Source organism: Phoenicibacter congonensis, assembly GCF_902386915.1.
In the GTDB taxonomy this organism is placed as follows: domain Bacteria; phylum Actinomycetota; class Coriobacteriia; order Coriobacteriales; family Eggerthellaceae; genus Phoenicibacter; species Phoenicibacter congonensis.
Genome location: NZ_LR698997.1, coordinates 692059 through 922744 on the forward strand (window position 1 = coordinate 692059; position 230686 = coordinate 922744).

Below are 230686 nucleotides of genomic sequence, written 5' to 3' on the forward strand. Positions count from 1 at the left end.
GGCACCTATTTTGCAGCACTTGGGTTTCAGACAGGTCTTGCTGCTATTTTGATTGGCCACATCATTGGTTGCGTCATGTTGTTTTTGTCTGGCGTTATCGGGGGCAAGCTCGGGAAGAGCGCCATGGAGTCTGTTAAAGTGAATTTTGGGCTTAAAGGCGGACAACTCTTCGCTCTGCTCAACGTGTTACAGCTCCTCGGTTGGACAGCAATCATGATCTATGATGGTGCACTTTCTGCTAGCGGAGTTTTTGAGGTTGGTCATTGGGTCTGGTGTGTTGTAATTGGCGCTTTGATTGTCGTTTGGATTTTAATTGGTATAACTAATCTTGGGAAAGTGAACACTGTTGCGATGGCGGCTCTGTTTGTGCTGACTCTCATTCTTGGCTATCTCATCTTCTTTAATGGAAACCAAATGACTAACATGACCGACGACTCACTTTCGTTTGGTGCAGCTGTTGAGCTCGCTGTAGCAATGCCTCTGTCTTGGCTTCCTCTCATTAGCGACTACACTCGTGAGGCAAAAGAACCAGTTAAAGCTACGGCAGTGAGCGCTATCACATATGGCATTGTGAGTTGTTTTATGTACATAATCGGAATGGGCGCTGCAATCTTTACAGGAGAGATTGATATTGCGCAAATCATGCTCAAAAGCGGTCTAGGAATTGCAGCACTTCTTATTGTCGTCTTCTCAACTGTCACGACAACATTTCTTGATGCCTACTCAGCAGGTGTTTCTAGTGAATCGATTTTTTCAAAGTTAAAAGGCAAGCAGGTTGCCGTCGTAGTTGCTATTCTTGGCACAATTGGAGCGATTCTTTTCCCGATGGACGACATCACTGACTTTCTTTATCTCATTGGCTCTGTTTTTGCACCAATGATTGCAGTTCAAATCGCTGATTATTTCATCATAAAAAGAGAAAAGCCGGCAGGAGAATTCGACTGGGTAAACCTCGTAATTTGGGTTGTTGGATTTGCAATTTATCGCTGTCTCATGCAGGTGGACCTCATTTGCGGAAACACTCTTCCTGACATGCTTGTCACAATTCTCATTTGTGTGGTTGTAGCGTTTGCGCGCAAGGATCTCCCAAGGCGCAAAAACTAAAGGTCAACTTTTAAAGAAATGGCAGCAGCACCCTTGATTGAGGGCTTTTGTTAATCAATTGTTTTTTGCAAAAAATTTTTTTAATTCGCTCATTTGCGTTCGAATAAAACATGCGCCCAGCCAAATGTTTGCAAAACAAACGCTGCAATTCCAGGCAATCTCAATTGCTGCCGCCGTTTCTCTTTAAAATCCCAGATCCTCGGCAATGAGGATTATTTTAATGCGACCTTCATGTCGGTTGTGTCGTGTGACAACAATGTTGCAGCACATGCAGCCTTCGTCATGACAGTTGCCACACACACCAACTTCAGCGCAAGGTGTGCCTGTGTGAAGTCGCTTTCCGTTTGGCGGGCATGCCATGGTGTGGATGCGCTCGATACCTGAGGACACATCTTTAACGATTTTGTTCATGCCAACAAGCACAATCACTTGTTTTGGACCATAGAGTAGGCAAGCAAGTCTGTTTGAATTGCCATCGATGTTCACCAACTCGCCCTTTGTTGTGAGAGCATTTGTGCTCATGAAAAAGGTGCCACAATCCAAATGAGACAAAATGACTTGTCGAACTTCCTCAGGATTTGTCGCCTTTGAGCGGTCAAGCATTTTGTAGTCACCTGCTTCAAGTGCCGCTTTTACACCTGTTTCGGCAAATGTCTCAGTGCCGCCCCAGCCGATACTTGAACCTTTAGGAACAAATTTTTTGACGAGTTCAATTGCATCGGCGCTTGACTCGCAGAAATAACCTTCCATGTTCCTGCGCTCTAAATTTTTAATGATTGTCTTTGCGGTGTTTGCAAAAGCATCTTTTCTCGCGTTGCTCATAATTGCCTCCTAGATCTTTATTGCTGACGCGTTTTTTTGCGAATTGAATTGCTCCTTTTAATTTTAGTTTTCCCTTTTTGAGATTTAAGAGCATTGCTTATCTCGCACAGATTTGTAACAAAACCAAAAACATAGTAATTTTTTTAAGATCTCCATTTCGAAAACTGTCATCTTGCCGCGTCAACTATTATTGAAAAACCATAGTTTTTTAGCCGCTATACATATTGAAAAGTCATCATTTTAGTGAGAGTTTTTATTGAAAAGCCACGTTTTTACTTTTAAAAATAGTCTTTTATTAAAAATCTAGCTCAAATCGAATTTTGATTTGATGCGCAAGAGTTTTCGCTTCCATGGTTCATAGAGGATTGCGAGAAAAGTGACGGTTGCTATCGAATGAATGACGTCAAGCGGCAGACCTGCTGCATATGCGGCCATTGCTGTTTGCCATGTGATTGGATGAACCCAGCCGATTATGTACCAGCTGTTGAGAATGAAACCATAAAACAGCGGGGAGATAAAAGCATATGCATAAAGTGCAGGTCGGTGATTAAATGCGCCAACATCGTTTAAAAATCCTGCCATGTAGCCAATTAACCCCCAGGAATACATCTGCCAAGGAGTCCATGGACCCTGCCCAAAGAAAAAGTTAGAAACGAGGGCAGCAAGCGCACCCACCATGAAGCCACTTCGTCTACCAAAAACTACTCCAGAAATAATGCAGATTGCAGAGACTGGTTTGAAGTCAGGAATTGGAGCAAAAATGATGCGTCCCGCTGCAGCAATTGCTCCGAGCGTAGCGGTTGGCATTATTTGTCTGAGTGGAGGTTTTGACTTTTCATATCCTAAGAAGTACAGGAGCACACCCGCGATGGCAACCGTAAAGGTTAAAAAGGCGGAGTTTTCATTTTGAAAAATCGCACATAAGAGCAATGTTGCTGGAACAGAAACGAGGATTAATGGTTCGAGTATTTTTATCAATGTGTTTCGCATGTTATTTATTGCTTGTTAAGTTGCTGCTGGAATAAATCTGTGAACGTGCTGGTGTTAGGTCTAAAGAAAAGGTTGTTAGAGAAGAACTCGTCGCTATTTTCTGTGCAAGTTGCTTGCCCATCGAAAACCATTGTGGTTGTGTCGGCAACGCAGCGTGCAAATGCAAGGTCATGCGTCGACATGAGCACAGTTCCTCCGTTTTTCGCATAATCTAAAATTAAATTCGCAACAGTAATTTTTGTTTTTGGGTCAAGACCTTTTGTTGGCTCATCTAGCAACAACAATTTTGGTTTAGTTAAAAGGAGTTTTGCCAAGCCCAGCATTTGCTGTTGCCCGCCTGAGAGGTCATATGGATGCAAATCTTCGCATTGCGAAAGAGCAACCTTTTCTTCCATTGCCTGCACATCATCGTGGCTGTAGCTGCAGTTATTTTGCCATTCGCAAAGCTCTTCAACTACAGTGTCGCAAATAAATAGTGCAGCTGGGTGTTGGGGGAGATATGCTTGCATTGTTTGAAGCGCATTTTGGATTCGTCCGCGCTCTGGCCTGATGATGCCAGCAATCAGCTTTAAAAGAGTCGATTTCCCGCAACCATTCCCACCAACTATTGCTCGAATTTCGCCAACCTTCACATCCAAATCACAGCCATGCATGACAAATTGTTCTTCTTTTGAATAGCGAAAATGAACGTCATCAACTTTTATGCAACTGCTTGTTTGTGTTGACAGTTTTCTTGATGGCGCGTTGATGGCACCGCTGTGAGCAAACGTTGACAAAGGAACTTCGGACGTTTTTGTCACGCCTTCGAAAGATTTATTCATTTCAATCGCTCTTGTCGCATAATCAGCAACAACTTCTGGAGTGTGTGTCACAAGCAAGATTGTTATCCCCAGTTCGCGGTTGATTCTGAATATTTCATGCAAAAATTTCTTCTCTGCAACTGGATCAAGTTCTGCCGAAGGTTCATCTAAAAGGAGAATTTCTGGACCTGTCGCTAGCGTTCTTGCAAGGTTTACAAGTTGCATTTGGCCGCCCGAAAGGTCATTTACGTTTTTGTGAAACCAAGGTTCAATTCCAAAGAAGTGGGAAACTTCGGCAACGCGCCTTCTCATGAGAGAACGGGGTGTGCCATGGTTTTCAAGCGCAAAAGCAATTTCGTGCCAAACGCTTTCGCACACCAATTGATTTTCTGGGCTTTGAGAAACGTAGCCTAGTGTTTGAGAATTTATTATTGCTGAGCCACAGCGCTTGCCAGCGATGGGAGAGTCGGGAAGCAGTGCTTTTAAAAGCGTGGATTTTCCAATTCCTGTGTCGCCAACAAGAATTGCAAAATCGCCTTTGTTCAATGTTAGGTTTAGTGGGCCCACAGCTGGTTTTGTGCATCTGGGATATGTAAACTCAAAACTTTTTAGTTCAATTGCCAGTTTGTCTTTGCTATTCATGTCGTCTAACCCATTTTTGATATTTCAGCCTCGCCTAATTCAGCCACAGCTTGTTTTTTAATTGTTTCCAAATGCATTTGACAAAAGTTCAAGCAGAAGCGGGGAAAATGCATAAAGAGCAATTGGGACGAATCCAATCCAAGCATTTAACCCCTCAATCTTTGGATAAAAAGTGAAGCTGTTGCACGCTATCCAAGAAAGAATGCCACAAATGATTGCAAAAGCAATAATTATCAGAAGAAGAGCAGCATCTCTCTTTCTGAATCTGTAGAGTGTATATGTTGTTCTCTTTTTTGTAGACCCCCAGCCTGAAATCTTCATGGAGTCGGCCATTTGAAATGAATCCTCCATGCTCCATCCCATGAGGACATTAATCACTTTTGTGTTTTGTTGCAGATTAGAATTTTTCATGTTTGCAGAGCTACATGCATTTTGAACATTCTTAATTTCTGTGCTTCTGCGTTTTAACATTGGAACCATGCGTGTTGCCATCGATATCATTAGTGTGACAGTTGGCAAAATTCCTGCAGCAAGTGACATTAGCTTTTCTTGCGAGATAACTTTATTTGTGCATTCTAGCCACAAAATCATTGAGACAAGCATCATGCCCATAAACAGGCCATAAAAGAGACTTTCTGCATAAATTGACATAACCCCAATGCGGAAAAGTTCAGTTGAGCCAGCGGCAGAAAAAAGAGGATTTATCACCATTATTAAAAGCATCATTGGTAATTGCCAGGCGAGACTTCTGCAAGTTGTTCGCCATCCTTTTAGATAGAAGCTGTAACTCAGCCCCGAAATAAAGAAGATAGAAGTTAGGACGGGTTGAAATCCAATCATCACAAAGCAGATGACACTCACGAAATAGGCTAGTGCGCAAATTGGATGATAGAGGTTAAAAGTGATTGATTTATTGTTCACAACTTCTTATTCTCACTAATAATTTGTACGTCTGTACTAGGAATTATCATATAGCATCTTTTAATCATAGAAATACTAGCGTCTCTGGAATTATTCAGAGTGCGGCTGTTTTTCGTGACATTATTTGTACGCTCTTAAAAAAAGCAGGTGCTTGGCTTTGCAACCACACCTGTCTCTCGCTAGACATAAATGTTTCTGGCGAGGTGTCTGCTTAGAAGCTAATGTCCCAAATTGTAGTTAATTGCAATCAGCTGGTTTAGCTACAACATTACCGAAAATCATATCTGCTTTTAGTTAATTGTCTTAAACGCATCGATTCTTTGACCAAAACGCGGCATCTATCTTGCGTTTATTCATTCTTGGAGTTTGCTCATTTGGGAAGCATTCCATCACAAACAATTTTTTTATAAAGAAAGGAGATTTGGTGTCGGAAGTAAACATAGAAAACCTAAAGTTTTCTTATACTGACGGTGTTCAAATTTTGGATGGTGTTGATTTAAAGGCAAACAATGGTGAGTTTGTTTGTTTTCTTGGTCAATCTGGCTGTGGTAAATCAACGTTGCTCCGCTTAATTGCCGGCCTTGAAACACCTAACAGTGGAGTTTTGACGATTGATGGCAATCCTGTTAAGGGAGCTGGCCTGGATCGAGCTGTGGTTTTTTGAGGATTACGGTTTGTTCCCTTGGATGACTGCTGGCCAAAACATTATGATTGCACTTGAAAAGTCGTTTAAAGGCATGTCTAAGGAAGACAGGAAGAAAAAAGCTCTTGAGTGGATGGAAAAAGTTGGCATGTCTGAGAGCTTGTTCCACAAATTACCTGGTGAGCTTTCGGGAGGACAAAAGCAACGCTGTGGCATTGCACGTGCTTTTGCAATTGATTCTCCGATTCTTCTAATGGATGAACCTTTCGGTTCGCTTGATGCTGTTACCAAGGCAAAACTTCAAAATCTAGTTCTTGACTTGTGGGAGCAGGAAAGCGACCCATCTAAAAGAAAGAATGTTTTCTTCGTTACTCACGAAGTTGATGAGGCTTTGCTGTTGGCGACAAGAATTATTGTTCTTTGTTAAACACCTGCAAAGGTCATTTATGAGCATTCATTTGCTGGCGAGACTCATCCAACAAGAGAAAACATGTACACAGATCCAAAGATTAATGAGATGCGTCAAAATCTGATTCGCCTTATTCATGAAGACGCATATGATCGCGCTCAGCATGATGTTCCTGCTGAAGAGCAATAGTTCATTTATTAAACACTACAGAAAGGAAACAATATGGAGTTTTCACGCAGAGATTTCTTAAAAGTCAGTGGTGCAGCTGGAGCTGCAGTTGCTGTTGCGGGTCTTACTGGTTGCGGTTCAAGTGAAGAAAAAAAGACAGTGCTTCTGGCGGTGCTGATAAAGAGGCAAAATACACAGTCCGTCTTGCATACCAACCAACTTCTGGTCAAGTCTTTCAATTTATTGCAGAAAAACATGGTTTTAATAAAGAAGAGGGAGTAACAGTTGAAAGCGTTCCTCTGGGAAGTGTTCCAGACGCAGTGTCTGCACTTTCTGCTGGCAAAATTGATGTTGCTTCCACATATGGAACAGGTGGACTGCTCGGGCAAATTGCTAATGGTCAACCATTTACAATTTTTGGTGGTTACATGATTATTGGCGAAACACCAGTCTATGGAAAGCCTGAGAGCACACTAAATTCTCCAGAAGACTTAAAAGGCAAAAAGCTTGGAATTACGCGTGGCGGCACCTGCGACATTTCCATGAAGGGTATCCTTTATGGCAAGGGAATTGGCTTTGTTTACGACGGTTCAACCTATGTAGGTTGCAAAGAAGGCGACACCGACATTGTAACTTTTATTGACTACAAAAAAGGAACTGAGGTTCTTGAGGCAATTGCTAAAGGTGAGGTGGACTTTGGTGGCACACCAACAGGACATCAGCTTCTTGCAAAAGACAGGGGGCTTGAGGTTAAACTGTGGCCTGATGAATACTGGCCAAATCACTCTTGCTGCCGCATGTTCGCTAAAGATGACTATGTTGCTAACAACCCTGATGCTATCAAAGCTCTTCTTTGTTCTTATCTCCGTGTAGAAGAATATATGCAAGACCACAAGGATGAAGTAGTAGACCTTGTTGTAGAAAACATTGATGTTACAAAAGAGACAGCAGAGACATTTGTTAAATCTCCTCACATGAAATATGACACCGACCCATTTACAAATTCTGTTTCGAAAATGTGGGACAAGATGGTTGCCTTTAAGTATCTTGAAAAAGGTGATGTTGATCTTAACAAGCACCTTAATGACAAGATTTATGAAGAAGCACTCAACTCACTCATTAAAGACTATCCAAACAGCGATTTCTTCAAGGGCAAGCTCACTCAGTTTAAAGAGAACAACACCGTTTTGGGCGACATTTAATCAAGAGAATGTTCGTTTAGGAGGTTTGTTTTAATAATGAAATTCTTAAAGAAATATGCTTTATGCTTCGTTCTTGCGATTGTCTTGATTTTGGGATATGAAGCACTTGTTGCAAGTGGTGCTTTGAGCCAATATATGTTTGTCTCATTTTCCACGGTTCCTGAAACGCTCGCTAAGAACTGGGATGCTGAGATGGACGGACTTGTTTCGTCACTCTCCATGCTCGGCACCGCCTACATCATGAGCGTAATCGCTGGTGTTTTGCTTGGTTCGTTAATTGGTCTACACAAGGTTGTGCGTCACACAATCTCCCCAATCATCACCTTTTTAAGCGCTATCCCAGTTACCCTCATTACCTACTATGCCTTGAATTTGCTTCCTAGTTTTTGGGCTGCGTCTGTGTTTATCATTTTCCTTGGTTGTTTCTGGATTATTCTTTCGTCAACCATCGCAGCTGTTCACACGATTGACAAGCGCTATCTCGAAAACTCTGCAACACTTTAAGTTAAAGGTGCAGAACGTTTCTTCCGCATTGTCTTACCTGCTGCCTCCCCTGAAATCCTTGCAGGATGTTCAATTGCGTTAACGCTTGCATTCTATATGTTGGCTGTCGCAGAGACTTTCGGCGCAACTTCTGGTCTTGGTTATTTTGTTATGACAAATTCTGAGCTTGGAAATTGGGATAAAACACTTGCAGGTCTTGTGTTTATTGCTATTGTTTTTGGCGTAATTATGCTAATCTTTGACTTGATTAAAGCACGCATTTTGCATTGGACAATGAATAACTAAAAAGTTTGCAGCAAAACATAAAAGTCTGATAATATATAAAGTTGCGCGTCCATGTGGCGTGCAACTTGTTTGTTTATTTATGACGGAGGAAAATTGTCTAAAGCAGATGTTGTAGAACTCGAAGGCGAAGTGCTTGAGGCGCTTCCAAATGCAATGTTTAAAGTTAAGCTTGAAAACGGGCATGAGATCCTCGCTCACATCTCCGGCAAAATGAGAATGCACTACATCAAAATTTTGCCTGGTGACAAAGTGACTGTAGAACTCAGTGTCTATGACTTGAATCGCGGTCGCATCACATTCCGCTACAAATAGGCAAGCATATAATCGCCTGCGGCTGGGCGTTTATATAAACCGGTGGGAAGCTTCTCTTTTCGACTCTGAAACCGAAACGAACACTAGTTTTTCACCAAAGACTTGCAAATGTGCTTTGTCTCATTCCAATGAAGCGCGTTTAGGGTCGGCAGATGTGGAATCCATCTGATTAGTTTTTTCACATATTGGAATACTACCGAAAGGAAGTTAAACATGAAGGTTCGTCCTTCGGTCAAGAAGATGTGCGAAAAGTGCAAGATTATTAGACGTCATGGCAAAGTTTTCGTAATTTGCGAAAACCCACGCCACAAGCAGCGTCAAGGTTAGGAGGATAACTAATGGCAGTACGTCTTGTCGGAGTAGACCTCCCAACAAACAAACGCATTGAAATCGCATTGACCTCAATTTATGGAATCGGTCTTTCCCAATCAAAGAAGGCCCTCGAAGCATGCAACGTGAATCCAGACACTCGCGTTAAGGATCTCTCAGAAGATGACTTAAGCAAACTTCGTGACTACATCCAAGCAAATTTGAGAGTTGAAGGTGACCTGCACCGTGACGTTTCACAAAACGTAAAACGCCTCATGGAGATTGGTTGCTATCGCGGTCTTCGCCACCGCAAAGGTTTGCCAGTTCGTGGCCAGCGCACACACACAAATGCGCGCACAAGAAAAGGCCCTCGCAAGCAAATCGGAAAGAGATAGGTGACGAGACATGGCAAAGAAAACAACTCAGACACGCGTAAAGCGTTCAGAGCGTAAGAATATTGCTGTGGGACAAGCTCACATCAAGTCTACGTTCAACAACACAATCATTAGCATTACAGACCCTCAGGGAAACGTCATTGCATGGCAATCTGCTGGAACTGTTGGTTTTAAAGGATCTCGTAAGTCAACACCATTTGCTGCACAGATGGCAAGTGAGGCTTGCGCAAAGATTGCTCAAGAGCATGGACTTCAAAAAGTCGCTGTGTTCGTTAAAGGCCCAGGTTCAGGTCGTGAGACTGCTATCAGAACTCTTCAAGCAGCTGGTCTTGAGGTTTTGAGCATTCAAGATTGCACACCACAACCACACAATGGTTGCAGGCCACGCAAGCGTCGTCGTCCATAAGGCTATAAGAAAGGTAAATTAAATGGCTAGATACACAGGAGCCGACTGCAGAATTTGCCGCCGTGAGGGATGCAAACTTTTCTTGAAAGGCGACCGTTGCTATTCAGAGAAATGTGCAATGGAGCGTCGCGCATATGCACCAGGTGATGCTGGCAAAAAGCGCGTTAAGGAAAGCGAATACCTACTGCAGTTGCGTGAAAAGCAGAAGACCAAGAGAATGTATGGTCTTTTGGAAAAGCAATTCCATCACTACTACACAGAAGCAAACCGTCAACAGGGAGTAACCGGCGAAAACCTCCTTACTCTTCTCGAGACTCGTCTTGACAACGTAATTTATCGCTTTGGCTTTGCCAAAAGTCGTGCAGAAGCTCGTCAGCAAGTTCGTCACGGACACATTTTGGTAAACGGAAAGCGCGTTGACATCCCTTCCTACCTCGTTCGCCCTGGTGACCTTGTTGCAATTGCCGAGAAGGCTCGCGACATGCTTGTTATCAAGAGTGCTCTCATTTCAAGCGAGCGTTCAAGTGTTCCTGCTTGGCTCGAGGTTGACATCGAGAAACTTCAGGGAAGCGTTTTGTCGCTCCCAACCCGCGACCAGATTGATAGTGACGTAAACGAGCAGCTCATCGTCGAGCTTTACTCGAAATAATTGACGAGAAGAAACGCTTATTTAAGGAGGCATCGGAAAATAATGACAGAGTTCATGAGGCCTACTGTTACTACTGAACAAATTAACGATTGCATGGCACGTTTTGTGGTTGAGCCACTTGAGCGTGGTTATGCTCGCACACTCGGCAACTCGATGCGTCGCGTCCTTTTGTCTTCACTCCAAGGCGCAAAGCCTACTTCAATTCGCATTGAGGGAGTTCAGCACGAATTCTCTTGTGCTGAAGGCGTGATTGAAGACGTTACCGACATCGTTTTAAACGTTAAAGGCCTTGTTTTTAAGGCTAATAGCGACGATGTCGACAGTGCTGTTGCAACAGTTTCTGTTGAGGGACCTGCAACTGTAACTGGTGCGGACTTGAAAGTTCCAAGTGAGTTCACCCTTGTTAACCCAGAGCACGTTATTGCTACAGTTTCTGAGGGTGGCACATTTGATGCTGAAATCACTATTGGTGTTGGTCGTGGCAATGTTTATGCGGCTCAAAACCAAAAAGATAATGATCCAATTGGAGTCATTGCAATTGACTCAATTTATTCCCCTGTGAGACGCTGCACTCTCCATGACGACAAAACTCGTGTTGGACAAAGCAACGACTATGACAAACTCACTCTCGAGGTTGAAACAAATGGATCAATTGCTCCTCTTGATGCAATTCGCGAGGCAGCAAACATTGTTATGCAATATATGCAGGCATTTCTTGAGTTTGGTCAGGAAGATGGCGAGGAACTTGAGCTTCCTACAATTTTTGAACCAGAGCAAGAGCCTGAGAGCGAAGAGTTGAGCAAGTCAATTGACGACCTTGATCTCACAGTTCGTTCATACAATTGCTTAAAGCGCGAAGGCGTGGAAACAATTCGTGACCTGGTCAAACTTTCTGAGCAAGACCTCACAAACATCCGCAACTTCGGCGTTAAATCTATTGAAGAAATTAAAGACGTTTTGGCAGAGTATGGTTTGAGCCTTCGCTCAAACAACGACCTGCTTTAAGCGATTAATTTAGGAGAATTTTATGAGACACAATTACAAAGGTCGCAAGCTTGGCACCGACTACAGCCACACAAAGGCCATGAAAAGAAGCCTCGTTTCAGCTTTGTTTTTGAATGACCGCATCAAGACCATCGAGTCTCGCGCAAAAGAGATTCGTGGCGATGTCGACAAAATCATCACTTGGGCAAAACGTGGTGACCTTCATTCAAGACGTCTTGCTATGGCTGCACTTGGTAATGATTCAGAGCTCGTACGCGAGATTTTTGAAAAGGTTGAGCAAGGCATGTTCGCTGACCGCCAGGGAGGCTACACACGCATCATCAAACTTGGACCTCGCAAAGGTGACAACGCCCCAATTGTAATCATGGAGCTCATCACTGAAGCTCTTCCTGCCAAGAAAACCAAGGCTGCTCCTGCAAAAGCAAAGGTAACAAAAGTTGCTCCTACTGAGGAAAAAGAAGAGAAAGCTGAAGTAGTTGCTCCTGAGGCTGAAGAAGTCAAAGAAGAAACTGCAACTGAGGCTGTTGAAGGTGCAACTGCTGAAGTTGAAGAAGTGGCAACTGAGAGTGCAGAGGCTGCTGAAGCTACAGAAGAAAAAGCTGCTGAAGAGGAATAGCCCACTCTTCATGGGATTCGAATAAATCTCATGGTTCAAGCTTTTTTCACAAATAGTTCAACAAACAAGAGCGTGTGTCGAGTAGATGCACGCTCTAAAATTTTGCTCCTATTTCTCTATTCTGTTTCTCTGTTTTTTGTGAAAAGCATGAATGGACTCTTTCTCATGTTCATTTTGTTTTTGACGCTTGTTGTTGTTGATTATTTTTTAGAATATCGGCAATCAAAACAGGCATTTTTGAAATTGATCTTGGCTGTTCTTAAAGTATCAATTCCTCTCTATCTGATTTGTGCATTTTCATTCCTTGCAAATGCCCTGTCTTTCACTGGATTCTCAACTCTTGGCGGTTTACCTGGAGGCGATGCTGGAATTAGCTCCGGCATTCTTGCCCCTACATTTGTTTTTACAAAGTCAGGTGTTTATAATGGGGCTTTTTATGTGATTAGGGTGCTGCTTCTTGGATGGTCAAGTTTGTTTGTAGCAAACACTCTATCGCTGCTTGATTTTGCGAGTGTTTTTAAGTGGGTCTTTTGGCCAACAAGAAAACTAAAGGTGCCTGTGTCTGAGCTTGCATTATCTGTGTCAATTGCTCTTCGTTTTATACCAGAAATTCTCAATCAATTCTTATCTGTCAAAGAGGCGCAATGGTGCCGTGGTGCAAGCATGGATCACGGCGGGCTAATAAAACGGACTTCTGCATATTGTGGCTGTTTCGTTCCTTTGATTGTGAGAATGATGTGTGAGGTTGATGATTTAGCTGATGCTTTAACAATGCGTTCATGGGGCTTGTTTGAAGTGTCTCCTTCCGAGGATTTTCAAATAGTCGCCTTCTCACAAAAAGCTTTTTTTGTAATTATCTCAATGTGTGTTGTGTTGATTGCAGCTTTGCTATAATTTCTTACTGTGCCTCAAATGGGGGCAAGGCGGCAATATGTTTCGAACCTGGTCAGGTCTGGAAGGAAGCAGCCATAAGAGACCGCTGATGCGCGCTTTGTTCCCGTTTGGGGCACACTTTCCCTATCTTCTGTGCGAATATCAAAGGATTAATTGTTGCAGGCATTCGAATTTCTTGTCAATCTTTTAAAAGATCCTCGAGGCTTTATTGCGGCTTGGATTGTCACCCTTGGTCCTGTGATGGTCTACACACCACTTTTTTTCATCGTTTTTATCGAAACTGGAGTTGTGTTCTTTCCGTTCTTGCCAGGTGATTCCCTGTTGTTTGCTGCTGGTGTTTTTTCTGTCGATGGCGGCGGGCTAAATTTGATTGCTACGCTTCTTGTTTTTTATGCAGCGGCAATTCTTGGCAACACTTCAAACTATTGGATCGCCCGTTTTTTGGGGCAGCGAATTATTGATTCTGGGAAGGTTAAGTCACTCACGCCTGAGCGAATGGAAAAACTTGACCGTTTTTTTGAAAAGTATGGCGGACTCACGATTGTTATAACGCGTTTCATGCCATTTTTTAGGACATTTGCGCCGTTTATTGCTGGCACTGGGCACATGAATTTTGGAAAGTTCACAATGTTTAATGCAATTGGTGGCATTTCTTGGGTTTCGCTCTTTGTGCTAGTTGGATATTTTTTCGGTGGCGTAGAATTTGTTCAACAGCATTTTGAAATTATTATTCTTGGCATTGTTGCTGTTTCTGTTGCACCCGCAGTTTTTGGTGCAATTTCAGGCGCAATTAAGTCAAGGAAAAAACAGCTAAATTAAAATGACAATTCAGTTTGGCATTTTTATTTTTTGTAGAGAGCGAATTTAAAGAGAACTTGACATTTGATGAACAGGAATTGACTTGTCTGAATCTCTATACAGGAAATATAGACCTCAGGTTTTTGACTATGTTGTTGGCCAAGACCACATCATAAAAACGCTTCAAAGTTCTGTAGAAGGCGACAAAGTTGCACATGCCTATCTTTTCTGTGGGCCACGCGGAACAGGAAAAACAACTACTGCTCGCATTCTCGCAAAAGCTCTTCTTTGTGAACATGGTCCAACGCCTAGTCCCGATGGAGTTTGTGAAGATTGCAAGCTAATTTCTGAATCTGTTCACCCCGACGTATTTGAGTTAGACGCTGCTAGCCGAACTGGAGTGGACAATGTCAGAGAAGAAATCATTTCACGCGTCGGTTATGCTCCTGTTCGCGGAAAATACAAGGTCTACATTATTGACGAAGTCCACATGCTTTCAAAGGGTGCGTTTAACGCATTGTTAAAGACGCTTGAGGAACCACCTTCGCATGTTGTTTTTATTCTCTGCACGACTGATCCTCAAAAGGTTTTGGAAACAATTCGCTCTCGTTGTCAGCGATTTGACTTTAGACCAATAATCACCGATGAGCTCACTGGTCGTTTGGGTACAGTTTGTGAGATGGAAGGCGTTGAATATGAAGGCGATGCCCTCGACTTGATTGCGCGTCGCTCCAATGGAGGTTTGCGTGATGCCTTGACGTCTCTTGAACAATCAATTGCATTTGGTGGTGGAAAGGTCACTCTCGAAGTTGCGCAAGACATGTTTGGCAAAAGCAGCAGCAGTGACATTGCTGAACTTGTCGAGTCAATTGGGAGAAGTGACATAAAACGTTGTCTTGAGTTTATTAACGATAAAGTAGATGATGGGCTTGATTTTGCTCAATTCATTGACGACTTTGCTGTCCGCATTCGCGATATATATGTGATGAAATTGTCAGGATGCGAAGTTGCGCTAGAATCATCGCTCGATGAAATCCTCAACATCAAAGAAGAGACAAAGCTGTTTTCAGAAGAGCGATTGCTCTACATTTTGTCAATTCTTCATGATCTTGTAAAAGATCTGAGAACTGCAAACAACCAGCGTTTAACTTTAGAGCTTGGTTGCTTTAAGTTAGTTGATCAAGACATGTCACTTTCGCTGGAATCTCTCAACTCACGCATCTCTGATCTTGAGGGAAAGATTACTCATATCTCTAGTGGCGGTTCTGTGTGTGAGCAAGTGAGTGCTGTGCCGCGTGGTGTTGATGGCCAAAGCGCTTTTTCTTCAAGTGTAGACGCTTCGAGGGTTTCGGTGGCTTCGGCGACTGAAAAAGACTTTAATTTTTCAAACTCTTCCACTAGTGACACTGTGTCAAGCAGCGCGACTGTTTCATCAAATAAAAATGCATCTAGTTCGTTTAACAGCAACGATGTTATTGAGCGAGTTGTGGGCCAGCCAGAAGACACCACAAGTGCGTTAACCACACATGCGGCATCTGCCGACACGGTAGCTTCAACATCGTCAACGATTGTTGCCCACCAAGTGACGAAAGTCAGTGGTGCAAACGTCGATTTTCGTGCTGTTTGGATGGCTGTCAAAGAAGATTTAAAAGTTTCAGCTCCTCAGATTTTTGGATTGCTTGATTCGACGCATGGAAGATTTAATCGCGAGCGAAAAACTATTACTCTAAACATTGAGAGTGGAAGAACGTTTGCCTATGACAATTTGTGCAAGCCAGCAGTTAAAAACCAAATCATTTCTGCACTAGAAAAAGAAGGCCTTGCGGGAGCAACAATAGATGTTCACCTTCTTGAGAAAGGCGAAGAGGAAAAACATTCTTCTGAGCTTGTGCGTCCAGTGGCAACTGATTCTTCTTGTGAAGATAAACCATCACCCGCAGAAACTGGCTTTTCTGCCGAAGTGTCTCAGCCACAATTTAGTGCTCAAGATGAACAGGATGAGCTTCGTGATGCAGGCATCAAAATGAACGCGACAACTGATGCTGACTTTGGGTCTCCAGCCATCGACAACGCTGAATCAAGTTTGAATTTTGCACAAGATTATCATGAAGAAGCTAGTTTAAACTGCGTTAAAGATGAAAGAAATGAAGTTTCAGAGCCTCCTGAGGCATCTGGTGGATCGAGTGAAAATCTTGCACAATCAGAAACAATCGATGAGACGAATGACTCTTTTCAAGTGGATAATAGTAAGTCTGAAATTGATGCTTTAAACGAAATTCTTGCCTCTACATTTGGTGAGGGCGCAGAATTTCATGAAATTTAGCTCTGAAAGGATGTATTTTTCATGGATATGAAAAAAATGATGAAGGAAGCCCAGAAAATGCAGCGCAATGCAGCCATTGCACAGCAAGAGGTGGCTGCGATGGAATTTAGCGCCACAGCAGGTGGTGGAATGGTTGAGTGCACAGTAACAGGTGACGGCCACGTAAAAAGTGTAGTTATTGATCCCGAGGCTTTAGATCCAGAAGACGTTGATATTTTGCAAGACACAATCACTGCATGTGTCAATGATGCATTAGCAGAGGCTAACGAAAAAGCAAATGCACACATCAATGCAGCCGTTGGCAACATTAATATGCCTGGGTTTATGTAGGATTTTAGTGCTTGTTTATTTCTCATAAACGCTTTTAAAATGATTTCAACCGAAGGAACAATTCAAAATCTCTTAGAGGAACTCGAAAAGCTCCCAGGCATTGGCCCAAAGTCGGCCTCCCGAATTGCATATTTTCTTTTGAACGAGAATAAGAGCGATGCAGTGGCGCTCTCTGATGCAATTAGGGATGTTGCTGAGTCTGTGCATTTTTGTAGCGAATGCTTCAATTATGCAAAAGGTGAGAAATGCGAAATTTGTGAGAGCACTGCGCGAGATCACTCTCTAGTGTGCGTCGTTCCAGAGCCACGAAACATTCCGCCAATTGAGAGAACAGGTGCTTTTAAGGGCGTTTATCATGTTTTAGGTGGGGAACTTTCGCCTCTTGATGGAATTGGACCCGATGACATTCGTGTAAAAGAACTCATTGCTCGTGTCAAAAAAGGTGGAATTTCAGAAGTCATTGTTGCAACTGACCCCAACATTGAAGGGGAGGCGACCGCTAATTTCATAGCCGACAAGCTAAAGGGCCTAAACGTTAATGTCACGCGACCTGCGCGTGGCATTCCTTTTGGTGGGGAACTTGAATTTGCAGATGAGATGACTCTTGCTCAGGCTTTTGACGATCGTCGCGGTTTTTAATGAATGAATTCAATTTGTGAGAAATATAGCGCTTTGTGTGGGTTTTGCAGCAGATGGGTGTGGACATAACATAGAGTTTTTTCTTAAGAGGGCAAAAGATGATTTATCGACCAATTATTCCTTCTCCTGCAATTGCATTTGTTGGCAGGCATAACTCTGGTAAGACAACGCTAATTGAAAAGCTGATAGCTGAACTCACAAATCGCGGGCTCGATGTTGGGTCTGTGAAACATCACACTCATGGCAATTTCGAGATTGACGTCCCCGGGAAAGATTCCTATCGTCACAAGTTAGCAGGCGCAACCGAGGTTGTAATTGCTTCTCCTGTTAAACTCGCCCGCGTTCGCGACCTAGATGATGAGGTTGAGTGCTGTGACATTGTTGAGTCAATGCCTGGTCACGACATTGTCATTGTTGAAGGCTACAGAAAATCAGGCCTGCCTAGCATTGAGATTATGCGCAAAGACAATGAGCGCGATGTCGCTTTTTCTAAGGATTTTCTTGAAATTCTCAAATGCACCAATTTGGGCAACTCAAGCGAAGAGACAAAAGTGGTTCTGCCCAAAGCAGTTGTGAGCGACATTTCTGAAGTAGTCATTGCATGCGAAAACAACAACATTCCAGTTTTTGGGTTCGAGGACATTTTTGCTATTGCAGATTATCTTGAGCGTTTTTATGTTCGAAGAAAAATTACTCTTGTAATTCAAGCCGGCGGCGAATCAAAGAGAATGGGACACCCAAAAGAGGATCTTGTGTTCGAAGGCAAACATGTGATCGAATCGCAAATCGAGCGCTTTCGGCCCTATGTTGACGAGGTTGTGATTACATCTAATCATCCCGATCGCCTTAACTTTATCAAGCCAAATGCATCACTGCCAATAAAAGTTTGCAGAGACACCCTTCCTAAACAAGGTGCGCTGAGCGGAATGTACACTGCTTTTAGCGAGTCAACTTGTCCGCGAGTGTGTTGCATCGCTTGTGACATGTTGTTCGCGAGCGAACATTTGTTGTCTAAACAAATTGAGTGGATGAACAAAACCGGAGCCGACATAATTATTCCAGTAAACAAGCATGGGCGAGAGCCTTTCCACGCGCTTTACAACAGGCAATCTTGTCTGAAAGCTGTTAAAGATGCCCTTTCAAAAGGAGAAACTAGGGTGCAAGGCTTTCTTGATGATGAAAATTTGGTGCTTTGTGAGATGAGTCAGAGTGAAGTGCGAGAAGCTGTGCCTAGAGGCGGCTGTTTCGTAAACATTAACACTCCCGAGGATTACGAACGTTTTTGCTCATAATTATTAAGGCAAGTTTTTCAGTTTTAGCTTTGGGAGCATGAGTATTGAGCGATTAGCCCTCATTTTCTTGCTAATGCTCGCATAAGTCTGTGACAACTTTTAATTCAAGTCTTTTTTAATATCTAGGAAATAGTCGCGCAGGTCATTAACGACACCTTTTCCTTCAGAATAGAAATCCTTCATAGTTTGTGCCGTCTCGACAAAAGCTTCGCGATCTTCTTCGCGACGTGTTTTCTTTTTCTTCTTCGGCGCTATTGGTTCAGGATAGTAATATTCTTTTTCTTCGCCATTTTCATCTTTAGCGATAAATCCTAGTTCGTTGTCGTCTTCATCAACGAGGTAGGCCACAATGTCATCTTCGTCTATTTCTATCTCTTCTGTCTCAATTTCGACTTCGGAAGGCTCGTCCGACTCGCAAACATCATTGGTTGCTTGCATTTTATTGTTTGTAACACTATCGTTTGTGTTCGTCTCTTCTTGGATTGTCTTGTCTGCCTCTTTAGAGTTGTTACTAGACTCACTTTTTGTGTCGCTCATTATCTTGACCTCATCTTAAGTGCGCGCTCAATTTCTCTGTTTACATCGCGCTCTTTCATAGATTGGCGCTTATCATGCAACTTCTTGCCTCGTGCCAGCGCGATTTCGACTTTGACTTTTCCGTTTTTTGCATAGTACATTGCAAGCGGAATAATTGCGAGACCTTTTTCCTCGGTTTTTTGTGCGAGATGCCGAATTTCCTTTTTGTGAAGAAGCAGCTTTCTTTTGCGGTCAGAATCAACATTTGCTATGTTTCCATGCGAATATGGAGGAATGTGCAAATTGTTTAACCAACATTCTCCGTTTCTAATGAGACAAAAAGCATCGGTAATTTGTGCGTTGTTCTCCTGAAGTGACTTAACTTCACAGCCAACTAACTCAATTCCTGCCTCGAATTTTTCCACGATTTCATAGTCGTGATAGGCGTGTCTGTTTTTAGCAATTGTTTTATTGTCGCTTTTCTTTTTCATCTACATATATTTTCTTCGCGCCTTGCGTTTTTTCTTCGCAGGACCACGGAAATCAAGTTGCAATTGTCCGTCTATTTTAGCAGTTGAGACATGCTTTTTCTCAATCTTGGTGATCTGCCAAGTTAGTGCCTCGTTGCCAAAGCGCTCTAGCATTTCAAGTCTTGCATCGTGTGCGTTATTCTTCGAGTTTAGTTTAGACGCGCTTTCGAATTCAAAAGAGCCAACTTGCCTGTTCATGTCGGAATTTAAAGTCGTGTAATGTGCTACATATCTCGCCATAAGAAAATTTTAGCATTGCTCGCAAGTCAATCAGCTTTACGCATTGGTGTCAGGCATGCATTTCGCTTCTGTGCAATGATGCAGTCAAAAATTTCGCTATTGTTATTGGCGCATTGATTATTAACGATAATCACATGGAAAGCAGTGTTGCGCTAGGCGATGCCTTCCCTTTACGCTCTTGTGTCAATTGGTGACAGGCATAAAAATTGCCACAAGTGTTAATTGGTGACAGGCATAAATTTCGCACATGGTTTTAAATCTTCGTGAGCTGTTTGCTTTGCAACCATGATTGTTAGGGCAGTTTCTGTTCTGGGCAATTGTAATCATGATTACAATTTTGAATATGTAAATGTATAATTGAATTCCCAGCTTGAACGTTCAATCAAATTGTTTTAGTTACCTTTTGTTTATCTGTTTACTATGCGTCTTGGAGGAATTATGAAATGTGTTTTATCCGTTTTAGGTCCTGACAGAACCGGAATCGTCGCAGACGTGACTGGCGCACTTGCTGGATTTGGTGCGAACATCGACGACATCACGCAAACTGTTCTCGACGGCGTGTTCTCCATGACCTTAATTACAACTCTTGACCTTGAGAAAGCAGGATTTGACGAGGTTCAAGAAGAGATGACAAAAATTAGCAAAAAGCTTGGAATTCAAATATTTATGCAGCGTGAAGATGTTTTCCGCGCGATGTATGAGCTTTAATGGCGGCAAACATGAGAATTACACAACACGAAACCGAAGAACTAAGAAGGATGATTCAAGGTGAAAACCTTGACATCAGAACTGTCACACTTGGTCTCAACTTGAGGTCTTGCGTTGATGAAGACATTAGTGTGATGGCAAAAAAGATTTATGACCGCATGACTTCTGCTGCGGAAAATCTTGTTCCGACCGCATCTCAAGTTGAAAAAGAGTATGGAATTCCAATCGTAAACAAAAGGATTTCTGTCACGCCAATTGCAGAAATTGCCTCTGCTACGAAAGCGACCGACTTGTCACCTTTGGCAATTGCTATGGATAAAGCGGGCAAGGCTGTCGGTGTTGACTTTGTTGGTGGTTTTTCAGCGCTAGTTCATAAAGGTGCAAGCGAGTCTGACAGGAAGCTGATGGAGTCAATCCCCGATGCACTTGCCGCGACAGACAATGTTTGTTCTTCGGTTAATTTGGGCTCTACACGTGCTGGAATTAACATGGACGCAGCTCGCTTGATGGCGCAAAAGATCATTGATGCGGCAACTTTGACAAAAGATAATGATTGCATTGGTGCAAGCAAACTTGTGGTTTTTTGCAATGCAGTTGAGGACAATCCTTTTATGGCTGGTGCTTTTCACGGTCCTGGCGAGACTGATGAAGTTATAAATGTTGGAGTGTCAGGCCCCGGCGTTGTGCGCTCGGCATTGCAGTCGCTCCCAAAAGACGCCGATTTGACACAAGTCGCTGAAGTTATTAAGAAAACTGCTTTCAAAATCACAAGAGCTGGAGAACTTGTCGCACGAGAAGTTAGCAACAGATTAGGTGTTGAACATGGAATTCTTGATTTGAGTTTAGCGCCGACTCCTGCCATTGGTGACAGTGTTGCTGACATTCTAGAAGAGATTGGTGTTGGCGTTTGCGGTGCTCCTGGAACAACTGCCGCTCTTGCAATGCTAAATGATGCAGTCAAGAAAGGTGGCGTTATGGCCTCATCTTCGGTTGGAGGGCTAAGCGGTGCTTTTATCCCTGTTTCTGAGGATGCCGGAATGATTAGGGCGGCACAAAGCGGCGATTTATGCATTGAGAAACTTGAAGCAATGACTTGCGTTTGCAGCGTTGGTCTTGACATGATTGCGATTCCTGGCGACACTACTGTCGAAACTATTCTTGGCATCATCGCCGATGAGTGTGCAATTGGCATGATTAACAACAAGACAACAGCTGTTCGTGTGATTCCTGCGATTGGAAAAAAGGTTGGCGACACGCTTTCGTTTGGTGGACTTCTTGGTAGTGCGCCAGTGATGCCTGTTAACGGAAGCGCTGGAACTGTTTTTGCATCTCGTGGTGGCAGAATCCCAGCTCCAATTAACTCTTTGAAAAACTAGGAAACGAAGCCACACATTTTTATGTGACCAGGACAGAGACTTTGGTTATTTGTCCTGACTGCGCATCTATCCCACGCCTTGCTTGAACGGGTATGATAGATGTATGAATGATGCAGAACAAAAGATTAGGTTGTTTGGCGTTGCCAACGACTCTATTGTTGATGGACCTGGGCTTCGCTATGCTGTTTATACGCAAGGGTGTTCTCACCACTGTGCTGGTTGCCATAATCCCGGAAGCTGGTCCTTTGATGGTGGTACAGTGACAACTGTTGGTGCAATTGTCAACGACATTGAACAGAACAAGCTTGTAAAAGATGTAACCATTAGCGGTGGAGATCCATTTGATCAGCCAGGACCTGTCGCTGCCCTTGTGAGAGAGCTAAAAAAACACAACTATGGTGTTTGGGCCTACTCAGGCTATCTTTACGAAGACTTGCTTGAACGTGCAAAAACTGAGCCTGACGTTGATGAGATTCTTTACTTAATTGACGTTTTGGTTGATGGTCGGTTTGTTCAAGATCTAAAATCGCTTGACTTGCAGTGGAAAGGTTCTTCAAACCAAAGAGTGATTGATTTGGTAAAAACGCGTCAATGCGGGAAAATTGTTCTATATAAAGAAGTGACAGACATCTTTTCAATTCCAGAGAATTGGTAGAAATCGTCCGAGGTTATAATTTTTTAAGATGAATAGACATTTTTTACAGAGCGAAGAGTGGCTCTCATTTCAGAAATCACTTGGCAATGAAATTTTTTCAATCGTGAGAGACGATTATGAAATCTCGGCTGTGCTGAAACATACTTCCTTTGGAAATTATCTATATTGTCCCTATGGGCCCAATTTGAAGAATAAACAGGCTCTGTGTGATTGTAAAGAAGAATTGCAAGCAATCGCGCGTCAGACCAAATCGTTTTTTGTTCGTGTTGAGCCAACCTTAAGAATTGAGCCCGATATTTTTAAATCTCTTGGGTTTGTTAAGTCTTTTAATCTAAATCCTGAAGCAACTTGGGTTTTAGACCTCGACATTGATGAAAAAGACCTTTTAAAGGGAATTGAGAAGGAACGCACTAGATATTGGAGAGGTCGCGACAAGCGAGGAATGAAGATTCGCGTTTCCAAAGACCCTGCCGACATTGACATTCTTTATGACTTTTTAAAGTCGTGTGCCGATGAAAACAATTGGGTTGGCGAGTCGAAGGAATATCTCATCAATGAGCTAAATCAAGATTTTGCAATGCTCTACATTCTTGAGCTAGAGAAAGAGGGTGAGCCCACTGTTCCTCTGGCTGCATCACTCATGTTCGATGATGAAACTACTCGTTTTTATGGCCATTCTGCAAACAGTCCCGAGCCTCAGCACAAAAAGCTTCGCGCCAACGGAGTTCTTCTTGTGCAGGCAATTTTAGATGCGAAAAATGCTGGAAAGTCGCACTTCGATTTCTGGGGCATAACCACGAGTGTTGACAAAAACCACCCTTGGGCTGGATTTACCAAATTTAAGAAATCTTTTTCTGGACGCCCTGTCATTTATTCCGGCACATGGGATTTGCCTGTCAACACTTTACAATATTCCGCCTATAGAACTTTACGCAAGCTAAACAGAGGGTTTCGTCGCTTGTTATATCATTAATTAGTTGCTTTATTCGTATTTAGGAGCTTGATTTAATGGCTAAACACGCGCAGCAAAACGCAGGAAAAACACAAACAATGCCCCGTGTCGACACTATAGATTCTTCTACAGTAAATGACCACTATCCAGTTGGCATGCCAATGAAGGAAGAAAAAAATCACAAGAAGACAGCTGCCATCGTCATTGGTGCTGTCCTTGGTATTCTCTTGCTCGTTTATCTGGCAGGGGGCCTTGCTTTTAATTTTATGTTCATGCCAAATTCTAAAATTTCTTCGCTTGACGTGTCTCTAAAAACGACAGAAGCTGTGAAGTCTGACCTTGATTCAAATTTCCAGAATTTTTCTGTTAAGGTTACAGGGTCTGACCTTGATTTCACCGTTGATTCTAAAAATGCTAATGTCAAAGTTGATGTTCAAAAAATTGTCGATGAAGCAATTGCTTCTGTAAATTCTTGGGCATGGCCTGTTGAGATATTCAAAATGCGTGACTTTACCGATGTTGTGTCTAGCAACCTTGATGGAGGAGATTTGGGAACTCTCGTTAAGGAAAATGTTGATGCAGCAAACGAAAACAAAACCGATTCTGTGGATGCCCATTTGCAGTGGGACGATGCTTCTAGCTCTTTTGTGGTTGCCAGCGAAGTTTATGGGACTAAGATCGATGCGGAAGCTGTCGACAAAGCTATTTCTAACGCTATTATTTCAATGCAATCGAAAGTTTCAATTGGCGCCGACCAATACATTAAACCAAACATTTTAAAAAGTGACCCGCGTTTTGAGAGCGCTCTTAAGAAGGCCAATGAACTCGGAAAAGCTAGTTTCAAAATTATGATGGGCGACGTTGATGCTGCAACTGTAGACGGCAAAACGATTTCAGATTGGCTTGTGGTTGATGAAGACTTTAATGTGACTCTCGATAGCGATGCTGTCAGCAAATGGGCTAATGAAATTGCAGAAGGCTGCAACACTGTTGGAAGTGAGAGAACATATGTTCGTCCAGCTGGTAACAAGGAAGTTACTGTTAGTGGGGGAACATATGGCTGGAAGGCTGACGGGAGCGGATTGGCCGACCAAATTATTGAGGCTATTAACGCTGGCTCTACCGAGAACATCAGCGTAAATGTTACACAAGCCGCAAATGCTTTAGTTCCAAAAGGACAAGCTGACTGGGGTGGTCGATGGATTGATGTTGACTTGACTGAGCAGCATGCCTACATGTATGACAATGGTGAACTCGTTTGGGAAACTGATGTTGTGACGGGCAACCCTAACATTGGTGATGCTACTCCAACGGGCGTTTGGATGATTAACAACAAACGCCAGCATGAAACTTTAAAAGGACCAGTAAAAGATGGCAAACCTGAGTGGGAGAGCAAGGTTGATTATTGGATGCCATTTATTGGTAATTCTCATGGATTGCACGATGCTTCTTGGCAATCAACTTTTGGTGGAAGTGCCTATCAGAATTTGAATTGGTCGCATGGATGCATTAACCTTCCTCCAGCAAAAGCAACAGAGCTTTGGAATCTTTGTAAAGTGGGTGACCCCGTTGTCATACATTACTAAAGAAGAAGCACCGATTGGTGTTTTTGATAGTGGCTTTGGTGGATTGACTGTAGCTAAAGCCCTTCGAGAAGAACTCCCGCATGAAAACATTATCTTTTTTGGCGATTCAGGCCGTTGTCCATATGGCCCACGTGAGCCAGAAGAGGTTAAGAAATTTAGCTTGCAAATTTGCAGATGGCTTGCTTCACTTAATTGCAAGCTCATTGTTATTGCGTGTAACACCGCCACAGCTGCCGGTCTTGCAGCTTGCCAGTTAGAAGTAGATGTTCCAGTTATCGGCGTAATCATGCCTGGTGCAAGAGCTGCTGTTGAAGCCACTCGCTCAAGGAAGGTTGGCGTAATCGCAACAATCGGCACAATTGCAAGTGGGGCCTATCTAAAGGCTATAAGAAGCCTTGACTGCGGCGTTCAAGTCTTGTCATTGCCAACCCCAGGTCTTGTTCAACTTGTTGAGGATGAACTCATTCAAGAATACATTGAGGCACTTGATGTTCGTCAGGCGCGCGTAATGGACGAGTTAGCTCCTATGATTGGAGGCGACATTGACACGCTTGTTTTGGGGTGCACTCACTATCCTCTTCTTTATACAGAAATAAAATCATGCTTTACCGACGACGTTGAGCTTGTTAACTCTTCAGAAGAAACAGCCCGTGAGGTTCGCGAAATTCTCACTCGCCGACATGAGCTTTATCAAGAAGATTTACCTGGAAAACTCACATTTGTGACTAGTGGTGTTGACACTGAGTTGCGCAATAGAATCGCTTCTAGAATCATGGGATTTGAAATTAAAGACGTTCAATTCAAAAGTTTTGACGAGGAAGAATAAATGAGACGAGTCATTGTTGCTACTTCAAATGCACACAAGGCGCAAGAACTTGAGGAGCTTTTAAATCTATCAGACTTTAAGTTAGAGACGATGTCGGAAGCGGGCATAAAAAGCGATCCAGTTGAAGATGCAACTACCTTTTTGGGCAATGCTCAAATCAAAGCTCGAGCTGCCTATCAAGTTTGCAAGGAAAAGGGGCTTGAAGCTTGTATTTTGGCGGATGATAGCGGCATTTGTGTGGACGTTTTGAATGGGGAGCCAGGTGTTTATTCTGCTAGGTATGCAGGAGAAGGCGCAGGTCAGCCTGCGATTAATGCGAAGTTGTTTAAAAACCTAGAAGGCGTTCCTTTTGAAAAAAGGACATCGCATTTCTCGTGTGCACTCGTTTTTATTGATGAAGAAGGAAACGAAACGTCGGTTGAAGGCAAGGTTTTTGGAAGAGTTGGTTTTGAGCCCGTTGGTGATGGCGGTTTTGGCTATGATCCAATCTTTTTCCCTGAAGAATATAATTTTGAAAAATCATTAGGTGAAATTTCAGCTGAAGAGAAAAATAAAATTTCTCATCGCTCACGTGCAGCTGCGGCTCTTCGCGAAAGACTTGTTTAGATAGTCTGAGCTAACAATTGGCGCAGGTACTACGCCGACAAACAGCTTCAAGAGTTCCTAGAGCTTGCTGTGCAACAAAACAATGATTTTCAAACATAATGCCACGTTGAAATGAATCGTGGTTGTCTTTTGTCAATTCATTTTTTAAGGTAGTGAGGAAATGAAGGTATAAATAGCTTTTGCTAAGCGTTATCTTTTAAGTGATTTTACAAGTTGTTTATTCTCGTGTTGCAATGCTCATTTTCTGTGATAAAATTAGCAGGCTTGCAAAAATGGTGGGTGTAGTTCAGTTGGCTAGAATGCCAGATTGTGGCTCTGGAGGTCGTGGGTTCAAGTCCCATCACCCACCCCATATTTTTGAGTTGCGAGCACCAAGCACTTAGGCTAAAATATTAAACTTAGTGCTGGCGATAATCGATTTTGCGCCATTAGCTTAGTTGGTAGAGCAGGGGACTCTTAATCCCAAGGTCGAAGGTTCGAGTCCTTCATGGCGCACCATTTAAATCACAGCATAGTTATTTTAGGGCCCATAGCTCAATGGCGGAGCAAGGGACTCATAATCCCGTGGTTGCAGGTTCGAGCCCTGCTGGGCCCACCACTCAATCTCGTTATTTTGTAGAAGTGGGGATTACTACAAATGACTCGTGTTTGGACTAAACAACACATTGAAGTTTTAAAACAGCTCAATGAAACGGGTCGTTATGTTGCCAAGCGAAAATTCGTTCAAAATGATCTCGGTGATGACGCTGAGCTAATGGCGCTAGTCTATGACTATCTAGTTAAATTTCATCCTCATGTCGATCAAAATCCGGTCGATGCGGAAGTTCCAATTTGGCTTTCTTTTGAGAGAGATGCAACAATGCAACTAACTCGCAATTTTGTGATTCTTGAATTTGAGATCGATGAAGCATTAATAACAAAGGTAAACATTGCAAAATGGGGCCAGATGCTAAATTATGGCTACATTCACAAGGATGAAGATGATTTAGCAAAACATCGAGAGCTGATGAAAAACTATTGTGTTTGTGACATGGAAGCTGTGATGTCGCGTTTTTATCCGGAGCTACGTGCTGAAATAATTGAGTCTTGGAAACGTCTTTATGACGACAATGTGAAACTTGGGAGTGATGCTTCCTACGGGTTAGTTTGGGAGGTAAAAAAAGAATGGCTGAAACAGGTAATAAGCTAAATTCACCTTCAACAATCAAGCTCTATCTTAACCAGACCGATGTCGTTTGGGAAAAATTGCAAAATGAAGGCGTTGTTTTTTCTAAGTTAGACTACATTCGAAAGAAATATCAAGAGGCAGCACCAATCTTTGTCACAATCTATTCTTGGTTTGTTGGGCAAGCTTCAAGCATTGTCTCTCGTCCAGTTGGGGCAGAGTTTCCCTACTGGGCGCAACGTGAGCTTGTTAATCTTGATACCTCAGGTTCTGGGCATGTTTTTGTTGTTGAAGTTCCCCTAGATGAAGTTGTGTTGTTTGATTACAAAGAGTGGACAAAAATTCTGCAATTTAAATATTTGGCTGAAAGCGACGATGATGAGAAGATCTTCGATAAAGAACTCGCAGCCCAAGGTGTTGATGAATATAAAGTGCTCACAACCTCTTTTTATCCAATGCTAAAGCAGAAGATCTTGAAAAGTTGGGAGAGACTTTTTAGACATGACGCTGAAATTAAAGCTGGCGCTTCTGGAGTAAAAAGCGTTTCTGCAGCACTTTGGTGTATCAAAAAAGATTGGATTGTTGAAGAACTTTAAAACACATCAGAGCGTCACATAAAAAACGAAATCAAGAAAAGGGGGCTGCGCATATGCTTTCCGCTTTTTTGCTTAGTCCCAGATGCTATAAATTCGATCTTCCTTCGAATATTTTTCTATCGCTTTTATAGCCTGGTTGATTAGTTTTCCTCTGTCGTCAGGCAAAGTTCCAATAAATCTCGCTGGTGGTGCTTCGAATATAGCGTCATATTTAACGGATGTTCCTGGCGAAGGCTTTATGTTCTCGACTAGCACCTTGACTTCGGTGAGGCGCTCAACTGCGTCTTCTGGTCTAAACAGTCCTGCCTTGTAGTCTTCCCAAAGAGGAGTGTGCTTGTGTAGAAACATGTCGAAGTTACAGATGTTTTGAGGTTGATGTTTGTTGAAGAAATCGGCCAGGGCAAGCGCGTTTTCGGCCCCACGTCCTTCGCCTGCAACACCACTCATGATGTGCGCGTCAAAAATCATTCCCACTTTTTTAATGCGAGTGATTGCTTCAGCAGCTTGCGCTTGATTGTGGTCTTTGTCCATAAATTCAAGGACATCATCAAGTCCGCTTTCGATTCCCAGGTAAAGATGACGAACGCCTGCATCATAGAGGTTCTGCAAATCTTCATCTGTTTTTTGGAGAATGCTTGTGACGGTGGCATCCATATTAATTTCATTACACGCTGAAAATGAAGATTTGATGTAGTTGCAAATTTCAAGAAGCTGGTTTGCTTTAAGTGAAAAGGCATTGCCATCGCCTAAGAATACTCGTTCGGGATTGCCACCCTTTTTGACCACCTGATCAATTTCATTTTTTACCAAATCAAATGGCAACACACGAAACTTTAGATGACGAAAAAGACCGCAGAACTTGCACTTGTTGTGTGTGCAGCCAACCATAACGGGAAGCATAAATGCTCCTCGCTCAAAGGGACTTCTGCATATCCTTCCTTCGTAATCCATGCATGAATTCTAGTTCGCGCCAACTGTTTTGTCAATAATTCTTTTAACTCAGAGTTTGTTCTTTGAACTATCTTTTCAAGAGTTCTTTTTTGAATTCCTAACATGAAATTGCCTAAATTAGTCAATGTAGTCAATGAGGAACATTTGTGCAAACTCTTGTTAGATTTTGCACTATAGCAAAAACATTTCCATTATTATGTGCATTCAGAAGTCGACACTCAAACCTCTTTTGATTTCTTGTAGGCGATGCTCGGTAGTTCTTGATTTTTAGTTTGTTAGTCTAACTAGCTTTATGGACTGCTTTTGCAAAAGCTTTTACGCAGCGCTTGGCTTTTTCTTCGTCTAAAGAAAGATATTGGATGACAAAACTGCCTTCGTTTCTCTCAAGTGTTTTTGCGTGTTTGTATTTTGACAGAGGATTAATTCGAATTTTTTGCTTCATAAACTCTTGTTTTAAAAGGTCTTCGTTTGAGTTTTGAAATCTAATTATGAAATGAAGTCCTGCGTCGATTCCATGAACTGAATATTCTTTTTCATCGAGTTCGTTTTTTAATTGAGTGAGAAAAGCGTCCCTGATTTGCCGCGCCTGATTTTTTGTGCGACTAATGTGGCGCTCGAAGTCTCCTCGCTTCATGAACCTCGCAAGTGCAAGTTGGTCTAGTGCTGGCACAGTGCAGCTGTAAAATGAAAGATCTTTTTTCCACTTTAGAGCCAGATTGCAAGGAAGCACGAGATAGGCGATTCTAAAAGCAGCACCAAGGCTTTTTGTGAATGTGTTTGAATAAATCACTTTGTTTGAGGCGTCGATTCCCTGTAGTGTTGGGATTGGGCGACCTTCTAGACGAAATTCGCAGTCGTAATCATCTTCTATGATGAATCGGTTTTCGCCTTCATTCGCCCATCCAAGCAATTCATATCTTCGTGCGATGCTTGTAACAATGCCTGTTGGAAATTGGTGTGATGGCATAATGTGCAGGAGATTTGCATCTGATTCGCGCACTTGTTGCACAATCACGCCGTTTTCGTCCATGTTTGCATAGGCGACCTTTAAATTATTTTTTTCGTAGATGTTAGTTAGCCTAGAATAACCTGGATCTTCAAGTGCAACTAATCTGTCCCTTCCTATTAGTTGAATTAGCAGGTTATAAAGTGTCTGTGCGCCAGATCCAATGACTATGTTGTTGGGATTAACTTCAAGCCTGCGAGTTTCGAACAGATGTCGGGCTATTTGTTCTCTTAACTCTGGGGCACCTGTGCTTTCAACCTCACATGTTAGAGTGGATTCATTTTCTTGTGAGAGCGTGTCTCGAACGCATTTTGCCCAAGTAGCCATGGGGAAGGACTTTTGAAGAATTCCAGAACCCGTTAGGTCAAAATCGATTAGTCCGTCTCTTTGATTATTTGTTATTTTTAGTTCCCCTTCGGAGTTAGGTGCGTGTTTTTTCTTTAAAGTGGATGGCGCTTGAGTGCATGCGACAATTCTGTCTCCAAAAACATCATTTACGAAGTAACCATGTCTCTCAATTGACCTGATGTAGCCTTCTGCGTTCAATTGTTGATATGCTGCCTCGACTGTAATTAACCCCACATTAAGATTGGAAGCGAGATTTCGTTTGGAAGGAAGACGCGCCCCTGGAGCTATGTTTCCTCGTTCAATGTCATTTTTTATGCACTTATACAAATAAAAATAAAGAGAGTCGTCGCCTTTTTCGTTTAGGTCATATGTGAGCAATTTAATTCCTCATTTTGGTCTTATTGATTAACCTAATCTGGTTCTATTATGGTCCTATCATTTTATTAAATTTTGACACTATTCCTAGGCTCAAAACTTTCATAACATGTCAAAAGTTAATTGTTCAACACAGAAAGGCTCAACGATGACTGACATAGATGTTCAAGACACAGGAGACAGACAAGACATAAATCGTGCGCTTGCCCAAATGCTAAAAGGAGGTGTCATTATGGATGTGACTACTCCAGAGCAAGCACAGATTGCCGAGGAAGCTGGAGCATGCGCTGTTATGGCGCTTGAGCGCATTCCTGCTGACATTCGTGCTGCTGGCGGTGTTTCCAGAATGAGCGACCCTAAAATGATTAAGGGAATCCAACAGGCTGTTTCAATTCCTGTTATGGCAAAATGCCGAATCGGTCATTTTGTTGAGGCTCAAATCCTAGAAGCCATCGACATCGATTTTATTGATGAGTCAGAAGTTTTGTCTCCTGCCGATGATGTTTATCACATCGATAAAACTAAGTTTTCTGCGCCTTTTGTTTGCGGCGCTCGCAATTTAGGCGAGGCTTTACGAAGAATCGCAGAAGGCGCTTCTATGATTCGCACGAAAGGTGAGCCTGGAACAGGCGATGTTGTGCAAGCGGTGACCCACATGCGTTCTATGCAAAGTGAAATCAGGCGCGTTTCTGGCATGGCAGAAGATGAGCTTTTTGAAGCTGCAAAACTCCTAGAAGTTCCTTATGCTCTTCTAAAGGAAGTTCATGAAATTGGCAAGTTGCCTGTTGTTAACTTCGCTGCTGGCGGTGTTGCAACTCCAGCAGATGCTGCATTGATGATGCAACTTGGTGCTGAGGGCGTTTTTGTTGGATCGGGCATTTTCAAAAGCGGCAACCCCAAGAAGCGTGCAGCAGCCATTGTTAAAGCAGTAGCAAACTTCACTGACGCAAAGCTAATAGCAGAGCTCTCGGAAGACCTTGGTGAAGCAATGGTTGGAATCAATGCTTCAGAGATTGAAATTCTCATGGCTGAACGTGGCAAATAATCACTAAATCGTTATTTCAGGGTCCAATCTCCTATTCCCTGGTTGGACCCTTTATTAATTTGTTTGATTGAAAGTTGATGACTATGAATTCGCTAACAATTGGAGTTCTCGCTGTTCAAGGTGCTTTTATTGAGCATGAAAAGATTATGGATGCACTCGGTGCAAAGTGCGTTGAATTGCGCCAGGCCAGCGATGTTTCCCAATCGCTTGATGGAATTATTTTGCCAGGGGGCGAATCTAGTGTTCAAGGCAAACTTTTGCGTGAGCTTGGAATGTTTGAGAATCTAAAGGCTTTAATCCAGAAAGACATCCCTGTTCTTGCAACTTGCGCAGGCATGATTCTGTTGGCCACATCGGTTACTCAAGGGATTGGGTCTGGTGATAATTCTTTAACGCAAGCAAATGATGAAGAACCGTTATATTCAAATAAATCATCACTCGCGCCTCATCTTTCCCAAGGCTTTTCTTCGACCCAGTTTGGAGGAAGCAATATGGCACACCAAGATTTCGCGTCTGTCAATAAAGAGAGTTCTCAATCAAACGTTTCAGCCCCGCCATATTTTGCAACTTTCCCAATGAGAGTGAGAAGAAACGCTTTTGGACGACAGCTTGGCAGCTTTTCTGCTAATGAAAACTATGGCCAACTTGGCGAATATCCCATGGTTTTTATTCGAGGTCCAATCGTTGAAAAAATTGGCAAAGATGCAAGAACGCTTGCCACTTCAAAAGGCAACATTGTTGCAGCGCAATATAAAAACCAAACATGTCTCGCATTTCACCCCGAGCTCACTCGCGACACCCGCATACATGAGCAATTCTTTGATTTAACCAAAGAAGTCAGAGGCTAGTTAAACTTATTTTTGAAGAAAGGTGAGCTTTTCTTAAGTTAGTGTGCGTTAACAGCTGCTCTGTCTTCTGCTAGTTTTTCTTCTGCAAGTTTTAGTTGTTCTTTAACTGCGCTAGTTGACGTTCCGCCATATGTTGTTCTTGCGTCAACTATTGCACGCAGGTCTAGCTGCTCTTTAATGTCTTCTTCAAACAAGTCAGACTGCTCTTTGAAATCTTCAAGTGTGAGTTCATCTAAATTGCAATTCTCTTTTTCGCACTTAAGAACAAGTTGCCCAACAATTTCATGCGCCTTTCTAAACGGAAGTCCTTTTTTGGCAAGATAGTCAGCAACATCGGTAGCTGCCAGATGTCCCTTCATTGCTTGTTTTAGCATGTTGTCAGGGTGAATTTGCATTGTTGAAATCATTCCAGTGGCGCAAGTGTAGCAATCTTCAAGGGTTTTTGCCGCATCAATTGCACCTTCTTTGTCTTCTTGAAGGTCTTTGTTGTAGGCCAAAGGAAGAGATTTTAGTGTGACCATTAGCGCCACAAGATCGCCGACAACCCTTCCTGATTTTCCTCTGATTAGCTCTGCGAAATCGGGGTTTTTCTTTTGTGGCATTATTGATGAGCCTGTTGAAAATGCGTCTGACAAAGTGACAAATTGGAATTCTGATGATGACCAAAGAACAATCTCTTCACAAAGTCGCGTGAGATGCAGGCAAGACACGCCACAAGCGTAAATTAAATCAAGCAAGAAGTCGCGGTCGCTAACAGCATCGAGTGAATTTGGAATCACTTTTGCAAACCCGAGGCTCTTTGTTGTTTCTTCTCTGTCTAGTGGATAGGTCGTTCCAGCAAGTGCGGCGCTTCCCAAAGGGTTAGCGTCAGCTGCTTTAAACGCAAGTTTAAGTCTGTCGAAATCGCGCGCCAGCATCCATGTGTAGGCAAGCATGTGGTGAGAAAAAAGCACTGGTTGGGCATGTTGTAAATGAGTGTAGCCAGGCAAAATTACGTCAAAATTTGCCTTTGCTTGTGAAACAAGAGCTTCCCGAAGACCTATGTTTGCCTTCATGAGCTCTAAAGCTCTTCTTTTTGCAAATAGCCTGGTGTCAGTTGCAACTTGATCATTTCTGCTGCGGCCAGTGTGAAGTCTTGCGCCCGCATCACCAATCATTTCAGTGAGTTTGCTCTCGATGGACATGTGAATGTCTTCGTTGTTAATGTCGAATTCAAAACTTCCATTGTCAATTTGTTCTTCGATGGAAGTCAATCCGTCACAAATCTTGTTCGCATCTTCGCTAGAAATAACACCACAATCAGCAAGCATTTTTGCGTGAGCTTTTGAACCTGCTATGTCTTCTCTATAAAGAGCTTTGTCTACGGGCAATGATGCTCCAAACCTCTGCGTAAATTCACTCACATTTTCTTCAAATCTTCCAGACCAAAGAGCCATTTCATCACCTGTTTTCTAGTCATTTTTAACTCGCTAAATTATTGCACAACTAATTACTTCGTGAATTCTTTAGAAACTCTCAATCAATTGTTCAGATGATTGAAAACTGTTTACTAAAACAGTTTAATTAGATGACGTGAAAGGTCTTTTCCCATCTCATCTAATCAGGGCATTTTATTAATTTGCATTTACAGGCTAAGTTTAGCCTCTTAACAAATTAATATTATGAATTAAAAGAACTTCTATATGTTAATAATGTGCAAGCATTAGCTTGTTTTGATTTAATTCGGTTTGTTTATTTCTTCTAAAAGTTCGGGGAAGGTTTCATGTTGCATAGAGCCTTTGATGAGGTGTATACAAAATTTAAACTTCATTTTTATCAGGAGATTTTTGCTCACTTCCAGAACAGAGAGGCAAGCCTCACTACAGTTGAAACGTTCTGTGTGGAGAGCATCATGGCGCTAGGAAGTCCTACTGTAAATGAGTTTGCCACATTCATGAGAATTTCGCCCCCCAATGCAGCATATAAAGTAAACAGTCTCGTAAAAAAAGGCTACATCACAAAAATCCAGTCACCAACTGACCGCCGTGAATATCATCTTGAAGTCACTCAAAAATATATTGACTACTACAACATTTCTTCGAGTTATATGTCGGAGGTTATGGACCGAATTGAAAAGAGATTTTCTCCTGAAGATTGCAAAAAATTAGAAGAGATTCTAACTGTTATGAGCCATGAACTAATGCCTGAAGTTACTCTTCCTGATAAGCCTGAAATTGCAGAATAGTTGACATCATCCTTTGGTTTATTCATTTTCAGAAATTGACGCATATGATTTGCTTGCATGCATGTTGCGCGATGATTGTGGCATTTTAGAATTGCCTGAAATTGCAAAAAGAGAAGATGGAAAGCCATTTTTTCTCAAGCATCCAGAAATCGAGTTTAATGTCAGCCGCTCTAACGGTTGTTCACTATGTGCGCTGTCTAATGCCCCAATCGGTGTCGATGTCGAACTCATAAAGCCTCGAAGTGAAGGCCTCCCAAAGCATGTTTTTAACGATTGCGAATTGGAATGGTTTTGTTCGCGAGGAAGCAAGTGGGAAGATTTCTATTCTTTATGGACGCTAAAAGAGGCAAAAGTGAAGTGCACTGGCATTGGATTGAGAATTCCTGCCCGTGATATTACGGTCCCATTGATTGACAGCGGAGATGATGCCAGTTTTGAAGGGTTTCATTTTATTGCGCTTTCTGTGGGCAATTTTAAAGGTGCAATTTGCGAGCTTAATTAATTTATTTAAATAATTAAAAGTTTAATTAAAAAGGAGCCTTAAGTAAAACTTAAGGCTCTTATTGTTTTTCGCTTTTCGTCTTGCTTTTTAACTAAGCCCTCTTTCAGTGGGCCATAGACTAAATGACTATTCGCAAAGTCCATTCTTGTGGCGATTTTCTGACCAGGTCACAAGTTGTAAGCTGTAAAGGTCAATAAATCCTTTTGAGAGTTTCTGGTCGAATCTGTCTTCGTCGCCATATGTCGCTAATGAATAGTTATAAAGGCTAAAGTCACTCTTTGTGCCGACTACAGTGCAGCTTCCTTTGTAGAATTTAAGGCGAACAGTGCCAGTTACGCAAGTTTGTGTGTTTGCGATGAATGCGTCGATTGCGTTTTTGACAGGTGAGTACCATCTTCCGTCATAAACTTGAGTCGCCCATTCTTGCTCGAGTGAGTGCTTTAACTTTAGAACATCGCGCTCAAGGCAGAGGTTTTCAAGTGCTTTGTGAGCAGTGATGAGAGACATTGAGCCTGGGCACTCATAACACTCGCGGCTCTTCATTCCCACCAAACGATCTTCTGTGATGTCGAGTCTGCCATATCCATTTGTTCCAGCTATCTCGTTCATTTTATAAACTGCTTCGGCAACGCTCACGTCTTCGTCGTTAATCTTTACAGGAACACCCTTCTCAAAGCTGATTTCAACATATGTTGGTGTGTCAGGAGCGTCTTCTGGGTTAATTGTTATTGTATAGATGTCTGTTGGTGGTTCGTTCCATGGGTCTTCCAAAACGCCACATTCAATTGCACGGCCCCACATATTGTCGTCGATTGAGTAGGGAGTCTCTTTTGTTGTTGGAACTTCTACGCCGTGTTCAGCTGCCCAGTCCATCTCTTGATCACGAGTCTTTAGTTCCCACTCTCTAACGGGAGCTATGATTTTTAGATTTGGGTCAAGCACTTTAATTGCTGTTTCAAAACGAACTTGATCGTTCCCTTTTCCTGTGCAACCGTGTGCAATTGTTGTTGCGCCAACTTCGTGTGCAACGTCAACTAAATATTTTGAAATCAAAGGACGTGACAGTGCGCTCAACAATGGATATTTGTTCTCATACAAAGAGTTTGCTGCAAGCGCCTTTGTCAAAATGCTGTCTGCATATTCATCACGCATGTCAATGACACGAGCATCAACTGCACCTGTGTCAAGTGCACGTTGACGAATTGCCTCAAGTCCTTCGTGTTCTTGTCCAACTTCTCCAACTACAGCCACCACATCAAGGTCTTTTTCATCCTGCAACCATTTGATGCAAACGCTTGTGTCTAAACCACCTGAATATGCCAAAACTGCTTTTTCTTTTGCCATTTTCTACCACCTTTAGAACTAATGAATTTGAATAATTTAAACGAATAGTGAGCTAATGCACTAATCCGAAAGTTAGTAATTTAATCTTCTCTCTTACCTCCATCGTCGTCGAAACTGTTCGTTGCATGAAGTTTTGCGCTTTGAAGAAAGCGCGCAACACAACGCAAATTTAGTCATCTTAACTTGATTCCTTTTATTAAAAGTGAATAATACGAGAACTCAAACTAGCACACTTGCATTAAGAATTTTTTGCTTGAGTGCGCTTGCGTGAAATCTATCGTCGTCGTTCGAGTTCGACGTATTCTTGAGTGCCGCCGACATATTTGTAGGCAGGACGCATGATTCTGTTGGAGAATTGAATCTCTTCGAGGCGGTGTGCACACCATCCAGATACTCTGCTGATTGCAAAAATTGGTGTGTAGAGCTCTTCTGAAATTCCTAAAATCCTGTAAACAAGACCGCTGTAGAGGTCGAGGTTTGCGCACATGTTTTTCTTGTGCCCTTTGATTTCGGCAAAAACTTCTGGTGTCAACTTCTCGATTTGGCAAAGAGCGATGTATTCGCGCTCAAGACCTTTTTCAATAGCGAGCTTCTCACAGTTTTTCTTTAAGATTTGTGCGCGTGGGTCGCTCAAGGTGTAAATTGCATGTCCCATTCCATAAATGAGCCCTGTGCCATCACCTGCTTCTTTGAGCATTATTTTTTTGAGAAACGCCTTCATCTCGTTGTCATCTTCAACATTTTTGACGTTGTCCAAAATTAAGTCTAGCTGGTGAATAACTTGCAAATTTGCACCGCCGTGCTTAGGTCCTTTAAGCGAAAGAATTGCTGCTGCGATTGCAGAGTAGGTGTCGCTTCCAGCAGATGAAACAACTCTTGTGGTGAAAGATGAGTTGTTGCCGCCACCGTGGTCAGCTTGAACAACCATGCAAAGGTCGAGAAGCTTTGCTTCTTCATGAGTGTATTTTTGGTCTGGTCGATATGTCGCTAAAATGTGCTCAGCAGTCGATAGCCCTGGTTTTGGATAATGAAAATATTGCGACTCATGTTTGTAAACATGAAGCATGGTTTGGTATGAATAAATCATGAAGGTTGGCATTTCGGCAATGAGGTTGATTGACTGCTTGATTATGTTGTCAAGTGAATTGTCCTCTGCATTTTCATCATAGGAATACATCGCTAGAACGCTGCGCGCAATTTTGTTCATGATGTTTGGAGATGGTGCTGCCATAATCTGAGTAACAGCAAAGCCATCAGGCAATTCACGATGCTCTTCAATCAGCATCTTAAAGCGATCGAGTTGTGCTTTATTTGGAAGGCTTCCCATGAGAAGAAGCCAAACAATTTCTTCAAAAAGAAAACGGTCGTTCTCCGTTGCTTCCTGAATGATTTCCTCAAGGTCAATTCCGCGATATAAAAGCTTACCGGGAGTTGGCTGTGGCTCTCCATTTTCGCCTCGTTTGTAGCCAATAACGTCGCAAATGTTTGTGAGTCCTGCTAAAACACCTGTGCCATCGGCATTTCTCAAACCGCGTTTTACATCGAGTTTTTCAGCAAGCGAAGGGTCGATGTAGTTATGCTCAAAATATTCGTCATGCAGACGTTTTAGTTGATCAGATGTTATGTCTTGAATGTCTGGATAGAGCATATCTTTACCTTTTTCGTTTCTCTAATTGTATGTAAATAGTTGGCAAATCGCTTTTAGAAATGAAATAATGAAATGACAATTTTACTATTTTTGTTAGGAGACCACATGAAAGCTGTTTTGATTCCTGGTGATGGAATTGGTGTTGAAATTTCTGAAAGCGTCAAACAAGTTGGCAATGCGCTGTGTTGTGACGTTGAATGGGAAGAATATGAAGCAGGTGCAGAGTATTATGAAAAAACTGGAAAACTCATGCAAGATGGGCTTCTTGATCGCGTTGCAGAGCTGGGATGTGCCCTAAAAGGCCCAACAGCCACACCAATCGGATCAGGTTTTCGTTCCATTAATGTGCAGCTTCGTCAACATTTCAAAACATTTTCAAATCTTCGCCCTGTTCATTCTTTGGAGGGAGTTAAAACACGTTTCGACAATGTTGACATCATCATTGTGCGTGAGAACACAGAAGATCTCTACAAAGGCATTGAGTATATGTATGATGCCGACACTGCGCATGGAATAAAGCTCATCACTCGTGCTGCTAGCGAAAAAATTGCTCGCTTTGCTTTTGATTATGCAAAGAAGCAGGGCAGAAAAAAGGTCACTTGCGTGCATAAAGCAAACATCATGAAGCTAACAGATGGCATGTTTTTGCAAACGTTTGAAGAAGTTGCAAAAGATTACCCTGAAATCGATTCAGATAGTGTGATTGTTGATGCTCTTTGCATGAAACTTGTGACAGACCCAACTCAGTTTGATGTTTTAGTTGCGCCAAACCTCTATGGCGACATCATTTCAGACCTTTGTGCTGGTCTTGTCGGCGGTCTTGGATTTGCTCCAAGCGCTAATATTGGCGATGACGTTGTGATTTATGAGGCTGTTCATGGATCTGCTCCTGACATCGCAGGCCAGGGAATTTCTAATCCAACATCGCTTTTGCTTTCGTTTGCAATGATGCTAAAAGACAACGGAATGCAAGACAAAGCTTCAAAGCTTGAACAGGCAATTTTTGATGTTGTCAAGGAAGGCAAAAAGACGACTGGCGACATTGGAGGTTCAGCAAAAACTGTTGAATTTACCCAAGCTATCATCGAGAGGTTTTAATTTTATGAAACTAATTAACGAGCGCGTTATTTATGAAAATGGAGAAATAAAGCCTTTTGGCGAAGGTAACTTTGATGAGAGTGCTTTTGTCGATGGAAAGAAAAAGACAATTGCGCATTCGATTCTTGATGCACACGACAACCACACAAGTGATGAGGTCTTGCACCTAAGATTTGACTCTCTCACTTCTCATGACATCACCTATGTTGGGATCATCCAAACAGCTCGTGCAAGCGGATTAACCGAGTTTCCTGTTCCTTATGTTTTGACAAATTGCCACAACACTTTGTGTGCTGTTGGAGGAACAATCAATGAGGATGATCACCAGTTTGCATTAAGTGCGGCTCACAAATATGGCGGGATTTATGTACCACCAAACATGGCAGTAATTCATTCTTACAACCGTGAAATGATGAGTGGCTGTGGACGCATGATTTTGGGTTCCGACTCCCACACTCGTTATGGTGCGCTTGGAACTATGGCAGTTGGCGAAGGTGGAGGAGAGCTTGCAAAGCAGCTTTTGAAGCGCACATATGACATTGCTAATCCAGACGTTGTCTTGATTCATGTAACTGGAAATGTAGCCCCTGGTGTTGGCCCTCACGATGTTGCGCTAGCTTTCATTGGTGCGACATATGCTAATGGTTTCGTTAAAAACTCCGTGATGGAATTTGCAGGCCCTGGCATTGCAAATCTTTCTCAAGATTACCGAAACGCAATCGATGTAATGACCACCGAGACAACTTGCTGGTCATCAATTTGGGAAACCGACGACGTGACTAAAAACTATTTCGAAAGTCACAATAGACCAGAGGCCTATTCAAAGTTAACAGCTCTTGATGGTGCAGCATATGACCGGGCGATTGAGCTTAATCTTGACGAAATTGAGTCGATGATAGCTCTTCCAATGCATCCAAGCTATGCAGTTTCAATCAATGATTTGAAAGCTGACCCGAACAAGTTTTTAAAAGAAGCTCAAGACAGAGCAAATGAACAGCTATCTGGCAACGTTACCATGGACCTCGTTTCTAAAATTGACAAGGAAGGAAACATCTGTGTTGATCAGGGGGTTATTGCAGGGTGCAGCGGTGGCACATATGGAAACATCATGGCTGCATCTTTAATTCTTGATGATGGTAACACCGGAAATGAGCAATTTCGCCTGAGTGTTTATCCTGACTCAATGCCTGTCTACATCGCGCTTGCCAACAATGGTACAGTCTCAAAACTTGTGTCAACAGGTGCAATTTTTAGGGAGTGTTTCTGTGGTCCATGTTTTGGTGCTGGTGACACACCTGCAAATGGTGAACTTTCAGTCCGCCACACAACAAGAAATTTTGCCAATCGTGAAGGCTCGAAGCCAGGCGAAGGTCAAATTTCTGCCGTTGCTCTGATGGATGCAAGATCAATTGCGGCTACTGCGAAAAATCAAGGCATTTTAACTGCAGCTACTGACGTTTGCAGCGAACCAGAACCTCAGTTTGAGTGTCCTTTTGATGGGACAGTTTATGACAAGCGTGTTTTTGATGGCTTTGGCAAGGCTGAGCCCGACTTTGAACTGCATTTTGGACCCAACATAAAGGACTGGCCAGAGCAACCAACTTTAAAGAACAACATTCTTCTTCGCATTTGTTCTCACATTGATGACCCTGTCACAACAACTGATGAGCTAATCCCTTCAGGAGAAACTTCATCGTTTAGGTCTAATCCTTTGCGTTTGGCAGAGTTTACCCTTTCGCGTCGTGATCCGCAATATGTTTCACGCGCAAAAGAAACTGCAGCGCTTTTGCCTGATTGCGCTGATGCGACTGAAGCCTCAAACGCTTTTGCAAAAGCAGGTCAGCCATTTGACTTTTCTGACACGCTTTTAAAGAGTGCAATTTATGCAAAAAAACCAGGGGATGGCAGTGCTCGCGAGCAAGCTGCCTCTTGCCAGCGTGTGCTGGGGGCAGGCGCTAATTTCGCACAGGAATATGCTACGAAGCGCTACCGTTCTAATTGCATTAACTGGGGAATGTTGCCATTTTTAACACAAGACTCGGATCTTTTACAAGTGGGAGATTGGGTCTTTGTTCCAAATGTTATTGATGCCATTGATTCCGATTCGCAATTCAGTGCTTTTGTGCTTCATGATGGAGAAGTTCACGAAGTAAAACTTGGACTAGGACAACTCACAAATGACGAAAAGCAAATTCTTAAAGATGGATGTTTAATTAACTATTACAAAAATAATTAGTTTCGATTAAGAATGTTTTTAATCGTCTTTATTTTGTCGTTCTAATGGTTATAAATATAGAAGTTAGTTTTTTAACACTATCGAAATCTTGTGAAACAAGAATTTAACAAACCTATAATATTGGGCGTTATTACCCGCAGATTTGGTGGTAGGAATGAATTTATTTGGTATTGATAAAATTGGAATTACTAATCCAAAGGCTGTTTACAGAAATCTAGACCCCGACACCCTCACAGAAAAAGCTGTAGAACGTGGGGAAGGAAGGCTCTCAAAAACGGGGGCTGTTGTCGTAACAACAGGAAAATACACCGGTCGCTCACCAAAAGATCGTTTTATTGTTGATGTTCCAAGTGTTCATGACGACATTAACTGGGGAAGCGTTAACATGCCAACAACTCGCGAGACCTATCTTGCACTTCGCGAAAAGGTGGTTAACTATCTCCAGGAAAAAGAGATCTTTTTGTTCGATGGCTATGCAGGAGCCGATCCAAAGTACACGCTAAAGTTTCGCGTGATCAATGAACTTGCGCATCAAAATTTGTTCATCAGAAACTTGCTCATTCGCCCAACTCAAGAAGAACTTGAGACCTATGGTGACCCAGACTTTACTGTTATTGCAGCGCCTGGCTTTAAATGTGACCCAAATGTTGATGGAGTGAATTCAGAAGCTGCAATCATGCTTGATTTTGAGCGCAAAGAAATTCTCATTGCGGGCTCTGGCTATTGCGGCGAAATTAAAAAGAGCATTTTTTCAACAATGAATTACATGCTCACAAAACGTGACGTTTTGCCAATGCACTGCTCGGCTAACATCGATCCAAAATCTGGTGACACTGCAGTTTTCTTTGGACTTTCCGGCACTGGAAAAACCACTCTTTCAGCCGATGCTTCTCGCAATTTAATTGGAGATGACGAGCATGGATGGTCGCCTGACGGCGTGTTTAACATAGAAGGCGGATGCTATGCAAAATGCATCAATCTTTCAGAAGAGAGCGAACCTGTGATTTATCACGCAATTAAATCAGGTGCAGTTGTAGAAAACGTAATTATGAATGACGAAGGTGAGTTTGATTTTGCTGATAACTCACTCACCGACAACACTCGTGTTGGATATCCAATTGAGTTTGTGCCAAATGCCCAAATTCCAAGCACAGGTGGAATCCCAAAGGTTGTTATTTTCTTAACTGCCGATGCTTTTGGAGTTTTGCCTCCAATTAGCAAGCTTTCCAGAAATGCTGCAATGTATCACTTTGTCACTGGATTCACATCAAAGGTTGCAGGAACAGAGCGTGGCATCACCGAACCAACGCCAACGTTTTCAACTCTGTTTGGTGAGCCTTTTATGCCCATGGATCCTCATGTTTATGCTGACATGCTTGGAAGCAAGCTTGATGAATATGGCACGCAGGTCTATTTAGTGAACACCGGATGGTCAGGAGGAAAAGCATCTGACGGCGCAAAACGCATAAAGTTGAAGCTGACGCGCGCTATGGTTGATGCAGCTTTGTCGGGCGAACTTGTTGATGTTGAATACAAGCACCATCCTGTGTTTAACATCGATTTCCCTGTTGAGTGCCCTGGAGTGCCAAGCGAGATTTTAAACCCTCGTGAGATGTGGGCTGACCGGGATGCCTATGACGAGACAGCTGCAAAACTTGCTGGAATGTTTGTCGAAAACTTCAGCAAAAAATATCCAGACATGCCTGACTATATTGTCGAGGCGGGACCTGTTGTTGAATAGACGCCCCTATTGCAATTAAAATATGAGCCCAACGAATTTTTGTTTGTTGGGCTTTTGTTTTTTTGGGCTTCAAACTAGCAGTTGTTGTAACTTTATTTATTAACTGATAAACAAAACTTAAAAGGAGCAAAGCTTTGTGCGGAATTGTTGGATATTCAGGAAGCAAACCAGCTAAAGATATTCTTATTTTCGGTCTTCGTTCTATTGAATATAGAGGCTATGACTCTGCAGGAGTTGCATTTAGTTCTGGCGACCACATCGATGTTGTAAAGCAAATTGGTAAAGTAAACTCTCTCGTTGAAACTCTCGGAGATTCCTATTCTGATTCAACGTGCGGAATTGGCCACACTCGCTGGGCAACTCACGGACGACCAAGTGTTCGCAATGCTCACCCTCATGTTTCATGCAATGGAGAAATTGCGCTTGTACACAATGGCATTATTGAAAACTACATGGAACTCAAAGAGGCTTTAGTGGCCGAAGGTCACGTTTTCAAAAGCGACACCGACAGTGAAGTGATAGCTCACTTGATTGAGAAATATTACGACGGCAATCTTTTGCAGGCTGTCAATGATGCTTGCAGTGAACTCATTGGTTCCTATGCTTTAGCTGTAATGTGCCAAAATGAGCCTGAGACAATAGTTTGCACCCGCCAAAATTCACCCCTTGTAATTGGAATTCGTGATGATGGAACCTATCTCGCTTCCGATGTTGTTGCAGTTGTCGACTACACACGTGATGTAGTTATTCTTGAAGATAACGAGTATGTAAAAATCAAAGGTGCCAAGACTCATTTCTTCGATCCAAGCTTAAATGAGATTGAGCCTAATGTTTCCTACATTGACTGGGATGTATCTACTGCCGAAAAAGAAGGATATCCTGACTTTATGCTCAAAGAAATCTATGAGCAACCTCGTGTTATTCGCGATACGCTGGCAGGACGTCTTGTTGGAGGAAAGCTTAACCTAGATGAGCTGGGCCTAACTCCAGAAGAGCTAAATTTGATTGACAATGTCTACATTATTGCTTGTGGCACGTCCTACAACGCAGGCCTTGTTGCGAAAAACTTGATTGAAGCATGGGCTCGCATTCCTGTGACAGTTGAGGAAGCCAGCGAGTTCAGATACAGAAATCCAATCATTAAATCGACAACACTCGTTGTTGCAGTTTCACAATCGGGAGAAACTGCCGACACTCTTGCTGCCATTCGCGACGCGAGAATCAAAGGTGCTCGTGTGTTTGGTATAACCAACGTTGTTGGTTCTCCAATTGCCCGCGAAAGCGATGGTGTGATTTACACAAAAGCTAACAAGGAAATAGCTGTTGCTTCGACGAAGTCGTTTACTGGTCAACTTGTTTCTCTCACTTTGCTTGCAATGTTGTTAGCACAGGCTAACGGGCGCATGACTTCTAAAGAGCTGCGCGTAAACTTTAATGAACTTGTTCACACTGCTGAATCGGTGTTAAAGGTGATTTCAAATCCTGAAGCAGTAAATGATGCTGCTGCTGCTTGCAAAGATGCTCACAGTGCTTTGTTTGTTGGTCGCGGAATGGGCTCTGCAATTTCAAAAGAAGGAGCACTGAAATTAAAAGAAATCAGCTATTTGCATGCTGAATCATATCCTGCAGGTGAGATGAAACATGGCCCAATCGCTTTGATTGATGAGGGGTTCCCTGTTATTGCAGTTGCAACAAAATCGCCTACATATGACAAACTTGTTTCCAATTTGCAGGAGTGTCGTGCTCGTGGTGCCTGTATCATTGCAATCGCCACAGAAGGCGATGAGGATATAAAAAAGCATGCTGATCATGTGATTTATGTTCCTGAAACCAAAGAGGCTTTTTCGGCGATTGTGGCAACAGTGCCGTTGCAGCTTTTAGCTCGCGAAGTCGCTATTCTGCGTGGTTGTGATGTTGATCATCCAAGAAATTTAGCAAAATCAGTAACGGTTGAATAGGGCAGGAAAACTATGAAAGCTTTAATTGTTGTAGACATGCAAAACGATTTCGTTTCTGGTAGTTTGGGAAGCGAAGAAGCGAAAGAAATTGTTCCTAACGTCGTAGATAAAGTTAAGAATTGTCTTGATAGTGGCGATAAAGTTTTTTTTACACGTGATTCTCATGAGGAGAGCTATCTCAGAAGTTTTGAAGGCAGCAATCTTCCTGTTGAGCATTGCATTGCCGGCACTCGCGGGTGGGAGATCATTGATGAGCTAAAGCCATTTGAAAAGCAGGCTACAAAAATTATTGACAAGCCGACTTTTGGGTCATATGAGCTAGTTGATGTGCTTGAGGAATGTTTCGCTAAAGATGAGTTGAGAGAGATTGAGCTTTGTGGTCTTTGCACCGACATATGTGTTGTTTCTAATGCACTTTTGCTCAGGGCAAAGTTTTATGAGACCCCAATTACTGTTGATAGTTCATGTTGCGCTGGTGTCACGCCAGAGTCGCATGATTCCGCATTGCAAACGATGAAATCATGTCAAATTAACGTAATTTAACTAAAAGCATTTTTGTAAAAAGGAATTCTTATGGAGTTCTGTGAAATCCGTGATTTTAAAGAAGAAGATTTACCTCAAATGGTTGAAGTGTGGAACGAGGTTGTGAAAGACGGAGTTGCTTTTCCACAGGAGGAATGTTTAAACGTTGACACTGCTCGTGATTTTTTCTCATCTCAAGACCGTTGTCGAGTTGCAGTTTCAACCGATGGAGAAATTCTTGGTCTTTCAATTGTCCATCCAAATGCGTTCGGTAGAAGCGGTCACATTGCAAATGCTTCCTATGCAGTGACATCAAAGCACCGCGGAATGCACATAGGCTATAAACTCGTGTGTGACAGCCTCGATGTTGCAAAAAATTGCGGCTACAGAATCTTGCAATTTAACGCTGTTGTCGCATCTAATGTTCATGCGTGCCATCTCTATGAACGCATCGGTTTTCATAAAATTGGCTGCATTAAAGGCGGTTTTAGAAATAAAAATGGGGAATATGAAGACATGTTTGCCTATTATTATCCGCTAGTTTAAGGCGAGATTATTATTAAATGGCACGATTGTTTTCGTGGTTATTTGCGAGTGTGGCCATCATCGCATTGTTTGCAAATAGGGGTGATAAATTCGTGTTCTTGCCGTTTCAAATAGAGAGATTAGCCAGTGAATGTTTGATTGCTGGTGCACACTTTGAAAATTCACTCCTTTTTAATTGAAAGCCTTGCTAGCATTGAATTGCTTGGATGATTGAACGCATCTTTTTTTATGCAAGTTTTTGCCTGCAACACACCAAAATTCTAATTCACCTTCTTTTTTAGTTATAATAAACAAGCTTGTAAATTTATCACACATGCTAAAGTGACCAGAATTCGCTAGTGGCCAAAAGAAAAAGGTTGCGGACACTGGGTAGACCTTTAGCAGAGGACTAACGAATGGAGATGAAAATGACCGATAAAATTACGATCAACACGCTCATTGAGGCAGGGTGCCACTTCGGACACCAGACTATGCGCTGGAACCCAAAAATGAAACCATACATTTTTGGCAAACGTGGTGACATTCATATCATTGACCTCAAAAAAACCCTTGTTGCACTCGACGATGTTTACACATTTGTCCGCGAGCTTTCAGCTGCAGGAAAAACAATTCTTTTTGTGGGCACAAAAAAGCAGGCTCAAGAGGCAATTGCAGATGCCGCTAACCGTTGCGGAATGCCATATGTCAACGCTCGTTGGCTTGGTGGTCTTCTGACAAACTTTGTCACTATTCGCACTCGTGTTAACTACATGGAAAAGCTCGAGGCTGAAGAGGCCGATGGTCGCTTGGCAATGTATACAAAGAAAGAGCAAATTCTTCGTAAAAAAGAACTCACAAAGCTTCAAACAAACCTTAACGGTATTCGCAACATGGAAAAAGTTCCTGATGCAATTTTTGTTATCGACTCAGCTCGCGAAGATATTGCAATTCGTGAGGCAGCACGTCTTGGTGTGCCCATCATTGGAACTATTGACACCAACTGCGACCCAGACAAGGTCACACTCGGTATTCCGGCAAACGACGATTCAATCGGAAGCGTAAAACTCCTTTGCGATTTCGTTGCTGATGCTGTTCTTGCTGGCACTTCTGCAGTTGTTTCTGCTGAAGAAATGGCAGCAACTGACGCTGAATAGAAATTTTTAGATTTTAGAAATCAGGAGGAATAAATGGCAGAAATTACAGCTGCTCTTGTAAAAGAGCTCAGAGAAATTACTGGCGCAGGCATGATGGAGTGCAAAAAGGCTCTCACTGAAGCTGAGGGCGAAATTGAAGCTGCTATCGACGTTCTTCGCACACGTGGACTTGCTGCTGTTGCAAAGAAAGCTGGGCGTGCTACTAACGAAGGCACTGTCATGGCTGTTACATCACCAAGCCAAAAAGACGGTGTTATTGTAGAACTCAAATGCGAGACCGACTTCGTTGGAATGAATGAGAAATTCCATGCATATGCAAAGAAAATTGCTGATGCTGCTCTTTATTCAGACAATGAGGTAACAGCTGAGAACATCAAAGACTGCGAGCTTGATGGCGAAAAGGTTTCAGACATTCTCACCGATTGCATCCATGTAATGGGAGAGAATTCAGAAATTGCTACAGTTACTAAGGTTCATGCTGATGGCGTTGCATCATACATTCATGGTGGCGGAAAAATTGGCGTTTTGGTGACTTTCGAATTGAGTGACGAAATTGACCCAGCTGAGGCAGGCTTTATCGCATGCGCTCGCGACGTTGCTATGCAGGTTGCTGCTACTGATCCTGTTGCTGCAACTCGTGAAGATGTTCCTGAGGAAATTCGCGAGCATGAGATGGGAATCTACAAGGCACAGGCTGCTGAATCTGGTAAGCCAGAGGCTATTCAAACAAAAATTGCTGAAGGCCGCATGCACAAGTTCTTTGCTGAAAACTGCCTCGTAGAGCAAGCTTTTGTTAAAGATGGCGATTTGACAGTTGAGCAATATGTTGACAAATGCGCAAAAGAGCTTGGCGGACAAATGAAGGTCACTGGCTTTGTTCGTGTTGCACTTGCTGCATAAGTTTAAAGAAAACTTCAATTAGTCTAGAGTCGAGGGTTTTACCTCGACTCTTTTTATAATAGAGTTGGTGGTTGGTTAAATAAAGGATTCAAATGGCAACAGACGAACACATTTTAGTTTATGGAAACCGCACTTTGCGTGGCACCGTGCGCGCAAGCGGCGCTAAAAATTCAGCTCTTAAACTCATGGCAGCTTCTGTTTTGGCAAAAGGTGTCACTGTTCTTCACAACATTCCTAAAATTTCTGACATTGAAGTGATGTGTGAGGTTCTTGAGTTCTTGGGTTGCAAAGTCACGAGAGATAACCACGATCTAATCATTGACACAAGCGACATCTACATTTGGCAAACGCCCTATTCTCTAGTCACGAAAATGAGAGCCAGCATCACGATTTTGGGTCCGCTGATTGGACGCTTTGGTAAAGCAAAAGTTGCAATGCCAGGGGGGTGTCAAATTGGTGCGAGGAAAATCGACATGCATTTGATTGGGCTTGCCCATCTTGGTGTGCACATCAAAAACGATCACGGCTCGATTCTTGCAACAACTGATGATTCTTTTAAAGGTGCCGATGTTGTCCTTGATTTTCCAAGTGTGGGGGCCACGGAAAACACATTAATGGCGGCTGTTGTCGCCCCTGGAACGACGTTAATTGAAAACGCAGCATGTGAACCTGAAATTGTTGACTTGGCAAACATGTTAAATGAGATGGGTTGCAAGGTTAGTGGCGCAGGAACGAACACTATAGTTATCGAGGGGGTTTCTCGCGATGACATTCATCCTTGTGAGCACACGTGCATTGGCGACAGAATTGAGGCAGGCACTTTCCTTGTCGGAGGTGCACTAACTGGAGGTCCAGTGACTGTTGAGGGCATAAATCCTCAACATTTGTCAGTTGCTTTAATGAAGCTTCGTTCTTTTGGGTGCGATGTGGCCACAACAAGTGACTCCATCACGGTTTCAAGAAGTGGCGAGCTTGTCCCTTGTGACATACAAACGCTACCTTTTCCGGGCTTTCCCACCGATCTCCAGGCTCAGTTTATGCTCTTGGCAAATTATGCAGACGGAATTTCAATCGTTACCGAAAACGTTTTTGAAAACCGTTTCATGTTTGCGTCAGAAATCATGCGAATGGGTGCCGACATCTCAATAGATGATCAACATGCTGTAGTGCATGGACCTCGCGAGCTCTCAGGCGCACCTGTGTCTGCTACCGACCTTCGTGCAGGTGGGGCACTTGTTTTAGCTGGAATTATGGCTGATGGCTACACTCAAATTTTCAACATTTCACACATTGACCGTGGATATGAAAACTATGTTGGAAAGCTAAAAACCCTTGGTGCGAACCTCTCTCGTGTGGAGGCTTCCTAGATAGTGCCAACTAAAAGATCTCGACATAGCGCTGGTCGTCACAGCAGCAGTTCTCGCAAGCAGACAAAAACGAGCGCTGCTGTTAGGACTCACACGATTTCAGCCCACGACTCTTTTTTGATGAAGGCTGCAAAGAGGCGCGAGCGCAAAAGAACAAGTGCGCTTGTGGTTGTTGTCATTGCAATCGTAGTAATTGCTGTTCTTGTTGGCATTTTTTCTTACAACAAAATTGTTAACGACAAACTCTCAGGAAGTGGCTCTAATGCAAAAACTGCTTTGGCTTCCGCAGAAGAAAACGCTCCTCAATATACGTTAATCAAAGTTGATGTGGGAAAAGATGATTCAGTTAAGTCATCCTATGATTCTCCAGAAAACACGAAGTTTTATTTGCTTATGCGCACTGACACAACAAATTATGCTGTGTCATACATTCTTCTTCCTTCGAATTTGAGTGTGACATTGAGTGACAAGCTAAATCATCCTCTCTATGACGCAGAAGATCTTGATGGAGATGCTGAGTTAATTCGTGCAGTAAACGATTTCGCTGGTGTGGAAATTAATCACTTTATTGGCACAAACGGTGAAGCACTCGCGCAACTCGTTGAAAGCATTGGAGGGCTGCAAATCACTCTTCCCTGTGAACTTGATGACCCTTTTGCAGGAACTCAAACTTTAAAAGCAGGCGACATCACGCTTGATAAAGAGTCAGCATTAACTGTTTTGCGTTCAAAAAACATTTCAGGCACTAACAGCACTCGTGCGACTATTCTTTCGAGTTTTACTAATGCGTTGCTCACAAAAATGTCGTCTTCGGGAAGTTTTGATTTAGCTGGCACAGTTGAAAAGTTTGCCGACACTTCCTATTCAGACATGCAAGCCTCTCAAATAATAGATTTTGCAAACAAGCTATCATCTGCTCCACAGATTACTTTTTATGATTCAACAATCGCCGGTTCTGCCAGCAAATCGGCAGACAATGGAAAAGACACCTTTGTTGCTCGAAATGCCGAAAAAGAGACATTGCTCAACAACTTTAGGCAGGGAAATGATCCGAATGCTAGTGACATTGAAGTCAACGATTTTGATAAATCAAAAGTTCACGTGGAAGTTAGAAATGGGGCACAAATTACAGGGGCGGCTTCCGCATGCAAAGCATTTTTAGAAAAGCAGGGATATGTAGTTGACAAAGCAGGGAATGCAGAAGACGGCACAACCTACACTGAAACTTTGATTGTGTATCTTGGCGACGACAATGAAAATGCTGCAAATTCGATATCAAAGGAATTGGGGTCAGGTCGCGTAATAAACGGTGGAGATTACTACACGAGTGATTCAGGCGTGATTGTGATAATTGGAACCGATTGGTCATCTTCTTAGATTATTGTCACTATGCTAGAATTTATCCGTAATTTTAGGAGTCCTTATAAGGAGGATTAGAAATGTTTGATAGAGAAAAAATTCAGGCTGCTCTCGATGAGATTAGACCAGCGTTGCAAGCAGACGGCGGTGATGTTGAGCTTGTTGAAATTTCAGATGATGGAGTGGTTACGGTTCAACTTCAGGGCGCTTGCCACGGTTGTCCAATGTCGCAGCTCACTCTTTCGAATGGCGTTGAGAGAATATTGCGTGATCGTGTGAGCGATGAGATTCGTGTTAAAAGTGCCGACATGCCTGAAGGATTCGACCCTCAGGAATTCTTTAATTCTTTCTATCAATTTGAAGATGGCGAAGAAGAAGGTTTTGAAGAATAGACCATAATTTTCGTCTCTCATGCTTAACGAAATTTATCATGCAATTGACCCGGTGGCTTTTTCCATCGGGCCTTTTTCTGTTAGATGGTATGGACTGGCATATCTTTTTGGCTTTCTTCTTGCTGGCATCATTATTTACAGAACTGCGAAGCGTTGGAAAATCAATCTTAGCGTTGATCAGCTATCTAACATGGTTCTCGCGGTTGTCATTGGAATTTTGATTGGAGGGCGTCTTGGTTATTGCCTGTTTTATGGCGATGGCTACTACATTTCCCACCCAGTCGAGATCCTCTTTCTCAATCAAGGTGGAATGAGTTTTCATGGTGGCCTTGTTGGTGGCTTAATCGCAGGAATTTTGATTTGCAAAAATCAGAAGATGCCAATCCTCACTTTCTCTGACATGGCGTTTATTGGATGTCCTTTGGGTCTATTTTTTGGACGGTGCGCAAACTTTATTAACGGAGAGCTTTGGGGTGCTCCAACCAATCTTTCAATCGGTGTTGTTTTTGGGGGGAGTGCAGGCAACATACCAAGGCACCCAACTCAACTCTATGAAGGAGTTCTTGAAGGATTAGTTATTTTTCTTGTGCTTTTTGCGCTTTCCAGAAAGAAAAAGCCATTGCATCAAGGTGCCTACACCGGCCTTTTTCTCATTATGTACGCAACGTTTAGAATTCTCATCGAGTTTGTGAGACAGCCCGACGCGCAACTTGGTTATTTGTTTGGCGGCTGGCTCACAATGGGAATGGTTTTGTCGATCCCTCTCATTGTTGGAGGCGTGTGTTTGCTCGTTTATGCTAAATGTGCTAAACGAGAGCAACAAGGTATACAAAATAATGTATAATAGCCACAATGTTTAGTGAAAGGGGAGTATATGTTAAAGTTCTACAAATGCAATCACTGCGGGAATGTGGTCATTAAACTTGAAGATTCAGGTGTGCCTGTTGTTTGCTGCGGTGAGCCAATGGTCGAGCTTGTTGCAAACAAAGAAGATGCTTCAGTTGAGAAACACGTTCCAGTGGTTGAGGCAAGAGACGGCGATGTTCTCATCAAAGTCGGCGAGGTTGAGCATCCTATGACACCAGAACACATGATTAAATTCATTGTTGTTGACAAAGGTTGTTCCTATTTTGTCAAGCCTCTTGACCCAGGCAAACCAGCTGAGGCAGTTTTCACAATTCCAAATCCAGACAAAATTAAGGCAGTGTATGAATACTGCAACCTGCACGGACTTTGGGTAAAAGAATTTTAATTTCTTGTTAAGTTCACCGGTTAATTAATTTATGTAGCCCCTTGAGAGATTAAACTTAAGGGGTTATATTTTTTACAGAGATAGGAGCAGAAATGAAAAAAATCGGCTATTACAATGGAGAAATTGGTCCAATTGAAGACGTAAAGGTGCCAATGCTTGATCGAGCACTCTATTTCGCCGATGGCTGCTATGACGCCTCCATGTTAAAAAATGGAGCCGTTCACAACGAAGATGCTCATTTTGATCGCTTCTGGAATTCAGCACGTCTTTTAAAAATCGACCTTTCATTCACGCGTGAGGAACTTCACAATGAAATTCAGCGCATGGTTGATGTTTATGATGGGGACGATGGTTTTATTTACTGGCAAGTGTCTCGCGGAACTGCACTCAGAAATCACGCTTTCCCAAAAGGTGCTAAGCCTAATTTGATGATGATGCTTGTAGAAAGCGGAACCACAAGCACAAGCAAAGAATATAAATGCATTACTGTTGAAGACAAACGTTTTAGATTCTGCAACATCAAAACTCTAAACTTGCTTCCAAATTGCATTGCCTACCAGCAAGGTCTTGATGTTGATGCAAACGAAATCATTTTTGTTAGAGATGGTTATGTTACAGAAATGGCACATTCTAACGTTTCTTTTCTAGTTGATGGAACTTTTGTGTATCACCCATTTGACGACAAAATTTTGCCTGGAATTTCAATGAAAAACATCATTGCTGAGTGCAAAAAGTTGGGGATTCCAACGGAGGCTCGTGCACTAAGCCAGGTAGAAGCAATGAATGCCGATGAACTCATTTGTTCTAGCTCATCAACATTTGCATGTCGCATCACAGAAGTTGACGGCATTCCAGTTGGCGGAAAAGATCCTGAGCTCTTCAAGCGCATTCAAGATGCTGTTTATGCTGAATATGAAACTTGTGGCAAATAGGTGTTTTGTTATTATTAATTAAAGTAAATTCCTTTATAAAGACAGGAGGGCACTAAGTTTGGAGGCAATGACTCTCACATTGTTGCTTGTGCTCTCCGTTTTAATTTCAGCAGTAATAGACAGGTTCGTGAAGAACCTAACCATTCCTCTAGTTCAAATTTGTCTTGGCATTGCAATTGCAGTTTTTGCCCATAATACTGTAAAAATCGAATTTGATTCTGAGCTGTTTATGGTCTTGTTTATTGCACCTCTTCTCTACATCGAAGCAAAGCATGCAAACAAGCTTGAACTTTGGAGGGACAGAAAAGGTGTTTTGGGTCTGGCAATCATCCTTGTTGTTTTGACCTCACTTGCAATTGGCTTTTCTCTTCACTTTTTAGTGCCGATGGTGCCAATGTTTTCTGCATTGGCGCTTGGAGCTGCTCTTGGACCAACCGATGCTGTTGCTGTCACATCTGTGTCAAGAACAACCAACATCCCGAAAAACATTTTCTCGCTGTTAAAAGGTGAGCTGCTTTTAAATGATGCTAGCGGCATTGTTATGTTTCAAGTCGCAATCGCGGCTGCTGCTGCTGGTTCAGTCAACTTTTTGCAAGTCGGCGAAGACTTTGTTGTAGAGTTTTTTGGCGGCTTGATCTTTGGCCTTCTTGTTGGATTTGCGGGGAAATATTTCCTTCGCAAAATGCGCGACTCCGGGCTCGATTCGACAGTCTTTCATGTATTGTGTGAGATTTGCGTGCCGTTTGTTGTCTACATGACATCATCTGCTATTCACGTTAGCGGAATTATTGCTGTTGTAGCATGTGGTCTCGTAGACCCAATACAAAACACAACAGCGTCTCCCGCAATTTCTAAAATGAACATTGTTTCTGAGAGTTTTTGGGAAGTGTTTTCTTTCGTGTTAAATGGCGTTGTGTTCGTTTTGCTTGGAACACAAATTCCACCTGCAATGTATTATGTTTGGGATGATGCAAGCATTTCTAACTGGTTTTTGTTAGGTTGCATAATTCTTGTTGCCTTCATTTTATTGTTCTCACGTTTTTTGTGGTGTCTTGTGATGATGCAATCGAGAGAGCCGGGCGACGACGAGAAGGAATTATCGGTTGTAAAACGTGCACTAATCATGACGCTTTGCGGTGCTAAGGGCACCATCACACTATCAATTTTGTTTACACTTCCTGTTGCTCTTTCAAATGGCGTTTTGATGCAGGAGCGCAGTTTGCTCATTTTTATTGGATGCGGTGTTATTGTGGTCACGCTTTTGCTTGCCACATTTGTTCTTCCGTTGATTGCCCCAAAGCCAGAAACAACAGAAAATGAAGAGGCGGAGATAACAAGCTATTATGAAAACTTGCAGCTTATTTTGCGCGAAGTAATCTATCAGCTCACTGCTTCTGAAAATGAACTAAACAGTCGGGCGACGCGTCAAGTTGTTGAAGATTATCAAAAACGCCTTGACCATGCTAAATCCTTTACTGATGAAGAAGATGAAGGCACTCTTTGCTTGCGTCTGCGAATGATTCATTGGGAAGAAGAGAAACTGGAAATGATCCGCAGAGCTGGTGAGGCGAGCACCGATGCCATCGACACATATATGCAGTTTCTCGATAAAAATGCTCGCATTTTGTCACATGCAACACATGTGATATTGCCGTCAGAAAAAGTAGTTCGTTTTAGAGCGACATGTCGTCGCTACAAGAGGTTGGTTGCTAAATATCTCCGCAAAACATATGCCAACATGGACCTTGAGGTCCGACAGATTAAAGTAGAGTGCGAAAGATATGCCCTTGAGTGCCTGAAGACAGAAATGGCAATAGGCGCTGTTCAGGCAGAATATGGAGCCAGAATCGTTGTAGATTACGAGCGCACAATCGCTTCGTTAACTAGACCAGCTCCAACAATCACTACAGCAATTAAGACACAAGATGCAACAGATGATGTTCGTGCATTTGCGCTAAAAGTCGAGCTTAACAAAATTGATGAGCTTCAGGAAAGCGGTGCACTTTCGCGCAAAAATGCTATGAAGATGCGCGACAACGTTGCTTTGATGGAACTTGAGCGCGCAGGCGCAATTTAGTAAAGCATTCCCATCGCTTCGCGAACCTGATTTAGAGTTTCGTTTGCAATCTCGTTTGCCAATTTGTTTCCCTCGTGCAAGATTTCTCTAATCATTTCATCTTTGCCTTCGAGTTCATGTCGTTTTTCGCGAATTGGTGCTAGGTAATTGTTGACCGATTCTGTTACATATTTTTTTAATGCGCCACAGCCAGCATCGCCAATCTCTTCTGCAATTTCAGTCTCTTTGCGGCCAGTGCAAAGTGCAGCAGTTGTGAGAAGAGCCGAAACCCCAGGTCGGTTTTCAGGGTCAAACGTGATGTTTCTGTCGGAGTCGGTCTTAGCTTTTTTGATTAGTTTTGCAGTTTCTTCTTCAGTGTTAGAAAGAGCAATTGAATTTCCATAACTCTTTGACATTTTTCTGCCGTCAAGACCAGGCATTTCGACTGCGTCGGTTAAAAGTGCGACAGGCTCTGTAAAGACGTGGCCATAGCGTTCGTTGAATCTGCGAGCGATTTGGCGAGTTTGTTCGATGTGCGGCAGCTGATCTTTTCCGACTGGAACAATGTTTGCGTGGCAGAACAAAATGTCGCAGGCTTGATGCACTGGATAGGTCAAAAGCAGCCCCGACAAAGTGTGCCCGCTTGCTTCTTGTTCAGCTTTAACTGTTGGATTTCTCAAAAGTTCAGCTTCTGAGACGAGAGAGAGGAAAGGAAGCATCAGTTGATTTTGTGCTGGCACTGCTGAATGCGTGTAAATCATGGTCTTTTCAGGATCAATTCCACAGGCGATGTAGTCAATAACCATGTTTTTTACGTTATCAGCAATGTTTTCTGTGGTGTCGCGGTCGGTGATTACTTGGTAGTCGGCAATCAAAATATTTGTGTTTACGCCTTTGTTTTGAAGATTGACGCGGTCGATAATAGTCCCAAAATAGTGACCCATGTGCAACCGTCCTGTTGGGCGATCTCCGCTCAGGATTTTGTATTTTTCAGGATGTAAGTCAATGTCGGCGCGAGTCTTGTCGCTAATTTCTTTTTGTTTTAAAAATGTGTTAGATTCTTTTCCCATTTTTTGTTCCCTTAGATTTATATTTGAATTGAAATTATACTAACAGAGCAAGTCAAACCGCAAGTTCCCGAACTTTTTAGAAAAGATTTATTGCTTTAGCACTTTACTGTGCTAAAGTAATTAATGTTGTTTTTTAGCGTTTGGTGACTGTATATAAATCGAGAGGAGAATATATGAACACAAAGGTAATAAAACAAGCGCTCATCGCTACAATCGGTGTGTTTGCTTGTGCTGTGCTAGCCCTAACACTTGTTGGATGCTCTTCGGGCTCATCTAGCGATTCTGGAAGCACTTCAAAAACAAAGTTAGTTGTTGGTTTTGACAATTCCTATCCTCCCTATGGATTTTTAGATGACCAAGGAAATCCAACAGGTTTTGACATCGACATGGCAAAGAAAGTTGCTGAAAAAAATGGCTGGGACATTGATCTTCAAGCTATTGACTGGGATGCAAAAGATGCTTTGTTAGAGCAGGGCACAATTAACTGCATTTGGAATGGCTTTACAATCGAAGGCCGTGAAGATAAATATAACTTCACTGAGCCATACATGATTAATGGCCAGGTCGTTGTTGTGAAGAAAGATTCTAACGTCAAGTCTCTTGCCGACCTTAAAGGCAAAACTGTTGTTACGCAAGCAGGAAGCTCAACTGTAGACGTTTTAGAGGGTGACAGAAAAGACTTGGCTGACTCATTTGGGCGTCTCGACACAGTTCCTGAGTTTAACACCGCATTTATGCAATTAGAATCGGGTGTTGTGGACGCTGTGGCTTGCGACTTGTCAATTGCAGAATATCAACTAGCTGCAAATCCAGATAAATATGTTCAGCTCTCTGAAAAAATTTCTGAAGAGAATTATGGTGTTGGATTTAAGAAAGACGATAACGGCAAGCAAATGGCTGAAAAAGTTACAGCCACAATGCGTGAGCTTTATAAAGACGACACTGTAAAAGAACTTTGCGAGAAATATTCAAGCTATGGCATTTCTATCGACAATTGGCTGCTTAAGTAGTAAGGATTAGTTAAGTAAATGGAATTAGGAGTTATGCTGAAACTCCTCCTTGAAGGGTTTGGATTTTCAGTCTCAATTTTCTTCATAACGTTAATTGGAGCGCTGCCACTAGGAATAGTGGTGGCGCTTGCTAGGATGAGCAAGGTAAAAATAATTTCACTCATTGCTCAATTCTTTATTTCTGTTATGAGGGGCACGCCACTCATGCTGCAATTGATGGCAATCATGTTTGGTCCCTATTATTTATTTGGCATTAGCACTGTTGCTGATTGGAAACTTTATGCTTGTGCCATTGGTTTTATTCTCAATTATTCAGCCTATTTTGGTGAAATCTACAGAAGTGGCATTCAATCAATTCCCGTTGGGCAATATGAGGCGGCAAAAGTTTTGGGCTACACAAAAAGTCAGACATTCATTCAAATCATCTTGCCGCAGGTGTGTAAAAGAATTCTTCCTGCGATTGGCAATGAGATTGTTGTGCTTGTTAAAGACACATCCCTTGCCTTTGTGCTTGGCATTGGTGAGATTTTCTCAACGGCAAAAGCCCTTGCTGCTAAAGAGGTATCGATGATTCCATATGCCCTTGCAGCGCTCATTTACTGGGGCTTCTGTCTTTTGATTTCAGCAATTCTAAACAGGCTTGAGAAGAGAATGGATTATTACCATGCCTAAAGAAGTAGTGATTGTTACAAATGGCAAAAAACTCTTTGGCAACAAAGTTGTTTTGCATGACGTCGACTTTGCTGTTGATGATGATGAAGTGATGACGATCATCGGACCTTCTGGCGTTGGTAAATCCACTCTTCTTCGCTGCATGACTATGCTTGAGAGATTTGATGGTGGAACGCTTGAATATGACGATTTGAAAGTTTGCACCGAAAAAGATGGCACTTCTGTGTATGCAAAGGAAGAAGTTCTAAACGAAGCTCGCAAACGCTGTGGTTTAGTGTTTCAAAACTTCAATTTGTTCCCACACTACACTGTGATGGACAACATTGTGCGCCCTCTAAAAACAGTTTTAGGTAAAACAGATGAAGAGGCTCGCGCAATTGCCACACAAAAGCTCTCAGACCTTGACATGGTTGATAAATGTGACATGGTTCCTTGTGATTTGAGTGGAGGACAACAGCAACGAGTTGCCATCGCGCGCGCTTTGGCAATGAACCCTTCCGTTCTTTATTTTGACGAACCAACAAGTGCGCTAGACCCGCGCTTGTCGCGTGATGTTGCAAAACTAATCAGAGGCATTGCCAAGTCGGGAATTGGCATTGTTATTGTTACTCACGACATGAAATTTGCGAAAGATGCAAGCGACTATGTCGCAATTATGCATGATGGACGCTTTGTGGAAAAGGGCACTGTAGCGCAGATTTTTGAGAATCCACAAAACGACATCACAAAAGAGTTCCTCTCAACTGATCTTTTGTAGTACACACGTCTACAACCCAAGGTGTAAGTTACCACGCCCTGGGTTGTATTCCTTTCAATCTTTGTTGACGCATTCATTCTTGGCAGTTACATTAAGGTTGTGCAGTTTAAAGAGTTCTCCTTTCGACTTAACAAATTGCACAGCAGTTCGAAAGTTCAAGGTGGATGTTAAAAAATGAATCAAAAAAACGACAACACGACTCAGGTAAATGAATCGACCAAAGAAAGCAAGAATCAGTCATTTACTAGTGAGCCTACCAACGAAGAATCAAAAAAACTTACCGTTTCCCTCCCTATGACAACATCCACCTCGCACGCTCAAGGCACTCACAGACTTGATGCCATCAGAAGCGTGCACAATGAGCAGAAGACAATAAAAGAAGAAAAAATGAATTCGAACTTTTCGAACGTTGAAAAGACGCCAGCGACTACAGATGAAACCTTTTCCAACCCTAAGCCTATCAATTCAGAAACCCAAATTCCAAATTCTCCGAATGATGGCGCTGGCGTCCCTCCCTTTAATCATAATTCAGGATTTGCAACTGCGAATCCTGATCCAAATAAGAAAAAGCATCTTTGCGGGGTTTTTGCAACAGCATTTGTCGGTGCGTTGCTTGCCTGCATATTAGCTTTTGGAGTTTGCAATTTTACTGGTTTTTTTAACAATACAAAAGTATCAGTTGGCGGGACAACTCTTGGTTCTACATCATCTTCTACAGTGACGGCATCCGATTCGTCAGCAACACTTGCTGAAGCTGTTTCTCAGAAGTGTTTACCAAGCGTCGTGTCAATCGATGTTTATGGAAGCAGCAGCAGTTCATCTGGTTCCTTGTTTGGATATGGCAATAGTCAAAAGAGCGAATCAAGCGTCGAAAAGATTGCTTCTGGTTCAGGCATTGTTATTTCGAAAGATGGATATATCCTCACAAATCAGCATGTTATTGATGGCGGTACTGGTTATAAAGTGACAGTTAATGGCAAGACACTTGACGCAACGTTGGTTGGCGCCGACTCATCTAGCGACATTGCTGTGCTCAAAGTTGATGCTGGGGAAGACCTGACGGCGATTGAACTTGGTGATTCCGACTCAATTAGAACTGGAGAGTGGGTAATGACCATTGGAAGTCCGTTTGGCCTTGAACAATCGGTTGCAACAGGAATTATTTCTGCAACTTCCAGGTCACAAATTGCCGATAATTCAAACTCCGACGTTTCCGATGTGAAGATTTATCCAAACATGATTCAAACCGATGCGGCAATTAATCCAGGCAATTCAGGCGGTGCGCTTGTCAATGAAAATGGACAGTTAATTGGCATTAACACTCTCATCACTTCAAGTTCGGGTAACTATTCAGGAGTTGGTTTTGCTATCCCTGTAAATTATGCGATTGGCATTGCTCGCGATTTGATTGAAGGAAAAACCCCAACATATGCACAAATCGGCGTTTCTTGCACAACCATTAATGATCAGATCGCTAAGAGATATGGCTTTAATGTAACTTCTGGTGCCTATGTATCGTCGGTAGTGAGCGGCAGTGGTGCTGACAATGCAGGAATTCAACAAGGAGACATCATTACAGAGTTTGACGGTGAAGCAGTTACAAGTTCATCTGAGTTAACCCTTGATGTTAGAAAGAAGAATCCTGGCGACAAGGTTAGCGTTAAGTTGGTGAGAGGCAATGAGGAAAAGACTGTTGAAGTTGAACTTGGAAAAACATCCTCAGACTCTTCAACTCAAAGCCAAGGAAGTTTAAAACAACGCTGATGATTTCCTAGATTTCTCTTGGCTTGTATTACAAAGAATTATTGGCTCCTGCCTGGGTTAGACAGGAGCTTTTGTTTATTTTTGGCATACTTTTCGCACATGTGAGAGTTTTTTGTTTGTGAGTTTCAGCTAGATGATAGCTGAGCGGCAAAAGGCGCGAAAAAGTGTGCATTTTATATAATTAAAAGGGACATTAGATCCACGAGAAGGGACGACTCATGCTTCAAGTTAAAAACATATCTAAATCCTACGTCACAACCGGTTTTACTCAGGTCGCTCTTGATGATGTGTCAATCTCTTTTCGTGACAACGAATTTGCTGCTATTTTAGGCCCAAGCGGTTCTGGAAAAACAACTCTTTTAAACATAATTGGTGGCCTCGACAGATATGATTCGGGTGACCTAATAATCGATGGTATTTCAACCAAAGACTACAAAGCTTCTGATTGGGACACGTTTAGAAACAACCGCATTGGTTTTGTTTTTCAATCCTACAACCTCATTGGTCACCAGACTGTTTTGAAAAATGTCGAATTAGCACTCACCTTGTCAGGTGTTGACAAAGAAGAGCGTCAGCGTCGCGCGACTGAAGTGCTTGAACGTGTTGGGCTAAAAGATCACATCTACAAAAAGCCAAATCAATTGTCGGGTGGACAAATGCAGCGTGTTGCAATAGCGCGTGCTCTCATTAACGATCCTGAGATTCTTTTGGCCGACGAGCCAACTGGCGCTCTTGATTCTCAAACTAGCGTCGAGGTTATGGACCTTCTTCAAGAAATTGCAAATGATCGACTTGTCATTATGGTCACACACAACCCCGAGCTTGCAGAAAAATATGCAAACCGCATTGTGACTTTGCGAGATGGAAAAATCCAGGGCGACACAAATGCCTATGAGCCAACCAAGGAAGATATCGATGGCGTGGTTGGGAAAAAGGCGCGAAAAGCTTCAATGAGTTTTCTTACTGCTCTTGAGCTCAGTTTTAACAACTTGATGAGCAAAAAAGGCAGAACAATAATGACAGCTTTTGCGGGAAGCATTGGCATTATCGGCATCGCCGCCATTCTTTCACTCTCAAATGGAGTTAATCGATATATTCATGATGTTGAGGAAGACACCCTCACATCATATCCAATATCAATTTCCAAATCAGGATTTGATTTATCTTCTTTGGTTACAGTAGGAACTGATTTTGTTGGCAACGGGTCGGGAAGTGTGAGTTATTCTGATGGCGATGTTATGAACACTGTTGTGGGAGAGACTGAAGTTGTAAACAACATGGTCTCAAAGATGAGCAACAACGACTTGACATCGCTTAAATCCTACATCGAAAGCGACGAGGGCAAGTCGGTTCGCGACAATTCTTCCTACATCAAATATGACTATAACATTCAGCCAATAATCTATGTGAAGGGTCCTGAGGACTCCGACTACAGGCAGGCTAACCCTGACGATTCACTTTCAGCTTTGGGCATGGGTTCTAGTTCCTACACTAATTCAACCATGAGTTCAATGATGACCACAAATGTGTTTCAGCCATTGATTGACCAATCGCTAGTCGAAGACTCCTATGATTTGAAGGCAGGGCACTGGCCAACTAACAAAAATGAATGCGTTCTTGTTCTTTCAGAGAGTGGAAATCTTCTCGACTACACACTCTACCAACTAGGGTTTAGAGATTATCAAGAATACAAAGACATGGTTCAGTCGGTTATTGAGGAAAAAGATGCGAAGGTAGAAAAAGACGAGAACACCCACACCTATCGCGACCTCATGAACAGCGAGATGAAAGTCGTGGTTGGCGCCGACAGATATCAGAAAGATTCTAGCTATGATGTGTGGGTCGACAAATCAGGTGACAAAGAATACATCGACAACTTGATTAACACAAAGTCAGAGACTCTGAAGATTTCTGGTATTGTCCAGGTAAAAGAAGGTTCCAAATCGGTAGTTTTAACGCCTGGAGTCATTTATTACACCAATGATCTCATTTTAGACACCATTGATAAAGCTAGCAAAACTCAGATTGTAAAAGAACAGCTTGCCGATAAAAATATTGATGTCTTTTCGGGAAAGGATTTCTCCGACACCGACAAAACTTCTGGATTTGACACTTCTGAATTGATTACTGTCGATGAAGGCGCAATTCAGGCGGCGTTTAAATTTGACCCAACATCTCTAAATTTAAGCCTTCAAAGCATTAGCACTAACTTTTCTGCTAGTGACATTGGAGCCGCTCTTCCTGCAATAGACGAAAAGGAAATTCAGCAAATTCTTGGCGGTTCGGTTGAAATTTCTGCAGTTCAAGGCGCCATTAGCACCTATTCAGTGAAGCTGTTGAACGGCTACTCGGCATGGGTCGGCTCTGGTCATTCGGGAACTGTCGAAGATTATATCCAGACTCCTGAAGCTCAGGGCTATTATGCTGAATGCATGGGGGAGATTGCGCAGTCGATGGGTTCTTCAACACAGAAAGTGTCTGAGGCATTGTCTTCATATATGAATCAATATATGAATCAGGCGATGAATGCAGTTTCGGCCGCAATCAGCAGGAGCATGCAGTCGTCAATGTCACAAATTCAAAACGTGTTGGCAAACAACATTGCTAATTCAATTTCGATAGATCAAGATGCGTTCGCAAATGCATTTAAATTCAACATGACCCCAGAGGAAATGCAAGGCGCAATTTTGGCGCTAATTAGTGGAGGCACCGATTCTGCAGAGTCTAATTTGCAACAACTTGGATATGCCGACCTAAACACACCAACGTCTATTGACATTTATGCAAAAGATTTTGACACCAAACAAGCGGTTAAAGACAACTTGGATGATTATTCAAAACAGATGAGAGACAGTGGGTATGATGACAAAGCTGTGTCCTACACCGACATTGTTGGTGTAATGATGTCAGGTGTGCGCACAATCATCAATGTTATTAGCTATTTGCTCATAGCATTCGTTTCGATTTCTCTCATCGTGTCATCAATTATGATTGGCATTATCACCTATGTCTCGGTTCTTGAAAGAACTAAAGAGATTGGAATTTTGCGCTCAATTGGTGCAAGCCGCAAAAACATTTCTCAAGTGTTTAACGCCGAAACTATCCTTGAAGGTTTGATAGCAGGCGTAATGGGAATTGTTGTGACAGCTCTGTTGTGCATCCCGGCTTCTGCTATTGTAAAAGCCCTCACGGGTGTGCCTAACATCGCGTCACTGCCTTTCTCAGCAGCGATAATCCTCATTTGCATTAGCGTGTTCTTAACTTTTATTGCAGGTCTCATTCCTGCCGCTTCAGCTTCGAGAAAAGACCCTGTAATAGCACTTCGTACCGAGTAGGCAAGGGTGCGTGGACGCGCATGTTCGGACTAGTTTTGAGTCTGGGCTTCAAACCGAGCAGTGCACAAGAGCTCGTTACTATTGACTGTAGGGTCTAGTTTTGCGGCACGCCATGGAGAAATCAGGTTGACTAGGGAGATGATGCTTGCACTGGGCGTCTAGCAAGACAGCAGACCTACAATCTGGGCAAGTCTGGGGGAAGAAAAGAGCTTTTGCTACCTTGCTTTGAAATTTTTAAGCTAATCGGGCTTAAAGGCGCAACCTCTTCAAAACAAGCAACAGTTTCTTTCTAGCTTATGTAGCCTTCGGCTATTTCGTTTACAGCTTTAATTGCAGCATCGACTTCTTCAAATGTGTTGAATGAGCAGAACCCAAAACGAACAATGCCTTGTTCAACTGTGTGTAGTGCTTCGTGCATGAGAGGTGCGCAATGTGCTCCTGGGCGTGTGCAAATGTTGTAGTCACAAGCAAGAATGTCAGAGACTTCTGATGAATCGGCATTTCCAATGTTGATGGCAGAGATTCCGCATCTTCCCAGTGGATTGCCCTTGCCTCCATAGAACTTAATGTTTGGAGCATTTTTAATTCCATTTTCAAAGCGCTCAATGCACTGATCGGTGTGCTCTTTAATTTTTGCTGGCGTTTTTTCGAGAACATAATTTATTCCTGCAGCAAAACCAGCGGCCCCATGGGCGTTGCAAGTGCCTGCTTCAAGCGATTCTGGCATGTAGTCAGGATGTGTTTTCTCATAGGAATGGACACCACTTCCGCCAACTTTAAAAGAAGGAATGTCGATGCCTTCTTTGACAGCAATCGCTCCAATCCCTTGAGGACCATAGAGGGATTTGTGCCCTGTAACACAAACTATGTCAAGGTCGTCATTTTGCATGTCTATGTCAACAACGCCGGCAGTTTGTGCAGCATCAATTATGATTTTTGCACCGTGAGCATGAGTTATTTCTGCAAGTTTTTTGATGTCATAGATGTCACCAGTCAAATTTGATGAATGAGTTGCAACAACCCACTTTGTTTCTGGAGTAAATGCTCTCTCGAAATCTTCGATGTGCAATTGCCCTTCTTCATCAACTGGGACAATTGTGAGTTTTGCTCCTTCTTTTTCTTTTCTATAAAGAGGGCGAAGAACAGAGTTGTGCGAAGCAGCAGTTGTGATTACATGCTCGCCTGGCTTGACTAGCCCGACAATGGCGATGTTTAGCGATTCGGTGACGTTGGCTGTCAGCGCTATTTGTTCTGGATTTGGTGCGTTTAGCAATTCATTTAGTGCCGCGCGGGCTCTAAATGGTGCCATAGATGAAGCGATTGCAGCAGGGTGTCCGCCTCTGCCTGGTCCACCAAAGGTTGTGAGAGCTTCTGTGATTGCATCAACAACGCTTTGAGGTTTCTTCATTGTGGAAGCGGCATTGTCAAGATAAATCAATTCGTCCATGGTAATTGCCTCTTTGCTAAAAATGTGGCCGTGAAAAAAGACAAATAATAGAGGATCTAAAAACGAGCTTAAAGCTCAAGATCATAGATTTCGTCCATGTCTATTTCGTTGTCTTTAATTAGCCCGAGGATAAAATCTTTGTTTTCAACAGGCTCACGCCATGCCAGCCCGCAACCTGCCGAAATAACGCGAGGAACAGGTATCAAACGACCTTTTGCACCGTTTTTCTTTGCCACATTTTCCATGTGCATTGCACCTGTTGTCGTGTGAAAAGTCACTACTGCATAAAGCTCTTTTGTTGCCATGTCCCTCGCCTTGAAGTTTTAATTATTTGAGTGTGAGAACGAAGTCACCACCGTCTTCGGCAATTGTGACATCTTTACCACGTTTTTTTGCCATTCTCTCAACGTTGTCGCGTGGAATGGCGCTTGAAACTAGAACATGAATTTCCTCATCAGGGTGTTCTTTGATTGCAGCCAGTGTGAGCATTACTGGCTCAGGGCATTGAAGCCCACGTGCATCAACTTCTACCATATTGATTCCTTCCTAAAATTATTCCTAACTAATTCTAAACATCTTGATTAATTTTTCCAGTTAAACAGTTAATTTGTATCTAGTTTTGCTCTTTTTGCTTCTTCAAGTTTGCAAAAGCAATGATGAATAGAACTACGATGCAGCAAATGAGGAAAATTTGTCCAGCAGTTGTTGGGCCGCCTGCAACAGCTGCTTTTTCTGCTGTTGCTGCCGAAGCTGCAACGCCTGCAAGTCCGAAGTTGTGTGCAAAAGCTGCACCGATGAGCATTCCGAGGAATGTCACAGCTCCGTCGCAGGAGCCTTGTCCAGCAAGAGTCATTTGACGTAGTGGGCATCCACCTGCAAGAACAGCGCCAAAGCCGACTGCATAAAGACCAAGGATGTTCCAAATGTGCTGTGCGTGTGCGATTGGCTGTCCATCAAAAGATGCTTTAAAGTGGCCAGTTGCTACGTTGTAGATGACCATAATTACAAACATTCCAAGGATTGGAAGAAGGAGGTCAAAGTCGCGCATTAAAATTGCATTTCTTGTGCCTGCTGCGAAGCAAATTCTGCTTTTTTGTGCAATAGCTCCAATAATGAGAGCAACAATTAATGCGATTGCAACAGGTGCATGTTGTGAGCCTGGTCCTTTTTGGCTAACTACAAAAATGCCAGCAAAAACGCTCAAGCAAAGACCAACAATCAAAAGGATTGGCAAAATTGCACCTGCTGTTGGTTTTGTCTCGTGCTCGCGTCCAAGCGAGAAACCTCTCTTCAAGAAAATTGTGCCAGTTGCAATTCCGAGAACAAAGCCAATGAGACCAACCCAAGCGTTAAGGTCGCCAGCTGACATTCTCAAAATCATGCGAAGTGGGCATCCCAAAAACACGAGCGCACCGATCATCATGATGAAGCCGAGCACAAAGCGAGTCATTGGTGAAGAGCCAGCAGTTGATTTATATTCCTTTGTCGCAATTGCAATGAGGAACGAACCAACAACAACGCCAACAATTTCTGGGCGGTAATATTGAACAACTTCAGCTGTGTGAAGTTTCATTGAGCCTGCAGTGTCGCGAATAAAACATGCGGCGCAAAATGCCATGTTAGCTGGATTTCCGAAGAAAGCAAGCAAGGCAAAGCCAATTCCGCACACCAGGCCGCCGATTAAAAGGCCGCTCTTAGCATTAAAAAAATGACCTAACTTTTCCATTAAAAAAACCCTCCTAAAGGTGTTAATAAAGATACTTTTGCGCTTTTCTTTTAGAGAACCTACTTTGCATGTTATTTCTCAAAGCAAAAATAAATTTAGATTTGCAGAATTTTTGCTTTGCCAATCTTGCCAGCGCTAAAAAGATGATTGCAGGTATTTGGGCATGCAGAACCAACCTGCTTTTGGCAGTGAAATTATTCTATCTTAGAAATAAATGGTTAGTCTAGAGGAATTTAGATTCAATTTTTCGAAGCGCCATGCGAACTTTGCTTTCCTGCGATGGCTTCTCAAATTTTGAAGCAGGAAGAAGCCGATAATCAGGTATTAAAATTGAGTGCTTGTTTGCATATGCCGCTTTTGGGATGTTTCTGTAGGTGTTATCTTTACCGATGAGATGTGCCAGCTGCATTGGTGTTACTGTGCAGCCATATCCAGTTTTGAAAAGGCCGCGCCACACTTCCTTTTCAAATTCTGTTCCTTGTAAAAGAATTGGAATGTTGAAGCGTTTTCTGTCTCCCGATAAAAACTGAAGAATTTGAGTCGAGCATTCGTTTGTGAGTTTTGTCGGTGTGAATGTGCCGCTCATTTTTTTTGCCCCAAGACTAACAGATGTGATTTGTTTGCCGTTTGAAGCAATTGTGATTTGGCCGAATTGTGAATTGTAGATGAAGAATGTTAAATCGGAAACTCGCATTTTGCCACTCACGAAACATTAATTTTTCCAACATTATATAATCGAAGTTGTTCAAAGAATTCCAATTTAGAGGACTGTTTTAGATGTTTGAAAAAGTTAAAATTTCACCTTCGATTTTATCGGCCGACCTTTGTAATCTGGAAAAAGAAATAAAAGCAATTGAATCTGCGGGAGCAGGGCTTGTGCACATTGATGTTATGGATGGACACTTTGTTCCAAATCTCACTTTTGGGCTTCCGCTTGTTAAAAGAATTCGCGAGATTACAAGTTTGCCACTTGATGTTCATCTCATGATTTCTAATCCGCTTGATTATGTAGAAAAATATCTCGACGCAGGTGCCGACATTTTAACAGCACACATCGAGGCAGGTTCACCAGAAGAAATGAATCGCTTTGCTAGGAGGGTTCATGCTGCTGGCAAAAAAGCTGGTGTTGCTCTTCGGCCCAGCACAAAACCAGAGGCGGTAGACGACGTTATTTCATCGTTTGACATGGTTTTGGCAATGAGTGTTGAGCCTGGTTTTTCGGGGCAAAAATTTCAATCTAGCGTAATAGATTCCATGGCTGAGATTTGTGCCATTGCAGCAGCACATAACTGTTCACCTCTAATGCAAGCAGATGGTGGAATTGGTGTTGGTACGGCTCAAAAGGTGTGCGCAAGTGGTGCCGATGTGCTTGTTTGTGGAAATGCATGTTTTTGCAATGATGACTATTCAAAAGCAATTTCTGCAATTAAAGTTGATGCTGAGTTGGGCAGGGCTGCTGGTCTTAAAAAACAGCAATTGTTAGCGCAATATATGTAGGCGAATGGCTCAATGAACAATTTGAATAACATAAACAGTGATGACAGCCAGCTGGTTTATCTTGATTATGCGGCAACTGCGCCGATGTGCGAAGAAGCCTGTGTGGCAATGAAGCCATTTGTGAGTTCGTTTGGATGCGAAAGTTTGCCTTTTCGCGGTAACGCTAATTCTTTATATAGCCTTGGTCGCGAAGCTAACAGCCATTTAGAAACTGCCAGGCGTGATTTGTCAAGGTGTCTGCACGCAAAGAGACCTTCAGAAATTGTTTTTACTGCAAGTTCAACCGAATCCATTTTTTTAGCTCTTTCAGGATTGTTTGCCGCTAACGGCTGCAAAACAATCATCACAACTGAAATTGAGCATCCTGCAGTCTTGCAAGCAGCTAATCATGTCGCAGGCAAGAAAAACGTGGTGCTGCTAAAAGTTAACAAGCATGGCTTTGTCTCGAATGATGGATTGGCCGCTGCTATTAAAAACGCTGAGAGCCCGCTTGTTTCTGTGCAGATGGCAAATTCAGAACTTGCAAGTGTTCAAGACATCGCACAACTTGTTAGCGTTGCTCATGGCTTGGGGTGCATTTTTCATTGCGACATGACTCAGGCCTTTGGAAAAGTTCCGGTTGATCTAGAAAAACTTGGCGTTGATTCTGCGTCGTTTTCTTCTCATAAAATCGGAGGACCTCAAGGCGTGGGGGCTCTTTATTTAAAAAAGTCAGTTGGGTTTTCAAGTCCAATGATTGGGGGGGGCCAAGAAAGCAAGCGAAGAGGTGGAACGCAAAACGTGTGTGGAGCAGTTGGCTTTGCTGCCGCTGCAAAGGCGTGTGTTGCTAATTTGGATGAAGAGGTGAGGCGTTTACAAGAATTCAAAGATTTCATCGTTGACAACCTTTCTAAAATGACAACTTCTGCTAATAGACCTGTGCGATTGGTGGTCGATGAAAAGGCAGGGTTAAACGAAAATCCAGCGTGCTCCTATCTTCCAAACATCGCAACGTTTATAGTTGGAGGTGTGGAGTCTGAAACTTTGATTTTGCGTTTAGATGACCGCCAAATTTCTGTTGCTGGCGGCTCTGCTTGTTCGACGGGCTCTGCGACAGTTTCAAAATCGCTAAAAGCCGTCGGCATTTCTGATGATGATGGAATGTGTGAGCTCAGAGTTTCATTTGGGCGCTACACAACGAAAGATGACATTACCTCATTTGTCAATTCGTTTAAAGAGGTGATTTAATTGGCAAATTTAATAAAAACTCAAAAAGGAACATTACAAGTTAAAGAAGACTCCAAACGCGTGATGTATGTTGGTGAGCTTGAACAAAAGCTTTTGAAAAAATATCCAGCAGCCGATGCAATCCCTGGTGACAAAACGGGTCTTTTAGTTGGAGATCCATTTGCGAGAATTGAGCGTGTGGCTGTTGCATTAGATCCAACAGTGTCAGCAATTAGGGCGGCGAAACTGGCAGGCGCAAATGTTTTGCTCACTCATCACCCAAGCTATCGCGAAGGAGTTGTCGATTTCAAGCCTTCAAATTGTGTTGGTCAAAATTCTGGGTCGATTGTTTTTGATGCGATTAAAGCTAACATCGCTCTCATGAATTTTCACACTGCGCTTGATGTTAGCGCCGATGCACAGCGCGTTTTGCCATCATTGTTGCACTTGGCACCGCTGAAAGGCACTCGAAAAGTAAATGGTGGAAAAGTGAAGAACAAGGTCTTGCAGCCAATACCAGGTTCAAAAGATAAAGGCTTTGGTCAAGTTTGTGAAATAAAAGAAACTTCGCTTTCGGAGTTGGGGTCAAGATGCACTGCAGTGTTTGGCAGGTCTCCACGCGTTTGGGGCGATTTGCGCAAAAAATGCAAAAGAGTTGTGACTGCTACAGGAAGTGCCGGTTCTCTCATTAGCTTGTGCTTAAAAACTGGAGTTGACGTTTTGATTGCAGGAGAAGTTAAATATCATGACGCTTTGGCTGCAAGGGAAAGCGGGCTTTGCATCATCGATTTGGGGCATGATGTGTCAGAACTTCCGCTTGCTGCTGTGCTTGCAAATTCTTGCAAGAAGATCGGACTTGAATCATCGCGTATTGTGATTTTGGACCAAGGACACAATTGGGAGCAAATTAGGTCAATTACCATCTAATTTACTTGAACAACACGCTCGGTTAACGTATTATTACGAATTGATTGGAAATATTTTTTAGGACAGGGGTTTTACAAGTGAAAGCTACAAGCAACGACATTAAAAACCTTAAAAAAATCCAAGAAGTAGATGCCCAGATAAAAAATGTTCATGCGGCAGTCAGAGATTTGCCTGAAATAAAAGAATATCGGCTTGTAGATGAAAAGCTAAAAGACATCAAATCGAAGATTAAGCAGGTCGAAGTAATGAAGCGAAACGTCGAGCGTCGTTACGAGAAAATGAATGCAGAAGACTTATCGCTTGCCGATCGCCAAAAAACCGTTCAGCGCTCAATTGACGATGCAGCTGGTGATTATCGCAATCTTGAGGTGCACACTAAAGAGCTAGATTCAATTTCTTCCCGAAGAAATGTTCTTGCTGAAATCATGATTAATGCAACCGTCGAACAGGAAAAAGTTGAAGAGTTACAATCAAAGTTAAAAGCGGCACAAGAAACCGTATGTGACAAAAAGAACTCTTTGGGTAAGCAAATCGATGCAGCTAAGGCAAAGGCGCGTGAGGAGATTGTTGGCCTCACTGTCTCTCGTAAGAAGGTTTATGACAGCCTGCCTAAAGGGATTGCAGCGTTATATGATGATGCAGCTGTCAAGGTTGGAAATGTTGTTTTAAGCGAGCTTGATGGCAATTGTTGTTCTGTTTGCAGGTCTCCAATTGAGGAAGGCAAATTACTCGAAATCAAGAAGGCGGGCGAGGTTTCTGTTTGTCCTGCTTGCGGAAGAATTATTATCACAGACGGCGAATAGCCAAAGCAATTCATTTATAATCAATTTTGCTCTAATTGTGCGGGCGTGGCGGAATTGGCAGACGCGCTAGCTTCAGGTGCTAGTGGGAGTTTCTCCCGTGAAGGTTCAAGTCCTTTCGCCCGCACCAATTTCTTTTCTTCCCAACGCTATTTCTTTAATCCAATGCTTCTGAATATTTCATTAACATGGTCCGTCAGCTTGGGGGGACTCATACTCTTTTAGTAAATCTTTCCTGGTCAGTCGTTGGATTTATGCACGAATGTTTTCTCTTCTTTAGATTTTTCCTGTAGTTCGCTTGTCACCTAGAACTTAGTCGACTTTTGGAGTAAGTTCTAGGTGAGCCTGCATACAGTCAGCCTTTCGCATGGACATCGAAAAAAGGAATCGTATGAAATAGCATCGCTAATGTTAGCCAAAAACTTTTTTAAGAAAGTCTTTGTGCGCGAGGACGTGCCTCACTTTTTTTATGACGACAACAGTATCTTTCACTGCAACTTGATTGATTTTTTGCTAAGGCGAGTGGAGTTGTTCTAGCCTCTTGTTTTTTGACCTGTCTGCTAGTTTCCAATAATGCATCTCTCTAGTGAAACAGCCAGGGGAGGAGTGGACATTAGGCTATGATTCTGTTTTGCACGTCACCACAGGCTCGGCTTGATTCATCGACAGCTACTCGCAGCTGCTCTGCAACCATTCTCGCATTTTTGACATAACGAAACACATGCCTGTTGCCGTCATTGTTGGTGATGATTAGTCGACCGCCAGTGAGAGGGGAGTCGGAAGCACTGGTGCTTTTCATGCGGCGCAGGTCAAAATTGTTCTCACGCTTGTTGATTATCCTGTGGCAGTAGGTTAGTGTATCCTTGCCGTCGAAACGATAGGATGTATTGGCGATTGATATTGCCAGCGCCAACACCGGCCCCGCGCCAAAATCCAGCTCCGCAGTGCCATCCCAATTAGCGCCTTCCAATCCTTATAAATCACCATGGTTGCGGTCCTTACTTTTCAGAATTTTTAAAAAGTATAATTTTTACTGCGAAGTTGATTGACTCATTAAAAGGGACTATTCAATTATTGGATTTCGTTTCTTATGTATTCTGGAGTCAGAAATCTCTTTTCAAAAGCTGAATCGCCAATGTGTTAAGGCATTACTGTGTGAGTGAGTGTGTGTTGCTAATGCTTCGTTATTTTTAAATTGTTAACCAAAGAAGAAATTCATCACTTTTGCAAGGTGCAGGCCAATACCACCAGCAGCGTCTATTGAGCTATTGGCTATGTAGCAAACTTTTTTGACCTTCCCTATAAAATCGACAGTGTCCTTATTTTGGTTTGCTTCTTCTAGCTCTTATACAGCAGATTCAATCTGTTCTTTAGTTATTTTTCTAACCTTCGCAGTTTTTGCTTGTGAGCCAATCGATAATGTCTGGCAACTGGCCCACGAGATGGAGCGCGGGTGCAAGGCGTCGGGCGTGAAGCGCATCCGCATACACGACATACGCCACAGCCACGTGAGCCTGCTGATTGAAATGGGCTTCTCCGCGCTGGCCATCGCCGAGCGCATGGGCCACGAGGCGGTGGACATCACCTACCGCTATGCGCACCTGTTCCCCACGAAGCAGGACGATATGACCGCCGCGCTCGATGGGGTGGGGGATAAGCAGGATCCGCGTGAGAGTAGCGTCCGCAAGCTCATCAAGACGATGGAGTTTCGCTACACTCCTGAGAAGCATAAGTTCATATGAGACATGGCAGCTTGGAGCGGCATGAGCAGGCAGGATTACTCATCGCCAAGCTCTCCGATACCCAGGTCGAGGTGAAGCCCTCAGTAAGCGTGCAGAAGGCGCTGAAGGGCTCAATGGCTGAGTTGACTAAGGAAGTGCACCTGGCGGCATTCTACGGCGAGCTGAGCGAGTCCCTGCAACAGAGAAGCGAGCACGTGATGAGGTTCTTCCTGGCGCTCGGCGAGCCTGTTGACGCGCCGACGGCAGAGCTGTTGCAAGAAGAACCGTTTCCGACGGCATCGACAACGATCGACAACGATGTCGATGCCGACGACGCAAACATCTTTGGAATGGGGCGCGGTTAGCGCCTAAAGCCCAAGCTCGGCAATCAGCTTCTTCATGATGAGGGCCCATTCGAGCTGCTCTGATATGAATTTCGGCCAGGCGGCCTCGTTGTTCTTGATCTTGCAGCCGTCTTTGTAGAAGCGAAGCCCTGACGCCTTCTTGGCGTCAAAGGGTGTGGCCATAAGGCCAAGGCGTTCTTCAAACAAATCGGTGTTGTCGATGGCCTTGTGGCCGATTTCCTTGTCGTCGGGCGCGTAGAACTCGATGCCGATTCTGCCGTGTTGCGTGTCTATAAGCAGCGCGATATGGTAGGCGGACGTACCGCAACGCAACGTGGTCCAATGGTCTTTCGAAGGCTTCTGCGGGTTGAACGCCTTCAAAAACTCAGGCGTCGCCTGGGCCACCTCACGATATTTGGTCCAGTACGATAGCTTGACGCGCTCGGTCTCGGAGAGGCCCTCGCTGAGCTTGATGGCCTTCGTCCACTCGTTAGGCTGCTCGACTACGTTGAAACGCGGAGCGGGCAAGGAGCCTCCAATGGACCACAGCTCTATCTCCACTAGGAAGAACCCGAAATCGCTATCGGTGTGCTGGTTGAGCCACTCGATGGCCTGACGGTGCTCGTCGCGTGCGCGAGCCACCACCCACACGACAACCTCGGCGCCCTTGCCGGCGGCGTAAGTGATAACTTTGCCTAGGTGGTCGTGGTTGGTGTCCTCGAGCTGGTTCTCAATGACCACCTTGCGTCCGGTGCCGGCTTCCTGCGCATAGATGTCGACGTTGAACGAGCCTACCGACGACTCGGTCTCTATAAGTTCGAGTTCAATGCCGACTGCAGCGCTCAATATGGCAAGATTTGGCTCTTCAGAGAGCCACTTTGTGAAGTCGAGTGCCTCGTGCGGCCACACGTCACGCAGCTCGACCTTCTTGAGCTTGTCGAGGTTGTATTTCATCGTCCTCCTATCGATAGCTATAGTCTACGAACGTTGTTTTCCAAGAGGCTAACCGACAACCTGCCTTCTATAAGCAGCTTATGGATAAGGTTCTTGCCGTGGTCTTTATTGTACAGCGTGAGGCCGTAGGCCGTAAGCAGGCGAATCACCTTTTCCATCATTTCTTTTCTGGCGCAATTTTCATCCTGCATGCAGCCGCTCGGTAGCTTATGGGGCCTGAAATAAAAAACGAGGCGCGTATCCCCCTCATACAGCTTTACGGAGTCGAATATAGCTTGGAAGTATGAGTAGTCTGCTTCACTGAGGGAGTGACCGTAGAATTTGATCATCTTGGTTCCGTCAGCCATGGGAACGCCGGATGTTGGAACATGAACGAGTTTTTCAACATCCGGGAGATCGAGTGCCATGAGTCTGTAGGTTTTGGTGAATGGAAGAGCCATGGGGTTGTCCATCCTATCCGTTCCATCGATTCCGAAGACAATCTCTCCACCAAGCCTTCCGTGGATATTGACGTACTCCGTATCATGTTCGTCGGAACGAAATTGGTTGATAGCTCTTGTGTAGTTGAAGCTGAGGATGCTTTCCTCCACGTCGTATTTATCTTTTGAAGGCCTTTGGTTAAGGATGATTTCCGACATCAATTCGCCGACCTTTTCCTTGTAACCCTTCGAGGTCTCGACTTCATCCCAAAGATATCTATCGAAGTCTGATTCCAGCTTGGCCAGGTCCTCACGTGTTATCTGAAGCAGGTTCTCTGAGTTCCAGGGCCCATGGTGCTGATAGCGTTTTTCTAAAAACAGGGCTACAGAATCTTCCACTTTGTCGGTGTCGTAGAATCCTGTTGGATTTGCCAATTTATGTAGGGTTTTTTCGAACTTCGACTTTGACCTTTTACCTTCTTTATTTTTTGGAGCAATCCAATCGGCTATAGCCCCCTCTATATCGCACCAATTCGAATCCTTCATAGACGAGAGAACTTTATCCCAAATGGTTTCAGTGAAAACCAGGTTGCCCAGACCCTGCCCTTTGACGGGTTTTTTGAAAGCGGCAGCTCGGGCTTTAAAAAAGCTCGAGAAACCCGACGCTAGCCCGCATTCTAGGTCAAAGCCGTTACCGATAACAACGAGCTGGTGCCAGCCAGGCTTGAAAGTGAGGGGCTCATATTTTATGGGCTCGTAGTCAGAGAGTACGGGCTTGATATTGGCTAGAAAGTTATCGGATTTGATTCCTTTAAGTGCGTTTTGCGCCGAGGCGGGAAAGTTGGGAATATCATTGCTCAAAAGAGATCACCCTTTCTGGCCTGCAGGAGTTTTCAAGGTTTGATATCTCCAATCGCGTACTGCGTGCTCGAGCGGGCCGCTTTCCCTCGATATGGCGACATCCCAATGCTCGCAGTTGAGCAGAAGGAGTCGGTTCATGTACGCGGTGCCCGAAAATTCGAGTCTCGTAAACGGCGGTAAGAGAGGTCTATCAGAAAAAACTGCAGCATACTTACTGTTCAACGGCATATACGCGAGATGGAAATCATACGAGTCGTCCTCGGGCCCGATGATGAACATGGGCATCGACGCCGTAACGAACCCTGAGCCGACGGATGCCCTAATGATGGAGAAGCTCTTCTCAAATAAAGCCTTCCGAATACGGTTAACTGGCACATTGTCATCGTTGGAGAAGAGCATGGTTGCGGCGGCGGCAAGCTCGACTACCGCTTGGGAATCCCCGCGCCAACCCGACCAATCGAGCAATCCGAACTCATAGGGTGTCAGATGAACGTTTTTGAGCAGCTCTTCGGCAGCCTCGCGTGACCATTTTTTGTCGGTACGCATGCTGACAGGATGGCGGACGATGATGTTTGCCGCCAGCTCGCAAACGACGGCTTTTCCATCAGAATACCCTTCGCCTTCGGGCTGCCCTTCTTTCTGGCGTTCCAAAAAGCGATCGTAAAGCGGTGCAATGCGGCTTTCGAACTCGGATAGCTTAACCTCGATGAGGTTCTGCGCATAGAATCTGTCTGTCGCATCGCCTGCCGCATCAGCATGCACGACTTCATAAAGATCGCGCATGCTGCAAAGATTCTCGCAATTCGTGCGGAAGAAGGAGTCCTTCTGCCTGCTGTAGGCATGCAGCTGCCCGGAAGAATCCGCAAAATGGCGCAGGTAGAACCGCGGCACCCAGTGCTGCTTTCGCGTCATCTTTCCGGGCAGCTTCGACATCCTAAGCCTTCACCGCCTCGTATTGATACGACATGCGCACGTTGTAGTGGAAGTCATCTCCAAGCTCCAGCGCCTCGAAGTGCTTCTTGGCGCAGCCGATCTTGATCTTCTCCGCGTCGCGCAGGGCAGGTTCGCCGTTCTTGCCGCCCTTGGTCTCGGTCACGAAGTACACGCGGCGCTCGCCGTCGGCCTCCTCGACATACGCCCAGTCGGGGTTGTAGCTGCCGAGCGGCGTGTCGATCTTGAACGACGAAGGGAGCTTCGCGAACACGAGCACCTCCTCCTGCTTGTCGAGTGCCTCGGCAAAGGAGCGCTCGACCCCCGCCGAATCGTAGACAACGTAGTTGTACAGGCTCTTGCCCGTCACATCCGGCTTCCACGCGTTCTGCCCGAGGTAGGCGGTATAGTCGTCGAGCTCGAGGTCGCGCATGGTGTACCACTCGTCCTCGGGAAGGCGCACGTACTTGATGCCCTGGGCGATGAGGTCGTTCTTCACGCGGTTGATCTTGTCGCCGACCTGCGCGAGGAAGGTCGCGGGATCGATCTCGAACTCGTCGAAGCGGCTGCAGCCCTCGAGGATTGCCTTGATGGTGCCGCGGGTGAGCCCGACGGCGTCCTGAAGCTCTGCAATCGGGTCGGGAAGGTCGTATTTCACCTTTCCCGAAACGGACACCACGGAGGTACCCGTGCCCTCGGCGCTCACGCCCGCGTCGTCGATGCCCAGAGAGGCGCGCTCGCTCGTCACCTGGGGCGGGCGCACGGCGAGCATGCCGTCGACCGCCTCGATGGCGCGTTCGATGAGCTTGTCGGAGTCTACCTCGACCTGGAAGCGCGTGCGCTGGCGGATGCGGTCCCACAGGGCCTGGAACGCAGGGTCGAGCGTGACGTCCTTCTGCAGCTCGACAGAGACCTCCTTGGCCTTGTCGCGAATCTGTACCCTCTGGGACTTGTGAATGATGATCGCCTCGACCTGCTCCTTCGCTGGCTCGAGCTCGGCGGGAAGATCCACCTTGCCCTCCTCGGCCGCTGCCTTCAGCTCGGGAGTAACCGCGCCCTTGTCGTCGACCATGCCGGTCGCGACGAGGTGGTCGTAGACCTGCTTGGACTTCTCGTAGCCCAGGCGCTCCTCGACGCCATTAGCGCTCTTGACCGTAACCTTCGTGAAACTCTCCGGGGTGATGACGCCGAACTTGAAGTCATCCGCCTCGAGTTCCTTCTGAAGGCCGTTGGCGAAGTCGTCGTAGCTCTCGTTCGCGATGACGGTGAGCACGTTCGCCTCTGAGTCGTACAGGCGCTCGCCATCCTGATTCACGCACAGGCGCAGACCCCTACCGATCTTCTGGCGCTTGGTGAGGTTGTCCTTGGTCTCGACGAGCGTGCAGATCTGGAACACGTTGGGGTTGTCCCAGCCCTCCTTGAGCGCGGAGTGACTGAAGACGAAAGAGACGTCCTTGTCCACATCCTTGCCGTCCGGGAAGGAGATGAGCGTCTCCTTCTTCTGCATGATGAGCTCGAAGGCCCCAACGTCACCGGCAGTGCTGGCGGTTTCTTTGGAGTCCTTGAATTTGCCCTTATTGTCCTTGGCGAAATAACCTTGGTGCACGGCGTGGGGGTCGCGCACCAGCGGGGCGCCGACGGCCTCGTAGCACTCAAGCCACGTGCCACGGCCGACACCCGCTGCCTTAGCGATGCGAGGAGGTGCCTTCGAGCTCAGGGCATCTGCGTACTCCTCCTCGAACATCTGGGCGTACAGGCCGCCGTGGACCTCGGGCTCGTATACGCGGTAGCGGTCCACGCGGTCGATGAAGAAGAGCGAGAGCGCCTTCACGCCGCGCGGCCACAGTTCGAACTGGCGGGCTAGATGGTCCACGATGGTGCGACGGATCTGCGCGCGCTTGACGACCTCCTCGTTGACGTCCCCCAGCGCATCGCCCAGCTCGAGCACCTCACCGTTCTGGAACTCTATGAACTCTTCGCCGTCGGCGGCGCCGATGTTGTTGACGACCCAGCCGCTCTCGTAGTCGCTGTTCTCGCCGCTCTTCTGGTAGAGGTCGGCGCCGGTCTTCACCGTGACGGCCTTGCGCTTCTGCGTGCCGTCGGGCTGGCGCACGTCGATGGACACCTTGGCGGAGAACGGGTCAGCCTTTACGGACTCGAGCCTCACGTACGCGCCATTGAGGTTAGCCTCGGCCTTGATAGAGTCTACGCAGATGCCCTTCACCAGGTGGCGCTCGAAGGCGTCGACTGGCGTGAGGCGGTAGATCATGTTGTAGGCCTGCTTGTGCGTGGCCGAGTAGCGCAGCACGAACAGCGGGTTCAGGCTCCTGATGGCGGCCTTGGCCTGCTTGGTGTTGTCGACGCTCTGGGGCTCGTCGATGATGACGACGGGCTTGCAGGCGCTCACGAGCTCGCGCGGGCTGAAGCCGCCGGCGAGCTTCTCGCTGGGACGGTGGAAGAGGTTGCCCTCCTTCGCGGTGCCGTCTTTTTCCAGTCCCTTGTTGAACGCGTCGATGTTGATGATCATGACCTGGATGGAACTCGACGTGGCGAAGTTCCCCACCGCCCCCATGTCCTTCGAGTCGTACACGAAGTAGTCGAGTGGCGTGTGGTCGTAGAGCGTCTCGAAGTGCCTGCGCGTGGTCTGGAAGCTCTTGAGCACGCCCTCGCGGATGGCAACGCTCGGCACGACGATGACGAACTTGGTGATGCCGTAGCGGCGGTTCAGCTCGTAGATGGAGCGGATGTACACGTAGGTCTTGCCGGTGCCCGTCTCCATCTCGACGGTGAAGTCTCGCAGGCGTCCGTCGGTGAGGACGTCGGTTGCCGGGAGGCAGCCATCCTCCTGCACGGAGTGTAGATTGTCGAGGAGCTGGCCGGGCGCCACGCGGAGCTCGTTGCCGTGGCCAACGGTGTCGAACAGTTCCGCCTGTCCGCCAGGCAACACGCCGTCGCTGAATAGTTTGTCTTGGCCATAATCGGCATAGTTGACCATGAAGCTGCTGCTGGCGAACTGCTGCCCGCGGAACAGGTCACAGGTTGCCTCTATAGCCTCCAGCTGATGCTGTTGATTGGATGAAAATTTGAACTCGAGCGACGCCATGCTAGACCGTCCTCAGTTCAATCTCGCAGCCCATGCGCTCGCCGGCGTGCTTGAAGATCTGCAAGGCGTTGAGTTTGAGCGTGTCGTCGAGAACGGAGTCGAGGATGAGAACGCGCCTGGGCTCCATGTCGGCAATGGCCTCGAGAGCTTCGATGGTGAGGCCTCGGGACATGCAGCAGACGAGCTCGTCGCAAGCGACAGACCAGATGGGATAGCCGGCGGCTTCGGACTTCTCGACGGGCAGCGTGAGCTCTAGGCCCCACTTGAGCATCATCTCGAAGACGATGTCGAGCTCTGTGCGATCGGACTTCACCACATCGAGCATGAGCTGACCGGGATCAGGGCGCTCGATGCCTGAGTCATCGAGCACGAACACGCGGAAGCCAATGTCGGGCAGCTGTTTGGGCGCCTCACCAAGCTTAAGCTGACGGTTGGATTCCTCGAGCTCGTTCTTAATCTTGTTCCCTGCACGACGGATGCGTTCTTCGCCGATGTCACAGAGAGTTAGATAACCTGCCTTGTAAGCAAATGAGTCCTCATTGAGCACCTCGGGCAGCTGGACTGCGATTAGACGTCTATTTCCGGAATCCTCGTAATTAGCCTCGAACAGCGCTTGGCCAGTCGTGCAGGAGCCAGAGAAAAAATCAAGGACAATGCAGTCTTTGTTTGTAGCTAGCTCCATAAACCTACGAATCAAACCCACGGGTTTCGGGTTGTCGAAAACCGCAACGCCGTCAAATAGTTTCTTTACGAGCTGAGTGCCATTTGTGGTTGTCTCTACATCGTCCCACCAAGTTTTTGCGACCTTCCCGCGGTCAACCGCTTCCGTCAGAAACCTTTTTCTTTGTGGCCCACCCTCTCCAGTAGACCCAAATACGATACGCCCGTCTTTCTCTAACTCAAGGAAACGAGCATAATCATTCTTCCAGCTACGTCCTGGGTTCGGCGTATATATAACGCCGGTATTAGGATTAGTAATCTCATATTGTTGATTAGGTCGCCATCCTCCGACCTGGAAGGGGTCTGCTTTCCAGGGGCCACGTGGGTCGTTATCTGGGTTGGAAAAGCCCTCTCCATCGTCACGGAGCCTAAAATCGGATCTATTCCTGACAAAGTAGTCCATGTTCTTGAAATAAATGAAGTTATAGGTATGCGAAACGGAAATTAGTGCAGTATTTGTTACCGACTTGGTTGAATTCCAAATAACATCACCGCAGAAATTTTTTTCTCCAAATATTTCGTCAAGAAGAGACTTTAAGTTAGAGCACTCGGCATCACTAATGCTGATAATAATGACGCCGTCATCGCTCAATAGCTCGCGAGCCAGCCTCAGTCTGGGATACATCATGGAGCACCAGTCGCTGTGGTAGCGACCGCTCGTATCGGCGTTGGACTGGACAGCAAGACCGGCCTGTTCTTTGTAGTTTTCAATCGTGTCGCCGAATTTGTCCTTATAAACAAAATCATGACCCGTGTTGTAGGGTGGGTCGATGTAAATCATCTTGACCTTACCGTGGTAGCCGCGCTGCAGGAGCTTCAGCACCTCAAGGTTGTCTCCCTCGATGTAGATGTTGTCCGAATCGAAGTGGCCATCCTCGCCGTCGTGGCTACGGCTCTTCTCCACGCAAGGACGAAGCGTCGCCGTGCTGACGGTCTGCGACTGGCGGATGGCATCGGCCTTGCCGGGCCACGTGAACGCGTAGCGCTCCTGACCTTTCTCGACCTCGTCGCCAAGCAGTAGGCGCAGCTTGTCGAAGTCTATGCAGTGAGAGTCGCTGCCATTAACTCTCTCTCTCTCTCTCTCCAAGGCCGCGCTCGGTCACGATCTCGGGAAACAGCCGCTTCAGCTGCTCGATGCGGTCAGTGACCAGGTCCTCGGACGCTAGGTCCATCTTCTCGATGTCAGCCATTACAGATCTCCTTTATCTCATCGGCGACCGCCCTCAGGCGTCGCTCCTCTTCCTTCATTTCCATCCTCAGCTTCGCGGACTCGTTGAGCGTTATATCCTTCGACCGTCGCTGTTCCTTCATCCGCTTGACGGAGGCTCCCAGCTCATCGTAGCGCGACGTGAGGGCGATCAGTTTTTCCCGGTCTCGAGCAGGGCATGCAGGGTAGAACCCCAGGCCGCCGATCGCGCGGGACAGCGCTACGGCGCGCGCCATGTCGAGCAGGTACTCCCAGAGATCGCCCTGCGAGAGCCGCTCGAACGCCAGCACGCCTAGGAAGTCCGCGTATTCCGGGCTGTACGGGTCGAACGCGCCTGTCGCCTCGATCCGATCGACGACCGTCGCGCCCTGCTCGGCCTGGCTCTTTCGCGTAAGGGCGACCGACACGCACGCGCAGCCGCCCGCCTCGACCAGGAGCGCCGTCGGGTTCGGGAAGCACTTGTGCACGAGCTCCGCCACCTCCGCAACAGCCATGGTCCCGGCTGCCATCTCGCAGCGAAGGAAGACGACGCTCTGCACGTTGTGATCGTCGTCCTCGTACGGCGGGATGCGCGTCGTGGACTTCTGGACCGTGGCGAAATGCTCGAGGCGCGCAACCTTGTCAAGCCTCTTCTGCTCGGTCTTGGTGAGCATCGCCTGCTTGACGAGCACCGTCTTGGGGATGCGGCGGCATCCCGCGAGCGCCGCTTCGGGCAGGCGCAGGATCCCGTTCCAGTCGACGCCGCTCATCGCAGCACCGCGAAACATACCAGCGAGTAGTCGTTGAAGCCCATGACGGTGCCGCTGCCGACCTCGCCCAGGCTGAACAGGCTCTCGATCCCCTTGTCCTGCTGCGTCCCGGTGATGGCCGCCACGACGTCGTCGAGCAGGTCGGTGTAGGCGTCCATCCTCGTCCCGTCGCGGGTCTCGCGGTTGAACTCGCGGCACAGCTCGGCGATGGGCTCTGGGCTCCCCGAGCAGACGGCGCGCATGATGTCGAGCGCCGGCTTGGGCTGCGTGTGCTTCGTCATGACCTCGCCGTCGGCCGACACGTACACCACGTAGTAGGGGAAGACGGGGTTCGTGTCCCTGGGGTCGTCTCCCTCGTCGTTCTGCTTGAGGCAGAAGACCACGCCTGGCTTAACGTCGCCGCGGAGCTCGTCGGGGATGGGGGCCACGGCGTGCAGTCCCGCCGGCGAGTTCTCCAGCGCGCCGGGATGCTCCTTGGCGTAGCGCTGGAGCTCCACGCGGAAGTCATCGAAGGCGAAGTCCGTGATGGAGATGCCGCCCGAGATGTCCTCGAGGTCGAGCACCTCGCTCTTGAGCTGCTGGAGCTGCCGGCGGCGGTACTTGAGGTCGTTCATCTCGCCGTTGCCCTTGGCCTCCAGCACGTTCTCCTCGCCGGTGGCCGACGCGTCGAGCAGCGCCATGCGCCCCTTCACGCGGCCCTCCAGCTGGATGTACTCGTCGAGCGCGATGTCCGGCCAGAAGTTGACCAGCTGGATCTGGGAGTTCTTCGATCCCAGGCGGTCGATGCGGCCGAAGCGCTGGATGATGCGCACGGGGTTCCAGTGGATGTCGTAGTTCACCAGGCAGTCGCAGTCCTGCAGGTTCTGGCCCTCGGAGATGCAGTCCGTCGCGAAGACGACGTCGATCTCGCCGAGCGCCCTCTGGCTCTCCGGCAGCTCCTTTGAGACGGGAGAGAACCTCGCGAGGATGTTCTCGAAGGTGGTCCTGGGGAGCTTCAGCGAGTAGGTCCGGTTGGAGCTGCCCGCCACCTCGGCGCACTCGATGCCGAGCTCGCGCTTAAGCCAGGGCGCCAGCTGCTCGAAGAGGTACGCCGTCGTGTCGGCGAACGCGCTGAACACCAGCACCTTGCGGTTGCCGGGGTTGTACGGGTCCCTGACCTTGCCCGCGATGAAGTCGCGCAGCTTCACGAGCTTGGCGTCGCGCTCGGGCGTCACCGCGTCGGCATAGGTTAGTAGGGCCCGGAGCACCTGTATGTCGAAGTCGAGGTCCTGGCCCAGGCGCAGGGCGTCGACGTCTCGCAGGTCGACTCGCACCTTGCCGCCGGCCTCGAACTCCTCGGCATCGTCGTCGTCGAACCCGTCCTCGAGGCCCTCGGTGCCGTAGGCGACCCCCGACGCGTCGGCGTCGAGCCTCGCGCGCAGCTCGACGCAGCCGTCGAGGATTCGTCGCAGCGTGATGCGGAAGCTGTTCACGGAGGACTCCATGCGCTTGAGGACGTTGATTCGCATGAGGTTGGCCACCGCCGTCGTGCGGTGGACCTGGCTCTCGAAGTCCTTGCCCCACGTGTCCCCGTAGCGGTCCTCGTACTTGCGGCGCTGGTCGGCGCGCACGTAGGAGAGCACCTGGTACTGGGCGAACGTGAGCTGGGCGATCATGTCGTTGAGCTCGGCTATCGGCGGCAGCTCGCCTTCCAGGTCGATGGGCGTCTGGAACGACAGGGGCGGCCGGCGCGCCGGGAAGGTCCCGCACGCGGCGCCGTAGTACTTTGTGATGTGCTTGCGGCTGCGCGCGATGGTCAGCACGTCGAGCAGCTTGAAGTAGTCGGCGTTCACCGCGTTCACGAAGCTCTCGGTCGTGCGCTCGGAGTCGGAGAGCTTGCTCCACTCGTTGAACCTCTGCTGGGCGACGCGCGTCACGTGGGTGATCGACGGGATGCCGTCGGTATCGGCGAGGTACGCGTCGTCTCCCTCGGTGATGAGCTCGATCTGGTTTCGCAGGTCGAGCAGGCGGTTGTTCACCGGGGTGGCAGAGAGCATGAGCACCTTCGTGCGCTGGCCCGACTTGATGACGTCCTCGATGAGGCGCGTGTAGCGGTCGGTCTTGTCCGCGTCGGTGCTCTTGTTCCTGAAGTTGTGGCTCTCGTCTATGACGAGGAGGTCGAAGTGGCCCCAGCGCAGGTGCTCGAGGTCCACCTCGCCGCTCATGCCGTGGTAGCGCGAAAGGTCGGTGTGGTTGAGCACCGTGTAGCTGAAGCGGTCGTCGGCCAGCGGGTTGCGGTCGTCGTTGTCCTGGGTCCACAGGGTCCAGTTGTCACGCAGGCGCTTGGGGCACAGCACGAGGATGCGGTCGTTGCGCTCCTGGTAGTACTTCATGACGGCGAGCGCCTCGTAGGTCTTGCCCAGGCCCACCGAGTCGGCGATGATGCAGCCCTTGTACTTCTCCAGCTTGCGGATGGCGCCCACGACGGCGTCCTTCTGGAAGTCGTAGAGCTTATTCCAGACCACGGACTCCTCGAACTTGAGGCCGGGGCGGATGCCGTTGTCCTCGTCGTCCTCCATGAAGTCGCGGAACAGGTGGTAGAGCGTTAGGAAGTACACGAACTCGGGCGGATTCTCGCGGTAAAGGGTGCTCACTTGGTTTGCAACTTCATCAGTTACCTCTTGAACCATGGTTGGATTATTCCACACCTGTTCAAACATAGCTTTTAGGCCTGCAACCTCACTTGTCCCTTCATATTTGGAGACGCCTGTCACTGTGTTTGGGCGTCGTTCAAAGCCAAGTCCTTCTTGTGTGAAATCTGCAGCAGCTCCCATAAAGCCTGTGCAATTACCGCTACCGCCTTCCACAATATATGTTCCGCCTGGAACTATTTTTCCTGAAGAGATTGCTGATTTAAAAACTCCCTTTTCTTTAATCCAGTTTGCACACTGTTTGGCAAGTGATTTTTGGTTAAGTTTATTCCGTAACGTGAGCTCAAGGCCAGTTCCTGCGATTCCTTTTTCTCTTGATTTTTGCGCAAGTTCAAACTCACGCGGAGTTTTGTCTTTTTCCATCCTTTTGACAAAAGTTGGCTCACTGAACAAGAATCTTACACAGTCTATTTTAGAGAGTTCTTCTTTTAGCTCACCATAGGCGAAGACCGTAAAGTAGCTGCTAATAATCGATAGTTTTGAACCCTCGTCTAGAGATTCAGCGAGCGCATCGCCGAGTCTATTTTCCCCTATGTTGTCTAGAAATTGCATTTCTAATATTTTATCGCGCTTTAACAATAAAGCTTTTGCCGTACTTTATGGGACTGTCTCGGCTGCATCCACAATTCGCATTCCTTTGTGTTTAAATTCGTGCTGGCGTGCGCGTGCAAATTTCCCTTTATGGCATCTAAACCCTAAAGCGTCCTGCTTCATTTCTGGTGCAACAGTCACGCAGGCAGTCCTTTAAAAACTTTGGGCGTTCACGTTAAACACCTTCAACACGAATTGCTCATGCATTGTCAATTCTCTAGAGTTATGTTCCCTCAAATTCTCTGCGAACTAGCTTCGCGAAAAAACCCTAGTATTCTTAGTCGCGCTGCACGTCCATTTTTTGACCCAGTTTCGTTTTCTTTTGCTTCTAAATGCACGCATTGTCTTTTTTTGTTGATGTTAGACGAATAACGAGCGTTTGAATGTTTGTGTCGAGTGTTTTGATTTTGACCTTTTCCGGTGAAAATGGGTTTTGACTTAGGCCGCTTTAAGAAGAGAAATATACATGTTTATGTCGAGTGTTTTGAACTCGCTCGTTTTAATTGAAAATGGGTTTTGATTGATGCAGATTCAGATTAGCTTTTGAATGCATGCCCCCGAAATCTCGAGTCTGCCTTCTGCCTTTGATGCTTTTGAGCTGCTGTGTAGCTATCTCGATGGTTCTATTGGCTTTTATGACGTGAAGTGGATGAGTGGGGAAGAAGAAGTGCTTTATTTGGCGCTTGTGATAAACCCACCACCGAGGACGATGTCGCCGTCATAGCACACAACCGACTGGCCTTTGGCAGGCGCGCTAACACCGTCTGGGAAAACGAACGTTGCTTGATTATCGTCGTTCACAATGGCAGTGCATTCAATGTCTTTCATGTTGTAGCGAATTTTTGCGGTGCACGCTATTTTGTCTCCAATTTTTGGTGAGATTGAAATCCAGTTGAAGTCGGTTGCAACAACTTGCTCTTTAATCAAATCTTCTTTTTCACCGATGGTGACTATGTTGTTTTCTTTGTCGATGTTAGTTACATAAACTGGATGACCCATCGCAAGGTTTAGTCCTTTGCGCTGCCCGATTGTAAAGCTGTGGTTTGCTGGAAATGTGCCTAGTTTTTGTCCTTGTTCATCAACGAACGTGGCTTGTTTTACTGGTCTTTCTATATTTTTTAGTTTTGTGTAGTGCGAAATGAAGTTATCTACGCTTCCATTTTCAACAAAGCATATGTCTTGCGATTCTTTCTTTTCCGCAACAATCATGTCATGGGCAGCTGCGATGTCGCGCACCTCATTTTTTGATAAATGTCCGATTGGGAACACGATGTGTGGGAGTTGTTCTTTTGTTAGCGTGTGAAGAACATATGATTGATCTTTTCTAGGGTCGTCTCCGCGTTTTAAAACTAATGCATTTGTGTTTGACAGTGAACTTTCGACTTTTTCAATTTTTGCATAGTGCCCAGTCGCGATTATGTCTGCTCCAAACCACTTGGCTTTTTTGATTAAAACGTCAAATTTCAAATGTTTATTGCAAGCAATGCATGGGTTGGGAGTTCTGCCTGCAAGGTAGGCTGCAACAAATGGGTCCACAACATGCTTTGTGAATTCCTCTTTGCAATTGAGCGTGAAGTGGGGGATTCCAATTTTGTGACAAACTTCTTTGGCATCATCAATGTCGTCGACAGAACAACACCCCGATTCAATTGGCCTTCCCAAAAGCTCTGAATCAAAAAGCTTCATGGTGGCACCGATGCACTCGCCGCTAGCTTCGTTGCAAATGAGTGCTGACACAGCAGAGTCAACGCCTCCGCTCATGGCAACTAATATTTCTGCTTTTTTTGTCATGTTTCCTATTATTGCAACAATGTTCTTTGCTGTCGAATGATTCCTATTCTTTTCTGAATCATCAATTTAGAGACGCTCACGTTAAGAAACAGTTTAAAAGTCATTTAGTCATCACTTTGCTATTAAAAGAATTTTTTGAAAAGTTTTGTGACCCTGTCTTCTTTGTCTAAAGCTTCATTTTTAATAGCATTTTTGTGCCATTTGTCCAAATAATTATAAAGTTTGTTATAGATTACAAAATTTACTGCACAAATTACAACAAGCATAATTGACATGTGCGTGTCTATTTCAGCAAGGTCGAAAATTGGCTTCATGTAGGAGATTGTTATAATCAGCGCAACAATAACACCTGCGATTAGCACTATGCGAAGCGGTGTGTAGGGATATGAAATTCTGACGATGAGCATCACTCCAAGGAAACACAGGGCAACAAGCGAACAAGTTTCAATTTCCATCGAATCAAGGCCCAAAAAGCAGTTGCCAATGATGCTGATTGCAAAAATTCCCAATATTGCACAAAGCGCGCCCGGAATAGATTTCACGATGCAGTTTGCGAGGAAGTGGCCTCTCACAAGTTCGTGGTTTGGCTCAAGCGCCAAAATAAACGAAGGAATTCCAACGCACAAGCATGAAAACACAGTCATTTGAATTGGCGTGAATGGGTATTGCCAAGGTAAAATCAAGAAAACAATTGCCAGCACAAGGCTCATTATTGTTTTCACGAGGAACAGCGAACCCGAGCGCTGCAGGTTGTTGATTGAGCGTCTGCCTTCAGCAACAACTTCTGGCATGTGTGCAAAGTCGTTGTCTACGAGAATCAGATGTGCAATGTTTCTTGCTGCGTCGGAACCTTCCGCCATAACAACTGAGCAGTCAGCAGCTTTGAGTGCCATAACATCGTTTACACCATCACCAGTCATTGCGACCGTTTTGTGGCCTTTTTTGAGTGCTTTGACAAACATTTCTTTTTGTTCTGGTTTCACTCGTCCAAACACTGAATATTTAAAGACAGCATCGTCGATTTGTTCTGGGGTCACAAGAGTGGTTGCGTCGACATACTTTTCGGCATTTGCAATTCCCACTTTCTTAGCAATGCCACTCACAGTTCGTGGATCATCTCCTGAAATCACTTTTATGCCTACGCCTTGATCAGCGAAAAACGAAATTGTTTGAGCTGCGTTGTCGCGAATTTCATCGTCTATGCAAACAAAGCCGATTGGTTCGGGCTTTCCTTGGAGTTTTGGCAGGTTGTCAACTTCTTCAAACCCGTCAACTTTAGCTACAAGCAAAACTCTTGATTCTTGCGTTAACCTGTCTAGTTGGTCTTTTATTCTGTCGTAGGCCTCTTTGTTGTTGGCTAAAACAAACTGCGCCGCTCCCATGCAATAGGAATTTTTATTTGAAAATGTTGCACCCGACCACTTGTTGTCTGACGAAAATGGAGCTATTAAAGTTGGGGTGAGCACGTTGATTTCAAATCGCTCTTTGTAATATTTCTCTATTGCAAGAGCAGTCTCATTTTTGTCAACGTCAGAGTAAACGAGTGACTTTAGAGCTTGGTTTATTTCGCCTTTGTCTTCTTCTTTTATTGCAACGACTTTTGTCACATTCATGCGGCCAGAGGTGATTGTTCCTGTTTTGTCCAAACAAAGAGTTTCAACCCTGGCAAGAGTTTCGATGCAATAGAGTTTTTGCACAAGCACTTTTTTCCTTGCAAGGCGCACAACCGACACAGCCAAAACAGTTGATGTGAGCAAAATCAAGCCTTCTGGAATCATTCCTATCAATGCCGACACGGTTGAGAGCACCGATTCGTTGTATTCGATAGAGTCAATGAAGTAGCTTTTAGAAAAAAGCAAAATTCCAACAGGAATTAAGATAATTGAGACATATTTAATAATCGCATTGAGCGACTTCATGATTTCTGAGTTTAGAGCTTGTTTCGCTTTGGCAGCATTTGTGATTTTTGCTGCGTAATTGTCGGCTCCCACGTGAATTATTCGCGCCCACACTTGTCCCGAATTAATAAAAGATCCGCTCATTAGCCTGTCGCCAATTTTTTTTGTGATGAGGTTGCTCTCACCAGTCAAAAGGCTTTCGTTGACTTGACAAGACGATTCAACAACTTCGCAGTCGGCTGGAACCTGATCGCCTCTTCCAATTTTAATGATGTCGTCTAACACCAGTTGTTCAGGGTTTATTTCGATTGTGTTGCCGTCTCTCATGACACACACTTTGTTGGCAACAACAATTGCAAGGCGGTCAGTTGTGATTTTAGATCTAATTTCTTGAACGATGCCGATGAGCACGTTGATGACAATGATGCCCATGAACAACAGGTTTTTGTATTCTCCAGTCAGGTAAACAAAAACTGCAAGAATAACGTTTACAAGGTTGAAAAGTGTGCAAATGTTCGATTTAAAAATTTCAGCATAGGAATTTGAATTTGGACTGTCGTCCACGTTCACTTGACCCTTTGCAATGCGAACTTTAACCTCTTGACTCGTTAGACCAACAATATCGCTTGTCACGAACACACTCCTAAATCTAAATAACCAACAGTTTTATATTCTCTTGGTTTTTTGTCGATAGGATGTCGCGGGTTGAATTATTACACCGTTTTTATTAGAAGAAACAATGAAATTACCCTGAATGTTGTCGGGGCTGAGTGCGACTGATTTATCGTTTTGAAAACGCTTCATGATTGAGTCGATGCTGCGCTCTTCAATTCTTGCCTCGTCTGGCAGAAGTTTTCGAAGCAATTCATAAATTGCTCGTTTTGCAATTGGTTTTTTTGCTGCTCCAAATGCAGGTTTCAGTTTTGCGCATTTGTGCTGCACAAAAATCATGCATTCTTTGTTCAATAGGTCTTTTGCAAGTTCCTGCATCATGTCATCTTCTTCAGCAATCAAATCCATGGTGCGTTTTAAAGTAGTCAAATGGTTTGGATTTCTCAACTTTGCTTTTGGCATAATTTCGTGTCGCACAAATGATCGAAAATTCGTGATGTCTTCATTTGTGACATCCTCACGCCACATTTGATCTGTGCTGTTTTTGTATCCTATTCCTGTGGCACATGCGCTTTTCACGCATTCCTCCAACTGGCTTCTGGAGATGTCAAGAAGTGGGCGCACAATGTTGCCATTTTTGTGATTCATTGAACGAAAACCGCCAGGTCCTGTGCCAACGATAGATCTCATGTAGAAATTTTCTGCACGGTCGTTGAGAGTGTGTGCAGTCAAAATTCGCCCGCTTGAAAATGGCTTGTTTGCGTGTTCGCATAAAGATTCAAGAGCAGTTTGCGCTAGTGAATATCTTTCACTTCTGCCAATAGCTTCGACGTTTTTCTTTGTCTCAGCAGCAATTTTTGGAACGTTTACTTCTGCTTTAAAAAGTGGAATTTCAAGTTTGTCGCAAAGGTCACAAACGAATTGCTGGTCGCTGTCGGCTTCAGCTCCTCGAATCATGTGATTAACGTGAATTGCAGCGATGTCGTGCACGTTGTTTGTGGTGAGCATTTGTTTAATTACATAGCAAAGAGCTGTTGAGTCACAACCGCCCGACACCATTATAAGAACTGGGCTGTCGGCTGTAAACAGATTGTGTTTACAAACGGTCTCTATTGCTCTTTTTGTTGTAATCTCAAGTGGTGAAGCTTCCATTTGCGCCCTAAAAAAATCGTGTATTAAAATGTTTTCACGCCAATAAATTATAAATTTAAAGGGGAGGAGAGATATGAATCAAAAAGTTTATGACCTCATCAACACACAAATTAACAAGGAACTTTATTCTGCCTATCTATACATGCAGATTGCCGATTTTTATGCCGATGAAGGTCTCGACGGTTATGCAAATTACTACATGATTCAAGCGGCAGAAGAACGCGACCACGCCTTGATTTTCAGAAAGTACATTCTTGAAAATGGTCAAAAGCCTGAGCTTCTAGCAATCGATCAACCAGACAAGTCATATGAAAGTGGCGACTATATGACTCCATTAAAAGATGCGCTTGCGCATGAAGAATATGTCACCTCGTTGATTAATGCAATTTATGCAGCTGCTGAAGAAGAAAATGACTACCGTGCCAAGCAGTTCTTGAAGTGGTTTATTGATGAGCAAATGGAAGAAGAGGACAACGCTAACGACATGATTGCTAAGATGAAGGTCTTTGGCGCCGACAAAAGTGGCCTGTTTGCTTTGAATAAGGAATATGCAACTCGCGTTTACACAACACCTTCACCTTTGGCCGCTAATTAAACTTGAGTTAATGGAAATTTTCTGGTTGGATTTTGAAATAAATGACTTTTATAGTGGTAATTTCCTGAAAATTTGCTAACATTATCACAGTTGATAGGGCTTAAAGATTATTGAGGTTAAGTCTTAGTTGTATTAAAAGAGCGGAACAAATTTGTTACGCAAGAGTAGAAGAGAGATGAATATGCCAGCTCCTACAATGACACCTGAGCAACGTCAAGCAGCACTTGAAAAAGCAAGAGTTGTTCGCACGAAGCGCAGTGAACTCACAAAGAAAATCCAAATGGGCGTATTAAAGCCAGAGAAAGTTTTGGAAGATGTTAAAGACCCAATTATCGGACGCATGAAAGTAAAGTCATTCATCAATGCTGTTCCTGGATATGGAAAGGTGAAAGCTGAAAAACTCATGGCAGAGCTCGGCATTCAAGAGACTCGTCGTCTTCAGGGACTCGGCAGCCGTCAAATGGAAGGACTCAAAGACGCTCTCAAGTAGTTTTTGATTGAAAAAATTCTTGGAATTTAAGGTTTTCTTTTAACTATCAAGCCCCAGAAATGGGGCTTTTTTATTTGTTTTAATGCGAATGGGTAATTAGCCCTAAAGTCGGCAATAAAGTTATGCAACAAAAAGCGCACTCTAAAAGTCATGTTTTGTGAATAAAACTCCATTTGAAAATGCAGGGTTTGCGCCGTGGTTGTTTTTAGACTTTGAGACGACCTGAGGCCTGGTTTAAGATTTGTTAGTCGCAGTGAGCGTCACGAAGCATTTTGATTTCATCGGCATATTCTGAAACTTTGTCATGAGGAGTTTCAAGATAGAAAGGCAAGTGCTTTAATGCTGGGTGGTTGGTTACTGCGCTTAAAGCTTCAAATCCGATGTGCCCAAGACCAATTGCCTCATGGCGATCTTTGTGTGCAGAGATGTCATTTTTAGAATCGTTTAGGTGAATTGCGTGGAGTCTGTTTAAACCAATTATTTTGTCAAATTCCTCAACAACACCATCAAGGTCATTTTTGATGTCATATCCACCTTCCCAAACATGGCAGGTGTCAAGGCAGACCCCAATTTTCTCTTGCACTTCCACGCGCTTTATGATTGCTTGAATCTCCTGGAATGTGCGGCCGACTTCGCTGCCTTTTCCAGCCATTGTCTCCAGAAGAAGCATTGTAGATTGATCTTTTGTGAGAACTTGATTGATTGCGTCAGCGATCAAGTCAATTCCGGTTTCTGGTCCTTGCCCAACGTGAGAACCAGGATGAATGTTATACATTTGCCCAGGAGTGTTTTCCATGCGCATCATGTCGTCGGTGAGAGTGTCGATTGCAAATTTTCGAACGCTTGGTTTTGCCGCGCAGAAATTTAGAGTGTAGGGTGCGTGAGCCAGAAAAGTTTTGATTTGAGCCTCGCCATCGCAATATTCTTTAAAAGCAGCAATGTCAGCTGGATTGATGTCTTTTGCTTTTCCGCCGCGAGGATTTCTTGTGAAGAATTGAAAAGTGTTTGCGCCTAATGAGTGCGCAACCTGCGCCATGTTAAGGTAGCCTTTAGAACAAGATAGGTGGCACCCGATTGTTAACATGGCACAAGTGTAATAGTTAGTAATCGAGCCTAAGCGCGCTCAACTTTACCTGCTTTGAGGCAAGATGTGCAAACTTTTGCTGAACGAACATGACCATTTTGGTCTTTGATTGTTACCTTCTGCACATTTGGGCGGTATGAACGATTTGTTACTCTGTGTGAGTGTGATACGTTGCATCCGAAAGTAGGCTTCTTGCCGCAAATTTCGCATACCTGTGACATATTTATATCTCCTTGCAATTCTTGTTTTCGCAATATCGCGACTATCTATTATACACATTTTCTCCTGCCGTTGTCCGGCTTTAGCATTAAGGTGAACCTATATAATTTTGTGTGTTCAATAGTTAAACATATTAGACAGTCTGCGGGGGTTATAGATGATTAAAAAGGCTGCAAAAATTGTGGGAGCTACAACTGCCGGAATTGCAGTTGGTTTTGCTGGAGCTTGTCTTGGTTTTTATGCTTCTCGTTTAAACACAATAAAATCACTCAAAAAGATAACTAAAACATGCACGCCGTTTGATCTTTACAGAATCGATGTTCGCTACAAATATGATCTTGATCGCTTGATTGAGCGTTGTTGTTCAAATGATGAAGAAATTGTAAATGCAATGTTGCGTGAGGCATTGCCTTTTGTGCCCGTTAAAATCAACGCGCCTGAATTTGGATGCACTTGTTTTTGCGCTCAAGATGACCACCACACTTTCATGGGTCGAAACTACGATTTCAAACTTGACACCTCTGCGTTGATGGTTCATTGTGCACCAAAAGATGGCTATGAATCCATTGCATTTGCAGCACTTGACAACCTTGATGCAAATCAAGCGACTTCATCTTTTAGAAGCAAAGTCGCATGTGTTCCTTCACCTTTGGTGTGTCTTGACGGAATTAACGAAGCAGGAGTGTCAATTGCAGTTCTCACGCTTGATAGCGAACCGACTCGTCAATACTCTGGAAAACCGGTGCTTGCGACAACTGTTCTAATTCGACTGGTGCTAGACCGTGCAAGTTCGACAGAAGAAGCCATTGATCTCATTTCAAAATATGACACATTTGCCACTAATGGGCGCGATTATCATTTCTTTATTTCAGACGCGAATGGTGACAGTCGTGTGGTCGAGTTTGACTGCGACACGCCAGACAGAAGAACGGTTGTGACTAAAAAGCGCACTGCAGCAAACTACTTTGCGGCGCACGAAGATAAAGTTGTTCCAAATCAGCGCAACGGGAAATATGGTCATGGCATGGAGAGATATGTTGCTGTGGAAGAAGTGTTAAACAGCACTAATCAAAATGTCAATCTAGAGGATGCTTGTTGGAGTGCTCTTCGTGCGTCTTCTCAGTTGCCAAATCCAAATGACATCACGAGCAACACTCAGTGGTCGATTCTTTTTGACAACAAAAGCTTGACCGCAACAATTGCAATTCGCCGTAATTGGACGGCCAAGTTCCGTTTTGCGATTAATGGAGTGCTTCAAGGTTAATTGAATTTATTCGTTTAGCGTTTAGCGGCGATTCATGCTGATTTTAATGTGCACGCGACAAAGGAAGTTCTAAAAATGACTGCAACAAAAAACATCAATCATTTAAACATTGGCTGCATTGGCGTTGGCCACATGGGTTCAGTTTTGGCACGTGTGTTTAGCGAGGGTGATGGGGATAACAAGGTTTTAATTTGCGATCATCTCGACGAAAAAGTTCAATCTTTGGCATCTTCGACTTGTTGCATTGCCTCAAATGTCAATGAAATTATTCATGATTGTGACGTCATCGTCCTTGGAATGAGGCCTCAAGACCAACCAACGGTTCTTCATGAGATTGCTCGTGTTTTGCACAAAAGAATTGAAGATAAAGAACAGCTCTTAATTGTCACTATGGCGGCTGGTGTGGCGTGCTCTCAGGTTCAAGAAAACCTTGGCTTTGAAATTCCTGTCATGCGAATAATGCCAAACACTCCAACTGACGTCGGTTTTGGCGCCATTCCATACTGCCTAAAAAGCGTCTGTGACTCTGAAGTATTCATCCAAGATGATGATGACAACGTTGAAAAGCCTGAGTGCGCACTGGCTGACAATGCTCTTAATGAGGGTGCTTTTTCTCTTGTGAAGGGGATAGTCTCTTTGCTTGAGAAGTCGGCAGTTGTTCTGGAGGTTTGCGAAGAAAACATGGATGCAGTTTGTGCATTGTCTGGCAGTGGTCCTGCGTTTGTCTATCGTTTTATCGATGCCATGTCTAGTGCTGGAAAAGCTTTAGGACTAAAAGACTTCACTGCTTCTGAGTTAGCGTTGCAAACAGTTCTTGGGTCGGCAATGTTAGCAAAACAATCAACACAAACGCCATCGCAGCTTGCCGATGCCGTTTGCAGCCCTGGCGGAACAACAATTGAAGGCGTGAATGTTCTTGACGCGTCTGATTTTGACGAGTGCGTGAAAAACACGCTTAAGGCCTCGTTCAAACGTTCTCAGGAGCTCTCAAAAGGCTAATTGAAGCCCTCCTGTCCTTTTGTTAATTCATAAAAATCTCACTTCATTTGGCGCATTTTAACAATATACTGCTTAGGCGTGTCAAATTCACGTTTTATTTAAAAATATTTAACTAAAAGGATTTTTAATGGAGTACATAAAAGACCAACTGACACTTCGCGGAACAATGATTGGGAGCATTGGTTGCATTATTATTACTGCCGCTTCAGTCTACACTGCTCTCAAGCTTGGAGCTTTGCCTTGGCCAATTGTGTTTGCTGCCATCATTTCACTGTTCTTCTTAAAAGCAATGGGGAAGGGAAAGGTTAGCCTGAATGAGGCTAATGTAACTCACACAATAATGTCGGCGGGTGCTATGGTTGCTGGAGGTCTTGCGTTTACAATACCTGCAGCATGGATGCTTGGTTATGCGAGTGAAGTTAGCATTTTTGAAATGCTGGTGATTGCTCTTACAGGCGTTATTCTCGGTCTTGTCTGCACCGCGCTTCTTCGCCGTCACTTCATTGAAGAGGCTAATCTTGAATATCCAATAGGAGAAGCTGCTGCACAAACTTTGATTGCAGGCAACTCTGGTGGAAAAACGGGCGTGAAGCTTTTTGGTGCGATGGGTTTTGCTGGAATTTACACTGCCCTTCGCGATCTTGTTGGAGTCATTCCTTCAATGTTTTTGTCAAACATCACAATTCCTGGTGTTTCGTTTGGAATTTACAATTCGCCAATGCTTCTGGCTGTCGGTTTTCTTGTTGGGACTGGAGCTGTTGTTGTTTGGTTTGTTGGAGCGTTGGTTGCAAACTTTGGAATTATTGTTGGAGGAAGCGCTGCTGGCCTTTGGGATGTTACAACTGCCCAAGGCATCGTTTCAAGTTTAGGCATGGGCATAATGATGGGTGCAGGATTCGGCGTTATTTTTAAAGACATTATCCCGAAAGCAATAAAGATGATTAAATCTTCTAGTTCTGGGGAAGAGACTAACAGTAAACAGTTGAAAGCTGGCGAGAAAAACACTAATAACAAGAAGTCAAGTTTCTGCAAGCTAACTGCAGGAATGTTTGGAATTGCAGTAGCAGCAGTTGCGCTTCTTGTTTGTTTTGTTTTGGGACTTGGAATCATTCCAACTTTGATTGTTGTTGTTCTGGCATTTGTTTCCACAGCGATGAGCGCTCAAAGTGTTGGTCAAACAGGAATTGATCCAATGGAGATTTTCGGGTTGATAGTCCTTTTGGCAGTTGCCGCTGCTTCTGATATTGTGCAAGTTAAACTTTTCTATGTTGCCGCAATCGTGGCTGTTGCTTGCGGCTTGGCAGGAGATGTCATGAACGATTTTCACGCTGGCTATCGACTTGGAACAAGCCCACAAGCTCAGTGGATTGGACAAGCAATCGGTTCTGTTCTTGGCGCATTTGTTTCTGTTGCTGTGATGGTTTTGCTTCTTGGAGCCTATGGCCCCGATGCTTTTGGACCACAAAGCCTCTTTGTTTCAGCTCAGGCTTCTGTGGTTGCAACGTTTGTTTCAGGCATTCCTAGCATTTCATCTCTCGTCGCTGGGCTTGTCCTTGGCGTCGTTCTTTATTTTGTCAAGTTTCCATCAATGATGTTAGGCCTTGGAATTTATCTTCCTTTTTACATGTCTTTTTCCGCTTTTTTGGGGGCGGTTGCGAAGTTATTTTATGACTTTGCTTGCAAATCGGTTGAGAGAAAACGTCATGATAAAAGTGCAGAAAAATCGTGTGAGAACGACAGTGCTAGCAAGGCTGTTGTTTCTAAAGAGCAGGAAGAAACCGGTCTTGTTGTTGCAAGTGGGCTTTTAGGGGGAGAGTCAATCGTCGGCGTTATAGCAGCACTAATTGTTGTTATTCTTGGAGCGGTCGCTTGAGTTACCGTTTGTGATTTTTGTCAGTGGTGATGCCTCTGCCAATCGTGAAAGCGATTCATCTTTGATTATGCTGGCAAAGTCGCCAATCACTTTAAAGATGAATTTTCTTGTTTGTTTGTCGATTAGCATCCCATTTTTTACAATGGTTGCAACGTTTGCAGGCATGTTTTGTTGAAACTCGCTGAATTTTGAGTGTCCTGATGAAATGAGGACGGCATAGAGCGCATCGATAAATTTTTCTCGCTCTTCGTCAGTTTCTGCATTTATCCATTCAGCAACTGCAGCGTCAAAAAATTGTGCAGACGGATTAATTTCTTCTTGTTTGACAAAATTGTGTTTTTCTACAATCCACGAGAAAGGATTGTGTTGAAACACGCTGTGAGAAGTCGATTTTACGACTGTGTAGTGATCATCTTTTTGAAGAATCATTCCAATGATTGACGATTCTGGCACAGTCTTAAAATATTTCTCATTAAACGATTTGCTGTCTTTGCGTGGTGATGGACTTGTCAGAAACGATGGACCGTCATGGTTAAAAATCAAAGCAATTCGTTCAAACAGCGCTTCTTCGCAGCAAAGGGCTGCAAAAGTTGCGAGGTTTCCTCCTTTTGAGTGACCACCAACAATAATTGGATAGTCGTTTAAAAGCGCTATGCCCGATAAATAAAAAAGAGCGTTTCGCTGGGAAGGAATGATCGACTTGTAGCTCAAGTTAAAATCTTCTTTCCATCCGCTAAAAGTGCCATCGGTGCCGCGGTAGGCTACGTAATTAAAGCTGTGTTTGCCGACGTGGGTGAAATTGATTGCAGCGAATTGTTTTTCGATTGCGTCGGCCACTTCGTTTTTGTAGCACGTGCAAGAAATGTCACGGTATCTTCGACTTGCAGTTAGAGCTAGCACAAAGTCCTTTGATTCTAGGCTGAAATAGAGCCAGGAATTGCTGATTAGTTCATCAATGTTTGCAAGACAAAGAATGTCATGCAACAACACTGTGTCATTTCCCAATGGAACAAGATCAAGAGAATGCGTAGTTTCTTTTCCGTGGTTTTCAACTGTCAGAGAGACTTTTGCGCATTCGAAATTGAAATAGCAAACCGATGACAACACTAAAGAGTCAACCTCATTGAACGGGAATTCATCAAAAGTTCGCTGTTCGTTTTGAAGATATGTGACAATGCTTCCCACACCTAAATTTTATATCGAAACATTTGCGCTAGATGACATCTTGCAAATCAGTTTGCTTCTTGCGCTTGATTTTTTTTCTAGAACTCTTTACTCATCAGGAAATGACACGCATTTAAGGCTTTAATTAGAGATTTTTGCGCATCAAGATGTGCCTATTGATAGAATTTCATAAATTGATGTCTAGGAGGGTTTTAAATGGCAACAGGTTTTATTAATGCAACAATTCTTGACGGAACAAAAGATATGACTCCGCAACAAAACATGTTCGTTTCAGTTAATGATGATGGAACAATCGAGAGCGTTTCACCTATGAGTTCGTTTAGTGCTTCCGATTGTTCAAAGACGACCGATCTTGAAGGCAAATATCTAATGCCTGGTCTCATTAACATGCATGTTCATTTGTGTGGCGATGGCCGTCCTCGCTCTTCTGATAATGCCGAAAAAACAGTGAGGTTAGCCTTAAGTAACCCAATCGGCAGAAGTGTTCTAAAAAGCATTTTGAAAAAATCACTTCAAAATCAGCTTGCAAGTGGAGTGACCACCGTAAGAAGCGTTGGAGACCCCGGGTTTTCAGATATCGCAGTCAGAGACCAAATCAACTCTGGCAAATTCGAAGGGCCTCGTTTGATTGCCTCAGGCTGTGGAATCACTGTTCCAAATGGTCATGCTCGTTTGTTTGCAAAGGCTGCAACGAGCGAAGAAGAAGCTCGCGCTCTTGTTAGAGAGCATTATGAAAAAGGTGCCGATCAAATCAAGCTTTTTATCACTGGTGGCGTTTTTGACGCGGAAGTTGAGGGTGAGCCAGGTGTGTTGCGAATGTCTCAAGAAATTGCCTCTGCGATTTGTGACGAGGCGCGAAAGCTTGGTTTAAAGACTTCTGCCCACATTGAAAGTGCAGAAGGAGTTGAAGTTGGACTAAAGGCTGGTGTTGACACCATCGAACATGGTGCTCCTCTCACGGAAGAGTTGATTGATCTTTTCAAGAAAAATGGCGCTGGCGTTAAATCTTCACTCACTTGCACGATTTCCCCAGCACTTCCTTTTACAGATTTTCCTCCCGAGCTAACTCATTCAACCCACATACAACAAGTCAATGGGCGAGTGGTTTATGAAGGCGTTGTTACTGCGGCAAGACAATCGCTCAAAGAAGACATTCCTGTCGGATTGGGGACCGACTCAGCTTGTCCGTTTGTTACGCACTATGACATGTGGCGCGAAGTAGTTTATTTTCAGCGTCACACAGGTGTGAGCAATGCTTTTGCTCTTCACACAGCCACTCTTAAAAATGCTGAGCTGTTAAGCGTTGCCGACAAAACAGGTTCTATTGAGGTGGGGAAGAGTGCCGATTTCCTCATCATTGACAAGAACCCATTGGACGACCTAATGGCTCTTCACGATGCAAACATGGTCGTTTTGAAGGGTAAAGTTGTAAAAGATGCGAAGGTAAAGCATCTCCCTGAACTCGACAGAGAGCTTGACAAGTTATTTGATTCGCTCGATAAAGACCCATTTGTTTCTGAGTGGGGAAACTAGCAAATATAATTGCATCAATCTTATGCAACTTAAATTGTTGGTTTTTAGTAATAGTGGTTTGTTAGGCATCTCTTTGTCGAAATAGTTTGATAAGTCCCATAAATGGAACTGGATAGTTTTGGTTATAACGATGATGGTTTATAAAGAGCTACGTTAAAAGGAGTCGGTTGTGAACGAAATTAAATGTCCTAAATGCGGAACTGTTTTTCAAGTTGACGAGCAGGGTTTTGCAGAGATTTTAAGCCAGGTTCGCACCGAAGAGTTTCAACGGGAAGTGAAAGACAGAGAAGCTTTGCTTCTTAATCAAAAGAACAAAGAAGTGGAGCTTGCAAGAACTGAAGCAGAGAAAAAATCACAGGAGATTCAAGGTCACTATGTGGCTAAAGTAGCAGAACTTGAAGCCAAGTTAGAGGCTGCTAACAATGAGGCAAAAAAATTTAAAGAACTTGAGTTGAGAGAAGTTAAATTGAAGCATGATAAGGAATTGAGTGAAGCTACTGCCAAAAAAGATGCTGACATTGCCGAGCTTAAAGCCAAACTTGAAGCTGCTGAGAATGAAACGAAAAAGTTTAAAGAACTAGAACTCAGTGAATTAAAAGCAAAATATGAAAAGGAACTGAGTGAAACGACTGCCAAACGTGACGCCGAGATTGCGGAGCTAAAAGCAAAGCTTAGTGCGAGTGAGGCTTCACACAAAGAGCATACTGAACTGCAAAAGCAACAGTTTGCATCAGAAAAAACTTTAGCTGTAACGCAGGCTAAAATTGAGGCTGAGCGTGAACGTGATGATCTGCGACGCGATGTTTTGGTTCTAAAAGAACAGGCAGAAAAAGACAAATCACTTCTTCGTGAAGAAATGACGAAAGCACTCAACCAAAAAGATGAGTTGATTAAATATAAAGATGAAGAAATTGCTCGTGTTAAAGACATGAAGGCTCGTCTCTCTACAAAAATGGTGGGCGAGACTCTAGAAAAGCATTGTGAATGTGAGTTTAATAAAATTCGCACTACAGCTTTCCCAAATGCCTACTTTGAGAAGGATAACGAAGTTGTTGATGGCTCAAAGGGCGATTTTGTGTTCCGCGAAAATGATCCTCAAACTGGTGAGGAAATCTTGTCAATTATGTTCGAGATGAAAAATGAGAATGATGACACTGAAAAGAAGCACAAAAATGAAGATTTCTTCAAAAAACTTGATAGCGACAGGCGCAAAAAGAATTGCGAATTTGCCGTTCTGTGCACAATGCTTGAACCTGACAGCGAGCTCTATAATGGAGGAATCGTCGATGTTGGCTATAAATATGAAAAGATGTATGTCATTCGTCCTCAATTTTTCATTCCACTAATCTCCATTTTGCGAAACGCTGCACTAGCGTCTTTGAAATATAAAACTCAACTTGCGGAAATCAGAAGTCAAAACATCGACATCACAAATTTTGAAAACACGATGGAGGATTTTAAGTCTGGGTTTGCGAGGAATTATGGTTTGGCAAGCAGAAAATTCCAGACTGCTATAGAAGAAATTGATAAAACAATCAAACACCTTCAAAACACCAAAGATGCGTTGCTTGGAAGCGAGAGGAATTTGAGACTAGCTAATGACAAGGCTCAAGATCTGACTATAAAAAAGTTAACTCGCAATAATCCAACAATGAAGGCAAAGTTCGAGGAATTGAACAATTAAAGTTCGCGCTTGCTGTTTAAGTCGAGGAATGTGATTGTTCTTATGCATGTTTTTTAAAAACATACAATCATAAAGTGGTGATTGATGCTTCGGAAATATTAATTTTTCTCGTAACTCTTTTTGCAACTCTGCTCGGTCCAATTTGTGGGATTGGCGGAGGTGTAATCATCAATCCTGTGATTGAATCGTTTCAAATTATGCCCGTTGCAGCTTCTTCTTTTCTGTCAAGTGCCGCTGTGATGATTATGGCTTTGGTGACAATTTTTCAGAAAACCATAAAGCATAATCTCTCAATTGATTCTTTTCAAGTTTTACCGCTTGCTGTTGGCTCTGCAGTTGGAGGAGTTGTGGGTAAGATTGTGTTCAACGAGCTATCGCAGAGCTTTTTTCCTAATCCTGAACTCACAGGTGCAGTTCAAGGAGCTTTGCTTGTTATTCTTTGTTTTGCCGCTATCATCTTTGTGATTTTTAAATCCAAAATTGAAACTCTTCATGTTGATTCAACCTGTCTTGTACTTTTAATAGGTTTTATAGCAGGAATGCTGTGGTCGTTTCTTGGAATTGGCGGTGGTCCTTTTAACGTTGCGCTCCTTTTATTCTTTTTCTCGCTCAACTCAAAAGAGGCTGCTCAGGCTTCGCTTTTTATAATTTCATTTTCTCAAGCCGCCAACATCATCTATTCTGTTTGCCTTGGAGGTGTTCCACAAATCGACTTGTCGATTCTATTTGGAATGTGTGCAAGTGCTGTTGCAGGCTCTTTTATTGGATCCTGGGCCTCAAAACGCATGAATTTAGTGGCAGTAGACAAAGTTTATGTCGCTGCATTGGGTCTTGTTCTAATTGTTTGTATTTTTAACTTCGTAAATTTCATTCAACTAGCATCCATATAGTTTTCTTTTTAAAAATTGCGAATTTCCAATTGATGTCAATTGTTTTCAATTACTTGAATAAACTTAACTAGTGCAAAATTAAATATTTGAAGGAAAGGGGTGATTCATGAACAAAGCGACTATCCGAGTTGCGACTCGTGAAGATTCTAATGCAATTTTGGAAGTGTATGCACCCTACATTCCAACGCCAATAACTTTTGAAGAAGTGTTGCCAACTCAAGAGGAATTTCAGACGCGAATTGATAATGTGCAAAAGATGTATCCTTTTCTTGTGGCTGAAATTGATGGTGAAGTCGTTGGCTATGCCTATGCTTCGCAATTTAGAGTTCGAGAGGCCTACAGATGGAACGCAGAACTCTCAGTTTATTTGAGCCCTGTGGCACAAGGCCAGGGTCTTGGCAAAAAGCTCTACTCAACAATCATTGAACTTGCAAAATTGCAAGGAATCAAAGTGGTTTTTGGGATTGTAACTTCCCCAAATGGTGTTAGCAAGCGTCTTCATGATTCTCTTGGATTTCAACTCATGGCCCGTCAAAAAAATGCAGGTTTCACTTGCGGTGAGTGGCATGACATTTCTTGGTATGCGAAATATCTAACTGATGTTTTTGAAGACATTCCCGTTTCTCCAAAACCGTTCCCTGAAGTTTTAAATAACAGAGAATCAGAAGTTCAAGAAATACTTGCTAAAGTTAACAACTAGCATTATTAAACAAATTGTTTTCTATTTAATTAATTGTTAATGTTTGAGCAAAACGTCTGCTCTTCAGTCGTATACTCATTTTTTGTAATTTAGCAAAGGGAGGGGAAATTATGTTTATGCAGCCAAGCACTGTAGTTTGGATTGCAGGCGCCAATGGTCGTTTGGGCGGCGCGATTGAAAGCGCGCTCGACAAAAAGAAATATCTCGTAATTCCAACCGACAAAGAAGTGGACATCACTAATCTTGATGTGGTTAATGATTATGTGAGTGGTTGCAGGCCTGACTACATTATTAATTGTGCAGCTATGGCAAAAAAAGAGGATGCCGATAAAAATCCCGATGAAGCCTACAGGGTTAATGCTCTCGGTGCACGAAACTTAGCTATTGCAGCAGCTGGCTCTGGTGCCACGCTTGTGCATCTTTCCACCGACGACGTTTTCCCTGGAGTTCTTCCTCACAAGGTAAATGAGTTTGACAAAACTATTCCGCCTCACGTCTATGGAAAGTCAAAAGAGGCTGGGGAGCAGCTTGTTCGCGACCTTTGTCCTCATCACATTATTGTCAGATCTTCATGGGTCTACACTTTTAATGACGATGACTTGATTGGTCAATACACAAAAAGCATTCTTGCAGGCGAAAATGTCTACATTGCAACCAATCAATATGCTTGTCCAACATCAGCAAAAACACTTGCTGATTTCATCATCGCAGCGATAGAGTCTGGTGAATTTGGTATATTCCACGCTGTTTGCACAGGAATATGTAGCAGATATGAGTTTGCAAAAACTGCACTTGAATTAATGGGTGTCCCCACAAATGCACTTTTGGGCAAGCAAGATCCTGGAGAGGGTTACCGCATTGAGCTCGACAATTTGATGATGCGACTGACAGGTGTTTTTGAAATGCCTGCTTGGCAAGATGATCTAAAACAGCGCTTGGCCGAAGAGGGCAGGCTTCACTAGAGGGGAAATCATGACAAAAATTGAAGAGAAAGGGCAGGGAACACCTGCTCATAAAAATCATCTTGGCCTGACATCGATAATTCTCATTGCTCTTGGCCTTGGAATCATTTGCGGTGTTGTTTTTCACTACTGCATTCCGCAGAGTGGAATCAGAGATGATGTGTTTGTTAATGGAATTTTCTATGTCATCGGTCAAGGCTTTATTCGTTTGATGCAAATGCTTGTTGTCCCACTTGTTTTTTGCTCCATCGTTTGTGGTGCTGCCTCAATCGGAGACACAAAAACGCTTGGCTCAATCGGCGTTAAAACGTTGCTGTTTTATTTGTGTACGACAGCAGTTGCTGTGTCAGTTGCTTTGACAATAGGAAACCTAATAAATCCAGGACTTGGGGTTGACATGTCCTCCATCCTTGTGAGTGACACTTCAAGTCTTGATAAGGCGCAAAGCAGCAACACTAGCATTGCTGATACACTTTTGGCAATTATTCCAAAAAACCCAGTGCAAGCTCTTGCAAATGGTGACATGCTTGCCGTAATATTCTTTGCACTTTTTGTTGGTATCATAATTTCTTTAATGGGCCGCAAAGTCGAGATGGTTCATCGGTTCTTTGAGCAGTTTAATGACATCATGATGAAGATGACATCTATTGTTATGTTTGCTGCTCCGGTTGGAGTTTTTTGTCTGCTTGCACGAACCTTTGCAAATGTGGGTTTTGAAGCTTTTCTCCCAATGTTGAAATATATGTTAGGTGTTCTTCTTGCTTTGGCTGTGCAGTGTCTCGTTGTCTACATGCTCATGCTCTGGCTGCTTGCGCGTGTAAACCCAATCACTTTCTTAAAAAAGTTTTTCCCTGTCATGGCTTTTGCTTTTTCTACAGCAACATCTAATGCAACAATTCCGCTTAACATGGAAACACTTGAGAAGAAAATGGGCGTTGACAGGCGCATTTCATCATTTACGATTCCTTTGGGTGCCACCATCAACATGGATGGTACGTCAATAATGCAGGGTGTGGCTGTTGTGTTTACGGCGCAACTTTTTGGTGTGCCAATGGGACCCGTTGAATATGCAACCGTTATTGCAACTGCAACACTTGCTTCAATCGGCACTGCTGGTGTTCCATCTGTCGGTCTAATTACTCTCTCGATGGTGTTTAATTCGGTTGGTCTGCCGCTTGAAGGCATTGCTTTGATTATGGGAATTGACCGCATTCTTGACATGACAAGAACTGCAGTTAACATCACAGGTGATGCAGTTTGCACGACCGTGGTAGCAAAACAAGCTGGCCGTGTTAATCTTGATGTCTTTAACGATCCACTTGCTGGCAAAGACATGGATGTTGCGGCGTTGGAACAAAACTAGCCATAGTTCAAATCACTTGAATACAAGATTTAGATGCTCACCGTCTGGTTTTCCCGACGGTGAGATTGCTTTTGGCGGAGTTTTTTTAGCTTCTTGTGTTTGTGATTCGATAAACTCTAAAGAAAGAATTTGAAGGAGGCGCGCATGGCTAAGATTGCGATTGTGGACAGTGATTTTTCTGATTCTTTAATCGAAGAGCAAATGGCTCGCGACAATAACATCGAAATTGAAATATGTCATGATCGGGATTTCCAAAGCATTATAAAAAATGCCAAAGAGGCCGATGGCATTGTCACTTCCTATGGCGATTTTCGTGCAGAAGTGTTTGAAGCTCTCAAGCCCAAGCTTAAGGTTGTCAGCAGGACTGGCATAGGACATGACAACATCGACCTTGAAGCAGCAACAAATTGTGAATGTGCAGTTTGCATTGTCCCAGGCTATGGAACAGAAGTTGTGAGTGATCATGCTATCGCGCTCGCTTTGGGCGTTTTGCGTCGCATTAACAGCATAGATTCCGATATGCGACAAGGGATTTGGAACTATGCTGCCAGACGACCTCTAGGACAAGTGCATGGAAGAACATTCGGTGTAGTCGGAATGGGTGAGATAGGACGTGCTTGCGCAAGGAAGGCATCTGGTCTTGGTTTTAACGTGGTTTGTTGGTCGCGCTCTCTCGTGCCTGGAAGAAGAACGCCTGAAGGTTATGCCATTTTGGAGCTAGAGGATCTCCTTCGAACAGCTGATGTCGTGAGCATCCATTGCGCACTAAATCCTGAGACACGTCATCTCATTGATGCAAGGCGCCTAGCGCTAATGAAGCCGACGTCTGTGATAGTAAACACTTCTCGCGGTGCTGTCATCGACACTGTTGGGTTAGCTGAGGCGCTAAATTGCGGCAGCCTTTGGGGTGCAGGACTCGACGTTTTTGAGGCTGAACCAATTGATTTTCATCACCCAATAATGAATGCAAAAAACACAGTGCTTTCTTCTCACGATGCCTATTGGTCAGAAGAGTCAGGCAAAGAACTTCGTGAGCGTTCAATGCAGGCAGCTATTGATGTTTTGTTAGGCAGAAAACCAGTTGACTGTCTCAATCCTGAAGTGTTGTGCGCAAGTTAAACTCAAACATTTTTGTTTAGCACGACAAATCTGGCATCTGAGGTGTAGATTCGACTGCAATGAAAGTTTTGATTTATTGCTTGAACTTGAGGGCGCAGGCACGACAGGCATAGATTCAAATGCGGTTCGATGTTGGTCTTTTACAAGCATCAGAGACTCTAGATGTTATTTCAAATTTTGTGCCTAAGCCATTTTATATTTGTCTTTTGCAAGAATAATAGACGTGTCTCACGCGTGTTGTTCTCATCTTAAGTTTTATAATTTCGCTTATGGTTAATTGTGATTCAAGGGGGGGATAAATGGATCAGCTAAATCTTTCGCCAGAAGAGGCTTTATCTCAAATTCTCGACAATGTGAATAAATGTGAAATCGAGAGAGTTGATTTGCTTGAAGGCCTTGGTAGAGTTCTTGCAGAAGACATCACAAGTGAAATTGATGTGATTCCTTTTAACAACGCTGCGATGGATGGATTTGCTGTTCGTCGTGATGATCTTGCAAATGCCTCTGAGAACACCCCTGTTGTTTGCAAGGTGATTGACGAGGTTCCAGCTGGCGGTCATTTCGACGGCGAGATTCATGCAGGCGAAGTTGTCCGCATTATGACAGGAGCTGAAGTTCCTGATTCTGCAGATGCGGTTGTTAAATATGAAATTGTTGACTACCTTGACAAAGATGGCATGCCAGGCACTAGCGTTGCTTTTCGTGCATTTCCAAAAGAGTTTGACAACATCCGCAGAAAAGGTGAAGAGGTCAAGGCTGGAGAAGTTGTTGTTGCAGCAGGAGAGGTTCTTGGAGCAGGTGGACTTGGATTTATTGCAAATTGTGGCGTTGATAAAGTCATGGTCTATAAAAAACCACGTGTGGCAATTATTTCTATTGGCTCCGAACTCACGCCAGCTGGCTCTGAACTAAAACCAGGGTGCATTTATGAAAGCAATTCTTTTGCACTTTCTGCTACAGCACTTGAAGCAGGTGCAATCCCAACTCAAATTGGCATTGTTAAAGATGATTTTGATTCGCTTTGCGAAGCTGTAAAAGATGCAGCTTCTAAATTCGATTTTGTTGTTACTTCAGGCGGCGCTTCAAATGGCGATTTCGACTTCATCAAAGCTGCGATTGAGAAAATGGGCGACTTAAAGTTCTCTCTTGTTAACATGCGACCTGGCAAGTGCCAAACTTTTGGATTGGTTGACGGCACGCCTGTGATGGGACTTCCGGGAAATCCTGCAGCTGCCTATTGCGGTTTTCAAATTCTAATTCGCCCAGCATTGCTTGCGATGCAAGGGCACACTTGTCTAACGCGCCCAACATTTAAAGCTGTTCTTGTTGGAGACAGAAAAAAGCGTAACACTCGCAGAATGTATCTTCGAGGTTTTGCAGAAATTACGCCTGATGGGCAGCACATATTCACGCCTGCAAAAAATCAAAGTTCTGGAATTTATGGCCCCATCCAACAGTCAAACTGTTTGGCAATTTTGCCTGAAGGCAAAGTTGAAGGTGGAAAAGTTCTTGATGGCACAGTAGTTGACTGCATTCCGTTTGGGGTAAATGAAGGAGCAGTCATTTAGCCACTAGAGTTTTTTGTTTAGAAAGTGAGATCTACATGAAATTTGCAATTATCACATGTTCTGACACCAGGAGTGAGGCAGAAGACACTGCAGGTCAGGCGTTGATTTCGCTCATTAATCAAAGTGACTGGGAAGTGGCTTCCTATAGGCTTGTTAAAGACGATTTTGACTCTATTGCAGCTTCAATTGTGGAGGCTGTTGACACGATTGAAGCTGACATTGTGCTCACATGTGGGGGGACAGGTCTTTCTCCTCGAGACGTGACACCTGAGGCGACTGCGAGCGTTTGTGAAAGAAATGTTCCTGGAATTGCGGAAGCAATGCGTGCCTACAGTTTAAAAATCACTCCAAATGCTATGCTTTCGCGTGCGGTTGCGATGCAACGCGGGAAAACTGTTGTAATCAATTTTCCAGGGAGCAAGAAAGCTGCCATTGAAAATTGGGAATGTGTTGAGCCTGCTCTAGCTCACGCTGTTAAGATGGCAAACGGTGGCGGGCACTAATTTGGCATTTGGACATAAGAACATAATTTAAATCAATTTTTCAAAGTCCCAAGTGCCACTTTTTCCTCCTTCTTTGTGAAGGACTTGGATGTTGTCTATGACCATGCCTCGATCAATCGCTTTGCACATGTCATAGATTGTCACGAGTGCAATCGATGTTGCTGTGATGGCTTCCATTTCAACACCTGTTTTCCCATTTAGGCTACAAGTTGATTCAACATAAATTCCATATTGTTGCTCTTCTTCGTCTTCAATGATTTTTGGCGTACATTTAACTTCCACCTTAGTGAGTTCAAGAGGGTGGCAAAGCGGAATGAGATCACTCGTTTTCTTTGCCGCCATAATACCTGCAATTCTTGCGGCTGCTAAAACTTCCCCTTTTTTGGCAGTTCCAGAAACAATCGTTTCATATGTCTCTTTATGCATCAAAATGAAGCCGCCAGCGCTGGCAACTCTTTTTGTGATAGCTTTATCAGAGACGTCCACCATTCTCGCGTCTCCATCTTCGTTTATGTGAGTTAATTTACTCATTTTATCCACCTATTTGACTCATTTTTCGCTTGGTTCCAACTTTGTGGTCGTGACAGGCTGGTTTGTGTAATAAAGCATCGGCAAAAACGTTTCGCACTTCATCCTCATCACCAGCGCGCAAAGGGGTCTTGATGTCATATTCCACATCGCTAAAAAGACAAGGCTTAATTCTTCCATCTGCTGTTAGGCGAAGTCTGTTGCACGTGTTGCAAAAATGATTTGAAATAGCCGATATTGTGCCAACTGTGCCTTGTGCGCCATCGAACTTAAAGTAATTTGCAGGACCCCATCCATCAGGTTGATTGTCGTTTTCTACTGGATAAAGTTTTATGTGGTCTTGTTCTTCTGCCTGCGAGTTAATGATGTCGATTACTTCTTTTGCAGGAATAACTTCGTCTTCACCCCACTCACAACCTGTGTAGTTTTCTGCATCTCCTACTGGCATGTACTCAATGAAGCGAATGTGAAGCGGCTTAGAAATTGTTAATTTAGCAAATTCAAGAAGGTCTTGGTGCAAATCTTTTACGACCACAACATTAATTTTTACAGGTGAAAGATCGTGCTCAAGGGCTGCATGAATGCCATTAATAGCATCTTCAAGGTTTCCTCTTCTTGTGATTTTTTTGTATTGCTCAGCATCAAGCGTGTCAAGAGAGATGTTTACACGGTCAAGGCCCGCATCTTTTAGCTCTTGAGCGAATTTTGGAAGAAGTGTCCCGTTTGTGGTTAGTGCAACATGCTCTACACAACCAATGCTTTTAATGTTTTTAATTAATTCAACAACGCCTTTTCTAACAAGAGGCTCTCCGCCAGTTAGTCTGATGTTTTTGATGCCGAAGGACGTGGCTATTGAAACAATTCTCTCGATTTCTTCAATTCGTAATATGTCGGTGTGACAGAGTGGCACAACCCCTTCCTCGGGCATGCAATAAATGCACCTTAAATTGCATCGGTCAGTGAGCGAAATGCGCAAATAATCTATGTTCCTACCAAGGAGATCTTTCACTATTTACAGACCATGTAGATGTTGTCTTTTGGAATCTTGACCCACAACTTTTCGTTTACGTTCGGAATGTCTTTTTCCTCAGTTTTAAGTTTATCAATTCTCCAATAAAGACACTTCGAGAGGTCGTCAGAACTGTTTAAGCAACTATTGTCGATGTTTGTTTGATTCTTGCAAAAGTTGAGCAGGACCGATCTGTCAAATCTTGAGTCGGTAGTGTGCGCTACTGTCGCCAAATAGCAGTTTTCGCCAGGGCCCTGTGCCATTTCAATCCTAAAAGCACGCACACCAAAATGAGTAATTTGGTCTGGCACTTCACACTGTGTGACAACATCGATATCCCATTCAGGAAGATGCACGCAGTGGTCATTTAGCTTAATGGCAGTCGTTGCGTTTTTGCATCCTGAAAGCTTTAGCCCTGCAAGCGATTTTGGTTCGTTAACAAGTTCGTCTTTTGTGCAAATCTCAGAGATTTTTCCGTTGTCTACAACTGCAATTTTGTCAGTTAGACGCAGTGCTTCGTCAATGTCGTGGCTAACATAAAGAATGCTTCCTTCAAACTCCGAAAAAACAACAGACAAGTGTTGCTCGAGTGCTCCTTTTAAATGAGCGTCAAGCGCAGAAAATGGTTCGTCTAGCATTAATATGCCGGGTTTTGCAGCAAGCATTCTCGCAATCGCGACACGCTGTTGCTGTCCTCCAGAAAGTTGAGTGGGATATCTGTCTTCCATACCTGTCAGGCTAAACCTTTTAGCCTGCTTTTTGACTTCGGCTTCTACTTTTTCTTTTGGTGTGTTTTTGTCAATTCCTGCTGCAATGTTTTGCTTCACCGTGAGGTTTGGAAATAACATATAGTTTTGAAACAGCAGAGCAGTTTTTCTTTCCTGTGGTGTCAAATTGACGGTTGGCTTCTTGCCTGCTTCACGTTCGAAGAAAACTCGATCGTTTACTATGATTTTGCCTTCATCTGGCGTCTCAATCCCTGCAATGCATTTGAGCGTAACGCTTTTTCCACATCCAGAAGCTCCGAGAAGGCCCAGTGTTTCGTTTTCGACTTCGAAGTTCATGTCGAGAGTGAAGCCTTTAAAATTCTTTTTTATGTCAACTAAAATGCTCATTGTCTAATTTTTAAGTCGGTGCCTATAATTAATTTACATTTACTAACTTTCAAGAAACTCGTCTGTCTCCCTCTTTTTCGCACCAAGCTTTCACGCTAATTTGCATTTAAAAGAATTATTCTGCAAATTTTAATGAGGTTTGGAGATCCTTAAATAGTTTAATCTTTAGTTCTTCTGTACTTTACCGTTCTGTTGCTCCAAATGTTGATGAATAAAATTACTAGGAAGCTCACAGCTATGACGATTGCTGTCCAGAACCATGCAGTTTCGTTGTTCCCATTCATCCATTCGAAGTAAATTGCAATTGGAATTGTTCTTGTGATTCCAACATAATTTCCAGCAAGAAAGAGAGTTGCGCCAAATTCACCGAGCGCTCTTGCAAAAGCAAGCACAGTGCCGGCGGCGATTGAACTCCAAGAAAGAGGCATCATTAGCTTTCTAAAAATCTTTGCGTTTGACCAACCAAGTGTTTTTGCAGAATTCAAAAGGTTTGCATCTAAGTTTTCAAACGCACCGAGTGCACTTCGATACATCAGTGGGAATGACACAACCACGGCAGCAATGACAGTTGCTGGCCAGCTGAATATCAACGGAAACCCAATGTTTATAAAAAAGCGTCCAAATCCTGTATTGCTTCCGCATAAGAATAACAAAATGAAGCCGCAGACTGTCGGTGGAAGAACCATGGGAATTGTGAAGAAGCTATCAAGAATGCTTCTCGTTTTCCCTGACAGACTCAGTGCGAAATAGGCTGCAAAAAGGCCTAAGATGAAAACAACGACGATGGCCACACCTGTTGTTTTAATGGTGACATAAAGCGGGCTCCAGTCGAGGTTTGCGAAAAAGTCGTGAGCGTTGTCAATCCAGGTTTTTTCTTTCCCAATGGTTATGTCGTCATAGGTTCCAAGGCTAGCACTGTCAAGAAAGACTGGTTTTGTGTAATTTGCACTTTCGCCGTCGGTGACGTCTTCTCCGTTTGAACCAATCACAAATGCATAAACATCGTCGCCAATTTTTTGGTCGAAGAGATATTCAACACCATCTAACTCAACTTTAGTGTCACTTGTGTAGATGATGTTGCCTATCTTTTCAAGGTTATTGCCACCTGTGTTGTTTTTTGCATCGAGCTCGTTTAGGCATGCTTGCAGGATTCCTTGAGTTTCATTGTCATTGATGTTAATGCTGAGAGAGTCAGCCTCGCTTTTTGGTATGTAGACGATTGCTCTGTCTTCGGTGGCAATAATTTGTATTAATTTATTGGTCTGTTGGCCAATCAAATAGGAATAGCCGTAGTATTTCCCATTTATCTCTCGGTTTGAGCCTTTTTGCGCTCTGTTGAAATTTGAGAGAGAAAAGGGCGCATCGATTACGCGAGCGCCCTTATTGTCTTCTGACATTTGGATTTGAGAGTTTGAGCTTTGGCTTGTGTCTTCATTTGCATATGCTGAGTTTGTGTTACCTAAAGCTATTAAAAAAATTAGAAGTGCAAACACGCTCAGCGCAATAACAGGATCAATTAAAGTTTTGGCGGTAATTCTTTTCATTTTTTGAGTTTAGGTTTCGTTATTGCGATTAATTTAAACTTAAGCGAGCTCGAAACCCCATTTTTGCCAGATTTCTTGTGCTTTTTTGTTTGTCATGCACCAGTCATAGAACTCTTGAGTAGCCTCTTTATTTTTGCAATCTTTTGTGATTGCTGCTGGGTAAACGATAGATTTGTGAGTGTTGCTAGGAACCGTGCCCACAATCTTTACGCCGCCGAAGCGATATACATCAGAAGTGTATACAAATGAAACATCGACATCGCCTGATTCAGCATGTTTGCAAACGTTTCCAACTGAAGTGTCAGTTACAACTTTGATTGAGTCTGTGTATGAACCGCCTTTGCCAGAAATGTCTTTGCCTGTTTTTCCTGCGTCATCGGAACTTGGTGCGTAGACTCCCACAGTTGAAAGCGATTGAGCTGCATAGTTTCCAGCAGGAACTGAGTCGTCACCAACGCAGATTGAATATTTTCCAGCTGCAATGTCGTCAAGTGTGACTTCGTTGATGTCAGAGCTTTCTTTTGTGACCATCACGAGATCGTTTTTGAACATGTCTTTGCGAGTTGTGTTGTCGATTAATTCTTTCTTGTCTGCATCATCCATTTTGCCTTTGGAAGCAGAAATGAACAGGTCAGCATAAGAACCTGCACCGAGCATTTCTACAAGTTCTCCAGATGCTTTGTATTGTGTGTCAGCAAATTCAATGTTTGAGTGACCATCTTCGATGTATGCTTTTTGTGCTTCGCCCATCGCTTTTGAAAGCGAATTTGCTGCAAAAATCTGAAGCGTAGTTTTTTCGGTTATGGTTTCTTCTTTTTTGCTGTCGCTCGAAGAGCCGCATCCCGCGAGTGCAAATGCCATGCAAAGACACACAGCAACTGCAATCAATGCTACTAACTTCGATTTTGCCTTTGTAGCGTTGTTCATAATTCCTCCCCTTAATAGATTTAAGTCATAATTGCTTATTATACTCAAACGAACATAATGTATTTTACATCAATTTGCCTATACTATCTATGATGTTCGAAACAAGAAATCTTATGTAAAAGTGAGGGTTGGCAGTGGATTCTGATTCCTTAGTAAAGAGCGACGCTAAAATTATTTCAATCAACATTTCAAAGAAAAAAGGAACGAAGAAAAAACCGGTTGGAGATGAACCTGTTGAGTTACTTTTAGACTTTGGTATACAAAACGATGCTCATGCTGGAGATTGGCACAGGCAAGTCTCTTTTTTGGCTGATGAGTCAATTCAAAAAGTTCGTGATGCTGGACTAAATGTCGGTTGTGGTGATTTTGCTGAAAACTTCACTACAGTTGGCGTTGATTTAAAAAACATTCCTCTTGGAACAATGCTTTTGCTTGGTGATGAAGTGGAAGTTGAGATTAGCCAAATTGGAAAAGTGTGCCACACAAAGTGTGCAATTTATCATTTGATGGGAGATTGCATTTTCCCGCACGAAGGAATTTTTGCTGTTGTTAGAAAACCGGGCAAAGTTAAAGCAGGCGATTCTATAAAGATGATAAAGCTTGGTGATGGCACTTGCGATGCAACGCCACCTGAGGCTCTGCGCGAACTAGAAGAAGCTCGGAATGCCTACAACAAGAAATAGTTTCTTTTGGCATTGGCCAAAAAGTTGATTGTAAGTGTCATAGCTACATAACGATGGATTTTTACTTGTCTTAATATAAAATTAGTTGAACTGGTGGTGGTTTTTAGTTAGCACTCGCGTGTCTCTTTTTTGAGAAGCTAGAGCAAGGAGTAAAAGATGACTACGACTGGCCGATTTAAATCTATGACCATGTGCTTTATCTTTCATGTGCCGCGTTATTGCTTTTCTCTAGCTAAAAAGAATAATGTGCATTAACGCTGCGGTAATTACCGCGGCGTTTTTTTATTTTTTCCTTGGTTTTGGTTTTTAGGATCGGTTTGAATGGGGAGATGTTGATGAGAAGAATACTTAGTTTTGCGATGGCGTTTTTCCTGTCTTTTTCTTTGTTGCCAACGGTAGCATTTGCAGAAGACGAAGGACTTGCTCTCGGAATGCCTGAGATTACAAAAAACCTAACTGACAATAAAGGCACCGTTGTTGGGTTTGACTCGCAAGAGTGGTACGTAATTGGTGATCATGAAACTGGAGTTAACCCACTACCTTCGAATTTGACTTTGCTTCATAAGCTCGATGTTCACGATCAAAGCAGCTCGTTGCGCTATGGCGCTAGTCCCTATCGAGAGGTCGCCTATTTGCCTCCACTAAATGGAGAATATCCAAAGTTTAGGGACGTAATTGGACAACGTTTTGCTTTGTATACCGATGCGAATGGTGATGTTGTTCATGTGCGCGACTCTGCAACTGGTGAAGTTTTCCCAGAGGTTGTTTATTTTGATGTCAATTTTGATGCGCCTTTAACTGATCCAGGTTATGACAGTCCAAATGATTACTATGGTTGCACAATTCAACAGCACCTTGAATTTGTTGGAGAATACATTGTGTTCGACCGTGAAAGCACCTTAATTACTCCGCGCACCCTCACTTCTCAAAACGATGATATTGCTGGCAAGGATGTTTCCAAACAGAAGCTGTGGAATTTGTCCAAAGTTGAGGCTGAGTCCTGCAGAGGAGCTTCTAACCATTATTTCGCAGGTGCCACGTGGCTCAGATCTCCTGGAACCGATTCTTTAGGAGAGATTGCACCAGATTTAGTTCAATACTATTATTCAGGTGGAAATTATGGGTTTACCAATTCTGAAAGAATTTATACTGAGCACGGCACTAAACAAGGCAATGTTTTTAAGCCAGACCAAGATTTGATTACACCGATTCGTCCTGCCTTCAACCTAAATGTAGAAAATGTTCTTTTTGCAACATCAGCTAGCGGTGAACATGGAAAATCACAAGATGTGAGAAGAATGAAAGATTTCAATAGTCTCCAAGCGGGCAGTGATTTGCGCAAAGACGGCGACCCAATCAAGTTTACAATGGCTGACAAGGAAAAGCAAACGCTAAACATCGATAATCCAAATGCAACTGTTACAGTCACAGACGGGAAAGGTGTTGTTAATTATTCCAACGCTGCAACAGGCGTCAATCAATATATTTCATGTGTAATTGCGTCTAACGATGGCAATAATATTTTGTATTACGCCAAACTCGTTGATTGTTCAAGGGATGGAAGTGCTTCTGGAGAGATAACTATTGGAGTTCCAAATGAACTTCTTGATGGCACCTATTCAATGCATTTGTTTTCTGAACAGGATAACGGCGAAAATTCGACCGACTTTGCAGGACAAAGAATACAGCTCAATTTCGACAAGGTTGAAACGTACACTGTCACCTATCATGATGGCTTAGATGGTGAAGTGTTTGAGCCTGAAAGCTATTCGGGGCTAAGAGCTGGCGATCCGACTCCGAAGTTTAAGGGAAACACCGAGCGCCATGGTTTCAGATTTGATGGGTGGGACCCTGAGTGGAGCGAAACAGTAACTGGCAGTGTCACTCATGTTGCTAAATGGACATATGTTGGAACTGGAGATGCTGATGGTAGAAAAGACCCTGCAAAACCTGCGCCTATTGCAGGAGTTACAACCCCAAAAACTGGAGATAGCATTAATTTTGCATTGCTAGCTTCAGTGTTGCTTTTAAGTGGGATTACTCTAGTGGGAGCCGCGCACTTCATACAAAACAAAAGGGATTAAGCCTTGTTGGCGAGTTGGAAAGTGCCATCAAATTAACAAAACGCTTTAGAAAACGCCATTAGTTTTTTTACGTAATGTGTTCAGCTCAAATGGAGTTAAGTCTTTTAAAGAAACAATTCATGCGGGTGAGAGGGAAATTTTTCACCCGTTTTTTATTATCTAGCTCAAACTATCTAATAATTTGTCTTAACTTCACGTGAATCATTCTGAGTCGATAATTGAACGCTCAGTGTGCTTTTTAAAATCAACAGTATTTAGAAACTAATGTCTTTTGGAATGTAATTCTTGAACCAAAAACTAACCAACATCTAGTTTTGAAACTTTGCAATTGGAAAAAAGAGGTGCCTCTTATACGTTTTTTGTCGCTTTAGACTATTTTTAAAAGAAGTTTTTAGAGCTTAAAAAATGGTGTTTTACCAGGTGGTAGGGGTGAAGGGATTCGAACCCTTAAGCCGCGAGGCGGCGGATTTTAAGTCCGCTGTGTATGCCGTTCCACCACACCCCCATGTGAGCAACAAAATTATTATAAATGAGAAAGGGCGTTGCAGAGCGCATCTAATAAATTAATTGCGTAGTGTTGCGCACTTCTTTCCTCTTTTGCATCTTGCCAAGTTTTAGACGCGATTGTTACACTCATCTTCTTTTCGCCGCTTGCATTTAATTCCTCAAGGGCCTGCGCAATGTTTTGAGGGAGAGCGTCGTCTTCTGAATACAAAACATTGATGTTTGCTGGGTTGTTTTGTTCCGCTAAAACTATTTGGAAAAGAATCATCTCTCCATCTGGAGGGACTGAAAGTGCATCGGCTGAAACAATTTTTGATTGTGGAGTGGTTGCAATTGAGAGATTTGACATTCTTTTTGCTATTGATCGTGTGAACTCACAAGTGCCAAAAAGACAAACAGTGTTATTTTCAAGCACTTCTGCTACACGGGCAAAGCTTAAGTTTCGCTGTCCTGAATAGGCCTTTTTACCTTCCCATGAGTGGTGAAGATTTCTGATTGTTTGATAGGTGAATGCGCCGCAAATTCCATCATTTGGAAGGCCCATATTTTGTTGAAATGAGCGAAGTGCTGCTTCTGTTGCAGCTCCAAAAACACCGTCTTCATCACCGGCAGAAAAACCGAGCGTGCCAAGAATGTGTTGTAATTCGCGGCAATCGTTTCCTCTAAAATGAGGGATTCTCAAATAAAGTGTCCTGTCTCCAAGTGAATAGGTTGCATCAACTAACGTTTGCCACATAATTTCGTCGACGCAATTGCGCCTTTCAATTTGCATTTCGTCGCAAAAAGAATTGACTGCATCAAGCGTTCTGGCATCAAAAGTGCCAGAAACCTCATTTTCATTCATGTGGCCAAGCTTGCAGAGTCGCTGTTGAACGTCTTTTACTGCTTCGCTTTTGTCATTTTGTTTTATGTCTACAAAAACACTAGTCATTAATGAGTTCTCTCCAAACACCAATCTGCCATCGACATCAATAGTGCCTTTCCTTGTCCATCTTTTAGGCTCGTTGAAATTATACCTTTTGCTTCAGTTATGAGCTTTTCTGTGCGTTGCTTTGCATATTCTATTGCATTGGATTGTTCAATCAAATTAAGTGCTCTGGCCAGGTCTTCTTCATTGTTGTTTTTGTTTAGCAGAATCGACCTAAGTTCATTAGATTCGGTCTCGTTAAGAGTTTTTAGAGCATGTAATGCTATTAAAGTGTGTTTTCCTTCAGCAATGTCAAGAGCAAAATCTTTCGATTTGTCTTTTGCGCTTTTATCTACGTTGAGAATGTCGTCTTGGATTTGAAATGCAAGCCCGCATTTTAGACCAGCACTTCTCAAATTTCTAACAACTTCGTGACTAGCATTTGCAACAGTGGCACCAATTGCAAAAGGTGACGCGCATGTATAATTTGCTGTCTTTAGCGTCGCCATTGTTTCGTAGTTTTCTTCGCTTTGATCAAACTCACAAGCTTTTTCCCATCCGATGTCAATTGCTTGACCCTCGATTGTCTTTGTTTTCATTTTTGCAAGTTCAAGCATGACTTCAAGTTTTTTAGAGCTGTCTAAAAGCTCATCGTTTAAAACAAACTCGTCCATGAATGTTAGGGCGAAATCTCCTGCATTGAGTGCGATTTCAGTTCCATTAGTGACATGCATGCATGGTTTGTTTCGTCTTGTTAGAGCGTGATCGGCAATGTCATCATGAATGAGCGCTCCGTTTTGAAATATTTCAATTGCCACCGCGGGTCGAATGCAGTCAATTACTTTACCATCGCATGCAAAATTGGCGAGAAGACAGCAAAGTGACCTTGAACATTTTCCAGGATTGGAAAAAAAGTCGCTCAATGGGTCAAACAAATATTCGTTTGAAATAGTGCTTTCTCCGTTAGGAAGGGAATTTGCGCTGATGTCTCCAATTTCTTTTGAGAATGCATTTATATATTCAATGAAATCATTGCATTCGTTAATTTCATCTAGAAAGCGCGCGCAGAATGATTCAAGGCTATCGGCGTTTAGCATGTCTTATTCCTGTTTGGTTGAATTATCGTATGCAAAAATTGTATCCAGAATTCCTGAATACCATGTGTTTGGAGAAGTGATTTTCTTTGAGTCGACATATTCTGGCAGTGTGTTTGCTGAGTGTCGCTCAATGCCAGTGACAAGAACAGCTCCTTCTCCATCTTTTACATATCCATAGTCACTTTTCGCTTTGTCTTCAACACCTTCATCAGTCTTTAGTGCTTCAACGGCAGCATTGAGTTTGTCGTTTCTCTCTTGCACTGCTTGAAGTTCAGCAGTTGCTCTTTCAGTTTCGCGCACCTGAGTGTAGTAAATTTTCGCAGGTTGATAGCAAAAAATACATAAAAGAAGCACCGTCATTAGGCAGTAGGTCAAAGCTTTGCTGACACGTCCAAGACCCATGAAGTTTTCAGCAATTTTTGAAAGATTAAGTTTTGTTGGTTTGCACATTGCTGATTTTGAAAATGTGTTGCGGGCTGCTTCTTGTTGGATTTTTGCAGCCCTTTTGTGGGACCGTCCCATTTTGCCTTCATAAATTGCCGGTCTGGGTGCAGCTTTGCGCGGCGCATCATCTTTTTCTTTGCTACAAAAGCTGATGGCGTCTTCAAATGAGAATTTATTTTTGAACAGTGGCTCTATTGAATTGCCCCCAAAGCATATTGTGTGTTTTAGTAGTTCGTTTTGCTAAAGGCTTTGAGCTAATTATACTATATGTTGTGAAAAGTAACAGATTAGGCAGCGACTTTTTCAAAGATTTAGTGGAGTTCACCTTGCATTTTTAATCTTCATCAATGGAGTAGAATGTTTTACATGAATTTCCGAGAAAAAGAGAATTTTTATAACAAAGACGTTGTTTTTGAAAAGCCAAATGCGATGAAATCGTTGTTGCACCCGGTGTCGCCAAACTGCAAAAAAGGGCCATATCGCTTGGCAGTGTTTGACATGGACAAAACAACAATCGACACTTCATCTCCAATGCTTCTCGTTAAAAAGTTGCTGTTGGAGCACCGTCTTTCGGTAGCCGACTCCGCCTACATCATTAAATGGGCGATGAGCTACAAGTTTCATTTACCAAGACAAAATAATCCAGTTCGCGAAAAGGTGTTCACTGCTTTTATGGGCAAAGACGCTTTGGAAGTGTCGGCTGACCTCCAAAAGTTTTCTGAAGAAAGAATTGTTCCTGAGGTGCGAAAAGATGCGGTTAATGCAATGATAAAACACCTTGACGACGGAATAGTGGTAATTCTTCTTTCGGCTTCATTTGATTGTGTGGTTGCTCGTTTGATGCAAGAAATCCCAGTTAACTTTGGAATAGCGACTCTCATGCGCATCACCGACGACGGGAAATTCACAAATGAGGTTCTGGGGACAGCTCCAGAAGCGGATGGTAAACCTGTAGCATTGCGAGAATTTGCTGATGCAGAGTTTGGTGCAGGCGAGTGGGTCGTTGAATATGCCTATGGGGATCACATGTCAGACGCTGGCATTTTAGGCATGGCAAAGCATCCTGTGGCAGTTTGTCCTGATAAGCAACTAAAAAAATATGCAAAATCAAAAGGCTGGAGAATCGCCAACTGGTAAAAACTCTCTGTCTGCGTCATCATATACAAAATTAAACGTTGATTCTGGCACCGATTTCTCGACTCTCTTTAATAGAAATGAGCGTTTCTAAAAAGGGAAATGCCTAAGAATTATCTAAATCTGTAATTGTAATGCGAGAGTCTAGAACTCGGCGAATTACTTGTTTTAAAGAAATAATGGAATTACACAATGAAAAAGCGTCAGAGAAAAGTTGGCTGAGCAATCAGATTCTGACGAAAAAGCGAGGAGCTGTGCCCTACACTTTCCGAGGTTTTGGCAGCTATATAAGACCAGCATACTTCTCATTTTGGATAAGCTATTCTATTTCACGATCAAAAAGCGTAAGGAAAATGCATCTGAACTAGCATATTTGCTCGAACGACACCTTCGTTGGCCTTCGTGGTGCAAAAGGGGCGTTCAGGGCTAAGATGCAGTTTCAGATGCATTTGCAGCGGTAGTAACAAATCGAGCTACGCTCGATTTTAGGAAGTGGTGGAGATGATGGGGTTCGAACCCACGGCCCCCACGTTGCGAACGTGATGCTCTCCCAGCTGAGCTACATCCCCACGAATTAACTATTTGATTATAAGCTCATCTTCGATGTCATTGTCGGCAAATTCCGACTCGTCATATGGCTCTTTTTTTACCGCAAGCAAATCTTGATAGTTGTCAAACAGCGGCTCGCCATTTTGCGAAACTTTCACAACGCCAGTCAATATGTCGGCAAATTGAAACGACATTCTTGCTTTTGGAACGCGCTTTCTTTGAACCTCCAAAATGAAAAGTCGTGGGTGAACTTGGTAGACGATTCCGTTATTTGTGCTGATGCGTGACCTTCCGAGATCTTGTTCGACATGGACTTTTTCTCCAATGTGTTGCTCGAAAGTTTCTTTAATTTTTCCTATCAGCTGTGCTTGTTCTGTTAAATCCATCAATGCTCCATAAACTTTTTTACCAAACAATAATTATATATGCCGTGTCAAGAACGCACACCCGCTCACAACTTGTGAATTTGCAATTCAAACGCATAAAATTAGCTTATGGACATTAACTCATTGTTTGACATGCTTGACGAAGAAAAAGCGGAAGAAAAGTCGCTTGAGTTTGCGCCGCTTGCTCGCCGAATGAGGCCGCAAACTCTCGATGAAATTGTTGGACAAGAGGGCGCAATTGGCGAAGGTTCCTGGCTTCGAACTGCAATTAAAGCTGATGCGCTGTCGTCCATTATTCTTTATGGTCCTGCTGGCACAGGAAAAACAACTATAGCAAACGTCATTGCAAAAATGACGAGTGCTCATTTTGATGAAGTTTCAGCAGTGTCAGGAACTGTTGCCGACTTGAGAAAAGTTATCGCTGAGGCAGATGCGCGGCTTAAGTCTAGTGGAATTAAAACCATTCTTTTTATCGATGAAATTCATCGTTTTTCTCGCTCTCAGCAAGACTGTCTTTTGCATGCAGTTGAAAATCGAACAGTAATCTTAATTGGAGCTACGACTGAAAATCCCTATTTTGAAGTGAATACAGCGCTAATTAGCCGCTCAAGAGTAGTTTTGCTAGATTCTTTAACGCAAGATGACATTTGTAAGGTCATTGATAATGCTCTTCAGTCGGAGCGAGGCCTATATAACCAATTCACAATCACTAAAGATGCAAAATCAGAAATTGTTCGCATTTGTGGAGGCGACGCCAGATGCGCTCTTAACTCGCTCGAACTTGCTTCACAAATGGCATGGTCACACAATAGAGCAGAAATCAATGAACAAGATGTGCATGACGCTAGTCCAACAAGGTCTTTAGCCTATGACAAAAACAAAGACATGCACTACGACATAATCTCAGCTTTTATCAAGTCAATGAGAGGATCAGACCCAGACGCCGCTCTTTATTGGATGGCACGAATGCTAGAGGGTGGGGAAGATCCAAAGTTTATAGCACGTCGCATTTTTATTTGCGCTTCAGAAGATGTTGGAAACGCCGACCCTCGCGCTGTTCTCATTGCAGAGGCTGCGTTTAGGGCAACCGAGGTGATTGGCATGCCCGAATGTCAAATTAATCTTTCGCAGGCAGCAACCTATGTAGCACTTGCTCCAAAGTCAAATGCTGCTGAGGCTAGCATTCAGCGCGCTATGTCTGAAGTTAAGAATGGTCCTGAAAGAGCAGTGCCAAATTATCTTCGTGATCGACATCGTCCTGGTTCTAAAGATTATGGCGACTATCTTTATCCTCATGATTTTGGAGGCTGGGTTCGCCAGCAATATTTGCCAGACGGCATTGAAAATGGAGATATTTACAAGCCTGGAAAAGTTGGCTGGGAAGCAGACCGAACGCGTGCTCTTGAAGACATGCGAAACGACAATTAGGGTAGAATTAGTTAATTAAACTATTCGTCAAAGGGGTTATGCTGTGGAGATAATAAATGACATTCTTCCCTGGCTCTATGCTGTTATTGCAATTGTTGTAATTTGGCTTGTTGTTGAGCTTGTTATTACTATTAGAAAATCTCGTCAAACAATTGAAGAAGTCCAAAAATCACTTGACAGTGCAGTCAAAGACATGAATGACATCACAAATGAACTCATGCCTGCGCTCAAAAAAGTTGACCCGCTCATGGACAGGGTGTCTTTATCGGTTGATGCTTTGAACATGGAGATTTTGCGTGTCGACGACATTGTTACAGATGTCAAAACAATGACAGAAGTTGCCGCTAAAGCAACACAATCGATTGACACAGTAACCTCTGCTCCAGTTGAATTTGTGTCAAGTGTGGCTGACAAAGTTCGCCGCCGTTTTGGGCCTAAGCCCGCGAGCAAAGAATCTCTAAACATCGGTGCTGCTAGAGCAGAGAACACCGAAGAAAATGCTTTCAAAGGTCTTGTCGATGCGCTCGATGATGCAGTTGATTCTGTGAAGACAAACAATTAACGGCTCAATTAAATAGGAGAGAAATGTCTGATTACAAATACAAGCGTGTGCTTTTAAAACTATCTGGTGAAGCGCTAGCAGGCGATCAGGGCTTTGGCATTGATCCAAAGGTTGTTCGTGAAATCACTGAGCAAATATCTGAAATTGCAAAAGATGACATTGAAATTGCAATTGTTATTGGTGGCGGAAACTTTTTCCGCGGATTAGCAGGTTCTTCTGAGGGAATGGATCGCGCGCAAGCCGACTACATTGGAATGCTTGCAACAGTCATGAACGCGCTTGCTCTTCAAGACGCATTCGAGCAATCAGGAATATATTCGCGTGTTCAAAGTGCAATCACAATGCAGGAAGTCGCAGAACCATACATTCGCCGTCGTGCCGACAGACATTTGCAAAAGGGAAGAGTTGTGATTTTGGCAGCTGGCACAGGCAACCCCTACATGACCACTGACACAACAGCAGCACTTCGTGCATGCGAACTCGAGGTCGATTGTCTCATGAAGGCAACAAAAGTAGATGGGGTTTATGATGAGGATCCAAAAATCCACCCAGATGCGAAGCGGTTCGATCACATTTCCTACCTTGAAGTAATCAATCGTCATCTTCACGTTATGGACACAACAGCAATTTCTCTTTGCATGGACAACAACATTCCTATGATTGTTTTTAATCTTGGAGTAAAAGGAAACATTAAACGCGCTTTGCAAGGCGAAGACGTTGGGACTGTAATCACAGCTGAATAATCATTTGACCCCGATTTATAAAACAGGAGAATTTAAATCATGGCAACTGTTGAAGAAACAAAAGCAAAAGCAAAAGAGAAAATGGAGAGGGCGCTAGAGGCTCTTCATTCTAATTTTGCGAGTGTTCGCACAGGACGCGCAAACCCTATGGTTCTTGACCGCGTGTTAGTTGATTACTACGGAACTAAAACACCCGTAAACCAAATGGCGGCAATAAAAACACCTGATGCTCACCTTTTGGTAATTGAGCCCTATGACAAATCATCGCTAAAGGCTATTGAAAATGCTATCAATGAGTCAGACTTAGGGATCAGCCCTAACTCTGATGGTCAAGTGCTTCGTCTTCCTTTCCCAACTCCAACTGAGGAAAGAAGAAAAGAACTCACAAAACAATGCAAGTCATTAGCTGAGGAAGCAAAAGTGGCCGTGCGAAATGCAAGACGAGATGCTAACAATGCGCTTGATAAGATGAAAAAGGATGAAGGATTACCAGAGGATGAAGTAAAGCACGAGCAAAACAACATCCAGAAGTTAACTGATGACTTTATTTCTCAAATTGACAGCGCTCTTGCAACCAAAGATAAAGAATTGATGGAAATTTAAGCATTGTTTTGAGACGAGAGTTTTCATACATATTCCCTGATGTGCCAGAAGACATCGATGTATCACAGTTTGACGAGCAGAAGGTGCCGCGTCATGTTGGCGTCATTATGGATGGAAATGGAAGATGGGCAAAAAAGCGTGCGTTAAACAGGCTCTATGGTCACAAAGCTGGAATTGAAGCAGTTCGAGAACTCATTCGCACTTCTTCTGACATCGGGGTCGATTTTCTTACAATTTATTCTTTTTCAACTGAGAACTGGAAGAGAAGCAGTGAGGAAGTTTCAGGCTTGATGAATCTCTTTGCAAAAACTATGCTTGCCGAAGTTGATGGTTTGCATGAAGAAAATGTTCGCGTGAAAACTATTGGAAACTCACGCGCTTTGCCTAAAGACACCCGCGATGCTTTTGACGATGCAATTGAAAAAACGAAGGATAACACTGGTTTAACTCTGGTTGTGGCTGTTAACTATGGCGGTCGTGATGAGATAATGCACGCCGTGAACAAATGTGTAAAAGATGCACTGGACTCTCGACGCTCTTCAGTGGATGAAAACGCTTTTAAAAATTGCCTCTACACTGCTGGCATGCCTGATCCAGAACTCATCATTAGAACATCTGGTGAAATGAGAGTTTCAAATTTCTTGTTGTGGCAACTTGCCTACAGCGAATTTGTGGTGACTGACTGTTTGTGGCCCGACTTTGACAGATATGAATATCTTCGTTGTTTATTAACATACATGTCTCGTGACAGACGTTTTGGGAATGCAAAATAATGGCTGGTGTTTCCCATGACAACAATCGACGGAGCAAATAACAAAAGCAAAAGCGCGATGGTTGAAGAGCAACAAAATGCTCGCGCTCGGATGAAAGAGCAAGCTTCTTTAGTTTATTCGACAATGAAAGAAACTGGCAACGAGCCTTTGAACTATGTAATGCCTCAGCCTGGTCACGAATTTGGAATTGCCGATAGAATTGGGAAAGCGATTCCTGAGCCTTTAAGGAACCTAAGTTCTTTTTGGACACGCTTTTTTGTCGGGGCGATATATCTAACACTTGTTCTTGTTTGTTTCTATTTTGGGAACTTTCCAACTATGTTAGTTTTGTCACTCATTGCTGCAATTACTTCGCAAGAGTTCTATTACATGGTCAGAAGCGAGGCGCGACTTCCTAATGAGTTGATAGGTCTAGTTGGGGCTGTTGCCTATGTCCCAGCAATGAATTATTTTGGTCTTCGCGGGTGCGCTTGCGTGACGCTTCTTATGCTGCTAGCACTTCTCGTTTGGTATGTTTTTTGGAATAAAGCTAAAATTTCTGATGTAGGCGTGAGCCTGTTTGGCGCTGTTTACACTGGAGGATGCTTGTCGGGATTTATGTATATCTCGGCTTGCATTGAACCACCCTATGATTCGTGGGCGTTGATTTTGATTTTCGTTAGCGTTTGCGCTAATGATTCTTTTGCCTATTTAGTCGGGCGTGCTATTGGAAAACACAAGTTAGCACCAAGAACATCTCCTAATAAAACTTGGGAAGGTTTCATTGCTGGCATCATTGGATGCACTGCGTTTTGGTCAATTTTTGCAATTATGCCTGGCGTTGAATTGCCGATCGGAATTGCAATTCTTTTCGGTGTGATTTCAGCACTCTTGCAAGTTTTGGGAGATTTGGCCGAAAGCAGAATTAAGAGAAACGCTGGATTCAAAGATTCAGGTTGGATTATGCCAGGTCACGGAGGTCTCCTTGACAGATGCGATTCTTTGTTTTTAGCTAGTGTCTCATCTGTAATCATGTTTTTATTGGCGGGAGTGATTCCTCTTGGCTAGCAAAAAACGCGTTTTGATTCTTGGTGCAACTGGATCAATTGGCACACAAACGATTGATGTTTGCAACCATTTAAAAGATGAATTTGAAATTTGCGGAATGACCGCACATTCCAATGAATCGAAGCTTTTGCAACTTGCTCACGACAACAATGTTTCAAACACAACTTGTGATGTTGACTCACTTGTTTCTTTTATTGATTATTGTGAACCTGACATTGTTGTCAATTCTTTAGTTGGCGCTTGTGGAGTTGAATGTAGCTACCACACGCTAACAACAACTGCCCGTTTGGCTCTGGCAAACAAAGAATCACTTGTAGTTGCAGGCGATTTGCTAATGCCTCTTGCGCAAGATGATGGTAAGTTAACTCCGATTGACTCTGAACACGGTGCAATTTATCAGTGCTTGATAGGAGAGAGCAATTCATTTGTTTCAAAGCTTTGGATAACTTGTTCTGGCGGTCCCTTCCTTGGGAAAACTAAAGATGAACTCGCAAAAGTGAAAGCAGGTGATGCGTTGAAGCACCCAACGTGGAACATGGGTGCAAAAATCACAATTGACTCAGCGACCTTAATGAACAAAGGTCTTGAGGTAATTGAAGCGCATCATTTGTTTAATTGCAGCTTCGACAAAATTAAAGTTGTCATTCATCCTCAAAGCGTCATTCATTCCATGGTGGAGTTCATAGATGGCTCTGTTAAAGCACATTTGGGCACTACCGACATGCGAATTCCAATTGAATATGCGCTAACCCATCCGAGGAGGCGCACTTCTCCTGTTGAGCCGCTTGATTTCACTCGACTAGGATCAATTAGTTTCGATTCTCCGGACTATGAAACATTTGGATGCCTAAAAATTGCATATGAAGCGGGCAGTGCTGGAGGCATTTTGCCTTGTGTTATGAATGCGGCTAACGAAGTTGCTAACGCTGCGTTTCGAGATGGAAAATGCAGATTTATCGACATCGAAGAGTGCGTGCGTTTTGCTATTAGTGAAATTAAAAATGAAAATGCAGTTTCGTTGGAGCAACTAAAGATTGCTGACTCAAAAGCTAGAACTCTTGCTGCTGATTTTTTAAAACTTAAATAAACACATTCTTTAATCAAAAAAATCTATTTATTACACGTAATAATTATGTGTGCTACTCCTTTTAGAGTATCTAAGTATATTTTTAGTAAAAGACTTGACAGACACACACTCACATTTTATTATGAAGATGTTTTAAAAAGGTTGCGCAGATTAGGCAACTAAAAAAATTGAAAGTGAGGAAAACAAAATGGGAAAGATTTTAGGCATTGACCTTGGAACAACAAATTCTGCTATGGCAGTTATGCAAGGTAATGAGGCTGAAATCCTTGTTAATGCGGAAGGCGACCGCACTACCCCTTCCGTTGAAGGATTTAGAAAAGATGGCGAGCGTGTTGTTGGCAAAGCTGCTAAGAACCAGGCCGTCACAAATCCTGAGAACACGATTTCTAGTGTCAAGCGTTTCATCGGTCGTTCATATGACGAAACTGCCGAAGAAAGAAAGACTGTTTCATACAACGTTTCTCGTGGCAAAGATGGCAGAAGCGTAATTTTGATTGATGGCAAGGAATACACACCTGAAGAGATTTCATCAATGGTTCTTCAGAAAATGAAGAACGACGCTGAAAAGCAATTGGGTGAAAAAATCACAGAGGCTGTTATTACAGTTCCAGCATACTTCAATGATGCACAACGTCAGGCAACAAAAGACGCGGGCAAAATTGCTGGTCTTGAAGTGAAGAGAATTATTAACGAGCCAACAGCTGCTGCTTTGGCATATGGCTTCAATCCAGAAAATGATGACAAAGACGAAAAGATTCTCGTCTTTGACTTGGGTGGCGGCACATTCGATGTTTCAGTTTTGGAGTTAGGCGACAACGTCTTTGAAGTTGCTTCAACCGCTGGTGATAACCACCTTGGTGGCGATGACTGGGATCAGAGAATCATTGGCTGGATGGCAGACAAGTTTAAGGCTGAAAACAACATCGATCTTCTAACTGACAAAATGGCTTTGCAACGTTTGAAGGAAGCTGCTGAGAAAGCAAAGATTGAACTTTCTGCCACAACTCAAACAAACATTAACTTGCCATTTATTACTGCTGGCGCCGATGGTCCAAAGCACTTGGATTTGACTCTCACAAGAACTGAGTTTGAGACAATCACCCGTGACCTTCTTGACAGATGCAGAAAGCCAGTTGAGCAGGCTTTGAGTGATGCTAAGATTTCTGCTTCTGATTTAAATGAAGTCATTTTGATTGGTGGTTCAACAAGGATGCCTGCTGTCCAGGAACTTGTTAAAAAAATGACTGGCAAGCAGCCAAACATGAGTGTTAACCCAGATGAAGCAGTTGCAATGGGTGCTGCAATTCAAGGTGGCGTTCTTTCAGGCGATGTTAGCGGAATCTTGCTTCTTGATGTCACACCTTTGTCGTTAGGTGTTGAAACATATGGCGGTGTCATGACAAAGATGATTGAAAGAAACACTACTATTCCAACGCGCAAGACTGAAGTTTATTCAACTGCAGCAGACAACCAAACAAGCGTTGAGGTTCACGTTCTTCAAGGTGAGCGTCCAATGGCGGCTGACAACAAGACATTAGGTCGTTTCCAGCTGACCGGCATTCCTGCTGCACGCCGTGGAATTCCTCAAATCGAGGTTACATTCGACATCGATGCGAACGGCATCGTGAACGTGTCTGCTAAAGATCTTGGAACTGGCAAAGAACAGCAGATTACAATCTCTGGATCAACTGCTTTGAGCGATGAAGAAGTCGATCGTATGGTTAAAGATGCAGAGGCAAATGCTGATGCTGATGCTAAACGCAAAGAGGAAGCTGAAGTACGCAATAATGCTGAGGCATTAATGAGCGCAACTAAGCAGACATTAGATGAGCTTGGTGACAAAGCTCCTGCTGACACTAAGAAAGATGCAGAAGACGCAATTGCTGAGTGCGAAGAGGCCATGAAAGGAACTGACATTGAGGCAATTAAAGGGGCTGTAGAAAAGATTCAACAAGCTGGTTATAAACTTGCCGAGGTCGTTTATCAGCAAAGTGCCGCAGCTGGTGATGCAAATGCCGCAGGTGCTAACCCTGCAGGCGCTGCAGCAGCTGGAGCTCAAGCGGCACCACAAGGAGGCAATGGCGACGGTCCAATCGATGCTAACTTTGAGGTAGTTGACGACGACAAGAAAAGCGAGTAGGGCAAATGTCTGAAGAAGCAAAAACCGATGAGTGCAATTGCACGACTTGCGATGACAAAGAAACTTCTGAGCTAAAAGAAGAAGTTGTGACTGAAGCGGCTGAAGCTGGCGAGGGTGATTCCTCGCCAGAACCAGTTGAAAACCAAGCGCCTTCTGATGAAGCTGCTGACAATAATCACAGCAGCGCTCAAACAGAAGAAATTGATTGGAAAGATAAATATCTTCGTTTGCATGCTGATTGGGAAAACTATCGCAAGCGCATGGATGAACAACGTGCAGATGAACGCGCGCGCGCAACTGAGAACCTGATGAAGGAGCTAATTCCACTCATTGATGACATGAAAAATGCGCTTGAGTGGGCAGACAAGAATGGGTCAAGTGAAATGACGAATGGTTTTAAAGCCATTGACACTAAGTTTAGATGCGCCCTTGAAAAGCATGGTTTGCAAGAAATTGATCCAGCGGGCGAAGCTTTTGACCCACTGATTCACCAAGCTGTATCTACTGTCCCTGATGACAGCGTTTATGACGAAACAGTTCGCGATGTTTATCAAAAGGGTTACAAGCTTGGAATTAAAGTGATTAGACCTGCAATGGTAACAATCACAACTGGTGGAGAAAAACGACCTGCAGAAGATTTGAATGATTCGCAAAAAGATGAAGGAAACAAAGAAGACTAATAAGAATAGAGATACAAACTGATTTTTAAGAAAAGATACTGAAATGAAATCGAGAGACACATATCACAAACCGATGTTTACTATTGGCGTCGTGGCCGACCTGGCTGGTGTGCACCCTCAAACACTTCGCTCCTATGAACAAAAAGGGTTGCTCACTCCGCAAAGAACGCATGGAAACACGCGCATGTATTCTCAGGCCGACATTGACAGGTTGTTTCTCATTATCGAGCTCACCGATGAAGGAATCAACCTTGCGGGTGTCATGCGAATCTTGACACTCCAAGGAAAGCTCGATGAAACAGAAGAAGCGCTAGAAGAAGCTGAGAAGAGACTTGATGATCTCCATGATAAACTTCAGCGAATTTCTAGGCACTTCACGCAGCTCGGGCCTGCAAGGAACGATGCTAAACAGGAAAATTCCATGGTGAAAGCAAGCGACATCTCAAAGCTTTTCTTCATGGACTACTAATTTTTATTTTATTTTTGAAAGAAAGTGAGGCGAAACATGCGCATTGATAAATTAAGCGTAACAGCGCAAGAAGCGTTTCAAGCCTCAATGAGTGTTGCGGGAGATGCGAATAACTCGAGCATTGAACCAATTCATTTGCTGAAGGCTTTGCTTGACGCTGGCGAAAACAACATTTCATCGATTCTGAAAAGAATTGGTGCCGATCCTGAAATAATCACAAAAAACACACAAAAGGAAATAGATGCACTGCCTAAGTCTACGGGTAGCAGTTTGCCTATGGCTGTTCCATCCCAGAGCTTTATTAGGGTTATTGACAGCGCTGTAAAGATCGCGGAAAAGCTTGGTGATAGCTATGCGACAACTGAGCATTTGCTGATTGCGTTAACTGAAGACAAAGGTGCTGCTGGCAAAGTGTTAAACGGCGAGGGTGTGACAAGAAAAACAATTGAGGTTGCCTATGAGGAACTTCGAGGAGACACAAGAGTCACATCACAAACTGACAAAACTGAGTTTGAAGCACTAGAGCTTTATGGGCAAAATTTAACTCAGGCTGCTCGTGAAGGAAAGCTTGACCCAGTAATTGGCAGAACTGATGAAATCAGAAGAACCATTCAGGTCTTGTCAAGAAGAACGAAAAACAACCCAGTTCTCATTGGTGAGCCTGGCACTGGCAAAACTGCAATTGTAGAGGGTCTTGCACAGCGCATTGTGGCTGGAGATGTTCCTTCTTCATTAAAAGATCGCGATATTATCTCGCTTGATTTGGGCGCGATGATGGCTGGCGCTAAATATCGTGGTGAGTTTGAGGATCGCTTGAAGAATGTCCTTCGCGAAGTCAAAAGCTCAAATGGGCAAATCATTTTGTTTATTGATGAGTTGCACACAATCGTTGGCGCTGGTGCTGGCGGAGATTCTTCTCTTGATGCTGGCAACATGTTAAAGCCTGCTCTCGCTCGTGGCGAGCTTCATGCAATTGGTGCAACAACACTTGACGAATACAGGAAATATGTTGAAAAAGATGCAGCTTTGGAGCGTCGTTTCCAACCTGTTCTTGTTACAGAGCCAGATGTTGAAGAGACGATTGCAATTCTTCGTGGTTTAAAAGAGAAATATGAAATTCACCATGGCGTGAGAATTACCGACGGTGCTATTGTTGCTGCAGCAGAGCTCTCTGACAGATATGTCTCAGATCGTTTCTTGCCAGACAAAGCTATTGACCTCATGGATGAAGCTGCTTCTCGCCTGCGCATTGAGATTGATTCAATGCCAGAAGACATCGATAACGCTCAGCGTTCAATCACTCAAATGCAAATAGAAGAACAAGCGCTCATGAAAGAAACCGATGATGCTTCAAAAAAGCGTTTGGAAGATTTGCGCAAAGAGATTGCAAGTGCTCAAGAAGATTTGGACACAAGAAAAGCTGCTTGGAAGAACGAAAAAGACGTTATCGTTAACGTTCAGAACTTGAAGTCTGAGCTCGAGACTGCCCAAAAAGAAGAAGAATGGGCAACTCGTGAGGGTGACTTAACTAAAGCAAGCGAAATTCGTTATTCCAAGATTCCAAAGATTCAAAAAGATTTGGAAGATGCTGAGAAGAATCTAAAGAAAGAACAAGATGCTGGCGCAATTTTAAAAGAAGAAGTTACTGAAGAGGAAGTGTCAGAAGTCGTTAGCACCTGGACTGGAATTCCAGTGTCTAAGATGATGCAAGGTGAGCTTGAAAAGTTGCAAAACATCGAGACTGAGCTTAAAAAACGCGTTATTGGACAAGACGAAGCAGTTGATCTCGTTTGCAGTGCAATCAGAAGAAACCGTGCAGGTCTCTCTGATCCAAATCGACCAATCGGCAGCTTCATTTTCCTCGGCCCAACTGGTGTTGGCAAAACAGAGCTTGCAAAAGCCTTGGCAGAATATCTCTTCGATTCTGAAAAGAACATGGTCAGAATCGACATGAGTGAATACATGGAGAAATTTAGCGTACAGCGTTTAATTGGTGCTCCTCCAGGGTATGTGGGTTATGACGAAGGTGGCCAACTCACAGAGGCAGTTCGTCGCCAGCCATATTCTGTAGTCCTTCTCGACGAGATTGAGAAAGCGCATCCAGATGTGTTTAACATCCTTCTGCAAGTGCTTGATGATGGACGTTTGACTGATGGTCAGGGGCGTGTTGTTAATTTCAAGAACACAATCATCATCATGACAAGCAACATTGGGTCACAAATTATCCAAGAAGAGGCTGAAGCTCACAAACAAACAATGGGCGAAGTTGCAGAAGAAATGATGGACATGTCACCTGAGCAGGCTGCAAAGCACATGGCAGAATTTGCATCTAAGATGCAAGACGTTTTGTCGAACACATTCCGTCCAGAATTTTTGAACAGGATTGATAACGTCATCACGTTTAAGGAACTTTCAATTGATGGAATCGAGCCAATTGCAAACATAATCCTTGATGAGGTTCGTGAACGTTTGGCAGATCGTCAAATCAAACTTGAGGTAACGCATGCCGCCCTTGACTCACTTGCCATTGATGGCTTTGACCCAGTTTATGGTGCACGTCCACTAAAACGCCTCATTCAGAAAGTTGTTGTTGACAAGATTGCAGAAAAGATTGTTAATGGCGAAGTTGAGGATGGAGCAACTATCACAATTGATGTAGCTGATGATGATTACAAATGCACTGTTGAGAACTAAATGATAGAATAAATAGCCGTTGTTAAACGCATTCATGTAAGGGGATTTTTGTGAAAGACAATGCTAAGTTTTGCGGAGTCATTCCACCAGTAATAATTCCTTTAAAAGAAGACCGCACGCTCGACGTGAATTCATTCGAGAGAAGCATCGATCGAATGATTGGCGCGGGCGTCAGCGGTCTTTTCTTTTTGGGATCAAGCGGTGAAGTGGCATTTTTAACAAGTGAAGAACGACTTCATGTCATCAAAGAAGCTCTTCGTATAGTTGATGGGCGAGTTCCGGTTCTTGTTGGGGTTATCGACATGGAAACGCTTCGTGTCATCGAAAAGATCGAACAGCTCAAAGGTCTAGACATCGATGCTCTCGTTGCGACTGCTCCTTTCTATGCTCTTGGTGGCCCAAAGGAAACAGAGCGCCACTTTGAAGTTTTGCGTGAGCACACCGACCTTCCCATTTTTGCCTATGACCTTCCTTGCTGTGTCCACACTAAGCTCACGCCTGATATGCTCTTGCGTCTTGCAAAAAAAGGTGCAATTCAGGGTGTGAAAGACTCAAGCGGTGATGATGTCATGTTTAGATGGCTCATGCTTGACAATGAAGACGCTGGTCATCCATTGCAACTCCTCACAGGTCATGAAGTTGTTGTTGACGGGGCACTTTTGGGTGGTGCTGATGGTAGCGTTCCTGGTCTTGCTAACCTCGATCCATTCTCCTATGTTGAGCAATATAAAGCCGCGAGAGCAGGCGATTGGGCAAAAGTTGCCGAGCTACAAGATCATCTTGCACGTTTGATGATGCTCACTCGTTATGTAAAAGCCACTGTTGGTTTTGGTGCTGGAGTCGGTGCTTTTAAAACTGCATTGTGGCAAATGGGCATTTTTGAAACAAACCAAATGCGCGAACCTGTTTCAAAGCTCGAAGGCGAAGATGTGGAAAAAATCGTTGAAGTTTTGAAAAAGAATGGAATGATGTAAATGCCAGACGAGGTTAAAGATTTAATTGAGATCAGGCAATGGTGCCGAGATCAGCTTAAAACTTCCATTGATTTTTGGCTTGAGCACGGAATGGACAACATCAACGGTGGTGTCTACACTTGTCTTGACAGAAAAGGTGACGTTTACTCAACTGACAAAAGTGTTTGGATGCAAGGAAGATGTGCTTGGACTTTTGGATATTTATGCAACGTTTATGGCGCCGAGCCTGAATGGAAAAAAGCTGCGAAAAGCTGTCTCAATTTTCTAGAGGATTATTGCATCAATGAAGAAGCTGGAAAGCGTCTTTATTTCACTGTTACTGCTGATGGAAAACCGCTTCGTCAGAGAAGATATTGCTTTTCCGAAGGTTTTTATGCAATTGCAAATGCTGAGTTTTATCAAATCACAGGCAAGAAGAAATATCTAAAGCGTGCGCGCCGAGCCTATGAAATGATTTATGAGCTAAATAACGGCTTAATAAAAGATCCAACTGGTTTTGGTCCAAAAACTATTCCTGCAACTCGCAGCGGTTTTGCACTTGCTGACCCAATGATATTTTTGAACATTATTGGAATTTTACGTCGTGTTGACCCAGCTCACACGCAGGAATATGACACAAGGGCGAAAGAGTGTGTTGATAGAATTATCAATTACCACTATCATCCCGAACTCAAATGTACACTCGAATGGGTTGACAAACAGGGAAACCCTTGCCTTGATTTTACTGATGGAAGAGTTGTCAATCCTGGTCATGACATCGAATGCAGTTGGTTTTTGATGGATGAAGCAAACTACGAAGGCAATTCTGAGTTGCATGAAAAAGCACGTGACATCTTTAAAAACGCTTTTGAAGCTGGCTGGGACAACGAATATCAAGGGCTACTTTATTTCATTGATTGCCTAGGCAAACCCACTGAGGCATATGAACATGACATGAAGCTTTGGTGGCCTCACAACGAGATTATGATTGCTTCTTCTAAAGCCTATCGCGACACTGGTGATCAATATTTCTTAGATTGCTTGAAGAGAACTGTTCAATATTGCAAAGAGCATTTTGTCGATGATGAATATGGTGAGTGGTATGGCTATTTGCGCCGTGATGGACTCCCAACCATGCCTTCAACAAAAGGATCTACTTTTAAAGGACCTTTCCATGTTCCTCGAGCATTGATAATGACTGAGCGCACACTGACAGAAATTATTGGAGACGAAGACTAGGCAATTTAAAAAGATTAGTTATTGAGAAATTAATAAGGAAAACAGACATGAATTATTTAGGTATTGACTATTCAATCAAAAACACGCCTGTTCTCGATGAAGAATTCATTCCGTTTGGCGTTTGGATGAAAGAGTTTCTTAAAGAGGCAACAAGACCAGTTTCTGTTGCTGTAGAGCGCGAAGACGGCAAAGTTTCGGTTCGCGACACATTCATTCGCGATGACAGTTTTGCTGAAGCTAATTATCGTTTTCTTGAGAGATTCATCAAATTTGAATTGTGGAGCATTGGTGGTTTTAAGGTCTACATCAAAGGCGCAGATGAAATTGCTGCAAAGTTAAAGGAGACCTATTCTTCAACTGGTGAGCGCGAGTTTGATTTTGGCTTTGTTCGCGATGTCTATGAAAAAGATTTGCAAATTATCGCCTGCTCCGATGCCGATTTTCCATCAGCTAACGAGTCGCCAGCTAAAATTGGCGGTCACATGGATGGTTGCAGAATCGGTTTTGATGCTGGTGGTTCCGACAGAAAAGTTTCAGCTGTAATCGACGGCGAGAGTGTTTATTCTGAAGAGGTTGTTTGGTATCCAAAAGTTACAGAAGACCCAACATACCACTTCAACGAAATTGTCACAGCGTTTAAAACAGCAGCTTCTAAAATGCCACGTGTTGATGCGATTGGCGTTTCTAGTGCGGGAACGTTTGTTGGAAATTCCCCAATGGTTGCAAGCCTGTTTATTAAAGTGCCACGTGAGCGTCGTGAAGAAGTGAAATCAATTTATGACCGCGCTGGCAAAGAAATTGGCGATGTCCCTCTAGTTGTTGCAAACGATGGCGATGTCACAGCTCTTGCTGGATTTATGAGCACAGGACATGGGAACATTCTTGGAATTGCAATGGGCACAAGCGAGGCTGTTGGCTATGTTAATGGACAAGGCAATGTTCTTGGCTGGATAAATGAGCTTGCTTTTGCTCCAGTTGATTTAAGCAAAAATGCAATGCAAGATGAATGGTCACACGATTATGGTGTTGGTTGTAAATATTTCAGCCAAGATGCTGTAATCAAGCTTGCGCCAAAAGCTGGAATTGAGCTTGATGATAATCTCACACCAGCTGAAAAATTAAAAGTTGTGCAAGGTCTTGCAGAAGAGGGTCATGCAGGAGCTCTTGACATTTTCAGGTCAATTGGCACCTATCTTGCCCACACGCTTGTTCTTTATTCAAGTTTTTATGAGATAGAGACACTTCTTGTTCTTGGTCGCGTAGCTTCAGGTGTTGGTGGTGATCTTGTCATTTCGGAGTGCAACAGGGTTCTTGCAGAAGAATACCCAGAGTTAAAAGAGAAAATCAACGTAACACTTCCAGACGAGATGATGCGTCGCGTTGGGCAGTCTGTTGCTGCCGCTTCTCTTCCGGCTGTTGATTAGTCAGGCAGGTATTTATAGTAAATGATGCTTCTCAGCGCAATTATTACAATTGGTGTCCTCATCTTCATTCATGAAGGAGGGCACTTTTTGGCTGCGCGTGCTTTTGGAGTGCGCGTTACTGAGTTTATGTTGGGCCTTCCTGGTCCACGCATTGGTTTTGTTAAAAACGGAACAAAGTTTGGCATAACTTGCATACCTCTTGGCGGCTATGCACGTGTTTGCGGCATGACGATGGGTGACATTCCACCTCACACGCCTGAAGTTTTAGCTTCTGTTTATGCGCGTGGTGAAGTTGTGGTAGAACAAATTGCGCTTGATGCTGGTTGCACCGTGGATGAAGCTTACTTCTGCCTTGAAGAGCTTGAAGACTGGGGAAGTGTCATTCCTCCAAAAAAAACAGACGAGCACAACACCTATCGAACACCTGAAGTATATGCAAACAAAAAGAAGGGGGTTGAGCCTGCGAAAGAAGGAACGCCTCGCGACTTTGATTCAATTCAATCTCTTTATGATTTGGAATTTAATCAGCAATATCGCTCTAAGAAATTCTGGCAAAAATCAATCATTCTTTTAGCTGGAATAGCTGTAAATTTGCTGTTTGCAATTCTTGCTTTTGTTGTCGTTTATTCTGTTCTTGGTATGGATGTGACTTTGCAAGATGGCACTGTCAAACATTTGACAGTTGATCCATTAACTGCAGTTGGTGCAGGGTTTAAATACATTGCTTTAACTGTGCAGGCAATCATTGGTTTATTTAATCCTGCGACAACAGCGGCGACAGTTTCAAATTCAACGAGCATTGTCGGGATTGCGGTCTTAAGTGCTAATTATTTTGCTCAAGGGTTTTCTGAGGCCCTATTGTTCATGGCTATGATTTCTGCTTCGTTGGGACTCATGAATTTGATCCCAATTCCTCCGCTTGACGGTGGACATTTTCTTGTCGAGTTAATTCAGAAAATATCAGGCAAAAAAGTTCCAGAGCGCGTTATCAATGCAGTAGCTGCAACAGGTGTATTTTTGTTGTTGTGTTTGTTTGTGGTAACTCTCAATCAAGACATTCAGCGTTTTATATTTGGCAACTGGAGCTAACCTATGTCAACTAAAACTAACAAGGTAGTTTTACACGGATCTAAATGCGACGTCATCATTGGTGGTGGACAACCAGTTGTTGTCCAAACGATGCTAAATATGAAGCCTGGTGACATTGCTGGCAACATCGAGCAAGCAAAATGTTGTGTTGACAATGGGTGCGAAGTGATTCGGTTCTCTGTTCCAAATGAGGAAGCCCTTGTGACTCTTGAGTCACTTGTTAAAAAAATTGACATTCCTGTTGTCGCCGACATCCATTTCGATTCTAAAATGGCAATCGAATCGGCCAAACGAGGAGCGGCGAAGATTCGCATCAATCCAGGAAATATTGGTGGTCTTGAAAAAACTGCAGAAGTCGTTGATATTTGCAAAAGAAACAATTGTGCCATCAGGATTGGCGTCAATGCAGGTTCTCTTGATAAAAAAATTGCGGAGAGACAGGACATAAGTTTTCCTGAGAAGTTGTGCACTTCTGCAATGGAATACATCAATTTTTTGCGGGATGAATGCAATTTTTCCAATGTGGTAGTTAGCTTAAAAGCTCATGATGTAAACGCATGTGTTGAAGCAAACCGTTTGTTTGCAGGAAAAATGCCTTCTGTTCCATTACACATTGGCATCACGGAGGCAGGTTCTGCTTTTCAGGGTTTGATTAAATCGGGAGCAGGTTTGGGAATTCTGCTTTATGAAGGCATCGGAGACACCATCAGAATATCTTTAACCGATGACCCAGAGCTTGAAGTGCGTGCTGCCTGGACGCTTCTTTCTTCTTTAAATCTAAGACGTCGAGGTCCTGAAATCATTAGTTGTCCAACTTGTGCTAGAACTCAAGTTGATTTAATCTCAATAGTGCGTGAAATTGAAGGCGAACTCTCAAAAATAACAAAGCCTGTCAAGGTTGCTATTATGGGGTGCGTTGTTAATGGCCCTGGCGAGGCGGCCGACGCTGATGTTGGTGTTGCGTGTGGTAAAGGCAGCGCTGTGCTTTTTTCGCATGGTAAAATTATTCGGAAAGTAAACGAGAGCGAAATCGTTTTTTCTCTACTCGAAGAAATCGATAATCTATAACTCAAGTTCAAAATAATATTTGTTAGTTTGAAAGGTTTTTAAGAATGGCAAATTACATGTTGATGTCTAAGCTCTATGCTCCCACTTTAAAGGAGACACCAAACGATGCTGACATCGAATCTCACAAGCTCCTCACAAGAGGCGCTTTTTTGCGTAAAACTTCAAGTGGAATTTATACATTCTTGCCTTTAGGACAAATGGTTCTACACAGAATTGAAAAGATTATTCGAGAAGTCATGAATGCTTCTGGAGCACAAGAGATTCTCATGCCTGCTTTACAGCCTGCTGAGGTTTGGAAAGAGTCGGGGCGCTGGGATGATTATGGCCCTGAACTCATGCGCCTGGTTGATCGTCATGATCACATGTATTGTCTTGGGCCGACTCATGAAGAAATCGTGACAGCACTCATTAAAAATGAGCTTAATTCCTACAAGCAACTTCCTTGCAATCTCTATCAAATTCAAACAAAATTCCGTGATGAAATTCGTCCTCGCTTTGGACTTTTGCGCGGTCGTGAATTCATTATGAAAGATGCCTATTCATTTCATTCATCACAAGAGTCGCTTCAAGAGACATATGACGAAATGAGCAAGGCATATGCGATTTTTTGTAACCGTTGTGGCCTTAATTGGAGAGCTGTTGAAGCTGACTCGGGACAAATTGGTGGAAAAGTTACAACAGAGTTTATGGCGCTTGCAAACAGTGGCGAGGCAGAGCTTGTTCACTGCGACTGTGGCTATGCTGCAAACGTTGAAGCAGCTGATTGCATTAGTGAAGCTAAAAGCTATGACGTTGACCACATGGAGAAAGTATACACTCCAGGTGTGCACACAATTGCCGAGTTAGCTGAGTTCCTACACATTGAAGAAAACCAAACTTGCAAAGCTCTTTCAGGCAAGTCTGAAAACGGAGATGTTTTCGTTTTGTTTGTTCCTGGTGACCATGAAGTAAATGAAATTAAAGCTGCGCATGTTGTGCCTGGCTTTGAGATTTTAACCGACGAGGAAATGGAAGAACTTGGACTTCCAAAAGGATCAATGGGCCCTGTAAACCTTCCTGAAGGTGTTAAAGTAATCGCTGACAATTCACTCAAGTCAATCGACAGATGGGTTGTTGGTGCTAATGAAGATAACTATCACTTTGTTGGTGCTAAACAAGGCGTTGATTTTGAGGTTTATGATTGGGCAGACCTTTGTGTTACCAAGCCAGGAGACAAGTGCCCAAATTGCGGAAAAACTCTAATTGGAGATCGCGGCATTGAAGTGAGCCAAGTGTTCCAACTTGGAACAAAATATTCTGAAGCAATGAAAGCTTTCTATCTTGACGAAGATGGAAAGCAGCAACCATTTATTATGGGTTGCTATGGGATTGGTGTAACGCGCACGTTAGCTGCTATTGTTGAGCAACACTATGATGAAAATGGCATCAAATGGCCGATTTCTGTTGCCCCTGCTCACATTTGTGTTTTGGCGATTGGCAAAGAAGATTATGTTTTGGAAGCTGCAAGCAAAATTGCAGAAGATTGTGCCTGGGCTGGCTTTGATGTTGTTTTGGATGATCGAGCCGAGCGTCCTGGTGTTAAGTTTGCCGATGCTGACCTCATTGGATGGCCTCTGCAGATTATTGTTGGCAAAAAAGGCCTTGAGAAAGGTGAAATTGAGTTTAAGGTTCGCGCGAACAATCGTCGTGGAACAATACCTGCTGGTTCAATTTCTGAGAAGCTCGCCGAGGCTAACATTGCATTTCGCAACATCAAAAATGGTGCAGACGACATCTTCTCTAGTTTTTAGGTTCTAGGAATCAAATGAAGCAGCATGCCAAACAAGATTTGATTTACGGCAAGCGTCCTATTTTGGAGGCGCTCTCTTCTGGGATGAAATTGTCTTCAATCAAGGTTTCTGAAACTGCTGAAAAAGATTCATTGCTAGACCGAATTTTTGAAATTGCTAAAAACAACTCTGTCAAGTTTGAAAGAGTTCCAAATAAAGAATTAAAGAGATTTGTCGACGACTGCAATTTTCAAGGGATTGTTGCTGTCGTTGCTCCTTTTGAATATGCTCCACTATCTCGCTGTATAGAGAATGCTAATTCCACTTTTGAGCAATGTGGTGCCGCTTTAATTGTTGTTTGTGATCACATAACTGATGTTGGTAATCTTGGCGCTATCATCAGAAGTGCCGAAAGTGTTGGGGCCGCATGCGTTGTTCTTCCTAATGCCAGGAGTGCAAGCGTGAATTCTGTTGTATATAAAACTTCTGCAGGAGCGGTTGCGCATCTTCCAATAGTGCAAGTTTCAAACATTGCTCGAACCCTCGATGATCTTAAAAACATTGGCTTTTGGGTTGTGGGCGCAAGTGAGCACGCTGATGATGAAATTTGGGATTCAAATCTTGAGGGGAAAATCGCAATCGTTCTCGGGAACGAAGAAAAAGGCATTTCAAGTCTTTCTCTGAAAAATTGTGATGACACATTCAAATTGCCACAGCGAGGAAATGTTTCGTCTCTTAATGTCGCGCAGGCGTCTACTGTGTTTATGTATGAATGGGTTCGCCAAAATGGCCTTCACTAGAGACAAAGTCTACATTGTTGATGGATACAACGTGCTTCGTTGCGGACCTTGTTATGAACATTTAACTGGTCCTGATTGGACTGACGATTCATTTAATCTTGCACGTGAAATGTTATTAAACGATGTGACACTTTTGGTTGGACGAGAAGCCGAGGCCACAATCGTCTATGATGGCACAGGAAACGTTTTCTCTGATGGTCATGCAAGAAGTGTTGGCCCAGTAAAGGTACTCTTTTCAAAAACTGGCAAAGATGCCGACCAGACAGTTATTGAGCTTGCTCGTGCGGCTCGCTTGAAGACCGAAAATGTCACTGTGATCTCAAGCGATGCCAGTGTACAAAATTCTGTTATGGGACACGGTGTTGCCAGAATGAGTTCTAGAGATTTTTGTCGTGAGTGTAATCATTTGCGCTCACAGCTTTCAGATGACATCCAAGCCAAGACAAACACTAAATCGACAATAGAATCATCTCTTCCGAGCGATGTTCTCGAAAAATTAAAAACCTTAAGAGATTCATAGGATAAATATAGAAAAATGGTCAATTTTTTAGTTGATGTTGGCAATACTGACACCTGCGCTGGCATTGCACAAGACTACAAAATCGTTGCAGACACTCGTGCAGTTTCAAGCGTTCCAGCCGACGTTTTTTTAAGCGGCGGTCCAAAGTTTATTCCTGATCGCGCAATTATTTCAAGTGTGGTTGCAGAAAAGACCCAGGAATGGACTTGGGCAATTCGAAGAAGATGGGGGATTGATGCAATTGTTTTAACTTCAGATCGCGTCTCTGGCATTCTGAATTTTGATGTGGAAGACCCTAACAAAGTTGGAGCTGACCGCATTGCTGATGCAGTTGGTGCTGTTCTTGAATATAAGGCGCCATGCATAGTTGCCGACTTTGGAACTGCAACAAACATTGAATATGTCGATGAGAATAAAACGTTTTGTGGTGGGGTGATCGCTACAGGGCTTTGGTCGGGCATGAAATCGCTTGCTCAGTTTGCTTCGGCTCTGAGTGATGTTCGACTTGAGGTTCCAAAACAAGTTGTTGGAAGAAGCACTGAAACTGCAGTTCAAAGCGGACTTGTTTATGGAGAGGCTGCCCGCATAGATGGCCTTGTAGCAATGATTAAAGCGCAAGCAAATAAAGACATCGTTGACGACATTAAAGTTGTCGCAACTGGAGGCTATTCAAGGCTTGTTGGTCCACTATGTTCGTCTGTTGACTTTATCGATTCGCTACTCACTTTAAAAGGCTTGAACTTTATACTTAATCACATTGATTAGTTTGGCTAACGCAGGCCCCACTGTTAGGAGTATAAATTGATATATTATAAAACTGATATTGAAATTGCTCAAGAATGTGAAATGAAAGACATTGCCTCTGTTGCTGAAAAAATTGGCATTGGAGAAGAAAGTCTTAAACGCTACGGCAACTACATTGCAAAAATTAATCTTGACTATGTAAACAATAAGATTGACAACAGCGAGCAAGGTAAGCTCGTTTTGGTTACAGCCATTAACCCCACTCCAGCTGGTGAAGGCAAAACTACAACCACTGTTGGGCTCACCGATGCATTGTCTAAGATTGGTAAAAAGGCAGCATGTGCTCTTCGTGAACCTTCGCTCGGTCCTGTTTTTGGCATTAAAGGCGGAGCTGCTGGTGGCGGTTATGCTCAAGTTGTCCCAATGGAAGACATTAACCTTCACTTTACTGGCGACTTCCACGCAATTGGTGCTGCCAACAACCTTTTGGCTGCCATGATTGATGCTCACATTCAAAACGGCAATGAACTCGACATCGATGTTAAGAACATAACTTGGAAGCGATGCGTTGACATGAACGATCGTCAGCTTCGAAACATTGTTTGCGGTCTTGGCGGGCCAGTTAACGGCGTCCCACGTGAGGACGGCTTTGACATTACAGTTGCCAGCGAAGTTATGGCGGTGTTTTGCTTGGCAACAAGTCTTGCCGACCTAAAAGAGCGCCTATCAAACATAATCATTGGTTATTCTCGCGCGGGAAAGCCAATTTTTGTAAAGGATTTGCAAGCACAAGGTGCAATGGCAGCTCTTCTAAAAGACGCTATTGCTCCTAACATTGTTCAAACACTAGAAGGAACTCCTGCAATTATCCATGGAGGGCCTTTTGCAAACATAGCTCACGGTTGCAATTCAGTCATCGCCACAAAAACTGTGCTAGCAAGCGCTGATTATTGCATCACTGAAGCTGGTTTTGGTGCTGATCTTGGAGCCGAAAAATTCCTCGACATTAAATGTCGTTATGCTGGCCTAAAACCGGATTGTGTTGTCTTGGTTGCTACTGTTCGTGCTTTGAAATATCATGGAGGAGTTGGTAAAGCCGACCTCAATACAGAAAACATCGAAGCTCTAAAAGCTGGACTCCCAAATCTAACTCAACACATTTCCAACATTCAGGATGTCTATGGCCTTCCATGCGTCGTTGCAATTAATGCTTTCCCAACTGACACAAAAGCAGAACTCGAAGCTGTTGAGGCCGCATGCAAAGAAGCTGGCGTTAATGTTGTTTTGAGTGAAGTTTGGGCAAAAGGTTCTGAAGGCGGAGTTGCGCTTGCTAACAAAGTTGTAGATCTTTGTGAAAACGGTGATGCAGCAGGCAGAAGCAAAGACACATTTGCTTTCTCATATGAAAACGATCTTTCAATTGAAGAAAAAATTGAGGCAATTGCAAAGAAGATATATCACGCAGACGGTGTTATTTTTGAGGCAAAGGCTAAAAAATCTTTAAAGAAATTACATGAAATTGGCTGCGACGACATGCCAGTGTGCATTGCAAAAACACAGTATTCTTTCTCAGACGATGCCACACTTCTTGGAGCACCTCGAGGCTTTTCAGTTTCGGTCAGAGATGTTAAAGTATCTAATGGTGCTGGTTTCGTTGTTGCTCTTGCAGGAAACATTATGACTATGCCAGGGCTTGGTAAAAACCCCGCTGCAAAGAGCATCGATGTTACTGATGCAGGCCAAATTACAGGTCTTTTTTAAGGAGAATAATGTCTGAAGAAAACGGACTATCAATTGACACTGAGTTTATTGAGCGTTTGAGCGGCGCTGATGCCACACCTGGTGGCGGCGCCGCTAGCGCCTATTGTGGAGCTTTGGCTGGTGCCTGTGCTTCAATGGTTGCAAACATCACTTTTACGAATGAGAAGTATGCTCAAATCAGAGGGCAACTTGAAGCTTCAATCAATCGTTTAAACGATGCTAACAGCGACCTTCTCATTCTTGTTGACGAGGACGCTAAATCTTTTGCGCCAGTTGCAAAAGCCATGAAGCTTCCAAAGGGTGAGATTCGAAATAGAAAAATGGACGATGCACTTGTTCTAGCGTGTTCTGTTCCTCTTGAAATTATGCAAAAATGCCTCGACGTTATTGAGGAATGTGAGTTTTTGGCTAAAAACACCGGCAAGCTCACATTAAGCGATATTGGATGTGCAGCCTCAATGGCAAAGGCTGCATTGATTGCAGCAAGCATGAATGTATTTGTGAACGTTCGTTTATTTTCTGACCCATCAAAGGCAGAGCAATTTAGATCACTTGCAACAAGCCTTTGCGAAGAGGGCGTAACAGAGGCTGATTATGCCTATTCGATTGTGGCAGATGAGCTTGATGCCTATCGGTTGGTGTAACAAAGTGGCAAAAATTCTTTTGGGGAAACCCGTTGCAGATGCAATTTATTCAGACATTGATTCGCGTGTAAACAAGCTGTGCGAAAAGGGAATTTCACCTTGCCTTTGCTTGGTGAGAATTGGAAGCGACCCGGCCTCACAATCATATGAAAACTCTTTAGTTAAAAAAGCAGAAGAACACGGCATAGTCGTGAAGCGATTTGATTATGAAGAACTAACCCAACCGCAATTTGAAGATTTAATAAATAAAATCAACGACGATGATTCTATTCATGGTTGTCTAGTTTTTCAGCCACTTCCAGACTTTTTAGATGCTAGTGTTTTGCAATCAACCCTTGACTCCGGCAAAGACATCGATTGTATAACAGACACAAATTCTGCCAAGATTTACTCTAATTCCGACTGCGTGTTTGTTCCAGCAACTGCGCAAAGTTGTCTTGAAATCCTTGATTATTATGGTTTCGATGTAACAGGAAAAAACGTTGTTATAGCAGGGCGTTCTTTAGTTGTAGGTCGGCCGCTGTCTATGCTTTTGCTTCATCGTCATGCAACGGTCACAATTACTCACTCCAAAACTGAAAACTTGGAGAAAACCATGAAAGACGCCGACATTGTTGTTTTGGCAACAGGACGCGCCAACGCCTTCACACCCGAGTTTTTTTCTGAAGGTCAAGTTGTCATCGATGTTGCAACTAATGTTGGCGCTGATGGCAAACTCACTGGAGATGCTGATTTCGAATCGGTTGAGCCAATAGTTGGTGCCATCACGCCGGTTCCTCGTGGTGTTGGAAGTGTGACAACATCTGTGATGCTCAAATTCGTTTGCTGCGCAGCCGAGAGGTGTGTCTAAATCATGCAGAAATTCAAAATTTCCTCGATTCATGAGCTAGATGAATGTGCCAGTGCTTTTGCAAGTTTGCTCAAACCTGGAACAACAGTCCTTTTGGAAGGCCAGCTTGGAAGTGGAAAATCTGAATTCGTGCGTCATGTGGCAGCGCATCTTGGCGTGTCAGAAGAAGTTATGAGTCCAACATTTTGTTTTGTAAACGACTACTGTGCAGACAATTTCAATGTTTATCATTTTGACCTTTATCGTCTTAATTCAGAAGATGAATTGTCAGAGATAGGCTTCGACGAACATGGATACAATCCAATAGACGGGGTCTCTTTTATAGAATGGTCAAATCTCTATCCCGATTCTATGCCTGAAGAAGCCATTAAATTGACTTTTGAAGGGCAGGGAGATGAGCCACGTGAGATCGCTGTTGAAGCTTATGGGAAAACTTCTTGTGAAATGGCAGACAAATGGCTTGCTAACAACAACAGAAAGTTTGTTCTTGCTTTTGACACCTCTAACGAAAAAGTGATCTTGGGACTTGCCGAGATTGGCCTAAACATTGCAAATAACGAAGATAATCCGTCGAGTGTTTGTGTGGAGGAAACTCAAACTAACAATTCTCATTGCAATTCTAATCAAGAGCTTTCTAGCGGTGTTTTAGATGCCATAAAAGAAAAAGACAAGGACCCGGAGTGCTTGAGTGAAAGTTCTGCCCCAAAAGTCTTGATTAAATCGATTTTTCAAAAATCTATTGATTCAAAACGTGCTTCGAATCAAAAACTATTGCCAGAAATCGACATTCTTCTAAAAGAAAACCATGTTAACAAAAGTGAGATTGTTGCAATTGGTGTGGGTCGTGGGCCTGGATCATTTACTGGTGTTAGAATTGCACTCGCTAGTGCTAAAGGAATTTGCTCTGCCCTAAATGTTCCTCTTTATGGGATTTCTACTCTCGATGCAGTAGCTGAAAATCTGCGCTTGAGCGGCAAGTTTGGGGACACTCTTGTTGTTGCCGATGCAATGCGCGGCGAAGTTTATCCCGTTGAATATGATGTTAAAAACAACACAATAAACAGAAAAAATGCTGACACTGTTGCAAAGCCTCAAGCTTTTGTGGACTCACACAACGTTTTGCAAGGCATGGCAGTTTGTGGTGATGGACTCATAAAGCACAAACACTATTTCGAAGAAAAATATCATCTTTTAGATGAGTGTTTTTGGTACCCAACGGGGCAAAGCCTTGTTTCTCTTTTAGTTCAGCAAATGAATGAGGCACTCGATTGGCAGTCGTCATTGATTCATAATGCGAGCAAAGTTTTGCCTGTATACACTCGTCTTTCCGATGCAGAGGAAAACGAACTGTCTCACATCTTGCAAAACAAGACAAAAGATCTTGTCACTGGTGTTCATGGTGACGACACGCAAATTTCAATTTCACCTGTCAAGCTTGATGATTGCAAAATTCTAGCCGAATTTGAGAAGTGCAATTTTGGAAGTGACGCATGGAGTGAAAACAGTTTTAAGACTGATGTGTGCGATTCAAACCGCGTTTGGTTAAAAGGCGTGATTAACAGCACGATTGTCGGATATGTTGGCGCTTCAAGAAGTTCATCTGATGCTGACATTCTAAAAATTTGTGTTGATCCAAAATTTCGCAAACAAGGGATAGCTCGCCGGCTTTTGAGCGCTGCCTTTGAAACGTTACGCAATTTAGGCGCTTCAAATGTTATGCTCGAGGTTCGTGTTTCAAACTCGCCTGCCAGAGCACTTTATGAGTCTTTAGGGTTTAGCGAAGTTTGCACTCGCAAAAACTTCTATGGAAACGAAGACGCCGTTAGCTATTCGCTCGACATCTCAAATTTTTCTGCAAATGAGGAATTTGTTGAAGCTGATTCTCTTTTAAAGCCCAATGCACGCAAGCCTTTAATTTTTGCAATTGAATCGTCTTGCGATGAAACTGCTGGTGCGATTGTGGATGGAGAGGACTCTATTATTTCAAATGTAGTTTCTTCATCAGCAAAATTTCATGCACGTTTCGGTGGTGTTGTCCCAGAAATTGCAAGCAGAAAACACATTGAAGTCATATCTCAAGTCGCAGAAGAAACACTTCGTCTTGCAGGCATGAAAAACTATGATTCAATCGATGCTGTCGCTGTCACTGCAAAACCAGGGCTAGTTGGATCTCTTGTTGTGGGTCTAGCCTTTGCCAAAGGAGTCGCATGGGGGGCTAACAAGCCGTTGATTCTTGTTGACCATCTGGTTGGTCATTTGTTTGCAAACAAGCTTTGTTCTGACTCAATTAAAATGCCGTGTGTTGCCTCACTCATTTCTGGTGGAAACACCATGCTTGTTCTTGTGCGTGATTGGGGCGACTATGAGGTGATCGGCGGGACAATTGACGATGCAGTGGGGGAGGCTTTTGATAAAGTTGCAAGGGCAATGAACTTGCCCTATCCTGGAGGACCTGAAATTTCAGCGCTTGCAAAGGAAGGCAACGCCGATAATGTGGAACTTCCGCGACCTCTTCTGCACAGCCACGATTTGAGAATGAGTCTCTCGGGTCTAAAAACTGCAGTTATTCTTGAAATTGAGCGCTTGAAAAAAGAGAATGCCGATGGACGTCTGACCCGCCAAAACATGTGTGACATTTGTGCCTCTTTTGAACAGAGCATTTGTGATGTTCAAGTTGCAAAAGCTCACGATGCCTTAGTAAACACGCATGCAAAGACTTTCTGCTTTGGTGGTGGAGTAGCAGCGAACCGCCAGTTGAGACGTGCATATTCAGAAATGTGTGACAATCTTGGAGTTAGCTTTTGCGTTGCTCCGACAGATGTTTGTGGTGACAACGCAGCAATGATTGGATTGGCTGCTCAATTTGAATTTAAAAACAAACGATTCGCTTCTCTTGATGCCGATGTCAGCTCTTCATCTCGCCTAAATTCGCGTAGGTAAATCTCATTTTGTATAATTTATAAGCATGCGTGTGAAAAACGTGGAATTCATATATAAAAAATTTAGTAGCTCATTTTTGACGGTTGCGTTAGTTTTGAGCACATCTTTGCTGTTTTCTTCCCCTGATAAATTAGCATTTGCGGAAACTAATGACACCGATGCAAAGCCTGATGCTCTTCAACAACAGGTTGAAGATTCCGCAAAAAAATATGAGGAAGCTAGTGCAAGGGCAGAAGAGCTTCAGGGTCAAATCGACAATAATCAAAAAAGAATTGATGAAATTAACAAGCAGATTCCTGAGCAACAAGAAAAAGCAGGCGGCGCTTTGAGACAGCTTTATTTTCTTGATTCAGGATTTGGTGTTTTGTTAAATAGCATTCTTGGAATTGAAGATTTGACAACTGCCATCAATAACTTTAACTATCTTGAGCACATTCGCGACAAGAACATGACAGAACTCGAGTCGCTGTCTTCAATGAAAAAAGAACTCGATGAACTTCAGTCGGGTCTTGACCAGCAAAAAAGAGATGCTGATCAGCAGGTCACACAAGCACAAATTGCTCTTCAAGAGGCACAAGCTGCACGTGAAGAGGCTCAAAGGAAGGCTGAGGAAGAAGCGCAGCGTGAGCGTAAAGCAGCAGAAGAAAAGGCTAAGAAAACTGAAGAGGCGTCTGATTCATCAGACAGCAACACCTCTATTAATGTTCCTAATAGTGACAATGCCGACTGGTCTGTTGATAAACAGAGTTTTGTAAACGAATGGACCCCACGCATTGACTCCTATCTGTCTGGATCTCCAATGTCAGGAACAGGTCAAGTTTTTGCTGAAGCCGCGTGGGACTATGGTGTAGACCCAAGATGGTCTCCTGCTATTGCCTACACCGAGAGCTCAAAGGGAGCGGTATGTTTCTTGCCGCACAACGCATGGGGTTGGGGCTCAAGCTCATGGGGCAGCTGGGACGAAGCAATTAGAGCACATGTGGCTGGTCTTAAGCGAGGATATGGCTACACAATTTCGGAATCTGCAGCTAAAAAATATTGCCCTCCTAATTGGCAACACTGGTATAACACAACTAGTGCACAAATGAACTTAATCTAACTTCAATCCACTTTTTCACGTTAAAATAAAACTTTAACGTGAATTTTATTTTAAAAGGAAATACACTAAATGTTGCATAGCGATTCTAATGATACCCTTGCATGTGGTATTGATGTTGGATCTACCACAGTTAAATGTGTTGTTTTAAATGACAACAATGATGTTTTGTGGAGCGTCTATCAGCGTCACATGAGCGATGTTAGAGCAACGGTAAGAGACGTTCTAGAGCAAGCACAAGAGCAGTTTCCAGATTCTCTAATGTCAATCGCTATCACCGGTTCTGGTGGATTGTTGTTGGCAGAGGCTTTAAAGGTTCCTTTCGTTCAGGAAGTCATAGCTAACAAAACAGCTGTTGAAACTCTCATTCCCTCAACCGATGTCGCCATCGAACTTGGTGGGGAAGATGCAAAAATAGTTTATTTTGACAATTCTATTGAGCAACGAATGAATGGAACTTGTGCTGGTGGTACAGGCGCTTTTATCGATCAAATGGCATCGCTTTTAAATACCGATGCTGCTGGTCTAAATGAACTTGCTAAATCTCACACAATCATTTATCCAATTGCTTCAAGATGCGGGGTATTTGCGAAAACCGATGTTCAACCTTTGTTAAACGAGGGTGCGAAGCGTGAAGACATTGCAGCTTCTATTTTTCAATCTGTAGTAACTCAAACAATTTCGGGTCTTGCATGCGGCAGACCAATTAGGGGAAACGTTGCTTTTTTGGGTGGTCCTCTTCAATATCTAAGCGAGCTGCGCAAGCGTTTCTATGAAACTCTTGAGCTCACCGATGATGAAATCATCGTTCCTGAAAATGCACATTTATTTGTGGCAACGGGCTGTGCAATTGCCTCGAAAAAGGAAGACTTTGAACCGTCTAAATTAGGTGATATCCTTGATCGTTTTTCAAAAGTTGGGACAATTCAGGGTTCAGAAGTTGAAAGACTGCCACCTCTCTTTAAAGACGAGGAAGACTATAGAGAATTTAGGTGCAGACATGATGCTGAAAAAGTGAAAAAATGCTCGATCGATGGTTATGAGGGCCCTGTGTTTCTTGGCATTGATGCCGGGTCGACCACCTTTAAAGCTGCAATTGTAAACGACAAAAAAGAACTCATGTGGACGACCTATGCATCAAATAAGGGTGATGTTTTGGGTTGCGCAAAAGCAGCTCTCACTGAACTCTATGGATTGCTTGGTGATAAAGTCTTTATTGGTCACTCGACAGTGACTGGCTATGGAGAGGGACTCCTTTTGCAGGCGTTAAAAGTTGACTCAGGCGAAATCGAAACAGTTGCGCATCTTCGTGGTGCCCAAGAATTGATGCCTGACGTTGAATTTATTCTTGACATCGGTGGTCAAGATATGAAGTGTTTGCGTGTTAAAAATGGAGTCATTGACCACATTATGCTAAATGAGGCATGTTCGAGTGGATGCGGAAGTTTCATTGAGTCATTTGCCTCGGGTCTTGGTCTTTCAGTGCATGAGTTTGCAGAAGCTGCATGTAAAGCAAAAGCCCCAGTTGACCTTGGCTCTCGCTGCACTGTGTTTATGAATTCTCGTGTAAAGCAAGCTCAAAAAGAAGGCGCAGCTGTTGAAGACATTGCTGCTGGTCTTGCCATTTCTGTGATTAAAAATGCTCTTTTTAAAGTAATTAAAATTAGAGACCCAAAAGATGTTGGCAAGCATGTTATTGTGCAGGGTGGCACTTTCTTAAACGATGCTGTTTTGCGTGCATTCGAACAACTTTCGCATGTAAATGCAGTTAGGCCCGACATAGCAGGAAACATGGGGGCATATGGCGCAGCTCTTCTTGCCCATGAGCGTTGGGAGAAGGGAGAATAAAGTGGCTAAAGTCAGAAAATCTTCCATTCTTGGAATTGATGAATTAAATAAATTAAATCCATCGCACAAAACTGTCAGGTGCAAAGGTTGTTCAAACTCGTGTCTTTTGACAATCAATGATTTTGGAATTGACGAAAAAACTGGAAAACACAGAAGATTCATTACTGGCAACAGATGCGAACGCGGTCAGTCGATGGGTGAGAGACGTGTGAAAAATAATGTTCCGAATTTGTTTGAGTGGAAAAGTTCGCGCCTTTTTGATTACTACACTCCTCTAGATGAAAAAGATGCGCCTGCTGGCACTGTTGGCTTGCCTCGGGCTTTGAATATGTATGAGAATTACCCGTTTTGGTTTACTTTTTTTACAAAACTTGGCTATCGGGTAATTCTGTCTGACAAATCAAGCAAAGATATTTATAACGCTGGCATTGAGTCAATGCCTTCGGAAAGTGTTTGTTATCCAGCTAAGCTTTCCCACGGGCACATTATGAATTTGCTAGAAAAACCCGTTGATTTTATTTGGATGCCGTGCACAAAATGGGAACGTGGAGAAGATGAAACTGCTGGCAATCATTTCAATTGCCCAATCGTGGCAAGTTATCCTGAAGCTTTGCGTTTAAACATCGACGAGCTAATAAATTCTGACATTCAGCTCATCACCCCATGGGTTCCCTATGACAAAAAAGACAAATTAAAAAAGCGCCTTTTTGAAATTATTACAAAAGAGCATAAAGCTGAGATGTGCAAGAATGGCGTTGTTCCAACAAAAAAACAAATTGAAGATGCAGTCGATTGTGCATGGGCAGAAGATGAAAACTTCAAGCGAGACATTCGCATTAAGGGAACTGAAACTTTAAAGTGGATGGAAGAAACTGGCACGCACGGCATTGTTTTGGCTGGGCGTCCCTATCATCAAGATCCCGAAATAAATCATGCGATACCTGAACTTCTGAACTCTTTTGGGCTTGCAGTTTTAACCGAAGACTCTATTGCTCACCTTGGCCAGCTCGAACGTCCAATTCGTGTTGTCGACCAATGGATGTATCACACGCGTCTATATGCTGCGGCAAAAGTGGCAGCCAAACGAAGCGACCTTGATTTAATTCAGCTAAATTCTTTTGGTTGTGGTCTTGATGCCCTGACAACCGACCAGGTCCAAGAAATTTTAGAGTCGGCTGGAAAAGTTTACACTGTCCTTAAAATTGATGAGGTTTCAAATCTTGGTGCAGCAAAGATTCGTGTCAGAAGTTTGCTCGCTGCTTTAAAAGATAAAGCTGATGAAATTAATGAAGTTAAAGACGAAAAGGCTGCTATTGAGCGTGGGTGCCCTGTGAGCTGCTTGTCATCAGTAGACATTAAAGAACTCATCCCCGACTTGCCAACCGAAAAGTCGGTCATTGCAGACACCGATGAAGTTGGTGACAGAGAGTCGGTTACCACTGAGTTTGGCAGACCTGAGTTCACTAAGAAGATGTTTGATGAGGGCTACAAAATCTTGGCTCCCCAAATGGCTCCGATGCATTTCGAATTGCTCGTTCCGATTTTTGATCGCTTCGGATTCAATGTTGACCTTTTACCTTCTGTGGACCATGAAGCAGTTAATTATGGCTTGAAATATGTTAATAATGACATTTGTTACCCTTCAATTCTTGTGACGGGTCAAATAATGGAAGCTGTGCTTTCTGGTCGCTATGACACAAACAAGCTGGCTGTTTTAATCACTCAAACTGGCGGAGGTTGTCGAGCAACAAACTACATCGCGCTCATCAGAAAAGCACTTAAAGCAGCAGGTCTTGGCCACATCCCAGTTATTGCATTGAGTTTTAAGGACCTAGGCGAACACAATTCTGGATTTAAGCTATCTCCAAAAATGCTTTTGCAGGCAGGCTATGCCATTTTCCTTGGCGATTTGTTAATGCAATGTTTATATAAAACTCGTGCCTATGAACTCGAGAAAGGTTCAGCCAACAACATATTCAGCCACTGGACGGAAGAATGCAAAAAGGCGCTTCGAAAGGGAGTTTCGAGAAGTGACTTTAAGCGTTTGTCTGAAGACATAATTGCCGATTTTGACAATCTTCCAATTGATGATTCTGTTAAAAAACCAAAAGTTGGTGTGGTGGGAGAGATTCTCGTTAAGTTCCATCCAACTGCAAACAACAACATTACTGACAAGATTGAAGAAGAAAACTGCGAAGTTGTTGTTCCAGGCTTAACAGAATTTTTCTTGTTTGGGCTTGTAGGAGGCATTTTCCAGCAAGAAATTGGAAGACCTAAAAAGTCGGAACTTGGTTCAAAACTTGGGCTTGCAGCAGTAAGAAAGATTAGACAACCGTTAGTTGAAGCATTAAAGAATTCAAACCGTTTTGAGCCACCAACTGACATTCTTGAACTCGGGGAATATGCTTCTGAAGTTTTGAGCCTTTGCAATTCAATGGGTGAAGGTTGGCTTTTGACAGCCGAGATGGTTGAACTAATTAAGTCTGGTTGCCCAAACATTGTTTGCACGCAGCCTTTTGCATGTCTGCCAAATCATGTTGTCGGCAAGGCTGTCATTAAAGAACTTCGCAGGAAATATCCAAAAAGCAACATTGTTGCTGTCGACTATGACCCTGGTGCATCAGAGGTAAATCAGCTAAACAGAATCAAGCTCATGATTGCAGTTGCAAAATCTAACCTTGAAGCAGGTCTTTAAAGAATGGATGTTTCTCATAAGCTGATTTTAGTTCCAACACCGATTGGCAATTTGGATGACATTTCAAAGCGTGCATTTAGTGCGCTTGAAAATTGTGATGCCGTTTATTGCGAAGACACAAGGGTTACTGGCAAGCTTTTAGCTGCCTATTCTATTAAAAAACCAATGTTTCGAATGGATGAAAATTTAATTGCCAGACATGTTGAAGCTTTGGTTGAAAGAATTAACTCTGGTGAAACGATTTGCTATTGTTCTGATGCAGGCATGCCTGGAATATCAGATCCTGGGTCTAGAATTGTTGCAGCATGTCGCAAAGCAGGCGTTGAAGTCGAGGTTTTGCCTGGTGCGAATGCATGTCTTCTTGCATTAGTTGCAAGTGGCTTTAATTCAACACATTTTTTCTTTGAGGGATTCTTGCCCAAAAAAAAGACTCAAAAATCGTTGAGACTTCAAGAATTAATGGCATTGGATTGCCCAGTGGTCGTTTATGAGTCTCCAAACAGGGTGCTTGACACAATTCGTGCAATTAAAGAAGTTGACTCTGAGCGACCAGTTTGCGCCGCCCGTGAACTAACAAAGCTGCATGAGGAGGTTATAGTTCTACCTGCAACCCAGATGCTTTCAGCTTTTGAAAAAAAGGTTGAGAATGGAACGTGCAGGGGAGAATTTGTTCTTGTGATTGAGGGATGCCCTACTATTACAAACTCTGATTCTCAGACAGAGCTTTTAGACGAAGCTCGTGAATTTGTTAATGAGTTAGTCGAATGCGGAGTGCCAAAACACAAGGTTAGAGAGCTTTTAATCAAACATTTTAACGTTTCAAAAAACAAGGCATATGAGCTTTCTATTTAGCTTAAAAAGCGCGATTATACCCCTAAAACAATCTTTTTGCACGTGTTTTTTTCTAATTCATTTATAGAATTTATCGGGATTTGTTCAGTTAATTTGGCTTAAAATGAACAAGGTTTTAGTTTATAGGTGTTATCAGGAAAGAGAATATCTAAATGGATCCATTACAAGCGCTAAATTCAAAGGTTGGACACGTTAAGGCCGCTCTGGAATCCACAGTCATGTTTGGCTCTAGTGATTTTGGAATGACTCAATACATCCTTTTCATGATTTTGATTTGGATTATTACTCTTGCACTCATCATTGGCGTGGGTCGCAAACTCACTTTAATTCCAACAAACAAGTTTGTTAACACTGTTGAATATGGTTATCAACTTGTTCGACGAGACATTTCAGAAAGTGTTATTGGAGAAGGATACAAAAAACACGTTCCTTTCCTTGCAACCCTTTTCTTTTTCATTCTCATTTCGAACTTCTGCGGATTAATTCCAGGTTCGAAAACACCAACTGGTTCAATTTCGGTTGACTGGGCATTGGCTACTTGCTCATTCTTCTATTTCAATTACTGGGGCATCAAAGCTCATGGTGGCTGGGGCTACATTAAATCAATCGCTCCATCAGGACTTCCAAAAGTGCTCGTTCCAGTAATCTGGTTCTTTGAGACTGTTAGTTTGTTCCTTCGCTGGCTCACTCTTGCAGTCCGACTTTATGGCAACATGTTCGCAGGACACATGGTCTTGGGAATTTTTGCATTGGCAACTGGCGTGTTTATGACCACAGGAATTCAAGCAATGCAAGTTGGCGTCGCTGGCGTAAGCTTGCTTTGGTTTCTGCTTCTTGTGCTTATGTATGCGTTGGAAACACTTGTGGCATTCCTGCAAGCATATGTATTCACGATGCTTTCATCGGTATACATTTCCCTTGCAGTGTCAGAACATTAACGGTTTCTTTTTAGGAGGAAAAACATGGATGTAACACTCGTACTTGCTGCATTAAAGGTCGTGGGATATGGCCTTGGCGCGATTGGACCTGGCGTAGGCATCGGCCTTGCATGCTATGGTTGCTGCGTCGGTACAGCTCGTCAGCCTGAAGTTCAGGGACGTTTGTTCACTAACTTCATCATCGGTGCTGCTTTGGCAGAAGCTCTTGCATTGATTGGCTTCGTTCTCGCATTGATTTCTTAATTAGTAATGGTTTATTAAACCAAGAAGAGAAGGTTAGTAAAACTGATGAACAAAACAGCAAACATTAAGACAGCCTCAAACGCACTAAAAATTGGTGCACTGGCGAGCGCTGTTGTGTTGGCTATGTCAGTTTTTGCTGGACTGCTGAGTCCAACATTAGCTTTTGCTAATGAGGAGGCTTCTTCATCTGGAATTGGAGCAATCATTCCAAATCCAATCGAGTTCTTCCCAATGCTCATTGCGTTCATTATTCTTTGCATTGTTTTAGGCAAATTTGGATGGCCAATGTTTAACGGAATGCTCGAAAAGCGAGAGAAGTCAATCCGCGATGCACTCGAGCAGTCAGAAAATGCGAAGGTTGAAGCAGAAAAGGTTCTCGAGGAGTACAAAAAGCAACTCGAGTCAGCTAAAACAGAATCAGCAGAAATCGTTGCAACTGCACGCACAAATGCAGAAGCAATTGAGGCTGATTTGAAGAAGAAGGCTGAAGCTTCTGCTGAAGAGATTATTGCAAAAGCAAAAATATCTATCGAGGCAGAGAAGAAGGCAGCCATTGCTGAACTTCAATCTAGCGTTGCTGACATGTCAATTGATGTCGCATCAAAACTGATCGCAAACGATTTAAGTGATGATGAGCATCGCAAAATAATTGAGAAGTACATTGTTGAGGCAGGTAGCTTCAATGACTAACAGACACTCAACACCTCAAGCACGCGCAGAAGTTTACGCAAAAGTGCTATTTGATTCATCAAACTCTGCAGGTAGCGTTGATGCTGTAGTTAATTCAAGAAATGAATTTCTTGAGATTATTAACACACTGTCTAACAACGTCGATGCCAGAAGCATTCTTGCATCAAATGATGTTGAGTTTGAAACAAAGAAAAAGCTTATTTCCATCATTTGTGAAGGAAAGAGCGAGGCAGCTTCCGCGGTCTTTAGCAGTGCTGTAGAACTTGGAGATTCTGGACTTTTGAAAGTCGTTTTGAGAAAACTCGAAGACTTGATTTCAGAAGACTTGAAGGTTTGCATTGTAGACGTAACAAGTGCTGTCGAGCTTGACGACCATCTTCGCGAACTCATTAAGGATAAAGCGAAGCGTGAGCTTGGTTTGGATGCAATTCTTTATGAGAAGGTCGATCCTGAAATTCTCGGTGGTGTGATTATGAGCGTAAATGGTAAATGCATCGATGCGAGCATGATTACTCAGCTAAATCGTGCACGCAGTGTACTAAAGGCTAGTTAGGGGGTAACCTAAGTGGCAGAAATTACTGCAACAGAAATTGATAAGGCGTTGCGCGCCCAGCTCGATGCTCTTTCTGTGAGCGTAGAGTCTAACGACGTGGGCACCGTAATCCAAGTTGGTGACGGAATTGCTCGTGTTGATGGGTTAAGAGGCGCTATGGCTGGTGAGCTTCTAGAATTCACTTCTAGCACAGGCAAAACAGTCATGGGTCTTGCGCAGAACCTTGAAGACGATGAGGTTGGTGCAGTTTTGCTCGGTGATGTTTCTTCTATTAAAGAAAATGACCAAGTTAAAACTACCGGCCGCATTATGGAGGTTCCTGCAGGACCAGAACTTCTTGGTCGTGTTGTGAATCCTTTGGGCATGCCAATAGACGGCAAAGGTCCAATCAACGCTAGTGCTACTAGACCAGTTGAGTTTAAGGCACCTGGCGTTATTTCCCGCCAACCAGTTTGCGAACCAGTTCAAACTGGAATTTTGGCTATTGACTCAATGATTCCAATCGGAAGAGGTCAACGTGAGCTCATCATTGGTGACCGTCAAACTGGCAAAACTGCTATTGCTATTGACGCAATCATCAACCAAAAAGAAACCGATTTGATTTGTATTTATGTAGCAATCGGTCAAAAGGCATCAACTGTCGCTGGTGTTGTTGAAACACTGGAGAGACATGGAGTTATGGACAAAACAATCGTTGTGTCTGCTACAGCTTCAGATTCAGCTCCTTTGCAATACATCGCTCCAATGGCTGGCGCTGCTATGGGTGAGCAATTCATCTACAACGGCAAAGACGGCAAACCTGCTTCAAAAGAAAATCCAGGTCAAGCTGTTCTCATTATTTATGATGACTTGTCCAAACAGGCAGTTGCATACCGCCAGATGTCTTTGACACTTCGTCGTCCTCCAGGGCGTGAAGCATATCCTGGCGACGTTTTCTATTTGCATTCACGTTTGCTCGAGAGAGCTGTAAAGATGAGTGAGGAAAACGGTGGCGGTTCAATGACAGCTTTGCCTATCATTGAGACTCAAGCTGGTGACGTTTCTGCATACATTCCAACGAATGTTATTTCGATTACTGACGGCCAAATCTTCCTTCAGACTGACTTGTTCTTCCAAGGACAAAGACCAGCTGTTGACGTGGGCATTTCAGTTTCCCGCGTAGGTGGTGCCGCTCAGATTAAAGCTATGAAACAAGTTGCTGGATCTTTGCGTCTTGACTTGGCTTCCTATCGTGAACTTCAGGCGTTTACACAGTTTGGTTCCGATTTGGACAAAGCAACTCAAGATCAGTTGACTCGTGGTTCTCACATGACTGAGATTTTGAAGCAAGGTCGTTATGTGCCAATGCCAGTTGAAGAGCAAGTTCTTGTAATCTTTGCAGGCAACGAAGGCTTCCTTGATGACTTGCCACTCGGTGATGTTACACGCTTCTCTTCTGAACTTCGCACATACACTCGCAACAACAATCCTGCACTTTTGCAAAAGATTGCAAGCGAAAAGGTCTTGAGCGACGAGATTAAATCTGATGCAAAGCAGACAATTGAGGCATTTAAAAAGACATTCGCAGTTACTGAATAAAGGCTAATTACTAAGAAAGATATTTAAGTGGCAAATTTACATGACATAGAGCGCAGGATTCTTTCTGTTTCATCTACGAAGCAGATTACGCGCACGATGGAGATGGTGTCAGCAGCAAAAATTCGTGTTGCTACCACTCGCATGGAAAATGCTCTTCCTTGGGCAGAAGCCATTAGCAACATGGTAATTTCAACTGCGAAATACACTTCTGGAGAGACTCAGCCGCTTTTGCAGCGTCACGAACAAGTGAAGCGAGTTCTCGTTTGCGTAATTGCTTCAGACCGTGGTCTTGCAGGTGGATTTAACACAAACATCTTGAGACGTGCAGAAAAGCTCATTAAAGCAAAGCAAGCTCAAGGTTGCGATGTTGAAGTTGTCGCTTGTGGAAAAAAGGCCGTTGGTTACATGACATATCGTGGAATCAACCCCGTCTTTAAATTCATTGACACTTCAGCTGACCCAACTGTTGAGCAAGCTCAGGTTTTGAGTGACTACATCGGCAAAGAGTATGTAAAAGATGAGAATCCTCTTGATGAAATTTACATCATCTTTAATCACGCAAAGAATGCGGCAGAACAAACTCTCGTAACACAAATTGCGTTGCCTGTTAATGAAGAGACATATGAAGAACTTTTCAAAGGCATGAACGACGATGTGTTCGAAGAGTTTACAAAAGACAATAAGCTTCGCATTGACGAAGATAAAAAGCACGATGGACCACTTTATGGAGACATCGACTTTGAACCTAATCCAGAAGATGTTCTGGAATATTTGCTAAAAGGCTACGTCCAAAATGCTATTTATTATGCACTTCTTGATTCAGCAGCAGGGGAGCAAGGCGCTCGCCGTAATGCAATGAAGAGTGCTACAGATAACGCAAATGAAATGATTAGCACTCTGACTCGTGTTTATAACCGTGCTCGCCAAGGCGCGATTACAACCGAGATTAACGAAATTGTCGGCGGAGCCGCAGCATTGGAGGAATAAGGATATGGCAGAAGAAACTAAAACAAGCACGAAGGGCACTGTTGGTCGTGTAGTTCGCATCGTCGGCGCTGTTGTTGACGTTGAATTCCCACCAGAGAAGATGCCAAGCATCTACAATGCTCTTAACGTCGATGGCAAGACGCCTGCTGGTGAATTCCACACTGTCCTCGAGGTACAAACTCACCTTCCAGGTGACCTCGTGAGATGTGTTGCTATGACTTCTACCGACGGCATGGTTCGCGGCATGGAGGCCGTGGACACTGGGCTTCCTATCCAGATGCCTGTTGGTAAATCAACGCTTGGCAGAATTTGGAACGTTTTGGGTGAGCCTGTAGATGGCAAAGAAACACCTGATGACGTTGAGTGGGCACCAATTCACCACCCAGCTCCTGCATTCGACACATTAACAACTACAACTGAAATTTTCGAAACTGGCATTAAAGTTATTGACCTCATTGAGCCATATGTTAAAGGTGGTAAAACTGGTCTGTTCGGCGGTGCTGGCGTTGGAAAAACAGTTTGCATTCAGGAATTAATTAATAACCTCGCTCAAGAGCATGGTGGCACTTCTGTGTTTACAGGCGTTGGCGAGAGAACTCGTGAAGGCACCGACCTCTTCCTTGAAATGAGCGAGTCGGGTGTTATCGAGAAAACATGTCTTGTTTACGGTCAGATGAACGAGCCTCCAGGGGCACGTCTTCGTGTTGGTCTTGCAGGATTGACAGAAGCTGAATATTTCCGTGATCAGGGACAAGACGTTTTGTTGTTCATTGACAACATCTTTAGATTTACACAAGCTGGTTCTGAGGTGTCTGCGCTTCTTGGTCGTATGCCTTCAGCTGTAGGTTATCAACCAACTCTTGCTACAGAGATGGGCGACCTTCAGGAAAGAATTACTTCAACCACAACTGGTTCAATTACGTCAGTGCAAGCTGTTTATGTTCCTGCTGACGACTTGACTGACCCAGCACCAGCAACTACATTTACTCACCTAGACGCAAAGACAGTTCTTTCTCGTGGCATTGCTGAGCTTGGCATTTACCCAGCTGTTGACCCACTTGAGTCGTCAAGCCGCGCACTTGATCCAGAAATTGTTGGACAAGAGCACTATGACGTTGCAGTTGGTGTACAGCAAATTTTGCAGGAGTATAAAGACCTCCAAGACATCATTGCCATTCTTGGTATGGACGAACTTTCAGAAGACCAAAAGCTCACAGTTAACAGAGCTCGTAAAGTTCAGAAGTTCTTGGGTCAGCCTTTCCACGTTGCAGAAGTCTTTACTGGCAACCCTGGAAGATATGTAAAGGTAGAAGACACTGTACGTTCATTTAAAGACATTCTGGAAGGCAAATGTGACCACATCCCAGAGCAGTGCTTTGTTTACAAAGGGTCCATCGACGACGTTTACGCTGAGTACGAGAAAATGCAAAGCAAGGAAGGCTAAAAACCATGGCACAGTCGCCTACGATACATTGCACAGTAGCTGTCCCAAATCGTCAACTTTTTGATGGGGATATCTACTATGCATCCGTGCCTGGTTCTGAAGGTCAATTTGGCGTGCTCCCTGGCCATGAGCTAATTTTGTCGCTCACAAAAAAGGGCGGGGTTTGCACACTTTACCTCGACGAGGCACACAACGATAAATTTGAAATTCTCTTGTATGACGGCATTGCTCAAATGGTTGGAGACAATCTTCTTATTTTGGGTAAGCTTGGCAAAATAACCGAGAGAATTCATGGTGATGAGATGCGTGATCGCGTCGAAGCACAAAAACAACTCGTTGCCGACTTAGAGGCAAGGGCATCTGAAAGTGATGACGATATGAAAGCTCAGCTTGAGCAAGAGAAATACAGACTTGATTGGTATCAAATTCAAGTAGATTGGGCTGAAAAAAATAACAAGTAGTGACTCAGCTGGAGGTTAAAAATGTTGGAAAGAATTGACCTAAGCGAACAACCACTTGATAAAGAAAGCTACAAGGCGCTGCGTAAGGATTTAACTCGGCGCCTTATTTCTTTACAACAAGAGGCTGTCCAGAATGGATGTGGTCTTGTTGTACTTTTTGAGGGTTGGGATGGCGCTGGCAAAGGCTCGCGTTTGTCAGACCTTCTTTATAATCTTGATGCTCGTGCAACCAAAGTTCATGTTCCTGAAGATGTAAAAAAGCATGAAGTTAACGATTTTGAGGAACTCAATTCAGGTGTGCGTGGCTATGATCCTTTTATGAAAGAATATTGGCAAGCCCTCGGGCCACGTGGTCACATTACTTTTTTCGATCAGGGCTGGTACATGAAGGCAGTTCAGCGTGCCATTTATTCGAAAGAGCAAGTTCCAACAGAACTCTTCCAAGACGCAATCATGTCTGCTCACGATTTTGAGCAACAACTTGTTGACAATGGATATGTTTTGGTAAAGTTCTTCTTGCATGTCAGCAAAGAATCTATTAAAAAACGTCTTCACTTGATGGCAAAAGACCCTGCTACATCATGGCGAGTTAGCAAAAGAAAACTAGAGTTTCTCGATTATTACGATGATGCATATGTTGGATTTGACACTATGCTCGAAAGGTCAAACTATAGCTTTGCTCCGTGGACTTTAGTTAATGCAGAAAGCAAACGAATCGCAAACATAACCATCTTAAAGACAATGATTGACGCATTGTCGGTTGCTATTACGCGCAAAAAAGCAGAGAATAAATTGTCTCAAGTTAAGGTGACCGATGAAAACGATTTAGCCGAAACAAGAGCCGAAATTCAGCATTCTTTTGCTCCCATGGCATCGGAATTTGCAATTGAGCATCAATATCCAATAGTTGAAAACATCTCTCATGAGTTGTCCTATTCGCCTGAGCTCTACGACAAACATTTAAAGAGGCTTCAAAAAGAGATTTTTGAACTACAAAACTTGTGTTTTCAGAAAAGAATACCAGTGCTTGTTATGTATGAAGGCTGGGATGCTGCTGGAAAAGGTGGAGCAATAAAAAGGCTTGCACAATCGCTTGACGCTCGTTCCTATTCAATCATTCCTTCTCCAAAGCCTAGTGTCGATGAGTTAGCGCATCCTCACCTTTGGCGTTATTGGACGCGTTTGCCAAAAGCAGGGCACGTTGGCATTTTTGACAGAAGTTGGTATGGTCGTGTGCTCGTTGAGCGAGTCGAAGAAATTACAAAGGCAAGCGATTGGGCTCGTGGCTATGACGAGATCAATGAATTTGAGCGTGACTTGTTAAAGTGGGGCGCTATTCTAATTAAATTCTGGGTTAACGTATCTCAAGCAGAGCAGTTGAATCGTTTTAAGGCGCGCCAGGAAGACCCCGATAAACAATGGAAAATTACCGATGAAGACTGGCGCAATCGCGATAAATATGTACTATATAAGTCGGCTATCGATGACATGTTCCGTTTGACTTCAACTGAACAAGCGCCCTGGTTTGTTCTTGAAAGTGATGATAAACTTTATGCTCGCATTAAGTCGTTAACGGTTATTCGCGATGCAATGAAGGAAAGACTAGATGGCTAAAGCCAGGCATGGCAGACGAAATTTTGCTGGTGTGATTTTTAAAATTGCACTTATTGTTTTTCTTGTTTCTGCAGGAGTTTTGGTCTATTTGTTTGGAACCTACTATTATGGGCAAAAGCAATATGACGATTTAAAATCCTTCACCGACATTGAAGCGAAAACTCTTGGTGATGTGACGATAGACTGGGATGCACTAGCCGAAATAAATCCCGACATTGTTGGGTGGGTTTATGTCCCCGACACTGTGATTTCCTATCCTATTGTGTGGAAGAAAGACGATAACGACTATTATTTGAATCACAATTTCAACAACAAATCAACTCAATTTGGCGCTGAATATGGATGCATTTTCTTAGCGGGAACCAACAACAAAGACTGGTCTGATAATTCTAATTTTGTGTTCGGCCACAACATGTGGAATGGCTCCGTTTTTAGTGTTTTTAGTGATGAGCAAGGTAATAGCGACTGGTTTAACAAACATCGATTGATTTATGTTTTTACGCCTCAAGGTAATTATGCCTTGCAAACATATGCGGAAAATAAAGTAGATGAATCAGCCAAAAATATTTTTTATAGCACGTTTCCAACGACTTCATCACTTCAAGAATATGTTGACACAAGAAAAGCTGAATCAATCGTGACGCCAGATCCTCCAGCTAAGGAGACTGCCAAAATTGCTCGATTGTTCACTTTTTCGACATGTTCTAGCCCTGATGATGACAAGCGCATTGTTGTTTTTAGTGATGTGGTTGAATATTACGATTTTTATGACCAAACAAAAAACATAAACATTGCACCTGGCACTAAAGGGTCTGCGGTCTCGCAACAAACTATTAACACAATAGCCGACACTTCTGCGTCACGCCAGCAATAGTTCTATAATTAAAAAGCTTGAAAAATTGTGAATAAATGTGAGTTTTAAGGAGAAGTGCGCTATATGAAATATATGACAACCGCAGAAATTCGCGAGGCATATCTTTCTTTCTTTGAGAAAAAAGGGTGCAAGAGAATGCCTTCGTCTTCATTGATACCTGACGATCCATCTCTTCTTTTGACGAGCGCAGGAATGGTGCAATTTAAGCCCTACTTCTTGCAGCAAAAGCACCTTGATGACAAATATATTGGAGCTACCACTTCTCAAAAATGTGTTCGCACAAACGACATCGACATCATTGGCACAACAGGACGCCATTTGAGCTTCTTTGAAATGCTCGGAAATTTTGCTTTTGGCAAATATTTCAAAAATGAGATGTGTTCTTGGGCGCTCGAATTTTGCCTCGATGTATTGGAGTTGCCGAAAGAAAAACTCTATTTTACTGTTTTTGAAGATGACGATGAGACCTACAACAAGTGGCTTGAACTTGGGATTGAAGAGTCTCACGTTTCTCGTTTGGGTGAAGATGACAACTTCTGGCGCGCGGGACCAACTGGACCTTGTGGTCCATGCTCCGAGATTTATTTCGACAAAGGCGAAGAGTGTGGATGTGGCAGCCCTGACTGCAAACCAGGCTGTGATTGTGATCGCTATGTAGAGTTTTGGAACTGCGTTTTTACTCAGTTTGATGCGCAAGAAGATGGCTCGATGCCTGAACTTCCATTCAAAAACATTGACACAGGCATGGGACTTGAACGCATGGCTGCAATTATGCAGGGTGTAACTTCGAATTATGACACTGACGTTTTGCGCAGTCTTGTTGGAGTTGGAGAAAAACTTTCTGGTTTTGAATATGGCAAAGACCCAAAAATTGACTTGGCGTTGCGCATTATGGCAGACCACTCAAGAGCTGTCACATTTATGATTGCTGATGGCATTTTGCCATCAAACGAAGGCAGGGGATATGTTTTGCGTCGCCTTCTTCGTCGTGCAATCATGAAGGGAACTCTCATTGGAATCAAAGGCGAGTTTATTAACGACTACGTTGATGAAATTGTTCGATTGATGGGAGATGTTTATCCTGAAATTGTCGAAAATCGTGAGTTGATTCGTCGTCTCATAACTTCTGAAGAGAAACGCTTTGGCGCAACCCTTCATCAGGGTCAATCATTCCTCGAAGAGGAACTCAAAAATTTGGAGGGCAACACCCTTTCTGGAAAAGTTGCTTTCAAACTTCATGACACATATGGATTCCCACTTGAGGTCACAAATGACATTTGCTCTGAGCAGGGGATTGTTGTTGACATTGATGAATTCAACACCGAAATGGAGGCTCAGCGCGAGCGTGCGCGTCATGCTGGCGAAAGTGATGCCGATGCTGCTTGGTCAACATATGGTGGTGTTTTCGCTAAAATGCTTGACAAGTTTGGGAAAACTGAGTTTGTTGGATATGACAATTTGGAAGCGTCAGGCAAAGTTTTAGGTCTTGTTCGCAAGGGTGTTAGCGTCGATGCTGCTTATGAAGGCGAAAATGTTGACGTTGTTCTAGATAAAACGCCAATGTATGCTGAGATGGGCGGTCAAGTTGGAGATGTTGGAACGATTAGTTCTGACGAGGTGTCAATCGAGGTGTCTGACGTTACAGCGCCTGAAGCTGGACTCAATGTTCATCATTGCAAAGTTTTGAGCGGAAAGATTGAGGTGGGCGATGAAGTAATTGCTCGTGTTCAATCGAAACATCGTCATTTAACTGAGAGAAATCACACAGCAACTCACGTTTTGCATGCAGCTTTGCGTCGTGTTCTTGGGGATCACGTTAAGCAGGCAGGATCATATGTGGGGCCTGATCGCCTCCGTTTTGACTTTACTCACTTTGAGAAAATGACAAATGAACAAATTGCTGAAGTTGAAAAGATTGCTAACAACGTGATTATGCATGCAATTCCAACAAACATTTTCTCATCAAGTCTTGAAGAGGCAAGAAAACAAGGTGTCACTGCTCTTTTTGGCGAAAAATATGGAGAAGTGGTGCGAGTCGTTCAAATTTCTGATTTCTCTAAAGAACTGTGTGGCGGTTGCCATGTAAAAAACACTGCTGAAATTGGCCTGATTAAAATTGTCAGTGAAAGCAGCGTTGGATCTAACATGAGAAGAATTGAGGCTGTTACAAGCGCTGGTGCTGTAGATTATTTGAACAAGATTACTGCTGAGCTACGCGAAACTGCTGACCTTCTGAGAGTGCCAATTTTTGATGTTTCTGAAAGAACAGCTGCTAATTTAAAGATTATGAAGGGAATGGCAAAGACTGCTGAAACTGGCAAGGAAGTCATTTCTGAGAACAGATTGAATGAGATTTTCGATTCTGCAGTTAAATCTAAGAATGGATATCCAGTAGTTGTAGTTAATGTTAGAAGAACGCTGTCTTCTTCAATTGCTCGCAATCTTTGGGACATTATTCGAGCAAGGATGAGCGAACCTGGTGCATGTGTGCTTGCCGGAAAAACTAGTGACAACAAGCCTATTGTTATGGCTGCTGGCACAAAAGAGGCAGTTGAAGCTGGGTTTAATGCTGTTGATTTAATTAGAGTCGCTGGTCCTGCAATTAAGGGTGGCGGCGGCGGAAAGCCAGACATGGCACAAGCTGGCGGAAAAAATGTTGATGGAATCAATGATGCCATCGAGGCAATAAAGGAAGTGCTTTAAGCATTCGCCACATGGCATTTGACATAGGGTCAAAAAGGACTGGCATTGCAATTTGTGATTCAGCTGAGAAAGTTTCTTCGGCTGTAAAAGTAGTGCCAACCGCCGATTTGCTTGCTGATGCACGAATTATAAAAAGACTTGTTGAAGATTGGGAGCCTGAAGTGCTCATTTTTGGGCTCCCAAAAACTTTATCGGGTGAAGAAGGCCCGCAAGCTAGCAACATTCGCAAAGTTGCTAATCAAATTATTTCTATTTCAGGTTTACCTGGTAAATTTGTCGATGAACGCCTTTCTAGCAAAGAGGCTAAGGTTTACATGCACGAGTGTGGAATGTCTGAGCGTGATATGCGTGGTAAGATAGACATGGTTGCAGCACAAATATTTTTGCAATCCTATCTTGAGAGTAAAAGCATTTAATGACTTTTAAGACACAAGGGGTGTAACGTGCCAAGACATGCAAGGGGAGTCCCGTCTTCATCTAAACCTTCTAGGCGTGCAAGAAAAGCGCACGACCTTGCCAGGAAGGAATTCGTGACATATGACACCTCATACATTCGTCCAAAAAAATCAAAAGCACCTGTCATAATTGTTTCAATTATTGCAGCGCTTGTTGTGATTATTGCCTGCATTTTAATTGTTCCAAAAGTTTTCGGGGGATCAAATGAAGGGTCTCTTCCGTCCAATGAACAGGCAACAATTGTGATTGAGTCGGGTGATAATGCAACCACAGTTGCTGGCCATTTCAAAGATGCTAATCTTGTTGCTGATGCTGGGGCGTTTGCAAGCGAACTTGACAAGTGTGGCGCCGCTAACAATTTGGTGCCTGGCAGCTACACTTTTAATGGTCAAACTCCAACTAGCGAGATGGCAGAGCGCCTGAAGAAGGGCGAGAAAGATTCCACCCCAAAAGTTACCGTCGTAGAAGGCTACACTGTCAAAGCAACAGCAGAAGCGCTTGACGCAGCATCGTCTGGGCAAATTAAAGCTGCTGATTTCGAGACGGAATGTGCAGATGCTTCTAGATATGCATCTAGCTATTCTTTTCTAAAAGACGTTGGCACAAATTCTTTAGAAGGATTTTTGTTCCCTAAAACATATGAAATCGAGCAGAATGACAACGCGGCTTCGATGGTTCAAAAAATGCTAAATCAATTCCAAAAAGAAACTGAAGGAATTGATTTTTCCTTTCCAACCTCAAAAGGATTGTCAATTTATGAAGCGATTAATTTAGCTTCAATCGTGCAAAAAGAATCGCCTTCCGACCTTCATGCGCGAGTGGCTGGTGTTTTTTATAATAGACTATCTAGCGATTCTCCCTATTTGCAAAGCGATGCTACTACTGCCTATAAAGTTGGGCATGATCCCACTGCCGAAGAGGTTCATGCTGATGACCCCTATTCAACATATTCGAATCCTGGTTTACCACCAACCCCAATTTGCAATCCATCGCTAGACTCAATTAAAGCAGTTTGCAATCCTGAGCAAACTGACTATTTGTTTTTTTACACAAATGATGATGGTTCCTACTCTTTCTCGAAAACTTACGACGAACACAAAGATGCCATAAAAAAAGACACTCAATAGTTATAGAGTGTTATTCATATGACTAACTTAAATAAAATGTATCTATTGGGAGCAGGCATCTCCCATTCAAAATCTCCTGCGCACTGGCGGGCAACATTTCTGGAGCGAGGTCTTGATTGGACCTATGAATTGATGGACCTGCCCTCTGAGCCCGCTGCTCGCGAGTTTATTTTGAGCAAAGACTATGTTGCAATAAACATCACAACTCCATGGAAAAGTTTGGCGCTTGAGTGCGCTGATGAAGTTGATTATCCTTCGGATTTTTCGAGTGGATGCAATTTTATTGTGAACAAGGGCGGAAGGCTTTTGGGACACAATGTCGACGGTGGCGGTTGTTTGATAGATTTGCAAGCACGTGGCTATGACATGCGTGGTGCTAATGTTGTAGTTTGCGGTACTGGCCCTACTGCCAAGTCGGTTTCTTGTGCTTTAGCTTTTGTTGGCTCTAAAGTCACTTTACTCACGCGTTCACAAAAGAAAACTGGTGAATTGCGTGTAAATGGTCACACAGTTTTGGTTGAAACATATAATCGTTCTGTTGACAGAATTGTGCATGCTGACTTTATTATCAACGCCACAACACTTGGAATGATGCTATCTGACCCAAGCCCAATTGACAGTGACCTGCTAAACAAAAATCAAGTTGTTCTGGATTGCATTTATGGTCATGGCGACACCCAGATTATCAAGGATGCAAGAGCTGCTGGGGCAACATGTTTTGACGGGTCTGGAATGCTTGAAGCGCAAGCAGTTTGTTGCGAAAAAATACTATTTGAAGGCTAAATAATGACTTTAGAAATTTATAGTTTGTTATAATTTGTTGGTGTCTGTGAAAAGTCGCAGACACTTGTATTACTGGCCCCCGAGTTTATTTTCTATTATTAGCAATCTATCTCGGGCCCTAATATTTTTTTGAAAGGGGTCCTGTAAATGACCGAAATTAAAAACACTAGCATTATCGACTATCAGGACATTTCTGATGAAGATTTTGCGAACCTCATTGACGGTTCAATTTCATCATTTGATGAAGGTGATTTAGTCAATGGTAAGGTTGTCAAAATTGAGCACGACGAAGTGCTCGTTGACATTGGCTTTAAGAGCGAAGGTGTGATCCCTGCTCGCGAGCTTTCAATCAGAAAAGATGTTGATCCTGCAAGCTGTGTGCAACTCGGCGACGAAATTCAAGCACTTGTTCTCACTAAAGAAGACAAAGACGGTCGCCTTGTTCTTTCTAAGAAACGTGCTGAATATGAAGTTGCTTGGAAACAGGTTGAAGAGAAGTTCAAAGCGGGTGAGATTGTTACTGGTGAAGTTATCGAGGTTGTTAAGGGCGGTCTCATCGTTGACATCGGTCTTCGTGGCTTCCTTCCTGCTTCACTCGTTGACATTCGTCGTGTTCGCGAACTCGACTCCTACCTCGGCACCGAAGTTGATGCTCGCATCATTGAGATGGACAGAAATCGCAACAATGTTGTTCTTTCACGTCGTGTTCTTCTTGAGGAGGGTCGCAAGGCAGAGCGTGCTGAGATTCTTTCTAAACTCTCAAAGGGCATGCGTCTTAAGGGCACAGTTTCAAGCATCGTTGAGTTCGGCGCATTTGTTGACCTTGGCGGAATTGATGGCCTCGTTCACATTTCAGAGCTTTCTTGGAACCATGTCAACCATCCAAGCGAAGTTGTTTCAGTGGGAGACGAGCTTGAGGTTGTTGTTCTTGACGTTGACCTTGACCGTGAGAGAATTTCTCTTGGACTCAAACAAACTCAACCTGATCCATGGACAGAACTCATGGAGAAATATCCTGCTGGCATGATTGTTGATGGCAAAGTCACAAACGTTGTTTCATTCGGTGCATTTGTAGAGTTTGCTCCTAATGTTGAGGGTCTTGTTCACATTTCAGAACTTGCAACTCAGCACATCGACTCACCTAAACAAGTTGTTCATGTCGGTGATCAAGTTAAAGTAAAGATTGTTGAATATGATCTTGAGAAGAGAAGAATTTCTCTTTCTTGCAAAGCAGCTGCAGAAGAGCTTGGCTACGAGATTAAAGTAGAAGGCGCTGAACCAGCTGAGGCAAAAGAAGAAGCTCAAGCAGAAGAGGCTGCTGAATAGTTAATTTTTTGCTTTTAAACAGGTGGGTCTCCTGAGGGGGGTTCTAAGGCTCACCTGTTTAAATTTCTTTAAATCGAGAGGGTGCCTTGTGAAAGTTATTTATGTAATTGGCGGGATTTGCAATGGGAAGTCTATTATTGGGAAATCATTCGCTCAAAAAGGCGCAGTTTATTTCGATTTAGATAAAATCTCACAGTTTGTTCTTGAAAAGCCAGAAGTCATTGAGCAAGTTAAAAAGCTGAGTGACGACGTTGTCGTTGAAAATGGAATCATTGACAAAGAGGCGCTTCAAGACTATCTGTTCTCAAATAAATTAGTCACGCACGCATTTGATAGAGCTATTTTTCCTCACATTAAAGAGGAGCTAGACCGACAGCTGAGTGATCTTGATGATGATTCAATTGTCGTCGTTGAATATTCTGGTTATTTTGGCGACAGTCGCGATGAAGACATTTTCCTTAAAGATGCCGATGCTGTTGTTTGGGTTGAATCGCGTCTCAAAGACAAAATTGAGCGTGGCAAAAAGCGTGGGATTGAAAATTTTGAACTAACTTGGAGAATGAGAGTTCAGCCTTATGATGAAGAATATGAGGCTGTTGCTGATTATGTTATTCACAACAATTCAACGATAGAGGCACTAGATGAGCGAATCGACGAAATCTGGGCTTCATGTTGTAAGTGAATATGAACCCAGCGGAGACCAACCTAAAGCTATAAATGAACTTGCTTTAGGCGTCGAAAAAGGTCTTCGATATCAAACACTTCTTGGAGTCACGGGCTCAGGTAAAACCTTTACCATGGCCAAACTCATTGAGAAGGTTCAAAAGCCAACACTTGTAATGGCTCCCAACAAAACTCTCGCAGCACAACTAGCAGGGGAGTTGCAGCAGTTTTTCCCTGACAATTCTGTTGTATATTTCGTGTCCTATTACGACTATTATCAGCCAGAAGCATATGTTCCTTCAAGCGACACTTTCATCGAAAAAGATGCGTCGATAAACGAAGAAGTTGAAAAACTTCGCCATGCTGCCACAAGCGCTCTGCTCTCAAGGCGTGACTGCATTGTTGTAGCTTCGGTGAGTTGCATTTATGGCATTGGATCTCCCGAAGATTATGCAGGAATGGCAGTGTTTTTGAATAGGTCAGAAGAAGTTGATCGTGATGATTTAATCAAACGCCTTGTTGAGATCCAATATGACCGAAACGACTATGAGCTCGATCGTGGGAATTTTAGAGTTCGAGGGGACTCAATTGACATTTTCCCTCCATATGACGACAACCCTTTGCACGTGAGTTTTTGGGGTGACGAAATAGAAGAGCTCGCAATTGTTGATCGAGTTACTGGTGAAGTGATAAAGGAGCTAGACACTACGCCAATTTGGCCTGCTTCTCACTATGTTACTGCGCGCCCGAAACTAAATAACGCAATTAAAACAATTCAAGAAGAACTGCAACAACGTTTGCAGGAGTTAAAGGCTAACAACAAGCTGTTAGAAGCCCAGCGACTCGAGATGCGCACTTCCTATGACCTTGAAATGATTGAATCACTTGGATTTTGTTCTGGAATTGAGAACTATTCAAGGCACCTCGATGGCAGAAAACCAGGTGAGCCGCCAAACACGTTAATTGACTATTTTCCTGACGACATGTTGTGCATAATTGATGAGTCTCACGTCACAGTTCCTCAAATTCGTGGGATGCATGAAGGGGACCGATCGCGCAAAGTTACGCTAGTTGAGCACGGATTTAGGCTTCCATCTGCTCTTGACAATCGGCCGCTTCGTTTCGATGAATTTGAGCAAAAAATTCCGCAGTTTGTTTATGTGTCAGCTACACCAGGTGACTATGAAGAGCGAGTTAGTCAACAGACTGTTGAGCAAATCATTCGCCCAACTGGACTTTTAGATCCAATTATTGATGTGCGTCCAACAAAAAGTCAAATCGATGATGTAATTGATGAGGTTAAGGAACGTGCTGCAAAAAATGAGCGTGTTTTAATTACGACACTCACAAAGCGCATGGCAGAAGCTTTAACAGAGCATCTTCTTGATAATGACATCAAGGCACGATACATGCACTCCGACGTCGCTACTTTAGAACGTGTTGAAATCTTGAGAGATTTGCGTGCTGGAAAATTTGACTGTCTTGTTGGAATTAACTTGCTTCGCGAGGGGCTTGACTTGCCAGAAGTTAGCCTTGTTGCAATTCTTGATGCCGACAAAGAGGGTTTTTTGAGAAACAAGCGCTCGTTAATTCAAACAATTGGCAGAGCAGCTAGAAACGTTTCTGGCAAGGTAATCATGTATGCCGACAAAGAAACAGATTCTTTGAAAGCAGCTGTTGATGAGACTAGACGTCGACGCAAAATCCAAGAGGAATATAACGTCGAGCATGGAATTGAGCCTGAAACAATTCGGAAGAAAATCTCTGACATCACCGACAAAATAAAAGACATTTCAGATGTTTCTGCAGAAGAAGTTAACGCTGAACTTGCAAATTTCTCAAGATCAGAAGTTCTTCGGATGATTGATTCGTTGGAAGAACAAATGTATGAAGCCAGTGAGGCATGCGATTTTGAGGAAGCAGCAAGACTTCGCGATGAGATAGTGCAAACGAAAGCGCACTTGTCAGGAAGTGCTGAGGAAGATATTCTTGCCGATTTGAAAAAAACTGCTCGCAAAGCAAAGAAGCGTCACACGCGATAGCGCTTGAATGTCTCAATTACACTGGCACATTTTTTCATGTGTCCTATAATTTTTAACTAATCACTTTTAATTGAAAATGGGAGTTTAATTTATGTCATTAGTCGATGAGATTCATTCACTAGTTAGTGATGTTTCTTCAAAAGTCAGCGACTCCAACACTCTTGATGCACTAGAAGAAGTTCGTGTCGCAGTTCTTGGAAAATCTGGATCTTTAACAGGATATCTTCGCAACATGGGAAATGTTGCAAAAGAAGAGCGCGCTGAAGTTGGCAAACTTGTCAATTCTGCTCGAAATGAAATTGAAAATAAACTAGCAGAGAAAAAAGAGAAGCTAAAAAATTCCGAAATGCAGGCAAAAATTGAGTCATCTGCAGTTGACATTACTCTTCCAGGACGCTGTCAGCACCCTGGACATCAGCATCTAATATCAAACATAATCGACGAATGCACCGACATTTTCTTAGGCCTTGGCTACACAGTAAAACACGGTCGTGAGGTTGAGACTGATTACTATAACTTTACTGCTCTTAATGCGCCTGCTGATCATCCTTCACGAAGCATGCAAGACACTTTTTATTGCGTTGACAATTCAGGTGAAGTTGCAAATGTTAGGGGCGAGAGTGACGTTTTGCTTCGCACCCAAACAAGTGGTGTTCAAGTTCATGCAATGGAAGATGAAGAACTTCCAATTTACATAATTGCGCCTGGTAAAGTCTATCGTCGCGACGTTGCTGACCCTTCTCACTTGCCTCAATTTCACCAGATTGAGGGGCTTGTTGTTGACAAAGGAATCACTTTTGGTGATTTGAAAGGCACGCTTGAATTTGTGTGCAAAGCAATTTTTGGAGAAGAAAGAAAGACTCGTTTTCGTGCGCACTATTTCCCATTTACTGAGCCATCTTGCGAGGCCGATGTTTCATGCGGGATTTGTGGAGGAAAAGGCTGCCGCATGTGCAAAGGCACTGGTTGGCTTGAAATTTTGGGATGCGGAATGGTTGATCCTAGCGTATTGCGCATGAGCGGAATTGACCCTGAAATTTATTCTGGCTTCGCGTTTGGAATGGGCGTTGAGCGCATCGCTTGCTTGAAATACAACGTCCCTGACCTGCGCATGCTTTTGCAGGGTGATGAAAGATTCTTAAAACAGTTCTAGAGCGATGCGGAGATAAACATGTTAGCACCATTAAAATGGATAAACGAATATACAAACATTCCTTTCTCGACAGATGAGGAAATTAAAACTCTATGTGACCGCCTTGACCTAACAGGAACTGGCGTTGAGGGCATCGAAAAGATGGGCAGCCAATTTGACCACGTTGTCACAGGCGTTGTTCTCAAGAAAGAAAAGCACCCTGATTCTGACCACATGTGGGTTTGCAAGGTTGGTGTTGGTGACAAAAACGTCGGCGCTGACGGCGAGCCTGAACCATTGCAAATTGTTTGCGGCGCTCAAAACTTTAATGAGGGAGACCACATTGTTGTTGCAATGATTGGAGCTGTTCTCCCTGGTGATTTTAAAATCAAGAAGTCAAAACTTCGCGGTGTTGCGTCTTGTGGGATGAATTGCTCAGCTCGAGAATTGGGACTTAGCAACGATCACGAAGGAATTATGATTTTGCCAGAAGATACTCCAGTTGGAATGCCTTTGGCGCAATATTTGGACAAGAATGAGGTTGTGCTTGATCTTGAAATCACACCTAACCGCCCCGATTGTCTGTCGGTGCGTGGTCTTGCGCGCGAGTTTGCTGCAATGAATGGCAGAGATTGGACCGACCCAATTGCAGATGATTTCGCAAAGTTAAAAGCTTCTAAAACTGAAACGACAGTTGAAGACGAAGTTGACGTTACTGTTGAAGATTCAACTCGTTGCCCTCGCTACACAGCAGCTGTAATAAAAGGTGTAAAAGTTGGGCCTAGCCCACAATGGCTTGTTGACAAACTTTTGTCGGTAGGGCAGAGAAGTGTCAATAACATTGTTGATGTTACAAACTACATTTTGTTCCTCTATGGTCAGCCAATGCACGCTTTTGATTTGGACTGGCTAAAAAATGGTGAGGATAGAGCTCACATCATCGTTCGTGCTGCAAAAGAAGGCGAAAAGCTAACAACACTTGATGGCCAAGAGCGCGCTCTCACAGAAGACATGACACTCATCACGACTGAAAGTGCGGGCCCTGTTGGTCTTGCTGGTGTTATGGGTGGGCTAAATTCTGAAATTACAGAGAACACAAAAAATGTGTGCATTGAAGTTGCAACATTTGAGCCAGGGTCAACTTCAAGGACATCTCGCAATTTAAAACTTTTTAGCGAGTCGTCAATGCGGTATGAACGTGAGGTCGATGACCACGACATTGACGTGCGTTCTGCCATTGCAGCTGCTTTAATTCAAGAAGTTGCAGGGGGAGAAGTTCTTTGCAACAGGCAAGGAGACTTTGGACTCGTTGATGTTTGGTCGAAAAAAACTGAGCCTGAGACGCTTGCTTTTAGATGCAATCGTTTTAGAGATTTTGTTGGCGATGATGTTCCTAATGAATTTATCGCTGAAGTTCTAAAAAGGCTGGGTTGTGTGGTTGATGGCAAGGGCGATGAGTTGAGTGTTGTTCGCCCAACGTTTAGGCCTGACCTCACTCGTGAAATTGATCTCTATGAAGAAGTTTTGAGAATTTGGGGAGAGGATCGAATTCCAAGCACTTTGCCAAAAAGCGCAAAACGTGTTGGTCATTTGACCGATTTTGACATTGTCAGAAGGAAAGTTGACAACACTCTTCGTGCTAATGGGATGAATGAAACGCTTTCCTATTCTTTTAATTCCCTCGAAGAGATTGATTGTTTCCAACCAACTTCATTTAAAGAAAGCGTTAGTGTTGAACTTTTGAATCCGCTAAATTCTGAGCAAGCGCATTTACGTCAGTCGATTTTGCCAGGGCTAATGGAATCGGTTCGTTTCAACTCCAATCACGGAACAAAGCGTGTTGCACTCTATGAAATTGGAACAGTTTTCTCAACCACAGCTGAGAGGAAACTTCCAAAAGAGCGAACTCGTGTGGCTGGTGTTTTGTGCGGGAATGCAAAAGATAAATCTTGGGATGGTGAGGCTCGAAAATTTGATTTCTTCGACGCTAAAGGCGTGCTTGAAGATGTCGCCGACGTGCTAAACCTTCCAAAAGTGAAGTTTAAAGTTGGTGATCCAGGAGAATATTCATTCCTTTTGCCTGGTCGAATTGCTGTAATGTTTTCTGGCGGAACACAAATCGGATGGGTGGGGGAAATTCATCCTCAAGTTTCTTCAAAATATGACACCGATGATGCAGTTTGTGCTTTTGAGCTCGACTTTGCCGCGCTTGAAAAAACAGCCATGCCAGCTAAACCATATGTTGATTTGTCGGAATTTCCAGCAATTGAGATGGATCAAAACTTTGTTGTTGACGAGTCGGTGACATGCGAACGCATGCAACAAGTCATCACTTCCGCTGGAGGAAAGCTTTTGACAGGTGTCTCACTTGTTGACATCTACAGAAATCCAGTAACTGTTGGCGCAGGCAAAAAGTCGATGAGCTTCAAGTTAACCTATCAATCAACCGAAAAGACTTTAGAGTCATCGGAGGTTGAAAAATTGCACAACAAAGTTGTTACAAAAGTTGCTGGCGCAACTGGAGCAACGATGAGAGGCTAACTCTCTGTTCAATGCGTTAATAATTCGCATTGTTCCATCGGTTTTAGCTTTTTAATGGTGACTAATTTGAGTAACTAATTTAGTGCAAGCGCGATTTACTACATAAAGGAATTTAGAACATGAACAACAGTCAAAAGAAAGTGCTCGTTTTTGATTTTGGTGCTCAATATGGGCAGTTGATTGCTCGTCGCATTCGTGATTTGGGTGTTTATTCTGAAATTGTCCCATGCGACTTGACTGCCGATGAGGTCAAACAAATGAGTCCTTCGGCGCTTGTTTTTTCTGGTGGTCCCGCAAGTGTTTATGCAGATGATGCTCCATCAATTGACCCTGCTGTGTTAGAACTGGGAATTCCAATCCTTGGGTTTTGTTATGGGCATCAGATTATTGCACACACGCTTGGAGGGAAAGTTGGCCACACTGACAAAGGTGAATATGGCCCTGCATCCCTTCACGTAAAGCCATCTGTTTTGTTTGAAGGAACGCCTGACACACAAACCGTCTGGATGAGTCACCGTGACGCAGTTGTTGAAGTTCCTGCTGGATTTCGTGTTGTAGCTTCAACAGATGTGTGCGAAATTGCTGCGATGGAAAACGTTGAGAAGAAGATTTTCACTACTCAATTTCATCCTGAGGTTAAGCACACAGAATGCGGAAATCAAATTTTGGGCACTTTCCTGTTTAAAGTCTGCGGCCTAGAAAAGACATGGTCAATTGACAATTTGGCTGAAACTCTCATTGAAGACATTAGAAAAAAGGTTGGAGACTCTCGTGTAATTCTTGGTCTCTCAGGGGGCGTTGATTCAAGCGTTGTTGCTGCACTTCTTTCAAAAGCTATTGGAAAGCAGCTCATTTGCGTTTTTGTTAACCATGGGCTATTACGAAAAAATGAGCCAGAGGAAGTTGAAGACGTTTTCTCACGCCAGTTTAATGTCGATTTCATTCATGTTCATGCAGAAAAAAGATATTTAGACCTTCTAAAAGGTGTTAGTGATCCAGAGCAAAAGCGAAAGATAATTGGAACTCAGTTTTGGAAAGAGTTTTTTGCAGTTGCAAAAGAGAAGTCGGCCGATGGCACTCCAATCAAGTTTTTAGCTCAAGGAACAATTTATCCTGACATCATCGAAAGCGGAGCCAGAAAAACTGGTGGTAAGGCATCGACAATCAAGAGTCACCACAATTTGATACCTTTCCCCGATGGTGTCTCGTTTGATTTGATTGAGCCATTAGACCATTTCTTTAAAGATGAGGTTCGCTCGCTTGGAACATCGTTGGGCCTACCAAATTCCATCGTTTATCGTCAGCCTTTCCCAGGTCCAGGTCTTGCAATTCGCATCATTGGCGACATTGATGAAGAAAAGTTAAGAATTCTGAAAGATGCCGATGCTATTGTGCGTGAGGAACTCAACGACTACAACGACCGCCTTTTTGAGGAGACGGGAGACATTCATTCGGAGCATTCCTGTTGGCAATATTTTGCTGTTCTTCCTGACATCAAAAGCGTTGGAGTGATGGGGGATGAACGCACCTATGAGCGCCCTGTTATCGTTCGCGCAGTTGAGTCAAGTGATGCTATGACTGCCGATTGGGCCAAGCTCCCTCATGACGTGCTCGCTCGCATTTCCTCCCGCATAGTTGCTGAGGTCCCGGGCCTTAATAGGGTGTGCTATGACATCACGTCTAAACCACCAGCCACGATTGAGTGGGAGTAAATTGCAAGGTCAGAGGCCACTTTTTACCTAATCTAATGTTTTGTAATTTTGTGTAATTTATACCCATTTCGTTAGGGAAAAGCTGTAAGCCACTGGAAAAAGCTCTCAAACGGAAATCGCAGAATTCAGACCCGCCGAAGCCTCGGCGGGTCTTATTCTTCCCAGATAGGGCACACTTTTCGCTTCTGCGCCATCAAGAGAAATAGACAGTATTGGACAATATTGGGAAGCTTTCCAAAAGAATGGCGTCGGTTAACCACTCGCCACAGTTGCACGGGTGTATTTTTCGCCCGAAACGGCGAAAATAGTACCATTTTGAACTCACCCCCATTTTGGACGAGCTTTCTTTATGTTTTCCCAGTTCAGGATGGGGTGTAAAAAGTCGGGCGGTACTGACGAAATCACCGATTTTGCGGCGGATTTCGATCAACTTGCGCTCTGGCCAAGGCTCGGAAAACAGTACCGGGCGATCAAATGTCTCACGAAATAGTCCATCCATGATTCCGAAACAAGGCCCTCTTGGAGATGGCGGGCGGTACTATTCGACGCTTTGCCGCCTGTGCGAGCATTTCAAGCCATAGAAAGAGAGGGACGCCAAACGGCGTCCCTCTCAGTGCATCGATATAGAGTTTGGGCTCTACAGCTTGAACGACGATTTCCAGGACTTGTAGTCGTCCTCGCTCATCTCGCCGCTTTCGAGATCTTCCTTCGCGTTGTGCCAAGCCCTTATAGCCTGGACCATTTTCTGCGCACCGTCAGCCTTCGGGTCTATAGAGAGACTGCCGTCCTCGTTTGGGATGATGCCGAACGCGCCTTCTAGCTGGAAGAGTACTCCGAGCGCTTCTCTGGCACTGTTTATGTCGTATGTGATCAAAGCCTCCGGCTCTATGCCGAGTCCCCGCGCTATCGCCGACAGCTGTGCCTTGCTCGGAGTCCTGTTCCCCAGCTCGTAGTTCCTTATCCCCGGCTCAGACATCTCGACCTCCTCGGCCAGCTCGGCCTGGGTCATTCCAGCGCGTTTCCTGTAATAGCGGATAAGCTGGCCCGTGCTCAGATCTTCGGCCGTAGCGGCATTGGATGCGGCTTTGCTCATCTCTCTCCTAGCTCCGAATCGTCCAACCGCCTCATTCTAAAACAGTTCACATATGAACTCAAGTTATTGACAGTTCAAATATGAACTGATAGGATTTTCAAGCATCATCCGTTCAATAGTGAACTGTTAGGAAGGAGACGGACATGGAAGCAACCACGATGCGAATGATGAAGTGCTCGGAGGTAGCCGAAAGGCTCGGAATCTCCCGCACCTCCGCGTACGAGGTCATCCGCGAGCTCAACCAGGAGCTCGCGGACAAAGGGCTCATCACGAGGCAGGGTCGCGTGAGCGCGGACTACTTCGAGAAGAGGTACTTCGGCGGGAAGGACGGCATCCAATGACGGCGAGGCGAGAGAAGAACGGAACCTACACGAGCCAGTTCTGGTACGAGGACATCTACGGCAAGAGACGCCACAAGTGCAAGAGGGGCTTTGCGACCGAAGAGGAGGCGGACGCGTTCGAGGAGGCCTTCTTGCGCAAGGCGCGCGGCTCCATGGAGATGAAGCTCGCGGACTTCGTCGACGTCTACCTGGAGGATGTCAAGGCCGATCTTCGGGAATACACGCTCAGGACGCGCCTCTACATCATCAACGACAAGATCATCCCCGAGCTCGGGTGTAAGCGAATGAAGGACATCGAGACCGTTGATATCATCCAATGGCAGAACAAGATGCTCTCACATCGACGCCCGAACGGGAGCCCTTATTCCGAGACTTATCTGAGGACTATCAACAGCGCACTCGGCGCGATCTTCAGCCATGCCGCCGCGTACTACGACCTGAGCCCCAACCCGATGGCGAAAGCGCCAGGCCTGGGCTCGAAGAAGACCAGGGAGATGAAGTTCTGGACGAAGGACCAGTATCTACGCTTCTCCGAGGAGCTGGACGTCGAGGGGGTCCTCTTCTACGCGTTCGAGGTCCTCTACTGGCTCGGGCTGAGGATCGGCGAGCTTCTCGCTCTCGTTCCTGAGGACATCAACTTCAAAAGCTCGAAGCTCCACGTGGGGCATTCGTTCCAGAGGTTCAACGGAAGGGACGTCATCACCGATCCCAAGACCGATAAGTCGATAAGGGACGTCGTCATGCCCCTGTTCGTGAGGGACGAGCTCTACAGGCTCGTACACGAGATCCCGAGCGTGGAGCCGGGAGAGCGCATCTTCGCGAGCGTAAGCAAGAGCATATTGAAAGCGGAGATCGACCGGATCTGCGAGAAGCTCGATGGCGTTCCCGCGATCCGCGTGCACGACCTTCGCCACAGCCATATCTCGCTGCTGATAAACGAAGGGTACAACGCACTTGAGATCGGCGACCGCGCCGGTCAGGAGTCAATGGAGATCACGCTCCAGTACGGGCACATGTTCCCCGAAAGCGATGATGAGATGGCCGACTCCCTCCAAGAGTACAAGGAGGGCCGACATGACGCGTAGAAACGACGACAGGCAGCGGTCCGTGACCATCGGCTTCCGCGTCAGCAAGGAGCAGGCGGAGCGCATCGACCTACTCGTGGCGCTCAGCGGGAAGACCAAGCAGGACTACATCGTGGAGCGGCTTGAGAACGAGAGCATGGAGGTCATACCCTCGCCCAGGATGCAGAGGACGCTCCGCGACGAGATGCGCAAGCTCTGCTCCCAGCTGGAACTCTTGAGGAGAGGCGAAGAGCCTAGCGAGCGCCTCTTGGCCACGTGCGACCTCGTCGCGAGCGTTTACGCGAGCCTCGGAGAAGATGTCTGCGTGCAGGCGCCTAAGACGAAGGACGAGATGCTCCTGAACATGTCGAGGTGCTGACCATGCCAGCGTACCTAGACGACAACGGAACCTGGTACGCGCTCTTCTACTACGAGAACTTTAAGAAAGAGAAGAAGAGGAAGAAGAAGCGCGGCTTCGGGACCGAGCAGGAGGCAAACGACTACGAGGACGACTTCAAGGCTAAGGCGTCGCTTGCAAGGTATCTGCCCTTCAAGGACTTCGCAGGCATCTACATGGAGAACGTCGGCCCGAGGGTGCGGATCTCCACCTATGACACGAAGGTCCAATCGCTGAGCAAGTGGATCATCCCCTTCTTCGAGAAGAAGCCCCTGAACGAGATAACGTCGATAGACATAGTCCACTGGCAAGTTTGGCTGTCGGAGGCGAGGAAGAAGAACGGGGAGCCCCTGGCCCCCACCTACGTGAGGAAGCTCAACAGCGAACTTGCGGCCATCTTCAACCACGCGGCCAAGAACTACGACTTGGATCCCAATCCCGTCAAGAAGGTAAAGAAGACGGGCAAGCAAAAGACCGACGAGATGAAGATATGGTCGAAGACAGAGTTCGACCTGTTCCTCGACGCCATTTGCGACAAGGTGGCATCGTACTATGCCTTCGAGATACTTTACTGGACGGGCATAAGGGAGGGGGAGCTCCTGGCGCTCACGCCAGCGGACTTCGATTTCGAGAACTGCTACCTCGATATAAGCAAATCCGTGTACAGGAGAGGCGGCGAGGACATCGTCGGGCCACCGAAGACGGAGAAGTCCTACCGGCAGTTCAGGATACCGAGGTTCCTGGCGGAGGAGGTAGAGGAATACATCAGGCTCTTCCTCCATATCGCGGACGATGAGCGGATCTTCGAGGGACTGACCAGGAAATATCTCTGCAATGAGATGGATAGGGGCTGCAAGATAGCGGGAGTAAAGAGGATCCGCGTGCACGACCTTCGCCACAGCCACGTCTCCATTCTGATAGACATGGGCTACAGCGCGACCGACATCGCCAACCGGGTAGGACACGAGTCCATCGACATCACGTACCGGTATGCGCACCTGTTCCCGAATTCGCAGCAGGACATGGCGGCGAGATTGCAAGATGCAGGCTCCCAGAGGAGATGCGTACAGAAATTCGAAGGGTGTCCCATTTGTGCGCACCCTTCATCTGGCTAGCATTGTATGCTTGCCGAAAACGAGAGGTAGCTAGGTGAAGATGACTGAAGAAACCACAATGGCCATTCCAGATGATGTTCGTGCTACTCTCATGGCGTTTGACGACGACTACCTTGCGGATGTGCTCAGGCTCTGGGATTGCGATTTCATGGATTGGTATGAACCTTTCGCTTTGATTTTCAGGTTTGAGTCGGATGACGTAATGATCTGGTGCGAGAACGAGGTTATAAAGCACAACCTAGGCGCAGTTGGTGGTGGGAATGTCGGCGATCACTTACCTGAAACCGTTAAGGCAAGCATCGAACCTGATGCTTGCCTTTGTTGGTTGCGCGACAAAAGCTATGATGAAATTATCGGATCAACGATGGTAAGCCGTGAGCTAGTTAAACGCTTATTGTAGTTTGTTCCGATATTGTCGTCGGTAAAACAAACTTACCGTTTTAGAATTCGACATTGTCGAAAGTAAACGCCTCCAAAGCTTGGCTAATTAGTTTGTCCGTACGGCTTTTAATTTGATCGCGCGTCCATTTATCTACAGACACCAAATCTTCGTTTAGGTTAAGGCCATTGCGATAGCCCACATTGAATCCGTTTGAATCCTTTCTATCTCGCTTTTCAACGAATGACATATTGCTGAGTTTGGAGTTGTAGCCAGAAATCGTCAGATTGCCCAGCGTGTGCACAAGTTCAGCTTGGATTTTTTGTGCCTCTGATCTGTCGCCGCCCCCAATCATATCTACCCATTCCTGGGGAATATTTTCTCCCTGTGGGAAGACGTGTTCAATTGTCCATACGTAATTCCCGGAAGGATAGCGCTCCCATAACCCTTTCATTTCCTTGGTAACGCTGGGCTCTGCCAGAACAGTGAGTATGAATCGTGTCATATCCGGGTTGACATCATAAATCGGGCCAGCCAGTCGTTCTTCGAACGCTGCGTCGCTTGCAGAAATGTCAACCAAGCGCTCGCGGATGTACTTAGCGGCCTCGGTGCCCTTGAGATTGCTATCTTCAATGCCTTCGCAAATGCTTATGAACAGGCGCTCAAGATCTCGGGTCGGTGGAGTATCTGTGATGTTTCGCCTTACGAAGAAGAGGGTGAGCAGCTCAACGATTCTCGCCAGCATACGATCATCTATTTTCAGCTCCACGCTTTTTTTCATGAGATGTAGGAGGAGCAGATACGACGGAACGCCCTGCGCTCTTGCAAGCTCCGTAAGTTCCGATTCGAGGTCTTTGTCCATGCCTTCACGGTTGATGCCGATAATCTTAGAGTAGATCGATGAGTTTTCGATGAGCTCGTCCAAGACGCTCAATGCGCCGTTCTCTTGTCCAATTCTCTTCTCATAGATCTTCAGTAAGTTGGATCGTGTCGCCACGGATCCGAGTGGCAATTGCGCGCCTCCATCTTGAACGAAAGGCTTATTGATCGCCCTCCTGAATGCATCATAGTTTTGACGGAAGAACCTCTCTTGCGTCGTGTAATCATCGCCTAGATTGCGTAGCATCTCCTGCCATTGATCGAAGTAGTAATCCAGCTCGTTTTCGTCGGCGTCAGCAACCTTTGCGAGCAGAGTGTTCTTTATCAAGTCGACAGCAGACAGCGGAACACCACGGTTGTTGAGAGAAGCAAATAGCGTATAAGCATCCGCATGGCTGTCTACACTTATTTGAACGAGAACGGCAGAGCAAAGTAGTCTGCTCATCTCAAGTAGCTTCTGGATGGATTGCTCATCGTCTAAACCGCAGATCTCTTCTCCCAGCCTGTCGTAGAAATAGTCGAACGCCTTTGCTATCTTTCTAACCCCATAGTATTTAGGCTTTTGCATCACAACATTGAGCCCAGCGTGCTCTTTTAATGTCCATCGATAGTCCTCTAAATCGTGATTTTGAACCTGGGGCACAACACGACTCGTTCCTTTGTCTGCTTTGAGAATAAGCCTGTTTCGCAGTGGCCTCACATCATCCGAACTAATATCTTCATCTATAGCGTCAGGATGTTCGTTAATCCTTGCATATAGAGCACATAGAAGTAGGCTTATGGTCGTAAGTCGCTGCTGCCCATCGATGACCTCGAAATCTATGACGTTGGTTTTTGGATCTATCTCGCCTTGTATCACGATTATGGAACCAAGGAAGTATCCCGGGTCATTGTCAAAGATATCATCATAGAGGTTGGACCAATCACGCTGACCCCAAGTGTACTCACGTTGATACCTTGGTATGTAGTAGACCTTTGAAGCATCGGTCGATAGGATATTTGCAATAGATGGGTCACTAACATTCTTAATCATTGTTGTTTTCCTGTGTCTTATCGGACGGCTGTTGCTGGAATCATTCTTCCGTTTGCCAAGCAAAAGGCCAATTCGCAGGTTGCTCTAATTCGTTAAGAGGAGGCAGAAGGCTAATGATGCTTTGTGTCTCCATAGCTACAGTCACAAGACGAGGGATTAGGCCACTGATGTAGGCGTGATCTTCGCTATAGTCGTTGGGGTCGTTCACAATACCCGAAGCATTGTCCGTTTTCACCTGATAACGGTCTATTAACCATTCTAGCGGGCTGCGTCCATTTACCTTGTAATCATTGGCAGCTTCTGGAATGTCGGTAAAGGTCAGGTTCCCGTTATAGATGAGCGTCGTATGATCATCCACCTTCTTGCCCGTTTCTGGATCTTTGCGCTTGCCCCATTTCATTTTCTGCACTCGACCGGGATTGTCCAGATTGCCTCGGTACGTTAAAGGATATGGTTGAACGTTCTCGTAATCTAGGTGCAGCTGCGCGAGTTTTCGACCCGCTAAAGAAAATGCTCTAAAGTCCTCTGCAAGTGGAATACGAGGTAGTTCCTTCTTCAGGTTTGCTTCGAACCTGCTCCTATATTCAGGAGAATGAAGGATGCCATAGATATAGTAGAAAATATCTTCTTTGGTCAGCTCGACTCCGCCATGCTTTTTCGTACGAGCTGCCTGTTTACCATGCGCATCAAAAGCGCGCGGATAAATCTTTCTAAAAACATCTAGCGCCTCATCAGTAATAGCATCACGCCGTTCTGGTTCTCCTGACTCAAAAGAAAAAAGACCACCGAGCTCATTTCTTCTTTCATACCAATACATAGGAAAGAAAAGTCCCTTTTCAATCAAGTCGTAGCTAGGAATGCTGTCTACGATAAAGCAAGAGCTTTTCTTACTGCCGGGTCCTGATACCCCAATGCATAGGTTATAAGTTGTCCGTTCAGGAAAAATCTGCGGTATTTGATAAACACAGTTATTCATTTGGCGGCTTAGGTAGAGGTACTGCTCCGAAAACGGACGATAAGCTGTATCCCGAATAGCATCTCCTGAGAAAGTACCTCTCTTTTGCTGAACGAGATCTGATTTTAGTTCTCGAGTCCACTTGATCCGTGTCTCGTCTGAATCAACAAATGCATCGATGTTTTTCGGTTTGCCAGATGCTAGCCATCTATCGATCTCCTCGTTGTATGCTTCCGTCATTCTGGACATGTTGCGCTCCAACTCGGAGAAACTGTAATTCACTGCCCAAGGATCGCGATTTGTCTTAACGCCACTTGACCAATTGATAAAGATCCCATGTGGTTCTTTGCCCTTTTCGATTCCGAGGGGTGCGAAATCGTACCAAGAATCGTCACGCTGGTTGAGCCAATCCCCATGCCGATCCGGGACGATCCGATCCCATTCAAAAGCATCGTCTTGAGCAGCATCCTTGATTATTGCGAGCTTCTCTTCCCGTGTGAGGTAATCACCGATGTCGTGGTAGTGAATAACACCGCGTTCCTCGGAGTTCGGATTCTTGATGAGCATAGTTATGACAATTGCAGCGCGTGATCCAGATCCGAAAATCTTACCTCCTTCTTTCCGAGATTGCTCACCTTGCGTGTATTGGTTACCACGCAGATTGAACACATAAATCGAGCTAAACTCATCGGCGAGGGTCTTGCGGAATCCATCCGTAGAGCCGCCGTCGAGCCAGCCACCGTTAGTGACGAAGGAGACGATGCCCCTGTTTCCGATGCGGTCAGACGCCCATCGGAATGCCCGGATGTACGAATCGTACAGCGAGTTCTTAAGGGTTGCTGTTGAACGATCTGCATAGGTCGCCCTTATCTTCGCATCCAGCGTTGGGTACGAGAGGTTCTTTGCGTTGTCGTTTTCGTTCTTTTGACCGGCAGAATAAGGTGGATTCCCCACAATGACGTTGATGGGAGTTTCCATCTCCTTGATTATACGCTCCGTGTTGTCCACGAACATCTCAATGTCGAGCGGATCGCCTTCCTCGTACATCTGGAACGTATCCGTCAGAACTGCGCCCTCGAAAGGTACGTACTCCCCAGAGACGCGTGAATGGTAGGCATACTCGATGTTGATGGTCGCTATGTAGTAGGCAAGCAGAAGTATCTCGTTGCACCATATCTCGCTACGGTACTTCATCGGCAACTTGTCCGTCGGCATGAGCTCTTCGTCCTGTATAAGGTTCACGATGAAGGTGCCAGTGCCCGTGAAGGGATCGAGTATGTTCACCCCCTTGTTGGCCAGGCTCAGTCCAAATTCCTTACGCAGCAGGCGATCAGTAGCATGCAGGATGTAGTTCACAACCTCATTCGGCGTGTAAACGATGCCCATCTTCTCGGATGTCGCCTTGAATGCCTGACTGAAGAATTTCTCGTAGAGTTCCTTGATGATCTTCTGCCGTCCGCCATCGGTCTTTACGCCCTCAGCTCTTAATTTGACGCTTGAGTACAATTCAGCGAGTTCCCTTTTCTCACCTTCTGTCTCTATACCATACTGCCTCAGCGTATCCACCATTTCTTCCATGGCGATAGAGACAGGATTCGAAGAAGCGAATTCGGCTCCGGAAAAGAGCGCCTCGAATACGGGGAGCGTGATCATATGCTGGGCCAACATTTCGACGGCTTCATCCTCAGTGATACCGTTATTCAGGGAGTCTCTCAGACCTTTGAGGAATGACTCGAATTCCTTTGATGCGGGACCTTCGTTTAGGACGAGCTCGCCTACGCGCTCGATGTGTCGTTTGGCGATCTGCCCGATATCCTTTGCCCAATCTTCCCAATATACCTTTGTGCCGCACTTCTTGACGAGCACCGCATTGACCGCTTCTTGCAGCTCTTGATCCGTGAAGAATATCTTCATTTGCTCGCCGGTCTCGGCATCCTCTGCTGGCAAGTTATCACCTTTGCCGTCATGCTCAGAAGGAGGCTTGGCCTGATCCTTGCTGATGTTGATGACGTCCACAACAGCTGTGGTGGCTGGATCGTATTCGAGCCCGTTGATCGCGCCGTCAAGCCTCTCGTCGTGGCTTCTGAGAGCTTGCACAATTTCCCAGACGACCTTGAAGGCGTCGGTGTTGTCGAGTGCCTCCTCTGGCGTCATTCCCGCAGGTATGACCACGGGGAGGATGATGTAACCATATTCCTTGCCCTCGAATCGGCGCATGACGCGCCCGACGGCCTGAACCACCTCGATGCGGGACTTCTTGGGCTGCAGGAACATGATGGCGTCGAGATTCGGGACGTCCACGCCTTCCGAGAGGCAGTGGACGTTTGACAGCACGTGGCATTCGCCGCCGTCCTCGTCGGGATCGTCGACGTCAGCTAGCCAACGCAGCTTCTCCTTGCGCAGGCCCATGTCCATGGTGCCGTCGACATGGTCGACGCGACATTCCAGGAGGGGAACTTCGTTTCCCTGCTCGTTTTCATATTCGAGGTACGCGTTCACGGTCTGCTGGAAATACTCTGCCATGCGCTTCGATTCGGGGATGGTCGAACAGAATGCGACGGCGTTCTTGAGAGCTACACCCTCGTCGCCCTTGCCTTGATCGGCTAGACCTTTCCAGCACCCTATGACCTTCGCTGCATCGGTGATCTCGAACCCATCTTCCTGCGCCATTGCCATCTGGTAGACATCGCTCACGACATCCTCGGAAACCGTGAGGGCGATCACCCTGTAATCTGTGAGAAGACCCTCGTCCACAGCACGCCCGAACGTAAGGCGGTAGAAGACGGGACCGAACTTATCGATGTCATCCATCGATGAGATCTCGTAGTTCTCCGTCTTAGCTTGCCTTCTGGCGTTGTCGCCATAGAGCTTGGGAGTCGCCGTCATGTAGAGGCGCTTCTTCGCTGATACGAGTCTGTTGTTGTGGACCTTGGTGAACTCGCTCTGATTCTTGAGATCGTCCACGATCTCGGAAGCACCGGTGGTTCTGTGGGCCTCGTCGCAAACGATCAGATCAAAGGGGTCGAGTCCCTTTCTCTGCGCGTCCGATACGACCTGGATAGACTGATAGGTTGAGAAGATAACGTTGACCCCAGACTTGCGGTCGAACTTCGATATCTGGTTGTACAGGTCGTCTGGATCAGTGGTAGCGGGATACGGGATGTCGGAGAGCGATGTCTCCCACGTATCGCCATCAGTGCTGGATGCCTTGGCATCCGAGCATACTACTGCGCAGCGCATAGGGCGCTTCGACTGGTTGGCCCATTCCCTCATAGTCTGCGAGACGAGGGCAATCGATGGAGCCAGGAAAAGAACTACCGACCCTTCCGGGAGCAGCTCCTCTTCAAGCCTAAGGGAGGTCAGGGTTTTTCCCGTGCCACACGCCATGATGAGCTGACCGCGCTCATGTACGTCGAAACCGTCAATGCAGGCATCGATGGCCTCGCGCTGGTGCGGCAACGGATCCTTGAACTTGCGTTCCATGGTTTCGCGACCTTCCATGAAGGCGTCCCAGTCCACCTCGGATTGCGCCATACCATCAGCAAATAGCCTTACGGTGTCCCATTGCTTGGCTATCTTGTTTAAGTTTGGTCCGAAATCGGCGCAGGTCGTGACGATCATGTTGTGCTTGTACTGATCCGTGGCACCGGTTTTGCCGTAGAACGTGGCGACATCGTTGTAGTCCAACGTGGCCTTCTGGTAGCACTTGCATTGGATCGCCCAGTAGCTTCCGTCCTCCGCGTCTTGGGCGACGAGATCGATGCCCATATCTATGCCGTCGTTCGTCGGCGCGTCCTTCCACATCCATACGCGGCTGAACCTCTGGCTGTATACTGGGTCATGCTCCAGATAGAATCGGGTAGCGCGCTCGAATTTGTCTCCCTTTTCCCGTTCGCTTTCTGATGACGCCCTGATCCAGTCGATCACCTGGTATATCATGCGCGATGAGGACTGGTCGAACCTCACGCTTGCCGCATCGGGATAGTGCTTGCCCTGAAGTTTGAGGACGTTCTCCTCGACCTCTTTGAGCATCGACTCTTCGAGCGAGAGCACATCGACCACCCATGCGCACTGGAGATAGGGGTTGTAGATGCCCACCTTGGTGACGCCTTTGAACTCCTCTTGTTCCGAATGGAGGCTCAGCAGGTAGTAGAGAAGCACCTGGAGGGTCGAGTTCTTGTTCGGCTGGGCCTTCCTCACTTTGAGATCCCATATGGTGTCGGGCGTGAGGTAATCGGCGTCACCTGATTCGATGCTGTCGGAATAGCCTCCGCTGAAGGTGAAGCCGCTTGAGATCACGGGACCGTTCTCTGAGAAGAATTCGAGTGTGCGCTCTATGAGCGTTTGTATGTCAGATACGGTCTGATCGTCGGGTTTGATCTCGGACACTGGCTTATAGGCCCTGAACCCCGCCCTGAAAGCGGAATCGAATCCCGACAGCTTGCAGATGTCAACGATCCCCTGTGGAGAAATGCCAGCCCCAACGCTGAAGTTCTCACTGAGATCGGAGATAAGTTCCTCGGCTTGGTTTGTCGCCCCCACTAAAGATGCACCTGCCAAGGCAACTGAGAACACTTCCCTCGGAGCCGTTCCCTGCATGAGTCTCGTGCCGTAATCGACCGCGAGTCCCACCAGAGACGGGTGGACGTTGTAGTTCCCGGAGACGACTCGACTATCTTCATATTGGATCATGTCAAACTTCGAAAGGGGCAAATACCCCTTCCTAGGCTGATGTGCCGTTCCAACAATTTGTGTTACTGAGGGCATGGATTCTCTTCCTCTATTCCTCTATCAAGCCTTTTAGATACTCGTTGTACTCTTTCTTCAAGCTTTTCGGCCCATGTATTCTCACAGTGCCTCCGAGCCCCGCAATCCAGCCGAAGAACGGCTCGGACTTGCGGATCTTCACGATCGCTTTAGCGGTCTCATCGTCGTGCTCGTACATCTCAGCGGCATCGCCGAAGCGATCCATGATAATCTCCACCTTGTCACCGTCGACGAGGAGCGTCGCAGTGACGGGCTCCCCTCCGAAGCGCCCGAAGCTCTCGTGGTCGTCTCCGTCGAATGTATGATGCGTGATCTCGTCGTTCCGCGTTGCCGCGTTTTGGGACACCCGTAAGCGCTCCATGCGGTCTATCCTGAACTCGGTCATGCACTCATGATCGTCGTTCCACGCGGTCAGATAGTAATAGCCACCCCAGTAGGTGATGCCCACGGGCGTCACCTCATGCGGCTTGCCGTCGTGGGTCGCCTTGCGCTCGCCCTTGAGGTTGAACTTGTAGTACATGAAGGAGACCTTCTTGTGCTGGCGCATGGCGTCATGCAAAACGTCGATGCATCCGAACACCCCGTCCTTCTTGGACGTGATCCTTCCCTGCACGTGTATCCGCCGATCGAGCAGCGCCCGCTCATGGTCGCTCGCGAGCAGCTTCAGGTTCGTGGTGAGCGACCTCGACTGGCTCTTCGTGAGGAACTTGCACGATTCCACAGCGTCCACCAAAAGCATCAGCTCGGACAGTGTGAAGTCCCGCCTCACGACCGCGTACTGCACCGGGTTCCTCTGGTAGGTGCGGATGTCGAGACCGAATTCCTTGAGCGTCTCAAGGTCGCGGTAGACGCCCTTGCGCTCCGCCGGTATCTCGTAGGCATGCAAGCGATCGATGAGCTGCGTCATAGACAGCCCGTGGCTCTCGTCGGTCTCCTCTTCGAGGATGCGCTTCAGGTACAGCAGCTTCAGCTTGGACTTGCTGTTGTTCGCCATGATCCCTGTCCCTTCTCTTGCGCCCCATCTGTATTACATGCGTTGATTACTCATTCTAAGCGATGATCTCGAACCTCCGTTCCGGGTGTCCCTTTTTCGCATAACTTCTCCGCCCGGGCGGAGCGTCTTCCCACGCGGGCGTGCTGTTTCCTTCATAGACGCAACCTCCGCATCTCGCACATGCCCCTTCGCCTTCCTTGAACGTCGCACCCTCGCACAGCGCCGCTCGTTGCCGCGCAAGGGCCGCGATGCTTTTCCAATTTCTTTTCAGGGATGAACTCATTTCCTACGACCCCGAAAACAAATAGGAAAACCAGCACGGCAGAGATGCTTCCTCGATCCGCCGTTTCGCTTCCTCCCTTGCACGGCCGCGACGCCGTGCGCCATGCGCCTCACAAGGCAGGCCAAAGGGGCCGTGCCGAAGACGAATTGGAGGTCGATTCGAATGAAGGAATTCAGCAAGCACGTACAGGACGCGGCAGAGATGTTCCTCAAGCGCCGGGGCTACGAAATCCTCGATGCGAACTGGGAATGCCCGGACGGCGAAGGGAAGTTCGACATCGTCGCCGACGACGAGGACTCAATCGTCTTCGTCCAGGTGAAGGGGCGCGACGGAAGGGTCGAGGGGTTCGGCTTCGACGAGGCCACCATGCAGCGCGATGACTTCGAGCGCATGTCGATGAGCTACCTCGCCAAGAACCCGGACATCTGCAACTGCGCGGTGCGCTTCGACGTCGTCGCCATAACGGTCGTCGGCGAGGACAGGGCGATGATCCGCCACCACATCAACGCCATGAGCTACGGCCTCTCGGAGGAATAAACGACCTCCGTTCCTCCAGAGGAGGACACCCGCTCCCGTCCGGGTCGCAAGGCCCGGGCGGGATCCCGGGGACATCCAGCAACGATTGAAAGGACGCACGAAAATGGGACTCGACATGTACCTCACCCGCAGAGCCAAGGGCGGAAACGCCGAGCACGAGCTTCTGGCCTACTGGCGCAAGGCGAACCACATCCACGGCTGGTTTGAGCGCAACACGACCGACGGATACATCGAGAACTGCGAGTACTACCCGGTCTGCAGACAAGACCTCGTATGCCTCATGGACGACTGCAAGCTCGTGAAAGGAAACCGCTTTCTGGCACCCAAACTCCTCCCAGTGCAGGAGGGATTCTTCTTCGGGGCATTCGGCTACGGCGACGAGTACTACACCGACTGCATCGACCAGACGATCAGCATGCTGGAGCACGTGCTCAAGGAGACCGGCGAGGAGGACGAGCTCTTCTACCACGCATGGTGGTAGCGATCGCAAAGTACCCTAAAACAGTTCACAAGTGAACTGTTTTAGGGTACTATACCGAATGTAATACATATCCACATGAAGCGCCCAACCTCCAACCTGCGGGCGCGAGATGCAAGGGAGAAAGGACAAGCATGCGCACCATAGCCATCTCCAACTACAAGGGAGGTGTGGGCAAGACGACGAGCGCCGTGAACCTCGCCAGCATCTACGCCGATGCTGGCAGCCGGGTGCTCCTGATCGACCTCGACCCCCAGGCCTCCGCGACCGACTACTACGGACTCTACGACAGGGCGAAGACGGAGGGCCGAAGCTCCATAGAGCTGCTATACGGGCAGGCCTCCGTCGCCGACCTCGCCTTCGAGACCGGAACGGAGAACCTCTCCGTGATCCCGTCGACCATCGAGCTCGTCGACCAGAACGAGCTGCTGCTGCGCGAGCAGAGGCTCAAGTTCGCGCTCGACGATGCCGACGACACCTACGACATCGCGATCATCGACTGCTCTCCTGTGCTCAAGCGCCTGGCCTTCAACGCGTACCTCGCGGCTGCGGACGGCGGCATCGTCGTCATCCCGGTGAAGCTCGACTCCACGGTCATGCGGGGCACGGCGCTCACGGTGGAGGCAACCAAATCCATCGCCGAGGCACTTCGCATGCCCTGCCCCAAGTACCGAATCCTGCGCACCTGCGTTCCCGGCCGCATGACCAAAGCCGAGAGGACGGGAGCAGAGGTGCTCGACCGCTTCTTCCCCGACACGCAGTTCTCAAGTGTGATCCACGCCTCATCCAAGGTCGGCGAGGGAAGCTGGCAGTGGACGCCGGTGTCATCGTTCGAGCCCGGAAGCAGGCCTGCGCGCGACTACGCGGCCTTGGCTGAGGAGGTTCTCAATGAGCTCGACTAGCGACGTCGCCAAGGCGTTCTCGATCTCCGGGCTCTTGGACGAGAAGTCAAAGACGCGCGAACGCTTCCCTGTTCTTGAGATAGCCGTCGGAGACATCGCGGCTCATCCCGCGAACGTCGCCTACTCGATGGACGCTTCTGCCATAAGGCAGCTTGCGAGCTCGATCAAGCGCGACGGCCTCACCGACCTCCCGCTCGTGAGAAGGCTTGCCGACGGCGGCTTCCAGATGATTTCCGGGCACCGCCGCCTTGAGGCATTCCGCCTCCTCGCTAAAGACGACGACGCGTTCTCGCGCATTCCCTGCCGGATCGTCGAGGGCATCACGGACGCCCAGGCGATAACGCTCCTCCACACGGCGAACTACTTCGTGCGCTCGCTCACGGTGACCGAGAGGGCATACGCGACGGAGGCCCTCGGCATCGAGGCGGAGCGGCTCCGCGCGGAAGACCCGTCGCTCAAGGGGAAGCGAACCGAGGACATCAAGGCGGAGCTGATCGAGCAGCAGACCGGCAAGGCCGTCTCCGGAAGGACGATCTTACGCGACGAGAAGATGGCCAAGACCATCCAGAGCGACCTTTCCAGGAACTGGGCCATCGAGGCTGACGAGGGACGGCTCTCCGCATCGAGCGTCGAGATACTCAAAGGCCTACCGAGAGAGAAGCAGACGCGCCTTTACGTGAGCCGACCCGCAGGGCTCTCCAAGAAGGAGACTACCGAGTACCTCAAGCGCAAGCTCGAACTTGAGAGCCCTTGCGACAAGAGGCTCGTCCGCATCCTCGACGACCTCCGCTCGTACATGTCCTCGATGGAGGGAAGGCCATCGAAGGCCGATTGCGAAGCAGTCGCTGAGATACGGCGGATAAGCGCCCGAATCTCGAAGATGTGCATTAAGTGACCACCTTGGGACTTATCGGCGCTTAGACGCCGAATCCAGCAAGTAGCCTATTGGCGTATTACATCTTCGATGTCGCCAATAGCACTTGCCCCGGGAGGCGATGGAGCAGTCATGTCGCTTGAGCCGCGTGGGGGCTCCGCTCCGCCAACTCCCGGGGGATCTGGCAAGCGCAGGCGCTCGGGCCTTGCACCCTTCTCCTCCGCTTGGCGGGGGATCCCCCGCGCCCCTTATACGAATTTTCGAAAAGCACTAGGAGGTAATCCTATGAACCCCATGAACAAGACCAGAACCTTGAGCTTCCGCCTCGCGGAGGACGATTACCAGAAGCTCGTCGAACGCTGCCGCGTTTCTGAGCTCTCGCAGTCGAAGTACCTGCGCTACCTCATCCGGATACCCATGCTCGCTGAGGCCGCCGAGGGCGAGATCCCCGACGGCGTCGTCATCGACAGGAAGACGATGCGCCAGATGTCGCGGGAGCTCACGCGCTGGGGCTACCACTACAACCAGGCCGTACATGCCATGAACTCGATCAACTACTACATCGTCCACGGCAAGGCGACCACCGAGCTCATCGCACCCAAGGCCGAGACCATCGAGACGGAGCTAGCGGCGGTGAACGAGAACGCCGAACGGATCGTCTACGAGCTGGCGCGCCTCCAGTGCTCGACGATCATGGAGGCGTGAGCGATGCCCATTCTGAAACCTATAGCGGGCCATGGGTCGGTGGTCGGCATAAGGCGATATCTGGAGAAGAAGAACAGGGCGCTGGCCAAAGACCTGTTCAACCTCAGTTGGGACGAGAGGGGCAACTGCAACGATCCTCAAGAAGCCAAGAATCTTGTGAGATGGGACGAAGAGATGGATGCCATGAGGGCGAGCCTCGGCCACGATTCCCCGTGGAAGGGGAAGCGCGCCAGGACCTTCAAGCATTTCGTCATATCCCCCGACCCCGACGATGGAATCGATCTTGACTCGCTTCGTGAGCTCGCTTGCGCATGGGCTCTCGAACATTTTCCCGACAACCAGATCGCCATCGTCTACCACGATGACAACGAGGGTTCGATTCCTCACGCGCATGTGGTTGTGAACAGCTCGAATCTTGCCACGGGAAACAGGATGCAGACCGAGCATCCCGAGGACTTGAACCGGGCGCTTCAGGATATGGCGCGCGAGCGAGGGCTCACGGGACTCTCGAACGTCATGCCCGAGAAGTCCCAGAAGAGCACCGAGCCCAAGACGGCCCGCACGCGGCAGGGCATCTACTTCGGACGCGCCGAGAAGGAGATCATGCGCTCCGGCAACTACTCCTGGGTTGGCGACATAAGGGCGCGCGTGGCGCTCGCGAAGAACACGTCCCGAAGCGAGACCGACTTCATGGAGGCTCTCAGGCGTCTCGGCATCGACGTAGCCGACAACTCCTCGAAGGCCAGGCGCGACGACTGGATCTTCTCGCTCGCCGACGAGCCGACGAAGAAGGTGTCCGGCGAGAGGCTCGGCTTCACCTTCGGCAAGCAGATGCTAAGGAGCCGCTTTGAGAGGCAGTCGGCCTACCACCCCGAGCGCAGAACCGAGGGCGAGATACGACGCCGCGCCGTGAGCGCAGTGGAACTCAACGACTTGCAAGACCTCTCCAGGCTCTCCGCCGTCCTTGAGACGTGCGCGAAGTTCGACATCCGCTACCTGGAGGATTTCGATGCGAGGGCGGCCGCCCTCGCCCGAAGGGACCAGCTCGGCAGCGAGGGATTCAGGCGTCTGGCCGAGGCACGCGTATACGTCGCCGAGAACGGCCTCATGACAAGGAGGGGCGAAGGCGAGACGGCTCCTGCATCGACGAGAAGGCGCGGGAATCAGCATCACCTTGCGCCAAGGACGCAGGAGGCCGAGCAGAGGCGCAACCGAGAGAGGAGCGACAGGTGATAATCAAGGTTACCTACGACGACCAGAGGCTTGACGTGTTCGACACGACGACGTTCACCTCTGCCGCGCCTTTCGGCAAGACGAACATGCTCACGAACTTCGAGGTGCGCTTCGACACGATCGGCGAAGGCGGCCTTTGGATGGCTGCCCACAGCTACCAGGCAATCGAAGACGGAAATGAAAACAGCGATGAGACACCTGCCGCTAAGCGCAAGCGCGGGTGGGAGTTCCTACTCGCCGATTCCGAGGAGCTGGATCATGTCGAGCTTGTCGTCGTGGATGGCGAGGCGATCATGAAGCGCGTGTTCGGAGAGCTCGTGGATCTTCAGGCCTTCGACGAGGCCGCATACGAATGTATCGGAAGCTCCTCAAAGGGGCTGCATGCGAGAATTGTCGAGCTCTTCGGGTATCTCAAGCGGATGACGGGAGAACCGAGTCCGAAGGTGCCGGGTATCCCGACCGATGTTGTGGATGCCGTCATCTCCTCGATCGAGGCGGAAAGCTCTGTGCGCGAGAAGGAAGAGGACGAACAGGCAGAGGAATGGGGCGATTTGGATGAAGTTGGTTGGTAGTTTCGTACGTTGGCTTATCAAAGCGGTCTTCCGCTTCATGTAGGAAGGTGAGATAGATGAGGATCAATGATTTGACCAGAACCGACAAGGGAAAGCTGGCAGCAGTCTGCGCAGTCCTAGCCATCATGCTGGCTCTGGGCGTAGCGCTCGTGTCCTGCTCGGCCGATGTAAGTGCTGAAGGAATTGGAGCGAGCCGCGCCGTCGCAGACGCAGCAGGCGGATCCGTCGAGAGCATCGATGCTCCGGAGGTTGTCGAGGCCGACGAGACGGAAGATGCCTCTGCAGCTCAGCAAACAGAGGCAACCGAGCCAGCAGATGATGAGACGTTCTCGCTTGAAGGCGATGGCTCTGTCGACACGGCTTCTGCAGCATCGAAACAAACAGCCTCCATCTCATCGCACTCTGAATCGAAGAGCGAGAGCAAACCGAATGCCTCTGCCCCGACGGAAAGCTCACCGCAGAGGAAGTGGGTCGAGGACACCGAGCAGGTCTGGGTCGTGGACAAGGCGGCATGGACCGAGAGCATTCCCGTCTACTCCACTGTCGAGGTCTCGATCTGCAACATCTGCGGTCAGGACGTCACGGGAAACACTTCCGCGCATGCGAAGGCTCATATGAAGGCTGGAGAAGGATCAGGGCACCACAGCGAGGTTCGCCGCGAGATCACTGGATACGACACTGTGAGCCATGCGGAAGACGGGCATTGGGAGAAGAAGGTCGTAGGAGGCCATTGGGAATGAGGGGAGGCGCTTATCCTTCTTGCATGCCTGCCTAAGTTGTTTCGTTTCTTCAGCTCGCCCTTCCGTTATCGCGCTACGTGCTTGCCCCGTTTGATGGCAGAAGCTCGATGCCAACTGGCTTTCATAGCACTTGCAGCCAGTACGATTAGGCAAAAACAAATCCCCATCAGAATAGCCAAGTTGTCTCCTGTGGCACTCAAAAATCCACCATTCGAAGGATGATTTACTTTATCGTTAGCGTTCGTGCTGCCGTTGGTGCCATCTCCAGCGTCTGTACTGTTGTTAATGCCATCTCCAGTGTTCGTGCTGTCGTCGCCTTCATTGCGTGGAGTCGTGACTCCCAAACCTGCGCTTGCCTCCGAGGGGTCACACATCTCATTTCCCGCATATCGCGAGAAGATCGTGTATGCCGTATTTGGATCGAGCGACTCGAACACAGGGCTCATCTGCCAGGTCGCACCGGAAGGCAGGGTGGCAATCGTTCCATCGACGCTTTTCACCAGACAATACTCCACATTGGCAAGTCCAGCGGGTTGCTCGTTAAGCGTGATGCTCTCTGCAGTGACGGTCTTGACAGTGGGAGTCACTGGAGCTGAGGGCTTCGTGCCCTTCGCCACTTTGATATTTGCCGTTGCTGTAGTGCTGAGAAGTTCGCGGTGCTCATCGACAGCCATTCCGTCGAATCGGGCTGTGATGGTGTTGTCACCGAGCTTCCATTCGCCTTTTCTCCACGCCTCCGTTGTAAGCTCAAGCTCCACCGTGTCACCTGACACGCTCGACGTTCCGAGCAGCTGACCGCTCTCTGGCTCGCCAAGCCAGAATTCGACAGTCGGCTCTGAGCTCTTCGTTTCGGCTTTGAACATGGAGACGAAAGGCGATGTGAGCTTTGATGCCAGCTTTGTGTTGGCTCCGTATTTGGCGGTATCTATGGAAACGCCATCGCGCTCAGCGCCGAGAGACATCGTGGGCGCCATCGCAAGCACTCCATTCCCAGAGTAGTATCCCTGTCCGGATATGGATCCGTACACTTCGATCCTGCCGTTGCAGACGATGTCGCCATTGTTAAGAAGTTCACCGTAGCAGATGAGGGTGCCATTGCAAATCACCTTGCCGCCGGTGTCAACAGTCAGCGTCTTGTCCGCAGCTACCGTAAGCATCTTGCCGACAGGGATGGTCAGTGTCTTGCCATCGGGAACGGCGATATTGCCCGATGCATCTGCCATGGACTTCTCCACGGCATAGGGGTATTCGTCTTTGGTCGCTGCGTCAGTGCTCTCGACCACGGTGTAGCCTGAGGCAGGCGCGATGCCGTAGGCCGCTCCTCCCTCAACGCCATTGCCGAGCGTCGCGCCATTCGAGGTGAAGAAGCCGCCCTGGATCGCAACGTGGGCAGCATCGCCAGAGTATCCGGCCCCGTTTCCGAGATAGGTAGACCCATCGCGGGAAGTAAGGCTCAAGCAAGGGCCAAAGACCCGGGATCCGATCCTGATACGAGCAGATTTGCAACCATAAGCAGCGCCAATGGCAGCCGAGCCTTCGCCAGATGAGACGTTTACAGTTCCTTCGCCGATGGCTATCTCGCTGTAGGGTGACGGGTCAGGGGCACCTTTTCCACCGCCGATACCGGCAGCCTCTCTAGACATTGCCGTTACGGTGCCACCGTTGACCAAGATGTCGCCGCTGCACCCACCGCTGCCGCCGCCGATACCCGCTCCATTGTGGGACATGCTTTTGACCACTGCATTTTCGCTTATGTAGATATTGCCTCCACTCTGACCGTTAGCTCCTCCGATGCCAGCACCGTTAGTGCTGGCGGCGCGGAGACTTCCTGATCCATGAATGACGACAGATTGCATGCCATTTTCGAGACCTGCGCGATCGTCGCCCGATGAAAGCGAGTTGGTCGAGCCATCGGCCAGATTGAGCAAAAGGCCTCCTGAAGCTATACGGAGAGCAGCTTTATCAGTACGGGCGTCCGAAAGACCGTCAAGTTCGATGGCTGTGTTATTAAAGGTGATGTCTGCATAGTTGTCTTCATTGTTGTTGCCTACATCGACTATGATCCCGGCGTTGGTGACATCTCCGTTCGTCGAGATGGTCAAAGGCGTGGTCATCTTGACCCTGAGTTCGCCCCAGTCGGCGCCCGCGTCATAGACCCAGTCGTAATCAGTGCCGAGTGTGCCACCCTCTATTACGAAGGGACATGCATGGCGCAGGACCAGATGTAACGTACTGTCCTTTTGAATACTGTAATCCTGCAAGGTATTGTCGTCTTCGAGCTGCTTTCCTGCAAAAATCAATCTCTGCTGATCGATTGGTATTCCCTCTTTATCCCTGATCATTGCCTTTACGTCTTCTATTCGATCCGTTGGCTCAACCTCAAGAGTTATATGTTTTCCCGTTAGGGTCTTTACGAATATCTGCATCGCTGACATCGGTTCGCCTTGTGGTCCAGCGAGCGCTTCACGAACTGCGTTGTACCGATCCATATGCAGTCCGTCGCGCTTATCTTCTGGGATAGCACTAATGGCATCGGAGATCGCTTGCATGGCTTCATCCATTGCATGCGCATCTTCAGCAGATAGCGTTTCGGGGTCGGGCAACCCATCTATCAGCGCATTGACCTTCACGACAGCATCGTTGGTTTCCAAATCCAAGGCTTCGGCTTGTATAGATATTGCGTCCGTTCCGTCCAATTGCGGCTCGATCGCAAAAGCCATCATGGGCATCGTGCCGAAGATCAGAGTTAGGCAAAGTAGTTTGTTGAGCATGCGTTTAGCCATGATGATGCGTCCTTTTCAGTTCACTTTCGAGCATGTTTGCCGCGATAGGGGCTCAGCTTGCTGCTCCAGGAAAGCACCAACACTGCAGCGGAGATGATCGATATCGCCGTAAGGAGCAGTATGCTGCGCTGCATGCCGTCGCCTGTGGACGGGAGGCCGCCCCTCGAATCCTGTTCGTTCTTTCCAGCCGAAGAGCCGGCGTTATCGGCTACATTCGATCCATTGTCAGTGCCAGCCTGACCGCTCTCGTCCGATACGGTCGGACCATCAGGGTCGCCAGGGTTCTCGGAGCGCGCGGTCAGCGTTCGGTTGGACGCTTCCCAGTCGTAGGCACGGGAAAGCTGATTGAAGTCTGCTCGGCTGCAGTAGGTTGTCACCTTGTCGCCCTCTGATACAAGAAAACAGTTCTTGCTGTTCGTGCAACCGCTCGGGAAGTGCCACCCATCCGGGATGGACGTTATGGCAGGACAGTCCGCAAAAGTCCCCTGCATGTTCTTCACGCCGTCCGGGATTGCTGGCAAAGCTTTGAGCAACGTGCAGCCCGAAGAAGCGTAGGCTGCATTCACTACGCTATCTGGAATTTTCGGTGCCTCAACAAGAGAGATGCAGCCATAGAAAGTGCCGTCCATATCTTCCACGCTGCTTGCCTCTGACATATCGGGAGGAGCAACAAGGGCAGTGCAGCCCTGGAAAGTGCTGTTCAGATTTGTTGCTTTTCCTGGAATTTTTGGCGCCGCTGCAAGAGATGCGCAGTTGAAAAACGTGCCGAACAGGTTAGTTGCGCTGTCTGGCAGCGCAGGAACGCTCCTCAAAGAGATGCACTCATAGAAGGTGCCGGTCATGTTCGTAACACTGCTTGGAATCGATGGCACACTTTCAAGCAGTGCGCAGCCATGGAAAGCTCGCGTCATTTCTTTCACGTTGATTGCATTCGACAAGTCGGGTGCGACCTTCAACGAAGTGCACCCCATGAAAGCACGGGTCATATCTTGGACGTTGCTCGCATTCGACATATCAGGCGCGGTCTTTAGCAAGGTGCAATTTTCGAAGGTGCCAGCCATATCCGTAACACTAGTTGGTATGACAGGCGCTCTCTCAAGCGACGTGCAGTCTTGGAAAGTTCGCCTCATGTTCGTCACATTGCGCGTATTCGACAGGTCTGGTGCGGAAACAAGGGACGTGCAACCGTCGAACGCCATGCTCAAGTCGGTCACAGCATCTTGGATCGCTGGTGCGCTTGTAAGCGAGGTGCACCCGTAGAAGGCACCGCTCATGTCCGTAACGCTGATCGCATTCGTCATGTCGGGCGCCGCCGCAAGAGCAGTGCAACCGGAGAAACATCGAGACAGATTCGTCACGCTGTTCGGAATCGCAGGCGCAGTCGTAAGAGAAGCGCAGCCCGTGAAGGTGCCACTCATATCTTTCACGCTATTCGGGATTTCGGGTGCAGCCGTAAGAGAGGCGCACCGAGCAAAGGTGCCGCTCATGTCGGTCACGCCACTAGGGATTGTTGGAGCCGAGACAAGACCGGTGCAACCATAGAACCAATCTCGCATGGATGAGGGTGTTACGCCGCTTTCGATCGTAACTGATCTGATCTTCTCTGCCTGAGAACTCCAAGGAGCATCAGGAGTCGAAAACGCCACGTCGCCACTTCCGCTTATATGCAGAGATCCGTCGCTGTATAGCGTAGCGATCACATTAGCAGTATTAAGGGCGCCGATCTCCCATTTTCCGACGATGCTGACCGAAGGCCCAGGCGTGGGTGTCGGCGAAGGGTCGGGGTCGGGCTCGGGGGTCGTCTCGGTCGCCATCGTCGCGTAGGTCATCCTTTGGCCATCTTCCGTCTTTTCCAGCCATACCTTGCAATTCTCAAAGCTGTCGATTCCCATACCGCTGGCGGAAACGGAGCCCATGTCGCTGACTGCCTGCGCCCATGCACCGTCGCTGTTCTGCGCAACCAGGTAGGCGCCTGATGGAACATTCGAATAATCAACCTTTGAATAGTCTGAAGCTATCGATGCGGACCCAAGATCGACCCCTTTATACCTCAAAGTAAAAGCACCGTCACCCGTCACGTTTTCAATCGCCAAAGCACCGTTGGACAATGCCGACGGCGCAGCAGAGGCAAAAGCGACAGATGACAGATCCAGCTCGAAGGCGGGCTTCATCGCGATATTATAAACAACGTTCTCGGAAATCACGTATCTGCCTGAGGCCGCTGCCAGAGCATAGATGTTATAATTTGCAAAAGGTGTACGAAGCCAGAAATAGCCGCTGTTTCCCCAATACGTATTATCTATGCGAAGACCATTGTTCAATGAGTCCGCACTGTTCGCGCCGACGGTGATATATCCGTCGGCACCATGATCATAATCCCCATAAGCCGGATACAGTTTTCCTATCAACCTATAATTTGATTGCGTTTTAGACCTCTTCCGCAACGGCTAAGTATCTGGTGCGAAAACGGCTCCGCGTTGCGGAAGAGGTAGGCCTTTTTGGGCGCAGAAGGCCGGCCCCTGCTATAATGCGGGAGCGGCAGGCGGAGCGGGGCGCTCTGCTTGGCTACGCCGCCGCAGTCGGCGGCTCGTACAAGGTGCCGTTCTTCAGCATCGCGTAGACGACCTCTACGCGTCTGCGCGCCAGGGCAAGGCATGCTTGGCTGCGGGTCTTGCCCTCGGCGATTTTCTTCATGCAGTAGGCTTCCTCCATGGATCCTTCTTGGAACGCTGCGAGGGTTGCGGACTGGACGAGGGCGTTCTTCAGGCGGCGGTTGCCGCCCTTGCGCTTTCTCTTCCCCTTGATAGTGCACGAGTCCTTCTTCACGGGCGCGACGCCTGCGTACGAGGCCAGATGGTGGGCGTTCGCGAAGCGGCCGATGTCGCCGATTTCGGCGGCGATCGTCGCGCCGTACACGCGGCCGATGCCGGGGATGCTCTCCAAGAGCTCAACCTCGGCCACCTGCTTGGAGAGGCGCTCCAGCTCGGCGCTGAGCTCCTTCTCCTCGGCTTCGAGCTCGATGACGCGTCTCGCGATTTTCTTGGCCTGCCCCTCGATGACGGCGGTGGCGGGCAGCGTCACGGTCTGCTCGGACAGCGCCTCGAACACCGTCTCGGCGAGCTTCGGGCCGCGCGTTTTGCGGTACTTGAGGCCGCCGGCCCACTTGGCCACGCGCGCCTTGCCGGCGCGCCTCAGGCCCTGGGGTCCGCCGTAGCGCTCCACCAGGCGTATCTCGAGGTCGTTGTGCAGTTTTGCTTTGCTGAGCACCTTGTCGAGCGCGGGGCAGGCCCGGTGCAGCAGGTCGTGCAGGCGGTTGTAGCAACGGGTCCGCTCGCGCACGACGTCGTCGCGGCACGAGGAGATGACCTTGATCTGCGCCATGATCTCGGAGCGCTCGCCCACAGGTTCGATGAGGCGCGGCGCGCTGCGGGAGACGTCGGCAATGATGAACGCGTCTCGCGCGTCGGTCTTGTCCTCCCCGTAGGCTTCCGCCACCTGCTTGAACTTGCGAGGCGGGAGGTGCGCGACCTCGAGTCCCATGTCCTTGGCCACGGCCACGGCCAGGCTCCCGAACGCCCCGCATTGATCGACGGTCACGAGCATGCGCTCCCCGAGCGAGCTCGCCTTCGCGAGCGCCTCGCGGATCATCGCCTCGTCCTGCGCGACTGGGCCTCTCGCGAGGGGGTCGTCGCCGTCGCGGTCGAGCGCGACCATGTAGTGCCCCGTCTTGCCGACGTCGATGCCGCAGAACACGTCGTACGCCGCGACTTCAGATCTCTTCACGCTTCTCCGATCTCTCGATGGGGCTGGCGCAGTCGTTGGGCGCACCGCCTTCGGCAGAATTCTACGAGCGTAGGGCAGCAACCTTATGAGCGATAAGCGGGCGCCACGGAATCCGGTGGCATGATAGGAAAAGTCCTTGGAAGACAATTGCCGAGAGCCGGTGTCCAGATTCCGCAACGGCCAGCAGGAAGGCCATGCATCGGCTCTTCCTGAAAGTCATTATAGAGAAATCAACTTGTAGAATTGTGGAATAAACACTGTTGTTCTTAGTGTCGTTCGTATATATCGTCGAGGTTTTCATCAAGGCTTGCTCTGCACCTGTAAAAAACGAACTTTCCGCATCTCGCAAAGCTTCTCTTAGCTTGCTTGCGCCGTAATGATTCGGAAACACCTCTGTTGGAGTTTCGCCTTGATACACACAACCCCACTCAGCGTTATAGGGCATAGCGTTCATGCTTTGCTGAAACACTTGTGTTTGCCCAAGCTGACTCGCCGCGAACAAGGTCAGGCTTCCAATGCTTTGGCTGCCTGCGATCCACCATGCTTGTGCATCACTAGGACCGTTTTGCCCAAAGTACACCTTTGCTGCCTTTGCTGTTCCATCAGCGTCGTTCGTGTTGAACTGCATCAAATCGCCCTTATCAGCGAACTGCGCAGTGTCGGGCGATTCCGCCGCATGAGCAGTCGTCGGCCCTATTGGTGTCAAGGTGACAATCAGCGTCATCGCGATCAGCAGCGATAAGAGCGTCTGTCCTACTGACTGGTTGCCCATGATCTTCTTCAAGCTCGATTTCCTTTCCTATCGACTCATTCGACGCCTTGACGCAAGCGCCAGCGCGGCCAGAGCAGCAAGCAACGCCAATGCAGCGATTGCAAGCGCCATGCCGTCCCCTGTTGCTGCCAAACCCGAACCGCCAGCAGGAGAACCAAAATACGGATCGGTCGAAACCTGATCTTTCGATCCTCCCGCATTAGCTAGGTCATTCGGCTCCTCGACAAGCTGGCTCGCAGGGATGGTCAAAGCTTTCACGCACACGTTCGTAACGTAACGATCGCGTCCTGAGATCCTTTCATTAGATCCCTCCGAGTCCCCCTCCAGTCCATCTCCAGAGGCACCTATGGTCGGAGAATCCTCGGGAGCAGTTGTAACATTGCTCGCGATATCCTGACCATAGCCCTTGGGATCGATCCAATTCTTCCCATCCGCTGAAACGAAGCTTGCCTCTTCATTGCCGTTCGCATCCTTGCCCATATGCACCGGCACCGCATCAGGCATCTCAGGGTCGGGCGTATAAGCTTCGACTGCGATTGGGAAATCATAGGTGGGCGTTTCCATACGAACGACCACTGAGAAGACATCACCCTTGGATAGCCTCACTGGTGCGCTGAGTGTGGCGGTGTGATACCCCGGACGCGCCACCACGCCTTCTTGCGTAGACGCCAGCTCCCCCGACGTTGGATTCTGCTCATCAGTAAGTCTCTTATATACTTCGATGCGATAGTTCGTGTTGATTCCCGTAGCGCACATCGTCACGCGATCAAGTGCTTCATCGTCGCGTTCGCTCGTGAAGACGTTTGCCGCATAGCCGACATTCGAGTCTCCCGTTCGAAGAGAATTGCACCAACCTAGGGTATCATTTTGATAGATTGCCTCATTTTCGCGGCCGAGGTCTCCTTTGAATACGCCGATGAAACCAAGCGAAGCGTCCTCATAAGAAATCCAGAAGTACCCTTCGTCTCCTTGTTCAGTGCCCCAGGAATTCTTGATGAGCCATGCGCCGTCGGAGTGCGGACGCATCGTCTCATTGAAATTGAAGCGCGAATAGGTGTCATCCCAACCAACCAGTGCAGTCGCATGGTCGGCAACTGCCTGACCCGCCGTAGGACTCAGATAGTATGCCGAGGTCTCGAAGTTGAAATTCCCCATATCCTGCCGACTTGCGAACTCGATGACAACGACCCCGTCATTCTTAACAGCATCCTTGATCGCCTGCCTGGAAACTCCGTCTTCGGTCTGCTCCCAATAGGGGTTGTCGTAACCTGCATCGAAGAGGATGGAATCAGTGAAGCGCACATCCGAAACGTAACGGTGAGATTCATCCATGGCCACAGGGCCGTCATTCGTTCCCTCCTTGACCAGAGCAGCCCCTTTCCCTGCGGCCAAGCTTGCTGAAAGACGTTTCGAATCGACACCGCCACCATACGGATCAAACTCATCAAAATACTCCGTGTGATTGAACTCGCGCTCCTCCTTTCCCGTTTGCTCGAAATAGAGCATCTGGTAGGGAGATAGCTCAAGGGACTGACCCGTTTTCCTTAGCACAGAAGATTCAATGGAAGCCATTGTCGCAAACGAGAAGCAGGTATCCGTTTGCCCTTGGTTGCGAACAGGAGTCAGCAACCCTTCGTCGCGCAAGTTGTATGCCGACTCGTCACGCGATACATCGCTCGGAACATCAGCAGAGGCAACGCCGGTTGACCTGAATACGCGGCCATCTGGCTCGGCGAACGATGCGGCAAGAGCGTATAAGCGCCCATCGTAGGCTGCTACCGCAGGCTCGAACACCTTATCGTCCGACAATCTAGACCAGTACGGCTCGAACGTACCCGACTCTTCTGAGAAGATGTAGGTGTCTGCCTGCCCATCAGCAGAGAGCGGGCCGACCATGGCTATACTGTCGACGTAACCTTCCACCGCATCTGACCATGCCCTTATCGGAGCAAAGGCACGCCTAGCATTCGTGTTGGGGGCAAATTCAGGGAAGGCGTTTTCTAGCAAGGTACCAGTGTTTCCGCGCACGACCTCCATCGTTCCATTGGATTCGTCGTATGCGTATAAACTATCACCGCTTGCTACAACCTGCGGATTGACGCGCTCGACAGCGAGGGTCGCGATTTGCCCCGTCGAGCCATTGCTCAGATCATAGGAAGAGACGCGGCTAGCGTCGCCCTCGTCTCCACCCACAAGTGCCAAGGTTCCCGCATGGTTTATGATGGTTGATCCCTTTTGGACGCCCGCGCTCGAAATGCTGCTCCATTGTCTAACCGACGGGTCGAAGGCGTACATCTTCACCTGAGCCTTACTGGAATCACTCCAAATTCGCGCAACTCCGCCGTCCAGTTGCTCCATGGACGTCCCCTTCACGATCAGAAGGCCGTCCCAGAGAGCCGCCGAGGCATCGGCCAGAGGTTCTGGAAGAGCAGCGCTCTTCTCCCAACTGTCAGCTTGCGTGTCGTAGCGCCACATAGCCCGAACGAAAGGTGAATCCTCAACTGGCTCGGTATTGGGCAGAGCGTAGAGGTATCCTTGCAAAGGCTGTAGGATTCCACCCGCTTCGCAGTCTGCAAAATCGTCATATTCGTAAGCGTCTCCCTCTGCCTGAGGAAGCGCATGCATTTTTTCATACACGGAATAACTGGGGCTCACGAAAAAAGTGCGGCGCGCCGCCTTACCAGCCGAGGTAGAAACTGTTGCTTCGACCGTGCCCGAAAGCCATTCTTCGTCAGAAATCCTGAAAGCGATCTCGTTATCGGTCCATGAGCTTATTGCTGTGGAATATGCCGTGTGGTCATCACCCAGGCCTGCTTGGATCATAGCCACCTGCCCTTGCGAAGACCCGAATCGAGCACCCGTGATGGTTACAGTCTTGCCGCTCTCGTCGACTTCGAGCGAATCGAGCCTGGGGCCAATGCTCATGTACGGTAAGGAAGCAAGCAACCGAAAACAAGAGATAGACCGCCAGCACTACACTATTCCGAACCAAAGACCAAAAGATAAGCATTGTGGGAAAATCTAAACTTTTGGATTTTCCTACAATGCCAACTACGGCGGAATCCCTCCCACTCCTTATATCTTTCTGTATACATTGAATTTGTATTTAGTAAAATGCAGACAACACCACGGATCGGCTTTTGGTTGGACAATTCCAACCAAACACCACAGCAGACAGCAGAAAACATTCTGAACGCTAGGAAGCCGGTATGATTGTTACATATAAGGGGAAGAAAAATTTCTTTTAGGTACTTGCTTTCCTAAAACTGATGTGATACAATGATTTAATCCAGAAAAGGAGTAAAAAATATGCGGCAAGGTATTCTTAAATAAAACTATAATCAAATAGTGGGAACAAAGGATTATGATAGCTCCTTTTGTAGTGGCTTAGTTTTTTGTACCCAATTTAAGAATACTTTTGCCTTATCAATTTTGACATATCCCCAAAAACAGCAATCACAAACAGGTGTATGCTGTATATGTGTATGTCCGCAACTTATAATCCCCAGTGGTAAAAGTATTTTACTGCTGGGGATTTTTATGCCCTTTGGGGCTGTAAAGGGAGGACAATCACATGAAAATAATCAATATTGGAATTCTTGCCCATGTAGACGCTGGAAAGACGACCTTGACGGAGAGCCTGCTATATGCCAGCGGAGCCATTTCAGAACCGGGGAGCGTCGAAAAAGGGACAACGAGGACGGACACCATGTTTTTGGAGCGGCAGCGTGGGATTACCATTCAAGCGGCAGTCACTTCCTTCCAGTGGCACAGATGTAAAGTTAACATTGTGGATACGCCCGGCCACATGGATTTTTTGGCGGAGGTGTACCGCTCTTTGGCTGTTTTAGATGGGGCCATCTTGGTGATCTCCGCTAAAGATGGCGTGCAGGCCCAGACCCGTATTCTGTTCCATGCCCTGCGGAAAATGAACATTCCCACCGTTATCTTTATCAACAAGATCGACCAGGCTGGCGTTGATTTGCAGAGCGTGGTTCAGTCTGTTCGGGATAAGCTCTCCGCCGATATTATCATCAAGCAGACGGTGTCGCTGTCCCCGGAAATAGTCCTGGAGGAAAATACCGACATAGAAGCATGGGATGCGGTCATCGAAAATAACGATGAATTATTGGAAAAGTATATCGCAGGAGAACCAATCAGCCGGGAAAAACTTGCGCGGGAGGAACAGCAGCGGGTTCAAGACGCCTCCCTGTTCCCAGTCTATCATGGCAGCGCCAAAAATGGCCTTGGCATTCAACCGTTGATGGATGCGGTGACAGGGCTGTTCCAACCGATTGGGGAACAGGGGGGCGCCGCCCTATGCGGCAGCGTTTTCAAGGTTGAGTACACCGATTGCGGCCAGCGGCGTGTCTATCTACGGTTATACAGCGGAACGCTGCGCCTGCGGGATACGGTGGCCCTGGCCGGGAGAGAAAAGCTGAAAATCACAGAGATGCGTATTCCATCCAAAGGGGAAATTGTTCGGACAGACACCGCTTATCAGGGTGAAATTGTTATCCTTCCCAGCGACAGCGTGAGGTTAAACGATGTATTAGGGGACCAAACCCGGCTCCCTCGTAAAAGGTGGCGCGAGGACCCCCTCCCCATGCTGCGGACGACGATTGCGCCGAAAACGGCAGCGCAAAGAGAACGGCTGCTGGACGCTCTTACGCAACTTGCGGATACTGACCCGCTTTTGCGTTGCGAAGTGGATTCCATCACCCATGAGATCATTCTTTCTTTTTTGGGCCGGGTGCAGTTGGAGGTTGTTTCCGCTTTGCTGTCGGAAAAATACAAGCTTGAAACAGTGGTAAAGGAACCCTCCGTCATTTATATGGAGCGGCCGCTCAAAGCAGCCAGCCACACCATCCATATCGAGGTGCCGCCCAACCCGTTTTGGGCATCCATAGGACTGTCTGTTACACCACTCTCGCTTGGCTCCGGTGTACAATACGAGAGCCGGGTTTCGCTGGGATACTTGAACCAGAGTTTTCAAAACGCTGTCAGGGATGGTATCCGTTACGGGCTGGAGCAGGGCTTGTTCGGCTGGAACGTAACGGACTGTAAGATTTGCTTTGAATACGGGCTTTATTACAGTCCGGTCAGCACGCCGGCGGACTTCCGCTCATTGGCCCCGATTGTATTGGAACAGGCATTGAAGGAATCGGGGACGCAGCTGCTGGAACCTTATCTCTCCTTCATCCTCTATGCGCCCCAGGAATACCTTTCCAGGGCTTATCATGATGCACCGAAATACTGTGCCACCATCGAAACGGCCCAGGTAAAAAAGGATGAAGTTGTCTTTACTGGCGAGATTCCCGCCCGCTGTATACAGGCATACCGTACTGATCTGGCCTTTTACACCAGCGGGCGGAGCGTATGCCTTACAGAGCTGAAAGGATATCAGGCCGCTGTCGGTCAGCCGGTCATCCAGCCCCGCCGTCCAAACAGCCGCCTGGACAAGGTGCGCCATATGTTTCAGAAGGTAATGTAAAGATACATAATCGTCAAGACGGCAACAATCAGAAGTTATGGAGGGTAACAATGGAATATAGTAAGGAAGATTTAATGGAAGCAAAAAAGCAAATTTGGGGAGTGGGAGAGAACATGGGAACAGAGGAAAGTAAAAAAATCTGGGAGGAGAACGCACAATTTTGGGATAATGCAATGGGTGACGAATCTAATGAATTTCACAGAGAGGTAGTGCGTCCCAAAGTAACGGAACTTCTATCTCCTAATCCTGCGGATTACATTTTGGATATTGCGTGTGGCAATGGAAATTATTCTTCGTATCTTGCACAAAGAGGCGCTTCGGTTGTCGCTTTTGATTACAGCAAAAAAATGATAGAATTGGCTCTCAGAGCCAGTTCCTCGTCATCTACTGCTATTACGTTCATGAATTGCCTTCTAGCTTATTTGATTCGCGAGGGATGCGAATCGTCACCTGCGTGCCGTGGTTGGGCGCGCTTCTCACCTCAAGCGTCGCCCCGCTAATGTCGGCTAACCGCTTGCGGACGTTCTGTATGCCGATGTGTGCGGATGGGTCGAGGTCGCGGTCGGGATCAAAGCCGATCCCGTCGTCGACGATAGAAATCTCATAGAACGCCTCGTCTTCTCTTGTGGATATACAGATCTCGCCTCCATCCTCTTTGACTGTGATGCCATGGCGGACGGCGTTTTCCGCGAGCGCCTGCACGGAAAGCGGCGGAAGAGAGAAGCCTTTCGATTGGATGTCGTAGCGGACGCGCAAGCGCTCTCCAAATCTCAGCCTCTCCAAGTCGAGGTATGTGGCGGTGTGCTGCAACTCCTTCTCGAAGGGAATGGGGCTCTTGCTCGTAAGCGAAGCCATGTTCTCACGCAAGAATGCAGAGAAGCTGCCTATTGCCACAACCGCTTCGGCGGGGTCACTTGAACATAGTTCGCGTATGCCGGTCAGTACGTTGTAGAGGAAATGCGGCTGTATCTGGCTGAGCATGATGTCCGAGCGTGCCTCAACAAGCTCGCGCTCGCGCTTCTCGAGCAGCGCCTTACGCTCGGACTGGATGTTCAGGAACACGAGGAGTATCGCGATTGCCACGAAAGAATTCATGAGTGCGACTCCGTAATTCAGCACCTGTATGATTTCAGCGACGATGGGAAGCGCTATGTAGCAGGCGAACCCAAGTAGCTCCTTTGCACTCAAGCATGATCGATAGCGAACCACAATCGCGGCATTGCGCAAATGGAGGAAGACCGGTATCAATTGCGCCGCCAAGAAATACCGGCCTCGCATGTACCCATGCTCGGCGTCGACTGTGAAGAACATCCCGTTGAACAGAGATGCCACACAGCCAAGAAGATAGACAGCGAACAGCACGACTGAGAGCTTGAAGTAATCGTGCGTTACCTCATGGCGCTTTGAGATGAATGCGACGATGTATCCTGTGAAGAAGAGAAATAAGGGCACAGGTGCAACATAAAAAAAGAATGTGCCAATAAGTACAAGTGCATATTCTACTTCGCCGAGCGGTAAAGCAAAGCACCAAGCCACCATGTCGCCGACCGCCATTATCAAATTGCACGCACAGATTCCGACGAAGCATCGGTTGACGTTATCTCTGCGGTCGCTGGATATGAGGACATATCCGCCAAGTATCAGACAGAGAAATGCGCTATAAGCATCGAATGCTATGTTGAATTGATCCATCGCCCGTCTTTCTGCTTATCTGTCACGAACCATCCGCCGTCTCTGTCGTTTTCAACGACACTATTATCCGCTCAGAATCCACATGCGTCCAACATTGTGCTTTGATTGCTATTCTGAATCAGGGGTTTAACATCGCGTAAGCTGGATCCTGAATGCAAGAGTATACGAAGAAGTTCCTGGCTATTCATCAACGACCGAAAAAGTGAAAGGAATTTAGTGAACGAATACATCCAACGGTGCACTGCATTGGTAGTCCTCATCGTCGCAGGGGTAAGCCTCTTCTTTCCCGTCGCGGGCATTTGGGTGCAAACCTCATGGATCAATTATCTGCTCATGATTGTCATGTTTGGTATGGGTCTTACGATGAAGGTCGGTGATTTTGTTTCCGTGTTCACTTCTCCCAAAGAAGTGGTCATAGGTTTTGTAGGCCAATTCGCGTTCATGCCCCTTTTGGCCTACCTAATCGGCACCTTTTTTGGATTCGGTCCGGAGCTCATGGCCGGATTGGTCTTGGTGGGAACATGCCCGGGTGGGACTGCAAGCGATGTTATGACCTACTTAGCAAAAGGCGATGTAGCTCTTTCGGTGAGCATAACCGCCGTGAACACCTTGCTAGCGCCTATCCTTACACCGCTTCTTACCTTGGCGTATCTGGGTACAACCATGAATGTCGATGCGTTTGGGATGTACCTCTCTATCGTGCAAGTGGTCATCGTGCCGATTCTTCTAGGACTCTTGATTGGAAAGTTATTAGGGAATCGAGCGGCAACCGTCTCGAAAGGGATGCCCACCGTATCTCTCGTAGCGATTTGCCTCATTATTATGGCGGTCGTTTCTCACAATGCGCAGCAGATCTTCGCAACAGGCATATCAATCCTTGCTGCTTGCATCCTTCTCAATCTGCTGGGTTATGCGGTAGGCTATCTTTTGGCAACCATCGCGAGATCTTCGCTTGCACGAAAGAAAGCACTTTCTTTAGAGATCGGCATGCAGAACTCGGGATTGGCGACCACGCTTGCCGCCACCGCATTTCCTAACATGGCATTGGCGACCGTGCCAGGCGCAATGTTCTCCGTTTGGCACAACATATCGGGCGCTTTATTGGCATCTATTTTCCGAAGAATGGTAGACAGCGATAGCGACTAGATCACGAGCCATCTGCATTAATCGTTTGCTTTAAAGTTGCGTAAACTACGGTACGAGTATTGCTGGTTTGGTACGAACATGTTGCAAATGCGAATAATTGCGCGGCTTCAGAGGGCTGATCCAATAGAAGATCGACATTCTCCGTCATTTCAGAAATCGTCTCTGACTTATCTATTCGTATCCGCTCGTTGTTGGCGTCCACGATGTCTACCGCAAAGATTTTGAGTTCTAATGTCTCTCCACTGCGCTTGTAGATAATGATGCGGCTATGCTCGCGTGCATAGGCCTCATCTGAGAAACTAGCGAAGTCCGCGAACACCGAACCGTCGCTCATGTGGTGCCCGTAGACCATCACGAAGTTGGAGGCCAAGGAACACTCGCAGTCTATGTAAGGCGTTCCGTAATTGCCTTGACCGAACACGTTGCAATAAAGGTAAGCGTTGGGCGCATCGGGAGTTGCCTGCACTATCGGCTCGTCGATGTTAGTTCCTGGCACCTCAATCCAGGCCACAACTTCTGCAGGGAGGCTGTCCCATTCGATCTGCCTTCCAGACTCCTCCTGGTCGAGGAACTCCTCGATTGTCTGAGATACATCCAATCTGCCCTCTTTTGGCGAGCAGACTATTGTGATGACAAGGGAGGTGATTATTGCCGCCATGACAACCCCTGCGATCTTTGCGAAAGCTCTTATTCTTTTCATCTGTTGCTCCTCGTATTAGAAAGGTGGGACGCCATGCGAGCGCCCCACCCTGCCGATTCTTAGCTCTTCGCTAAGGTATTGCGTATGTCTGCAAGCGGCCTGCTCTCAGCTAGTCCTCATCGGAGGCTTCGAGCACTTCCTTTTCCATCTCGGAAATGGCATCTGCCTGCTTGCGCGCACGGCGGATATAGGCGTAAGTCGCGCCAGCCGCTCCGCAGAGCAGCATCACAGCAACGCTAGCCGTCGCAGGATCGACCTCGGCGAAGGCTCCGGTCTTGGGATAGCCCTTGCCCGGGTTCTCTGGTTCGGGAACAGGCTCAGGCTCGGGGAAGCTCACAGTCTGACCCTCGTCGTCGATGTCCTCGTGGGTGGCGATGATGTTCTCTTCTGCATCGGAGAGCTTCTCGAAGAAGACGATGTCGTGTCCTGCGAGATCGCGCGTGTCGATCTCTATCTCGACGTCGATCGTGCCGTCATGGGTCTCGGGTGTGAACTCGGTGGTGCCGACGATCGGCAAACCGTCATCGCCCATAGTCGGGTTTCCGGTCTCCTTGTCCATGAGCATGGTGAAGAGCTTGTATGCATTGCCCGGTGTGAGCCCCGTGTAGGCAACAGTGTCGATGAGCTTAACGTTCTCGCCAATGGTGCCCACGTTCGTTCCGGTCTCGCCGTCTCGTGCCTGGGTTGCGATGTCCACGACGCTCACGGTCTGGTCCACATCGTCGATATCGGCATGAACCATGTACTCGGCCCCCTCGAACTCCATGGCCTCGAAGGCCACGAGCTGTTTGCCAGCAAGCGTTGCGCCTTTGAAGATGAAGGTCACATCCACCGTCCCGCACGATTCCTTGGCAGTGAAGGTGGTACTTGAGGTGATGGCGTTACCCTCATCGTCGAGCGCGGCCTCGCCGGTCGCCTTGTCCATGAGCGTGCCGCACGCAGTGTACTCGTTGCCGGGGATGAGGCCGGTGTATTGAATAGTGTCCACGATCGTGATGTCTTCGCGAGCCTGGCTCTCGTGCGTTCCGCTCTCGGAATCCGCGGCTATCGTCTTCATGGTCTTTGGCATGTTCTCAAGCTCGAACTCGTGCGACTGCGCCATGGCACCGCTCTCGTCCCACTCGATCATGCCCTGGTCGTTCACCTTGAAATCGATCACTGTCGGGTTGCCCTCGTCGTCGAGGTCTGCGATGACATAGCCATCTGGTGCCTCCACCTCTTGGATGTGGTAGCTACCATGCTTGGCATATGCGAGAGAGATGACGCCGTTCTCATTGGTGGCGAGCTCCTCGTCGAAGGTGCCCTCGTCGTTCCAGACGTGGAACTTGGCACCTGCCAGAGCCTTCTCAGGGTCGAGCGCGTCGACCTTCTTGATAGAAGGTGTAGTGGGTTCGTCGGTCACAGCCTCTTCGTGGTCGTATACCGAAACATCCTGTCCCGCATATTCGAGCGCGACCGTCTTCTCTACGACGTCGAGCGCGAAGCCGTCCTTCGCCTTGGCCTCGTATACCGTGTAGGATCCGAGGTAGAACTCAGGAGTGGTCGCCTTGCCGTCATCGCCCGTGGTGAGCGTGGCGACGATCTCGCCCTCATGGGCCCGGATCGTGCCGTCGGGCGTGGCGATGGTCTCGGCCGCCTTAACGATGTATACCGACTCGTTTACCGCATCTCCTGTGATGGAATCGGTCTTTGCGACAGTGATGGTGGCCTTCTGGGGCATGTTCGCGAACTCGATCACGAGCGGATCGTCCCACCCGTTGTAGGCAGCGCCCACATGGAACGCCTTACCCTCAAGCTCCTTCACGTAGCCGTAGGGTGCCTGGACCTCCTTGAGCGTGTAGTCGCCCTCTTCGAGGAGCATCGGCAGCGTCAGCTCGCCTCGCTCGTTGGCAGTCCATGTGTCGATGGTCTCCTCCACTGGGTAGTGCGATGTGTAGGTGACGAGATCGCCGTTTTGGTCCTCAAGCTGGAAGCTCACGGGAAGCGGGACCTGACCTCCAGTCTCTGCGTCCACTTTGACCACCTTGAGCGGCGTCTGGGGGATGTGGTCATTCACGAGCTGCGGAGGAAGATACTGGCCCTCCTCGCGGATGGTAGTCTTCCAATCCTCCACGGGAAGCAGGGTCTTTCCCCACTCCGCCTTGAATGCATCTGCCACATCTTGCGGGATCACCTCGTGCACGCGGTAGGTGCCGTATGCGAGCGCGCCCGTCCAATCGGCAGGCTTGCTCCAGCCGTTGACGCTGGCGTTGTCGTCCTTGGTAGTGGCAAGACCGTTGTCGTCCACCGTGATGGTGCACACGCGGTCGCCGGGCTCCACGAGCTTGCCCGTCACGGGCGAGAGGACGGCATTCTCGGAATCGTTGTAGAGCTCGAACTTGACGCCGGGAACGAGCACGCGCACGACTTCCTGGGGCATGTCTCCGTCGGGCTCGTCGTATACCGTCACGGGCACCTCCTTCACGAGGCGGAAGTCACCGCGCTTCACGGTGTCTGGCACCTTCGGCGTGTTGTAGGTGTAGACGCTCTCGCCGACAGCGCCGTCTGGCGTGATGCGAACGCAGAAGACCTTGGGGTCTCCTCCGTGCCCGTCATCGAGGTTGTAGCCCTGGGGTGCACGGGTCTCTTGGATGAGCACCGTGCCGAGCGGGATCGAAGCGTCCCCGTTGGTCTGGTAGTAGAGGGGGTCTCCCGAGTGCTTGTACTCGTCAGAGAGATAGGCGAATCCGTCAACATCGGTCTCGAAGACCCATGTGCGAGAAGGCTCGCCGGACGCCTCAGCTGATGCGGCATCCGTGTAGTCGCCTGCGAAGTAGCGCACTGTGAAAAGCGCGCCTTCGAGCGTGGCGTCGCCTTGCGGGCGGCTCTCGCCCGTATCGGCATCGACCTTGCCGACGAGCATGCCGACGGGATCTGACTGCGGGATGTCGGAGACGGTCTGGCCGTTAACGCGCGCGGTCTCGTCCGAGGCCACCTTCACCGGGTACACGGTCGGGTCGATCGCGTGCCCCGGTGCCTGCTTGGTCTCCTTCACCCAATAGTCGCCCGGCTCAAGCTCCTCTAAGATGCCCCAGCCGTCCCCGTCGGTGGTGATGGAGCCAGCCACGTCCGTGAGGCCCGAGTTGCGGTACACGGTGTAGACCGCGCCCTCCACGGAGTAGAGCGGGTTGCCCTCGCACATCTCCTCGTTGGCCGTGACCTTCACCAGGTCGATGTTGCCGTAGGGGGTATACTTGAACGAGAGGATGATCTGGGTGCCAGCTCCGGTGTAGAGCTGGAACGCCTCGAAGTTCGAGGGAACGTCGGCCGTTCTCGCGGCGATGAGGCGTCCCGTTGCGTTCGAGTTGATCATGCTTCCGTCGGCACCGAAGCCGATGACGTTCTTCCTAGCCCAGCTCTTGAAGTCGGCGTTGCAGCCGTAGAGCGCGTACGAGCCGTCGGAGGTGTACGTGTCGGACACGAGGATGTGGGCGCAGGCCGCGTAGCGTGACGCCGTCATCTCGGTGCCGTCGTACCACTTGTCCGGCCATAGGCTCGCATCGAAGCCGGGGCTCCCGTAGGCGAACCAGAGGTCCGCCACCACCTCGGCGTTGCGCCCGGAGGGGGCGTCGATGGAGCTCTTGGCGTAGCTGCCGGGAGAAGGCGTTGCCGATTGGGGGTCGGCGCAGTAGGCCATCTCGCCGTCGGCCTCCATCCAGGTGGTGTGGTATCCGCCGTAGTGGATCTTGCCGCCCGTCGTGAGGTTCGCGCTCTCGGCGGCATAGGCGCTTTTGCCCTGGACGCCGAGCGTCCCGAGCGCCGATGCCAGGGCGATGAGCGCGGCGAGCATGCATCGTAGGGCCTTGGAGGCGAGCGCTGCTTCAGTGATGTCTTTCATCTTTCGCCTCCTTAGCGCGCGACGGGCTCGGCGCGGCGAGCCTCGCGGTCCTGGTTGGCCGACGCCTCGCGGGCGTCCCTGGCCTTGTCGTCGAGCGAGGCGAGGTAGGCCTCGCGGCCCTTGCTGATCGCCTCCTTGAGCTGTGCTGGCATGACCTTGACGATGTCCTTGACCTGCTTCCCGTCCTCGTCGAGGACAGGATTCCCGTCGGCGTCGAGGGCGTCCTTCTTGAGCCAGACCTCCTTGTCCGCCAGAAGCGGGATGTCGCGGAAGTTCTCGCCCTTGAAGCGTGAGGGGTTCACGAACAGGGGCGTGAACTGGTAGTAGCTGACGTCCACTCCGTCGATGATGGTGCCCTTCGGCAGCGTCACCGAGTTGAACGTCTTGGTCTCGCCTGTCTTGCGGTCTGGGTACTCGATGTTCTCCCTCACGAAGTTCTTGTGCACGGTGACGTAGACGTTCTTCTTGTTATCTTCCATGTGAGTGCTCCTTTGCATCTCTTGTCGATCTCTGGGCGCGGCGTTGTTTGGAGGTTCGCCGCATCTTTCTGCCTTAGCGTTTACCACCCGATTCCATAGGCACCACCTCCTCTCAGATCGTCCTAGTCATCAGAAACCGCTCACGATGTCGCGCGCCCAGGCACCGCTCTTCACGAGCGAGAGCACGAGCAGGATGCACATGGCGAGGTACTGGAGCGCGTAGGTGAGCCCGTTCGCGATGGCGTCGATGGGCGTCCCCGTTTCGGGGTTCACGGCGACGATGCCGCCCAGGATCACGGGGAAGCTGATGAGCAGGATCAGGATGATGAGGCCCGCTATGCAGACCGCCCCGAAGCTCTTCAGGTACCCGAGACCGATCTGGCGCGTCTGGTCGAAGCCCAGGAACGCCAGCGGTATCGGCGAGAAGGCCGCCATGATGTAGAGCTGTATCGCTCGCGCCCAGCAGACGACGAGCGCCACGATGTAGGCGATGAGCACGACGAGCCAGCTGATTATCGCGACTATCAGGAGCGCCAAGAGAGCAGACAGGTCATCGTCGCCGGTGACGATGGACACCACCGTCATGTCGAGAGCGCCGCCCGTCCCGAACAACCCCTCCACGCGGTCTATCGCGAGCCCTATCACCTCGTAGATAGCGGCCATGAGGTCGAAGGAGTGCTGGATCAAGAACAGGAACACGGCGAAGAACACGAGGAGGAACACGACCTCCTTCACTCCCGGCAGCGACTGGTTACCGTCCATGCGCTGCGAGATCTCGATGAGCTTCAAGGTGAACACGAGCCCGAGCACCCCGCAGCCTATCGGCAGCACCGCCACCTGCCAGACGCCGCGCGCGATGTCGTACATCGACACGTCGCCAGCGCTCGTGAGCATCGTCTCGAAGGGAGCCGAGAGTACGCCGTTCGCGCCGATCGATCGCATGACATCGGTCTGCGCCGCGAAGATCCAGTTGCACCAGTCGCGCAGCACCCCGCAGAGCCATGCGTTGATGTCGTCTGCGATCGAGCCCCATGCGAAGTGCGTCGGGATGAGGAGCGCCGAGAGGAGTGCGAAGGCGGCCGCGAAGGCCAGTATGAACCGTCTGCTTGAGACGAGGCTTCCTAGCTTCTCCATCGGGATCAGAGCGCCTCGATTGTGCCGTCGGATGCGCGCGTGACCGAGATCATGGTCGATGCGCCATCGTCGAGCGTGAACGTGGTTGTCGCAGCTCCGCTCGCGTAGTCTATCCACGCCTCGGCGTCCCAGATGGCACGGCTGGCGTTGGGCGAGACCGCCGCCGCCCGTGCGGACACGGCTGCCTCGATCTTGGCGGCCTCTACCCCCATGGCCTCCTCCAGCTTGGAGGTGACGCCCATGAACGAAAGCGTCCTCTCGCCGAGGAGCACCTTCTTGTACGAGCATGCGAGCGCATCAGTCCTCAAAACGGTGTCCGCGCCTTCGGTGGCCACGGTAACGAGATAGGGACTTGCGGCCTCGGTCAGCGACTTCGAGGCGAGCACGGTCGCCGTTAAGGTCGTGTCGGTCGCCTCTTCTGTGTCGAGCGTCCAGTAGGTGACGTTTGTCTGGCCGTCCTTCGCCTCGACGAATGCGCCCTTGACGATGGAGAGCGTGTAGGTGGGATCTTCTATGCCCGTCCAGGAGGTGCCGACGAGCGCTTCCAGTCCTGCCGTCGCATCCGTGCGCCCTTCTGCAGGTGCGCCTTGCTGGGACGCAGATGATCCTTCCTTCTCGACGGCCTCGATGGCAGAATTTGTGCTTTCAACGTCCTCGCGGGCGAGCGAGCATCGTGCCACGCCCGACCCGATCAGCAGCAGCACGGCGATGACGGCGGCTGCGAACATGAGCTTGTTCTTCTTCGACATTTCCTCTTCCTTCCTATCTGATCTTGATGGCGCTCGTGAAGTACGACGCGCCGCTTGCAATCGTGCAGGCCGCGCCTGTGTGCGGCTCGTGGATGTATCGGTCGTCCCCGATGTAGATGCCCACGTGCCCGGGCCTCCACAGGATGTCGCCGGGCGTGGCCTCCGACACCGGGACCTTGCGGCCGAACGCCGCCTGGTCCTCTGAGTTTCGCGGGATCGCGATGCCCGCCTGCCGGTAGCAGTACTGGGTGAGCCCCGAGCAGTCGAGGCCGACCCCGGGCGTGGTGCCGCCCCACACGTAGGGCACGCCGAGCTGGCTGTAGGCGGCGGCGACGATCGCGTCTGCCGAGAGAGCTCCGCCCTCAAGGTCCTCGACCGTCATCGAGTCGAACCTGCGCAGGTTGTACGCGTCGAGCGCCGCCTTGAGCGATTCGACGTAGGACGATGACGTCGCCCATCCCGCGTCCTTGAGCCCCTCTGCCATCTTGTCGGAGGAGTGCTCTGCGACAGCCTGCCTGATGAGGGCGTTGTTCCTGTAGTGGGCGGCCTGGAGGAACACGCGGCTCCTGAAGCGTATGCACTCGACGTCTCCCTTGAAGACCGTGAAGTATGCGGTGATCGTGGATATCTGCCCGGGCGTGTACTCCTCATGTGTCGTCCACCCGGCCTTGCCCGCCACCTCCGGTGCCGAGGCGAAAGATGACGCCCACTTCATCCCGAAGAGGTTGTGGTCGCGCGTCGCGAGCTGGCTCATGGTCTCTCCCTGGCCGGACTCGCAGATGATCTGCGCGATGGTGCACCCGGCGGGGTGTCCGAACTCCTCCTGGCAGCGTATGGCCTCCTCGACCATCTCGTAGGTGATGTAGGGCGGAAGCCCCTCCATGGAGCGCTTCTTGTCCTCGGCGTCCCAGAACCCGAAAAGCGCCGATACGATCTGGCCGACGAGGAGCGCGACGAGCACGAAGGCAATGATGCCTGCGAGCACGCCTCCGGCGGTCGCGATCCCGCTTCCGCCGACGGCACCGGCGATGGCGGTGCTGCCCGATGCTGATGCCGCCGTCTTCGCGGCACCGCCTGCTGCCTGTGCGGACGCTTGCGCCGCGCGGGCCTGTCCCGGGGCCGCTGACGCAGAGGATGCCTTGCCCGCTCCTGCGGCACCGGCGCTCTTGCCCTTCGCGGTCCCTGCGCCCTTGCCGCCCTTGGATGCGCGCACAGCTCCCTTCGCCTTGCGCTCCCGTGCTGCTGCGATGCCGCGCTTTGCGCCCTTCCCGGCGTCGTATGCGCCCTGCGCGCCCTCGAACTCGTCGGTGTCGTCGAGCTCGGACACCGCCTGGCGCTCCAGCACCTGGCGCACCTTGAGCCGCCCGTTCGTCTCGTCCGCCACATGTGGTGTACCCTCTGATGGCCCCTGGGCCGAGGCTGGCTTATTTCCTGCGCTTGCGGAGGCCGCCGCCCTTGCCTTGCGGGGGTTTCCCTTTGCGCCTTCCTTCGGGCGGCGCGTGCCGAGGGCGTCCTCCCTGCTCGCGAGCGTGGAGAGGCTCTGGGCCTCGTCGTCTTTCACGATTCCCGAGTTCACGGCGTCGACCTTCTCCGCCGTGACGATGTCGGCGATGGTGGAGCGATCCTTGTCGAGTTCTCTCGGATCCATCTAGCTTCGGCTTTTCTTTGCGTTTGACTCGAAGGCATGGGCGCGCTTCAGCTGCGCGATCTCCTCGGGCTTGGTGTTCCACAGGTCGTAGAGCGCGCCTTTTGGGAAGTCGTCCCGGATGGGCACGCGCGCGCCACCAGCGACGAGCAGCCCCTCTCCGGCCTTGATGGACTCGTCGATGTACTCCTTTTCCGCAGCAGAGAGGGAGAGCATGTCCGCCCATGCGGCGAGGTCTTGGCTCGCCTGCTTGTGCAGCAGCATGAAATCCGAGTTCAGCACCATGGTGCGGGCGCGCTCGTGGGTGAGCATGTGGGAGGTGTTCTGCGAGATGCCGGTGCAGATGAGGTTGAACTTGCGCCCCTCCGCCCAGAACTTCGCGAAGTAGTCGATGATGGTCGGGTGTCCGAAGAGCGACTGCACCTCGTCGATGTAGAGCCAGGTGGTGATGCCCCGCTCGAAGTTCGCGTACATCCGGTTGCGCACCGCCTCAAGCGCGGTGAGCATGCCGAACACCCGCATGTTGGTTGAGAGGTCGTGCAGATCGATGTTGGTGATGCGGTTGTCGAAGCCCACGTTGGACTGGCGGTTGAAGAAGGAGAGCGCGCCTGTGACGTATCGCTCGTACCTGAGCGCGATGTCTCGCGCCTCGGTCTCGGGCTGGCCGCTCAGTATCTCGTGGAAGTCGGAAAGCGTCGGCACGCCCTGCCCGTCGGCGCACTTGGAGTATGCCGCCTCGACGCATCTCGTGATGATCGACTTGTCGGCTTCGGGAAGGCCTTCCGAGGACTCCGCCATCATCGCGCTTGAGAGAGCCAGGAACGCGTCGATCTTGAACGCGAGCTGGGCAGCGTCCGCGCGACCCTCCACGTCCGAGAGGTCGAAGGGGTTGAGCGCGGTGTCCGCGTCGGGGGCGAGCCGGACGTTCACGCCGCCCAAGGCCTCGATGAGGTTTCCGTACTCGCCAGCGGGGTCGAAGATGATGATCTCGTCCTCCGGATAGGCGAGCACTGTATTGGTGATCTCGCGTTTCACGGAGAAGGACTTCCCGGAGCCGGGCTTGCCGCAGACGAACCCCATGGGGGAAGCGAGCTTCTTGCGGTTGCATATGACGAGGTTGCCCGACTGCTTGGACTGCCCGTAGTAGCCCCCGCCCTCCTGGTTGAGCTCTAGCGAGGCGAAGGGCATCTGCATGGCTATCTGGCCCGTGGTGAGGTAGCGGGTGACGTCGATGTGGTTCATGCCCAAGGGGAGCACCGAGTTCAGCGCCTGGCGCTGCCGGTAGTAGAGCGGCTCTATACCGAGCGAGTTGCCCTGACCGATCGACACGATCTGGTCGATCTGGCGCTCAAGTGCATCAACAGTATCGGCGTAGGTGTAGATGAGGCCGGTGTAGGTGAAGAGGCGCTCGTTCTTGTTGCGAAGGAAGTCCAAGAGCTCCTCGGCCTCCTCCTTGGAGTAGCGCAGCTCCGGAGGCAGGATCGTATAGTCGTAGCCCTTCTTCATAGCGCTCATCTGCTCGTCGATGATCTCCTTGTCCATCCAGTCGAGCTGGCGCTTCACGAGCGCGAGGGCGTCGGACTGCGCGATGGGATGGATGTGCAGGTTCACCGAGAGCGGCATGGGAAGGTCGATGATCTTGGCGAGGTAGTCGTCTTCGAGCATCGAGCCGAACGTGCGGATGGAGACCACGCAGCCGTAGGCGTCGTCCACCCGGAATATGTCTGCCCTGCCGTGCGGCTTGAAGTCGATGAGCGCTGGCGCTATGAGGTCTTTTGTCCTCGTGTTGGACACGGGGCTCACCTTGTCCCAGTCAAACGTGAAGGGTGATTTCGGGCGCAGCTGCGACTGGATCGCCTCGATGCGCTCGGTGCCGTTCAGGGCGTGCGCCTCGCAGCGGATGCGCGAGAGCGTGTCGATGACGTCGCCCTTTATGCGGGAGAGCTTCGGCACCGCCTCCCAGACGTCGTCTGCGCCCACCATGTAGGTGAGATAGCGGTGGCGCGTGAGGTTGGAGACCCCCTCTCTCATCTTGTCGTTGAGGATCCGGTTGTACTCCCTGGCGTACTTCTCCGTGTCGGGGTCGGACGCCTTGAAGAAGCGCTTCTTGCCGATCTCCTCGTCGGGGATGGGGACGTTTGCGATCGTGAGCTGTACGCAGGAGTCCGCTCCGAAGTAGTTGTAGAGCGATGAGAGCACGGTGAAGATGTTCTGCTGGTTCTCGCGGCGCGCCGACTGGTAGGAGATGTCCGAGAACTCGATCGTCTGCGAGAAGAGCCCTTCCTCTACCTGGGCTATGCCGTCCTTGTAGATGGCGTCGTAGCCGATGTAGGAGGCGGTCTCGCCCGCCTGGGCGCGCGCCTTCTTCTGTCGCTTGAGCTTCTCCTCGTGGGTCTTCTTGGATCGGTCCGACTTGCTGGCAGAGCCCATCAGCTGCTTAATGAAGCTCGACGAGCCCGACCTCTCGCGCTTGGCCTTCGCCCGCGCTGCGCGCTCGGATCTGATGCGCGCCTTCGCGAGCCTCTTCTCAGCCTTGAGCCTCTCCTTGTCGCTCGCTCTCTCTTTCCTTGCACTTTTCGCATTCTCTCGTTGGCTCATTGGCCTCTGCTCCTTTTCGTCTTGCGATCCTCTTCGCCCTGCGCGTGGGCCTTCCCGCCTCGGTGCGCGGGAGCGCCTTGTCTGCCGGGCTCTCGTAGAGGAGCCTCTGGTCTTTCAGGTGGTGGTTGATCAGAAGGGGCGCGAACTTCTCGGCGCGCATCCCGAACGGCCGCCAGAACCCGGCGAGCCAGAAGGGTATGGATGCGCACATGACGGGGAACGCCGCGTCGGCGACCTCTATGCCGACCCAGAAGTGGCATATCGCCGCCACGAGGATCGCCGATCCGAAGCCGCCCGCCACGCACGCGAGCGTGCGGAAGGAGAGCTTCCCGACGATCTTCTCCTCGTACTCGCCGATGTCCTTCTGAACGGGGATCTGAAGCGACATGGCCTGTCACCTGCCTTAGGCTGGCAGCCAGGACGTGTCGAGCATCCCGAAGTAGACCGCTGCGGCGATGATGATCGCGCCGCCAGCGATGGTGGATATTGCGGAGGCAATCTGGCTGCCTCCCTGCTGCTCTCGTATGGCGAGGCCGAGCGAGACCGCGCCCCAGACGACCAGGAAGCCGCCGAGGAAGGTCACGCAGCCCGATACGAGGCTGATGATGTTTGCGAGCATGTGGGTGTTCCTTTGCATCTCGATTCGCCCGCGCCTGCGGTACTTGGAGGTTCCAGGTGGCGGGCTGATGGTAGAATTTCGGGTCGAGGGGCACGTGCGTGCTCCCTTGCATCTCGGCTGCGACGGCCGGTCGCGGTACTTGGAGGTTCTGCCCCGGCCCTTGGGTCTAGGCACCTGTCGCAGCCATTGCTCACGCTTCCATAAGCGCTCCCTCCCTTCTCGCCCGGTACGCCCTGAAGTCGAACGCCCCCGCGCTCTCTGCGGCCTTGAGCGCCCCGTGCCTCGGGTGCGCCTCAAGCGGGTACTTCTTGTCCTTGAACGCCTGTGCGCCGTTTATGAGCACGAGCGCCTCGTCGCGCGGCAGCCTCGCCACCTCGGAGGCCTGCATGAGCTCGCGCTCTATGAGGCCGTAGTTGTGCGTGTAGGTGGGGTTCGCGCCCCGAGAGTCGTTCACGGAGACGTTGGCGACGGTCTGCTTGCCGATCATGTCGGCGATCTTCTGGTTGGTGTCTGCCGACTTGCCCCCGAGGAACAGCAGCGTGTCGCAGGCGTTCATGATGGTCTTGGCGTTGTTCTCCCCGTATGACTCCTCAAGCTGGGAGAGGGACTGCAGGATCATCGAGACCGCGATGTTGCGGCTTCGCGTGACGGTGATCATGCGCTCGAAGTCCGGGATGGTGCCGATGTTCGCGAACTCGTCGAACATGAAGTGGACGCATCTGGGAAGACGTCCCGAGAAGCGCGAGAGCGCCGTCTCGCAGAGCGAGTCGAGCGACTGCTGCATGAGAAGCGCGAACACGAAGTCGAAGGTCGAGTCCGTGTCCGACATCGAGCAGAAGAGCGCCACCTTCCTGTGCTCGTCGCCCATATGCTTGAGCTCCATCTCGTCGTAGCGAAGGAGCTCTCTCATCTCGGCGATGTCGAATGGCTTCATGCGCACGTTGCACGAGACCATGATGGACTTAAGTGTCTTTCCCGCCGCCACCTTGAACTGCTTGTAGCTTGAAAGTGCGAAGTCGTCCTCGGGGCGCACGGGCGCTGCCACCTTCGCCCATTCGAAGCCCCCGGTGCCGTTGTCGAACGCGCGGGACGCCCGGTCGTACTTCTTGGCCGAAGGGCTCCTCACGAGCCTCTCTCCGGTCTCAAGCTCGTTGAAGAGCATGTCGAGCGGACTCAGGTAGTCCTCGTCGTCCTCGCGGGCGTCCGCGAGCGAGAGCAGCGACAGGAGCCCCGGCACGTTCCTGTCCTCCTCCGGGCAGTGCAGAAGGAGGTAGGAGACGAGGGCCGTGTAGAGGAGCTTCTCGGCGTTCTCCCAGAACGGGTCCCCTGTATGGTCCTTGTCGCCGGTGGTGTTCTTGATGAGGCACTCCACGAAGCGCAGCGTCGCCGCCTCGCCGTCGATGTAGGCGATGGGGTTGAAGTGCATGGAGCTTGCGAAGTCTATGGTGTCGAATGTCTTGATCTCGTAGCCGAGCCCTTCGAGGACGTGGCCCATGTCGTGGATGAGCGTGCCCTTGGGGTCGGTGATGAAGTAGTTGGCGTTACCCTGCATGAGGTTCGGCTTCACGAAGTAGCGCGTCTTTCCCGTGCCGGGGCCGCCTATGACGAGCACGTTGTCGTTCGTCTCGGTCCTCTGGTCGTGGGTGGCATCGATGAGGCGGATGCTCGCCCGCTTGGTGAGGATGATGTTGTTGTCGGCGTCCTTCCTATCCGAGTACGCCTCGATCTCCTTCGCCGTCGCCCAGCGCGCGCTCCCGTGCTCCTCGCCCTTGCGGTAGAGCCCTCTGCGCTCCCACCGTCTGACCCATACGAGCCAGACGGCGCACGCGCAGGCGCATCCGATCGCGAGCGGCAGAGGATCCATTGACGGGATCGCCCCTTGCGCCGCGAGGTCCATCGCCGTTGAGACGAGGTCGGCCTCTGAGCTTCCTGCGGCCACGACGGCTGCCGTGGCGGCGTTGCCGATGAGGAGGGCTGCGCCCGATAGCGCCGCGATGAGGATGAGCTCCGACTTCATCGGATCTTCACCTCGACCTTCTCGATCTGCCTCGTTGCCTCCTTGGCCTCGTGCGCCGCCTTAGATGCGGCCTTCGCTGTCTCGGCCTTCCTCTCCAGCGGCTCTTGGTCGCGCTCCTCGGTGAGCTCGCGCTCGCGCATCTTGCAGGCGCGCTCCGCCGCCGCGTCGACGTCGTGCTCAAGGTTTCCGAACACCTCGTCGACCTCGGGGGCGTCTGCCACTCTGAACACCAGATGGTCGCGCCCCTCGACATCGACGAAGTCGTGCTCGATGGCGGCTTCTGTGAGCCTCTCGCCGATGATCTCCCTCAAGGTCGCGTAGTCGGGGAGCTCCTCGAACTCCGAGAGGTTCAATCGTGCGTACTCGCGAACACCCTCGCGCTCGGCTTCCGCTGATGGCTCCTCGATCTGGCCCCTCAGGTTCCTGATGGCGCTCTTGAGCCTCTCGGCGCTTGCCCGGATAGCATCCTGGCTCGCGTCCTGGCCCATCCTGAGCATCCAGTCGAAGAGCTTCTCTCCGCTCTCGTCTCCGAAGTCGCTTGCCATGTCGCCCTCCTCTTCTCTTCTATCGGATCGTCTCG

General features: G+C 46.5%; 198 protein-coding genes, 6 tRNA genes, 1 other RNA gene and 6 pseudogenes (2 of these 211 running past the window's edge). 144 read left to right on the forward strand and 67 right to left on the reverse strand.

Annotated features, from left to right (window positions below; translation table 11 throughout):
* Window positions 1-1104: the 3' portion of a putative hydroxymethylpyrimidine transporter CytX gene (cytX, locus tag FXZ76_RS02950; protein ID WP_079535700.1), read on the forward strand. 78 nt of this gene lie to the left of the window's left edge; the window shows 1104 of its 1182 coding nt (coding positions 79-1182); the start codon falls outside the window, past its left edge; it ends in the stop codon at window positions 1102-1104.
* Window positions 1105-1287: 183 nt separating this feature from the next.
* Here cytX and FXZ76_RS02955 read toward each other — a convergent pair whose 3' ends face one another.
* From FXZ76_RS02955 to FXZ76_RS02970, 4 genes are all read right to left on the reverse strand, one after another.
* Entirely contained in the window at window positions 1288-1926 is a 639-nt protein-coding gene (locus tag FXZ76_RS02955) for a lactate utilization protein (protein WP_079535701.1), read from the reverse strand.
* 303 nt (window positions 1927-2229) lie between these two features.
* Window positions 2230-2733, reverse strand: coding sequence for an ECF transporter S component (locus FXZ76_RS02960; RefSeq protein WP_231961733.1), 504 nt, complete (start codon window positions 2731-2733; stop codon window positions 2230-2232).
* Between the two features lie 188 nt (window positions 2734-2921).
* Window positions 2922-4358: an ABC transporter ATP-binding protein gene (locus tag FXZ76_RS02965; protein WP_079535703.1), complete on the reverse strand. Its 1437-nt coding sequence runs from the start codon at window positions 4356-4358 to the stop codon at window positions 2922-2924.
* Between the two features lie 57 nt (window positions 4359-4415).
* Window positions 4416-5279: an energy-coupling factor transporter transmembrane component T gene (locus FXZ76_RS02970; RefSeq protein ID WP_147571525.1), complete on the reverse strand. Its 864-nt coding sequence runs from the start codon at window positions 5277-5279 to the stop codon at window positions 4416-4418.
* A gap of 424 nt (window positions 5280-5703) precedes the next feature.
* On the opposite strand from FXZ76_RS02970, the gene FXZ76_RS06370 reads away from it, so the two are divergent.
* The 20 genes and pseudogenes from FXZ76_RS06370 to mobB all read left to right on the forward strand — a co-directional run bounded on the left by FXZ76_RS06370 (window position 5704) and on the right by mobB (window position 18458).
* Window positions 5704-5943 carry an ATP-binding cassette domain-containing protein gene (locus tag FXZ76_RS06370; protein WP_197682094.1) on the forward strand — a complete coding sequence of 80 codons (240 nt, stop codon included), beginning with the start codon at window positions 5704-5706 and terminating at the stop codon, window positions 5941-5943.
* Window positions 5894-6349, forward strand: coding sequence for an ATP-binding cassette domain-containing protein (locus tag FXZ76_RS06375; RefSeq protein WP_231961734.1), 456 nt, complete (start codon window positions 5894-5896; stop codon window positions 6347-6349). Before FXZ76_RS06370 ends, FXZ76_RS06375 begins: the two co-directional genes overlap by 50 nt.
* A gap of 204 nt (window positions 6350-6553) precedes the next feature.
* Complete coding sequence (locus FXZ76_RS02980) at window positions 6554-6781, forward strand: twin-arginine translocation signal domain-containing protein (protein WP_079535705.1); 228 nt, start codon at window positions 6554-6556, stop codon at window positions 6779-6781.
* A pseudogene (locus tag FXZ76_RS02985) lies at window positions 6739-7701 on the forward strand (ABC transporter substrate-binding protein); the annotation flags it as partial. The gene FXZ76_RS02980 and the pseudogene FXZ76_RS02985, both read left to right, overlap by 43 nt.
* A gap of 36 nt (window positions 7702-7737) precedes the next feature.
* Complete coding sequence (locus FXZ76_RS02990; protein ID WP_079535706.1) at window positions 7738-8205, forward strand: ABC transporter permease; 468 nt, start codon at window positions 7738-7740, stop codon at window positions 8203-8205.
* Between the two features lie 21 nt (window positions 8206-8226).
* A pseudogene (locus FXZ76_RS02995) lies at window positions 8227-8490 on the forward strand (ABC transporter permease subunit); the annotation flags it as partial.
* 93 nt (window positions 8491-8583) lie between these two features.
* The gene (gene infA, locus FXZ76_RS03000; protein WP_079536871.1) at window positions 8584-8802 is read left to right on the forward strand and encodes a translation initiation factor IF-1; all 219 of its coding nucleotides are present in this window, start codon (window positions 8584-8586) and stop codon (window positions 8800-8802) included.
* 213 nt (window positions 8803-9015) lie between these two features.
* Window positions 9016-9129 carry a 50S ribosomal protein L36 gene (rpmJ, locus tag FXZ76_RS03005; protein ID WP_079535708.1) on the forward strand — a complete coding sequence of 38 codons (114 nt, stop codon included), beginning with the start codon at window positions 9016-9018 and terminating at the stop codon, window positions 9127-9129.
* Window positions 9130-9140: 11 nt separating this feature from the next.
* Window positions 9141-9506, forward strand: coding sequence for a 30S ribosomal protein S13 (rpsM, locus tag FXZ76_RS03010; RefSeq protein WP_079535709.1), 366 nt, complete (start codon window positions 9141-9143; stop codon window positions 9504-9506).
* A gap of 10 nt (window positions 9507-9516) precedes the next feature.
* On the forward strand, window positions 9517-9912 hold the full coding sequence (rpsK, locus tag FXZ76_RS03015) for a 30S ribosomal protein S11 (protein WP_079535710.1): 396 nt from the start codon (window positions 9517-9519) through the stop codon (window positions 9910-9912).
* Between the two features lie 22 nt (window positions 9913-9934).
* The gene (rpsD, locus tag FXZ76_RS03020) at window positions 9935-10561 is read left to right on the forward strand and encodes a 30S ribosomal protein S4 (protein WP_079535711.1); all 627 of its coding nucleotides are present in this window, start codon (window positions 9935-9937) and stop codon (window positions 10559-10561) included.
* Window positions 10562-10615: 54 nt separating this feature from the next.
* Entirely contained in the window at window positions 10616-11566 is a 951-nt protein-coding gene (locus FXZ76_RS03025) for a DNA-directed RNA polymerase subunit alpha (protein WP_231961735.1), read from the forward strand.
* A gap of 22 nt (window positions 11567-11588) precedes the next feature.
* Window positions 11589-12182: a 50S ribosomal protein L17 gene (gene rplQ, locus FXZ76_RS06540; protein ID WP_079535713.1), complete on the forward strand. Its 594-nt coding sequence runs from the start codon at window positions 11589-11591 to the stop codon at window positions 12180-12182.
* Between the two features lie 30 nt (window positions 12183-12212).
* Entirely contained in the window at window positions 12213-13076 is an 864-nt protein-coding gene (locus tag FXZ76_RS03035; protein ID WP_079535714.1) for an energy-coupling factor transporter transmembrane component T, read from the forward strand.
* Window positions 13077-13092: 16 nt separating this feature from the next.
* Window positions 13093-13188, forward strand: an RNA gene (gene ffs, locus FXZ76_RS03040) — signal recognition particle sRNA small type.
* Between the two features lie 44 nt (window positions 13189-13232).
* Window positions 13233-13895 carry a DedA family protein gene (locus tag FXZ76_RS03045; protein WP_079535715.1) on the forward strand — a complete coding sequence of 221 codons (663 nt, stop codon included), beginning with the start codon at window positions 13233-13235 and terminating at the stop codon, window positions 13893-13895.
* An 82-nt stretch (window positions 13896-13977) separates the two neighbouring features.
* Window positions 13978-16197 carry a DNA polymerase III subunit gamma/tau gene (gene dnaX, locus FXZ76_RS03050; protein ID WP_147571526.1) on the forward strand — a complete coding sequence of 740 codons (2220 nt, stop codon included), beginning with the start codon at window positions 13978-13980 and terminating at the stop codon, window positions 16195-16197.
* A gap of 21 nt (window positions 16198-16218) precedes the next feature.
* The gene (locus tag FXZ76_RS03055; protein WP_079535717.1) at window positions 16219-16527 is read left to right on the forward strand and encodes a YbaB/EbfC family nucleoid-associated protein; all 309 of its coding nucleotides are present in this window, start codon (window positions 16219-16221) and stop codon (window positions 16525-16527) included.
* Window positions 16528-16566: 39 nt separating this feature from the next.
* The gene (gene recR, locus FXZ76_RS03060) at window positions 16567-17166 is read left to right on the forward strand and encodes a recombination mediator RecR (RefSeq protein WP_079535718.1); all 600 of its coding nucleotides are present in this window, start codon (window positions 16567-16569) and stop codon (window positions 17164-17166) included.
* 98 nt (window positions 17167-17264) lie between these two features.
* A complete protein-coding gene (gene mobB / locus FXZ76_RS03065) occupies window positions 17265-18458 on the forward strand; it encodes a molybdopterin-guanine dinucleotide biosynthesis protein B (RefSeq protein ID WP_079535719.1) in 1194 nt (397 codons plus the stop codon).
* A gap of 99 nt (window positions 18459-18557) precedes the next feature.
* Here the strand turns inward: mobB and FXZ76_RS03070 are convergent, their stop codons facing one another.
* Genes FXZ76_RS03070 through FXZ76_RS03080 form a run of 3 tightly spaced genes read right to left on the reverse strand, consistent with a single transcriptional unit; the run spans window position 18558 to window position 19744 of the window.
* On the reverse strand, window positions 18558-18995 hold the full coding sequence (locus tag FXZ76_RS03070; RefSeq protein ID WP_079535720.1) for a hypothetical protein: 438 nt from the start codon (window positions 18993-18995) through the stop codon (window positions 18558-18560).
* Complete coding sequence (smpB, locus tag FXZ76_RS03075) at window positions 18995-19465, reverse strand: SsrA-binding protein SmpB (protein WP_079535721.1); 471 nt, start codon at window positions 19463-19465, stop codon at window positions 18995-18997. The genes FXZ76_RS03070 and smpB overlap by 1 nt, the downstream gene beginning before the upstream one ends.
* Window positions 19466-19744 carry a hypothetical protein gene (locus tag FXZ76_RS03080; protein ID WP_079535722.1) on the reverse strand — a complete coding sequence of 93 codons (279 nt, stop codon included), beginning with the start codon at window positions 19742-19744 and terminating at the stop codon, window positions 19466-19468.
* Window positions 19745-20182: 438 nt separating this feature from the next.
* On the opposite strand from FXZ76_RS03080, the gene FXZ76_RS03085 reads away from it, so the two are divergent.
* From FXZ76_RS03085 to FXZ76_RS03140, 12 genes are all read left to right on the forward strand, one after another.
* On the forward strand, window positions 20183-20452 hold the full coding sequence (locus FXZ76_RS03085; RefSeq protein WP_079535723.1) for an ACT domain-containing protein: 270 nt from the start codon (window positions 20183-20185) through the stop codon (window positions 20450-20452).
* Window positions 20453-20463: 11 nt separating this feature from the next.
* On the forward strand, window positions 20464-21828 hold the full coding sequence (locus FXZ76_RS03090) for a PFL family protein (RefSeq protein ID WP_079536873.1): 1365 nt from the start codon (window positions 20464-20466) through the stop codon (window positions 21826-21828).
* A gap of 103 nt (window positions 21829-21931) precedes the next feature.
* Window positions 21932-22483 carry an anaerobic ribonucleoside-triphosphate reductase activating protein gene (nrdG, locus tag FXZ76_RS03095; RefSeq protein ID WP_079535724.1) on the forward strand — a complete coding sequence of 184 codons (552 nt, stop codon included), beginning with the start codon at window positions 21932-21934 and terminating at the stop codon, window positions 22481-22483.
* A 28-nt stretch (window positions 22484-22511) separates the two neighbouring features.
* A complete protein-coding gene (locus tag FXZ76_RS03100; RefSeq protein ID WP_079535725.1) occupies window positions 22512-23456 on the forward strand; it encodes a lipid II:glycine glycyltransferase FemX in 945 nt (314 codons plus the stop codon).
* 35 nt (window positions 23457-23491) lie between these two features.
* Window positions 23492-25021 (forward strand): L,D-transpeptidase family protein, encoded by a 1530-nt coding sequence (locus FXZ76_RS03105; RefSeq protein ID WP_079535726.1) that lies wholly within the window; start codon window positions 23492-23494, stop codon window positions 25019-25021.
* The gene (gene murI, locus FXZ76_RS03110) at window positions 25005-25847 is read left to right on the forward strand and encodes a glutamate racemase (RefSeq protein WP_157887283.1); all 843 of its coding nucleotides are present in this window, start codon (window positions 25005-25007) and stop codon (window positions 25845-25847) included. The genes FXZ76_RS03105 and murI overlap by 17 nt, the downstream gene beginning before the upstream one ends.
* On the forward strand, window positions 25848-26453 hold the full coding sequence (gene rdgB / locus FXZ76_RS03115; RefSeq protein ID WP_079535728.1) for an RdgB/HAM1 family non-canonical purine NTP pyrophosphatase: 606 nt from the start codon (window positions 25848-25850) through the stop codon (window positions 26451-26453).
* A 275-nt stretch (window positions 26454-26728) separates the two neighbouring features.
* Window positions 26729-26805 (forward strand) — tRNA-His (locus tag FXZ76_RS03120).
* Between the two features lie 70 nt (window positions 26806-26875).
* Window positions 26876-26951: transfer RNA gene (locus FXZ76_RS03125), tRNA-Lys, on the forward strand.
* A gap of 25 nt (window positions 26952-26976) precedes the next feature.
* Window positions 26977-27051 (forward strand) — tRNA-Ile (locus tag FXZ76_RS03130).
* 39 nt (window positions 27052-27090) lie between these two features.
* Window positions 27091-27642: a DUF3841 domain-containing protein gene (locus tag FXZ76_RS03135; RefSeq protein ID WP_079535729.1), complete on the forward strand. Its 552-nt coding sequence runs from the start codon at window positions 27091-27093 to the stop codon at window positions 27640-27642.
* Window positions 27618-28214, forward strand: coding sequence for a DUF3841 domain-containing protein (locus tag FXZ76_RS03140; protein ID WP_079535730.1), 597 nt, complete (start codon window positions 27618-27620; stop codon window positions 28212-28214). The genes FXZ76_RS03135 and FXZ76_RS03140 overlap by 25 nt, the downstream gene beginning before the upstream one ends.
* A 72-nt stretch (window positions 28215-28286) precedes the next feature.
* Here the strand turns inward: FXZ76_RS03140 and FXZ76_RS03145 are convergent, their stop codons facing one another.
* Together FXZ76_RS03145 and pdxR are read right to left on the reverse strand one after the other, a co-directional pair.
* Window positions 28287-29114 carry a radical SAM protein gene (locus FXZ76_RS03145; RefSeq protein ID WP_197682096.1) on the reverse strand — a complete coding sequence of 276 codons (828 nt, stop codon included), beginning with the start codon at window positions 29112-29114 and terminating at the stop codon, window positions 28287-28289.
* A 331-nt stretch (window positions 29115-29445) separates the two neighbouring features.
* Entirely contained in the window at window positions 29446-30897 is a 1452-nt protein-coding gene (pdxR, locus tag FXZ76_RS03150; protein WP_079535732.1) for a MocR-like pyridoxine biosynthesis transcription factor PdxR, read from the reverse strand.
* A 145-nt stretch (window positions 30898-31042) separates the two neighbouring features.
* On the opposite strand from pdxR, the gene pdxS reads away from it, so the two are divergent.
* The gene (gene pdxS / locus FXZ76_RS03155; RefSeq protein WP_079535733.1) at window positions 31043-31939 is read left to right on the forward strand and encodes a pyridoxal 5'-phosphate synthase lyase subunit PdxS; all 897 of its coding nucleotides are present in this window, start codon (window positions 31043-31045) and stop codon (window positions 31937-31939) included.
* Between the two features lie 83 nt (window positions 31940-32022).
* Complete coding sequence (locus tag FXZ76_RS03160; protein ID WP_157887284.1) at window positions 32023-32787, forward strand: pyridoxal 5'-phosphate synthase glutaminase subunit PdxT; 765 nt, start codon at window positions 32023-32025, stop codon at window positions 32785-32787.
* A gap of 38 nt (window positions 32788-32825) precedes the next feature.
* Here the strand turns inward: FXZ76_RS03160 and argH are convergent, their stop codons facing one another.
* A complete protein-coding gene (gene argH / locus FXZ76_RS03165; RefSeq protein WP_079535735.1) occupies window positions 32826-34223 on the reverse strand; it encodes an argininosuccinate lyase in 1398 nt (465 codons plus the stop codon).
* A gap of 326 nt (window positions 34224-34549) precedes the next feature.
* Between argH and FXZ76_RS03170 the strand changes: the two genes are divergently transcribed.
* Together FXZ76_RS03170 and FXZ76_RS03175 are read left to right on the forward strand one after the other, a co-directional pair.
* Entirely contained in the window at window positions 34550-35011 is a 462-nt protein-coding gene (locus FXZ76_RS03170) for a MarR family winged helix-turn-helix transcriptional regulator (protein ID WP_079535736.1), read from the forward strand.
* Between the two features lie 13 nt (window positions 35012-35024).
* Window positions 35025-35513, forward strand: a complete 489-nt coding sequence (locus FXZ76_RS03175; protein WP_079535737.1) for a 4'-phosphopantetheinyl transferase family protein — start codon at window positions 35025-35027, stop codon at window positions 35511-35513.
* A gap of 126 nt (window positions 35514-35639) precedes the next feature.
* On the opposite strand, the gene FXZ76_RS03180 is transcribed toward FXZ76_RS03175, so the two are convergent.
* Window positions 35640-36857 carry an argininosuccinate synthase gene (locus FXZ76_RS03180; protein WP_079535738.1) on the reverse strand — a complete coding sequence of 406 codons (1218 nt, stop codon included), beginning with the start codon at window positions 36855-36857 and terminating at the stop codon, window positions 35640-35642.
* A 274-nt stretch (window positions 36858-37131) separates the two neighbouring features.
* Window positions 37132-38505: a citrate synthase gene (locus FXZ76_RS03185; RefSeq protein ID WP_079535739.1), complete on the reverse strand. Its 1374-nt coding sequence runs from the start codon at window positions 38503-38505 to the stop codon at window positions 37132-37134.
* A gap of 105 nt (window positions 38506-38610) precedes the next feature.
* On the opposite strand from FXZ76_RS03185, the gene FXZ76_RS03190 reads away from it, so the two are divergent.
* The 15 genes and pseudogenes from FXZ76_RS03190 to FXZ76_RS03260 all read left to right on the forward strand — a co-directional run bounded on the left by FXZ76_RS03190 (window position 38611) and on the right by FXZ76_RS03260 (window position 56018).
* Window positions 38611-39603 carry an isocitrate/isopropylmalate dehydrogenase family protein gene (locus FXZ76_RS03190; RefSeq protein WP_079535740.1) on the forward strand — a complete coding sequence of 331 codons (993 nt, stop codon included), beginning with the start codon at window positions 38611-38613 and terminating at the stop codon, window positions 39601-39603.
* Window positions 39604-39607: 4 nt separating this feature from the next.
* The gene (locus FXZ76_RS03195; protein WP_079535741.1) at window positions 39608-41839 is read left to right on the forward strand and encodes a hydratase; all 2232 of its coding nucleotides are present in this window, start codon (window positions 39608-39610) and stop codon (window positions 41837-41839) included.
* Between the two features lie 154 nt (window positions 41840-41993).
* Entirely contained in the window at window positions 41994-43580 is a 1587-nt protein-coding gene (gene pckA / locus FXZ76_RS03200) for a phosphoenolpyruvate carboxykinase (ATP) (protein ID WP_079535742.1), read from the forward strand.
* 134 nt (window positions 43581-43714) lie between these two features.
* The gene (gene glmS / locus FXZ76_RS03205) at window positions 43715-45538 is read left to right on the forward strand and encodes a glutamine--fructose-6-phosphate transaminase (isomerizing) (RefSeq protein WP_079535743.1); all 1824 of its coding nucleotides are present in this window, start codon (window positions 43715-43717) and stop codon (window positions 45536-45538) included.
* Window positions 45539-45550: 12 nt separating this feature from the next.
* Window positions 45551-46081, forward strand: a complete 531-nt coding sequence (locus FXZ76_RS03210) for a cysteine hydrolase family protein (RefSeq protein WP_079535744.1) — start codon at window positions 45551-45553, stop codon at window positions 46079-46081.
* Window positions 46082-46111: 30 nt separating this feature from the next.
* On the forward strand, window positions 46112-46606 hold the full coding sequence (locus FXZ76_RS03215; RefSeq protein WP_079535745.1) for a GNAT family N-acetyltransferase: 495 nt from the start codon (window positions 46112-46114) through the stop codon (window positions 46604-46606).
* Between the two features lie 395 nt (window positions 46607-47001).
* Window positions 47002-47739: a 30S ribosomal protein S2 gene (rpsB, locus tag FXZ76_RS03220; RefSeq protein ID WP_079535746.1), complete on the forward strand. Its 738-nt coding sequence runs from the start codon at window positions 47002-47004 to the stop codon at window positions 47737-47739.
* Window positions 47740-47772: 33 nt separating this feature from the next.
* Window positions 47773-48639 (forward strand): translation elongation factor Ts, encoded by an 867-nt coding sequence (tsf, locus tag FXZ76_RS03225; protein WP_079535747.1) that lies wholly within the window; start codon window positions 47773-47775, stop codon window positions 48637-48639.
* 92 nt (window positions 48640-48731) lie between these two features.
* Complete coding sequence (gene murA / locus FXZ76_RS03230; RefSeq protein ID WP_079535748.1) at window positions 48732-50006, forward strand: UDP-N-acetylglucosamine 1-carboxyvinyltransferase; 1275 nt, start codon at window positions 48732-48734, stop codon at window positions 50004-50006.
* Between the two features lie 3 nt (window positions 50007-50009).
* The gene (locus FXZ76_RS03235) at window positions 50010-51383 is read left to right on the forward strand and encodes an LCP family protein (RefSeq protein WP_079535749.1); all 1374 of its coding nucleotides are present in this window, start codon (window positions 50010-50012) and stop codon (window positions 51381-51383) included.
* 62 nt (window positions 51384-51445) lie between these two features.
* A pseudogene (locus FXZ76_RS06475) lies at window positions 51446-51649 on the forward strand (NifU family protein); the annotation flags it as partial.
* 127 nt (window positions 51650-51776) lie between these two features.
* Complete coding sequence (gene lgt / locus FXZ76_RS03245; protein WP_079535751.1) at window positions 51777-52601, forward strand: prolipoprotein diacylglyceryl transferase; 825 nt, start codon at window positions 51777-51779, stop codon at window positions 52599-52601.
* Between the two features lie 30 nt (window positions 52602-52631).
* A complete protein-coding gene (locus FXZ76_RS03250) occupies window positions 52632-53009 on the forward strand; it encodes a desulfoferrodoxin family protein (RefSeq protein ID WP_079535752.1) in 378 nt (125 codons plus the stop codon).
* Between the two features lie 92 nt (window positions 53010-53101).
* On the forward strand, window positions 53102-53941 hold the full coding sequence (locus FXZ76_RS03255; protein WP_079535753.1) for an aminotransferase class IV: 840 nt from the start codon (window positions 53102-53104) through the stop codon (window positions 53939-53941).
* 67 nt (window positions 53942-54008) lie between these two features.
* Window positions 54009-56018, forward strand: a complete 2010-nt coding sequence (locus FXZ76_RS03260; protein ID WP_162273044.1) for a cation:proton antiporter — start codon at window positions 54009-54011, stop codon at window positions 56016-56018.
* On the opposite strand, the gene trpS is transcribed toward FXZ76_RS03260, so the two are convergent.
* Window positions 56015-57067: a tryptophan--tRNA ligase gene (gene trpS, locus FXZ76_RS03265; protein ID WP_079535755.1), complete on the reverse strand. Its 1053-nt coding sequence runs from the start codon at window positions 57065-57067 to the stop codon at window positions 56015-56017. The genes FXZ76_RS03260 and trpS overlap by 4 nt on opposite strands.
* A 173-nt stretch (window positions 57068-57240) precedes the next feature.
* Here trpS and FXZ76_RS03270 point away from each other — a divergent pair, with 173 nt between their 5' ends.
* The 5 genes from FXZ76_RS03270 to FXZ76_RS03290 all read left to right on the forward strand — a co-directional run bounded on the left by FXZ76_RS03270 (window position 57241) and on the right by FXZ76_RS03290 (window position 64605).
* Window positions 57241-58077 carry an amino acid ABC transporter substrate-binding protein gene (locus FXZ76_RS03270; RefSeq protein WP_147571527.1) on the forward strand — a complete coding sequence of 279 codons (837 nt, stop codon included), beginning with the start codon at window positions 57241-57243 and terminating at the stop codon, window positions 58075-58077.
* An 18-nt stretch (window positions 58078-58095) separates the two neighbouring features.
* On the forward strand, window positions 58096-58749 hold the full coding sequence (locus FXZ76_RS03275) for an amino acid ABC transporter permease (RefSeq protein ID WP_079535756.1): 654 nt from the start codon (window positions 58096-58098) through the stop codon (window positions 58747-58749).
* On the forward strand, window positions 58742-59506 hold the full coding sequence (locus FXZ76_RS03280; RefSeq protein WP_172618930.1) for an amino acid ABC transporter ATP-binding protein: 765 nt from the start codon (window positions 58742-58744) through the stop codon (window positions 59504-59506). The genes FXZ76_RS03275 and FXZ76_RS03280 overlap by 8 nt, the downstream gene beginning before the upstream one ends.
* 174 nt (window positions 59507-59680) lie before the next feature.
* The gene (locus tag FXZ76_RS03285) at window positions 59681-61270 is read left to right on the forward strand and encodes a S1C family serine protease (protein WP_231961737.1); all 1590 of its coding nucleotides are present in this window, start codon (window positions 59681-59683) and stop codon (window positions 61268-61270) included.
* Window positions 61271-61488: 218 nt separating this feature from the next.
* Window positions 61489-64605, forward strand: a complete 3117-nt coding sequence (locus tag FXZ76_RS03290) for an ABC transporter ATP-binding protein/permease (RefSeq protein WP_079535757.1) — start codon at window positions 61489-61491, stop codon at window positions 64603-64605.
* 289 nt (window positions 64606-64894) lie between these two features.
* Here FXZ76_RS03290 and FXZ76_RS03295 read toward each other — a convergent pair whose 3' ends face one another.
* From FXZ76_RS03295 to FXZ76_RS03315, 5 genes are all read right to left on the reverse strand, one after another.
* Window positions 64895-66052, reverse strand: a complete 1158-nt coding sequence (locus FXZ76_RS03295; RefSeq protein ID WP_231961738.1) for an aminotransferase class V-fold PLP-dependent enzyme — start codon at window positions 66050-66052, stop codon at window positions 64895-64897.
* 68 nt (window positions 66053-66120) lie between these two features.
* The gene (locus FXZ76_RS03300) at window positions 66121-66357 is read right to left on the reverse strand and encodes a DUF3343 domain-containing protein (protein ID WP_079535758.1); all 237 of its coding nucleotides are present in this window, start codon (window positions 66355-66357) and stop codon (window positions 66121-66123) included.
* Between the two features lie 22 nt (window positions 66358-66379).
* The gene (locus tag FXZ76_RS03305; RefSeq protein WP_079535759.1) at window positions 66380-66586 is read right to left on the reverse strand and encodes a sulfurtransferase TusA family protein; all 207 of its coding nucleotides are present in this window, start codon (window positions 66584-66586) and stop codon (window positions 66380-66382) included.
* A gap of 79 nt (window positions 66587-66665) precedes the next feature.
* Window positions 66666-67778, reverse strand: a complete 1113-nt coding sequence (gene yedE / locus FXZ76_RS03310; protein ID WP_079535760.1) for a YedE family putative selenium transporter — start codon at window positions 67776-67778, stop codon at window positions 66666-66668.
* Between the two features lie 223 nt (window positions 67779-68001).
* Window positions 68002-68484 (reverse strand): methylated-DNA--[protein]-cysteine S-methyltransferase, encoded by a 483-nt coding sequence (locus tag FXZ76_RS03315; protein WP_079535761.1) that lies wholly within the window; start codon window positions 68482-68484, stop codon window positions 68002-68004.
* A 71-nt stretch (window positions 68485-68555) separates the two neighbouring features.
* On the opposite strand from FXZ76_RS03315, the gene rpe reads away from it, so the two are divergent.
* From rpe to FXZ76_RS03340, 5 genes are all read left to right on the forward strand, one after another.
* Entirely contained in the window at window positions 68556-69275 is a 720-nt protein-coding gene (rpe, locus tag FXZ76_RS03320; protein ID WP_079535762.1) for a ribulose-phosphate 3-epimerase, read from the forward strand.
* 12 nt (window positions 69276-69287) lie between these two features.
* Complete coding sequence (locus FXZ76_RS03325) at window positions 69288-70502, forward strand: cysteine desulfurase family protein (RefSeq protein WP_079535763.1); 1215 nt, start codon at window positions 69288-69290, stop codon at window positions 70500-70502.
* Window positions 70503-71408, forward strand: coding sequence for a Nif3-like dinuclear metal center hexameric protein (locus FXZ76_RS03330; RefSeq protein WP_231961739.1), 906 nt, complete (start codon window positions 70503-70505; stop codon window positions 71406-71408). It begins immediately after the preceding gene.
* A gap of 77 nt (window positions 71409-71485) precedes the next feature.
* Window positions 71486-72211, forward strand: a complete 726-nt coding sequence (locus FXZ76_RS03335; RefSeq protein ID WP_079535764.1) for a zinc ribbon domain-containing protein — start codon at window positions 71486-71488, stop codon at window positions 72209-72211.
* A gap of 39 nt (window positions 72212-72250) precedes the next feature.
* Window positions 72251-72338: transfer RNA gene (locus tag FXZ76_RS03340), tRNA-Leu, on the forward strand.
* Window positions 72339-72821: 483 nt separating this feature from the next.
* Here FXZ76_RS03340 and FXZ76_RS03350 read toward each other — a convergent pair.
* Window positions 72822-73178 carry a hypothetical protein gene (locus FXZ76_RS03350; protein WP_079535765.1) on the reverse strand — a complete coding sequence of 119 codons (357 nt, stop codon included), beginning with the start codon at window positions 73176-73178 and terminating at the stop codon, window positions 72822-72824.
* A gap of 460 nt (window positions 73179-73638) precedes the next feature.
* On the opposite strand from FXZ76_RS03350, the pseudogene FXZ76_RS06310 reads away from it, so the two are divergent.
* Both FXZ76_RS06310 and FXZ76_RS03355 read left to right on the forward strand, forming a co-directional pair.
* Window positions 73639-73851 (forward strand): annotated as a pseudogene (locus FXZ76_RS06310) (tyrosine-type recombinase/integrase); the annotation flags it as partial.
* Window positions 73852-73961: 110 nt separating this feature from the next.
* A complete protein-coding gene (locus tag FXZ76_RS03355) occupies window positions 73962-74294 on the forward strand; it encodes a hypothetical protein (protein ID WP_162273019.1) in 333 nt (110 codons plus the stop codon).
* A gap of 3 nt (window positions 74295-74297) precedes the next feature.
* On the opposite strand, the gene FXZ76_RS03360 is transcribed toward FXZ76_RS03355, so the two are convergent.
* From FXZ76_RS03360 to tilS, 12 genes are all read right to left on the reverse strand, one after another.
* Window positions 74298-75227, reverse strand: a complete 930-nt coding sequence (locus tag FXZ76_RS03360; RefSeq protein ID WP_079535766.1) for a DUF4268 domain-containing protein — start codon at window positions 75225-75227, stop codon at window positions 74298-74300.
* A 17-nt stretch (window positions 75228-75244) separates the two neighbouring features.
* The gene (locus FXZ76_RS03365; RefSeq protein WP_079535767.1) at window positions 75245-76507 is read right to left on the reverse strand and encodes an AbiH family protein; all 1263 of its coding nucleotides are present in this window, start codon (window positions 76505-76507) and stop codon (window positions 75245-75247) included.
* A 6-nt stretch (window positions 76508-76513) separates the two neighbouring features.
* Window positions 76514-77440: a DUF4238 domain-containing protein gene (locus FXZ76_RS03370; RefSeq protein WP_079535768.1), complete on the reverse strand. Its 927-nt coding sequence runs from the start codon at window positions 77438-77440 to the stop codon at window positions 76514-76516.
* Between the two features lies 1 nt (window position 77441).
* The gene (locus tag FXZ76_RS03375) at window positions 77442-80540 is read right to left on the reverse strand and encodes a type III restriction-modification system endonuclease (protein WP_079535769.1); all 3099 of its coding nucleotides are present in this window, start codon (window positions 80538-80540) and stop codon (window positions 77442-77444) included.
* A 1-nt stretch (window position 80541) separates the two neighbouring features.
* Window positions 80542-82083 (reverse strand): site-specific DNA-methyltransferase, encoded by a 1542-nt coding sequence (locus tag FXZ76_RS03380; RefSeq protein WP_197682097.1) that lies wholly within the window; start codon window positions 82081-82083, stop codon window positions 80542-80544.
* Between the two features lie 238 nt (window positions 82084-82321).
* Window positions 82322-82450: a hypothetical protein gene (locus FXZ76_RS06480; protein WP_269457033.1), complete on the reverse strand. Its 129-nt coding sequence runs from the start codon at window positions 82448-82450 to the stop codon at window positions 82322-82324.
* Complete coding sequence (locus tag FXZ76_RS03385; protein ID WP_079535770.1) at window positions 82443-83216, reverse strand: DUF4391 domain-containing protein; 774 nt, start codon at window positions 83214-83216, stop codon at window positions 82443-82445. The genes FXZ76_RS06480 and FXZ76_RS03385 overlap by 8 nt, the downstream gene beginning before the upstream one ends.
* The gene (locus tag FXZ76_RS03390; RefSeq protein ID WP_197682098.1) at window positions 83213-85849 is read right to left on the reverse strand and encodes a helicase-related protein; all 2637 of its coding nucleotides are present in this window, start codon (window positions 85847-85849) and stop codon (window positions 83213-83215) included. Before FXZ76_RS03390 ends, FXZ76_RS03385 begins: the two co-directional genes overlap by 4 nt.
* 233 nt (window positions 85850-86082) lie before the next feature.
* Window positions 86083-86292, reverse strand: coding sequence for a hypothetical protein (locus FXZ76_RS06380; RefSeq protein WP_197682099.1), 210 nt, complete (start codon window positions 86290-86292; stop codon window positions 86083-86085).
* Window positions 86293-87169: 877 nt separating this feature from the next.
* Window positions 87170-88288 (reverse strand): tRNA 2-thiouridine(34) synthase MnmA, encoded by a 1119-nt coding sequence (gene mnmA, locus FXZ76_RS03395; protein ID WP_079535772.1) that lies wholly within the window; start codon window positions 88286-88288, stop codon window positions 87170-87172.
* Window positions 88289-88410: 122 nt separating this feature from the next.
* Window positions 88411-90819: an HAD-IC family P-type ATPase gene (locus FXZ76_RS03400; protein WP_231961740.1), complete on the reverse strand. Its 2409-nt coding sequence runs from the start codon at window positions 90817-90819 to the stop codon at window positions 88411-88413.
* A 33-nt stretch (window positions 90820-90852) separates the two neighbouring features.
* Window positions 90853-91950, reverse strand: coding sequence for a tRNA lysidine(34) synthetase TilS (gene tilS / locus FXZ76_RS03405; RefSeq protein WP_079535774.1), 1098 nt, complete (start codon window positions 91948-91950; stop codon window positions 90853-90855).
* A 73-nt stretch (window positions 91951-92023) separates the two neighbouring features.
* Here tilS and FXZ76_RS03410 point away from each other — a divergent pair, with 73 nt between their 5' ends.
* Together FXZ76_RS03410 and mihF are read left to right on the forward strand one after the other, a co-directional pair.
* Window positions 92024-92545 carry a ferritin gene (locus FXZ76_RS03410; RefSeq protein WP_079535775.1) on the forward strand — a complete coding sequence of 174 codons (522 nt, stop codon included), beginning with the start codon at window positions 92024-92026 and terminating at the stop codon, window positions 92543-92545.
* Between the two features lie 181 nt (window positions 92546-92726).
* Entirely contained in the window at window positions 92727-93035 is a 309-nt protein-coding gene (gene mihF / locus FXZ76_RS03415; protein ID WP_079535776.1) for an integration host factor, actinobacterial type, read from the forward strand.
* A gap of 244 nt (window positions 93036-93279) precedes the next feature.
* Here mihF and FXZ76_RS03420 read toward each other — a convergent pair whose 3' ends face one another.
* On the reverse strand, window positions 93280-94119 hold the full coding sequence (locus FXZ76_RS03420; RefSeq protein WP_079535777.1) for a deoxyribonuclease IV: 840 nt from the start codon (window positions 94117-94119) through the stop codon (window positions 93280-93282).
* 29 nt (window positions 94120-94148) lie between these two features.
* Window positions 94149-94340, reverse strand: a complete 192-nt coding sequence (gene rpmB, locus FXZ76_RS03425; RefSeq protein ID WP_079535778.1) for a 50S ribosomal protein L28 — start codon at window positions 94338-94340, stop codon at window positions 94149-94151.
* A gap of 155 nt (window positions 94341-94495) precedes the next feature.
* Here rpmB and FXZ76_RS03430 point away from each other — a divergent pair, with 155 nt between their 5' ends.
* The 3 genes from FXZ76_RS03430 to FXZ76_RS03440 all read left to right on the forward strand — a co-directional run bounded on the left by FXZ76_RS03430 (window position 94496) and on the right by FXZ76_RS03440 (window position 98474).
* Entirely contained in the window at window positions 94496-95602 is a 1107-nt protein-coding gene (locus FXZ76_RS03430; RefSeq protein ID WP_079535779.1) for a carcinine hydrolase/isopenicillin-N N-acyltransferase family protein, read from the forward strand.
* A 75-nt stretch (window positions 95603-95677) separates the two neighbouring features.
* Window positions 95678-96601, forward strand: coding sequence for a pyrroline-5-carboxylate reductase family protein (locus FXZ76_RS03435; RefSeq protein ID WP_079535780.1), 924 nt, complete (start codon window positions 95678-95680; stop codon window positions 96599-96601).
* Between the two features lie 127 nt (window positions 96602-96728).
* Entirely contained in the window at window positions 96729-98474 is a 1746-nt protein-coding gene (locus FXZ76_RS03440) for an OPT/YSL family transporter (RefSeq protein ID WP_079535781.1), read from the forward strand.
* On the opposite strand, the gene FXZ76_RS03445 is transcribed toward FXZ76_RS03440, so the two are convergent.
* Complete coding sequence (locus FXZ76_RS03445; RefSeq protein WP_231961741.1) at window positions 98442-99659, reverse strand: Mbeg1-like protein; 1218 nt, start codon at window positions 99657-99659, stop codon at window positions 98442-98444. The two genes, FXZ76_RS03440 and FXZ76_RS03445, sit on opposite strands and share 33 nt — an antisense overlap.
* Window positions 99660-99854: 195 nt before the next feature.
* Between FXZ76_RS03445 and FXZ76_RS03450 the strand changes: the two genes are divergently transcribed.
* The 9 genes from FXZ76_RS03450 (at window position 99855) to FXZ76_RS03490 (ending at window position 109981) form a co-directional block, all read left to right on the forward strand.
* Window positions 99855-101192 carry an amidohydrolase family protein gene (locus tag FXZ76_RS03450; protein ID WP_079535782.1) on the forward strand — a complete coding sequence of 446 codons (1338 nt, stop codon included), beginning with the start codon at window positions 99855-99857 and terminating at the stop codon, window positions 101190-101192.
* A gap of 169 nt (window positions 101193-101361) precedes the next feature.
* The gene (locus tag FXZ76_RS03455; RefSeq protein ID WP_079535783.1) at window positions 101362-102876 is read left to right on the forward strand and encodes a DUF2130 domain-containing protein; all 1515 of its coding nucleotides are present in this window, start codon (window positions 101362-101364) and stop codon (window positions 102874-102876) included.
* A 77-nt stretch (window positions 102877-102953) separates the two neighbouring features.
* Window positions 102954-103766, forward strand: coding sequence for a sulfite exporter TauE/SafE family protein (locus tag FXZ76_RS03460; RefSeq protein ID WP_157887285.1), 813 nt, complete (start codon window positions 102954-102956; stop codon window positions 103764-103766).
* A gap of 106 nt (window positions 103767-103872) precedes the next feature.
* Entirely contained in the window at window positions 103873-104466 is a 594-nt protein-coding gene (locus FXZ76_RS03465; RefSeq protein WP_079535785.1) for a GNAT family N-acetyltransferase, read from the forward strand.
* A gap of 110 nt (window positions 104467-104576) precedes the next feature.
* Window positions 104577-105428 (forward strand): SDR family oxidoreductase, encoded by an 852-nt coding sequence (locus FXZ76_RS03470; protein WP_231961742.1) that lies wholly within the window; start codon window positions 104577-104579, stop codon window positions 105426-105428.
* Window positions 105429-105438: 10 nt separating this feature from the next.
* Window positions 105439-106791, forward strand: a complete 1353-nt coding sequence (locus FXZ76_RS03475) for a dicarboxylate/amino acid:cation symporter (RefSeq protein ID WP_079535786.1) — start codon at window positions 105439-105441, stop codon at window positions 106789-106791.
* A gap of 144 nt (window positions 106792-106935) precedes the next feature.
* Window positions 106936-107910 (forward strand): C-terminal binding protein, encoded by a 975-nt coding sequence (locus tag FXZ76_RS03480; protein ID WP_079535787.1) that lies wholly within the window; start codon window positions 106936-106938, stop codon window positions 107908-107910.
* A gap of 299 nt (window positions 107911-108209) precedes the next feature.
* Window positions 108210-109478, forward strand: coding sequence for a molybdopterin molybdotransferase MoeA (locus tag FXZ76_RS03485; protein ID WP_079535788.1), 1269 nt, complete (start codon window positions 108210-108212; stop codon window positions 109476-109478).
* Between the two features lie 35 nt (window positions 109479-109513).
* The gene (locus FXZ76_RS03490; RefSeq protein WP_079535789.1) at window positions 109514-109981 is read left to right on the forward strand and encodes a MogA/MoaB family molybdenum cofactor biosynthesis protein; all 468 of its coding nucleotides are present in this window, start codon (window positions 109514-109516) and stop codon (window positions 109979-109981) included.
* Window positions 109982-110008: 27 nt separating this feature from the next.
* Here the strand turns inward: FXZ76_RS03490 and moaC are convergent, their stop codons facing one another.
* The 5 genes from moaC to FXZ76_RS03515 form a co-directional block, all read right to left on the reverse strand.
* Window positions 110009-110512, reverse strand: a complete 504-nt coding sequence (moaC, locus tag FXZ76_RS03495) for a cyclic pyranopterin monophosphate synthase MoaC (protein WP_079535790.1) — start codon at window positions 110510-110512, stop codon at window positions 110009-110011.
* 1 nt (window position 110513) lies between these two features.
* Window positions 110514-111518, reverse strand: a complete 1005-nt coding sequence (gene moaA, locus FXZ76_RS03500) for a GTP 3',8-cyclase MoaA (RefSeq protein WP_079535791.1) — start codon at window positions 111516-111518, stop codon at window positions 110514-110516.
* The gene (locus FXZ76_RS03505; RefSeq protein WP_079535792.1) at window positions 111518-112633 is read right to left on the reverse strand and encodes a sulfate/molybdate ABC transporter ATP-binding protein; all 1116 of its coding nucleotides are present in this window, start codon (window positions 112631-112633) and stop codon (window positions 111518-111520) included. The genes moaA and FXZ76_RS03505 overlap by 1 nt, the downstream gene beginning before the upstream one ends.
* Before the next feature lie 158 nt (window positions 112634-112791).
* Window positions 112792-114177, reverse strand: coding sequence for a molybdate ABC transporter permease subunit (modB, locus tag FXZ76_RS03510; protein WP_079535793.1), 1386 nt, complete (start codon window positions 114175-114177; stop codon window positions 112792-112794).
* Window positions 114178-114216: 39 nt separating this feature from the next.
* The gene (locus FXZ76_RS03515) at window positions 114217-115104 is read right to left on the reverse strand and encodes a molybdate ABC transporter substrate-binding protein (RefSeq protein ID WP_079535794.1); all 888 of its coding nucleotides are present in this window, start codon (window positions 115102-115104) and stop codon (window positions 114217-114219) included.
* A gap of 134 nt (window positions 115105-115238) precedes the next feature.
* Between FXZ76_RS03515 and FXZ76_RS03520 the strand changes: the two genes are divergently transcribed.
* Complete coding sequence (locus FXZ76_RS03520) at window positions 115239-115787, forward strand: MOSC domain-containing protein (protein WP_172618931.1); 549 nt, start codon at window positions 115239-115241, stop codon at window positions 115785-115787.
* Window positions 115788-116122: 335 nt separating this feature from the next.
* Window positions 116123-117871, forward strand: a complete 1749-nt coding sequence (locus FXZ76_RS03525; protein ID WP_079535796.1) for a hypothetical protein — start codon at window positions 116123-116125, stop codon at window positions 117869-117871.
* Between the two features lie 421 nt (window positions 117872-118292).
* On the opposite strand, the gene FXZ76_RS03530 is transcribed toward FXZ76_RS03525, so the two are convergent.
* From FXZ76_RS03530 to FXZ76_RS03545, 4 genes are all read right to left on the reverse strand, one after another.
* A tRNA-Leu gene (locus tag FXZ76_RS03530) sits at window positions 118293-118376 on the reverse strand.
* A gap of 18 nt (window positions 118377-118394) precedes the next feature.
* Window positions 118395-119306 (reverse strand): peptidoglycan-binding domain-containing protein, encoded by a 912-nt coding sequence (locus tag FXZ76_RS03535; protein WP_079535797.1) that lies wholly within the window; start codon window positions 119304-119306, stop codon window positions 118395-118397.
* A complete protein-coding gene (locus tag FXZ76_RS03540; RefSeq protein ID WP_079535798.1) occupies window positions 119306-120379 on the reverse strand; it encodes a polyprenyl synthetase family protein in 1074 nt (357 codons plus the stop codon). Before FXZ76_RS03540 ends, FXZ76_RS03535 begins: the two co-directional genes overlap by 1 nt.
* 3 nt (window positions 120380-120382) lie before the next feature.
* The gene (locus FXZ76_RS03545) at window positions 120383-120901 is read right to left on the reverse strand and encodes an FtsB family cell division protein (protein ID WP_079535799.1); all 519 of its coding nucleotides are present in this window, start codon (window positions 120899-120901) and stop codon (window positions 120383-120385) included.
* Window positions 120902-121180: 279 nt separating this feature from the next.
* On the opposite strand from FXZ76_RS03545, the gene FXZ76_RS03550 reads away from it, so the two are divergent.
* A complete protein-coding gene (locus tag FXZ76_RS03550) occupies window positions 121181-121960 on the forward strand; it encodes an HAD family hydrolase (protein ID WP_079535800.1) in 780 nt (259 codons plus the stop codon).
* A 490-nt stretch (window positions 121961-122450) separates the two neighbouring features.
* Here FXZ76_RS03550 and FXZ76_RS03555 read toward each other — a convergent pair.
* Window positions 122451-122526 (reverse strand) — tRNA-Ala (locus tag FXZ76_RS03555).
* A 9-nt stretch (window positions 122527-122535) separates the two neighbouring features.
* Complete coding sequence (locus FXZ76_RS03560) at window positions 122536-122892, reverse strand: Veg family protein (RefSeq protein ID WP_079535801.1); 357 nt, start codon at window positions 122890-122892, stop codon at window positions 122536-122538.
* Window positions 122893-123000: 108 nt separating this feature from the next.
* Between FXZ76_RS03560 and FXZ76_RS03565 the strand changes: the two genes are divergently transcribed.
* The 47 genes and pseudogenes from FXZ76_RS03565 (at window position 123001) to guaA (ending at window position 181277) form a co-directional block, all read left to right on the forward strand.
* Complete coding sequence (locus tag FXZ76_RS03565; RefSeq protein WP_079535802.1) at window positions 123001-124320, forward strand: replication-associated recombination protein A; 1320 nt, start codon at window positions 123001-123003, stop codon at window positions 124318-124320.
* A gap of 43 nt (window positions 124321-124363) precedes the next feature.
* Window positions 124364-124882 (forward strand): DUF948 domain-containing protein, encoded by a 519-nt coding sequence (locus FXZ76_RS03570; RefSeq protein ID WP_079535803.1) that lies wholly within the window; start codon window positions 124364-124366, stop codon window positions 124880-124882.
* Between the two features lie 23 nt (window positions 124883-124905).
* Window positions 124906-125625, forward strand: coding sequence for a UMP kinase (gene pyrH / locus FXZ76_RS03575; protein WP_079535804.1), 720 nt, complete (start codon window positions 124906-124908; stop codon window positions 125623-125625).
* A 39-nt stretch (window positions 125626-125664) separates the two neighbouring features.
* A complete protein-coding gene (frr, locus tag FXZ76_RS03580) occupies window positions 125665-126228 on the forward strand; it encodes a ribosome recycling factor (RefSeq protein WP_079535805.1) in 564 nt (187 codons plus the stop codon).
* Window positions 126229-126236: 8 nt separating this feature from the next.
* Complete coding sequence (locus FXZ76_RS03585; protein ID WP_079535806.1) at window positions 126237-127001, forward strand: isoprenyl transferase; 765 nt, start codon at window positions 126237-126239, stop codon at window positions 126999-127001.
* A 15-nt stretch (window positions 127002-127016) separates the two neighbouring features.
* A complete protein-coding gene (locus FXZ76_RS03590; RefSeq protein ID WP_079535807.1) occupies window positions 127017-128048 on the forward strand; it encodes a phosphatidate cytidylyltransferase in 1032 nt (343 codons plus the stop codon).
* Window positions 128041-129135 (forward strand): 1-deoxy-D-xylulose-5-phosphate reductoisomerase, encoded by a 1095-nt coding sequence (dxr, locus tag FXZ76_RS03595; RefSeq protein ID WP_079535808.1) that lies wholly within the window; start codon window positions 128041-128043, stop codon window positions 129133-129135. The genes FXZ76_RS03590 and dxr overlap by 8 nt, the downstream gene beginning before the upstream one ends.
* Window positions 129136-129322: 187 nt before the next feature.
* Window positions 129323-131275 carry a molecular chaperone DnaK gene (gene dnaK, locus FXZ76_RS03600; protein ID WP_079535809.1) on the forward strand — a complete coding sequence of 651 codons (1953 nt, stop codon included), beginning with the start codon at window positions 129323-129325 and terminating at the stop codon, window positions 131273-131275.
* Between the two features lie 5 nt (window positions 131276-131280).
* Window positions 131281-131955, forward strand: a complete 675-nt coding sequence (locus FXZ76_RS03605; protein ID WP_079535810.1) for a nucleotide exchange factor GrpE — start codon at window positions 131281-131283, stop codon at window positions 131953-131955.
* Between the two features lie 43 nt (window positions 131956-131998).
* Entirely contained in the window at window positions 131999-132424 is a 426-nt protein-coding gene (locus FXZ76_RS03610) for a heat shock protein transcriptional repressor HspR (protein WP_079535811.1), read from the forward strand.
* A 36-nt stretch (window positions 132425-132460) separates the two neighbouring features.
* Complete coding sequence (gene clpB / locus FXZ76_RS03615) at window positions 132461-135118, forward strand: ATP-dependent chaperone ClpB (RefSeq protein ID WP_079535812.1); 2658 nt, start codon at window positions 132461-132463, stop codon at window positions 135116-135118.
* Window positions 135119-135168: 50 nt separating this feature from the next.
* Window positions 135169-136092, forward strand: a complete 924-nt coding sequence (locus FXZ76_RS03620) for a dihydrodipicolinate synthase family protein (RefSeq protein ID WP_079535813.1) — start codon at window positions 135169-135171, stop codon at window positions 136090-136092.
* Window positions 136093-137310 carry an AGE family epimerase/isomerase gene (locus FXZ76_RS03625; protein ID WP_079535814.1) on the forward strand — a complete coding sequence of 406 codons (1218 nt, stop codon included), beginning with the start codon at window positions 136093-136095 and terminating at the stop codon, window positions 137308-137310. It begins immediately after the preceding gene.
* A gap of 47 nt (window positions 137311-137357) precedes the next feature.
* Window positions 137358-138734 (forward strand): ROK family protein, encoded by a 1377-nt coding sequence (locus FXZ76_RS03630; RefSeq protein WP_079535815.1) that lies wholly within the window; start codon window positions 137358-137360, stop codon window positions 138732-138734.
* A 24-nt stretch (window positions 138735-138758) separates the two neighbouring features.
* Window positions 138759-139823, forward strand: a complete 1065-nt coding sequence (locus tag FXZ76_RS03635; RefSeq protein WP_147571601.1) for a site-2 protease family protein — start codon at window positions 138759-138761, stop codon at window positions 139821-139823.
* Between the two features lie 3 nt (window positions 139824-139826).
* A complete protein-coding gene (ispG, locus tag FXZ76_RS03640) occupies window positions 139827-140891 on the forward strand; it encodes a flavodoxin-dependent (E)-4-hydroxy-3-methylbut-2-enyl-diphosphate synthase (protein ID WP_079535817.1) in 1065 nt (354 codons plus the stop codon).
* A 44-nt stretch (window positions 140892-140935) separates the two neighbouring features.
* Window positions 140936-142681, forward strand: coding sequence for a proline--tRNA ligase (locus FXZ76_RS03645; RefSeq protein WP_231961743.1), 1746 nt, complete (start codon window positions 140936-140938; stop codon window positions 142679-142681).
* A 14-nt stretch (window positions 142682-142695) separates the two neighbouring features.
* On the forward strand, window positions 142696-143460 hold the full coding sequence (gene rlmB / locus FXZ76_RS03650; RefSeq protein WP_079535818.1) for a 23S rRNA (guanosine(2251)-2'-O)-methyltransferase RlmB: 765 nt from the start codon (window positions 142696-142698) through the stop codon (window positions 143458-143460).
* Window positions 143447-143980 carry an NYN domain-containing protein gene (locus FXZ76_RS03655; protein WP_157887286.1) on the forward strand — a complete coding sequence of 178 codons (534 nt, stop codon included), beginning with the start codon at window positions 143447-143449 and terminating at the stop codon, window positions 143978-143980. The genes rlmB and FXZ76_RS03655 overlap by 14 nt, the downstream gene beginning before the upstream one ends.
* A gap of 15 nt (window positions 143981-143995) precedes the next feature.
* Entirely contained in the window at window positions 143996-144745 is a 750-nt protein-coding gene (locus tag FXZ76_RS03660; protein WP_079535820.1) for a type III pantothenate kinase, read from the forward strand.
* A gap of 39 nt (window positions 144746-144784) precedes the next feature.
* Complete coding sequence (locus tag FXZ76_RS03665; RefSeq protein ID WP_079536892.1) at window positions 144785-146485, forward strand: formate--tetrahydrofolate ligase; 1701 nt, start codon at window positions 144785-144787, stop codon at window positions 146483-146485.
* Between the two features lie 8 nt (window positions 146486-146493).
* Window positions 146494-147129, forward strand: coding sequence for a cyclodeaminase/cyclohydrolase family protein (locus FXZ76_RS03670; RefSeq protein ID WP_079535821.1), 636 nt, complete (start codon window positions 146494-146496; stop codon window positions 147127-147129).
* Window positions 147130-147133: 4 nt separating this feature from the next.
* Window positions 147134-147979, forward strand: a complete 846-nt coding sequence (locus FXZ76_RS03675; RefSeq protein ID WP_079536894.1) for a bifunctional 5,10-methylenetetrahydrofolate dehydrogenase/5,10-methenyltetrahydrofolate cyclohydrolase — start codon at window positions 147134-147136, stop codon at window positions 147977-147979.
* Between the two features lie 3 nt (window positions 147980-147982).
* A complete protein-coding gene (gene tsaD, locus FXZ76_RS03680; protein WP_079535822.1) occupies window positions 147983-150919 on the forward strand; it encodes a tRNA (adenosine(37)-N6)-threonylcarbamoyltransferase complex transferase subunit TsaD in 2937 nt (978 codons plus the stop codon).
* Window positions 150920-150995: 76 nt separating this feature from the next.
* Window positions 150996-152018 (forward strand): coiled-coil domain-containing protein, encoded by a 1023-nt coding sequence (locus tag FXZ76_RS03685; protein WP_079535823.1) that lies wholly within the window; start codon window positions 150996-150998, stop codon window positions 152016-152018.
* A 69-nt stretch (window positions 152019-152087) separates the two neighbouring features.
* Window positions 152088-156543: pseudogene (locus FXZ76_RS06515) on the forward strand (acyl-CoA dehydratase activase-related protein); the annotation flags it as partial.
* Window positions 156544-156561: 18 nt separating this feature from the next.
* Window positions 156562-157410 (forward strand): 16S rRNA (cytidine(1402)-2'-O)-methyltransferase, encoded by an 849-nt coding sequence (gene rsmI / locus FXZ76_RS03695; protein WP_079535824.1) that lies wholly within the window; start codon window positions 156562-156564, stop codon window positions 157408-157410.
* A gap of 152 nt (window positions 157411-157562) precedes the next feature.
* A complete protein-coding gene (atpB, locus tag FXZ76_RS03700) occupies window positions 157563-158348 on the forward strand; it encodes a F0F1 ATP synthase subunit A (protein ID WP_079535825.1) in 786 nt (261 codons plus the stop codon).
* Window positions 158349-158372: 24 nt separating this feature from the next.
* Window positions 158373-158591 carry an ATP synthase F0 subunit C gene (atpE, locus tag FXZ76_RS03705; RefSeq protein ID WP_079535826.1) on the forward strand — a complete coding sequence of 73 codons (219 nt, stop codon included), beginning with the start codon at window positions 158373-158375 and terminating at the stop codon, window positions 158589-158591.
* Window positions 158592-158636: 45 nt separating this feature from the next.
* Complete coding sequence (atpF, locus tag FXZ76_RS03710) at window positions 158637-159281, forward strand: F0F1 ATP synthase subunit B (RefSeq protein WP_079535827.1); 645 nt, start codon at window positions 158637-158639, stop codon at window positions 159279-159281.
* Window positions 159274-159834 carry a F0F1 ATP synthase subunit delta gene (locus FXZ76_RS03715; RefSeq protein ID WP_079535828.1) on the forward strand — a complete coding sequence of 187 codons (561 nt, stop codon included), beginning with the start codon at window positions 159274-159276 and terminating at the stop codon, window positions 159832-159834. The genes atpF and FXZ76_RS03715 overlap by 8 nt, the downstream gene beginning before the upstream one ends.
* Window positions 159835-159846: 12 nt before the next feature.
* Entirely contained in the window at window positions 159847-161412 is a 1566-nt protein-coding gene (gene atpA, locus FXZ76_RS03720) for a F0F1 ATP synthase subunit alpha (RefSeq protein WP_079535829.1), read from the forward strand.
* A gap of 27 nt (window positions 161413-161439) precedes the next feature.
* Window positions 161440-162399, forward strand: coding sequence for an ATP synthase F1 subunit gamma (gene atpG / locus FXZ76_RS03725; RefSeq protein WP_079535830.1), 960 nt, complete (start codon window positions 161440-161442; stop codon window positions 162397-162399).
* Window positions 162400-162403: 4 nt separating this feature from the next.
* Window positions 162404-163843, forward strand: coding sequence for a F0F1 ATP synthase subunit beta (atpD, locus tag FXZ76_RS03730; protein ID WP_079535831.1), 1440 nt, complete (start codon window positions 162404-162406; stop codon window positions 163841-163843).
* Window positions 163844-163848: 5 nt separating this feature from the next.
* Complete coding sequence (locus FXZ76_RS03735) at window positions 163849-164304, forward strand: hypothetical protein (protein ID WP_079535832.1); 456 nt, start codon at window positions 163849-163851, stop codon at window positions 164302-164304.
* Window positions 164305-164325: 21 nt separating this feature from the next.
* Entirely contained in the window at window positions 164326-165918 is a 1593-nt protein-coding gene (locus FXZ76_RS03740; protein ID WP_079535833.1) for a polyphosphate--AMP phosphotransferase, read from the forward strand.
* Window positions 165911-166792 (forward strand): class B sortase, encoded by an 882-nt coding sequence (locus FXZ76_RS03745; RefSeq protein WP_079535834.1) that lies wholly within the window; start codon window positions 165911-165913, stop codon window positions 166790-166792. The genes FXZ76_RS03740 and FXZ76_RS03745 overlap by 8 nt, the downstream gene beginning before the upstream one ends.
* Before the next feature lie 63 nt (window positions 166793-166855).
* Window positions 166856-169495: an alanine--tRNA ligase gene (alaS, locus tag FXZ76_RS03750; protein ID WP_079535835.1), complete on the forward strand. Its 2640-nt coding sequence runs from the start codon at window positions 166856-166858 to the stop codon at window positions 169493-169495.
* A gap of 11 nt (window positions 169496-169506) precedes the next feature.
* Entirely contained in the window at window positions 169507-169911 is a 405-nt protein-coding gene (ruvX, locus tag FXZ76_RS03755; protein ID WP_331712580.1) for a Holliday junction resolvase RuvX, read from the forward strand.
* A 27-nt stretch (window positions 169912-169938) separates the two neighbouring features.
* Window positions 169939-171078, forward strand: coding sequence for an endolytic transglycosylase MltG (gene mltG / locus FXZ76_RS03760; protein WP_079535837.1), 1140 nt, complete (start codon window positions 169939-169941; stop codon window positions 171076-171078).
* 18 nt (window positions 171079-171096) lie between these two features.
* Window positions 171097-171861 carry a shikimate dehydrogenase family protein gene (locus tag FXZ76_RS03765; protein WP_079535838.1) on the forward strand — a complete coding sequence of 255 codons (765 nt, stop codon included), beginning with the start codon at window positions 171097-171099 and terminating at the stop codon, window positions 171859-171861.
* Window positions 171862-172008: 147 nt separating this feature from the next.
* Window positions 172009-173187 carry a 30S ribosomal protein S1 gene (gene rpsA / locus FXZ76_RS03770; protein ID WP_079535839.1) on the forward strand — a complete coding sequence of 393 codons (1179 nt, stop codon included), beginning with the start codon at window positions 172009-172011 and terminating at the stop codon, window positions 173185-173187.
* An 88-nt stretch (window positions 173188-173275) separates the two neighbouring features.
* The gene (locus FXZ76_RS03775) at window positions 173276-173869 is read left to right on the forward strand and encodes a dephospho-CoA kinase (RefSeq protein ID WP_157887288.1); all 594 of its coding nucleotides are present in this window, start codon (window positions 173276-173278) and stop codon (window positions 173867-173869) included.
* Window positions 173829-175892, forward strand: a complete 2064-nt coding sequence (gene uvrB / locus FXZ76_RS03780; protein ID WP_079535841.1) for an excinuclease ABC subunit UvrB — start codon at window positions 173829-173831, stop codon at window positions 175890-175892. Before FXZ76_RS03775 ends, uvrB begins: the two co-directional genes overlap by 41 nt.
* 91 nt (window positions 175893-175983) lie before the next feature.
* A complete protein-coding gene (gene pheS, locus FXZ76_RS03785) occupies window positions 175984-177045 on the forward strand; it encodes a phenylalanine--tRNA ligase subunit alpha (protein ID WP_079535842.1) in 1062 nt (353 codons plus the stop codon).
* Window positions 177046-177063: 18 nt separating this feature from the next.
* Window positions 177064-179565, forward strand: a complete 2502-nt coding sequence (gene pheT / locus FXZ76_RS03790; RefSeq protein WP_079535843.1) for a phenylalanine--tRNA ligase subunit beta — start codon at window positions 177064-177066, stop codon at window positions 179563-179565.
* A gap of 119 nt (window positions 179566-179684) precedes the next feature.
* On the forward strand, window positions 179685-181277 hold the full coding sequence (guaA, locus tag FXZ76_RS03795) for a glutamine-hydrolyzing GMP synthase (protein WP_079535844.1): 1593 nt from the start codon (window positions 179685-179687) through the stop codon (window positions 181275-181277).
* 637 nt (window positions 181278-181914) lie between these two features.
* Here the strand turns inward: guaA and FXZ76_RS03800 are convergent.
* Window positions 181915-182370 (reverse strand): helix-turn-helix domain-containing protein, encoded by a 456-nt coding sequence (locus FXZ76_RS03800; RefSeq protein WP_079535845.1) that lies wholly within the window; start codon window positions 182368-182370, stop codon window positions 181915-181917.
* A 143-nt stretch (window positions 182371-182513) separates the two neighbouring features.
* On the opposite strand from FXZ76_RS03800, the gene FXZ76_RS03805 reads away from it, so the two are divergent.
* The 5 genes from FXZ76_RS03805 to FXZ76_RS03825 are packed head-to-tail and all read left to right on the forward strand — an operon-like array spanning window position 182514 to window position 185687.
* A complete protein-coding gene (locus FXZ76_RS03805) occupies window positions 182514-182711 on the forward strand; it encodes a helix-turn-helix domain-containing protein (protein WP_231961744.1) in 198 nt (65 codons plus the stop codon).
* Complete coding sequence (locus FXZ76_RS03810; protein ID WP_079535846.1) at window positions 182708-183796, forward strand: site-specific integrase; 1089 nt, start codon at window positions 182708-182710, stop codon at window positions 183794-183796. The genes FXZ76_RS03805 and FXZ76_RS03810 overlap by 4 nt, the downstream gene beginning before the upstream one ends.
* Window positions 183786-184154: a plasmid mobilization protein gene (locus FXZ76_RS03815; protein ID WP_079535847.1), complete on the forward strand. Its 369-nt coding sequence runs from the start codon at window positions 183786-183788 to the stop codon at window positions 184152-184154. The genes FXZ76_RS03810 and FXZ76_RS03815 overlap by 11 nt, the downstream gene beginning before the upstream one ends.
* A gap of 2 nt (window positions 184155-184156) precedes the next feature.
* Window positions 184157-185287, forward strand: a complete 1131-nt coding sequence (locus FXZ76_RS03820; protein ID WP_079535848.1) for a tyrosine-type recombinase/integrase — start codon at window positions 184157-184159, stop codon at window positions 185285-185287.
* Between the two features lie 40 nt (window positions 185288-185327).
* Window positions 185328-185687: a hypothetical protein gene (locus FXZ76_RS03825; RefSeq protein ID WP_147571530.1), complete on the forward strand. Its 360-nt coding sequence runs from the start codon at window positions 185328-185330 to the stop codon at window positions 185685-185687.
* 40 nt (window positions 185688-185727) lie between these two features.
* On the opposite strand, the gene FXZ76_RS03830 is transcribed toward FXZ76_RS03825, so the two are convergent.
* The 3 genes from FXZ76_RS03830 to FXZ76_RS03840 are packed head-to-tail and all read right to left on the reverse strand — an operon-like array spanning window position 185728 to window position 194294.
* Window positions 185728-187578, reverse strand: coding sequence for a DUF262 domain-containing protein (locus tag FXZ76_RS03830; protein WP_079535850.1), 1851 nt, complete (start codon window positions 187576-187578; stop codon window positions 185728-185730).
* Between the two features lie 40 nt (window positions 187579-187618).
* Entirely contained in the window at window positions 187619-193300 is a 5682-nt protein-coding gene (locus FXZ76_RS03835; RefSeq protein WP_079535851.1) for a DEAD/DEAH box helicase, read from the reverse strand.
* A 13-nt stretch (window positions 193301-193313) separates the two neighbouring features.
* Window positions 193314-194294, reverse strand: a complete 981-nt coding sequence (locus FXZ76_RS03840; RefSeq protein ID WP_079535852.1) for a helix-turn-helix transcriptional regulator — start codon at window positions 194292-194294, stop codon at window positions 193314-193316.
* Between the two features lie 532 nt (window positions 194295-194826).
* Here FXZ76_RS03840 and FXZ76_RS03845 point away from each other — a divergent pair.
* The 8 genes and pseudogenes from FXZ76_RS03845 to FXZ76_RS03880 form a co-directional block, all read left to right on the forward strand.
* Window positions 194827-195114 (forward strand): annotated as a pseudogene (locus FXZ76_RS03845) (YraN family protein); the annotation flags it as partial.
* Window positions 195115-195217: 103 nt separating this feature from the next.
* Window positions 195218-195595 carry a hypothetical protein gene (locus FXZ76_RS03850; RefSeq protein WP_079535855.1) on the forward strand — a complete coding sequence of 126 codons (378 nt, stop codon included), beginning with the start codon at window positions 195218-195220 and terminating at the stop codon, window positions 195593-195595.
* 131 nt (window positions 195596-195726) lie between these two features.
* Entirely contained in the window at window positions 195727-196494 is a 768-nt protein-coding gene (locus FXZ76_RS03855) for a ParA family protein (protein ID WP_079535856.1), read from the forward strand.
* Window positions 196481-197389 (forward strand): ParB/RepB/Spo0J family partition protein, encoded by a 909-nt coding sequence (locus FXZ76_RS03860; protein WP_079535857.1) that lies wholly within the window; start codon window positions 196481-196483, stop codon window positions 197387-197389. The genes FXZ76_RS03855 and FXZ76_RS03860 overlap by 14 nt, the downstream gene beginning before the upstream one ends.
* A 264-nt stretch (window positions 197390-197653) precedes the next feature.
* Window positions 197654-198073 carry a CopG family transcriptional regulator gene (locus FXZ76_RS03865; protein ID WP_079536898.1) on the forward strand — a complete coding sequence of 140 codons (420 nt, stop codon included), beginning with the start codon at window positions 197654-197656 and terminating at the stop codon, window positions 198071-198073.
* Window positions 198074-198076: 3 nt separating this feature from the next.
* A complete protein-coding gene (locus FXZ76_RS03870; RefSeq protein ID WP_079535858.1) occupies window positions 198077-199306 on the forward strand; it encodes a relaxase/mobilization nuclease domain-containing protein in 1230 nt (409 codons plus the stop codon).
* Window positions 199303-199878 (forward strand): hypothetical protein, encoded by a 576-nt coding sequence (locus FXZ76_RS03875; RefSeq protein ID WP_079535859.1) that lies wholly within the window; start codon window positions 199303-199305, stop codon window positions 199876-199878. Before FXZ76_RS03870 ends, FXZ76_RS03875 begins: the two co-directional genes overlap by 4 nt.
* Before the next feature lie 56 nt (window positions 199879-199934).
* Window positions 199935-200618, forward strand: a complete 684-nt coding sequence (locus FXZ76_RS03880; protein WP_079535860.1) for a hypothetical protein — start codon at window positions 199935-199937, stop codon at window positions 200616-200618.
* 65 nt (window positions 200619-200683) lie between these two features.
* Here the strand turns inward: FXZ76_RS03880 and FXZ76_RS03885 are convergent, their stop codons facing one another.
* From FXZ76_RS03885 to FXZ76_RS03905, 5 genes are all read right to left on the reverse strand, one after another.
* Window positions 200684-203401, reverse strand: a complete 2718-nt coding sequence (locus FXZ76_RS03885; protein ID WP_197682100.1) for a ubiquitin-like protein — start codon at window positions 203399-203401, stop codon at window positions 200684-200686.
* Window positions 203402-203421: 20 nt separating this feature from the next.
* Window positions 203422-205572: a BspA family leucine-rich repeat surface protein gene (locus FXZ76_RS06440; protein ID WP_331712582.1), complete on the reverse strand. Its 2151-nt coding sequence runs from the start codon at window positions 205570-205572 to the stop codon at window positions 203422-203424.
* A gap of 394 nt (window positions 205573-205966) precedes the next feature.
* The gene (locus tag FXZ76_RS03895) at window positions 205967-207184 is read right to left on the reverse strand and encodes an IS110 family RNA-guided transposase (protein WP_079535862.1); all 1218 of its coding nucleotides are present in this window, start codon (window positions 207182-207184) and stop codon (window positions 205967-205969) included.
* Between the two features lie 61 nt (window positions 207185-207245).
* Window positions 207246-207968: a hypothetical protein gene (locus tag FXZ76_RS03900; protein WP_079535863.1), complete on the reverse strand. Its 723-nt coding sequence runs from the start codon at window positions 207966-207968 to the stop codon at window positions 207246-207248.
* Between the two features lie 15 nt (window positions 207969-207983).
* The gene (locus tag FXZ76_RS03905; RefSeq protein WP_079535864.1) at window positions 207984-210881 is read right to left on the reverse strand and encodes a lectin like domain-containing protein; all 2898 of its coding nucleotides are present in this window, start codon (window positions 210879-210881) and stop codon (window positions 207984-207986) included.
* A gap of 649 nt (window positions 210882-211530) precedes the next feature.
* Between FXZ76_RS03905 and tet(W) the strand changes: the two genes are divergently transcribed.
* Window positions 211531-213450, forward strand: coding sequence for a tetracycline resistance ribosomal protection protein Tet(W) (tet(W), locus tag FXZ76_RS03915; RefSeq protein ID WP_061870345.1), 1920 nt, complete (start codon window positions 211531-211533; stop codon window positions 213448-213450).
* A gap of 173 nt (window positions 213451-213623) precedes the next feature.
* Complete coding sequence (locus FXZ76_RS06545) at window positions 213624-213950, forward strand: class I SAM-dependent methyltransferase (RefSeq protein ID WP_462933109.1); 327 nt, start codon at window positions 213624-213626, stop codon at window positions 213948-213950.
* Here FXZ76_RS06545 and FXZ76_RS03925 read toward each other — a convergent pair.
* Window positions 213850-215004 (reverse strand): sensor histidine kinase, encoded by a 1155-nt coding sequence (locus FXZ76_RS03925; RefSeq protein ID WP_157887289.1) that lies wholly within the window; start codon window positions 215002-215004, stop codon window positions 213850-213852. The genes FXZ76_RS06545 and FXZ76_RS03925 overlap by 101 nt on opposite strands.
* 354 nt (window positions 215005-215358) lie before the next feature.
* On the opposite strand from FXZ76_RS03925, the gene FXZ76_RS03930 reads away from it, so the two are divergent.
* Window positions 215359-216288, forward strand: coding sequence for a bile acid:sodium symporter family protein (locus tag FXZ76_RS03930; protein WP_147571532.1), 930 nt, complete (start codon window positions 215359-215361; stop codon window positions 216286-216288).
* Between the two features lies 1 nt (window position 216289).
* Here FXZ76_RS03930 and FXZ76_RS03935 read toward each other — a convergent pair whose 3' ends face one another.
* From FXZ76_RS03935 to FXZ76_RS06385, 12 genes are all read right to left on the reverse strand, one after another.
* Window positions 216290-216988 carry a class B sortase gene (locus FXZ76_RS03935; protein WP_079535867.1) on the reverse strand — a complete coding sequence of 233 codons (699 nt, stop codon included), beginning with the start codon at window positions 216986-216988 and terminating at the stop codon, window positions 216290-216292.
* Between the two features lie 109 nt (window positions 216989-217097).
* The gene (locus tag FXZ76_RS03940) at window positions 217098-220865 is read right to left on the reverse strand and encodes a VaFE repeat-containing surface-anchored protein (protein ID WP_079535868.1); all 3768 of its coding nucleotides are present in this window, start codon (window positions 220863-220865) and stop codon (window positions 217098-217100) included.
* Between the two features lie 11 nt (window positions 220866-220876).
* Complete coding sequence (locus FXZ76_RS03945; RefSeq protein ID WP_079535869.1) at window positions 220877-221344, reverse strand: DNA gyrase; 468 nt, start codon at window positions 221342-221344, stop codon at window positions 220877-220879.
* A 129-nt stretch (window positions 221345-221473) separates the two neighbouring features.
* Complete coding sequence (locus tag FXZ76_RS03950; RefSeq protein WP_079535870.1) at window positions 221474-222478, reverse strand: conjugal transfer protein TrbL; 1005 nt, start codon at window positions 222476-222478, stop codon at window positions 221474-221476.
* Window positions 222479-222483: 5 nt separating this feature from the next.
* Entirely contained in the window at window positions 222484-223227 is a 744-nt protein-coding gene (locus tag FXZ76_RS03955; protein WP_079535871.1) for a hypothetical protein, read from the reverse strand.
* Window positions 223228-223240: 13 nt separating this feature from the next.
* On the reverse strand, window positions 223241-224875 hold the full coding sequence (locus FXZ76_RS03960; RefSeq protein WP_079535872.1) for an NlpC/P60 family protein: 1635 nt from the start codon (window positions 224873-224875) through the stop codon (window positions 223241-223243).
* On the reverse strand, window positions 224876-227302 hold the full coding sequence (locus tag FXZ76_RS03965) for a VirB4-like conjugal transfer ATPase, CD1110 family (RefSeq protein ID WP_157887307.1): 2427 nt from the start codon (window positions 227300-227302) through the stop codon (window positions 224876-224878). It abuts the gene before it with no gap.
* 97 nt (window positions 227303-227399) lie between these two features.
* Window positions 227400-227858 (reverse strand): PrgI family protein, encoded by a 459-nt coding sequence (locus tag FXZ76_RS03970; protein WP_079535873.1) that lies wholly within the window; start codon window positions 227856-227858, stop codon window positions 227400-227402.
* A gap of 15 nt (window positions 227859-227873) precedes the next feature.
* Window positions 227874-228089 (reverse strand): hypothetical protein, encoded by a 216-nt coding sequence (locus FXZ76_RS03975; RefSeq protein WP_079535874.1) that lies wholly within the window; start codon window positions 228087-228089, stop codon window positions 227874-227876.
* A 190-nt stretch (window positions 228090-228279) separates the two neighbouring features.
* Window positions 228280-230106 carry a VirD4-like conjugal transfer protein, CD1115 family gene (locus FXZ76_RS03980; protein ID WP_079535875.1) on the reverse strand — a complete coding sequence of 609 codons (1827 nt, stop codon included), beginning with the start codon at window positions 230104-230106 and terminating at the stop codon, window positions 228280-228282.
* On the reverse strand, window positions 230103-230651 hold the full coding sequence (locus FXZ76_RS03985; RefSeq protein ID WP_079535876.1) for a hypothetical protein: 549 nt from the start codon (window positions 230649-230651) through the stop codon (window positions 230103-230105). The genes FXZ76_RS03980 and FXZ76_RS03985 overlap by 4 nt, the downstream gene beginning before the upstream one ends.
* 19 nt (window positions 230652-230670) lie before the next feature.
* Window positions 230671-230686, reverse strand: the final stretch of a protein-coding gene (locus tag FXZ76_RS06385) for a hypothetical protein (RefSeq protein ID WP_079535877.1). The gene runs 728 nt beyond the window's last position; 16 of the gene's 744 nt are visible here — the last part of the coding sequence; its start codon lies off the right edge, out of view; it ends in the stop codon at window positions 230671-230673.

Excerpts from the sequence above, each read along its gene's own strand:
- FXZ76_RS03385 (WP_079535770.1), bottom strand. The coding sequence starts at position 83,216 with ATGAGCGGCGTCGACTGGAACGGGATCCTGCGCCTGCCCGAAGCGGCG.
- FXZ76_RS03215 (WP_079535745.1), top strand. The coding sequence starts at position 46,112 with ATGGAGTTCTGTGAAATCCGTGATTTTAAAGAAGAAGATTTACCTCAA.
- FXZ76_RS03135 (WP_079535729.1), top strand. The coding sequence starts at position 27,091 with ATGACTCGTGTTTGGACTAAACAACACATTGAAGTTTTAAAACAGCTC.
- lgt (WP_079535751.1), top strand. The coding sequence starts at position 51,777 with ATGCTTAACGAAATTTATCATGCAATTGACCCGGTGGCTTTTTCCATC.
- FXZ76_RS02980 (WP_079535705.1), top strand. The coding sequence starts at position 6,554 with ATGGAGTTTTCACGCAGAGATTTCTTAAAAGTCAGTGGTGCAGCTGGA.
- FXZ76_RS03420 (WP_079535777.1), bottom strand. The coding sequence starts at position 94,119 with ATGTTAACAATCGGGTGCCACCTATCTTGTTCTAAAGGCTACCTTAAC.
- FXZ76_RS03740 (WP_079535833.1), top strand. The coding sequence starts at position 164,326 with ATGTTGGAAAGAATTGACCTAAGCGAACAACCACTTGATAAAGAAAGC.
- FXZ76_RS03450 (WP_079535782.1), top strand. The coding sequence starts at position 99,855 with ATGGCAACAGGTTTTATTAATGCAACAATTCTTGACGGAACAAAAGAT.
- FXZ76_RS03160 (WP_157887284.1), top strand. The coding sequence starts at position 32,023 with ATGAATTCGCTAACAATTGGAGTTCTCGCTGTTCAAGGTGCTTTTATT.
- argH (WP_079535735.1), bottom strand. The coding sequence starts at position 34,223 with ATGGCTCTTTGGTCTGGAAGATTTGAAGAAAATGTGAGTGAATTTACG.
- FXZ76_RS03865 (WP_079536898.1), top strand. The coding sequence starts at position 197,654 with ATGAACCCCATGAACAAGACCAGAACCTTGAGCTTCCGCCTCGCGGAG.
- FXZ76_RS03565 (WP_079535802.1), top strand. The coding sequence starts at position 123,001 with ATGGACATTAACTCATTGTTTGACATGCTTGACGAAGAAAAAGCGGAA.
- moaC (WP_079535790.1), bottom strand. The coding sequence starts at position 110,512 with ATGAGTAAATTAACTCACATAAACGAAGATGGAGACGCGAGAATGGTG.
- atpE (WP_079535826.1), top strand. The coding sequence starts at position 158,373 with ATGGATGTAACACTCGTACTTGCTGCATTAAAGGTCGTGGGATATGGC.
- FXZ76_RS03935 (WP_079535867.1), bottom strand. The coding sequence starts at position 216,988 with ATGAAAAGAATAAGAGCTTTCGCAAAGATCGCAGGGGTTGTCATGGCG.
- FXZ76_RS03625 (WP_079535814.1), top strand. The coding sequence starts at position 136,093 with ATGCCAGACGAGGTTAAAGATTTAATTGAGATCAGGCAATGGTGCCGA.
- FXZ76_RS03805 (WP_231961744.1), top strand. The coding sequence starts at position 182,514 with ATGGAAGCAACCACGATGCGAATGATGAAGTGCTCGGAGGTAGCCGAA.
- yedE (WP_079535760.1), bottom strand. The coding sequence starts at position 67,778 with ATGGAAAAGTTAGGTCATTTTTTTAATGCTAAGAGCGGCCTTTTAATC.
- FXZ76_RS03480 (WP_079535787.1), top strand. The coding sequence starts at position 106,936 with ATGGCTAAGATTGCGATTGTGGACAGTGATTTTTCTGATTCTTTAATC.
- FXZ76_RS03925 (WP_157887289.1), bottom strand. The coding sequence starts at position 215,004 with ATGGCGGTCGGCGACATGGTGGCTTGGTGCTTTGCTTTACCGCTCGGC.
- FXZ76_RS03100 (WP_079535725.1), top strand. The coding sequence starts at position 22,512 with ATGAATAGACATTTTTTACAGAGCGAAGAGTGGCTCTCATTTCAGAAA.
- nrdG (WP_079535724.1), top strand. The coding sequence starts at position 21,932 with ATGAATGATGCAGAACAAAAGATTAGGTTGTTTGGCGTTGCCAACGAC.
- FXZ76_RS06480 (WP_269457033.1), bottom strand. The coding sequence starts at position 82,450 with ATGGCTGACATCGAGAAGATGGACCTAGCGTCCGAGGACCTGGTCACT.
- FXZ76_RS03410 (WP_079535775.1), top strand. The coding sequence starts at position 92,024 with ATGAATCAAAAAGTTTATGACCTCATCAACACACAAATTAACAAGGAA.
- alaS (WP_079535835.1), top strand. The coding sequence starts at position 166,856 with ATGAAATATATGACAACCGCAGAAATTCGCGAGGCATATCTTTCTTTC.
- pheT (WP_079535843.1), top strand. The coding sequence starts at position 177,064 with ATGTTAGCACCATTAAAATGGATAAACGAATATACAAACATTCCTTTC.
- FXZ76_RS03290 (WP_079535757.1), top strand. The coding sequence starts at position 61,489 with ATGCTTCAAGTTAAAAACATATCTAAATCCTACGTCACAACCGGTTTT.
- FXZ76_RS03190 (WP_079535740.1), top strand. The coding sequence starts at position 38,611 with ATGAAAGCTGTTTTGATTCCTGGTGATGGAATTGGTGTTGAAATTTCT.
- FXZ76_RS03525 (WP_079535796.1), top strand. The coding sequence starts at position 116,123 with ATGAGAAGAATACTTAGTTTTGCGATGGCGTTTTTCCTGTCTTTTTCT.
- rplQ (WP_079535713.1), top strand. The coding sequence starts at position 11,589 with ATGAGACACAATTACAAAGGTCGCAAGCTTGGCACCGACTACAGCCAC.
- murA (WP_079535748.1), top strand. The coding sequence starts at position 48,732 with ATGGCAACAGACGAACACATTTTAGTTTATGGAAACCGCACTTTGCGT.
- FXZ76_RS03170 (WP_079535736.1), top strand. The coding sequence starts at position 34,550 with ATGTTGCATAGAGCCTTTGATGAGGTGTATACAAAATTTAAACTTCAT.
- FXZ76_RS06375 (WP_231961734.1), top strand. The coding sequence starts at position 5,894 with ATGGCAATCCTGTTAAGGGAGCTGGCCTGGATCGAGCTGTGGTTTTTT.
- rpe (WP_079535762.1), top strand. The coding sequence starts at position 68,556 with ATGTTTGAAAAAGTTAAAATTTCACCTTCGATTTTATCGGCCGACCTT.
- FXZ76_RS03470 (WP_231961742.1), top strand. The coding sequence starts at position 104,577 with ATGTTTATGCAGCCAAGCACTGTAGTTTGGATTGCAGGCGCCAATGGT.
- trpS (WP_079535755.1), bottom strand. The coding sequence starts at position 57,067 with ATGGGAAAAGAATCTAACACATTTTTAAAACAAAAAGAAATTAGCGAC.
- FXZ76_RS03950 (WP_079535870.1), bottom strand. The coding sequence starts at position 222,478 with ATGGAGAAGCTAGGAAGCCTCGTCTCAAGCAGACGGTTCATACTGGCC.
- FXZ76_RS03970 (WP_079535873.1), bottom strand. The coding sequence starts at position 227,858 with ATGTCGCTTCAGATCCCCGTTCAGAAGGACATCGGCGAGTACGAGGAG.
- FXZ76_RS03185 (WP_079535739.1), bottom strand. The coding sequence starts at position 38,505 with ATGCTCTATCCAGACATTCAAGACATAACATCTGATCAACTAAAACGT.
- rpsD (WP_079535711.1), top strand. The coding sequence starts at position 9,935 with ATGGCTAGATACACAGGAGCCGACTGCAGAATTTGCCGCCGTGAGGGA.
- mihF (WP_079535776.1), top strand. The coding sequence starts at position 92,727 with ATGCCAGCTCCTACAATGACACCTGAGCAACGTCAAGCAGCACTTGAA.
- rpsK (WP_079535710.1), top strand. The coding sequence starts at position 9,517 with ATGGCAAAGAAAACAACTCAGACACGCGTAAAGCGTTCAGAGCGTAAG.
- FXZ76_RS03855 (WP_079535856.1), top strand. The coding sequence starts at position 195,727 with ATGCGCACCATAGCCATCTCCAACTACAAGGGAGGTGTGGGCAAGACG.
- frr (WP_079535805.1), top strand. The coding sequence starts at position 125,665 with ATGGCAACTGTTGAAGAAACAAAAGCAAAAGCAAAAGAGAAAATGGAG.
- FXZ76_RS03870 (WP_079535858.1), top strand. The coding sequence starts at position 198,077 with ATGCCCATTCTGAAACCTATAGCGGGCCATGGGTCGGTGGTCGGCATA.
- rpmB (WP_079535778.1), bottom strand. The coding sequence starts at position 94,340 with ATGTCACAGGTATGCGAAATTTGCGGCAAGAAGCCTACTTTCGGATGC.
- FXZ76_RS03535 (WP_079535797.1), bottom strand. The coding sequence starts at position 119,306 with ATGACTAGTGTTTTTGTAGACATAAAACAAAATGACAAAAGCGAAGCA.
- recR (WP_079535718.1), top strand. The coding sequence starts at position 16,567 with ATGATTTCAACCGAAGGAACAATTCAAAATCTCTTAGAGGAACTCGAA.
- tsf (WP_079535747.1), top strand. The coding sequence starts at position 47,773 with ATGGCAGAAATTACAGCTGCTCTTGTAAAAGAGCTCAGAGAAATTACT.
- FXZ76_RS03250 (WP_079535752.1), top strand. The coding sequence starts at position 52,632 with ATGTTAAAGTTCTACAAATGCAATCACTGCGGGAATGTGGTCATTAAA.
- tilS (WP_079535774.1), bottom strand. The coding sequence starts at position 91,950 with ATGGAAGCTTCACCACTTGAGATTACAACAAAAAGAGCAATAGAGACC.
- FXZ76_RS03295 (WP_231961738.1), bottom strand. The coding sequence starts at position 66,052 with ATGGACGAATTGATTTATCTTGACAATGCCGCTTCCACAATGAAGAAA.
- tsaD (WP_079535822.1), top strand. The coding sequence starts at position 147,983 with ATGCAGAAATTCAAAATTTCCTCGATTCATGAGCTAGATGAATGTGCC.
- FXZ76_RS03765 (WP_079535838.1), top strand. The coding sequence starts at position 171,097 with ATGACTAACTTAAATAAAATGTATCTATTGGGAGCAGGCATCTCCCAT.
- clpB (WP_079535812.1), top strand. The coding sequence starts at position 132,461 with ATGCGCATTGATAAATTAAGCGTAACAGCGCAAGAAGCGTTTCAAGCC.
- FXZ76_RS03485 (WP_079535788.1), top strand. The coding sequence starts at position 108,210 with ATGGATCAGCTAAATCTTTCGCCAGAAGAGGCTTTATCTCAAATTCTC.
- FXZ76_RS03655 (WP_157887286.1), top strand. The coding sequence starts at position 143,447 with ATGGCCTTCACTAGAGACAAAGTCTACATTGTTGATGGATACAACGTG.
- FXZ76_RS03285 (WP_231961737.1), top strand. The coding sequence starts at position 59,681 with ATGAATCAAAAAAACGACAACACGACTCAGGTAAATGAATCGACCAAA.
- FXZ76_RS03140 (WP_079535730.1), top strand. The coding sequence starts at position 27,618 with ATGGCTGAAACAGGTAATAAGCTAAATTCACCTTCAACAATCAAGCTC.
- FXZ76_RS03800 (WP_079535845.1), bottom strand. The coding sequence starts at position 182,370 with ATGAGCAAAGCCGCATCCAATGCCGCTACGGCCGAAGATCTGAGCACG.
- FXZ76_RS03090 (WP_079536873.1), top strand. The coding sequence starts at position 20,464 with ATGAGAATTACACAACACGAAACCGAAGAACTAAGAAGGATGATTCAA.
- FXZ76_RS03080 (WP_079535722.1), bottom strand. The coding sequence starts at position 19,744 with ATGGCGAGATATGTAGCACATTACACGACTTTAAATTCCGACATGAAC.
- FXZ76_RS03145 (WP_197682096.1), bottom strand. The coding sequence starts at position 29,114 with ATGCTTCCCGTTATGGTTGGCTGCACACACAACAAGTGCAAGTTCTGC.
- FXZ76_RS03560 (WP_079535801.1), bottom strand. The coding sequence starts at position 122,892 with ATGGATTTAACAGAACAAGCACAGCTGATAGGAAAAATTAAAGAAACT.
- FXZ76_RS03435 (WP_079535780.1), top strand. The coding sequence starts at position 95,678 with ATGACTGCAACAAAAAACATCAATCATTTAAACATTGGCTGCATTGGC.
- FXZ76_RS03940 (WP_079535868.1), bottom strand. The coding sequence starts at position 220,865 with ATGAAAGACATCACTGAAGCAGCGCTCGCCTCCAAGGCCCTACGATGC.
- FXZ76_RS03505 (WP_079535792.1), bottom strand. The coding sequence starts at position 112,633 with ATGAGCATTTTAGTTGACATAAAAAAGAATTTTAAAGGCTTCACTCTC.
- pheS (WP_079535842.1), top strand. The coding sequence starts at position 175,984 with ATGTCATTAGTCGATGAGATTCATTCACTAGTTAGTGATGTTTCTTCA.
- FXZ76_RS03835 (WP_079535851.1), bottom strand. The coding sequence starts at position 193,300 with ATGCCCTCAGTAACACAAATTGTTGGAACGGCACATCAGCCTAGGAAG.
- FXZ76_RS03880 (WP_079535860.1), top strand. The coding sequence starts at position 199,935 with ATGAGGATCAATGATTTGACCAGAACCGACAAGGGAAAGCTGGCAGCA.
- FXZ76_RS03300 (WP_079535758.1), bottom strand. The coding sequence starts at position 66,357 with ATGGCAACAAAAGAGCTTTATGCAGTAGTGACTTTTCACACGACAACA.
- FXZ76_RS03440 (WP_079535781.1), top strand. The coding sequence starts at position 96,729 with ATGGAGTACATAAAAGACCAACTGACACTTCGCGGAACAATGATTGGG.
- ispG (WP_079535817.1), top strand. The coding sequence starts at position 139,827 with ATGTCAACTAAAACTAACAAGGTAGTTTTACACGGATCTAAATGCGAC.
- FXZ76_RS03515 (WP_079535794.1), bottom strand. The coding sequence starts at position 115,104 with ATGAACAACGCTACAAAGGCAAAATCGAAGTTAGTAGCATTGATTGCA.
- FXZ76_RS03965 (WP_157887307.1), bottom strand. The coding sequence starts at position 227,302 with ATGGGCTCTGCCAGCAAGTCGGACCGATCCAAGAAGACCCACGAGGAG.
- FXZ76_RS03195 (WP_079535741.1), top strand. The coding sequence starts at position 39,608 with ATGAAACTAATTAACGAGCGCGTTATTTATGAAAATGGAGAAATAAAG.
- FXZ76_RS03055 (WP_079535717.1), top strand. The coding sequence starts at position 16,219 with ATGGATATGAAAAAAATGATGAAGGAAGCCCAGAAAATGCAGCGCAAT.
- rpsB (WP_079535746.1), top strand. The coding sequence starts at position 47,002 with ATGGAGATGAAAATGACCGATAAAATTACGATCAACACGCTCATTGAG.
- rpsA (WP_079535839.1), top strand. The coding sequence starts at position 172,009 with ATGACCGAAATTAAAAACACTAGCATTATCGACTATCAGGACATTTCT.
- FXZ76_RS03885 (WP_197682100.1), bottom strand. The coding sequence starts at position 203,401 with ATGGCTAAACGCATGCTCAACAAACTACTTTGCCTAACTCTGATCTTC.
- FXZ76_RS03670 (WP_079535821.1), top strand. The coding sequence starts at position 146,494 with ATGTCTGAAGAAAACGGACTATCAATTGACACTGAGTTTATTGAGCGT.
- pdxS (WP_079535733.1), top strand. The coding sequence starts at position 31,043 with ATGACTGACATAGATGTTCAAGACACAGGAGACAGACAAGACATAAAT.
- FXZ76_RS02960 (WP_231961733.1), bottom strand. The coding sequence starts at position 2,733 with ATGCCAACCGCTACGCTCGGAGCAATTGCTGCAGCGGGACGCATCATT.
- FXZ76_RS03550 (WP_079535800.1), top strand. The coding sequence starts at position 121,181 with ATGTTTTACATGAATTTCCGAGAAAAAGAGAATTTTTATAACAAAGAC.
- FXZ76_RS03980 (WP_079535875.1), bottom strand. The coding sequence starts at position 230,106 with ATGAAGTCGGAGCTCATCCTCATCGCGGCGCTATCGGGCGCAGCCCTC.
- FXZ76_RS03975 (WP_079535874.1), bottom strand. The coding sequence starts at position 228,089 with ATGCTCGCAAACATCATCAGCCTCGTATCGGGCTGCGTGACCTTCCTC.
- FXZ76_RS03430 (WP_079535779.1), top strand. The coding sequence starts at position 94,496 with ATGATTAAAAAGGCTGCAAAAATTGTGGGAGCTACAACTGCCGGAATT.
- FXZ76_RS03635 (WP_147571601.1), top strand. The coding sequence starts at position 138,759 with ATGCTTCTCAGCGCAATTATTACAATTGGTGTCCTCATCTTCATTCAT.
- FXZ76_RS02990 (WP_079535706.1), top strand. The coding sequence starts at position 7,738 with ATGAAATTCTTAAAGAAATATGCTTTATGCTTCGTTCTTGCGATTGTC.
- FXZ76_RS03475 (WP_079535786.1), top strand. The coding sequence starts at position 105,439 with ATGACAAAAATTGAAGAGAAAGGGCAGGGAACACCTGCTCATAAAAAT.
- FXZ76_RS03905 (WP_079535864.1), bottom strand. The coding sequence starts at position 210,881 with ATGAGCATTGGCCCCAGGCTCGATTCGCTCGAAGTCGACGAGAGCGGC.
- FXZ76_RS03465 (WP_079535785.1), top strand. The coding sequence starts at position 103,873 with ATGAACAAAGCGACTATCCGAGTTGCGACTCGTGAAGATTCTAATGCA.
- atpF (WP_079535827.1), top strand. The coding sequence starts at position 158,637 with ATGAACAAAACAGCAAACATTAAGACAGCCTCAAACGCACTAAAAATT.
- atpD (WP_079535831.1), top strand. The coding sequence starts at position 162,404 with ATGGCAGAAGAAACTAAAACAAGCACGAAGGGCACTGTTGGTCGTGTA.
- mnmA (WP_079535772.1), bottom strand. The coding sequence starts at position 88,288 with ATGACAAAAAAAGCAGAAATATTAGTTGCCATGAGCGGAGGCGTTGAC.
- FXZ76_RS03605 (WP_079535810.1), top strand. The coding sequence starts at position 131,281 with ATGTCTGAAGAAGCAAAAACCGATGAGTGCAATTGCACGACTTGCGAT.
- ruvX (WP_331712580.1), top strand. The coding sequence starts at position 169,507 with ATGGCATTTGACATAGGGTCAAAAAGGACTGGCATTGCAATTTGTGAT.
- FXZ76_RS02965 (WP_079535703.1), bottom strand. The coding sequence starts at position 4,358 with ATGAATAGCAAAGACAAACTGGCAATTGAACTAAAAAGTTTTGAGTTT.
- rdgB (WP_079535728.1), top strand. The coding sequence starts at position 25,848 with ATGAGACGAGTCATTGTTGCTACTTCAAATGCACACAAGGCGCAAGAA.
- guaA (WP_079535844.1), top strand. The coding sequence starts at position 179,685 with ATGAACAACAGTCAAAAGAAAGTGCTCGTTTTTGATTTTGGTGCTCAA.
- modB (WP_079535793.1), bottom strand. The coding sequence starts at position 114,177 with ATGAAAAGAATTACCGCCAAAACTTTAATTGATCCTGTTATTGCGCTG.
- FXZ76_RS03035 (WP_079535714.1), top strand. The coding sequence starts at position 12,213 with ATGGTTCAAGCTTTTTTCACAAATAGTTCAACAAACAAGAGCGTGTGT.
- rsmI (WP_079535824.1), top strand. The coding sequence starts at position 156,562 with ATGGATGTTTCTCATAAGCTGATTTTAGTTCCAACACCGATTGGCAAT.
- FXZ76_RS03370 (WP_079535768.1), bottom strand. The coding sequence starts at position 77,440 with ATGTCGAAGCTGCCCGGAAAGATGACGCGAAAGCAGCACTGGGTGCCG.
- rlmB (WP_079535818.1), top strand. The coding sequence starts at position 142,696 with ATGAAGCAGCATGCCAAACAAGATTTGATTTACGGCAAGCGTCCTATT.
- FXZ76_RS03825 (WP_147571530.1), top strand. The coding sequence starts at position 185,328 with ATGACTGAAGAAACCACAATGGCCATTCCAGATGATGTTCGTGCTACT.
- FXZ76_RS03375 (WP_079535769.1), bottom strand. The coding sequence starts at position 80,540 with ATGGCGTCGCTCGAGTTCAAATTTTCATCCAATCAACAGCATCAGCTG.
- FXZ76_RS03280 (WP_172618930.1), top strand. The coding sequence starts at position 58,742 with ATGCCTAAAGAAGTAGTGATTGTTACAAATGGCAAAAAACTCTTTGGC.
- FXZ76_RS03305 (WP_079535759.1), bottom strand. The coding sequence starts at position 66,586 with ATGGTAGAAGTTGATGCACGTGGGCTTCAATGCCCTGAGCCAGTAATG.
- FXZ76_RS02955 (WP_079535701.1), bottom strand. The coding sequence starts at position 1,926 with ATGAGCAACGCGAGAAAAGATGCTTTTGCAAACACCGCAAAGACAATC.
- FXZ76_RS03610 (WP_079535811.1), top strand. The coding sequence starts at position 131,999 with ATGAAATCGAGAGACACATATCACAAACCGATGTTTACTATTGGCGTC.
- FXZ76_RS03540 (WP_079535798.1), bottom strand. The coding sequence starts at position 120,379 with ATGCTAAACGCCGATAGCCTTGAATCATTCTGCGCGCGCTTTCTAGAT.
- FXZ76_RS03985 (WP_079535876.1), bottom strand. The coding sequence starts at position 230,651 with ATGGCAAGCGACTTCGGAGACGAGAGCGGAGAGAAGCTCTTCGACTGG.
- mobB (WP_079535719.1), top strand. The coding sequence starts at position 17,265 with ATGATTTATCGACCAATTATTCCTTCTCCTGCAATTGCATTTGTTGGC.
- FXZ76_RS03490 (WP_079535789.1), top strand. The coding sequence starts at position 109,514 with ATGAAATTTGCAATTATCACATGTTCTGACACCAGGAGTGAGGCAGAA.
- FXZ76_RS03085 (WP_079535723.1), top strand. The coding sequence starts at position 20,183 with ATGAAATGTGTTTTATCCGTTTTAGGTCCTGACAGAACCGGAATCGTC.
- FXZ76_RS03275 (WP_079535756.1), top strand. The coding sequence starts at position 58,096 with ATGGAATTAGGAGTTATGCTGAAACTCCTCCTTGAAGGGTTTGGATTT.
- pyrH (WP_079535804.1), top strand. The coding sequence starts at position 124,906 with ATGTCTGATTACAAATACAAGCGTGTGCTTTTAAAACTATCTGGTGAA.
- FXZ76_RS03830 (WP_079535850.1), bottom strand. The coding sequence starts at position 187,578 with ATGATTAAGAATGTTAGTGACCCATCTATTGCAAATATCCTATCGACC.
- rpsM (WP_079535709.1), top strand. The coding sequence starts at position 9,141 with ATGGCAGTACGTCTTGTCGGAGTAGACCTCCCAACAAACAAACGCATT.
- uvrB (WP_079535841.1), top strand. The coding sequence starts at position 173,829 with ATGAGCGAATCGACGAAATCTGGGCTTCATGTTGTAAGTGAATATGAA.
- pckA (WP_079535742.1), top strand. The coding sequence starts at position 41,994 with ATGAATTTATTTGGTATTGATAAAATTGGAATTACTAATCCAAAGGCT.
- FXZ76_RS03960 (WP_079535872.1), bottom strand. The coding sequence starts at position 224,875 with ATGGATCCGAGAGAACTCGACAAGGATCGCTCCACCATCGCCGACATC.
- FXZ76_RS03645 (WP_231961743.1), top strand. The coding sequence starts at position 140,936 with ATGGCAAATTACATGTTGATGTCTAAGCTCTATGCTCCCACTTTAAAG.
- FXZ76_RS03025 (WP_231961735.1), top strand. The coding sequence starts at position 10,616 with ATGAGGCCTACTGTTACTACTGAACAAATTAACGATTGCATGGCACGT.
- FXZ76_RS03815 (WP_079535847.1), top strand. The coding sequence starts at position 183,786 with ATGACGCGTAGAAACGACGACAGGCAGCGGTCCGTGACCATCGGCTTC.
- dnaK (WP_079535809.1), top strand. The coding sequence starts at position 129,323 with ATGGGAAAGATTTTAGGCATTGACCTTGGAACAACAAATTCTGCTATG.
- FXZ76_RS03360 (WP_079535766.1), bottom strand. The coding sequence starts at position 75,227 with ATGAAATACAACCTCGACAAGCTCAAGAAGGTCGAGCTGCGTGACGTG.
- FXZ76_RS03820 (WP_079535848.1), top strand. The coding sequence starts at position 184,157 with ATGCCAGCGTACCTAGACGACAACGGAACCTGGTACGCGCTCTTCTAC.
- FXZ76_RS06545 (WP_462933109.1), top strand. The coding sequence starts at position 213,624 with ATGGGTGACGAATCTAATGAATTTCACAGAGAGGTAGTGCGTCCCAAA.
- FXZ76_RS06440 (WP_331712582.1), bottom strand. The coding sequence starts at position 205,572 with ATGAAGCCCGCCTTCGAGCTGGATCTGTCATCTGTCGCTTTTGCCTCT.
- rpmJ (WP_079535708.1), top strand. The coding sequence starts at position 9,016 with ATGAAGGTTCGTCCTTCGGTCAAGAAGATGTGCGAAAAGTGCAAGATT.
- FXZ76_RS03840 (WP_079535852.1), bottom strand. The coding sequence starts at position 194,294 with ATGGCGAACAACAGCAAGTCCAAGCTGAAGCTGCTGTACCTGAAGCGC.
- FXZ76_RS03325 (WP_079535763.1), top strand. The coding sequence starts at position 69,288 with ATGAACAATTTGAATAACATAAACAGTGATGACAGCCAGCTGGTTTAT.
- FXZ76_RS03850 (WP_079535855.1), top strand. The coding sequence starts at position 195,218 with ATGGGACTCGACATGTACCTCACCCGCAGAGCCAAGGGCGGAAACGCC.
- FXZ76_RS03545 (WP_079535799.1), bottom strand. The coding sequence starts at position 120,901 with ATGGGACGGTCCCACAAAAGGGCTGCAAAAATCCAACAAGAAGCAGCC.
- FXZ76_RS03860 (WP_079535857.1), top strand. The coding sequence starts at position 196,481 with ATGAGCTCGACTAGCGACGTCGCCAAGGCGTTCTCGATCTCCGGGCTC.
- FXZ76_RS03070 (WP_079535720.1), bottom strand. The coding sequence starts at position 18,995 with ATGAGCGACACAAAAAGTGAGTCTAGTAACAACTCTAAAGAGGCAGAC.
- atpB (WP_079535825.1), top strand. The coding sequence starts at position 157,563 with ATGGATCCATTACAAGCGCTAAATTCAAAGGTTGGACACGTTAAGGCC.
- FXZ76_RS03945 (WP_079535869.1), bottom strand. The coding sequence starts at position 221,344 with ATGGAAGATAACAAGAAGAACGTCTACGTCACCGTGCACAAGAACTTC.
- FXZ76_RS03810 (WP_079535846.1), top strand. The coding sequence starts at position 182,708 with ATGACGGCGAGGCGAGAGAAGAACGGAACCTACACGAGCCAGTTCTGG.
- FXZ76_RS03105 (WP_079535726.1), top strand. The coding sequence starts at position 23,492 with ATGGCTAAACACGCGCAGCAAAACGCAGGAAAAACACAAACAATGCCC.
- FXZ76_RS03715 (WP_079535828.1), top strand. The coding sequence starts at position 159,274 with ATGACTAACAGACACTCAACACCTCAAGCACGCGCAGAAGTTTACGCA.
- FXZ76_RS03745 (WP_079535834.1), top strand. The coding sequence starts at position 165,911 with ATGGCTAAAGCCAGGCATGGCAGACGAAATTTTGCTGGTGTGATTTTT.
- FXZ76_RS03735 (WP_079535832.1), top strand. The coding sequence starts at position 163,849 with ATGGCACAGTCGCCTACGATACATTGCACAGTAGCTGTCCCAAATCGT.
- FXZ76_RS03210 (WP_079535744.1), top strand. The coding sequence starts at position 45,551 with ATGAAAGCTTTAATTGTTGTAGACATGCAAAACGATTTCGTTTCTGGT.
- FXZ76_RS03255 (WP_079535753.1), top strand. The coding sequence starts at position 53,102 with ATGAAAAAAATCGGCTATTACAATGGAGAAATTGGTCCAATTGAAGAC.
- FXZ76_RS03260 (WP_162273044.1), top strand. The coding sequence starts at position 54,009 with ATGACTCTCACATTGTTGCTTGTGCTCTCCGTTTTAATTTCAGCAGTA.
- FXZ76_RS03955 (WP_079535871.1), bottom strand. The coding sequence starts at position 223,227 with ATGTCGAAGAAGAACAAGCTCATGTTCGCAGCCGCCGTCATCGCCGTG.
- FXZ76_RS03180 (WP_079535738.1), bottom strand. The coding sequence starts at position 36,857 with ATGGCAAAAGAAAAAGCAGTTTTGGCATATTCAGGTGGTTTAGACACA.
- FXZ76_RS03590 (WP_079535807.1), top strand. The coding sequence starts at position 127,017 with ATGACAACAATCGACGGAGCAAATAACAAAAGCAAAAGCGCGATGGTT.
- FXZ76_RS03270 (WP_147571527.1), top strand. The coding sequence starts at position 57,241 with ATGAACACAAAGGTAATAAAACAAGCGCTCATCGCTACAATCGGTGTG.
- FXZ76_RS03630 (WP_079535815.1), top strand. The coding sequence starts at position 137,358 with ATGAATTATTTAGGTATTGACTATTCAATCAAAAACACGCCTGTTCTC.
- FXZ76_RS03660 (WP_079535820.1), top strand. The coding sequence starts at position 143,996 with ATGGTCAATTTTTTAGTTGATGTTGGCAATACTGACACCTGCGCTGGC.
- smpB (WP_079535721.1), bottom strand. The coding sequence starts at position 19,465 with ATGAAAAAGAAAAGCGACAATAAAACAATTGCTAAAAACAGACACGCC.